Consider the following 230,686-nt stretch of genomic DNA (forward strand, 5'->3'; position numbering starts at 1 on the left):
ATCGCCGGCACCGGGTCCGAACCGGGGCTGGCCATCGACGATGAACGGATCTTCCGAGTCCTGCTGACCGCGGTGGGCTTCAACGACGACGAGTTCTCCACGGCGGAGCTGGACTTCACCACCGTGTCAGCCCTGCTGCGCCGCGAGGGAAGCCTGCTGGCGCGGTTCACCGAGGAGGACATCAGCCGCATCGTCGCGGTGTCGCGCAACAACGAACGGCTCATGCGCGCCTACCGTCCGCCCGTCTACCACGGCGACGTCGTCTACATCGGCGCCACTGGTGGCCCACCGCGTGAGATCCCGACCTGGGAGTTGTGGCGTCCCAACGTCGGTGGTGCGCTGGCGGTCCACAAGGTGCCCAGTGTCCACCACCGCATCATGCAGCCGCAGAACGTCGACATGGTGGGTGCGGCACTCCGGGAGCACCTGCGGGCGTCACGGTGATCACCGCGAAGCGGGCGACCGCAGCAGTTCGCACGTACTACGAGTTGGTTGACGCCGGCGACGTCGAAGGCGTGGTAGGGCTCTTCGACGACGATGCCGTCTACCTGCGTCCGGGCTACGCGCCGTTGCGTGGGCACGCGGCGTTGCGGAGTTTCTACCGGACTGACCGCGTGATCGCCTCCGGCCACCACCATCTCGGGGAGTTCGTGGTGGCGGGGCGCACCGTTGTGGTGCGGGCCCACTTCTCCGGCGATCTGAAGAACGGGAGCCGCGTCTCGCTGCGCTTCGCTGACTTCTTCGAGGTCTCCGACGACGCGCGGTTCCTCCGACGCGAGACGTTCTTCTTCACCCCAACGGTCTGAGTGCAAAGGAGTGCGCCGGTGCGATCCCGGACCGAACTGGCTGGCCTGCCGACGGGCGCGAGGGTGGTGATCCGACTGCCCAACGGCGAGGAGCTGGCACAGACCCTGCTCACCTGCTTCGACCTCGACCTCGTCGCTGTTCCCCTACACCCCAGGTCCACCGATGCCACGGTCTCCGGGATCGTCGAGCGAGTCGCCGCATCGGCCGTCGTCGACGTTCGCGGATTCCGTGGCACCGGCCTCCCCTCCGCCCACTCCGACAGCGCTGACTTGGCGTACATCATGTTCACCTCGGGCTCCACCGGCCCGCAGAAGGGCGTGATGCTCAGCCGGAGCGCGGTGCTCGGCAACGCGCGCAAAACCGCCGAGCTGCACGGCATCGCACCGGACCGTCCACATGGGACATGCCTGCCGCTGTACCACTGCAACGCCTTGGTGATGTCCCTGCTCGGAACGCACATCACTGGCGCTCCGCTCGTGCTCCAGCCGAGCTTCGACCCCGCCGCCTACTTCGCCGCGCTTGGAGCTGCCGAGGCCAGGACCGCCTCCATCGTGCCCGCGCTGTTGGCGGATCTGCTGGAGGTCGCCCCCGCGTGGCCGGACGGGCTGGAGTACCTGATCACCGCCGCCGCTCCGCTGACCAGCGACCTCGCCCGGCGCTTCCACCGCCGCTACGGACCTCGGCTGCGCCAGGGCTACGGCCTGACCGAGGCGGTGAACTTCAGCTTCACCATGCCGCGGCTCGACGGGACCGAGTTCGCCAGGCAGTACCTGGAGGACGCCCCGCCGGTCGGCCTCCCCCTGCCCGGGACCGAGCTGCGGTTGGAGTCCGGGGAGGTGTGGATCAGGACTCCCGACCTGATGACCGGCTACTGGCAGGACCGGGAGACGACCGCGGCCACGGTGACCGAGGACGGTTGGCTGCGGACCGGGGATCTGGGCGAACTGCGCGACGGGCTGCTGGTGCTGCGCGGCAGGACCAAGGAGCGCATCAACCGGGGTGGTGAGAAGCACTACCCGCTCGACATCGAACGAGGCTGGCGTGAAGCGGGGCTGTCCGGGCGTTTCGCCGCGGTGGGGGTCAGCGAACCCACGCTGGGCCAGGACATCGGGCTCGTCGCCACCGACCAACCCCTCTCCGCCGTGCGTGAGCTGTGTGAGCGGACCCCGCTGCGGCCCGCCGTGATCCGCTTCGGTGGGTTCCAGGCCACCTCCACCGGCAAACCGCAACGCACAGCGATGGGCCGTGCTCTCGCAGCGCGCCGCCAGGCACCCGCGCGGTACGAGCGGCTGCTGCGCTACGCGGCGGCCACCGCGCACGAGTTGCTGCGCCTCGGTTCGGACGACGCAGAGCTGCGAGCCCTCGCCGAGCACGTCGGGTACCAGAAAGGCGACGAAGCTGTCTTCGCCGCCTTCGACTTCATGCGCGAGCACTGGAACTCCGAGGACAACGCCGAGCTCGCCGCGAGCAAGGCCCGGTGGCGAACACGGTTGCTGACCATGTGGCCCCTGTCGGACTACGCCGAGCTCGCCGCCGAAGTCATTTCGTGCCAAGGCTTCCCACGTGACCTGGTGCCATTCGGCACCGAAGGACGCATTGAGGACGGCGCGCTGCTCGTACTGCCCCACGTGCCCGACACCACGACGGATGGCCTGCCTTGGGCGCTCGGAGCACTGTGGTCCTTTGTGGACGGTGAGCGGACCGGAGTCGGGATCGACCGCTGGGAACACCTGCACGCCCTGCGCGGCCGAGGCTTCGCCACTGCGGGCTGTTCCGTGATGCGCGCGGGACGGCATGACCTCGGCGGCGTGGTGTGGGCACACGCGCCACAACCTGGACCCGACACAGAGACTGGAGCCATGGGATGACCTACGACCTCGCCCCCGGCAGGATGAAGCGGACGCCCGACCACGAGGACGAAATCCTCGACATCCGGCGGCACCAAGACCCTTCCCGCAACCGGCTGACCCCCGTGGTGCAACTGCCGCCCGTCGCGGCACAGGCCGTCGTCGACGCTCTCACCGGGCTGGTCAGAGCTGCCCACGATCGTGAGCGGCTCTCCCCCACTCCGCAGGGGGAGCTGAAGGAGGCCCAGGAGTTCGAGGAGGGCGACGTCTTCATGGTCGAGCCGCCGTTCGAGGGGTTCTTCGCCGACCGCTACCTGATGGACTTCTACGACACCGGAGAACGCGACATCTGCTCCCGGATGCACCTGCACACCGGCCTCCGGTTCGTGCGCATGATGACCGGCGCGAACACCACGATCCGGGTGTCGAGCCTCTCCCCGATCACGGTGCGGCCCTCGCCGAGCTGGACCAGCCCGCTGGACAGCTTCGTCGACCCGCTGCCCGGCACCCCCGACGGCGTGCACCGCGACCGGTACAACGTGATCGTGCCGCCGGACTCCTGGGTGGACATGCAGATCCCGCGCGGGGTCTCGCACCAGTTCAACGCGGTCGGCCCGAACGCGGTGATCGACTCCGTGCACCCGGAGGAGTCGATCGAGACCCTGCGGGAGGGGATGTCGGGTTACCGCATGATGGCTCAGACGATCTTCCTCGCCAAGGACAAGAGCCCGGCCAGCACGTGCGCGGACACCACCGGTCCCGCCTGATCCCACCTCCGGCGGGGCGGTGCCGACCACCAGCCCCGTCGGCCCCGTTCCGCGCCGTTCCCGCCCCGTTCCGCGCCGTTCCCGCGCCGGGCGCGCGTGGCTGGCCGGCTGGCGTGGTCGGGGTTCTCGCGTTTTGTCACCTTGATGCGCAAAAGAGCGCTCTCATTTCGCATTAAGCCTACAAAACGCGAAATGAGCTACGGGGTGGTTGGGTCACCCTGGGAGTGATGATCCGGGGGCTCGGCCGAAGCCTTGGGGAGTTGATGACGAGCTGTGGGCGGTGATCAAGCCGTTGCTGCCCAAGGTGAAGCGTCGGGTTCGGCATCCGGATCGGCTGGTGCTCCATAACGCGATTCGTGCTGCGCGCCGGGATCCCTGGGGGACATCTGCCATAGGAACTCGGCTTCGGCCCCGGCTGGCCGAGTGGACGGAGGCTGGCCGAGTGGACGGAGGCTGACGCGTGGTCCCTGGTGTCCGAAGTCCGGGAGCCCTGGCCAAGGCGGCCCGCCGCGCGCCTCTACGATCCCGCTCCGTGGAGAACGAACAGCGCCAGGCGGCGCCGGGGGCGGTCAGTGTCCAACTGGCCTATCTGCCGACCCGGGCCGACATTGCCGAGGCACTGGGCGCACGGACTCCACGATGGTGGCGTCTTCCATTGATCGTCGGGGTGATCACGGCAGCCGTTCTCGTTCTTCTCTTGATGCTCGCGGCGCCCGAGGAGGTGACCGTGCTGGCGGCCGCAGCCATGCTCCCAGCGGTGGGGAGCCTCGTGGGCGGATGGGTAAACCAGCTATACCGAGTGCGGCAGCTGACCAGGCACGCGCGCTCGCAGGGCGAGTACACCATGCGGGCGGACGATGACGGCGTACACGCCGCCACGGCGGTCATGGAGAACATGATTCCCTGGGCGTCGTTCCGCCACTACATCGAGACGACAAACCTCTTCGTGCTGGTAATGGACGACACAGTGGGCGGAATGGCCCTGCTGCCGAAGCGCGGGTTGCGCGACGGAGCGGACGTCGACGGGCTACTGGCGGTTGTCGCACGGAATCTCGCACCGCGCCCGTCCGGCGGCTGACAAAGCGGCGATCCGCGTCGGCCAGGCATTCGGGCAGGTGCTTCAGATCCGGGCGTTCGGAGTTCCGCCGCCCCGCAGCGGGCTGGTATCCCGTGCAGGCGCAGACCGCTCTCGCTCATTACCCGAACAAGTCGAGTCAACCGACACACAAGAACGACACCCCGCATTCCGTTAGCAGCTCTAGGGCTCCACAACGCGGAATGAGGGGCACGCGGGTGAGCGCGCCAGGGGTGGCGAGGTGGTGCGACCGCGTGGGTTCCGCTGCCCGACAACAGTCAGCCTGACCGCCGCCTCCTGGTTGGTCGTGGCGGTGCGCATGGACGAACCCCGCCCAGGATCGCTCGATCGGCAACAGCGCCGGGCGGGCGCGGCAGTGAGGCCGAAAGCCCCTGGTCGCTGTTCCGAATTGCCCTGGCACCGGTTCTCGGTCCGCGCGAACAGTAAGGGACGCGACAGCTGACCGAGGGAGGTGGACACGGTGATGTACTGGAACGGCGGTGGCTGGGCGTGGATGGCCTTCATGCCCCTGCTGTGGATCGTGCTGATCGGCCTGATCGTGTGGGCGGTGGTTCGCCTCACGCAGCGCCACGTTGGAGGCGATCACGGGCAGGATCGCGGCTGGCCACCCCGCGAAACGCCTGAGGAGATCCTCGACCGCCGCTTTGCCTCCGGCGAGATCGACGCGGACGCCTACACCGAGGCACGGGAACGCCTCGCCGCAGGCAAACCGAGGCCCCGATGACCGCGCTGCGGGGGCGCTGGCCGCCGGTGGCCGTGCTGGTTGCCGCGGTGGCAATGTTGGTCGCCTCGCTGGTGTGGGTCGCGGGCGACGGGTCCGCACCACCCGGCCCCACGACGAGGACGGCTGGCGTCCCAGGTGAGGGGCCGGTGCGCACCATGGACGACGCCGACCGCGCGGCTGAGCGCTTCGCCGACCAAGAGGGCCTGCGCGTCGGGGAAGTCATGCAGTTCAGCAACGGCTACTACGCCCAGCTCCTCGCTCCCGACGGCAGCCGCGCCACCGAGGTCCTCATCGACCCCGACAGCGGCACCGTCCAGATCGAGTTCGGCCCCGCCATGATGTGGAACACCGCCTCCGGCATGATGCCGGCCCCCGGCCGGACCGGTACCGCCGCCATCGGGCCCGACCAGGCGGTGCGGATCGCCGACCAGTGGCTGAGCGAGCACCGGACCGGTCTGCACGCCGCCGAACCCGACCGGTTCCCCGGCTACTACACCCTGCACACCCTGCGGGACGACCACATAGTCGGCATGCTGTCGGTCAATGCCACCACCGGCGCGGTCTGGTACCACACCTGGCACGGCCGCTTTCTCCAGATGCGAGAGCACCTCGGCGGCGCATAGCGCGAGATCGGCACGAGTCCCCTCGAAGAGCCTGCTGCGAGGCGGGCTATGGCGTTGTAGGACCAGACCGAGCAGGAGCTGGGTTCGGCGGACAGTGGAGCGCCTCCGCGTTCCTGCACGCGAAAGCGAGTTGGAGCGGCGTGTCAGAGGACTTGCTTGGCGTTGCTCCGGGTAGGGACGTTGGTCTTTCAGGCAAGGGGCCCTCGCCCCTGGCTGGGCAGTGCGTGAGGGACCCACGCTGAGCTTGCTCGCCGGTCGGCGAGCCGGACACGCGAAGCGACGGACCGAGACGCCAATGACCTGGACACACCGCAGCACGGGCGGCAAGACAACGGGAAGAACGCCTGCGACTGGGCAGGGCTTGCGACCGTCCACAGTCGACGGTCGGACGACGGGCGGGCGGCGGGTGATGATGCTGAGCCTGGCCACGGTCGGGTTCGCGATCAACTTCTGGGCGTGGGCGCTGCTGAGCCCGCTCGGGCCGCTGTTCAAGGACTCCTTGGGGTTGAGCGCGTTCCAGCAGGCGCTGTTGGTCGCCGTGCCCGTCGTGGTGGGGTCGGTGGGGCGGGTTCCGGTGGGGGCGCTGACCGACCGGTTCGGCGGGCGGGTGATGCTCCCGGCGCTCTCGGCGCTGACGATCGTGCCGGTGCTGTACCTCGGGCTGGGCGGGCACGGCTCGTTGACCGCGCTGCTGATCGGCGGCTTCTTCCTCGGGCTGGGCGGTACCGCGTTCGCGATCGGGGTGCCGTTCGTCAACTCCTGGTTTCCCCCGCAGCGGCGCGGGTTGGCGATCGGGATCTTCGGCGCGGGCATGGGTGGCACCGCGATCAGCGCCCTGACCACCGTGCCCTTGGTGACCATCGGCGGGGTGGCGACGCCGTTCGTGGTGACTGCGGTGGTGCTGGCGGTTTACGCGGTCGCCGCGGCCGTGCTGCTACGGGACGCTCCGGGATGGACCGTGCCCACGGAGCCGGTCGCCCGCCGCCTTGCCGACGCTGCCCGGCTGCCGGTGACCTGGCAGGCGTCCTGGTTGTACGCGGTGCTCTTCGGCGGGTACGTCGCGTTCTCGGTCTACCTGCCCGCCTACCTCAAGACCGCCTACGGGCTCACCCAGGCTGACGCGGCCAACCGGATGGCCGGATTCGTGCTGCTCGCCGTGCTGATGCGCCCGGTCGGCGGTTGGTTGTCCGACCGGTTCGGCCCGATCCGGGTACTGACCTCCGCCCTGGCCGTCGTCGCGATGGGTGCGGCGACGCAGGCGTTCACTCCGGCGTTGATGCCGGTGGGCACAGTCGCGTTTCTGGTCATGGCCGCCGCGCTCGGCGCGGGCAGCGGCGCCGTGTTCGCACTCGTGGCCTTGCTGGTGCCGGGGAACAAGGTCGGCTCGGTCACCGGGGTGGTCGGCGCTGCCGGTGGCTTGGGCGGGTTCATCCCGCCGCTGGTCATGGGCGCCCTCTACGGCGCGTTCGGCTCCTACGCGCTCGGCCTGGCGGCGCTGGCCGTGGTCGCCACCGGCACCCTCGCCTTCACGAGGACCACCGTGCGGCGGTCCACCGACGAAACGTAAGACCTGCCCGCGATCACCAGGAGGACCACCACGGTGAGCACCGGAACCGATCCCCACTCCAGCCCCGGCCACGCGGGCTTGGACACCGAACTGACCGAGGCCCTCGTCCGCACCCGCCGGTTCTTCACCCGCGCCGAGGTCTCCGACGACCTGCGCACAGTGCACAAGGTCGGTGGGCGGCAGGCGGATGAGTTCTACCGGGACCGGTGGAGCCACGACAAAGTGGTGCGCTCCACGCACGGGGTGAACTGCACCGGGTCGTGCTCGTGGAAGGTCTACGTCAAGGACGGGATCATCACCTGGGAGGCCCAGCAGACCGACTACCCCTCGGTCGGTCCCGACCGGCCGGAGTACGAGCCGCGCGGTTGCCCGCGGGGGGCGGCGTTCTCCTGGTACACCTACTCGCCCACGCGGGTGCGCTACCCCTACGTGCGCGGCGTGTTGCTGGAGATGTACCGGGAAGCCAAGGCGCGCACGGGAGATCCGGTTCTCGCCTGGGAGTCCATTGTGGACGACCCGGCATCCGCCACGCGGTACAAGGCGGCTCGCGGCAAGGGTGGTCTGGTGCGGGCGTCCTGGGACGAGGCGAGCGAGCTGGTCGCCGCGGCGCACGTGCACACGATCAAGCGCCACGGACCGGACCGTGTCGCAGGGTTCTCGCCGATCCCGGCGATGTCCATGGTCTCGCACGCCTCCGGAGCGCGGTTCGTGTCGCTGCTGGGCGGGTCGATGCTGTCGTTCTACGACTGGTACGCCGATCTGCCGGTCGCCTCGCCGCAGGTGTTCGGCGACCAGACCGATGTGCCGGAGTCCGGGGACTGGTGGGACGCGGGCTATCTGATCATGTGGGGCTCGAACCTCCCGGTGACCCGCACCCCGGACGCGCACTGGATGGCCGAGGCCCGCTACCGGGGGCAGAAAGTGGTCGCGGTGGCGCCGGACTACGCGGACAACGTGAAGTTCGCCGACGAGTGGCTCGCGGCCCGGCCGGGCACCGACGGCGCGCTGGCCATGGCCATGGGGCACGTCATCCTGCGCGAGTTCTTCGTCGAGCGGCAGGTGCCGTACTTCACCGACTACGTCAAGCGCTACACGGACCTGCCGTTCCTGGTCCGGCTCACCGAGCGCGGGAACGGCTACGCACCGGGGAAGTTCCTCACTGCCGCCGACCTCGACGGTGAGCGGGACACGGAGCACGCGGCGTTCAAGCCCGTTCTGCTCGACGCCACCACTGGGGCACCGGTGGTGCCCGGCGGCTCGCTCGGCTTCCGCTACGGCGAGCAGGGCGCGGGCAAGTGGAACCTCGACCTGGGTGATGTCGATCCGCTGCTGTCGGTGCACGGTGGCGAGGCGGTCGTGGTGGAGCTGCCGAGGTTCGACACGTCCGGGGTGGTGCGGCGCGGCGTTCCGGTGCGGCGAGTGGGCGGGCACCTGGTCACCACGGTGTTCGATCTGCTGCTCGCCCAGTACGGGGTGCGGCGCACGGGGCTTCCCGGTGCCTGGCCGAGCGGCTACGACGACGCAGGGCAGCCGTGCACGCCCGCGTGGCAGGAGGTGATCACCGGTGTGCCCGGGCAGGCCGCGGCTCGCATCGCGCGGGAGTTCGCCGCCAACGCGGAGGAGTCCCGGGGCCGATCAATGATCATCATGGGGGCGGGCACCAACCACTGGTTCCACTCCGACACCATCTACCGGGCGTTCCTCGCCTTGACCACGCTCACCGGCTGCCAGGGGGTCAACGGCGGCGGGTGGGCGCACTACGTGGGGCAGGAGAAGTGCCGCCCGGTCACCGGCTGGTCCCAGCTGGCGTTCGGGCTGGACTGGTCGCGCCCGCCGCGGCAGATGATCCAGACCGCGTACTGGTACCTGCACACCGACCAGTTCCGCTACGACACCTCCACCTCTTTGGGCGGCAGGAGCACCTCGGAGCTGATCGCGCTGTCCGCGCGGCTGGGCTGGATGCCGTCGTACCCGACGTTCGACCGCAACCCCCTGGACCTGGCCGACGACGCCGAGCGCTCCGGACTGTCCACTTCGGACTACGTTGTCGGGGAGCTGAAGGCCGGGCGGCTGCGGTTCGCGTGCGAGGATCCGGACTCGCCGGAGAACTTCCCGCGCGTGCTGAGCGTGTGGCGGGCCAACCTGCTGGGCTCCTCGGCCAAGGGCAACGAGTACTTCCTCAAGCACCTGCTCGGCACCGACTCGTCGCTGCGCGCGGAGGCCCCCGGTGCGCCGACGGGGAAGCTGGACCTGTTGCTGTCACTGGATTTCCGGATGACCAGCACCACCCTGTTCTCCGACGTGGTGCTGCCCGCGGCCACGTGGTACGAGAAGCACGACCTGAACACCACGGACATGCACCCGTTCGTGCACTCGTTCAACCCCGCGATCGCCCCGCCCTGGCAGACCCGCACCGACTGGGCCGCCTTCCAGACCATCGCCAAGGCTTTCAGCAGCCTCGCCGAGACGCACTTGGGCGTGCGCAAAGACGTTGTGGCGACGCCGTTGCTGCACGACACCCCCGACGAGCTCGCCACGCCGCACGGTGTGGTGCGGGACTGGAAGGCCGGCGAGTGCGACCCGGTGCCCGGCGTCACCATGCCGAGGATCACGGTGGTGGAGCGCGACTTCGCCGCGATCGCGGCGAAGATGGGCGCGCTGGGGCCGCTGGTCGACTCCTTGGGCGCGACCACCAAGGGCGTCACCTTTCGGGTCGAGCAGGAGGTGGAGTACCTGCGGCACAAGAACGGCACCGTCCGTGGCGGACCCGCGGACGGCCGTCCGTCGCTGGTGCGCGACGTGCACGCGTGCGAGGCGGTCCTCGCGCTGTCCGGCACCACCAACGGACATCTGGCCACCCAGGGCTTCCGCGCGCTCGAACAGCGGACGGGGACACCGCTGGTGGACCTGGCCGCCGAGCACGAGGGCAAACGGATCACCTTCGCCGACACGCGGTCCGCGCCGGTTCCGGTGATCACCTCCCCGGAGTGGTCCGGCTCGGAGAGCGGCGGACGGCGGTACTCGCCGTTCACCATCAACGTCGAACGCCGCAAGCCGTGGCACACCCTGACCGGGCGGCAGCACTTCTTCCTCGACCACGACTGGATGGCCGAGCTGGGCGAGCAGCTGCCGGTGTTCCGGCCGCCGTTGGACATGACCGCGTTGTTCGACGAGCCCCGCGTCGGTGAGCGGGGTGAGCTGGGCATCGCCGTGCGCTACCTGACCCCGCACTCGAAGTGGTCCATCCACTCGGAGTACCAGGACAACCTGTTCATGCTCAGCCTCTCCCGTGGCGGGCCGACCATCTGGATGTCCACACAGGACGCCGCGAAGGTCGGAGTCGCCGACAACGACTGGATCGAGGCGGTCAACCGCAACGGCGTCGTCGTCGCCCGAGCGGTCGTCTCGCACCGCATGCCCGAGGGCACCGTCTACATGCACCACGCCCAGGACCGGCTCATCGACGTGCCCCGCGCCGAGACCTCCGGCAAGCGGGGCGGGATCCACAACTCGCTGACGCGGTTGCTGATCAAGCCCTCGCACCTGATCGGCGGCTACGCCCAGCTGTCCTTCGCGTTCAACTACCTCGGTCCGACCGGCAACCAGCGCGACGAGATCACCGTCATCCGGCGGCGCGGCCAGGAGGTGACCTACTGATGAGACTGATGGCCCAGATGGCGATGGTGATGAACCTCGACAAGTGCATCGGCTGCCACACCTGCTCGGTCACCTGCAAACAGGCGTGGACCAACCGCTCCGGCGTCGAGTACGTGTGGTTCAACAACGTCGAGACCCGCCCGGGGCAAGGGTATCCGCGCACCTACGAGGACCAGGAACGCTGGCGCGGTGGCTGGACTCTGAACAAGCGCGGCCGGCTGAAGCTGAAGGGCGGCGGCCGGTGGCGCAAGCTGGCGACCATCTTCAGCAACCCCAAACTGCCCAGCATCAACGACTACTACGAGCCCTGGACCTACGACTACGACACACTCACCACCGCGCCGTTGCAGGAGCACACCCCGGTCGCCCGGCCGCGGTCGCTGCTCAGCGGCGAGCCGACGAAGATCACGTGGTCGGCGAACTGGGACGACAACCTCGGCGGCGCTCCCGAGCACGGCCACCAGGACCCGATGCTCAAAGGCATCGAGGACAAGGTCCGCTTCGAGTTCGAGCAGACCTTCATGTTCTACCTGCCGCGCATCTGCGAGCACTGCCTCAACCCCTCCTGCGCCGCCTCCTGCCCGTCCGGGGCGATCTACAAGCGCAGCGAGGACGGCATCGTGCTGGTCGACTCCGACCGCTGCCGCGGCTGGCGGATGTGCGTCTCGGGCTGCCCGTACAAGAAGGTCTACTTCAACCACCGCACCGGCAAGGCCGAGAAGTGCACCTTCTGCTTCCCCCGTGTCGAGGTCGGCATCCCCACCGTGTGCGCGGAAACCTGCGTGGGCCGCCTGCGCTACATCGGCCTGGTCCTCTACGACGCCGACCGCGTCCTGGACGCGGCGTCCACACAGGACGATCGCGACCTGTACGAGGCGCAGCGCGAGGTCTTCCTGGACCCGAACGACCCGGCCGTGGTCCGCGAGGCCGAACGCGCCGGCATCCCGCGTGACTGGGTCGAAGCAGCCCAGCGCTCCCCGATCCACTCGCTGATCAACACCTACCGGGTGGCGCTGCCGCTGCACCCGGAGTACCGGACCATGCCGATGGTCTGGTACGTCCCGCCACTGTCCCCCGTCGTGGATGTCGTGCGGGACACCGGGAACGACGCCGAGGACCACGGCAACCTCTTCGCCGCCATCGACGCACTGCGCATCCCGGTGGAGTACCTCGCGCGGTTGTTCACCGCGGGCGATGTCGAGCCGGTCAACGCGGTGCTGCGCCGGCTGGCCGCGATGCGGTGCTACATGCGCGACATCAACCTCGGCCGCGAACCCCGGGAAGCCATCGCCAACGAGGTGGGCATGACCGGGGAGCAGGTCTACGACATGTACCGGCTGCTCGCCCTGGCCAAGTACGACGAGCGCTACGTCATCCCACCCGCCCACGCCGAACAAGCCCACGGGTTGGAAGAGCTGGCCACCGAATGCAGCCTCGACTACGAGGGAGGTCCCGGCATGGGCGGCTCCGGCCCGTTCGGGGAGAGCTCCGGCGGGGTGTCCCCGATCGCGGTGGAGAACTTCCGGATGCTGCGCGACAGGCAGACCGCCGACACCATCGCCGCCCCGGTGGACAAGGGCAATCGGGTCAACCTGCTCAACTGGGACGGCAAGGGACGCCCCGATGGACTCTTCCCACCGCGAGAACGACCAGGCGGTGGAGACCCGGCAGGCGAGGTGGAACCGAAACCATGACGATCACCGACGCCCACCGCGCCACCGCGTGGCAGGTCCAGTCACTGCTGATGGGCTACCCCGACGAGCAGCTCCTGGGCCGGTTCCCCCTGCTGCGGGCGGTGACCAGGACGCTGCCGACAGCACTGGCCGAACCGCTGACCGCGTTCCTCGACCACGCCGAGACGACCGCGCTGACCGAGCTCGCCGCGGCTTACGTGGCGACGTTCGACCACCGCAGGCGTTTCAGCCCCTACCTGACCTACTTCGCCTACGGCGACACCCGCAAACGCGGCATGGCCCTGCTCCGGTTCAAACACGCCTACCGCACCGCCGGACTGGAGCTCGACGGCACCTCCGATGGCGCCGAACTGCCCGACCACCTCGCGGTCGTGCTGGAGTTCGCCGCCACGGGCGACCTGGCGGTGGGACAGCGGCTGCTGATCGAGCACCGCGCCGGCTTGGAACTGATGCGCCTAGGTCTGCATGAAGCCGGTTCCCCGTGGGCCCGCGTTCTGGACTCGGTGTCGGCGACGCTCCCGCCGCTGGGCAGGCGCGAACACGAGAAGGTGGCCCGGCTGGCCGCCGAAGGCCCACCAGAGGAAGAGGTCGGCCTGGCCCCGTTCCCCCCGTCAGGAGGTCTTCCTTGAGCACGCGGCTCGCCGCCCAGGACGCCACGACCGTGGGCACGGTGGACATCCTGCTGTGGGTCGTCGTCCCGTACCTGTCGATCGCGATCTTCATCCTCGGCCACATCTGGCGCTACCGCTACGACAAGTTCGGCTGGACCACCCGCTCCTCCCAGCTGTACGAGAACCGGTTGCTGCGCCTGGGCAGCCCGCTGTTCCACGTCGGCATCCTGCTCGTCGCCCTCGGCCACGTCGGCGGCCTGCTCATCCCCAGGTCCTGGACCGATGCCGTCGGAGTCAGCGACACCGCCTACCACGTCGCCGCCGTCGGGCTCGGCACCCTCGCCGGGTTCTGCACCCTGGTCGGCGCGGCGATCCTGGTCTACCGCCGCCGCACCGTCGGCCCGGTGTTCTCCGCCACCACCCGCAACGACAAGATCATGTACGTGCTGCTGGTCGGCACCATCGTGCTCGGCCTTGGCACCACCGTGCTCGGCAACCTCACCGACCACCCCCACGACTACCGCCAGACGGTCGCACCGTGGTTCCGCTCGATCTTCGCCCTCCAGCCCCAACCCCACCTGATGGCCGTGGCCCCGCTCGGGTTCCAGCTGCACGCCACCGCCGCCTGGGTGCTGTTCGCGTTCTGGCCGTTCAGCCGGCTGGTCCACGTGTTCTCGATGCCGCTGGGCTACCTGACCCGGCCCTACATCGTCTACCGCAGCCGTGACGACCGGCAGGCGGGCAGCCGGGCGCCTCGGCGCGGCTGGGAACGCACGCGATGACCGACTCACCGCACGTGCGGGGTGACCAGACCGGATTCGTAGGCGAGGACAACGAGTTGGGCGCGGTCGCGGGCGTGCAGCTTGGTCATGGCTCGGTTGATGTGGGTTTTCGCGGTCAACGGGCTGATCACCATGCGGTCGGCGATCTCGTCGTTGGACAGGCCCTGCGCGACCAGGACGACGGCCTCGCGTTCGCGGTTGGTCAGTTCTTCGAGCCCCGTGCCGGTGCCGGTGCTGAGCGGCTGGGTGACGTACCGGTTGATCAGTTTGCGGGTGATCGACGGTGCGAGCAGGGCGTCGCCGCGCGCCGCGACGCGCACCGCGTGCAGGAAGTCCTCCGGCTCGATGTCCTTGACGAGGAACCCGGCCGCACCGGCGCGCAGCGCGTTGAAGACGTACTCGTCCAAGCCGTAGTTGGTCAGGATGACGACGTGCACCGAAGCCAGGGCCGGGTCCGCGGCGATGCGCCGGGTCGCCTCGATGCCGTCCATGACCGGCATCTGGATGTCGATCAGCGCGATGTCGGGCAGGTGCTGCCTGGCCAGCGCCAGACCCGCGCTGCCGTCGGCGGCCTCTGCCACCACCTCGATGTCGTCCTCGATGTCGAGGAGCGCGCGGAAGCCGCTGCGGATGAGCGGCTGGTCGTCGACCAGCAGGACGCGGATCATGACGTGTGGTCCACGGGGAGCTCGGCGTGGACGGTGAACCCGCCTTCGCTGCGTGGTGCCGCGCGCAGGTGACCTCCGAGAGCGGTGACTCGCTCGCGCATCCCGAGCAGTCCGACGCCGGGTACCGGCGCTGTGTCCGGCGTGGCTCTGCCGTCGTCGTCGACCTGGACCACGAGGGCGCCGGGGCGGTAGTCGATCCGGACCGACGCGGTGGCGGCGCAGGCGTGACGGGCGATGTTGGTCAGCGACTCCTGGACGATCCGGTACGCGGTTCGGTCCACCGCGGCCGGCACGTCGTTTCGGTGTCCCTCGATCGTCAGCTTCGCGTCCAGACCGGTGCTGCGGGCCCGTCGCACCAGTTCCGGGAGATGGTCGAGCCCGCGCGGTGGGTCCTTGTCCTCCTCGCGCAGCGCCTCCAGGGTCGCTCGCAGTTCCCTTGCCGCCTCACGACCGGCCTCCTGGATCGCCAGCAGGGCCTCCGGCACCTGTTCGCCCCGCTTGGTGGCCACGTGGACGGCGGCGTCGGCCTGCACCTTGATGACGGAGATCTGGTGGGTGAGCGAATCGTGCAGCTCCCGCGCGATGTGCAGCCGCTCCTCGTCGGCGCGGCGCCGCGCGGTCTCCTCGCGGGTGCGCTCGGCCTCGTCCGCCCGGCGCTCGGCTTGTCGCAGCGCTTCACCCGCCGCCCCGGCGGCGATCAGCCAGGCCAGTGGGAGGACGTCCCGGCTCCGCGTGAACGCCTCGCCAACGGCCAAGTCGTGCGGAGAGGCCAGGATCGCGAGCGGAAGCGCGGCCAGCATGATCACCGAACCCGCGACCGCGACGATGCGGTGTCCCGCTCGCACGGCGGCGTACACCGCGAACAGATACGCGACAGCGGCCACGTCGAAACCGACGGCTTGGTGCCCCAGCGTGCACAACCCGGTGACGACCAGCACGACGACCGGAGCCCGGCGGTGCGCGGCCAGCGCCAGAGCGCCGGTGAGCGACAACGCGTAGCCCAGCGCGTCGAGATTCGTGGAGGGGTGCTGCCTGGACAGCCCGGCAACCAGAAGAAACACGGCCACGCCGACGGCGATCACCCAGTCTCCGGCACCGATGCGTCCCCTGCTCATGAAGTGCACCGTAGCCGGATGTTCGAACGGGCAACTCCTGTGCACGGATGATCAGCTGCCTACCGCACACGCAGTACTTTCGCGGTTCCTACGGCATCGGCGGCATCGCGAACTGTCCGCGTCCGCACAACGACCGGCAGGGGGTCCGGCGGACATGATCAGGCGACATCCGTCGTAGGAGCAGAAGGAGCACCCCATGTCCGGCCGTCACCTGCTTGCCACCGCAGCCTCCCTGCTGGCGGTGTTCGCGCTAGCCGCACCGGCGGCCGCGGATGTCTCGATCCAGTCGGCCACTGTCAGCGCTTACTCCTTGACCGCCGGGCGTCTCTGGTCCTTGGTGGCCGCCCTGCTGGGGCTGGCCGGCGTGGTCATCGGCGGACTGGCACTGGCCCGATCCGCCAGCCGAAGGGGAGCCATCGTGGCCCTGGTGGCGGGGCTGGCAGGCGCGGCCACCGGCGGGCTGGTCGTGGCCGCCGCCAACGGTGGTCCCGGCACCGGCTACGGAATAGTCGGGGGCTTCGTGGCCCTGGTGGTCGGGCTGGTCGCCATGATCCTCGGCGCGCTGGCACTGGCCCGATCCCGCCGATAGCGAGTCGGGTATCGGCGTCTACTTGGTCCTTCGTGAGTTCACACGTGGCCGCATGTCGGCCTGCGCAAGGACGCCCCGCGGGAGGTGCCGGAGTGGTCCGTCGCTGATTCATCGCGGCTCCCCTGACCTGTGCGACTAGCGCCTGTCCTGCAAGCCCTCCCGATTCCCCGACATGACGCGCCACCCCCGTGCCCCCGTGCCCCCGTGCCCCCGTGGCCCCGCTGGCGTGGTCCGTGCGCGCGTGGCCCGTGCGCCCGTGCGCCCGCTGGCGTGGTCCCGTGCCCCCGTGGTCCGTGCGCGCGTGCCCCGTGCGCCCGTGGCCCCGCTGGCGTGGTCGGTGTTTTCGCGTTTTGTAGGCTTAATGCGCGAAAGAGCGCTCTCATTTCGCATGAAGGTGACAAAACGCGAAATGAGGGGGGCGCGTGGGTGAAGGCGCCAAGGGGTGGTGAGGTGGTGCTACCACGTCCGGGACACGACCTAGGCTGTCGACAGCTCACCCGCGGACGGACTCCCGCCTCCGTTACGGTGTGAGCGCCAACCACCGCAAGCAGATTCGTGCTGTACGACGCCAGGAGACCCGACCTCGATGCTGGACCGAGCGGTCATCGACGCCCTGTTCCCCGCAGACCTCCCCGAACCGGACTACTGGGAGCAGCAGTACCCAGCTCGACCTCTGCCCGACGGCGCCCTGGTCACCCGCTTCGGTCCCTCCCCGACGGGGTTCGTGCACATCGGCGGCATCTACGTCGCCACCATCGACCAGGACCTGGCACAGCGCTCCGGTGGCCGTTACCTGGTGCGGATCGAGGACACCGACCAGTCCCGGGAGGTCGCCGGGGCCCTGGAGCAGTTCGGCCGCGCCTTCACCTACTTCGGTCTCGCCTCCGACGAGGACATCGACAAGGGCGGCGACTACGGTCCCTACCAGCAGTCCGCCCGCGAGCGGATCTACCTCACCTACGTCCGCGAGCTGCTGCGCCAGGACCGCGCCTACCTCGACTTCGCCACGAAGGACGAGCTGGCGGAGATCACCAAGCGGCAGCAGGCGCAGAAGCTGCCGCCCGGCTACTACGGCCGCTGGTCGCTGTGGCGCGACGCCGGTCCCGACGACGTCCAGGCCAAGCTCGACGCCGGGACGCCGTACGTGGTGCGGTTCCGGGCGCCGGAGGTCAGCAACGCGCGGACCAGGTTCACTGACGCGATCCGCGGCGAGATCGAGGCCGAGGCCAACCGCAACGACGTGGTCATCCTCAAGAGCTCCGAGCAGAGCCCCCGGCTCCCCACGTACCACTTCGCCCACGCTGTCGACGACCACCTGATGCGCGTCAACCTGGTCATCCGCGGTGACGAGTGGATCTCCTCGGTGCCGGTGCACCAGCAGTTGTTCGACGCGCTCGGCTTCTCCCCCGTCACCTACGCGCACATCGCGCCGCTGATGAAGCAGGAGGGCGGCAGCAAGCGGAAGCTGTCCAAGCGCAAGGACCCCGAGGCCGGCGTCGACTTCTACATCGAGGCGGGATACCCGGCGAAGGCGGTGCTGTACTACCTGCGGGGCCTGGCCAACGCACGACTGGCCGAGCTGCCGCTGGAGCAGGCGCTGGCCGAGCCCATCCAGCTGTCCAACTGCGGTGTCGCGGGAGCTTTGGTCGACCTGGTCAAGCTCGATGACATCTCCGCCGACCACATCGCCTCCCTGTCGGGCAGCGAGATCATCGACGCGATGACCGAGTGGGCGGCGCAGTTCGACCCCGAGGTGCGCGAGGTGCTCGACGCCGAACCCGACCTCGCGTTGCGGGCGCTGGCGGTGGAGCGCGACGGCGTGGAGAACCCGCGCAAGGACCTGCGGAAGTGGAGCGAGTTCCGCGCCGCCTACGGGTTCTTCTTCCCCCAGCTGCACGAGGCCGTCACCGGGGTGGACGACCCCCGCATCACCGACCTCGGTGTCGAGGCCACCGTGGTCCGGGCCCTGGCACAGGACTTCGTGGAGCACTACCAGCACCTCGACGACGGCCAGGAGTGGTTCGGCCAGATCCGCGAGCTCGCCGCCAAGCACGGCTTCGCCCGCAACGCCAAGGAGTACAAGAAGAACCCCGACGCCTACCCCGGGTCGATCCGCGAAGCCTCGCAGATCATTCGAATCGCGATCACCGGCTCCACCAAGAGCCCGGACCTGCACGCCATCACCCGGGCACTCGGCCAGGAGGAAACCCTGCGCCGCATCGCTCCGCTGACCGCCTGAGAGCAGTCCGCGCAGCCCTGACCACATCTCGCTGGTGATGGCACCTCCCGGCAGCCCCGGGAGGTGCCATCGGCGACTACCCCCACGCCGGAGCACTGACCCGCCACACCGACGAGGTCGTGTCCTGCACGGGGTAGCACCACCTCACCCCTTTGGCGCCTTCACCCACGCGCCCCCTCATTTCGCGTTTTGTCACCTTCATGCGAAATGAGAGCGCTCTATCGCGCATTAAGCCTACAAAACGCGAAAACACCGACCACGCCAGCCAGGCCACGCGCACACCGGGCACGGGAGCGGCGCCACCTCACGCGCGCCGCACGGGAGATCCGCTGCCCAGGTGTCCTGACCTGTGAGGTTGAAAACGCGACTGGCGGATGGGTGTCCTGCGCGTGGTAACACCACCCACCCTCTTGGCGCCTTCACCCACGCGCCCCCCTCATATCGCGTTTTGTAGGCTTAACGCGAAATGAGAGCGCTCTTTCGCGCATTAAGCCTACAAAACGCGAAAACACCGACCACGCCAGGCAAGTCACGCGCACACCGGGCACGGGAGCGGCGCCACCTCGCGCGCGCCGCGCGGGAGGCCGTCGGATCGGTGGCCAGCGGCACAACACCTTCAACGAACACCCCGGCTACCCGAGCGACGCCTGACGTGATGTGGCGGCGAGCGATCCGAGCAACGCAAGGGCCTCGCTGCTCGGCGACGCGGGCTCGGCGTGGTAGACCACGAGCTCCTGGCCCGGGCTCGACCGGACGTCGAAGGTCTGCATGGTCAGCGTCAACGGTCCGACGCCGCTGTGGTCGAAACGCTTGCGTTCGAGCGCCTTGCCGCGAGCGTCGTGGCTGGTCCACAGCTGAGCGAACTCGGGGCTCTCGTCGAGCAGTTCCGCGAGCACCTGTCGTACCCGCGGGTCGTCGGGAGCCTTGCCGTAGCCGAGCCGGAAACCGGCGACCGAGTTGCGTGCGACGTCGTGCCAGTCGCGGTAGAACGTGCGCGCGGCCGGGTCGGTGAACACGACGTGCATCAGGTTGTCCGAGTGGGCCCAATCGTGGAAGAGCGCGTCCGCGATCGCGTTGGACGCCAACACGTCGAAGGCCCGGTTGTAGACGATGGCCGGGTTGTTCGGCCACGCGGCCATGAGCTCCAGCAGGCTCGGGTCGACGCGGTCGCTCACCGCCGCGACCCGGGCTCGTGGGCTGAGCCCCGCCAGGCGGAACACGTGCTGGCGACTGTCCTCGTCAAGGCGGAGGGCGACGGCCAGCGCGTCGACCACCTGCGCGGAGGGCCTGCGTTCACGGCCCTGTTCGAGGCGGACGTAGTAGTCCACGCTGACCCCGGCCAGCAGGGCCACCTCCTCGCGCCGCAGGCCCGGGACCCGGCGGTGCCCCGTGCTGGGGAGGTTCACCTCGTCCGGGCTGACCTTCGCGCGCCGGGTGCTGAGGTAGACGCCGAGTTCCGACCGTGCCATACCAGCAGCGTAGGCCGCGATCCCGCGTACTTCCTGGGTGTGGCACTCCCAGGAAGACAGCGCCCTCCCGCGGCGCATCCCGCACGGCCACCGTGGTGGACATGCTGAACCAACACAAGGTCGTGCTCGTCACCGGCGCCAGCAGCGGGATCGGTGAGGCCGTCGCCGCCCGCTTGGTCCACGAAGGACACCACGTGGTCGCGGGTGCTCGCCGGACCGACCGGCTACAAGCGCTCGCCGAGCGCACCGCGGACGCGGCCGCCCGGTCCGGTGGCAGCTTCCACCCGGTGCGGCTCGACGTGACGGACCGGGCGGACGTCGACGCCTTCGTCAAGCTCGCGCGGGACCGGACCGGGCGTGTCGACGTTCTCGTCAACAACGCCGGTGTCATGCCGCTGTCGCGACTGGACTCCCTGCTGGTCGAGGAGTGGGACCGGATGATCGATGTGAACGTCCGCGGCCTGCTGCACGGGATCGCCGCGGCCCTGCCGCACTTCACCGCGCAGGGCTCGGGCCACTTCGTCACGATCGCGAGCGTCGGGGCCCACCAGGTCGTGCCGACCAGCGCCGTGTACTCCGGCACCAAGTACGCCGCCTGGGCGATCACCGAAGGACTGCGCCAGGAGTCCGATCCCTCGATCCGGGTCACCACCGTCTCCCCGGGGGTGGTCACCTCCGAGCTCGCGAACTCCATCACCGAACACGGGGCGGCCGAGGCGATGCGCACCTTCCGGGCGCACGCGATCGAGCCGGACGCCATCGCCGGAGCCGTCTCCTACGCCATCGGCCAGCCCGCCGACGTCGACGTGAACGAGATCGTCGTGCGCCCGTCCCGTCAACGCTGAACAGCGCGGGAGCGACCACCAGGGCCAGGCTCCTCAGCGCTCCTGGGCCTGCTCGTGGAGGGAACGGGCCACGGCGTCCAGCTTCGGGCCGGAGAGGTCGGCGGTCATGAGATCGCCGGTCTCCTCGTCCACCCGCACCGTCCCCCTGCTGGTGACGGAGAAGATCGTGCCGGTGCCGGTGCGGGCGTCGAAGTCCGCGAACCAGGGACCACCGCTCGCGCCACTGGCCATGTCGCAGAGAGTGGTCCACTCCTCCGTCGGAGGCTTGTACGTGGCGTCGAGATCGCACCACAGCAGCGATTCCCCGTGTGCCAGCTTGGATCCCGGGTAGCCGAACATGGCGGTCCTTCCCGCCGCGGTCCGGTCGAAGGTGATCCGCTGCGACCCCGCCGCGTCGGTGAGGTGCGTGCCGTTGGCCTGGTCGAAGACCACCATGGCGACATCGGGCGAGCTGTGCTCGGTGTAGGACTTGGGCAGCAGGAAAGCCCGAGCCGCGTACACGCCGTGCGGGCGGTTTCCGTTGGCATAGCCCGGAACGAACACCAGGTTCTTCACCTGGATCTGCTCACCGGCGCGGGTCTGTCCCGGCCAGACGCAGTGAGCGGCGGTGACCGCGACGTCCTTGTTCCCGCTGCGCACGGCCGTGGCCGTGCACCAGGAGTCGTTGGTCGGCGCCTGTCTACCCGGCTCCTGGGTGACGAACAGCCGCCCGACGCCCTTCGGGGCTTGTCCCGCCCACGGGCTCGCCACTCTTTCGGGACGCTCGGTGGGGTCGGCTCCGGTCCGGCTCATCCGCTCCGGGGTCCAGTAGTCCAGCGCGGCGGCGCGATCAGACGAGTTGATATCCGTGACGAGGGTGTCGGTCGCGGGTGCGGCGGCGTGAGCAGGTGCAGCCGCACCGACCACCACGGCAGCCAACAGCGCGGGCACCAGCCAGGACCTCACGCGTCGACGGTCCACAGAAGAACGTGACATATCTACGAGACGCGCCACCCCGGACGTGAGTTGCTCTCGTTGCCCAACGGATGATCTGTCCTTAATGGACTGTCCTCTGTGACCGGACCGACACGGAGCGAAACTTGGCCAAGCCCTTACCCAGGGCTGTACTCGCCCTGTCCTGGTGCTACCTCGCGCGCTCGAAAGTGGTGTCAAGCCCATGAACGAGCAGCGAGGAGATGGCGATGAGCACGCACAAGGGAATGCGGATCGCGGCGGTTATGACCGCACTGCTGGCCACTACGGCGGTCACCGCGTTCGCCGGAACGGCGGCCGCACAGACCCCGCAGCAGGCCGCGACCACCGTGGGCATCGAGATCGGGCTGGCGAAGAAGCCGGTTCGACAGGAGATCGCCGCGCTGTTCGAGCGGTGGAACGCCGCGCTGGCCACCGGCAGGCCGGATGCCGTCGCCGACCTCTACGCCCCGAACGCGGTGCTGTTACCCACCGTCTCCAACGAGGTCCGCACCGACCGGCGCGCCATCGTCGACTACTTCGAGACCTTCCTGCCCAAGAAGCCCAGCGGCCGAATCCTCAGCTCCACGATCACCGTCCTGGACAACAACACCGCGGCGAACAACGGGACCTACCGCTTCGGCTTCGCCGACGGCACCACTGTGGACGCTCGGTTCACCTACGTGTACGAGAAGATCAACGGCACGTGGCTCATCGTCACCCACCACTCCTCGGCGATGCCGGAGAAGGGGCGAGCCTCAGAGTGATCCACACGGCGAGTCCGCCGCCGGGGGCGGCCGCCAGGCGCACGCTCCCGGCGTTGTCGGCGACCAGCTGCTTCACGATCGCCAGGCCAAGACCCGAACCGCCACGGCCGGTCAGCCCCTGACCGCGCCAGAACCGGTCGAAGGCCCTGGCACGCTCCTGTTCGGACAGACCGGGCCCCTGGTCGAGCACCACCAGGGTCACCCGGTCGCCGTCGGCGGTGGCGCTGACGGTGATCACGCCGCCCTCCGGGGAGACCTCAAGGGCGTTGGACAGCACGTTGTCCAGCACCTGCTCAAGGTGCCCCGGCCCGGCCAGCACCCGCAGGCCCTCCTCCAGCGGCTCGGCCACCAGGCGCACCGCGCGCTCGGCCGCCACCGGCGACCACACCTCGAACCGGCCCCGGACCAGCTCGGCCACCCCGACCGGTTCCGGCGCGGCCACCAGCCCCTCCGCCTTCGCCAGCGCGAGCAGACCGTTGGCCAGCCTGCTCATCCGGACCACCTCGGCGGTGGCGGTCTCCACGTCCTCGCGGGTCAGCTCGTCGGACACCTCGTCGGCGATGTTGTCCAGCGACAGCCGCAACGCGGTCAGCGGGGTGCGCAGCTGGTGCGAGGCGTCTGCGACGAACGCCCGCTGCGCGTCGACCAGGGTGCCGATCCGCAGTGCCCCGGCGTTGAGGGTGCGCGCCAGTGTGCGGGTCTCCGGTGGGCCGGTCTCGGTGGACCGGGCGGTGAGGTCGCCGTCGCCGAAACGCGCGGCCATCGTGGTGAGCCCCCGCAGCGGACGGGTCAGCCGCCGCGCGACGAGCACCCCCGCCGCGGCCGCCAGGACCAGCACCCCGACCGCCAGCGCCGCCCGGAACCCCCAGATCTGCCACAACCTCCGCTCCAGCGGCGCGGCCGGGTAGCTGACCCGCACCGCACCGGCCACCACGCCGTCGGCGGTGCGTGCCGGGACGACGAGCACCAGGGCGTCCGCGTTCAGCACAGGGGAATGCGTCCACAGCGCGGAACGCGTCCCGGCACGAGCCTCCGGTGATCCGGCGGGCAGCAGCTCGATCCGCCCCGGCGTCTGCTGCTCGTACGCCAGCACGAGCCGGTCCAGCGCCTGCCGCGACGGCTCGTCACCGGCGGCGAGCAACAGCGCGACCGTGTCGGCCTCCCGGCTCACGGACAGTTCGAGATCGCCCTCCAGCTGGTCGGTGAGCGTGAAGGCGACGGGCACGGTGAAGCCGATGATGGCCAGGGCGACGAGCACGACGTAGCTCGCGACCAGCTGGCGGACCACTACGACACGACCAGACGGAAGCCGACACCACGCACGGTCTCGATGGTGAGGGCGCCGGGGAACTTCCGTCGCAGCGCGCCGACGTGCACGTCCAGGGTCTTGGTCGGCCCGAACCAGTTGGCGTCCCAGACCGCTTCCATGATCTGCTCCCTGGTGAACACCGCCCCCGGCTCCTCGGTGAGGAAGGCGAGCAGGTCGTACTCCTTGGGCGTCAGCAAGACCTCGGCGTCCTCCAGGTAGGCCCGGCGGCCGCGGCGGTCCAGCGCGAGCAGGCCGTAGCGGTCAGGGGCCGCCTGCTCGGCCGGTTCGGCGGAGCGGACCCGGCGCAGCACCGCCCGCATCCGGGCGATCACCTCCCGTACCCCGAACGGCTTGGAGACGTAGTCGTCCGCGCCGATCTCCAGGCCGACAACCCGGTCCACCTCGTCGCTGCGCGCGCTGATCACGATGATCGGCACCTCGCTCCTGGCACGCAGCTCCCGGCAGACGTCGAGCCCGTCGGTGTCGGGCAGGCCGAGGTCGAGCAGCACCAACCCCGCCTCGGGCGCCGCCAGCGCCTCCGCGCCGGTGCGCACCCAGTCGACCTCGAAGCCGTAGCGGCACAGGCCACGACGCAGCGACTCGGCGATCGGTTCGTCGTCCTCAACCAGCAGCACTCGCACCGGGGCATCCTCGCACCGCCAACCCAGGAACGCGTGTCAACCGGTTGAGCGAGCGCAACGCCGGCGCGGTCACCGCACTGGGATCAGGCGGGCGGAGACGGGCATGGTGGTCATGCCGCGGATGTTGCGGGTGCGCTTGTAGCGGACCGGACCGGCGAGGCTCAGCCCTGGGATGCGCTGGAACAGGCGGCGCAGCGCGATCTCCGCCTCCATCCGCGCCAGTCCCGCGCCGAGGCAGAAGTGGATGCCCGCGGAGAACGACAGGTGCTCGCGGCTGTTGGGCCGGGCGGCGTCGAAGCGGTGCGGGTCGGTGAAGACCTCCGGGTCGCGGTTGGCTCCCGCGAGCAGCAGCACAACCGGCGTGTCGGCGGGCAGCTCCTTTCCGCACAGTGACAGCGGTTCGCGGGTGAAGCGCAGGGCGAACTGGACGGGCGGCTCGACCCGCAGCACCTCCTCGACCACCCCGCGAGCCGTCGAGGGGTCGTCCAGCATGCGCTGCTTCTGCGCCGGGTCGTTGAGCAGGTTGAGGGTGCCGCCGCCGATCAGGTTCACCGTCGTCTCGTAGCCCGCGACGAACAGCAGCCCGGCCAGCGCAACGACGTCGTCGCGGTGCAGCGGCTCCCCTGCCAGCTCGGCGCGCACCAACCCGCTGATCACGTCGTCACCAGGACGCTTGCGCCGCAACAGGATCAGGTCGTCGAAGAACGCGGTCATCTCGGAGAGGGCCCTGCGCACCGCGTGCCGTTCGCCGAGGGTCCTGATCCCGTCGAGGGTGCCCGCGAGGACGGAGCCCCAGCGGCTGAAGTCGGCGTGCCGGTCGTCGGGGATGCCGAACAGGTCGCAGACGACCTTGGTGGGCACGCGCACCGCGAAGTCGCTGACGAGGTCGAAGCTCGCGCGGTAGACGGCGTGGTCGAGGAACTCGTCGACGATCCGCTCGATGCTTTCTTCCCTGTCCCGCAACGCTCTCGGCGTGAACCACGGCGCGACGAGCGCGCGCAGCTCGGTGTGCCGGGGTGGGTTCATGGTCAGCAGCGAGTGCTCCATCGGGTGCCGCAGTCGTGTCTCGTCGCCGGGGTGGACGTTCCAGTCCACTCCGACGTGGTCGACGGCGGGCTCGACGCGGAAGCGGGAGTCGCGCAGCACCGAGCTGACCACGGAGTGCTTCGCAGTCAGGTACAGCCCCAAGGGGTGTCTGCTGAGGTCTCCGCGCTCGCGAATCCTTTCGTAGAGCGGATAGGGGTCGTCGAGCGCTCGCAGGCCGAGCACCTTCGCCACCGGGTCGCCCGTCGCGGCCAGCGCGCGGACGGTCGCGCGCATCCCCAGCATCTTCGCGCCGAGCCGCAGTTCCCTTGCCAGTCCCATGGAGGTCCTCTCGGTCAGGTGGTGCGCGCGGGCAGCCGGTCGATCGCGGCCAGCGCCCGCCCGGCCCCGTCCTCGACCGCGATCCGCCCGGCCAGCTCCCGTGCTCGGCGGCCGTGGGCGGGCTCGGCGAGGGCCAGCCGGATCGCCTCCGCCAGCCGCCGCGCGGTGAGCTTGCGGTACGGCACCGGCTTGGGGCCCGCACCGAGCGAAGCGACCCGCGCGGCCCAGAACGGCTGATCGGTGATCACCGGGACGCCGACGGTCGGCACCCCCGCGCGCAGTCCTGCCGCCGTCGTGCCCGCGCCGCAGTGGTGCACGACAGCGGCCGTCCTCGGGAACAGCCACTCGTGCGGCGCTTCCCCGATCGTGATCACATCACTGTCCTCAATGGACAGATCGGCCCAGCCTGCCTGGACGACGCCGCGCACCCCTGCCATGCGCAGCGCGGTGCGGACGACCTCGTTGAGGCGTGCGGAGTCCCCTGGGTTGCGGCTGCCGAAGCCGACGTACACCGGCGGCGGGCCCGCGGCGAGGAAGTCGGTGAGCCGCCGCGGCGGAGTCCACGCGGGGTCCACGTGCGGCCACCAGAACCCGGTGACCTCCATTCCTTCCCGCCAGTCCGAGGGGCGCGGCACCACCGACGGGCTGAACCCGTGCAGCACCGGCCATCGCCGCTCGGCCCACTCGCGGCGCAGCTCGGCGGGCCGCTTCGGCGGCAGCCCGACCTTCCGGCGCAGCTCGGTGGTGGTGGCGTCGAACAGGCGGCCGATGGCGACGCCGGTCAGCTCCGAGACGGCGCGGTTGCCCAGCCTGCCGAGGGACCTGCCCGCCGTCGCCAGCGGCGGGACCGCACCGGTCGGCAGGATCGACTGGAGGAAGACCCCCATGCTCGGGATGCCCATCCCCTCGGCGATCTGGTAGCCCAGCAACGCCGAACCGGACAGCAGCAGCAGGTCCGCGCCCTGCCGCGCCGCGGCGAGCATGCCGTCGTTGAGCTCGCGCGACTCCTCGGCGAGCATGCTCAGGTAGCGGCCGATGCTCATCGCGCCACCCGCCCCGCCCTGCCAGCGCCTGCCCTTCTCCGTCGCCGCGGCGCTCCTGGGGTCGCCGGGCAGCACGCGGAACTCCAGCCCGGCGGCCAGGACCTGCGGCGCGAACCGCTCGGCCGCGGCGACCGCGACACCGTGCCCCGCCTCGCGCAGCCGCGCGCCGAGCCCGGTGTACGGGGCGACGTCCCCCTGGGAGCCCACGGCGAGGATCAGAATTCGCATAACGCGGATGGTGCCATTCCGAAAGCGCCCACAACAGGAACCAAGGGGGCGGCCAAACAGATTCGAACACTTTCAGACACCGCCACTGGATGATCCCCGCAAAAATGATGACCCGCCGGACACCGAAGCAGTCAAAAGCCCCATCTGGACCCCTACCAGACATCCTTCACGACATAGGGGTACCCCTGGCCTGGGCATTTTGCTAGCGTCCTCTCCCATCGCCTCGACCGGGCTGGGGAGCCCGAAGAGTGCGGTATTCACCCCCTCCTAATCGTGCGCCCGTCGCACACAATGCCGCCCGTCGGCATTACCACAACCGGAGGAACAATTTCATGCACGTACTGACGAGCGAAACCTACTCGGGGGAGAAGGGTCGACTCGCCGGTGCGAAGGCTCGCAACCTGCACGAGCTGACCCGTGGGGGCGTCGACGTTCCCGCGTGGTCCGTGCTCGGGCTTGACGTCTTCGCCGCGTTCCTGCGCGGCGGGGGGCTCGACCGCGAGCTGACCGCACTGCTGTCAGAGACGGCCCTGGACAACGCCGGCGAACAGGCACGCCTGATCGCCGAGCTGATAGAGGGGGCCGACCTTCCTGGGGAGGTCGGCGAGCTGATCGAGCGCGCACTGGGGGACGTGGGCGCGGAACGGGTCGCGGTGCGGTCCTCGGGGGCCGAGGAGGACGGCGCGGAGTTCTCCTTCGCGGGCCAGTTCTCCTCCTACCTCAACGTGATCGGCCCCGACGACGCGAAGGAGCGCGTCAAGGGCTGCTGGGCGTCGGCGTTCTCCGAGCGCTCCCTGCACTACCGCCTGCGCAACGGCCTCCCGCTGCGCGCCGACGGCGTCGCGGTGATCATCCAGGCGATGGTCCCCGCCGAGCGCAGCGGCGTGCTGTTCACCGCGAACCCGGTCACCGGCTCGCGCGGGCAGTACGTGATCAGCTCCGCGTACGGGCTGGGAGAGGGCCTGGTCTCCGGGGCGGTGGACGCCGACACGGTGCTGGTCGACGCCGCCAACGGCGCGGTCGTGGAGACCGTCATCGGCGACAAACAGGAGCGTTACCACTCCTCGGCCGACGCCTCCGGCTACGTGGTCAGCGCGGTGGACCCCGCTGACCGGGAGGCGCTTTCCCTGTCGCAGGAGGACATCACGCGGCTGCACGCTGTTGGTCGGCGGATCGCGGAGCTGTTCGGCGGCCCGCAGGACATCGAGTGGGCCATCTCCGCTGGCCGGCTCTGGATCCTCCAGAGCAGGCCGATCACCTCGCCGCTGGCGGAGGTTCCCACCGGCGAGCGCCGGATCTGGGACAACTCGAACATCATCGAGAGCTTCAGCGGGATCGTCTCGCCGCTGACCTACAGCTTCGCCTCCAGCGTCTACGGCAAGGTCTACCGGCACTACGCGATAGCGCTGGGGGTGCCGTCGGCCGAGCTGCGGCAGATGGACGAGTGGCTGCCCACCATGCTCGGCCACTTCCACGGCCGGGTCTACTACAACCTGCTGCACTGGTACCGGATGGTGCGGCTGGCCCCCGGATACCGGCTCAACCGCAAGGTGCTGGAGGTCTCCCTCGGCGTCGAGGAGTCGCTCGACGACGAGCTGGCGGAGACGCTGCACCCCTACACTCCACGCGCACTCGTCCGGGCACGGACCACTTTCGGCTTCACCAAGCGGTTTCTGGGGATGCACCGGTCGGTGGACGGCTTCCTGCGGTACTTCTACGACGCGTACCAGGTCTTCGACAACGTCGACTACGACGCGCTGCCGGGCGAGGAGGTCTACCGGCGCTTCCGGGCGCTGGAACGGGACCTGATCGAGAAGTGGGGCCCGATGATGGCCCTGGACGCCTCGATCCTGCTCTCGTTCGGCACCCTCTACCTGCTGACCAAGCGCTGGCTGCCGGACGCGCCGGAGTGGTTCAACTGGGCAGTGGCCAACCCGGGGTCCACTGTGGAGTCCGCGGAGCCGGTCAGGGCGCTCGCCGCGCTCGCGGCTTCCGTCCGGGCCGACCCCGAGCTGCGGGAGATCGTCGAGAACACCGCCCCGGAGGAGACCGGCAAGGCGTTGGCGGACGCCGGGCACACCGAGTTCCTCGCGGCGATCGAGGACTACGTGTCCCGCTACGGCTACCGCAGCCTGGACGAGCTGAAGCTCGAAGTGCCGGACCTGCGCGAGGAACCCGCGACGTTGTACGTGATGCTGCGCGAGGCTCTGCCCGAGGTCAGCACCGCACAGCCGGAGCAGGCTCAGTCCTATTTGGACAAGAACCTGCGCGGTCCGCGACGGTGGGTCTACGAGATCGTGCGCCGCAAGACCAGCACCTGCCTCGCTGACCGGGAGCGCCTGCGGTTCGCCCGCACGCGTGCGTTCGGCTCCGCGAAGCGGATGTTGCGGGCGATGGGCCGCGACCTGGCGCGCAACGGCATGCTCGACGACTGGCGGGATGTGTTCTTCCTACGCCTCGAAGAGCTGCGCGGCACCTATGAGGGGACCATCGCGCACGCGGAGCTGAAGCACCTCGTTTCGCTGCGGCGCAAGCAACAGGACGAGGACGCGAAGCTGGTCGCCCCGTCGCGGTTCACCACCTTCGGTACGCCGGGCAACCTGGAGCAGGCAGGGTGGTCCTCGCGGCACACGGGGCCCAGCGGCAAGAAGGAGTTCCGTGGAACTCCCTCCTCCCCCGGGGTCGTCGAGGGCCGCGCCGTGGTGACCGACGCTCCGCGTGACGTGGACGGCGGGATCCTGCTGACCTACCGCACCGATCCGGGTTGGGTGGCCACGCTGCCCACGGCGTCGGCGCTGGTGATCGAGCGCGGCAGCCCGTTGACGCACGTGGCGATCGTGGCTCGGGAGCTGGGGATCCCGACCGTGGTCCAGGTCAAGAACATCACCAGGGAGATCGAGACCGGAATGCGGATCCGGCTCGACGGCGGCGCGGGAACGATCACCGTCCTGTCCCCGGGAGGCGACGATGAGTGAGCTCCTGCGCGGCTGGCTGGACCAGCCGCACCCCGGGCGAGGGGTCCACCTCGCCGACGACATCGGTGGCTGGGACCACCTCGGCTACGCCGAGCTGGCGAGCGCGGCCAAGCGCACCGCCACCGGGCTGATCGCGGACGGAGTCCGGCCCGGTGACGTCGTCTGCGTGCTCATGCCGACCGGATTCCCCTGCATCACCGGCTTCTTCGCGGTGTGGGCCGCCGGGGCGGCGGTCTGCCTCATCCCGCCACCGGCGTTCGTCGGCGAGGACGACTACGTCGCACACGTCGGCCGCATCTTGGCCCAGGCGCGGCCCCGGCTGCTGGTCACCTCGCCGGAGCTGGAGTCCTTCGCCCGGCGCGCGCTGTCCGAGGCGGACTTGGCCCAGGAGCCGTGGCTCCACCGGGAGTCCGAGACGGAGGCCGAGCTCCAGCCCGCCGGGGAGCTGGCGCTGGTGCAGTTCACCTCCGGCTCCAGCGGTACTCCGCGTGGGGTGCGGGTCACGTGGGCGAACCTCGCCGCCAACATCGAGCTGATCCGGAGCTGGATCGACTGGCGGGACGGGGACCAGACCGCGTCCTGGCTGCCGCTCTACCACGACATGGGGCTGATCGGCTGCCTGCTGACGCCCGTGTGCGGCCAGGGCGACCTGTGGCTGATGCGCCCGGTGCAGTTCATCCGTGACCCCGGACGCTGGCTGGAGTGCTTCACCTTCGCCCAGCACACGGCCGCTCCCCCGTTCGCCTTCGACTACCTCACCCGTCGCGTCCGACCAGAACGACTGTCCACACTGGACCTCAGCGGGTGGCGGAGCGCGATCGTCGGCGCGGAGCCGATCGACCCGGACGCACTGGAACGCTTCACCGAACTCGCCTCGCCCGCCGGGTTCTCTCCGACCGCCTACCTCCCCGCGTACGGCCTCGCCGAGGCGACACTCGCGGTGAGCGCGCACACCACGGACGAGGCACCACCGGTCATCCGACCTGACAGCGCCTCGCTGAAGTTCGGTGAGACCGTTGTGGTGGAGCAGAAACGCAGGCTCGGCGACCCCACGTCGGACGACGAGGGCGGTTGGCTGGTCGGCTGCGGTCGGGCCACCGGCGTGCGCATCCTGGACGAAGACGGCGCGGTGCTCGACGAGGGCCGCCTCGGCGAGATCGAGGTCCACGGCCCATCCGTCGCGGTCGGCTACCGAGGCGGTCACGAGCACGCCTCGACACGGTTCGTCGATGACGCGGTGCGCACGGGTGACGCCGGATTCGTCCACGAGGGCCAGCTCTACGTGCTCGGCCGGATGGGCGACAGCCTCAAGGTCCGTGGGCGCAGCGTCTACGTGGAGGACCTGGAGGCGAAGGTCTCGGCGGCGACACGGATGCGCCGTGGCCGCTTCGCCGTGGTCAGCACAGCGCGGAGCGGCATCGCGTTGTTCGCTGAGGCTGCCGACGGCGGCTGGATCGACGACGCGTCGACGGTGCTGCGCAACGAGCTGGGCCCGGACGTGGCGATCAGCATCGTGATCGGCAGCAGCGGCCTCATCCGCAAGACATCCAGTGGCAAACCGAAGAGACGGCACATGTGGGAACAGTTCCAGGCCGGAGCACTGACCGGGGCACGGGTGGCGCGATGATCCTGACCGAGGACTACCTCCAGTCGCTGCTGGACCAGACGATGAAGCGGATCGACGCCGGTCCGGAGTACGCGGTGGTGCTGGAGGGCTCCATCGCTGAGGGGTTCGGCAACTCCTCTTCGGACATCGACTTCCTGCTCATCGCCGACAGCGACGCCGAGCTGCCCACCATGCCGTCGCTGCTGTTCGTCGACGGCCGCAGGGTCGAGGTCCGCACGCGCTCGGTCCGGCAGCTCAGCGAGCAGTTCGACCGAGTGATCACGGCGGGCAACCGGGTGTCCAAACTGGACGAGGACCTGCTCAACCGGTGCCAGCGCATGCTGCGGAGCTTTCCGTTGCGGCGCAGGGACCTCATTGGCAAGGTCAAGGACCAGCTGCCGTTCGAGTCCTTCTGCGACATCATGCGGCGGTGGTGGGCGCACCGCGCCAGGCACTGCCTCCGGTACGCGGGCGCGCTGACGGTGCTCGGTCAGCACGAGGAGGCGCGGAGCTGGGCGCGCGCCGGGCTCACCCAGGGAGCCAAGTCCTGGGCGGCGGGCAGGGGCGAGACCTACCTGGAACCGAAGTGGCTGTCGTTGCAGCTGGACCGGGCGGGCGAGGAGCCTGTGCGGGACCGCTACTTCGAGCTGCTCTCCTCCCCGGACGCCGATCCCGCTTCCTGCGTGGAGTTCGCGGCGCGGATCGGGATCACCGGGTGCGGTTACCAGCCGGAGCGACTGACTGTCGAGCGCGTTCCCGGCGTCACGACCTGGCGCACCGGCGAGCGCACTCACGTGGTGCGCGGCAAGGAGGACGTCTTCGCCCTCGGTGCCGACGCCGCCAAGGTGTGGGGATCGGTGGTGTTCGGCCGCCCGCTGGCCGACGTCGCCACTACCCCGGAGGCCGGAGAGCTGATCGCGCGGTTCCTGCGGACGGGCCTGGTACGGCTCAGCTGGCGCGGCGCGGGGACGCTGGTCCCCGCACTGCCGCTGGCTGCCCCGGCGGGGCCGCTGTCCCCACCGCCGAGCGCCGTCTCCCCCGCCGTGACGGTGGGCGGGGCTCCGGTGACCGGCCCCGGTGCGATCGACCTGCTTCCTCTGCCCGCCAAGCGGTTCAGCGCGTCGGCGATGACACTGGTGTGGTCGAACGTGCTCATCGAGAACGCCAGGGAAGACCTCACCGGCGCGCTCGACCGGGGGCAGTGGCGGGTGGCCGAGGTGATCACCCGGCGGATGGTGCAGGTCAGCCTGCGCAGCCTGCTCAGCGCGTACGGCGTGAACCCGTTGCCGCCGGACGACGACCTGGTGCGGCGGCTCGACCTCCTGCCAGGCACCGCGCTGGCCACCACCGCACGGGAGCTGGAGTCGGTCCGCGTCGGGTCGCCAGAGGAGGGCACCGACGCGCTGGAGCGGCTGGACACCTTCGTCGCCGGGGTGCGCGCGGTGACCGGGGCCGGGCTGTTCCCGTCCTCGTTCGACTCCGCAGACACATGGCGGTCCACTTTGGACATCGGATACGACTGGCTGCGCCTCGGGGCGTACCTGGACGCGGACCTGCCGCTGACCGAGGCGCAGGACCTGCTCTCCAGCGGTGGCGCGCAGCCCCACCTCTCGGGAGGCAAGGCATGAACGCACACACCGAGGTCGCGCGGGTCGTCGCGGCGATGGCACCGAACCAGGGCGTCGCGGTCACCGCCGAGAGCAGGCTGACCGCGGACCTGGGGTACGACTCGCTGCGGCTGATGGAGCTGACCATGGCGCTGGAGAAGCACTTCGGGTTGCCCCCGGTGGACTTCGAGCGGGCCGCGACGGTGACCACGGTCGCCGACGTGACCCGGCTGGTCGAGGGGGTGGCGGCATGAGCACGATCCTGGTCACCGGGGCCGCCGGGCTGGTCGGCTCCGAGGTCGTCGCGCGGCTGGTGAAGTCCGGGCACAAGGTGCTCGCGCTGGTCCACCGGCAGCAGGTCCTCCACAGGAACAGCGGAGCAGCGCTGTGCTCGGCCGACGTCACCCTGGTCCCCGGCGACGTCACCAAGCCGCGACTCGGCCTGCCCGCCAGGATCGCGTCCACAGTGGACAAGGTGGTGCACTGCGCGGCGATCACGGACTTCGGTCGCTCGAAGGCGGTCTACCAGTCGGTCAACGTCGACGGGACCACCAACGTCGTCGAGCTCGCGGCCGGTCTCGGCGTTCCCCTGGTCCACGTCGGCACGGCCTACGTCTGCGGCGAGCGGGACGGTGTCGCGCTGGAGTCGGACCTCGACGTCGGCCAGCGCTTCGCCAACGCCTACGAGGAGAGCAAGCTCCAGGCGGAGACCTTGGTGCACAAGGCCCGCGCGGACGGTCTGGCAGCGGCGGTCGTCCGCCCGAGCATCGTCGTCGGAGCCGAACGGACCGGTGTGGTCCGGGACTTCAAGAACCTGTACGTGGTCCTGAAGCTCACCACTGAGGGCAAGGTCCGTTCCATCCCCGGGCACTACGACGCCAACCTGGACCTCGTTCCGGTCGACTACGTCGCGGACTTGACCGTGGAGGTCGCGGAGCGCTTCAGCGAGGCGGAGGGCAAGACCTTCCACGCCGTCGGGAAAGCGTTGACGCTGCGCGACTTCTCCGACGTACTCGCTGAGTACCCGTCCTTCGGGGTGCCCCGGTTCGTCCCACCGTCGAGCTTCGACGCCCAGCGGCTGCCGATGGCCGAGCGGATGTACTACGAGCGCGTGGCTTCCCTGTACGAGAGCTACTTCCAGCGACGGGTCCACTTCGACACCAGCACCACGGACGCGTTCCGACGCCGCAAGGCACCCTCCGGCGGCCCGGCATATCTCCGCAGGCTGCTCGACCACTGCCTCAAGGTCGGCTACCTCGGCGCACCGCTGCCGAGCGTGACAGAGGTCCTGTCCGGTTTGGACGGTGGTTCGTGATGGCGCACGGGGAACTGCTCTCATCGGAGCTGAGCCGCGATCCGGCCAAGCGTGAACTGTTCGGCGCGGACACGTACTACCTCGAAAGCGTGGAGCAGCTGGCCGAGCTGACCGACGTCGAGGACTTCGCCTACCGGCACGCGGTCCTGCTGCTCAAGCCAGACGCGGTCGCGGCACGTCAGCTTCTCCAGACCGTGGAGTGGTTGCCGTCCAACGGCTTCCGGATCGTTGCGGCCGAACGGGTCACGCTCACCCGGCACGTCGTGCGCGGCCTGTGGTACTTCCAGTGGAACCTGGCTACGCCGGAGCGGCGGTGGCTGGCGGGAATGCTGACCGCCGCGTCGGACTCGCTCGTGCTCGTGGTGCGCGCCGATGAGGACAAGGTGCCCGCGTCGGTTCTGCTCACCGACCGCAAGGGGCCGACCGATCCGGCCGCGCGGGTTCCGGGACAGCTCCGCTACGAGCTGGGCCGGTACAGCTACCTGCTGAACCTGGTGCACACGCCTGATGAGCCCGCCGACGTGCTGCGCGAGTTGGGTGTCTACTTCGGACACGACGAGCGGGCCGCGGTCTTCGCCTCCGCTCTGGCCGGGGCGGACCGCAGCGACCGTGCCCGCGAGCTGGCCGAGCACCTCTACCGCGAGAGCAGGCCGAAGGACCTCGCGCTCGAACCGGCGCTTGCCCGGCTGGCCGACTCCGTCGGCGCGACCCCGGGAACCGATCCCCGCGAGCTGCTCGACGCGGTCCGGCGGGACGGCGCCCAGGTTGACCCGTGGGACCTGGTGATCGTCGGTTCGCACGTCCTTCCCATGAAACGCAAGCAGTTCTCCCCAGTTCTCGACGCCAGCTCGGTCGAGGCGTGGCTTACAGGCGGATGTGACTCATGACGACACTCGACTTCAACCAGACCGTCCCCCGCGCCATGGTGCACCGCGCCAGCCTGTGCGAGGTGTTCCTGACTTCGGCCGTCCGTGTCGATGCCGACACCTTCGACGTGGGGAGCCAGGTCCCTCGAACCCACTCCCTGTACGGGGACAGGCTCAGCCTGCCGACGCATTACGACCCGGTGCTCTACGTGGAGGCGGCCAGGCAGGCATGCATCTACGTGGCGCACGAGTACTTCGAGGCACCACAAGGGAACCACTTCATCCTGCGCGACGCCGAGATGGAGGTCGTCGACCACACCGGACTGGCGGTGCTGCCGGTGCCGACGAACTCCGTGCTGCGCTGTTCGGTGTTGCGGCGCTTCAAGAACCGCGAGAGCGCTGTGACAGGGCTGCGCATGCTGGTCACAGTCCTGGTCAACGGCGAAGCCGCGATGACGGTGCAGATGTCGTACTCGTGGGTGCCCGCCGAGAAGTGGCAGGCGATGCGGGCGGGGAACCGCGCGGAGCTCGGACTGCTCTTCGAGCCGCAGGCACGACCGCTGCCGACGAGGGCGAATCCGGCCACTGTGGACAGACTGAACCCGGCCAACGTGGTGATCTCGCCGCCGCGCGCCACGACCAGCGGTCGTACGGCGTCGCTGGTGGTGGACACCGCGCATCCCGCGCTGTTCGACCACCCGCTGGACCACGTTCCCGGGATGCTCCAGCTGGAGGCGTTCCGGCAGCTGGCGATCACCACGGCGGGCTTCGGCAGGCTGACCGGGATGACGGCGAGGTTCGTCGGATTCGCTGAGCTGGACCTGCCCTCCGAGTGCGAGAGCGCGATCGTCTCGGCGGGCGACGACGTCGAGGTCAGGTGCGCGGTGCGGCAGGCGGGCCGCACGGTCGCCGAGGCCCAGGTGACGCTGGCGATGGCCGACCGGCCGACGGCAGCGCGGCCGGTGCGGGGCTGAGGCGACGTGGGCGTGGACTTCGACGAGGTGGCGACGACGACCCGGTCGGTGCGCCGCCGCCTGGACCTGACCCGTCCGGTGGCACGTGGGCTGGTCGAGGAGTGCCTGCGGCTGGCGCTGCACGCCCCCAACGGCGCGAACCGGCAGGACTGGCGCTTCCTCGTCATCGACTCGCCGGAGCTGAAGGCGGGCATTGCCGAGCACTACCGGGCCGCGTTCGCCGCCTACCGCACGACCCTGTCGGACGAGGTGGCCCGCAGCGGGATGACCGCCTCCGCGCAGTACCTCGCCGACCGGCTGCAGGACGTGCCGGTGCTCGTGCTCGGGTGCATGCACGGCAGGCTCACCGGTTCCGAGCCGGCGGCGAAGCGCTCCAGCTTCTACGGCTCGGCGTACCCGGCCCTGTGGAGCTTCATGCTGGCAGCCCGCAGCCGTGACCTCGGCACGACGTTGACAACCGTGCACCTCGCCCGCGAGCGCGAAGTGGCCGAGCTACTGGGAATCCCGTTCGACGAGGTCACCCAGGTCGCGATGATTCCCCTGGCGCACATGGCGAACGACGGGTTCCACGCCGGTCCGCGCCGCCCGCTCGGGGAGGTGATGTCGTGGAACACGTGGCGGTCCTGAACACCCCTGCCCGGCTTGGCCGTTTCGTGCTGCGCATGTTCCGCCCGCACGTCTACGCGACCTACGCGGTGCTGTGGGTGCTCGCGTTGGAGGGCTCGGCGGTACTGATCTCCAACCGGGACTGGGTTCCCGACGGGGGCACCACCGTGCGTGTGGTCAGCGTCGTGCTGGTCCTGCTGTTCATGCGCATGGTGGACGAGCAGAAGGACCTTGAGTACGACCGCGTGCACAACCCGGACCGGCCGCTGGTGACGGGCGCGATCACCGCCGCCGAGCTGCGCGGCGCGATGGTCGTGATCGCCGTGGTCGTCGCGGGGCTGAACGCCTTCGTGTCGGTGGCGTCGGTGCTCTCGGTGCTGGCCGACCTCGGCTACGGCCTGTTCCTCGTGGCCCTTGAGCGCTGGTCGCACCGCGTCCGCGACGGGCTGATCGTGAACCTGTTCGTGACCTATCCGGTGCAGCTGCTGCTCAGCGGCTACCTCTACGTCTCGCTGGTCAGCTCCGGCACGATCGTCGCCGACTGGCGCGCGGTCCCGCTGCTGCTGATCTTCGCCTGCGTCTTCCTGCACTTCGAGTTCGCCAGGAAGACCAAGTGGCACAACGACATCGGCGAGCGGATGTACTCCGCCGTCCTCGGCCCGATCGGCAGCGCGGCAACGGCGCTGGGGCTCGGGTTCGGCTCCGGGGTCCTCGCGCTCGTGGTGTTCCGCCCCTGGGAGTCCGCGTCGGCGGTGGCCTGGCTGCCGTACCTGACGCTCGCGCTCCCCGCACTGGGCGCATGGCGTTTCCTCGTCGGCAAGCGCCCGTCGTGGCCGCTCGCGCCCGCGATGGCGTTCGTGCTCGCCAGCTACGTCTCCCTGATCCTCCAAGCCATCTAGGCAGGTTCTCCGATGACCACAATGGACTCCCCGGCCCGGACGTTCCCGTTCAGCACACCGGACCGCTTCGACATCGACCCGTTCTTCGCCCAGCTGCGCGCGGAGGAGCCGGTCTCCCGGATCACCCTGCCCTTCGGCGGTGACGGCTGGCTGATCACCCGCCACGAGGACGTCAAGACCGTGCTCACCGACGCGCGGTTCAGCCGGGCCGCGGCGGTGAGCAGGGGCATCCCCAGCATCCAGCCGATCCCGCCGATCCCCGAGCTGGTGATGTGGATGGACCCGCCCGAGCACACCAGGCTGCGCAAGCTGGTGACCAAGGAGTTCACCACCGGCCGCGTCGAGGCCATGCGCCCGTGGGTGCGGGAGACGGTTGCCTCGATGCTGGACGGCATGGTCTCCACCGGGCAGCCGGCCGACCTGGTCGAGCACCTGTCGCTTCCGCTGCCGGTGATGGTGATCTGCGAGCTGCTGGGCGTGCCCTACGCCGACCGCGAGCAGTTCCGGCACTGGTCGGACGCGCAGATGGCCACCACCCAGTTCGACGTCGAGGCGATGGTGGCCGCGCAGCACGCCATGTACGAGTACTTCATGGCGCTGATCGCCAAGCGCCGCGCCGACCCGAAGGGCGACCTGCTGAGCGCGCTCGTGCGGGCGCACGACGACGGGGAGCGGCTCAGCGAGGGCGAGCTCGTCGCGATGGCGATCACGCTGCTGGTGACCGGGCACGAGACCACCGCCATGGAGATCACCAACTTCACCTACCTGCTGCTCCAGCGGCCGGAGAAGTACGCGGCGCTGTGCGCGGACCCGTCCCGGGTGCCGAGGGCGGTGGAGGAGATGCTGCGCTACGTCCCGCTGGACGTCGGCGGCTCCTACGGGCGCATCGCCGTCGAGGACGTGGAGATGGGCGGTGTGACCATCCGTGAGGGCGATGCGGTGTTCGTCTCCAGTCTCTCCGCCAACCGCGACCTCGCCGTCTTCGCGCACCCGGACGAGCTCGACCTGGAGCGCGAGGACAACCCGCACCTGAGCTTCGGCGCCGGAGTGCACTACTGCCTCGGCGCCCGCCTGGCCCGCATGGAGCTCCAGGAGGCCCTCGGCGCGATCGTGCGGCGGTTCCCCGGTCTTTCCCTGGCCGTTCCGGAGGAGGAGATCCAGTGGCGCAAGGGCATGATCGTGCGCGGTCCGTTCACGCTCCCGGTGGGGTGGTGACGGCGTGGTGAGGACCTCCATCCACAACGTCCGGATCTTCGACGGCACCGCGATCTCCGAGCACGACTCGGTCCTCGTCGAGGACGGCGTGATCGCCCGGGTCGGCGGAGTGACCGGAGGCGCGGACGAGGTGGTCGACGGGGCCGGGCGGACCCTGCTGCCCGGTCTCGTCGACGCGCACACCCACGTGTTCGGCTCGGTGGAGAACCTGGGGCTGGCACTGGCCTTCGGCGTGACCACCGAGGTGGACCTGTTCTCGTTCCCGCCGGACGCCACCGCGGCGCTGCTGGCGGAGTCCAGGGAGCGCGACGACGTGGCGGAGATGGTCACGGCGGGGATGCTCGCCTGCCCTCCGGGGAGCAGGCCCGCGCTCATGCTGCCAGGCCTGTTGCCCACAGTGGACGGTCCGGAGCACGCTGCCGCGTTCGTCGCCGCCCGAGTCGCCGAGGGCTCCGGCTGCATCAAGGTGCACCTGGACGACGGTGCCAACCACGGCATGTCGGTGCCGCTGTTCGACGTGCCGACGCTGCGCGCGCTCGGTCATGCCGCTCGTGAGGCGGGGTTGAGCACAGTGGCACACGTGTCGGACGCCCGCACGATGGAGCTTGCCTTGGAGGCGGGGCTGGACATGGCGACCCACCTGCCGCTCGACGAGACGATGTCGGCCGAGGCCGTCAGCGCGGCGGCGGCACGGGGTCAAGCGGTGATCCCGACACTGGCGATCGCCGAGTTCGCGGTGGAGCCGAACCGGGGACGCTCCCTTGTGGACGATCCGCGCATCGCGGACTTCCTCCCACCCGCGGCGCACGAGGCTTTGCGCGACGGCACGGAAGGGCTCGCGGTGGAGGAACCACCGCCGGGTTCGTCGATGGAGAAGGTGCTCGCCAGCATGCGCCGCCTACACGAAGCGGGTGTCACGGTGCTGGTCGGCACCGACGCCAACAACGCGCCGTTCCGCGCCTGCCCCGTGGTGCACGGTGCCGCGATCCACCGCGAGCTGGAGCTGTTCGTCGCATCGGGCTTCACCCCCACCGAGGCGTTGGCAGCCGCGACGTCCCTGCCCGCCAAGCACTTCGGCCTCCACGACCGGGGCAGGATCGGAATGGGCCTGCGCGCCGACCTGGTGCTGGTCAACGGCGACCCCACCCGCGACATCCTGGCCACCCGTGACATCGCCGGAGTGTGGCGACGCGGTGTCCGGTGCACCCGGAACAGCAGGGCTACCAGCAACACGTGACCGGCCGACCGTTTAGGTCACTGGGGGTCACCGTCGCTGAGCTGGACGCGCAGTTCGGACACGTAGCGCCCGCCCTGCGCGTCCGGAACCCACGCGTGCCCCGGTTCGGGCAGCTGCTCGGTGATAGTCACCCGCGTGCTCTGGTTCTGGGCTGCCCGGAGCGCGGTGCACAGAATCGAGGTGAAGACCGGGCTGGTGAGGTCCACGTACATGGGCTTCGTCTCGCCCGCGACCGTGACGAAGACTCGCTCCGGCAAGCCGAGTGCCGCGCGCCACCGTCGCACGGCGAAGTACCGCTCCCGTGGCCCGACGACGTCGGCGAGGCCGGTGTCCCCGACCGTCGTGCGCCAGGTCTCGCGGCTGATCACCATGCGCTCCACGGTGATCCTCGGTGTGTGCGGGGCGACTTCGGCGGTCTTGACCAAGTCGGTCGCGCGCTGCGCCAGAAGCTCCGAGAGCACGTCGAGCAGCGGTCGCACCGTCCCTTCGGGCGTGCGCACGACGAGGTCCGGCCCGACCGTGAGTCCGTCGGGCAACGGCGACGGCACGCAGTCGTTGCCCTTGTCGAGTTCCGGGCAGGCGATGTCGATCTCGCCGAGCACCGCGAAGTAGTCACCCGCGTTCAGCCGCTCCGCGCTCTCCGCGCACAGGTGCAGGCCCACGCCGTGCAGGCGAGCGCCCGACCAACCCGGCTGGTCAGCGGGGAACAGCTCGTCCAAACGGGACAGGGCGTCCTCAGGGCGCGTGAACAACTCTGCCCATCGTGACGAGAAGTCCTCGGCAACACCCGGGTGCCCGTCATCCGAAGCGATGTGCCACAGCTGCGCCAACGGTACCGAGGGTGAGTCTCCGGCAAGGCCGTCGTACAGCTCGCGCATCCTGGCCATGACCGACTCGGCCAGCGCCGCGGTCAGCCACCGGGCGATCCGTCCGATCACGTGCAGCGGCGTGGCAAGGTCGTCCAGGATCGCGGTGCCGAAGGCGATGTCGAGGTCGCGGACAGTGTCCTCATAGGACGCGATGTGTCCCCCGGTCGGCTGCTGGGTGACTTGCTCCACAACCGTGTCCAGCTCGTCGAGTGCGGCGGACACCGCGTCCGCGTCGCCTACTGCCAGCTCGACACACTTGCGTGCCTCGTCGAGGCGGTTCCACCCGGCCAGTGCTTCGCCGCCGAGGGCGTGCACGGCGGTGTGCAGAACGGACTCGGCGGTGTGGTCCACCGGCAGTTTCCCTCGCAATGCGGCGTTCTCGGCCAGAGTCTCCGCATACGCGGCCAGCACCTGGTGCTCGAAGCGCACCTTGCGGTCGCGGACCAGGTTCTCGCCGGGTTGAGCCACGACGCGCTCTGGCATGTCCCGGAACTCCGTCCAGCACACCGGACCGGCAAGGCCGATCAACTCGGTCTTGGCGCAGTACCGCTGCCAGTAGCGAGTGAGCAGCTCCGCGTCCCGCCGGTAGGCACGGTTGCGCACACCGTCCACTCCGGACTCGACAACGTTGTCGAGCGCTCGGCGCACCAACGGGTTCTGCCACATCAGGGCTTCCCGGAAGCGCGGGTCGGTGGCGACACCGTAAGCGGCGCGCGCGCAGTTGGCCGCGGCCTCCTCGAACGCCTTCACCGCGAGCTCCTCGCTCACCCGGCCCGCGAGGTGGCCGTCGACCACCTCCGCGCAGTCGGGACTGCTGAACGCGCCGAGGCCACCGTGGTCCCCGTTGACGGGGAACCCCGCGGCGCGCAACAACGCCGGACGCCGCACGCCCCAACCGCCACCGACCTGCCCAGCGATCACCGGCAGCCACCTCCACGATTCCTGGTCACACCCGCAGACATGCCGAAACCCCGCGCCGGAGGACGCGGTCCCTGAAGTCCTTTGCGGACAAACCGGCGGTGTGCCGCACGGCGTCGGGCGCGCCGGGCCGGCGGCAGGCCGCCGTGCTGGAGTGCGGCCGGGCCCGCGGGGAGGTTCCCCCGATCGCGGCACGGGTGTCCGGGGTTGCCATCTCGGTTCCTGCCCCCAACGCGTTCCGCACCCCGCTCACAGCCGACTCGGGGCCAGTAGATCCAGGTCAGGATCTTGTGTCCACCGTTTCGATCCTGACCGAAGACTTGGTTGCGGGCCTTTTCAGCGGCCTTCCCAGCCCTCCGACGTGCGGTTACGGTGTTCGGGGACGCGAAGTGCCGCCCTTGTCCGGGAAAGGATCGAGGAGTGCGTGCGAGCTGGCTGGGGTGCCCATGAGCACACCCTCGATCATCGTTGCCGGGAGCGGGTCGCTCGCCAGGAACCTGTGCTGGTCGCTCGCGGCCGGCACCGACGTCCCGATGACGGTGCGGGTGCTGGCCCGGAACAAGGACAAGGCGGCCGAGGTGGCGGGCATCGCCGCCATCAGGGCGCGGCTGAGCGGATCGGCTGCCCGCTTCGAAGTGTCCACTGAGGACACCGAAGACGTCAGCGGCATCGACGCCGAGGTGGCGCGGACGCGGCCGCGACTGCTCGTCAACTGCGCCTCCTACCAGTCGCCGTGGGAGCGGATGACCGCCCCGTCCGCGTGGTCGGAGCTGGTGCGGCGCGGCGGTTTCGGCCTCACCCTGCCCCTCCAGGCGTCGCTCGCGGTCGAACTGGCCGGGGCGGTCGCGCGCAGGAGCCCGGACACCCTGGTCGTCAACGCCTGTTTCCCGGACGTGGTGAACCAGGTGGTCGCCGCGCTCGGTCTGCCGGTGTTCTGCGGGATCGGCAACGTGATGTCCTTGGCGGCGGCGCTGGCGCCCACGGTGTCCCAGGAGCGGCCACTGCGGGTGCTCGCCCACCACGTGCACCTCACCGCGCCCTCGAACCCGGCCGACGAGGCGTTGGCCTGGCTCGGCGACCGGCCGATCACCGATGTCGGGGCGCGGCTGGCGGCGTTCCGGACCTTCGACCGCAAGGAGCTCAACGCGGTCACCGGGCACGCGGCGGCCTCGCTGGTCACCGGCCTGCTGTCCGGGGAGTACCTGCGCATCAGCGTTCCCGGCCCGTTCGGCCTCCCCGGCGGGTACCCGGTGGCGATCACCTCAGGCGGGCGGTTGACCCTGGACCTGCCCACCGGGATCACCGAGGCCGACGCGGTGCGCAGGAACCGGCTCGACGGGCTCCGGGACGGCGTCGTGCTCGACGGGACCGACGTGGTGTTCTCCCCCGCCGTGCGGGAGGCGCTGGAGCCGCTGGCACCGGAGATCGCCGCCGGTTTCCCCGTCACCGAGCTGGACTCCGCAAGGGACCGGTTGCTCCTGCTCCGGGAACGGCTGCGCGCGCCCGGAGCGTCCACATAGGACTCGCTATCCCGGCAGCAGCGAAGCGGGACGTCCCAGCCGCACGGCCGGGTCGGTGAGGAACGCGGCGAGGCGGTCCAGGCCGATCTCGATCCCCCTGCTGTCCACGCCGCTGAAGGACAGGCGCAGCTGCCGGTTCCCGCCGCCGTCGCCGTAGAAGTGGCGCATCGGCGTCCAGAGCACGCCGTGCTCGCGCGCGGAGTACTCCAGCAGCTCGTCGTCGACCTCGAACGGCACGGTCATCACCAGGAAGAAGCCACCGGCGGGGGTGTTCCAGGTGATGTCCGGGTCGTCGGCGAAGCGCGCGTGCAGGCCGTCGACGAGCTGGTACAGGTTGCGCTGGTAGGTCTGGCGTTCCCCGGTGGTGGCCAGCTCCAGGCTGCACCCGTGTTCGAGCAGCTTGCCGCCGACCACCGCCTGCGCGATCGGCGAGGTGTTCACCGTGACCATGCTCTTGATCTCCGCGAGCCGGTCGGCGAAAGAGCCGCCCGCGACGGGCTGGTCGGCCAGCACGTACCCGACCCGCGCACCGGGCAGCACGGTGGCGGAGAAGGAGCCGAGGTAGACCACCCTGGCGCGGGTGTCCAGCGCCTTGAGCGCGGGCGCCTTCGTCCCTCCACTGTGGAACAAGCCGTACGGGTCGTCCTCCAGCAGCAGGATGTCCTCGCGCTCGGCGAGGTCGAGCAAAGCCTGACGCGTCGCCAGGTCCATGCTCGCGCCGGAGGGGTTGGCGAAGTCCGGCATCACGTGGCACACCCGTGGGCGCAGGCCGTCCCGCCGCGCGGCGCGCACCTGCGCGGCGAGCTCGTCCAGGTCCACACCGGCAGTCCCAGCGGCGACCGGCAGCACCGGCATGTCGACCAGCCGGGCCGCGCCGGTGAACCCCGCGTGCGTCGGTGACACCGCCAGCGCCACGTCGCGGTCGTCGGCCCGCAACGCACGCAGCACGAGGAAGATCGCCTCCTGGCAGCCCGCGGTGACCACGACGGCCTCCGGGTCGGCCTCGACGCGCACGTCCTGCCAGAGGTGCCGGGCGACCAGCTCGTGCATGACGCCCTTGACGCGGCCGTACTGGCACAGCGTCCTGCGGATCTCCTCGTCGGTGTACCCGCGCTCGTCGGCGAGGTAGCGCTCGAATCGGCGCAGGTACCGGTGCACCGCGTCCAGGTCGAAGTGTCGTTCGGCCGGACGCCCGGATGCGAAGGACACCGCGTCGGGGTACCGCGCGGCGACCTCGTCGAGGAAGGCCGTCGGCTCCGGCGAGGCGTCGCCGGGGCGGCCGTGCAGGTCGCCGAGTATCACCTGGTCCTTCCGGTGGCGGGCACGCGGCGCACCGGGTCGGGCATCGTGGCGAGCAGCTCGACCGAGCCGGAGGCGACCTGCCGGTCCTGCGCGGGGTCGCACGCGGCGACCAGCGACATGCCCAGCGCGGTCGCGGTGTGCCGGACCTTGCGGCCCGCGCGCGCGGTCATGATCAGCCCGGCGTTGCGCAGCGCGGTGGCGTGCTCGGAGGCCGAGGACAGGCTGACGCCCGCGTACTGGGCGAGTTCGGTGGTGCCGCGCGGCTGGACCGAGGCGCGCAGCACCTCCGCCCGGCTGGCGCCGAGCACGACCGAGAGCACGTCCTGGCTGGTCTTGCTGGAGCGCACCGGCGCGGGCGCGGCCGGGTAGACCACGGTGGGCACCTCACCGGGCGGCGCGGCGAGCACCAGCGGGTGGGTCATCAGCAGCGAGGGGGCGAAGCGCAGGCCGCCCTCGACGGTGAGCAGCCGCTCCACCGGCGAGTCGACCTCCAGGATCTGGTCCCGGTGCCGCACCGTGCCGGGCAGGGTGGCGAGCACCTCGGCCAGCCCCATCCGCAGCAGCACGTGCCCGCGCTGCGCGAGGTCGGACTGGACGGCGGACTCGATCTCCCGCCAGCGCGCCTCGACCAGCGTGCGGTAGGCGGCGTTGAGGGCGGCCAGCAGTCCGGCCCTGGCGCGCGGGCAGCCGCTGGCGAGCTCGCGCACCCACTGGCTGGCCGGCTCGCCCGCGAAGACGGCGAGCAGGTCGGCGCGGATGCGCGAGGGCGGGGTGGAGCCGACCTCGGCGAGGGCGGCTGCCATGTCGGGACGGGAGGACAACAGGAACCCCGGGACCTCACCACGCGCGGTGAAAAGGTCGAAAAGGGGCATGGCTACAGCGGGCAAACTCCACTCGTAGAGCGCCTTGTCCGAATTCCGGGCAATTCTACGAATACGGTGAAGAGCGCCAAAAACCTCGACCATGGGCAGCGGGCCAGCGGAAAAGCTGACCGACTGCAGCGTCCGAGCGCTCAGTCGAAGTCGAAGCATCAAGTCCACCTCAAGTCATCAGAATGGTCGGCCGCGACAGTGAAGCAGGGGGACATACATAACCAATACAATGAAAACAATGGGAACGTGAATCGGTTTTCTACCCAGGGGTCAGAACCTTTCCTTTTCTCTGACCCCTTTTCGCGGAGAAGTGAGATCTCCGGATGATCTCGGCGGAGGCCGAAAGGTCGGCCCTGGAACCCCGCGCGAGGACGGGCGGATGACCGCCCTCTCCCCGCCGGGCCTGCTGCGCCTGCCGGACGGCCTCGTGGTTCGCGGGCGCGGCCTCGGCCAGCCCCGGCCCACCGGCCCCGCCCCGGCGTTCGGGCTCTACCTCGGGTCCACGCGGCTGCGGCGGCGCTACGACGGCGACCTGGGCTGGCAACGGGACTGGGTCCGCTGGCCGGACTTCCTGCTGCCTCGCGACTGGAGCACCGCCCTGCACCAGCGGGCGCGAGACGGCGAGAGCGTCGAAGTCGCCTGCTACGGCGGAACAGGGCGCACCGGGACCGTGCTCGCCTGCCTGGCCACATCGGGCGGTCTCAGCCCGGCCGACGCGGTCTCCTTCGTCCGGGCGATCTACCGCGAGCGTGCCCTGGAGACCGCGTGGCCGGTGGCGTGGGTTTCCTGGTTCGCCAAGCGGCAGCGTGGGTTTGGCTGATCATCTCACCGGCAACCCCAAGGGCACGACCGACTCAGGGAGTTGAACCTTGATCACCCTCGGAGCCTTACTCCTCGTCATCGGCTTCCTCGCCAACCTCTCGATCCTCTGGCAGATCGGCATCGCGCTACTCGTGATCGGACTGGTGCTGGCCGTGGTCGGTGGCACCGGACGGAAGATCGGCGGCCGGGCGCACTGGTACTGACCAAGGCCGCAATCCCTTGCACGGCCCCGTGACCAGTGGTTGCGGGGCCGCCGCCATGCGAGCACGATCCAGCCGTGGAGCAGCTGCGCGAACTCACCCCGCAGGTCCTCGGCGCGCTGGTGCGCCGCTACGGGCACTTCGACACGGCCGAGGACGCGGTGCAGGAGGCGCTGCTCGCCGCCGCGACCCAGTGGCCCGTGGACGGGGTCCCGGAGAACCCGCGCGCGTGGCTGATCACCGTGGCATCACGGCGATTGGTCGATCTGCTCCGGCAGGACGAAGCGCGACGCAAGCGTGAGTCCACTGTGGTCGCTCTCGAAGAACCCCTTGCCACAGAAGAGGTTGCGCACGACGATGACACGTTGCGGTTGCTGTTCCTGTGCTGTCACCCGTCGCTGAGCCAGGTCTCGCGGGTGGCACTGACCCTGCGCGCGGTCGGCGGGCTCACGACGGCGGAGATCGCGCACGCCTTCATGACGCCCGAAACGACGATGGCACAACGCATCAGTCGCGCCAAGCAGCGGGTCAGGGGCACGGAGTTCCGCATGACCGACGAGATCGACCCCGTCCTCGGCGTGCTCTACCTCGTCTTCACCGAGGGCCACACCGCCTCCGGCGGAGCCCGGCTCAGCCGCACCGACCTCACCGCCGAAGCCATCCGGCTGACCCGCGAGCTGCACCGGCTGCTCCCGGGCAACGGCGAGGTGACCGGCCTGCTGGCGCTGATGCTGCTCACCGACGCGCGGCGACCGGCCCGCACCCGCCCCGACGGCACCCTCGTCCCGCTGGCCGAACAGGACCGGCTGCTGTGGAACCGCGAGCTCATCTACGAGGGGACCGCACTCATCACGGAGTCCTTGCAGGCCAACGTGATCGGCCCGTACCAGGTGCAGGCCGCCATCGCCGCCGTGCACGCGGAGGCGGCGAGCACCGAGGAGACGGACTGGCCGCAGATCGTCGAGCTGTACGGGCTGCTGGAGCGCTTCTCCGACAACCCGATGGTCACGCTCAACCGGGCGGTGGCCGTCGCCATGGTCGATGGCGCACGGGCGGGCCTGGACCTGCTCGAACCCCTCGACGAGGACCCGCGAACCGCCCGGCACCACCGCCTCAGCGCCGTGCGCGCGCACCTGCTGGAACAGCTCGGCGACAACGAAGCCGCACACGCCTGCTATCGCACCGCCGCCGAACTCACCACGAGCGACCCGGAACGCCGCTACCTCAATTCCCGGGCCGCCCGACTGGAGCGGCACTAGCCCTTTCCAGGAAGCCCTCGGCGAGCACTCCGCACACCCAGAGTAAATAAGAGCGCTCACATTTCACAGAATGTGACTACACACCACCGAGACCCATCCCGAACGCACACCAGCCGACCACATCCCACAAGCGGTAACACCACCTCACCACCCCCCTAACGCCCCCTCGCCACCCCCCTCGCCACCCCCCTCGCCCCCCCTGACGCCCTCACCCACACGCCCCTCATCTCGCGTTTTGTAGCCTTAATGCGAAATGGGAGCGCTCTCTTGCGCAATAAGCCTACAAAACGCGAAACCTCGACCACGCCAGCCAGCGCACGCGCGCACGGGGGGCGGGAGTACGGAGGGGCGGGGGGTGGGGGATGCGAGGGGCGGGGGTATGGGGCGGCGGGGTAAGGGCGGGGGGTATGGGGAGCGGGAGGGCGGGGGGCATGGGGGTGGTGTCATCTCGGGGGATGGGGGGACTTGCGGGACGGGCGGCTAGGTCTGGAGCACGGACAGCACGTTGCCCGCCGGGTCGGTGAACCACGCGATCTGCGGGCCTCCGGAGCGGAGGATGCCTTTCTCGTCGGCGGGAAGGCCCTCGTAGCGCAGGAAGGTGACTCCGCGCCGCACCAGCTCGTCCACGGCCGCGTCGATGTCGGCCACCGGGAAGTTGAGCACGGTGAACTCGGCGGGCGTGTGCTTCTCCTTCGGGTAGACCAACACAGCCGATGACCCGCTTGTGGGGGCGAGCACTGCTCCGGGGCTGTCGATGTGCAGGTTGAGCATGCCGCTGTGCTCGGTGACCCTCAGGCCGAGCACCTCGGAGTAGAACGCCTTCGCCGCGGGCACGTCGTCGACGGCGAAGCCGCTGAAGGGGGCGGCGTTGTGCAGGCTCCGCGGCTGCTTGTGCCCGCGCGAGACCTGGTACTCCTCGCTCATCTGGATGACCTGGACGTAGTTGCCGTCCGGGTCGGCCAGGGTCGCGAACAACCCGGGGCCGCGGTCCTCCAGCGGCACCAGCCAGTCCACGCCGATCTCGTCCAGGTGCGCGGTGACGGCGCGGGCGTCCTCGACGTGGAAGTTCAGGATCACGCGGCCGGGCTCCGCCGTGGTGGCGGCGACGTCGTCGCGCCCGTCGATGAGCACCGCGACACCGCCGTAGGTGATGAAGCCGTCTTCGTTGGGTTCGGCGCCGAACGCCGCGCGGTACCAGTCACGCAACCGCCGCGGGTCGGAGCTGCCGAGCAGGATGCTGCCGAGAGTGGTCATGACGTCCTCCGGTTCGGATCGTGGTTCGCCGGGGACGTCGAAGCCGGACGGACCTCATCGACACCATCTGATGTGACCTGGGTCACGAGCCAGTCGAAGGGTCCGGACAGGGCGAGGGCCACCGACCCCGCCGGAGCGGGATCGGTGGCCCCAGCAGCGGGACCTAGCCCCGTTCGATCAGGTGGCCGACCACGTCGGGACCCGGGTGCGGGGAGCCGGAACCGTCGCGGCGCATGTCCACGTCGGGCAGGTCCACCGCGGAGCCGTTGTCCGACGAGCCTGCCGGACGCGGCCCCACCCAGGCCACGAACAGCGCCTTCTCCCCCTTGAGGAAGCGGTGCGAACGGACGCCGCCGGTCGCGCGGCCCTTGGCCGGGTACTCCGAGAACGGCGTCACCTTGGCGGTCTGCCCGGTCGCGGTGACCACCATCGGCTCGCCGTGCTCGTCGTCATTGGTGCGGACAGCGCCGAAGAACAGCACGTGCGCGTCGGCACCGAGGTTGATGCCCGCCATGCCGCTGCCCTTGAGGCCCTGCGGGCGGACCAGCGAGGCCGAGTAGCGCAGCAGCGAGGAGTCGGAGGAGACGAAGGTCAGCGTCTCCTCCCCGTCGGTCAGCCAGGTCGCGCCGACCACCTCGTCGCCGTCCTTGAGGCTGATGATCTCGAACTCGTCCGAGCGGACCGGCCACTCCGGCGCGCACACCTTGACCACGCCCTGCCGGGTGCCGATGGCGAGACCCGGCGAGCCCTCGCTGCGCTCGCCCAGCGGCGCGATGCCGATGACCTTCTCGCCCTTCTCCAGCGGGACCAGCTCGCGGGCGGCCATGCCCCCGCTGAGCGAGACCGTGCCGACCTGCTCCGGCAGCACCGGCAGCGGCAGCACCTCGATCTTGTAGGCCCGGCCCTTGTTGGTCACCAGCAGGACCTGGCCGCGCGCGGTGGAGTGCACCACCGCGGACACGGCGTCGTGCTTGACCCGGCCCTTGCGCCTGCGCGCCTCCGTGGCCTCCTCGGACTCCGCCGCGGTCCTGGCGACCAGGCCGGTCGCGGACAGGATCACCTGGCACGGGTCGTCGGCCACCTCCAGCGGACCGGACTCCCGCGACGCCGCCAGCACCTCCTTGAGGTCGCCGTCGATCAGCGAGGTGCGCCGCTCGGTGGCCAGCTCGCTGGCGACCTTCGCCAGCTCCGCGGAGACCAGCTTCTTCAGCACCGCCTCGTTGTCCAGGATGCGCGAGAGGTCGGCGATGTCCGCGCGCAGCCGGTTCTGCTCGGTCTCCAGCTCGACCTTGTCGTACTTGGTCAACCGGCGCAGCGGGGTGTCCAGGATGTAGGCGGCCTGGATCTCGGAGAGCTTGAACCGCCGCATCAGGCCGTCCTTGGCCTCCTGCGCGTTCTCGCTGCCGCGGATCAGCTTGATCACCTTGTCGATGTCCAGCAGCGCCGTCAGCAGGCCCTCGACCAGGTGCAGCCGCTCCTCGCGCTTGCGCTTGCGGAACGAGGTCCGCCTGCGCACCACCTCGTAGCGGTGGGAGAGGAAGACCTCCAGCAAACCCTTGAGCCCCAACGTCTGCGGCTGCCCGTCCACCAGCACCAGGTTGTTGATGCCGAAGGACTGCTCCATCGGCGTCAGCCGGTACAGGTCGGCCAGCAGGGCCTGCGGGTTCACCCCGACCTTGCACTCGATCACCAGCCGGGTGCCGTTCTCCCGGTCGGTCAGGTCCTTGACGTCGGCGATCCCGGTGAGCCGCTTGGACTTGTTCACCTCATCGGTGATCTTCTCGATGATCTTCTCCGGCCCGACGCCGTAGGGCAGCTCGGTCACGGTGATCGCCTGCCGCCCCCGGCTGCCCTCCAGCGGCCCGATCACGACCTTCGCCCGCATCCGCACCACGCCGCGCCCGGTCTCGTACGCCCGGCGCACCTCGTCCAGCCCGAGCAGCGTCCCGCCGGTCGGCAGGTCCGGCCCCGGAACGAACTCCATCAGCTTGTCCAGCGAGGCGTCCGGGTGCGAGATCAGCCACCGCGACGCCGCGATGACCTCGCCCAGGTTGTGCGGGATCATGTTGGTCGCCATGCCGACCGCGATCCCCGAGGTGCCGTTGACCAGCAGGTTCGGGAACGCCGCAGGCAGCACCGTCGGCTCCTCCAGCGAGCCGTCGTAGTTCGGCCGGAAGTCGACGGTGTCCTCACCGAGCTCGCCGACCAGCAGCATCGCCTCCTGCGACATCCGCGCCTCGGTGTACCGGCTGGCGGCGGGGCCGTCGTCGGGCGAGCCGAAGTTGCCGTGCCCGTCGATGAGCGGGGTGTTCAGCGAGAAGTCCTGCGCCAGGCGCACCATGGCGTCGTAGATCGCGGTGTCGCCGTGCGGGTGGTACTTGCCCATGCAGTCCCCCACGACGCGGGAGGACTTCACGTAGGCGTGCGTCGGCCGGTAGCCCTGCTCGTTCATCGAGAACAGGATGCGGCGGTGCACCGGCTTGAGGCCGTCCCGCGCGTCGGGCAGGGCGCGGGCGTGGATGACCGAGTACGCGTACTCCAGGTACGAGTCCTCGATCTCGGTCTTCACCGAGTTGTCGAAGACTTTCGCACCCGCCCGGTCGAACGCGGCGGGGTCGACCTTGGTGGTTGGGCCCTTGCGGCGTGCCATAGCTCAGCGCTCTCCGTGGTCTTCTGTGGTTCGTCTCAGGCGTCGATCGCGGCGCGGTCCACGCGGGCGGCGGACTCCACCAGCCAGGCGCGCCGGGGCTCGACCTTCTCGCCCATCAGCAGTTCCAGTGCCTGCTCGGCGGCGTCCACGTCGTCCATCGTGATCCGGCGCACCGACCGGGTCGCCGGGTTCATCGTGGTCTCCCACAGCTCGTCGGCGTCCATCTCGCCGAGGCCCTTGAACCGGGGCACCGGGGTGACGATCTGCTTGCCCGCCTTCTCCAGCTTGGCGACGGTGGTCTCCATCTCCCGCTGGGTGAAGGTGAACACGGTCTGCGGGTTGCGGCCCTTGGTGGTGATCTTGTGCAGCGGCGGCATGGCCGCGTAGAGCCTGCCGTCGGAGATCACCGGCCGCATGTACTTGGCGAACAGGGTGATCAGCAGCGTCCGGATGTGCGAGCCGTCCACGTCGGCGTCGGCCATCAGGATCACCCGGCCGTAGCGCATCTGGGCCAGGTCGAAGGTGCGCCCGCTGCCCGCGCCGAGCACCTGCACGATGGAGGAGATCTCCGCGTTGCGCAGGGTGTCACCGAGGTTGGCCTTCTGCACGTTGAGGATCTTGCCGCGCAGCGGCAGCAGCGCCTGGTACTCCGAGACGCGCGCCATCCGCGCGGAGCCGAGCGCGCTGTCGCCCTCGACCAGGAACAGCTCGCTGCGCGAGACACCGGTGGTGCGGCAGTCCACCAGCTTGGGCGGCATGGCCGCGCCTTCGAGAGCCGTCTTGCGGCGCGCGGCGTCCTTCTGCTGCTTCTGGGTGAGCCGGACCCGCGCGGCGTCGACGATCTTCTGCAGGACCGTCTTGGCCTCGGTCTTGGTCTTCTTGTCCTCGGTCCAGGACTTGATGTGCCGCTCGACGATGCCCTGGATCACCTTGGTGATCCCGGCGGTGGAGAGCTCGTCCTTGGTCTGCGAGGTGAACTGCGGCTCCGGCAGCCGCACGTGGATCACCGCGGTCATGCCCTCGACCACGTCGTCGAGGGTCGGCGGGTCCTCCTTGGCCTTGAGCAGCCCCCGGGTCTTGGAGATGGCGTCCTGCAACGCCTTCACGGCCGCGCGCTCGAAACCCTTGCGGTGGGTGCCGCCGTGCATGTTGCGGATGGTGTTGGTGAAGCACTCCACCGTGCGCTCGTAGCCGGTGCCCCAGCGGAACGCGATCTCGACCTCGGCCTGACGCTCCACTTTGGACCGCATGACGCCGTTCTCGTCGGCGGCGTTCTCGAAGTAGGTGCCGTGGCCGTTGACCAACAGCGTTCCGCAGACCGGCTTGTCCCCCGCGGGCGCGAGGAAGTCCACCATGTCGGACAGGCCGTTGGGGAAGTGGAAGGTCTCCTCCTCGATCCCGCCCTCGGTCGCGTTGCGCAGCACGTAGGTGACGCCGGGAACCAGGAACGCGGTGTTGCGCAGCTTGGTGCGCACGGCGTCCACGTCCAGCGCCGCGCCGTTCTCGAAGTAGCGCGCGTCGTACCAGTAGCGGATCGAGGTGCCGGTGCGCTCGCCGCGCTTCATCTTGCCGGCGACCTGGAGTCCGGAGCGCTTGGTGAACTTGGCCTTCGGACCTGGTCCGTCGAACTCGCCGGGCACACCGTGCGCGAACGACATCTGGTACACCTTGCCGTCCCGCTTCACGGTGACGTCGAAGCGGTGCGAGAGCGCGTTCACCGCCGAGGCGCCGACGCCGTGCAGACCACCGGAGGTCTTGTAGCCGGAGCCGCCGAACTTGCCACCCGCGTGCAGCCTGGTCAGCACGAGCTCGACACCGGAAAGGCCGGAGCGGGCGTGCGTGCCGGTGGGGATGCCTCGGCCGTCGTCGTCCACCTGGAGGCTGCCGTCGGCGTGCAGGGTCACCACGATCTTGCTGGCGTGCCCGGCGATGCCCTCGTCGGTGCAGTTGTCGACGATCTCGTTGAACAGGTGGTTGATGCCGCGGCTGTCGGTGGAGCCGATGTACATGCCGGGGCGCTTGCGAACCGCTTCCAGACCTTCGAGGTGCGTCAGGTCGTCGGCCCCGTACAGGGTCTCGGCAGTCACAGGGTCGCTCTCCCAGGTCGTTGCGCGGACTATGCGTGCGCGGTGTGCAGGCTCACCAGCGGCTTAACATACTTCAGCAGCCGTGTGAGCCCGCCTTCGCACCGCATGATGCCCCGGACCCCTGACACTCAACCCCGAAGACCTGGGAAGTCCTCCTCACGGAACTCGCCGGAGGGCCGGTCGGCGGTCTCCCGCCCGCGCAGCTCGACGCGGCGGATCTTGCCGGAGACGGTCTTGGGCAGCTCGGCGAACTCCAGCCTGCGGATGCGCTTGTAGGGCGCGAGGTTCTCCCGCGCGTGCCGCAGGACCGCCTCGGCGGTGGCGGCGTCGGCGGCCCACCCGGCGGCGAGCACCACGTACGCCTTGGGCACCGACAGCCGGACCGGGTCCGGCGAGGGCACGACGGCGGCCTCGGCGACGGCCTCGTGCTCCAGCAGCACGCTCTCCAGCTCGAACGGCGAGATGCGGTAGTCCGACGCCTTGAACACGTCGTCGGTGCGGCCGACGTAGGTGATGTAGCCGTCCGCGTCCCGGGAGCCGACGTCGCCGGTGTGGTAGTACCCGTCCCGCATGACCTCGGCGTTGCGCTCCGGGTCCCCGTGGTAGCCGACCATCAGCCCCAGCGGCCGCCGCGCCAGGTCCACGCAGATCTCCCCCTCGTCGGCGGGCCGACCGGTGACCGGGTCGACCAGCTCGACCGCGTAGCCGGGGACGGGCCGACCCATCGACCCGGGCTTGATCGGCTGGCCGGGGGTGTTGGCGATCTGCACGGTGGTCTCGGTCTGCCCGAAGCCGTCCCGGATCGTCACCCCCCACGCCGCGCGGACCTGCTCGATCACCTCGGGGTTGAGCGGCTCCCCCGCGCCGACGACCTTGGTCGGCGGGGTGCTCAGCGCGGCGAGGTCGGACTGGATGAGCATCCGCCACACGGTGGGCGGGGCGCAGAAGCTGGTCACGCCGCAGCGCTGCATCTCAGCCAGCAGGCGTGCGGCGTCGAAGCGCGAGTAGTTGTGGATGAACACCGTCGCCTCGGCGTTCCACGGCGCGAACACGTTGCTCCACGCGTGCTTGGCCCAGCCCGGCGAGGAGATGTTGAGGTGCACGTCGCCGGGGACCAGCCCGATCCAGTACATAGTGGACAGATGGCCCGCCGGGTAGGAGGCGTGGGTGTGCTCCACCAGCTTCGGCTGCGCGGTGGTGCCCGAGGTGAAGTAGAGCAGCAGGGTGTCGGTGGCCTTCGTGGGCTGCTCGCTGTAGAAGACACCATCCCACTGGTGGGAGTCGTTGTAAGAGAACCACCCTTCGCGCTGGTCACCCACGGCGATGCGGGTGTAGTCGCCGGGCACGTCGTCGAACTTCGCGGTGTCCTCGGCGCGGACCACCACGTGCCTCGCCGCGCCGCGGTCGATCCGGTCGCGCAGGTCGGCGGCGGCGAGCAGGGTGGTCGCGGGGATGACAACGGCGCCGAGCTTCATGGCGGCGAGCAGCGTCTCCCACAGCTCGACCTGGTTGCCGAGCATCAGCACGATCCGGTCGCCACGCTCGACCCCCTTGTCCCGCAACCAGTTCGCCACCTGGTTGGACCGGCGGGACAGCTCGGCGAAGGACCAGCGGCCCTCGGAGCCGTCCTCCTCGACGATCCACAGCGCGGTGCGCTCGTTGTCCTCGGCGATGGCGTCGAACCAGTCCAGCGCCCAGTTGAACTCGTCGAGCTCCGGCCAGCGGAACCCTGCGCGTGCGGTGTCCAGGTCGCCCGCGTGCGCGAGCAGGAAGTCCCGCGCCTCGCGAAACGCCATACCGGCTGCTGTGCGGACCATGTGCGCTCCCCTCGATGTTGCGTAGGATCCTCGGATCGCCCGCACCGCGCTCACCACCCCCGTTCGGGGGTGAAGCGAACTGGAGGTGATCGCGTGACCAGGGACGACAGGACCGCGATCCGGGGCGCGCTGCTCCAGCTGCGCCGGGACACGGGGCTGCCCGTCGCCTTCGGCGGCCCGCTCACCTCGCAGCGCAGGCTGACGCTCACGGAGCTGGTGGGCACGGCCACGGACTCGCTGCGCGGGCTCGCCGTGGCACCGGGTTCGGGCCTCGGAGGCAAGGTGGTGTCGCTGGGCCGCGTGGTGGCGGTCAGCGACTACCCGACCGCGTCAGTGATCACCCACGACTACGACGCCGCGGTGGGCGCGGAGGGCCTACGCGCGATCGTGGCGGTACCGGTGGTGGTGCGGCGGTCGGTGCGCGCGGTCCTCTACGCGGCGACCCGGCGGAGCGCGACGCTGGGCGACCGTTTGCTCGGCGCGGCCGTGGGCACTGCGCGCATGCTCGAACAGGATCTGGCGGTCCAGGACGAGGTTGACGACCGTGTCGCGCGCATGACGTCGGCCTTGGCCACGCGGGACCGTGCGTCGGGTGCGGAGTGGGAGGCGGTCCGCCTCGCCCACGCCGAGCTCCGGTTGATCGCGCAACGGACCGCCGACCCGGCGCTGCGCGCGGAGCTGCACGGAGTCTGCGAGCAGCTCACCTCTCCCCCGTCCGGTCCGACCGTGCGCCTGACCCCACGCGAGATCGACGTGCTGACGGGCGTGGCGGCTGGCTGCGGCAACGCGGAGATCGCACGGCGGCTGCGGCTGGGCCCGGAGACGGTGAAGAGCTACCTGCGCGAAGCGATGCGCAAGCTCGACGTGCACAGCCGTGGCGAAGCGGTGGTGGCGGCGCGCAGGGCGGGCCTGTTGCCCTGATAGCAGGCTTGCCGCCGCGGAGACGAGTGCGGTCGAGCTGTTCGGCTTGGCGTACCGGCTGCTCGGTTCGGCGCAGGAAGCCGAGGACGCGGTGCGCGCGGCGGTCGACTCCCCGCTCGCTCCCCCGAACCGCCGCTGCTGTGGTTCAGGCCGGCTGGGACAGATCCCCCGCTGGCACTGCCGGCACCGGGAATCGCGTTGATCAGACCAGCTTCCTGGGTGAGGTAGCCGTACAACAGCCCGGTGACGCTGTGTTCAAAGACGTTGGATGACCCGATGTCCCACCCGATCACCACACAGGTCCATTTCTGCGGACCCTCGTGTGGGCCCGCAGCAGCACGTGATCGGTGCCGACGCACCCGCGTCCTCCCCCGATGCCCGGAGGTCGGGTGCCACCGCCGCCGATCTGGGGCGTGTCAGCCCAGCGTTTCGAACAGACCGGATTTGGCACGACGCCGTCCTCGCTCACGAGACAGTGCAGCTTATGGTCACGCCGGAGAGTGCACCTGAACTCGCTCTGGCATGGCGCTCAGTAAGCCTTATCCGCGGGTTGGTCCTCGGAGTACGAGAGGTCAAGGCGTGCCCGCGAGTCATTGCCAGACGGCCATGATCTCCGACAGGATGCAGTACCCGTCCGGCCGTGATGGAGCGTGATGTGGTCAGCAAGCCGAATCGTCGTCTGGTCTTGGGCAGCACCGTCGGCGCCGTGCTCACCGGGGCGCTCGCGCCCACCGCATCCGCAACGGTGCCCAGCACCGTCACGGTCCGCTCGCCGAACGGCCTGCTGCGGGTCACCGTTCTCGTGGCGAACGGGCGTCTCCGGTATGAGGTTGTGCGCCGCGGCCAGGTTCTGGTTGCCCCCTCCGGGCTCGGTCTCGACCTGGCCGGCTGGCCGTCGTTGACCGGCGGCCTGGTGGTGGAGTCCGTCGAGCGCAGGACGATCGACGAGTCGTGGCGTCCGGTGTGGGGCCCCGACGCGCTCGTCCGCAACCATGCCAGGGAGTGCGTGCTGCGGACCGTGCAGTCGGAGAGCGGGCTGCGGCTCGACCTGGTCGTCCGGGTCTTCGACGACGGCGTCGGTTTCCGCTACCACCTGCCGGCGCAGGCTGGGCTCGACACCTGCACCATCACCGCTGAGCGCACCGAGTTCGCGCTGCCGCCGACCGCCACGAGCTGGTCGCTGGCCGCGGGTGCGGACTGGAACGCCGACGAGCGGCACTACCGGCGGGCCCCCTTGTCCGATGTGGACACCGCGCAGACCCCGCTCACGTTGTCCACATCGGACGGCCAGCACCTCGTGGTGCACGAGGCGGCGCTGATCGACTATCCGAGCATGACCCTCGTCGCCGAAGCCGGTCGGCCGGGTGCTTTCAACAGTGAGCTGATCAGCCTTCCTGACGGCACGAAGGCCCGGCTGTCGGGCGAGTTCTCCACCCCGTGGCGCACGCTGACCATCGGTGACCGTCCCGGCGATCTCGCCGAATCGCACCTGATCGAGAACCTGAACGAGCCGTGCGCGCTCGCCGACACGTCGTGGATCTCGCCCGGCACGTACGTCGGCGTGTGGTGGGAACTGCAAAGGCGGCACACAACCTGGACCGCGGGGCCCCGGCACGGGGCCACGACCGAGCGCGTCAAGCAGTACATCGACCTCGCCAGGGAGGCGGGCGCGAGCCACGTGCTCGCCGAGGGGTGGAACACCAACGCCGGCGGCCAGTGGAGCGGCCAGGACTTCCTCACGCCACAACCTGACCTCGACCTGCCGGAGGTGCTGCGCCACGCACGGGCCAACGGCATCGGGTTCACGGCGCACAACGAGACCCGCGGCTTCGTCGACCACTACGAGCAGCACCTGGACACGATCTTCGCGCGGTACGCCGAGCTCGGCATCCATGCGATCAAGACCGGCTACGCCACCAAGTTCGTGCTGGGCGGGGTGAACCGCAGCCATTTCGACCAGGAGGCGGTGCGGCACTACCAGCGGGTCGTCGACGTCGCGGCCCGCCACCAGATCATGGTCATCGCACATGAGGCGATCAAGCCGACCGGACTGGCACGCACCTACCCGAACATGATGACCGGCGAGGGGGTTGCCGGGATGGAACAGCACCACTACAAGGGGCGGTTGGGGAACCCGCCGGAGCAGGCCACGATCCTTCCGTTCACCAGGTTCATGGGTGGGCCTGCCGACTACACCCCGGGGGTGCTCAACGTGACCTGGGATCCGGCTGGGCTCGGCACCCGGGTGCAAACGACCTCGGCGGCGCAACTCGCGCTGTGCTCGGTGTTCTTCAGCCCGCTCCAGATGCTGGCCGACACCCCGGAGAACTACCGGTCCCACCCGGGGTTCGCCTACCTGAAGGGCATGCCGGCCAGCTGGGACGAGTCCCGGTTCCTGGACTGCGTGATCGGCGACTACACGGTCGTCGCCCGCAGGAAGGACGACACCTGGTACCTCGGCGCGATCACCGACGAGCAGGACCGGACGCTACGGGTGCCGTTGCGGTTCCTGGGACCGGGCAGGCACAGCGCCGAGATCTACAGCGATGCCGCCGGTACCAGTTGGCGCGACAACCCGCTCCCGATCGATGTCCGGACCACGACGGTGCGATCGTCCACCGTGCTCACACTGCGACTCGTCGCCGGCGGTGGCACCGCGATCCGGTTCCGCCCCACGCGGTCATGACCCTGAAGGCCTGCCCCTGAAGGACGGTGGCCGCGTGCCGCACGACACGCGCTAGTTCTGCCCGCGCCGGTACTCACTGGGGCTGCATCCGTGCTCCCTGCGAAAGGTTCGGGAGAAGTAGAACGCGTCGTTGTAGCCGACTGTCCTGGCGATCTCGGAGATGTCCCGGGACGTGGTGGCCAGCAACTCCCTCGCTCGCGCCATCCGCAGGCGCTTGGCGTACTCGACCACGCCGCAGCCCGCGGCCATCCGGAACAGCGCGGCGAAGTGCGAGGGCGACAGGCCCGCGGTGCGCGCCAGCTCCTTCACGACCACCGGCTTCGCGAAGTTGTGGCGCAGGTGCTCCAGCGCCTGGCGAACCGGCTCGGCGGGTTGGAGGCTCTCGCTCAGCGCGTCCGCGGCGAGCTGCGCCAGCAGGGTCCAGCCCGCGCCGGAGGCCGAGATGAGGTGCGGGAACGTCTGGTCCCGTTCGAGGAAGCCGATCGCGTCGTCGATCGCCGAGACGGCCCGGTAGACGTCGCGCAGCTCGATGACGGCTTCCCGGCCGTCCGTCGTGATGACCGACAGCAGCTCCGAGACCTGGGTGCCCGCGGCGTGCAGCCACCAGATCGTCCACGGGTTGCGCGAGTCCGCCCAGTAGAAGTGCGGGCGGGACGGGGGCAGGACGAGCGCCCTGCCGGGCCTGACCACGCTGACCCGGCCTTCGACCTCGCACCGCCCGACGCCGTCGGTGCAGACGATCACGATGGCCTCGGACGTGCTTCGCGGGCGGTGCATGCCGTGGTTCGCCGCGCTGGGGTAGAACCCGGCGTCGGTGACGAGCAGGCCCGAGGTCGGCGCCCTGCGCAGGGCCGACGCCACCAGCGGCCGCGGCAGCACGCGCAACCGCTGACCGGGGAAGCCGTCGGGCAGCAGCATCCGCACACCGTACCTTCGGCATTTGCGATGAGGCGAGCCGTCGAATCGTCCAGGCGACTCGGTCGATTCGGCCATCCCGTCGGCCGGGTGCCCGGTCATAGCGTTGTCGCATGTCACAGGGTGCGTCAACGCTGGTCCTCCCCGCCCGTCCCGCCGCAGCGGCGGGGGACGGCGTCGCCGCGTGGCGGGAGGCGGTGACGATCGACAGCTACCTCCCGGAGGCTCCCGACCGGTACCCGGCCTACCTCGATCGGCGCGTCTACCAAGGCTCCTCCGGGCGGGTGTACCCGCTGCCGTTCCACGACCGGATCAGCTCGGTGAAGGCCCCGGCGCGGTGGGACGCGGTGCACCTGGAGAACCGCTGGCTGCGGGTGATGGTGCTGCCGGAGCTCGGCGGGCGCGTCCACGTCGCCCACGACCGCACGCGGGACTACGACTTCTTCTACCGCAACCCGGTGATCAAACCCGCTCTCGTCGGCCTGACCGGTCCGTGGGCCTCCGGCGGGGTCGAGTTCAACTGGCCGCAGCACCATCGCCCCGCCACGTTCCTGCCGACCGATGTCGAGATCGAGCACGAGCCCGATGGCGCCGTCACCGTGTGGTGCTCCGACCACGACCCCTTCGACCGGATGAAGGGGATGCACGGCGTCCGGGTGCGGCCCGACAGCGCTGTCGTGGAGTTGCGGGTGAGGCTGTACAACCGTGGCGAGCGGACCAGGACGTTCTTGTGGTGGACCAATATCGCCGCGCGAGCGGATCAGAACTACCAGTCGTTCTTCCCCCGGGACGTGCGGGTGGTCGCCGATCACGCCAAGCGCGCGACGACCGCGTATCCCGCTGCGGACCGGGCGTACTACGGGGTCGACTATCCGGCCCGGCACGACGAGGTCGGCACGGTTGCCGGCGGCGTGCGGGTCCACGGAGACCGCCTTGACTGGTACCGCAACATCCCGGTGCCGACCTCGTACATGTGCGTTGGCAGCAGGGAAGCGTTCTTCGGCGGCTACGACCACGCGGCCAGAGCCGGGTTCGTGCACGTCGCCGATCGGCAGCTCGCTGTCGGGAAGAAGCAGTGGACGTGGGGCGCTTCGGAGTTCGGTGACGCGTGGGGCCGCAATCTGACCGACGACGGTTCGGCCTACGTCGAACTGATGGCCGGGGTCTTCACCGACAACCAGCCGGACTTCTCCTTCATCGCGCCCGGAGAGACGAAGGTGTTCTCCCAGTTCTGGTATCCGATCCAGGAGATCGGTCCGGCGCACGCGGCGACCGTGGACGCCGCGGCGCGGGTGGACGTCGAGGGGACCAGCGCGCGCGTCGGGGTGGCGGTGACGGCGGAACGCCCTGGATGCCGCTTGCTGCTCGTTGACGCCGCCGGGACCGAGGTCGCTGACGTACGAGCCGACATCGCGCCGGGCAAGCCCTTCCAGGAGAGCATCCCGCTGACGCGGGTCGTTGACGGACTCGTGCTGCACGTCTTCCACGGTGATGAACTGCTGGTGTCGTGGGATTCCATCGTTCCCGACGACGAGGGCGGCCTCACCACGCCGGCACGCGAGCCGGCCAAGCCCGAGGACGTGCCGACCGTGGAGGAGCTGGCCGTGATCGGCGCTCACCTCGATCAGTACCGGCACGCGACGCGCTCGCCGGAGCCGTACTGGCGCGAGGCGTTGCGCCGCGACCCCGGGCATGTCGCGGCCAACGTCGGGCTCGCTGGGCGGGCGTACCAGCGCGGTGACTTCGCCGAGGCGGAGAGGCTGTTGCGGGTCGCGGTTTCCCGGCTGACGACGCTGAACCCCAACCCGGTCGACACGACCGCGCTGTATCTCCTCGGGCTCGTGCTGGAGCGACAGGGCCGGGCTGATGAGGCATACGACGTCTACGGTGCCAGCTCCTGGGCGCGTGCGTGGCGGGCACCGGCGGGGTACCGGATGGCACGCATCGACGCCGCACACGGCCGGAACGGCGAGGCGCTTGGCAGGCTCCAGGACGTGCTGCGCACCGAGCCGGAGCACCTGCAAGCCCGCGCGCTCCGGGTGATCGTGCTGCGCCGGACCGGAGAAACCCGTCAAGCGGCGGAACTCGCCGAAGCCACCCACGCTCTTGACCCTCTCGACTGGTGGACGCGCGATCTGCTCGGCCTGCCGCTCACCACGGACGCGCAGACCTGCCTTGACGTCGCGCTGGAGTACATCGGAGTTGGCGAGCACGACGCGGCGCTGCGGGTGCTCGACGTCGCCCGCGAGCAGGAGCGTTCTCGCGCGATCGGGCAGACCGCGGCCGGGCCGTTGCTGGAGTACTACCGGGCCGAGGTCCTGCGCGAGCTGGGCAGGGACGGCGATGCACGCGAAGCCGTTGGCAAGGCACAAGGTCTGGACGCGACGTGGTGCTTTCCGTCGCGGTTGGACGACGCGTTGACGGTGGAGCGTGCGGCAAGCGCCGACGACACGGACGCACGGGCTCGCGCGTTGCTCGGACACTGGCTCTACGCCAATGGGCGCCCTGGCGACGCTTGTGCGGCCTGGAATGACTCAGTCGCACTGGATTCGACCGATCCCGTTGTGTGGCGCAACTTGGGGCTGGCGGCCTTCAACCACCTCAGCGACGCCAACCAGGCGTGTGCGGCCTACGACTCCGCGCTCGCCGTCGCGGGCGATGACGCCAGGCTGCTGTTCGAGCGCGACCAGCTCGACGCGAGACGCGGCGTGCCGCCCGAGCAGCGGTTGAACTCGCTCCTGCGCAACCGCGCGCTCGTTGAGACACGGGACGACGCCACCCTTGAGCTTGCCCACCTGCTGCTCACCGCCGACCGGCTCGACGAGGCCCGCGCACTGCTGCTTGGTCGCACTTTCCAACCGTGGGAGGGCGGCGAGGGGGACGTACTGCGCGCGTGGGATCGGTTGTGCCGCTTGCAGTCCACAGTGGACGAAGCGTTGGAGCCACCGGAGTCTCTCAGCGAGGCAAGGCATCCGCTCGCGAGCACCGCGCAGCTGCACCTGATCCGTGGTGACGCGCTGGCCTCGGAGGGAGAGCAGGCGGCAGCCGTGGCGGCGTGGGAGCTGGCCGCCGTGCAGCAGGGTGACTTCCTGGGGATGAGCACTCAGCCCTACTCCGAGGCGACGTTCTTCTCCGTGCTCGCGCTACGCAGGCTCGGCCGCGCTGACGAAGCCGACCGGCTCACCGAGGAACTGCGCGCCTTCTGCGACACGGTGGAGGCGACTCCGGCAACCGTGGACTACTTCGCGACCTCGCTGCCGTCGATGCTGTTGTTCACCGAAGACCTGGCTGCCGTCCAACGAAACCGTGTCGCGTTCCTGAGGGCACAGCTCGACGTCCTCACTGGACAGCACGCGCGGGCTGGCGAGCGGTTGACCGCCTTGCTGGCTGAGGACCCGCACCACATCGACGCGCTGGACCTGGCCCGTTCTCTCCGGAATCCGACGCGGTGACGGCGTCCATGCGCCGTCACCGCGCGCCACAACCCTTATGGCTCAGGGACATCCGCGACGGTTCCCGTAGCCGCCGCCGTAGCGTAGAGCGCGAGGCGTTCGGCCATCGGGGTCCCGGGGCGATGGGCTCGCAGCCCGGTGCCGCCCCGCTGCCACGGCGCCGGGCCGGTCAGCGGACGGAACTCGACTCCGGCCGCCGCGAGCCGGTCGAGGTGCCGGGGCAGCCGCTGCCGGAGATCCGGAGTCCGCGTGCCCCAAGCGACTTCCGCGAAGGCGCACGTTCGCGGGTACAGCAGGTAGTCGACCAGTCGCGGGTCTTCGACGAACTCGGTCCACATCTGGCACTGGACCCCGCGCACGCGCGCACGTTCGGCGTCGGACCAGTCCTGCGGGATCGGCTCCCAGGAAACGACGTCGTCGAGGGTGACCGGGCCGCCGATCGCGAGCGGCTCGTCGGGGTGGGCCTCCTGGTAGTAGTCGAAGTAGGTGGGCATGACCGGCGCGAGCACGACGTCGTGACCGGCTGCCGCCGCCCGGCGGGCGACCTCCGCGCCACGCCACGCCGTGACGAGCGTGGCGGTCGATCCCGCGTCGGCGGCGGTTCCTTGCGCGGCGAAGCTGTCGTCCCAGGTGATCGGTGTCTTGCCGTGTTCAGCCAGCATCTGCCGCACTTCGGTCATGAGGGCGGCGAAGATCTCGGCGCTCCCGGAGAGCCCGCGACTGCCAGCGAACGCGCGCACCACCGGGTCGTCGTCCCACGCGCGCAGAACCGACTCGTCGCCTCCCACGTGCACGTAAGGGGAAGGGAACAGCGGGAGCAGCTCGTCGAGCAGGAGGCGCAGGAACTCCAGGGACCGCTCCGACGGCGCCAGGAGTGCGTCGTGCACGCCCCAGTTCGTGTGCACAGGGCGGTCGCGCTCGGGCGGGGAGCCGAACTCGGGGTAGGCGGCCAGCAACGCGCCGGTGTGGCCGGGAACGCCGATCTCCGGGATGACCGTGATCGCGCGGTCCGCCGCGTAGGCGACGATCTCGGCGACGTCGTCGCGGGTGTAGTAGCCGCCGTGTGGCGTCCCGTCGAGGACGACCTCGTCGGAGTAGTGGCTGACCTGGCTCGTCGTCCGCCAGCTCCCGACCTCGTGCAGGCGCGGGAACCGAAGGCTCTCCACCCGCCAGCCCTGGTCGTCGCTGAGGTGCAGGTGCAGGGTGTTCAGCTTGTGCGCGCTCATCAGGTCGATGTGGCGCAGCACCTCCCGCTTGGGCAGGAAGTGCCGGGCGACGTCGAGCAACATTCCGCGCCAGCCGAATCCTGGGCTGTCCTCGACGCGGATGACCGGCACGATCCACGGGGTGTTCGCAGGCGCGGCCTGCCGGTAAGCGGCGTCGGGAAGGAGCTGACGCAGCGTCTGCACGGCGTACACGACACCGGAGACGTCCGTCGCGGTGATGGCCACCCCGGCTTCGGTCACGTCGAGCACGTAGCCCTCGGCAGCGGTCACGCCCGACCGCAGCAGCACGCGCACTACCGCGGCCCCGTCGACAACCCTGCTGGTCACAGGCAGCAGCGCGAGCGCTCGCAGGACCGCGGCCCGTTCCTCTTCCGGCACGTCCAGGTGCACCGGGAGCTCGGCGGGGAGCCGGGTCACCCCCGCGCCGAGCACCGCCGAGAGCGGCTGGGGAACGAGGTGTGCCGCCCGCTCCCGCGCGTCGTTGTCGTGGCCCGTCGAGACCATGTTCGTCGCCTCCCAGCTGCGTCAAGCATGCGTGTACATGTTTCTTTCTGTTCATTAGGTGTCTAGAATGAGCATATCTTGCTCATTTGGTGACCGCTATGCGCACAAACGAACGTCAACCACCACGAGAGGATGCCGATGGCCGACAGTGCGGGCTACGTCCCGATCGCCGAGGTTGTCTGTGCGCCTTCCCGGGCGCGCGTCTTTGAGCAGGGCTGGCAGTCCTGGAGTCCCACCGGCGGCTACCCCGGCGACGCGACCTCGCCCCGGCCGTCCTCGGCGCAGATCGCGGCCAGCTGCTTCCGCTTCGACCGGCCGATGCCGGAGTCCGGCTTCCAGGGCGAGGGGCTGATCGTGATCGACCCGGGCGACGGCGGCCCGGTGCGTTCGTGGGCCGCGGTGGACCACACCGCCGAGGTCCCCTCCATCCGCGTGCGGGCTCACGGGGACCGGCTCGTCGTCTCCAGCCTCGGCGCCGTCCGGGAAACCCAGCACGCCGACCTCCCGGGCGCGCTCGTCGCGTGGGCGGAGGAGGTGGCGGCCAGCGGTGGCGTGACCGAGGTCCGTCCGCTCGGTCCCGGCTGGAGCAGTTGGTACGGGCACTGGAACAAGGTCACCGAGCAGGACATCGCCGACACCCTGGCGCACGCGGAGCGGCTGGAGCTGCCGCTGGAGATCATCCAGCTCGACGACGGGTACCAGCGCGCGATCGGGGACTGGCTCGACATCCGGCCCGGCTTCGGATCCCTTGCAGGAGTGGCGGAACGCGTCGCCGACACGGGACGGCGCGCGGGCATCTGGCTGACGCCGTTCTTCGTCGCCTCCGACAGCCAGGTCGCGACCGAGCACCCGGACTGGCTGGTGCGCGGCACGCCCGCGATGCGCGAGTGGAACAGCGACATCGCGGTGCTCGACGTGACGCACCCGGGCGCGGCCGAGCACCTCGCCGGGGTGTTCCGTTCCCTCGTCTCCACCGGGTTCTCGTTCTTCAAGATCGACTACATCTACGCGGGCGCACACCCCGGCGGGCGGTACGCCGACGTGTCGGGGCACGACGCCTACGTGGCGGGGATGCGGATCATCCGCGACGCCGTCGGACCGGACTCGACCGTTCTCGGCTGCGGCGCGCCGATGCTGCCCAGCGTCGGCCTCGTCGACGCCATGCGGGTCAGCCCGGACACGGCTGCCGTCGTCCACCACAACTCCGGCGACGTCAGCCAGCCCTCGCAGCACGGCGCTCGGCTGGCCGGGGCCGCGCGGGAGTTCATGCACGGCCGGTTGTGGGTCAACGACCCCGACTGCCTGATGGTGGCTCCACGCGTGCAGGACCGCGCCGGATGGGCCGACCACGTCGCTTCCAGCGGTGGCTGGAGGTGCTCGAGCGACCGCCTCGCCGACCTCGACGAGTGGGGGGTCGCTCGCACACGCGAGCTGCTCACGCCGTCGACCGGCCCGGCCTGACCCAGAGCACCTCTTCGGAAGGGAGTCCGCCATGGCTCAGGCCCTCACGGTGCCGACCCCGCCCGCGTCGGCACGGCCGGTACCGCCGCGAGGACGTCGGCGGCGAACGTGGGAAACACTGACCGCGTACGCCTTCGTGGCCCCGAGCCTGTTCGGCGTCCTCGCGTTCCTGTTGCTGCCGGTGCTGATCGTCGCCGGGCTGAGCCTGTTCGACTGGAAGCTGCTGGCCGCGCCGGAGTTCGTCGGGCTGGCGAACTACGAGCGGCTCTTCGCCGACGGCGGCATCGGCCACTCGCTGCTGGTGACCGTCGCCTACGTGGTCCTGACGATCCCGGTGCAGACCGTGCTGGCCATGCTGCTCGCGCTGCTGCTCAACCAGCGGGTGCGCGGCGTGAAGATCTTCCGGGCGATGTTCGTCCTGCCCTGGATGGCGACGCCGGTGGTGATGGGCCTGGTGTGGGGCTGGATCTTCGACCCGGCCAACGGGGCGGTCAACTCCTTCCTGGCGGTCTTCGGGATCGACGGGCCGAGCTGGCTGTCCTCGCCGAGCCTCGCGCTGCCCGCGGTGGCGGCGACCCAGGTGTGGCAGTTCGCGGGCTACAACATGCTCTTCTTCCTCGCCGGGCTGCAGGCCATCCCGAAGGACTTCTACGAGGCGGCCTCCCTGGACGGGGCGTCACCGGTGCGGCAGTTCTTCTCGATCACGTTGCCGCTGCTGCGCCCGACGCTGTTCTTCGTCCTCGTCACCAACGTGATCGGCTCGTTCCAGGTCTTCGACACCGTCTTCGTGATGACCAACGGCGGCCCCGGGAACAGCACCGAGGTCATCAACTACACGATCTACCAGAGCGCGTTCCGGCAGTTCGAGTTCGGCTACGCGTCCGCCATCGCGATGGTCCTGTTCCTGATCATCCTCGCGGTCACCATGGCGCAGGTCCGGTACTTCAACCGCAACACGACCTACGACCTGAGCTGAGAGGGGCCGACCGTGACGACAACCACCCGGCGACGGCGGCCCGCGCGCCGCGCCGCCCTCTACGCGACGCTGATCACCGGGGCGGCCATGTCGGTCTTCCCGTACTGGCTGATCGTCTCGACCGCGGTGAAACCACGCGGTGAGCTCTTCGAGGCGGCCCCGTGGGCACCGCCGTCCGCACCGACGCTGGAGAACCTCGGCGCGCTGCTGGGCTCCGAGTTCGCGCGCTCCATCCTCAACACCTTCATCTTCGTCACCATCCTCACGGTGGGACAGCTGATCTTCACCACGCTGGCCGCGTATGCCTTCGCGCGGCTGGAGTTCCGGGGCCGCAACGCGCTGTTCTGGCTGTACCTGGCCACCCTCATGGTGCCCAACGTGGTGACCCTGATCCCGCTGTTCCTGATCATGCGCGAGCTGGACCTGGTGAACAGCTGGTACGGACTGGTCGCGCCGTACGTCTTCGGCACGCCGTACGGGATCTTCCTGATGCGCCAGTTCTTCCTCGGCATCCCGCGCGAGATCGAGGAGGCCGCGCGGGTGGACGGCGCGGGGCACCTGACGATCCTGTGGCGGATCATCCTTCCGCTGAGCCGGCCGATCCTGGCCACGCTGGCGATCGTCACGGTGATCTCGTCCTGGAACAACTTCCTGTGGCCGCTGATCATCACCAGCAGCGCGGACACCCGCGTGGTCACCGTCGCGATCGCCGCCCTGCGCTCGGAGATCGGCATCGACTACACCCGGATGATGGCGGGCAGCCTGCTCACGCTGCTGCCGATGCTGCTCGTCTTCGTCTTCTTCCAGCGCTACATCGTCCGGTCGGTCGCCCTGACCGGACTCAAGTGACACGAAGGAGTGTCCCCATGCAGCTCTCGACGTTCCGGCGGAAGACGCTGAGCGCGCTGACGGTCGGCGCGATGGTCGGGCTGGTCGCCGCCTGCGGAGGCGGCACCGGCGACGGCAGGACGACACTGACCTACCGGATCTGGGACGAGCAGCAGCAGAAGGGCTACGAGAAGGTCTTCGAGGCGTTCAAGGCCAAGCACCCCGGCATCGACGTCAAGATCGAGCTGCAGCCCTACGACCAGTACTGGACCAAGCTCGTCACCGAGATGGTCTCCGGCACCGCGCCCGACGTGTTCTGGATGACGCCCGCGAACTTCCCCGAGCTGGCGACACAGGGCGCCTTGATGGACGTCTCCTCCGCCGTGGAGCAGTCCGGCGTCGCCAAGGACAAGTACCACGCCAACGTCGTGGACTCCTTCACCTACAAGGGAAAGATGTACGCCGTACCCAAGGACTGGGGCGTGCCGGGGATGCTCTACAACAAGCAGGTCTTCGCCGAGGCGGGCGTCGAGATGCCGACGGAGCCGCTGACCTGGGCCCCGGACGGGTCCGGAACGTTCCTGCCGCTGATGCGCAGGCTCACCGTCGACGTGAACGGCAAGCACCCCGGCGAACCCGGCTTCGACCAGGGCAAGGTCAAGCGGTGGGGCTTCGCGTCGTGGAACCACTCGGGCACCCAGTGGCTGAACTGGATCCCGAGCAACGGCGGCACGACGATCACCAAGCCCTACGGCACGTTCAACTTCAACGAGCCCGCTTCGGTCGAGGCGTTGCAGTGGGGCGTCGACCTGATCAAGAAGTGGCACGTGTCCCCGCCCGCCGAGCAGACCAACCCACCCGCCGGCCGCCCCACGGAGATGTTCCAGCGCGGTGAGGTCGCCGTCCTCCCGGCCAACAACGCGCTGCTGCCCTTCGTCGCCCCCGGCTCGACGTTCCCGATCGGCACGGCGTCCCTGCCGGCGGGCAAGGCGGGCCGCGTCGTGATCATCAACGGGCTCGGCGAGGCGGTCTACTCCCGCACCAAGCACCCGGAGCAGGCCAGGCAGCTCGCCTCGTTCCTGGCCACCCCGCAGGCGCAGACGATCATGGCGGAGGGCGGCTACGTCTTCCCGGCCATCAACGACCTCGCCCCGCGCTACGTCGAGCACTGGAAGGCCAAGGGCATCGACACCCAGCCGTTCCTGGACGAGGCGCGCGGCAGGACCGTGAACTTCCCGATCGTGTCGGGGTTCGCCGCGGCGGAACCCAAGATCAACCAGATCTTCAACGACATGTACCTCGGATCGGTCCGGGTGCTCGACGCCGCCAACGCGGCCGTCAAACAGGGCAACGCACTGCTCAACCCGGACAAGTGACCGAATCCTGTTGCGGCACAAGGAGGTTTGCCATGCCCGCCGCTCCAAAGAGCCCAGGCCGCCGACGGTGGCGCGAGGCCGCGGTCGCCACGGCCGCGCTGCTGGCCCTCACACCGGCACCGGCCGCGACGGCCGATCCCGCGCCGGGGGTGCCCGTGCAACTGCTGTCGATCACAGACCTGCACGGCTACTTCGGCGAGTACACCACGACCGTGCCCGGCTCGCACGCCGGTGAGCCAGCGAAAACCGTTGGTGGCGGGGCATATCTCGCCTCGCACCTCAAACGCCTGCGCGCGCAGAAGAACTCCGTCCTGTTCTCCGCGGGGGACGACTTCTCCGGCTGGCCCGCCGAGACCGCGTGGTTCTGGAACGAGCCGACGATCGAGTACATGAACATGATCGGCGTCGAGTTCTCCACCGTCGGCAACCACGAGATCGACCGGAAACCGGCTTACCTCAAGCACATGATGGAGGGCACCTGCCAGGGCAGGCCCGACCGTGACCTCTGCTTCACCGACTCGACCGGGACAAGGTTCCGGGGCGCGGACTTCGACTACTACTCCGCGAACGTGGTCAACGACGTCACCGGCCGGCCGCTGGTCGAGCCGTACCACGTGCGGCAGGTCGACGACGGGCGCGGCGGCACGCTCCCGGTCGGCTTCATCCACGCCACCACCACCCACACCCCCAACGAGCAGCTCTCCTACTGGCCGAGCGAACTGAAGTTCCTGCCGGAGGCGCAGACGATCAACCGCTACGCCGAGGAGCTGCGCGGGAGGGGCGTCCAGGCCATTGTCGCCGTTGTGCACGAAGGGTTCTCGCAGGACAGCGGCGCCGGGTACAACGACTGCACCGCGCCGTTCGGCCCGCTCGCCGACATGAACAAGCAGATCAGCCCGGCGGTGGACGCCATCGTCGGCGGGCACTGGCACGCGCTGGTGAACTGCATGCTGCCCGATCCCGCAAGCAACCCCCGCCCGGTGGTCGAAGCGGCCAACCACGGCAGGCTGATCAACGAGATCACCCTGGAGCTGGACCCGGCGACCGGAGATGTCCGCCGTGACCGGACGAAGTCGGTCAGCCACGCCAACACCCGCGACGTCGCACCGGATCCCGAGGTCCAGCGGATGGCGAAGTACTGGAAGGACCGGCTCCCCGCGCGCGGCAACCAGCAGGTCGCCACGGTCACCGGCGACCTCACCCGCACCGCCGGCGCCGACGAGGAGTCCACGCTCGGCAACGTCACCGCCGACGCGTTCCTCTGGGCGGCCAACAAGGACGGACAGGCCGACCTCGCTGTCGCGATGCCGGGAATCCTGTTGCGCGACATACCTTTCGCTCCAAACCCCGGCAACCCCGCCGACGCGCCGGGACGGGTGCTGTTCTCCGAGCTGGTCTTCGGCACGGTCTACGAGAACGGCATCGGCCCGGCCGTCGTGCGCGGAACGGTGACAGGCAAGAAGCTCCACGAGCTGATCGAGAGCCAGTGGCAGCGGGGAACCGACGGAGCCGTCACCTATCGGCACATGGCCGTCTCCGGCAACGTCTCCTACACCTACGACCCCGGCGCCCCGATCGGGCAGCACGTCGACATCAAGAAGATCCGCATCGACAACAAGCCGGTGAAGGCCGACCGCGAGTACCGGATCGCGACCCTGGCCAACAACTTCTTCGCCCGCAACGCCACGCCCGGGTTCACGGCCCTCTTCGATGCCAGGAACCAGGATCGCAGCGTCTACTCCGGCGCGGACGCGTTGTGGAAGTACATGGAGGCGCGGTCGCCGGTCCGGCCGCCCACGCTCGACCGGGTCCGGCCCGCACCTGGCGGCTGACCCGCCGATCTCACCGAAACCGGGACGGAGGTGTCGGCACGTGTTCGCTCATCGAGTCGAACTTGCGGACATAGGTCAACCCCTCCGGGACCTCGACGCTCGTGGTCGAGGTCCATCCCCGGGTCAGCGTGGGCCAGTCGGGCACATCGGGGTGGAAGTGCGGCCGGAACGGCTCGTAGCCGTCGATGAAGGCGGCCGGTTCCGACCTCGCCTGCCACCGGATGTCCGCCGACAGCCGCAGCCGGTCGCTGAGGTTGGGGCGGGCACCGTGCACGGTGAGGCTGGTGAACATCAGCACGTCGCCCTGCCCGAAGTGGGCGCTGCGCCAGTCGTCCACGCCGCTGCCCGCCACCTCGGCGGTGACCCCGCCAGGCCCCTCCGCCCGGGACACACCGAGCACACCGAGCCGGTGCGATCCGGCGAGCACCTCAAGCCCACCGGCGTCGGCGGGGCAGTCCGCGAGCGGAATCCACATGGTCAAGGTGTCGACCGCGCCCTGGATGAGGCGGTAGTCCTGGTGGGCCGGCGTCGGCGTGGCCCGGGGAGTCGGCGCGGTGATGCGGGCGATGTGCATCGGGTGGCAGAAGACCTCCTCACCGAGCAGCCGCTCAGCCAGGCCGCGCAGCTCCTGCCGTTCACTGAGCTCGTGGAAGGACTGCGTCGCCTGCACGGCGGAGTACATGCCGAAGAAGGTGGACTTGCCCTCCTCGACCGCCCGGTCGGATGCCCGGAGCTCGTGCGCCCCGGTGCCAGGGGCCAGCCACCTGCTGTCGCGGAGCACGGCCGCGAGGTCGGCGCGAACGCCGGAGACGTACTCGCCCGGCAGCAGACCGGGGAAGTAGAGGTACCCGTCCTCGGTCATGCGTTCCCGCAGCGCGCCGGTGTCGTCGACGATGTCGCTGGAATCGGTCAACTGGTTCATGTTCTGCCTCCTCGGTGGGGTTTCTTCGGATGCGACTGTAGGAAGGGCCTGGGTACCGTGGACATGGCCGCACCTGCCGATGGCATGACAGATCCTGCTGCTCCCGCTGTCACCACTCCCTCGCCACCCGCTGGTCTGCTCGTCGTCGGCGAGAGCACCTTCACCAAGCGGATCGAGGCGAACCGCCCGACCGGCTCGCCGAGCTGGCTGCTCATGTGGACGACCCGGGGAAGCGGTGTCGTGCACCAGGGAGACTCCGTCCTGACGGCCGGCGCGCGGCAGCTCGTGCTGATCGAACCGGGTGTGCGGCACACCTACGGAGTCGCGCCCGACGCGGAGGAGTGGTCGCTGCTGTGGGCGCATTTCCAGGCGCCACGCGGAAACTGGCTCGGGACGAGTCGCCACTTGGTGCCAGCGGCCAGCGGTGCCGCGGAGGCCATCGAGGACGCCTTCGGCCGCCTGCGCCGTTATGCCCGGCTCACCAGTGATCGCATCCCACCGCCTCCGGCCCACCTCCCGGCCTTCGCGGCCCGGCCGGAACAACAAGCGCTCGCCATGTGCGCGCTCGAAGAGATCGTCCGCCTTGCCGCCCTCGCGGTCACTCCCGGGGCGACGTCGAACCCAGACCCGCGCATCGCCCGCGTCCAGCAACTCATCGCCGAGACCCCGGAAGCCCCGCACACCCTGGTCTCGCTCGCCGCCCACACGGGCCTGTCACCATCGCGTTTCAGCCACCTCTACGCGAGCGCCACCGGCCGCACCCCCATGCAGGAGGTCCGTACCCACCGCCTGCACCGCGCGGCCCAGTTGCTGGCCGGCACGGGCATGTCCGTCGCCGCGGTCGCCAGCACCGTCGGTTACGTCGACCAGTTCCACTTCAGCCGGGCGTTCCGCCGCGAGTTCGGTCTGCCGCCGAGCAGCTATCGGCGGCACGGTGAGGTTCCCGGTTGGGACTGACATGTCCGGGAGTCCCCGAACACTGGCAGATCCTCACCAAAACCATTGCCCGCTACGGACCCGTGGGCCCGCACGGCCGCTTCCACCGTCCTGCCGTTCCCCTCGACGCCGAGTGCGCTCGCTCAATCCCGATGCACGATGGCGACTTGCCCGAACAGCAAGGCTCACTGGGATCCGGTGGCGGGTGCGCACCGGGACACCCCGGCGCGACATGCCGCCGGTGCACGGGTCCTGGACCGTGGCCTGTTGACTGTTGACTGTTCCGACGCTGGCAGCGGGCCGGTGTGTGGCAGCAGGTCTTGACTGCGCTGTAGGTCTTGGCTGGTCGTCGTCAGGTTCCTCTACCTTTGCTCGTGCGTAGCCGCAGGCGCGGTGCGGATGGCAAGACGGCGCGCGCAGGCGAGCAGGACCTGGCCACCGCCCGCGCTCTGTTCACCGCCATCGACGACCACCGCTCCGTCGCCCTCACCGACCTCGCCCACGCGATCGGTGACCCCAGCACCGAGCACGCCCACCTGCAGGCGGCGATCGCCTCGCGGGCCAGCACCGCCGGAGCGGTGACGCCGACCTCGCGCGGCTGCGCGCCCGAGCAAACGCACTCATCCCCCGCCCAGCAGCTCCCGGGCCTGCGCCAGCACGTGGGTCAATCGCTGGCGCAGGCCCGGCGAAGCCGGTCCGCAAGACCGTTCCCCGACTCCGCGTCACAGCCCGACAGCGACCAGGAGCGGAGCCTGAGACCAGTTCAGAATGAGCTGGCGCGTCGACTTTGCCGGTGTGTCAAGCCTTGCCTCGTTGCCCCGGCACTCGGCCAACCGCACCGTCCAGACGCCGAGCACGCATGATGTGCGCGTCCAGCGGCAGGGGGTGTGCATCGACCAGTTCAAAGCCGACGTCGGCCAGCAGGGCGCGGTAGTGGGATTCGGTCCGCTCGCGACCACCGGTGTTGCACAGCATGTGAATGTCCCAGGGGATGGCAAGGGAGTCGGTGTTCCCGGTTTCCGGGAGCAGGCGCTCGATCACCAGCAACTCCGCGTGTGCCGGCATGTTCCGCGCGCACGTGGCCAGGATGGTGTGGCATTGCGCGTCGTCCCAGTCGTGCAGCACGCGGGACAGCAGGTAGACGTCGCCGGTGTTGGGGACCGACTCGGTGAAGTCACCGGGGACCAGCGTGACGCGGTCGGCCACGTCGGCCAGTCGTGACTCGGCGGCGGCCAGGGCGTGCGGGCGGTCCAGCAGTACACCGCGCAGCGTCGGGTTGGCGAACAGGATGCGGGACAGCAGCTCGCCGTTGCCCCCGGCCACGTCGACAACGGTGCGTGCGGCGGAGAAGTCGACGACCCCGGTGACCCCCGCGAACATGGCGTTGCTGGCGGCCATGGACTGGTGGAACAGCTCAGCGAGACCCGGATCGGCTGCCATGTGCGTGAAGTGGTGGGTGCCGAAGACCTTCGCGTAGGACTCCTCTCCGCTGCGGACGGCCTCGGTGAGCGCCGCGAATGACCGGTAGAACGGGCCGCCGTACATCAGCGCGAGTGGTCGCATCGAGTCGGTCATGTCCGACCGCAGCAGCGCACCCAGGTCGGTCAGGCTGTGGCGCTCCCTCGACGTGTGGACGATGCCGAGCGCGGTCAGATAGCGCAACAGCCTGGCCAGGCTCTGCTGGTCGGTGCTGGTGGCCGCGGCGAGGCCGGGGAGGTCGGGGATCGTCCCGAGGTGGTCGAGCAGCCGCAGTTCGGCGGCGGCCGCGATGGCCTGCGTCGCCCAGGCGCCGGTCATCAGGCGCAGCAGTCCGGTGCCGGGGCACGACTCGCGCTGGTGGGTGGCGAGCAACCGCGGGAACCGGCCGGCGCAGATCAGCTCCAGCCGGCGGAAGGCCGGGTCGACGCGCTGCGGATCACGGAAGTAGAGGACGGTGGAGTCCTCGTAGCCGTTGTAACCGCCCCCGTCCGGACGCATGGCGGCGGTGATCGTCGCGCGCAGTCCGCGCAGCAGGACCGGATCGGGCTGCCGCACGGCCAGCGCGATGTGGTTCTCCCTGCCGTGCCGGCGTTCGTCCTCGGCGATGTGCGCCAGTTCCGGTGGCGTCACCATGGCGAAGATCTCCAGTTCGCACGGCCGGCCGGTGCGGTCGGCGACCCGGGCGCGCAGGATGCCGATCGTCAGGTCCGCGGTGGGCACCGCGTACCGGCTGCTCAACCGGTCACGGACGACCACGCTGGGGGTCATCGGGCCGACCTCGATGCCGTGCGGGGCCAGTTCCTCGGGAAGCCCTTCGAAGGTCTCCGGGAAGATGAGCAGCGCGACGTGGTCGATGGTGGCGTACCGCGCCACGGCCGCGCGGTGGTCCTCGTCCAACGACGGAACCGCGGCGGCGAGCACCGACTCGGTGTCGTTGACGCTGAGGAGGGCCATCGCCGCGGTGACGCGGGCAAGGTCAGCCGCGGCGATGGCAGGGATTCTGGTCGATGTCATGGTGGTTTCCTGTTGCTCAGATGCCGAGGTGGCGCTCGGTCGCTCAGATGCCGAGGTAGTGCTCGGCGAAGAAGTTCTGGTGGGCGTGGGAGTCGCGCAGGCTGTTGAGCCGGGCGCGGCGCAGGGCGCGCTGGAACGCGGCGTCCGGGGCGGCTCCGGCCGGGCCGTGCAGGAGGTCGATCATCCAGTGCGAGAACTCCTGCGCCCGCCAGATCCTGGGCAGGCAGGTGCGCGAGTACGCGGCCAGGGCGTGGTCGTCGTCGCGGGTGAGAGCGTCGACAAGGGCGCCGGCCAGCACCTCGGCCTCCATGATCGCCAGGTTGGCGCCCTTGGCGGCCGACGGGCTGATCAGACTGGCCGCGTCGCCCACGAGGAACAGCCGGGCGTGCTGGATGGGGTCGACGATCTCGGAGCGCAGGCGCACGATCCGCCGCTCGGTGATCCGGCCTCGCCGCAGCGGGCCGAACTCCGCGGTCCGCATTCGGGTCTCCAGCGCGGCCCAGGTCCGCTCGTCCGTCCAGGCCGCCGGGTCGTCGTTGGCCGGAACCTGGAGGTAGTAGCGCGTCACCTGGGGGCTGCGCGCCATCTGACCGGCGAACCCGTCGTCGTGGATGGCGTAGGTGACCGCTGCCATGCTCTGCGGGGCTTCGGCGAGAACGGCCAGCCAGGTGATGCCGTGGTCGCGGCCGTGGCGACGTGCCGGGGTCGCGGGGACGGCCAGGCGGGTCACGCCGTTGCTGCCGTCGCAGCCGGCGATGAACCGGCCGGTGGCCTCCCCCGCGCCGTTCGCGTCGCGATAGCCGATCGTGGCGGTCCGGGCGTCGACGTCAGTGACGGTGACGCCGAACCGCAGTTCGCCGCCCCGGTCGAGGTACTCGGCGATCAGGTCGGTGACGAGGTCCTGCTGCGGGTAGACCGTGTGCACCTCGCCCTGGCCGAGCTGGGCGTAGTTCAGCTCGAACTCGCCGTCCTCCGCGCGGAACGCGCAGATGCCGTGTGACCGCCCCTTGTGGAGCATCCCGGCGGCGAGCCCGTGCTCGGTGAGCACTCTGGCGCTGTTCGGGCCGAGGAAACCCGCCCTGGCCCGGGCCTGCGCCTGTTCCCGGCTGGCCCGTTCGACGATGAGGGTGTCGATCCCCTTGGCGCGTAACAGGTTTCCTAACACCAGCCCTGCCGGCCCCGCGCCCACGATGAGCACGGTCGTGTGGTCGACCACTGCCTTCTGGTCCCTTCTCGCCTTGGGCCCGCGTCCGAAGCGGGCTCATGTTCGGCAGCACTGCACCGCAACGGCCAGGGCAGGCGGCAACGGCTCGCCGGACGCGTGGAAGATGATCACTCCATTGTGTTGCGGCTGGCCGACCGGATGCGCCGCCGCGCTCAGTCCGATTAGGACAGAACGCGAGAAGTCGGACAAGTCACCGGTCGCGGTCCGACGGTCGGCTCGGCCTACCGTCGTCCGATCGTCGCGGGAGGCCCTCAGCGAGCTCAGGAACGGTCAACGAGTCCATCCACAACGTCGCCGCGTCCAGACCACGCGGCGCCAGGCCGTGATCCGCCCAGTCCACCAGCCAGCATTCGCCACTGGCCACGTTCGACCGGTTCAGATCGGCGTGCGCGGGCACCCGCTCAGCGTCGGCGGGGGCGGTGTCGGCCTACCTGGGGAAGACCCGCTCGATCGCGCCGGGGACCAGTTCCTGAGTGATGGTCTGGGTGTCCGGGGTGGCGATGCGGGTCGTGCGCTGCGCGGCGAGCGCGTCCAGCGAACTGGTCAACGTCTGCCACCAGCTCGACGGCTGCTCCAGCGCCTCCCGGATCGGCCTGGCCGCGCGTACCGTCGACGCGTTCACCCTCGTCGCCTGGGGCACCGATCATCAGCTGATCTCAGCGGCCGCCGTCCTCCTCGCACTACGCGACGGGGCCCTGGTAGGCCATCCAGAAGTCGATGTGTTCCTTGCGGGGTCTGGGGATCATGCGGCTGTCACCGCTGAGTTCCATCAGCTGTTCTGGGTCGTCCTGGGTCCTGTTCCAGCGCGGGAGGCCCGGCCCGTTCGGGTCGCCGGTCTTGGCGAAGTTGGCCCAGTAGCCGCTCATCTGGTCGCGGAGCCGATAGTCGGGGGCGGCGTAGACGGCGTTCCCGTCCTTGCCGAGGTTGTCGTAGGCGTACATGATCTCGGCCCCGTGGTAGGCACCGAACTTCGCCAGCGCGGGCTCGGGCGGGACGTGGGTGAAGTGGTAGAGGTAGGCGTCGGACCTGCCGGTTCGTGCTTGCAGCCGGGTCCAGCGGTGGACCGCGCGGGTCATGATCTTGTCGGTTTTCGCTTGCAGGGTCGAGGAAAGCACCTGCTCGGCGGTGTCACCGGGGTAGAGCCGCAGGAACGACTCCGCCTGGCTGCCGTAGCGCGCCCGGACGGTCTCGCGATACTGGGCCGGGTCGGTGTCGGGCGGGCTGACGAGGCTGAGGGAACTCTCGTCCGCGTTGCTCCCGGCCAGGATCGGGACGTCGTGCTGGCCGCCTTCGGAGTAGATCTCCGACGGCGCCTTGCCGAGCACGTAGCCGTCGATGGACGGGCGCCAGTGACCTGTGATCTTGCGAGCAGCGTCGTACACGTCCTTTGTGGACATCGCGCGCATGTCGTTGACGGAGGCGCCTTTCAGGCTGGCGCTCAGCTGCCGGCCCGCCTCCTCGGCGGCCGCTCTGGTGTCGGCCTGGTCGCCCGAGGCGGTGTGGCCGACGGTGCCCATGCAGGCTCCGCTGCTGCCGATCACGCCGTCGACCAGCCCCTTGGCCAGTGGCGTGACGGACAGGATGCACACGCTCTCGCCTCCGGCGGACTCACCGGCGATGGTGACCCGGTCCGGATCGCCTCCGAAGGCGGCGATGTTCTCCTTGACCCATGTGAGCGCGGCGATCTGGTCCATGAGGCCGTAGTTGCCGGAGGCGGCGTGTTCGGACTCCGCGGCGAGTTCGGGGTGGGACAGGAAGCCGAAGACGCCGAGGCGGTAGTTGATGGTGACCGTGAGGACGTCGCCGCGTCTGGCGAGGTTCTCACCGTCGTAGACGGGGAGGGAGCCGGACCCGCTGACGAACCCGCCGCCGGGGACGTAGACGAGGACGGGGAGCTTCTGCGACTTCGGCTTCGCGCTGCGCCAGATGTTGAGGTAGAGCGGGTCCTCGCTGGACGGGTACGGGTTGACCAGGCTGTTCGCCAGCGGAACGCTGGTCACCGTCGTCAGCGCCCTGGCAAGGAACCCCGACGACGACTGCATCGGCGAGTCGGCGAAGTGGTTCGCGGTCAGCACCTCGGTCCTGCGCGCCGGTGGCTCCGGTGGCCGCCAGCGCCGGCTGCCGGTCGGCGGCATCGCGTAGGGCACGCCGGCGAAGATCTCCACGCTCCGATCGCCGTTGTACACACCGGAAACCGGGCCGTCCTGGGTGTGCACGACACCGGTCGTCCCCGCCCCTGCCGCACCGGCCGCCCGATTGGCCGGCGGCGGATAGACCACGACAGCGGTGGCGAAGAGAACCACAGCTGCGACCGACCAGGCCAACGCCTGGACCAGCGGGCGACGGTTCAGCCAGTACCGCGCGATCAGCGCAAGCCCGACCAGTAGCTCGACGACGATGACCCAACCCCAGAACGGGCTCTGGTTCAGGTGGAGAAGAGCGAACGAGACGACCGTGACCGCACTGAGCGGAATCCACCACCGCGGCCGGAGAAGCCGCGATTCCGCGGGCCGGGCCGCCAGCGCGACACCGCAGAACACCGCCCACAGGAGCACTGGGAATGCGGCGATCCGTTCCCACAGGCCGAACAACCCCGGGCCGCCGATTCCAGCCACCATCAGCACGAAGGCCACCGCCGCCACGACTGCGGCGCCGGCACCGAATCGGCCGAGGCGACGCCACCGGGCGGTGCGCGCCAGGGCGAGCCCGGTCAGCAGCATCGCGGCCTCGCCCGCCGGTATCGCGACGACCGCGCCGAGGAAGTGCGGCACCGTGCTGGTGTCCTCGGGGTTCAGTCCGACGACGGCCAGGCCCAGCCCGCTGACCGCGAAGAGCGCAAGGCCGATGCGGGCCGTCCGCACGTCCGGGAACAGCGGCCGGATCAGCAGGGCACCCGCGGTCAGGCACAGACCCGCGAGCGTCCAGGACACCCCGGAAGCGACATACCACGGCGAACACACCCAGCCGTCGACCTGGGCCGAGTGGAAGCAGGTGGCCGCGCCGAGGTCGCTGATCGCGTTGCGCATCCAGCTGTACGGGGTCCGCCACTGGGACTCCACCACGGCGAGCAGCACGAAGTACTGCGCGACCAGCACCCACAGCACCGCGCCCAGCCGTGCTCGTCGGTTCACGTTCTCCCCCACGGCGCTCTACCTCTCCCGATGTCCGGCCAAGCGCAGGGCGAAGCACACGAAGGCCTCGGCCACCTGCTCGCGGGTGTGGTCCTGGCCGGGGCCGAACCAGTTCCCGACGCGCTGCCCCATGCCGCTGATCGCACGTGCGGCCAGCCGCACGTCCGACAGGTCGAAGCTGCCGTCCCGGACCCCGTCCGTCAGCGCGTCCAGTCGCAGCTGCTCCGACGCTGCGCGCAGGGCCAGCGACGGCGCGGCCAGCTCGGCGGAGAGCACGTGCAGCTCGCTGTTGGTCACCACGGACAGCAACGAGAAATCGGTGTGGACGAGCACATGCGTGCGCACCAGCGCCGTGAGCCGCTCGACCGGATCGGCGACTTCGGCGACGGTCTCAAGCAGCCTGCGGTGCAGCTCGCGGTGCCCGATGAGCACCAGTTCGGCCAGTATCAGCTCCTTGGAGCTGTAGTAGCCGTACAAGGTCGCAGAGTTGATGCCCGCGGCCGCCCCGATCTCACGGATCGAGGTGCCGTGGAACCCGCGTGCGGCGAACAGGCCGAGCGCGGCGTGCAACACCCGGCCCCGCGTGCCCGTCGGGGTCGTCCCCTCGGGCAGGACGACGACGGCGGTCGCCAGCCTGCCCTGCTGCCACTGGTCGCCTGGCACCGGCATCCCACCATCCAATCAATCGATTGATTGGATGTTAGGCCATTCGGGCTTGTAGCGCCGACCGGTGCCCCTCCCCGCGCACCCTGCAACACGACGGTCGCTGACCTCACACCCAGACACAGACAGTCCTGTGTGCCGCGGTGAATCCGGCCAGGCTCTGGTAGCCATCCCGCTCGCACCGCGCGACCAACTCCGCTGACACGTTGTGTTCGAGGGCGCCCGCCTGGGCGCTGAGCAGTTCGCACAGCATCGGGTGCGCCGCGAACGCGGTCGCCAGTGCTGAGGCAACGGTCATCGCCCTGGCTGGGGCCGGATCATTCGCCTCGACGACCTTGGGCAGCTGTTCGGCGGTCTGGGCGAAGAAGTCGTGTGCGAGTCGCACGAGCTGCTCGCACGCCCGTGCTCTCTACCCGCCGCTGTCGCGGATCGTTCAGGCGGCCGTGTCGCGGTTGTAGGTGAGGATGACGACGCCGCTGGGCGAAAGCACGGTGTCGGTCAGGGTGAACCGCGCCGGATGGCCGCGATCTCCGAACATTCGCTTGCCGCTACCGAGGACGATCGGGAAAAGCAGCAGCCGGTACTCGTCAACGAGGTCGTGCTCGGCAAGGCCTTGGATCAGGGTCGCGGCACCGAACACGACGAGGTCTCCGTCGGTGCGGGCCTTGAGGTCGCCGACAGCGGGAGCCAGGTCCGCGTCAAGTCGGTGCGAGTTCTGCCACTCAAGATCGCCAGCAGAGGACGTGACGACATATTTCGGCATCCGGTTCATGGCTGCGACCGCAGGCTCGGAGTCATCCGCATGTGCCCAGGCTGCGGTGAGGATCTCGTAGGACCGGCGACCCAGCAGCATTCCGGCGGCACCGACAGTCGCCTTCCGCATGAACTCGTTGACTGTGTCGTCGCTGTAGGGCGGGACCCAACCGCCCTGTGCGAAGCCGCCGTCGCGATCCTCGTCCGCGGACAGCGGTGCCTGGACCACGCCGTCAATGCTTACGAAGTTCACGACGACTACTCGACCCATGGTCGCCCCCCTTGAGCGCGGTGTTTCCCCCGCCATCCTCGCACCTCGTACAGCGACTCGATTGCGCGCCTCGGTGACTCGCATTCGAATCGCCACGCGTTGGGCCGACCATCGAGGTGCTCCTTCCCGCGATCAGGCAACCACGAGCCAGGAAGCCGCCGTGGCCGGTTGAGCGCCCTCGGCGACGGCCCGGACGAGGAACCGATCTACGCCGAGATCGAGTTCCCGCCGCGCTGCGAGATCCCTGTTGGCCGGGTCGAGGAAGCGTTGACGGAGTTCCTGCGCACCCACCAGCGGCCGACCGTAGTGAAGTGGCAACCCGTCGTCGAGTAAACACCGAGGTGGCATCCCACCCGCGGCTCCGGGGGCGGCAGGCTGCGCACGGCACGTTCTACCGTGCCACCGCTGGAACTCGGTGCGGACGAGTTCGTGTCCGAGCCCTGAGCCGCTCCCGCGGCTGCGCCAACCAGGTTGGTGATCCAGCGGCCGACCGCCTCGTGGATCTGAGCCACCCAGAGTTGGTGGAGTCTCCACCAATCCCCGGGCGATTCAATGTCGCAATCTCACAACGCGCGTCACACCGATGCCGTACGCGACATTTCCGCGAGGTTCTTCGAACCGTGAGATAATGTTGGACTTTCGTGCGATGTCACCGACTCGCCTCCTCACATCGATAGGTTCGTTTCAGTGTGATAGTTGTACGCTCGGGCGGACCCCTCGCGCCGCCCAAAAGTACGTTCGAACCCACGAGTCCTCGAAGAACACATCGGTCCAGGGTTGGCAGAGTTCGCGGTAGCCCTCGGCGGTCGACCCACCGCGGAACCGGGCCAGCAGGGCGATGATCAGTGCGTCCAGGTGCCGACCGGAGCGGTCAAGAGCGCTGGTGGAAACCCATTTCTCTTCGCGGCGCAGTCGGATGGCCTCCAGCAGGTCGCCTTCATCGGATACGCCGGTGAGCAGCGCAGCCATCGAGCGGTAGTAGTGAGCGTCCGGTTCGTCCATTTCCTCGCTGTAGCGGTGCACGGTGTGCCAGTCACCAGCAACCGCAAGTCCCTGACACGCCTCGCACAGGGCGAGCCGGTAGTACTCGCCGGCGGTACGGCGGTCGCCGGTGGGAGTGTCGCGCTCAGCGAGCACCCGCAGTTCGGTGCAGACGTCGATGAGTTGCGCACGGGTCAGTGTCGGCAGTCCGTCTTTGACCAGGAAGTAAAGCCAGCGCGGATTGTCCGGATCCTCGTCGCGCGCGGTGCTCAGCAGGCTGAGATTGCGATCCATCTTCTTTTTGGCGATGGCGACCTCCGGCAGGTAGCCGTCGTGATGGAACCAGATGTCCAGCCCGACCAGGTCTGGCGGTTGAGTCGTGCCGGGGAGTACTGGATGTTCGTGGATCGCGCCGCGATAACGAATTCCGCTGTCGGCCCGGAAAATGCGTGGCAGCTCGATGACGCTCAGGCCGGAGTCGGGGTGGTGGATGATCGGCGCGAATGCCAGCCGTTCGGGGCACTGGACGGTGGACAGCGACTCCAGGCAGTCAACGAGCTGGTCCGCGGACTCCTCGGCAAGCCATTCGTCGGCGTCGAGGAAGACGATCCAGCCGGTCTTCACCACATCGATCGCGTAGTTGCGCAGCTCGGCGAACGAACCCGGCCACGGCACCTGAACGGACTCGACGCCGTGTCGCCGGTACCCGTCGACAATGCTCATGGTCCGATCCGCGGATCCGGTGTCGATCACGATGACGCGGTCGACACCCCGGCCGATCACGCTGTCCAGGCAGCGGGCGATGCAACGCTCCTCGTCACGCGTCAGCACCACGACGGTGATCGGGAGGGGCACCGGCTTCCCGCCGAGCTCCAGGTCGCCCAGTGGCGGGAAGAGCCGGCGCACCCAGGGGTTCACTGGCAGGGCGTGGTGTACGGGAGCATCTCGCCCGAGGCGCACGAACTGTGCATAGTGCGAGCGAAGGTGTACCTGCTCTTCTGCCCGCCGACACCGCACGAGGTCTCGTTCAGGAACCTGTGACTCACGGAGGCCTGCCCCCCACCGCTAATGCAACGCTTCAGGTGGTCGTGCCGCACGTGGTCGGAAATGGTGCAGGTTTCCCCCTGCACGCCGAAGTCCGCCGGGGTCGCGTTCGCGGGCGCGGCATTCAGCGCGAAGAACGTCGCGCCCGCCACCACCGCGGAACCAAGAGCACCGATCCTCCTGGCTGTCCCGTTCGAGGCCGGTGCGGCCGAGCCGGTTTCGATCTCCTCAAGGAAAGCAAGCTGTCGCGTGTCCATAATTCCCCTTCGTTGAGCCGTAGCGAGAACGAGCCACAGCCCGCCCCCTCGTTCCTGGCCTGCCCCTCGCAGACCGCGGATCATCATCCGTACGATCCGGCCTCCGGGAACAGGTCACGGACCGGTCATCTGTGACCGGTGCGGCTCGTAGGAAGGGCACGTGACAGATCAGCTGGCCGCGGCGGTGCGGCGGTTCCGCAAGCGCGCCGGGTTGGCCCAGGAAGGGCTCGCCGAACGGTCGGGCATCTCGGTCAGCACGATCCGCGGCGTCGATGCCCTCGATCTCGCCGCCCCCTTCGGCTCGTGCGCGGGTGCGGCGGTCGAGCCGCTCCGCCAGCCGCCTCAGTGCAGGAGCAACATCCAGACCTCGCAGGGCTGGCCATCCGTGAGGTCGCGGGCGGCTGGGGCAACCAAATGTGGCGTCTCGGGGACGAGGTGGCCGTGCGAACGCGGCGCATGGACCCCACCCCGGAGCTCCAGCTCAAGGAGCGGCGATGGCTACCCGTGCTGGCCCCGGTGCGGGTTCGGCGAACCGTCCGAGCGAGAACTACCTGCGCCTAGCGCACCTGGAGGCGACCTGGGACGAACTGGAGGAGGCGGCCAGCGCGGAGCGACTCAACGAGGTGATCGAGCGCCTACCCGATGGCTGGCGCACACGCGTGGGCGAGGACGGCGCCCAGCTGCCGGGCGGCGAACGGCAGCGCGTCGCGATCGCCCGAGCGATGCTCAGGCGGGCGCATCGTGCTCGTCGACGAGGCCAGCTCCGCGCTCGGTCCGGAGAACGAGGCCGCGATCGCGCAGGCCGTCGCCAACCTCGGCGACGACCCCGACCGCACGGTGATCGTGATCGCCCACCTCCCCGCCACCCTGGCCGCAGCGGATCACGTGGTCTCGCTCGACGACGGCCACGTCGTTGAGACCGGCACGCCCGAGGAACTGCTGCGCGCGGGTGGGGCGTTCGTGCGCCTCAGCCGGCAACACGAGCGGACACGGCAGTGGCGCATCGCCAACGCGGCTAGCGCCTTTCCTGCAAGCCGTCCCATTGCCCCGACATGGCACCGCCCCCGCACCCCCGTACACGCGTGGGCCACCTGGTCGGCGTGGTCGGCGTGGTCGCGGTGGTCGCGTTTTGTCACCTTAATGCGCAAAAGAGCGCTCCCATTTCGCATCAAGGTGACAAAACGCGAAACGAGGGGCAGGTGGCTGAGCGCGCGCTGGACGGCTAGGCCCTGCCCTGGCACGAGCGCCCGCGCTTGTGGACCGAGGACGGCACCTGACAGAGGAGTCCGGACGAGGTGACCGCCAAGGGCGACTCCGTCGGTGATCTGGAGTGGATCGTCAGCGTGGACTTGAGTGTTGTCCGGGCTCATCAGCACGCCGTGGGAATCCGGGAAAAACGGTTCTGCGGCGAGGAAACCGCGGCCCTCGCCCTACCGCCAGTGGCTCAAAGGCTGCGGAGTTCGCCCACCGCGCGCAGCTCCCCGCTCGATCAAGACGTTGGCCGCGCCGACTCCGCGGAGGAACGGGGGTAGCCGTGGTCGCGTGCGTCGGGCCGTCATCCGAGGACAGGAAGATCCACGCCGAGGATCGAACGAACCCGTCACCGGTGCCCGCGAGCGTGCGGCGTGAGCACCGAGGCAAAGCCGGGCGCCTCCAGGAAGGGTGGCACCCGTCCGATGGCAACCGGTTTCACTGACGCTGCCACGGCCACGGCGCGGATACGCGCGCTTGGTCCTTTCGCTCCCCGCTCCAGCTTCCGGCCAGCCGCCAACCAACCAGCCACACGCGAGCGCCGCAGCGAGTTCGTCTGCGACAACCCGCCGGGCGGAGCGCTACCTGAAGGAGCTCTCAGACGGTCGCGGCCACCTCCTCCAGTTTGGCCCGCAGCCAGGTGTGCGCGGGGTCGGCGTTGTACTTGGGGTGCCAGAACATCATCTCGACCACGGGGCGCTGCTGCGCGTCCAGGGACACCGCGCGCAGCCCGGCGTCGGCCCCGAACAGCTCGAACAGCTTGGTGTAGACGAGCGCGACCACCCGGGTGCCCGCGACCAGGTGCGGAGCGACGGTGAAGTGCGTGGGCACCCGGGCGCAGACGTCGTCTTCGGGCACTCCGAGCTCCCGCAGCACGGGCGCGTGGAACCCCAGGTACGGCAGGCGGGACAGCTCCTCGATGCTGATCGGGTCGTGGACGCTGTCGTTGTCCTTGTCCGCGACCACGACGAAGTGGTCGGTGAACAGCACGCGGTGCTGGTATGTCAGCGCGTCCGGGGGCATCAGCGCCTGCGGGGCGATCACCAGGTCGCATTCGACGCGCCGCAGGAGTGACACCATGCTCAGCCCCGGCTGCACCAGGTTGATCCGCACGTGCGGGGCCTCGGTCACGATCGCCCGCAGCAGCGGCTTGACCAGCACCGTCGACACGTAGTCGCTGGTGATGATGGTGAAGGTGCGCCGCAACGCGGCCGGGTCGAACGGCGCGCGGTTGTCGAGCACCGTGCGCAGCGAGCCGAGCAGCTCGGTCACCGGCTCCAGCAGGGATGTGGCCAGTGGGGTCAGCTTCATCCCCCGGCCGTCCCTGACCAGCAGCGGGTCGCCGAAGTGCCTGCGCAGCTTGGCCAGCGACGCGCTCATGGCGGGTTGGCCCACCCCGGTCCGCTCGGCGGCGCGGGTCACGTTCGCCTCGACCAGCAGCGCGTGCAGCGGCACCAGGAGGTTCAGGTCCAGTGTGCTCATCGGTTCCTCACGACACCCGGCCGAGCCAGTCGCGCACCAGCTCGCCCGCTCGTCCGGCGTTGTCCCCCTCCATGATCGTGAAGTGGTCTCCTGGCAGCTCGACCGCCACGCCGGGATCACCCGCCGGGTGGACGCCCTCGGCCAGCGGTCGCGCCGCGTGCACGAGGAGCGCCGGGATCGCCAGTGCGCTCAGCCGCCACCCGGTCAGGAGGTCGGTGTACCAGGCCATCGCGGACAGCCCGGTCGCGGTCATCGGCGCCATCCGGTCCGCTCTCTCGTACATCCGCCGCATCAGGGCGGTGGTGAACTCGCCCCTCAGCTCGCCACGCGGCTCGTAGGTGTCCAGCAACACCACCGCCTCCGGTCGCCTGCCGTGGTCGGCGAGCACGGGCACCAGCTCGTGCGCGAGCAGCCCCCCGGAGGAATGTCCGACGAGCACGAACGGTGCGTCACCCACGCGGTCCAGGACCGCCTTGGCGTGGCTGGTGAGCAGGTCGTGCCGCGCGCCGATGAGCGCCTCCCCCTCCGCGAACCCGGGAGTGCCGAGCACATCGACGGTCGCGCGGCCGCGGAAGGACTCGGCGAACCGGCTGTAGGTCTCCGGCCCCGCGAGCGGTGTCAAGGGGCTGACGCAGATGACGTGCGGCCCCTCGCCCCCGGACACGAGTCGGCTGAACGACACCTCTCCTGTCCCTTGTGGACGGTTCTTCGCGATCGTGTGGAGCAGCTCGAAACCGCGGTCGACCTCTCCGGCGCCGAAAGCGTCGCGGCACAGTTCGCCGATCAGATCACCCTGCGGTGCCGGAGCGCTCGGCACACCGGAACCGAGGTGCGCGGCGAGTTCCGCGGGCGTCGGGAAGTCGAACACCAGCGTGGACGGCAGCCGCAGACCGGTCGCACGGCTGAGCCGGTTCCGCAGCTCGACCGCGGTGAGGGAGTCGAAGCCCATCTGCGCGAACGGGGTCTGCTCGTCGATCGCCTCCGGACCGCTGTGCCCGAGCACGATCGCGGTGTGCGTGCGCACCAAGGACAACGGGTCACTCGACGCCGAAGCCAGGGCACGACGGGACGTGCGGACCAAGCCCCGCAACAGCGGCGGAGTGGGCTCGACCGCGAGGTTGATCGGAACGGCCAGCACCACTGCCTCCGGGAGGGCCGTCGCGGCGTCGAACAGCTCCGCACCGTCCTCATCGGACAGCACGGCGACGCCGGACCGTTCGACCCGCGCCAGGTCGCGGTCAGCGAGGTCGCCGGTCATGTCGCTGGCCAGTTCCCACAGCCCCCACGCGATCGAAAGCGCGGGCAGGCCCGAAGCCACGCGCTGCTGGGCGAGGGCGTCCAGAACCGCGTTCGCCGCGGTGTAGTTGCCTTGCCCGGCGGCGCCGAACGTGGCCGAAGCCGAGGAGAACAGCACGAAGGCTGCCAAGTCCAGCTCGCGGGTCAGCTCGTGCAGGTGCTGGGCGGCGTCGACCTTGGGCCGGAACACGGTGTCGATCCGGTCCGCGTCGAGCGCACTGATCACCCCGTCGTCCAGCACACCCGCCGAGTGCAGCACCGCGGTCAGCGGGTGAGCGGCCGGAACGCCGCGCAGCAGCCCGGCGAGGTCCTCGCGCACGGAGACGTCGCAGGCCGCGATGGTGACCTCCGCGCCCAACGCGGTCAGCTCCTCACGCAGGTCCTCCGCGCCCGGCGTGTCCGCACCACGCCTGCCCACCAGGAGCAGGTGGCGGACGCCGCGCTCCTTGACCAGGTGCCGGGCCAACACGGCGCCGATCCCGCTGAGGCCACCGGTGACGAGCACAGTGCCCTCCGGGTCCCACTGGCGCGGAACGGTGAGCACGACCTTGCCGATGTGCTTGGCCTGGCTGACGAACCGGAACGCCTCCGGCGCCCGCCGCACGTCCCACGAGGTGATCGGCGGCAAGGACAACGCGCCACTGGCGAACAGCTCCGCGAGTGAGCGCAGCATCTCCGCCATGCGGTCGGGACCGGCTTCCGCCAGGTCGAAGGCCCGGTACTCGACGTCGGGCACCGCCGACCGGATGTCGGTCTTGCCCATCTCGACGAACCGGCCGCCCTTCGACAGCAACCGCAGCGAAGCGTCCACGAACTCGCCCGCCAACGAGTTCAGCACCACGTCGACGCCGGGGAACTCGTCGGCGAAGTCCAGGGTTCGCGAGGAAGCAATGCGTTCCTCCGGGATTCCCAACGACTTCAGCACGTGCTGCTTGGGCTCGCTCGCCGTCGCGTACACCTCGACACCCCAGTGCCGGGCCAACTGGATGGCCGCTGTCCCCACGCCACCGGTGCCCGCGTGCACCAGGAGCGACTCACCCGACTGGACATCGGCCAGGTCGCGCAGCGCGTAGTACGCGGTCAGGAACGCCGCGGGCACGGAAGCGGCTTGGGCGAAGGACCAGTCCGACGGCATGCGCACGAGCAACCGGTGGTCGGTGACGGCGATCGGCCCGAACCCGCCGCCGTCGATGAGGCAGCCCATCACGCGGTCACCGACTCGCAGATCGGACACCGCCGAGCCGACCGCCAGCACGACACCGGCCACCTCGGCACCGATCCCACCGGCCGCGCCGGGGTACATGCCGAGGGAGATGAGCACATCCCGGAAGTTCACTCCCGCCGCGCGGACACCGATGCGCACATGACCGGGTTCCAGGGGGTGCCGCACCTGCGGGCTGGGTGCGAGCCTCAGCTCGTCCAGGCTGCCGGTCTCGCCGTACGTCAGCTGCCACGGGCCGTCCTCCACCGGTTGGAGGGCCGCCTGATGACGGGCGAGCCGGGGCACGCGCAGGACGCCTTCGCGCACGGCGATCTGCGGCTCGTCGGAACTGAGCACAGTGGACAGTTGTGCGGGTGTCAACGCGCCGTCGGTGTCCACCAACACGAAGCGGCCGGGGTGTTCGGACTGCGCGGCTCGGACGAGTCCCCACGCCGCCGCCGCGTCCGCGTCCACCGTGTGGTGCCCCTCGACCGCTACCGCGTTGTCGGTGACGACGACGAGCCTGCCGGGCCCATCGCTGGCCAACCAACGCTTGACCAGGTCCAGGGCTCGCGTCGCCGCCTGCCTCGCTGATTCTGCCGAGACGTAGACAACCTCGTCCTCAGAGGAGTCCACTGTGGATTCCACTGCGAGTTCCGACCACTCCAGACGGAACAGGGAGTCCGCCCGCGGTGCGGCCTTCACGTCGGTGAAGGCACGCACGGACATCGACGCGGCGGAGAGCACCGGATTTCCCGCGGAGTCGAAAGCGGTCACCGCCATCGCATTGGTCCCCGCCGGCGTGAGGACGACCCGCAGGGTCCGCGCCCCGGTCCGGTGCAGCGTGACGTCGTTCCACGAGAAGGGCAGCGTGAAACCGGCGATCGGTGACAGGGCGATCGCATGGCAGGCAGCGTCCAGCAAGGCCGGGTGCACCCCGAACTCACCAGGCTCGCCGGGCAGCTCCACCTCGGCGTAGATGGTCTCGCCGGAGCGCCATGCGGCGCGCAGACCGCGGAACAACGGACCGTACTCGTAGCCGTTGTCCGCCAGGTCCTCATAGAATCCCTGCAGGTCAACGGGTTGAGCTTGGGAAGGCAACCATTGGACCGTCGGTGGGACGGGTGGCTCGTCGGACAGCGTCGCGCTGGCGTGCCGGACCCACCCCTCCGGGCCTCGCGCGTACACGCCGAGCGCTCGCCGCCCGGCCTCGTCCGGCGCGGCGAGCTCGACCTGGAGCCGGACCTCACCTGTTTCGGGGATCAGGATCGGTTGCTCCAGGACGAGTTCATCCACTCGACGGCAGCCGGTCTCATCGCCGGCTCTGATCGCCATCTCCAGCACGGCGGTCCCCGGCAGCAGGGCCGTGCCCCGCACCGCGTGTTCGGCCAGCCAGGGATGCGTCCGGCGCGACACCGTGCCGGCGAACACCACACCGTCCCCGGACGCCAGCTCCAGCGGCGCCCCCAGCAACGGGTGGGTCTGCCCGGAGGAGCGGCCAGGCGCGGGCATGAGCCAGTGCCGCTGTCGCTGGAACGCGTAGGTGGGCAGGTCGACGAGGCGCGCGCCGGTCAGCGCCGGGCTCCAGTCGACCGCGACGCCGCGTGTGTGCAAGGAAGCGAGCGAGCGCACCATCCGGTCAAGCCCGCCGTCCTCGCGGCGCAACGTCTCCACGACCACGTCGGCGTCCATGACCTGCGCGAGCACGGGGTGTGGGCTGACCTCGACGAACGTGGAGATCCCGGCGGCCGTCACCGTGCGGATCGCGTCGGCGAACAGCACGGGCTGCCGCAGATTCCGGTACCAGTAGTCAGCACCGAGCTCGGCGGTGTCGATGCGCTCACCGGTCACCGTGGAGTAGAACGGCACCTCGCCGCTCTGTGCGCGCAGACCGGACAGCTGTGCCGTCAACTCCTCCCGCACGGCCTCGACGAACGGGCTGTGCGAGGCATAGCGCACGGGAATCCGCTTGGCCCGCGGGTGTTCGCGCAACACGGCTTCCAGCGCCGCGTCGTCACCAGCGACGACGGTGGCGGAGGGGCTGTTGACCACGGCGACGCTCACTCCGGGCGTGGTGATCCGCTCAGCTGGCGCTGGCACCGACACCAAGCCGCCCTGGCCAACGAGAAGCTCCGTGATCACCTTGCTGCGCAGGCACACCACGCGGGCACCGTCCACAAGGGACAGTGCTCCGGAGACGACAGCGGCGGCGATCTCGCCCTGGGAGTGGCCGATGACGGCGGCTGGGCGCACGCCGAAGGAGATCCACAGCCGGGCCAGCGACACCATCACCGCGAACAACGCGGGCTGCACGACATCGTCGCGTTCCAGAGCCAGCGGGTCGCCCAGCACCTCCCGCAAGGACCAGTCGACGTGGGGCGCGAACGCCCTCTCGCACTCGGCCATGGACTCGGCGAACACCGGCGAGCCGGCCCACAGCTGCTCCCCCATTCCCGCCCACTGCGACCCCTGCCCTGGGAAGACGAACGCGACCGGCTCGGCCGTGGGCAGGCTGCTCCCGCACACCACGGCCTCGTCAGGTTCGCCCGCGGCCAGCTTGTCCAGCAGGGAGACGCCGTGGGCGCGGTCGCGGGCCACCACCACAGCCCGGTGGTTCCACCGCGTGCGCGCCGCCAGGGTGCGCCCGACATCGCCCGAGCCGAGCGGGTGCCGCGTCAGGTGATCGCGCAGCCGAGCGGCCTGGTCCCGCACTGCCTGCTCGGTGCGGCCGGACAGCACCCACGGCGCCACCGGCGGCTCGGACGGGCTCCCCGCGGCGACCTCGTCCACCGACTCGATGATCACGTGGGCGTTGGTGCCGCTGATGCCGAACGAGGAGACCCCGGCACGACGGGGACGGCCCGTCTCGGGCCACGGACGCCGCTCGGTCAGCAGCCGCACCTCGCCCGCGGACCAGTCCACGTGCCGCGACGGCCGGTCGACGTGCAGGGTCGCGGGCAGTTCCCGGTGCCGCAGCGCCTGGACGATCTTGAGCACTCCGACCAGGCCCGACGCCGCCTGGGTGTGCCCGAAGTTCGACTTGGCCGAGCCCAGCCACAGCGGCTCCGAGCGGTCGTGGCCGTACGTGGCGAGCAGGGCCTCAGCTTCGATCGGGTCGCCCAGCGTGGTCCCGGTCCCGTGCGCCTCGACAGCGTCCACAACGGACGGACGCAGTCCCGCGACGGCCAGGGCTTGGCGGATAACCCGCTCCTGCGAAGGCCCGTTGGGCGCGGCCAGGCCGTTGGAAGCCCCGTCGGAGTTCAGCGCCGAGCCTCGGATCACCGCGAGCACGGGGTGACCGAGGCGCCGGGCGTCGGAGAGCCGTTCCAGCAGCACCACCGCCGCGCCCTCGCCCCAGCCGGTGCCGTCGGCGGAGTCGGCGAACGCCTTGCACCGGCCGTCCGGTGACAACCCGCGCTGACGGCTGAACTCCACGATCACCCGGGGAGTGGCCAGCGCGGTCACTCCCCCGGCCACCGCGAGCGCGCACTCGTCCTGCCACAGCGCGGTGCAGGCCAGGTGCAGCGCGACCAGCGAGGACGAGCACGCGGTGTCCACCGTGACCGCGGGGCCTTCGAGGCCGAAGGTGTAGGCCACGCGCCCGGACACCACGCTGGAGGACGTCGAGGTGATCAGATAGCCCTCGGACTCGGCCAGGTTGTCCGCGAGCAGGGCGCCGTAGTCCGCGGCGCCGGAGCCGACGAACACCCCGGTCCTGCTGCCGCGCAAGGAGGACGGCACGATCCCCGCCCGCTCGAAGACCTCCCAGGTGCCCTCCAGCATCATGCGCTGCTGCGGGTCCATGGAGTTGGCTTCGCGCGGTGAGATCCCGAAGTGCGCCGCGTCGAAGTCGGCGAGCCCGTCGAGGAAGTAGCCCTCGCGGACGTAGCTCTTGCCCTTGGCTTCCGGATCGGGGTCGTAGAGGTCGTCGACGTCCCAGCCGCGATCGGTGGGAAACCCCGACCGCAGGTCCTCGCCCCGCGACACCCGCTCCCACAGGTCTTCGGGCGAGCCAACACCGCCGGGCAGCCGGCAGCTCATCGCCACGATCGCGATGGGCTCGCGCCTGCCCCGCGCCAGCTCGCGGGTCAGCCGCTCGTTCTCCTTGACCGACGCCCGCAGCGCCTCGACCAGCCGCTCGTTCATCTCAACCCCGTCCCTCGGTCCAGGTGACCGGCAGTGACTCCACGCCGCGCACCAGCTGACCGGCGCGCCAGGGAACGTCCAGCGCGGGAACGGCGAGCCGCAACGCGGGGAACCGGCGCAGCAGCGCGCTGAGCGCGGAGGTCAGCTCCAGCCGGGCCAGCTGCGCGCCGATGCAGTAGTGCGTGCCGAACCCGAACGCGATGTGCGGGTTCACCTCGCGGTCGAAGTCGACCTCGTCCGGGCGCTCGAACACCGAGGCGTCACGGTTGGCCGAGGTCGGTTGCAGCACAACGGCATCGCCCTCGCGGATCAGCACCCCGCCCAGTTCGAGGTCGGCGGTCGCGATCCGGGTGAACAGCCCGGTCGCCGCGATCGGCAGGGCGCGCAGCATCTCCTCGGTCGCCGCGGGCAGGATCTCCGGCTCGTCGAGCAGGCGTTGCCACAGGTGCCGGTTGGCGAGCAGGTGGAACACGAAGTTCCCCAACGAGTTCGCGGTCGTCTCGTACCCGGCCACCAGCAGCGTGATGCCGAAGGAGATCAGCTCGTTCTCGCTGAGCCGGTCGCCCTCGTCGCGGGCCGCGATCAGGTGGCTCAGCAGGTCATCGGCCGGCTCGGCGCGGCGTCGCGCGATCAGCTCGACGAAGTAGGTCCACACCGAGGTCCTGGCCTGCTTCACCACGGTGATGTCCGTGCTGTCCATGGCGACCAGGTGCGTGACCCACGCGCGGATCCGCTCGGTGTCGGCGTACGGCACGCCCAGCAGCTCGCAGATCACCTGGGTCGGCATGGGCCAGCACAGCGCGCGTGCCAGGTCGGCGGTGCTCCCACCGGTGGCCATCTCGTCCAGCAACGCCGCCACGATGGCGTCGACCTTGGGGCGCATGCGTTCCATCTGCCGCGCGTTGAACGCCTTCGCCGCCAGCCGGCGCAGCCGGGAGTGCTCCGGCGGGTCGGCGGAGAGCACCGACATCGGCTCCTCCAGCTCCGGTCGGCTGCGCGGCACGTCCTTGCCGACAGCGGCCGCGCGGCTGAGCCGGAGGTCGCTCAGGGCCGCCTTGACGTCGTCGTAGCGGGTGACCAGCCAGGCGGTGCCGTTGCCGTAGGGCATCCGCACGCGGGTGACCGGCTCGTTGTCCCGCAGCCACGCGTAGGTGGGGTCCATCTCCAGCCGCTGGGCCGGGCTGAACGGGTACGCCTGGGTCATGACAGCTCCAAGGGGGATGTGCGCAGGGCCCGCTCGACCAGGCTGTCCACGTCCAGCAGGTCGACGTCGACCTCGGGTGCGGAGATCTCGGGTGCGGGGGTCTCGGGCGCGGGGGTCTCGGGGAACAGGTCGGCGAGCATCTTGTCGACCAGCGCCGCCGGTGTGGGGAAGTTGAAGACGGCGGTGGCCGACAGGCGCAGTCCGGTCGCGGCGTTGAGCCGGTTGCGCAGCTCCACGCCGCTGAGCGAGTCGAACCCGAGGTCGCGGAACGGGCGATCGGCCGCCACCTGCTCGGGCGAGTCGTGACCGAGCACCTTCGCCGCGTGCGTGCGCACCAGGTCGACGAGCGCGGCGGCGCGGTCGGCCGCGGGCACGGACGACAGCCAGTCCGTCGAGGTCTTCGCGACGCGACGCCGAGTCCTGGCGCGGACCAGAGAACGCCACAGGTGCGGCGGATTCTCTTGCAGTGCTTGCTGATCCACCTCCAACGGCAGCAGCAACGGTTCGTCCCGTCGCAACGCCGCGTCGAACAGGGCCAGTGCCCGTGCCGCGGGCATCGGCCGGATTCCCCGCCGGGTCAACCGATCCGCGCTTCGCTCGGTCATGGTGCTCAGGTCCGCCCACAGGCCCCACGCCAGGGACAGCGCGGGCAGCCCGTGGGATCGACGCCAAGCCGCGAAGGCGTCCAGGTACGCGTTGGCCGCGGCGTAGCTGCCCTGCCCCGCGTTGCCGAGCACGCCGGCTGCGGAGGAGAACAGCACGAACGCCGCGAGGTCGGCATCGCGGGTCAGCTCGTGCAGGTTTCGCGCACCCTCCACCTTGGGCCGCCACACGGCATCGAGCCGTTCCGGGGTGAGCGAGTCGACCAAGCCGTCATCGAGCACACCCGCCGCGTGGATCACTGCGGTCAGCGGGCGCTCGACGGCGGCGATGACCTCCGCGAGGGCGTCCCGATCAGCGACGTCACAGGCCGCGACTGTGACCGTGGCGCCCTGGGCGGTCAGTTCGTCCTCCAGCTCGGGGGTGACGCCCCGGCGGCTGACGAGCAGCAGGTGCCGCACACCGTGCTCGGCCACGAGGTGCCGCGCCACCAAGCCGCCGACCGTGCCGCCGGCACCGGTCACCAGAACCGTTCCCTCCGGGTTCCACGGTGCGGGAATGGTGAGCACGACCTTGCCGATGTGCTTGGCCTGGCTGACGAAGCGGAACGCCGCCCCGGCCCGGCGGACGTCCCAAGTGGACACTGGAAGCGGAGTCAGCACACCGCGTTCGAACAACGGCAGCAGCTCGCCGAACATCCGCTGGAGGCCGTCCATGCCCGCGTCGACGAGCAGGTCGAAGGCCCGGTAGCTGACGCCTTCCGGCGCACGCGGGTCTGTCTTGCCCAGCTCCACGAACCGCCCGCCGGGAGCCAGCATCCGCAAGGAGGCGTCGATGGCTTCGCCGGTGAGCGAGTTCAGCACCACGTCGACGCGGGGGAACTCGCGCTCGAAGTCCAGGGTGCGCGAGGACTGGACGTGCTCGGCGGCTACGGCGTGCCACTTGGCGGGGCTGGCCGTCGCGAAGATCTCCGCGCCGAGGTGGCGGGCCAGCTGCACGGCCGCCATGCCGACCCCGCCCGCCGCCGCGTGGACGAGCACCCGCTCCCCCGGCTTCACGGCCGCGATCTCGACAAGCGCGTGGTAGGCGGTGAGGAACGCGGCGGGCACCGAAGCCGCCTGCGCGAAGGACCAGCCGACCGGGATGCGCGCGATCGCGCGGTGGTCGGCGACCGCGAACGGACCACCGTAGGCACCGCCCATCATGCCCATCACGTGGTCGCCGGGCGCGAACCCGGTCACGTCGGAGCCGACCTCCACCACGACACCGGCGGCCTCACCGCCGACGCGCTGGTCGGAGCTCACCACGCCCAGGGCCACAAGGACGTCACGGAAGTTGACCCCGGTCGCGCGGACGGAGACGCGGATCTCGCTGGCCGCCAACGGTTTCAGCGCTTCCGGCGTGGGGACGAGCGGCAGTTCGTCCAAGGTGTCTCCGCCGAAGAGGTCCACGCCCCACGCGGGTTCCGGCGGCAGCTCCACACCTGCCCCGCGCACGAGCCTCGGCACCAGCACTTCGCCGCCGCGCAAGGCCACGCGCGGCTCACCGGTGGCGAGAGCCCCTGGGAGTGCCGAGGCCGAGCTGTCGTCGACGTCGGCGAGGACGAAGCGTCCGGGGTGCTCGGCCTGCGCGGACGCGACGAGCCCCCAGATCGCGGCCGCCTCGGGATCAGGCGCCGCATCGGCGACCGCGCCAGAGGTGATCACGACCAGCTCGTCCGCCGCGGACTGGATGGCGTGCAGTGCTTCGCGCACCGATCCCGGGCGGACCGTGGCGATCTCAGAACCCGGTTCTCCGGGCGTCGCCGTGACCCACTCGACGTGCAGCAGGTCGTCCGCCTGCCGGTCGAGGGACACCGGGCGGGACGCGAGCCGGTCCACGGTGGCCACTGGTGCGCCGTCCTCATCGGCCAGCAGCAGGCTGAGGTCTCCGGACTCGCCGATGGTGATGCGCACTCGGAGCGTGCTGGCGTTGACGGCGTGGATCGACACGCCCTCCCACACGAACGGCAACCGGCTCTCATCAGCATCGGCGAGGACCGCGTGGATCGCGGAGTCGAAAAGGCCGGGATGCAGCAGGTGCGGGCCGTCCTGCTCGGGCAGCGCGACCTCGGCCCACCGCACGTCGCCCTGGCGCCAGGCCGCACGCAGGCCCTGGAAAGCTGGGCCGTAACGCAGTCCCCTGTCCGCCAAGGACGAGTAGAAGCCGGTCAGGTCCATCGGCGTGGCGGCCGGGGGCCAGGCGCGCAGGTCCTCCGTCGCCGCGACCTCCTCGACGAGGGTCCCGCTCGCGTGCAAGGTCCACGTTCCCCCGTCCTGACGGGAATGGACCGTCACGGCGTTGTCCGGGTCCACGGTGCTCTGGAGTTCGACCGCGCCCTGTGCGGGGATGACCAGCGGGCTGTGCAGGGTCAGTTCGTCGACCCGGGGAACGCCCAGCTCGTCACCGGCCCGCACGACCAGTTCGACGAAGGCGACGCCCGGCAGCAGGATCTGGTCCCGCACCTCGTGATCGGCCAACCATGGCTGCGCGGCGAGGGAAAGCTCGGTGGTGAACAGCACGCCGCCGGTGGCCAGCTCCGTGCCGCGAAGCCTGTCCTGCGCGGAGTCCAGCCAGAAGCGCTCCCGCTGGAAGGCGTACGTCGGCAGCGCGACCGTCGGCGGCTGCTCACCGAAAGCTGAGCTCCAGTCCACGTCGACGCCGTGCGTGTGCGCCTCGCCGATCGAGCGCAGCACCCGGCGCAGACCGCCGTCGCCGCGCCGCAGCGTGCCGAGCACCACGGCGTCCGGGGCCAGGTCCTGAATACCGCCCGTCAGCACGGGATGGCCGCTGACCTCGATGAACGAACCGAAACCCTGGTCAACCAGCGCTCGCACCGCCGTGTCAAGGCGCACGGTCCGGCGCAGGTTCTCGTACCAGTACTCGGCGTTCAGCCCCGCACCCGGTTCGATGCGACCGGTCACCGTGGACATCAGCGGCACCGACCCGGCCCGCGGTGCGATCCCGGCGAGAGCGTCGACCAGCTCGTCACGGATGGCCTCGACCTGCGGGGAGTGCGAGGCGTAGTCGACATCGATGCGGCGCACCACGTCGGGCAGGCGTTCGACCAGCTCGTCCAAGGTGCCGTTGTCACCGGAAACCACGCAGGACGAGGGGCCGTTGACCGCGGCGATGTTGCACAGCGGGCGCGCCTGTTCCACCGGCAGCGCGACCGAGAGCATCCCACCCTTGCCCGCCAATGCGGTGGCGATCAGCTTGCTCCGCAAGCACACGACGCGCGCACCGTCCTCCAGGGACAGCGAACCCGCGACAACGGCCGCGGCGATCTCACCCTGGGAGTGGCCCACCACGGCCGCGGGCTGCACACCGAAGGAGCGCCAGACCTCGGCCAGCGAGACCATCACCGCCCACAGCACAGGCTGCACCACGTCGACCCGGTCGAACTCACCGGACGCGATGACCTCCAGCAGCGACCAGTCCACGAAAGACCGCAGCGCCTCGTCGCACTCGGTCATCCGTGCCGCGAACACCTCCGACGAGTCCAGCAGCTCGCGGCCCATGCCGAGCCACTGCGTGCCTTGCCCGGGAAAGACGAAGGCCACCTGACCGCGCTGCGCGGCGACACCGAAGTCCGCGTCCGAGGCGAGGCCGCGCAGCCCGTCCGTCAGCTCGGCGATGTCCGCTCCGACCACCACGGCGCGGTGGGACAGGGAGGACCGGGTGGTCGCGAGGGCGGCACCGACAGCAACGGGGTCGGCGGGCACGCGGCCCGACGCCAGCGCGTCCAGCAGGCTCTTCGCCTGGGCGCGCAGCCCGCGCTCCCCCTTGCCGGACACCAGCCACGGCACGCCCTTGGTCTCCCGAGGCGGAGTGCTCGCCCCGGGCGGCCCCTCTTCGAGGATCACGTGGGCGTTGGTGCCCGAGACGCCGAAGGAGGACACCGCCGCGCGGCGCGGCCGCCCCTCGACCCCCCACGGCTGGGCTTCGGTGAGCAGCCGGACCGCACCGGCCGACCAGTCCACATGCGGCGTGGGCTCGTCCACGTGCAAGGTCCGGGGCAGCACGGCGTGCCGCATCGCCATGATCATCTTGATCACGCCCGCGACCCCTGCTGCGGCCTGGGTGTGCCCGATGTTGGACTTCAGCGATCCCAGCCACACGGGCTCGGCGCGGTCCCGGCCGTAGGTGGCCAGCAGGGCCTGCGCCTCGATGGGGTCGCCCAGTGTCGTTCCGGTGCCGTGCGCCTCCACGACGTCGACGTCCTCTGTGGACAGTCGGGCGACCGCGAGCGCCTGCCGGATCACCCGCTGTTGCGACTGGCCGTTGGGCGCGGTCAGGCCGTTGGAGGTGCCGTCCGAGTTCACCGCGCTCCCCCGCACCACCGCGAGCACCCGGTGACCGTTGCGCTCGGCGTCGGCCAGGCGCTCCACCACGAGCATCGCCACGCCCTCGGCGAAACCGGTGCCGTCCGCGGCGGCCGCGAACGCCTTGCACCGGCCGTCCGCCGCCAAGCCCTGCTGCCGCGTGAACTCGGCGAACAACGCCGGGGTGGCCATCACCGAGACACCGCCGGCGAGCGCCAAGGCGCACTCCCCGCGCTGGAGCGCCGAGACCGCGGAGTGCAGCGCGACGAGCGAAGAGGAGCACGCGGTGTCGATGGTCAGCGAAGGGCCTTCGAGCCCCAGCGCGTAGGAGATCCGTCCGGAGATCACGCTCGGCGCGTTGCCGACGATCAGTTCCTCCGCGTGCCCGGCGAGCGAGTCGTACGCCTGGTAAGAGGCACCGACGAACACTCCCGTGCGGCTGCCGCGCAGTCCCGCGGGGCCGATGCCCGCGGACTCCAGTGCCTCCCAGGCGTTCTCCAGCACCAGCCGCTGTTGCGGGTCCATGGTCCGGGCCTCGCGCGGGGAGATCCCGAAGAAGTCGGCGTCGAACTCCGCCGCGCCGGCGAGGAAACCGCCGCGCCCCGTCGCGGTCCAGCCGCGTTCGGCTGGGAACGGGCCGATGGCGTCGCGGCCTTCGGCGACCAGGTCCCACAGCCCGTCTGCGTCCGTGACCCCGCCGGGGAAGCGGCAGGCCATGCCCACGATCGCCACCGCGTCAGCGGACTCCAGCTCGCGCACGCGGGTCCTGGCCTTGTGCAGGTCCGCGGTCACCAGCTTCAGGTACTCGCGGAGCTTGTTCTCGTCGGCCATGGCCTTACCTGCCCATTTCCTGGTGGATGAACTCGAACAGTTCCTCGTCACTGGCCGCGTCCAGCCGCGCTAGCAGGTCGTCCTCCGGTTCACCCGCGTCCCCGTACAGCTCGGACAGCAGGTGCGCCGCGAGCGCGGACGGCGTCGGGTACTCGAACACCAGGGTCACCGGCAACGTCAGCCCCGTGGCCGCGCCGAGCCGGTTGCGCAGCTCCACCGCCAACAGGGAGTCGAAGCCCATGTCGGCAAAGGAGAACTCGGGATCGACGTCCGCGGCGGACGCGTGCTTGAGCACCGCCGCCACATCGCCGCGGACCTGGGCGAGCATCAGCCCGTTGCGGTCACCCGCCGCGGCCAGGCGCTGGAGGAGGTCGCTGGCGGGCGCCGCCTCGGAGGCACCGAGGACTTCGCCGAGCAGCGCCCTGGTGCCCACGGCCCCGGGCCCGGCGAGGAACCGGTCCCAGTCGATGTCGAACACCGCGATCGTGGTGTCGTCCCGGTTCAGCGCGTGCCCCAACGCCTTGAGCGCCGTCTCCGGGCTGAACGGGACCAGGCCGAGCCGGTCCAGCCGCTCCTCACCGACCACGTGCGTCGCCATGCCGTCACCGGCCCACGGCCCCCACGCGATCGACAGCGCGTGCTCACCGCGCGCCCGCCGCTGCTCGGCGATCGCGTCCAGCATCGCGTTGGCGGCGGCGTAGTTGCCGAGCCCGATGCCGCCGACCGTGCCGGACACCGACGAGAACAGCACGAACGCGTCCAGATCCGCATCCCGCGTCAGCCGGTCGAGCACTTGCGCGCCACGTACCTTGGCGTGGAACGCGGTGTCGAACCGTTGCGGGGTGAGCGAGTCCAGCACGCCGTCGTCCAGCGCCGCCGCGAGGTGGAAGATCGAGGTCGGCGGGTGGGCGGCCAGCACATCGGCCATCGCCACCTCGTCGGCGACGTCGCAGCCGACGACGGTGATCTTGTCGCTGTCCGCGCGCAACCGCGTGGCCTCCGGGGTGTCCGGGCCGCTCCGGTTGATCACCACGACCCGGTCCGCGCTCTCGGCCGCCCAGCGCGCCACGTGCGCGCCGAGCCCGCCCGTTCCGCCCGTGACCAGCACGGTTCCGCTGGGCGTGAAGGACCGCGTCGGCGCTGTGGGTGCGGCGCGCACCAGACGCCGCCCGAAGGCACCGTCCGGCCGCAGAGCCACCTGGTTCTCCTCGGTCCCGGCGAGCAGCCCGCGCAGTGCCTGCGGGTCCGGCGTCTCCGGCAGTTCGATCAGGCCACCCCACCGGTCCGGGGACTCCATCGCGATCACCCGGCCCAGGCCCCACACCCCGGCGTGCTCCACGCCGGCCCTGGTGCCGCACCACAAGCGCGCGGACCGGACCTCCTGAGCCACCATGGCCGTCTGCACTGGTCCGTCCACAAGGGACAGGACACCGTCATGTGGCGGCGCGGTGGCCAGGCGGGCGGCGAACTCGTCGCGGTCGACCGGAGCGTCGAGCACGACGGTGTCCTCGCCGAGCGCCCTTGCGACGGTCCGCACCCACTCGTCGTCGCTGTCACCGACCACGAGCCAGCGCCCGAGGTCTCGCGGCGCGGGCGCCTCCAGCGGGGCCCAGTCGACGCGGTACCGCCAGTCATCCACTGTGGACTCACCGGCGTCCACCCAGAAGCGCTGGCGTTGGAAGGGGTAGGTCGGCAGATCGACGATCCCGGCTCCGGCGAACACCGGCTCCCACTCCACCTCGACTCCGTGCACGTGCGCCGTCGCCAGCGCGCGGTGGAAGCCGGTGAGCCCGCCGTCGTCGCGCCGGAGCGTTCCGGTCGCGGTCACCGGGATGCCCTCGGCCGTCTCCTCGACCCCGAACGTCAGCACTGGATGCGGGCTGACCTCGACGAACACGCTGTGGTCGGCATCGAGCAACAGTTGGGTCGCGGTGGAGAACCGCACGGTGCGCAGCAGGTTCGTGTACCAGTACTCCGCGTCCAGCTCGGCGGTGTCGATCCAGTCGCCGGTCACGGTCGAGACGAACCGGATGGTGCCCGAACGCGGCTGGATCGGCGCGAGATCGGCCAGCAGCCGCTCGCGCAGGACCTCCACGTGGTCGGAGTGCGAGGCGTAGTCCACGTCGATCCGACGCCCGCGCACCCCGGTGGCCAGCAGCTCGTCCAGGGCGTCGACGTCACCGGAGACCACGCACGAGGCGGGACCGTTCACCGCCGCGACCGCCACGCGCTCGGTGGGCACCAGCTCCGGCGGCAGCGACACCGCAGCCATACCGCCCTTACCCGCCAGCACCTCGGCGATCGCCTTGCTGCGCAAGCACACCACGCGCGCCGCATCCTCCAACGACAGCGCGCCCGCCACATGAGCGGCGGCGATCTCGCCCTGCGAGTGACCCACCACCGCGGTCGGGACGACACCGTGTTCGCGCCACAGCTCGGCCAGCGACACCATCACCGCGAACAACACCGGCTGCACCACGTCGACCCGGTCGAACTCACCGGACTCCACCACATCCAGCAACTCCCAGTCCACAAAGGACTCAAAAGCCGCCGCGCACTCCCGCATCTTCTCCGCGAACACTGGCGCCGACATGAGCTCCCGGGCCATACCGGACCACTGCGATCCCTGACCGGGGAAGACGAACACCGCCTCGCGGGACTCGGTGGCCACGCCGCGAACGTCGTCTTCGCCAAAGACCACCGCGCGGTGCTCGAACGTCGCCCGTGTGCTGATCAGCGACCGGCCCACATCCCACGGGTTCGCTTCCACCTCTCGCAGCGAGGCGATCTGCGCACGCAGAGCCTCAGGACTGCGCGCGGACACCACCCATGGCGCCACACCTTCCTTCGCGGACGTCCTCGGCGGTGCTGGCGGCGCCGCCTCCAGGACCACGTGCACGTTGGTGCCGGAGACACCGAAAGAGGACACGCCCGCGCGACGAGGGCGACCGGTCTCGGGCCATTCGACCGGCTCGGTCAGCAACGACACCGCGCCCGCCGACCAGTCCACAAAGGACGACGGCTCGGCGGCGTGCAGGGTCGGCGGCAGAACACCGTTCCGCAGCGCCATGACCATCTTGATCACACCACCGACACCGGCCGCGGCCGCCGCGTGCCCGATGTTCGACTTCAGCGAGCCCAGGTACACCGGGTGCGACCGGTCCTGGCCGTAGGTGGCCAGGACCGCCTGCGCCTCGATCGGGTCGCCCAGGGTCGTGCCGGTGCCGTGGGCCTCGACCACGTCCACGTCGGATGGGCGCAGGCCCGCGTTGGCGAGGGCTTGGCGGATCACCCGCTGCTGCGCTGGACCGCTCGGCGCGGCGAGCCCGTTCGAAGCGCCGTCCTGGTTGCTGGCCGTTCCCTTCAGCACGGCCAGAACCTGGTGGCCGTTGCGCTGGGCATCGGAAAGCCGCTCCAGCACCACGAGTCCGACGCCCTCGGCCCACCCCGTGCCGTCCGCGCTGTCGGAGAACGCCTTGCACCGGCCGTCCGGAGCCAGGCCGTTCTGCTTCGCGAACTCCTCGTAGGCGAAGGCGGTGGACATCACGGCCACGCCACCGGCCAGGGCCAGCGAGCACTCGCCGGATCGCACGGAGCTGGCCGCGAGGTGCAGCGCCACCAGCGAGGACGAGCACGCGGTGTCCACGGTGATCGCCGGGCCTTCCAGCCCGAGCGTGTAGGCGACGCGCCCCGACAGCACGCTCGCCGTCCGGCCCGTGAGCACGAAGCCGCCGAGGTCGGCGTTCTTCCCGCTCGCGGACAACAGGTAGTCCTGCTGCGAGGCACCGACGAACACGCCGGTCGGAGTGCGCTTGAGCGACCGGGGGTTGATGCGGGCGCGCTCCAGGGCCTGCCACGCGGTCTCCAGGACGAGCCGCTGCTGGGGGTCCATCGCCAGGGCTTCACGCGGTGAGATCCCGAAGAACGCGGCGTCGAACTCGCCCGCGTCGTACAGGAAACCGCCTTCGGAGGTGGGGCAGGTCTCGCGCAACGCGTCCAGGTCCCAGCCGCGGTCGGCCGGGAACCCCGACACCGCGTCCACCCCGCCGAGCACCAGTTCCCACAGTTGCTCGGGCGAGTCGGCGCCGCCCGGGTACCGGCAGGCCATGCCGACGATCACCACGGGGTCGTCCTCGGCCACCGCGGCCCGGACCGCCGTGTCCGGTGCGGCACCGGACAGGTAGTCCGCGAGGTCGGCCGAGGTCGGGTGGTCGAAGGCCACGGTGGCGGGCAGGTTCAGCCCGGTCGCGGTGCTCAACGCCTTGCGCAGCCGCACTGCCGTGACGGAGTCCATGCCGAGGTCCACGAACGGCGTCTCGGGGGCGACCGCCGCACCGGAGGGGTACCCGAGCACGGCGGCGACGTGGTTGCGCACGAGATCCCGCATCGAGCCGGCCGGGAGCCCGGCGTGAGTCTCCGTCTCCTGTTTCGCCCAGAAACGCCTGCGCTGGAAGGGATAGGTCGGCAGTTCCACCAGGCGCGCCGCGGGGTAGCACGGCGTCCAGTCGACCGCCACTCCGGCGACGTGCGCCTCGGCCAGGGCGATCTGGAACTGGTCGACCCCGCCCTGCTCCCGGCGCAACGTGCCGAGGGTGGTGATACTGCGGCCGAGCGCGTCGGCGGTCTGCTCGACGCCGAACAACGACACGGGGTGCGGGCTGACTTCCACGAAGACGCTGTGCCCGTCTGCGAGCAGCTCCCGGATCGCGGCCTCGAAGTGCACTGGCTGCCGCAGGTTCGTGTACCAGTACTCGGCGTCCAACTCGTCCGCGCCGACCCACTCGCCAGTGACGGTCGAGCGCATCGCGATGCCGGGCTCGGCGGCGCGCACGGGTGCGAGCGCATCGAGCAACCGGTCTCGCAGGACTTCGACGTGCTCGGAGTGGGAGGCGTAGTCGACCTCGATCCTGCGCGCCTGTTCGGTGTTCGCGACCAGGTCCTCGATCGCGGCGCGGTCGCCGCTGACCACCGTGGCGAACGGCCCGTTGACGGCGGCGATCTGCACGCCGGGCCAGCGGACCTGCTCAGCGGGAAGCGCGACAGCGGCCATACCGCCCTTGCCCGCCAGCATCTCGGCGATCGCCTTGCTGCGCAAGCACACCACGCGCGCCGCGTCCTCCAACGACAGCGCGCCCGCCACATGAGCTGCGGCGATCTCGCCCTGCGAATGACCCACCACGGCCGCGGGTTCGACACCGTAGGACCGCCACAGTTCGACCAGCGACACCATCACCGCGAACAACACCGGCTGCACCACGTCGACCCGGTCGAACTCACCGGACTCCACCACATCCAGCAACTTCCAGTCCACAAAGGACTCGAAAGCCGTCGCGCACTCCCGCATTTTGTCGGCGAACACTGGCGCGGACATGAGCTCCCGGGCCATACCGGGCCATTGCGAGCCCTGACCAGGGAAGACGAACACGGGCTTCACCGCGGCCGAGGCGGTCCCCACCACGGCTTTGGGTGAGGGTTCGCCAGCGGCCAGGGCTCGCAGGCCGTCCGAACCGAACACCACAGCGCGCTGGGCGAAAGCCGTTCTGGTCGTGGCGAGCGAGAGACCGATATCGGCGGAGTCGCCGGTGACGGACGCCAGCCGCGCGGCCTGTGCGCGCAACGCGGAGGCCGTCTGAGCTGAAAGCACCCACGGGACCACTCGGTCCGACACCGGAGAAGCCGGGAGCGAAGGCACGGACTCCAGGATCACGTGCGCGTTGGTGCCGGAGATGCCGAAGGAGGAGACACCCGCGCGGCGCGGCCGGTCCAGCTCCGGCCAGGGAGTGGGCCCAGTGACCAGGCGCACCGCGCCGAGGCTCCAGTCCACGTGCGAGGACGGTTCGGTGACGTGCAGCGTCGGCGGCAGCACGCCGTGCCGCATGGCCATGATCATCTTGATCACGCCGCCGACCCCGGCCGCCGCCTGGGTGTGCCCGATGTTGGACTTCAGCGACCCGAGGGAGAGCGGCTGCTCCCGGTCCTGGCCGTAGGTGGCGAGGATCGCGTGCGCCTCGATCGGGTCACCCAGCGTCGTGCCGGTGCCGTGCGCTTCCACAGCATCCACATCGGACGGTCGAAGGCCCGCGTTGGCCAAGGCCGCGCCGATCACCCTCTGCTGGGCGGCGCCGTTGGGCGCGGTCAGCCCGTTGGACTCGCCGTCGGAGTTCACCGCCGTGCCGCGCACCACCGCCAGCACGCGGTGACCGTTGCGCTGAGCGTCGGAAAGCCGTTCCAGCACGAGCAGGCCGATGCCTTCGGAGAAACCGGTGCCGTCGGCGCTGTCGGAGAACGCCTTGCACCGGCCGTCCGGTGCCAAGCCGCCCATCCGGGTCATCTCCACGAAGGTCGCCGGGGTGGACATCACCGTCACTCCCCCGGCCAGCGCCAACGAGCACTCCTGCGCACGCAGCGACTGAGTGGCCAGGTGCAGGGCAACCAACGAGGAGGAGCACGCGGTGTCCACGGTGAGCGTGGGGCCTTCGAAACCCAGCTCGTAGGCGATGCGCCCGGACATCACGCTGGAGGAGTTCCCCGTGCCCGACAACGCGTTCGGGTCCTCTTCCAGGACCGACAGGTAGTCCTGGTGCATGCCGCCCAGGAACACACCGGTGCCGCTGCCGCGCAACATGCTGGGGTCCAGGCCCGCGTGCTCCAACGCCTCCCACGAGACCTCCAAGGCCAGGCGCTGCTGCGGGTCCATGGCCAGTGCCTCGTTCGGCGAGATGCCGAAGAACTCGGCGTCGAACCGGTCCGCGTCGTGGAGGAACCCGCCCCGGCCGGTGGCGGCCCACCCGCGCTCGGCCGGGAACGGCCCGATCGCGTCGCGTCCCTGGGCGACCAGCTCCCACAACCCGTCCGCGTCGGCAACGCCACCGGGGAAGCGGCAGGCGATGCCGACCACGGCGACCGGCTCGCTGCCCCGCGCGCGGGCCTGCCGGAGCTCGGCGGTGACTTCCTTGAGCAGGCGCCGAAGCCTGTCCTCGTTGCTCGTCATGAGATTCCGAACTCCTTGCTGAGCAGGTCGAACATCTCCTCGTCGGTCGCGGTGCCGATGTCGGCGGTCGCGGTGGCCGGACGGTCCAGCAGCGCGGTGAGCCTGCGCCGCACCTCGGCGAGGGTGTCCGCGTCGCCGTCGAAGCCCGCCACGGCCGCCTCCAGCCGGGCCAGCTCGGTCAGCACCACGGGCTCGGCGGGTGCCGGGGTCAGCAGCGCGGCGACGTGCCGGGCGAGGGCGCTCGGCGTGGGGTGGTCGAAGATCACCGTGGGCGCGAGCCGGAGCTTGGTCAGGGCGTTGAGCCTGTTGCGCAGGTCGACCGCTGTCAGCGAGTCGAAGCCGAGGTCCTTGAACGGCTCGTCGGCAGCGAGGTGTTCGGCGCTGTGGTGGCCGAGCACGGCCGCGGTCTCCCGGCTCACCACCGACAGCACGGCCGCGAGCCGGTCCTCTTCGCCGAGCGTGGCGAGGCGCGGCAGCAGGTCCTGCACGGCTTCGCGTCGGGCGGACGGCGCCAGGGCCCGCAGCACGTGCGGCACGTCGCGCTGACCGCGCAGGGCCGCGAGGTCGACGCGCAGCGCGGCGACGTTGGGCTCATCCACGGTCAGCACCGCGTCGAGCAGGGCCAGCCCCTGTTCAGCCGACAGCGCCGGCAGCCCGGTGGCCGCGATCCGGTCCAGGTCACGGCGGGTCAGCGCGTGCGCCATGCCCGCGTCGATGGCCCACAGACCCCACGCGATGGACGTGGCGGGTAGTCCCCGCGCCCGGCGGTGCCGCGCGAGCGCGTCCAGGAAGGTGTTGGCCGCCGCGTAGTTCGCCTGGCCCGGGTTGCCGACGATGCCGGAGCCCGAGGAGAACAGCACGAACGCGGTCAGGTCCATGTGCGCGGTCAGCTCGTGCAGGTGCCAGGCCGCGTCCACCTTGGGGCGCAACACCTTCGACAGCCGCTCCGGTGTGAGTGAGTCGATCGTGCCATCGTCCACCACGCCTGCCGCGTGGAAGACCGCTGTCAGTTCGCGCCCGCGCAGCAGGCGTTCCACGGCGGCCCGGTCACCGACCTCGCAGGCGGCCAGCTCCACCCGCGCGCCGAGCGCGGTCAGGTCCTCCGCCAGGTCCTGGCCGCCACCGCTCCTGCTGACCAGGAGCAGGTCGCGCACACCGTGCCGGGCGACCAGGTGGTGCGCGACCAGCCGGCCGACACCGCCGGTGGCACCGGTGACCAGCACGCGCGATGCCGGGCCGAGTCCGCGCGGGATGGTCAGCACGACCTTGCCGATGTGCTTGGCCTGGCTGATGAAACCGAACGCCTCCTGGGCGCGGCGGACGTCCCAGGTGGTGACGGGCAACGGCTTCAGCGCGCCGGACTCGAACAGCTCCAGCAGCTCGGCGAGGCGGTCCCGCACCTCGTCCTCGTCCAGCTCGCCGAGGTCGAACGCCCGGTACTCGACATCGGGCACAGCCGAGCGGATGTCGGTCTTGCCCATCTCCATGAACCGGCCGCCGCTGGACAGCAGACGCAGTGAGGCGTCCACGAACTCGCCGGTCAAGGAGTTCAGCACCACATCGACGACCGGGAACTTCTTCTCGAAGTCCAGGGTCCGGGACGAGGCGATCCGATCCTCCAGGATTCCCAACGACTTCAGCACGTGCTGCTTGGGTTCGCTCGCCGTCGCATAGACCTCCGCGCCCCAGTGCTGGGCGAGCTGGATCGCCGCCATGCCGACGCCACCGGTGCCCGCGTGCACCAACAGTGACTCACCGGGCTGGAGGCGTGCCAGGTCGCGCAAGCCGTAGAGGGCGGTCAGGAAGACCAGCGGCACCGTCGCCGCCTCGGTGAACGACCACTCTTCCGGCATCCGCGCCAACAATCGGTGATCCGTGACGGCGACCGGCCCGAACGAGCCGTCGCACATGCCGAAGACCCGGTCTCCTGGCCGCAGTCCGGTGACCCCGGCTCCGACCTCCAGCACGACACCGGCGGCCTCGGAGCCCATCGGTGTCGCCTCGCGCCGGTTCATGCCGAGCGCGTCGAACACGTCGCGGAAGTTCACTCCCGCGGCACGGACCTCAAGCCTGACCTGCCCTGGCGCCAACGGTTCCGCGGCGGCGGGCCAGTCGATCAGCGCGAGGTTGGCCAGGCTGCCGGGCTGGGTCGTCTCCAGCCGCCACGGCCCCTCGCTCGGCGCGCGAAGTCCCTGCACCGGCACGAGCCTGGCCGCCAGCAACGCTCCCCCGCGCAGTGCCACCTGGGGTTCGTCGCAGGCCAGCACCCGGTCCAGGGTCGCTTGGTCCGGCAAGCCGGGCTCGTCGGTGTCCAGCAGCACGAAGCGGTCCGGTAGCTCCGACTGCGCGGTGCGCACCAGCCCGTGCACCGCCGCCGCGACCGGGTCGACGTCCTGGCCCCTGGTCACCAGGACCAGCGGTTTGTCCGACTGCACGAGTTCGAGCACGCGTGCGGTGACCGCGTGGGCGTTGGCCACCACATCGCCGTCGGGCACCTCGATCTCCACGGCCTCCACCTCGGCCGGGGCCACTGGGCGCACGGGTTCGACCGGCATCCAGGTCAGGCGGAACAACGGTTCCTCAGCGGCTGCGGCGGGCAACAGGGTCAGCGACTCCACGCACAGCACAGGCAGGCCGACACTGTCCACAACGGACAGTGAAACTGAGTTCTCTCCCGTGCGACGCAACCGAGCGCGAACCACGCTCGCGCCCCGCGCATGCAGCGAAACACCCTTCCAGGAGAACGGGAGTCCCTTCGGCACGCCGGTGAGGTCAGCCGCGTGCTGCACCGCGTCCAGCAGCGCCGGGTGCACGCCGAAGTCTCCGGCTTCGCCCTGGGGCAGCGCGACCTCGGCGTACACGTCGTCGCCGTCCCGCACCAGTGAACGCAGCCCTCGGAAGGTCGGTCCATAGTGGAATCCCGCCTGCCAGAGCTGTTCGTAGAAGCCTTCCACGCCAGCGGTTCCGGGCCACGTTCCGAACCCTTCGGGCTCAGCCTGGCCCGTGGACACGGTGCCGGTGGCGTGCCGGGTCCAGGTGCCGTTCGCGTTGGCGAACAGGCTCAACGGGCGGGTTCCGTCCTCTTCGGCACCGAGCACGACCTGGACGCGGACCTCTCCGCTTTCCGGCAGCACCAGCGGCGCCTCCAGCACCAGGTCCTCGACCCGTCCGCCGGTGTGCAGCGCCATCTCCAGGAACGCGGTACCGGGCAGAACGACCTTGCCCTGGATGACGTGGTCGGCCAGCCACGGCTGAGCACGCAGCGACAACGTGCCGGTGAACAGGTGCCCGCCGGCCTCGGGCAGCTCAACCGCCGCGGACAGCAGCGGATGGCCGGTCGCGTCGAACCCGGGCGCGGTGATCGCGGCCGGACGCGGCCAGAACCGTTCTCCCTGGAACGGATACGTCGGCAGATCGGCGAGCACCGCATCGGCGAACACCGGCGCCCAGTCCACGTCGACCCCGTGCACGTGCGCGGTGGCCAAGGAGCGCAGGAACCGCTCCAGTCCGCCGTCACCACGGCGCAGCGTGCCGCACGACGTGATCTCCTCGATGCCCGACAGCAGCAACGGATGCGGGCTGATCTCCAGGAACACGGTGTGGCCCGCGTCCCTGAGCGCCCGAACGGCCGGTTCGAAGCGCACCGGCTGGCGCAGGTTGTCGTACCAGTACTGGGAATCAAGCCCTGTCGTGTCGAAGAACTCGCCGGTCACCGTGGAGCAGAACGGGACGTCGCCGGGCTTGGCGGCGATCGCGGACAGGTCCTCGATCAGTCGCTCACGCACCGGCTCGACCTGTGAGCTGTGCGAGGCGTAGTCCATGGGAATGCGCTTGGCGCCGGGGAACTGCGCCAGTACCGTGTTCAGCGTCGCTTCATCACCGGCGACGACTGTCGAGTGTGAACCGTTGTAGGCGGCGATCTCGCCGACGGTGATCTCTTCGGGTGCTGCGGGGACCGCCACCACGCCACTCGCGCCGGACAGCATGTCCGCGATCAGCTTGCTGCGCCTGACAACCGCGCGTGCCGCGTCCTCCGAGGACAGCGCACCGGCGACACAGGCGGCGGCGTACTCCCCCAAGGAATGCCCGACCACCGCGGCGGGCTCGACGCCGTGCGCCCTCCACAGTGCGGCCAACGACACCATCACCGCCAACAGCACCGGTTGCACCACATCCGCGCGGCGCAGTGCCTCCTCGTCGTCCAGCATCTGCCGCAGAGACCATCCGGCTTCGGCGCGCAGGATGTCCTCCCACTCGGCCATGGCGTCGGCGAAGATCTGCGAGTCCTCGATCAGCGCGGTGGCCATGCCCGCCCAGTGGGAACCCTGACCTGGGAAGACGAACACCGGCTTCACCGAGCCGGTCGCGCGTCCCTGAACCAGCTCGGAACGCAGTCCGCTCCGGTCCGAGGCCACCACGGCGGCGCGGTGTTCGAACCGGGTCCGACCGGCCAACGTGAAGCCCGCGTCCGCCAAGGAGATCTCCGGATGCGCCTCCAGGTGGTCGACCAGCTGGTCCGCCTGCTCCCGCAGTGCCTCTTCTGTACGAGCGCTCAGCACCAGGGCGACGGGCCCCTCGACGGCCGTGCCGACCTCGTCGTCCGCAGACTCCAGGATCACGTGGGCGTTCGTGCCGGAGACCCCGAAGGAGGACACGCCCGCGCGACGCGGACGGTCCGATCGTGGCCACGGAGCGGGCTCGGTCAACAGGGTGACCGAGCCCGTGGACCAGTCCACTGCGGACGTGGGGGTCTCCGCGTGCAGGGTGCGGGGCAGCTCGCCGTGCCGCATCGCCTGCACCATTTTGATCACTCCGCCCACTCCGGCCGCGGCCTGGGCGTGGCCGATGTTGGACTTCAGCGAGCCCAGCAGCAACGGCTGCTCGCGATCCTGCCCGTAGGTGGCCAGCAGCGCCTGTGCCTCGATGGGGTCACCGAGCTTCGTGCCGGTACCGTGCGCTTCCACCGCGTCGATGTCCGATGTGGACAGTCCGGCGTCACCGAGGGCTTGCCAGATCACGTGTTGCTGGGCCGGCCCGCTGGGCGCGGTGAGACCGTTGGAGGCGCCGTCGGAGTTGGTCGCGGTGCCCCGGACGACGGCGAGCACCCGGTGCCCGTTGCGCCTGGCGTCGGACAGGCGCTCCAGCACGAGGATGCCGACACCTTCCGACCACGTGGTGCCGTCGGCGTCGTCGGAGAAGGACTTGCAGCGGCCATCCGGCGCGAGCCCGCCCTGTTCGTCGAAGTCCTCGAACTCCTCGGGGGTGGTCATCACCGCCACACCGCCGGTGATCGCCAACGAGCACTCCCGGGTGCGCAGCGAGCGAACCGCGTTGTGCAGTGCGACCAGCGACGCCGAGCACGCCGTGTCCACGGTGACCGCGGGCCCTTGCAGGCCGAGGACGTAGGCCAGTCGCCCGGACATCACGCTCGCCGCCGTGCCGACGCCGAAGTACCCAGCCACGTCGTCGGCCGCCGCGCGCAGCACCGCGCTGTAGTCCTGCGCGCAGGTGCCGATGAAGGTGCCGGTGTCGCTGCCGCGCAACGATTCCGGGGTGATACCCGTGTGCTCCAGGGCTTCCCAGGCGGTCTCCAGCAGCAGTCGCTGCTGCGGGTCCATGGCCAGCGCCTCACGCGGCGAGATCCCGAAGAACGCGGCGTCGAAGCGGTCGATGTCGCGGAGGAAGCCACCGCGCGGCCGCGTGTCCCAGCCACGTTCGGCCGGGGCCTCGGTGATCGCGTCGACGCCGTCGCTGACCAGCCGCCACAACTGCTCCGGCGTTCGGACGTCGCCGGGGTAGCGGCAGGCCATGCCGATGATCGCGACCGGTTCGCGAACGCGGGCCAGTTCGTCGCGGGTGCGCCGGAGGTCAGCGGTGACCCGGTTCAGGTAGTCGCGCAGCTTCGCCTCGCTCACCGGAGGCCCCCCTCGATGCGGTCCCAGGTGACGGGCAGCCGCGCCGGGCCGCCCATCGGCGTCTGGTACTTGAACTCGATCTCCTCGAACGGCACGGCCAGCCGCAGCGTCGGCACGCGCCTGGTCAGCGCGCCCAGCGCGGCCACCATCTCCAGCCGGGCCAGCTGCTGGGCGACGCACTGGTGCGGGCCGTGACCGAATCCGATGTGAGGGTTGCGCCCACGCCGGATGTCCAGGCGGTCCGGGTCGGTGAAGTGGCGCGGGTCGAAGTTGGCGGCGTGCGCAGCGGCGATCACGTACTCGCCCGCCGCGATGGGCACCCCGGCCAGCTCGGTGTCCACGGCCGCCACCCGCAGGGTGCCGCTGCCGTTGGACGTGTAGCGCAGCAGCTCCTCCACCGCGCCCGGTACCAGGCCGGGGTCCTCACCGAGAGCGGCGTAGTCCTCGGGGTGGTCCAGCAGCAGCACGACCGCGTAGCTGATCGCGGTGGCCATGGTGTCCAGCCCGGCGAGCACCAGGCCGACGATCATGTTGACCAGCTCCGTGTCGTTGAGCGCCCCGCCGCGCTCGATCAGCACGCTGACCACGTCGTCTCCCGGCGCGGCGCGGCGGGCCTGGACCACCTCCGTGACGTAGCCGACGACCTCGGCCATCACGGCGATGAGCGACGCGCGGTCGACCTCGCTGTCGAAGAGCGTCTGCGCGGCCTTCTGGAACAGCTCAGCGGGCACGGCGAGCAGGTCGGCCAGCACCGCCGTGGTGACCGCGTGGGAGAACTCGACGTGCAGGTCCACCGGCGGGCCACTCGTGGCGAGGGCGTCCAGGCGCTCGTGCACGACGCGCTCGACCCCGGCGCGGAACTGCTCGATCCGCTTCGGGGTGGAGATCGCCGGGGCCAGCAGCCGCCGGAACCGCAGGTGGTCGGCGCCGTCCATGCGGTGGAAGGCGCCCTCTGTCAGCGGGGCGTCCGGCGGCTGGTTCGCCAGCACGTGGCCGAACTGCCCGGAGGCACTGCTGAAGCGGGCCGGATCGCCGAGCACTTCGCGCACGTCGTCGTACCCGGTCACCAGCCATGCCGCGATCCCCGTCGGGCACAGGACCTTCTCCACCGGGGCGAGGTCGGCGATCTCGGGCGCCGGGCGGTAGGGGCAGCCCGGTGTGCGCAGTGGCAGCGGGCGGGCACTCGTGTTCGCAGACACCAGCCGTGCTCCTTTCACAGGTCCTCGAACTCGCGGTCGATCAACGCGAACAGCTCCTCGTTCGAGGCGGCTGACAGGTCCTCGGCGGACTCACCCGCGGTCGGCTCCAGCTGGTCCAGCAGCACCCGGAGCCGGGCCTTCACCCGGGCCCGGTCCGCGCGGTCCACGACGGCGGGCAGGTCCCCGGCCACGAGGTCCAGCCGGCGCAGGACCTCCCCGCCCGGTGTCCTGCGCTCGGGCAGGAGCAGGCCCACCAGGTAGGCGGCGAGCGCGGCCGGGGTCGGGCAGTCGTAGGCGGCGGTCGCCGGGAGCGTCACGCCGGTGGCGGCGGTGAGCCGGTCGCGCAACCGCACCGCGGCGAGCGAGTCCATGCCGGTCTCGGTGAACGGGCGGTCGGCCTCCACCCCCGAGGCGTCGCCGAGGACGAAGCCGAGCTCCCGCCGAACGACCGACAGCACCAGCTCCTGTGCGTCCTCGCACTCGGCAAGCTGCTCTCGGAGCCCGGGGTCGGTGGTGGTGGCGGGCCGGGAAGCGGCGCCGGAGCTGTCCAGCCAGAAGGTCTTCCGGTCGAACGGGTACGTCGGCAGCCTGGTCGGCCGCCCGCCGTCCAGCAGCGTGCCGAAGTCGACGGCGACGCCCCGCACGTGCAGCTCGGCCAGTGCGGACAGCGCGGCGAGCTCTTCGTCGTTGTCCTTGTGCAGCAAGGGAACAGCATCCGAGCCGATCAGCGCGGACAACGATCGGTCCGGCCCGGCCTCCAGGAACGTGCCGACGCCCTCCGCGCGCAGTGTCTCGACCGCGTGGGCGAAGCGGACCGGGTTGCGGGCGTGGTCGCTCCAGTAGCGCGGCTCGGCCAGCTCGGCGTCGACTCGCTTGCCGGTGACCGTGGAGATCACGGGGAGCCGCGCCGGGCGGAAGGTCAGGTCCGCGACCACCTTCTCCAGGTCGGCCAGCACCGGGTCCATCAGCGGGGAGTGGAACGCGTGGCTCACCCGCAGGCGCTTGGCGCGCAGCCCCCGCGCCGCGCAGTCGTTCAAGAAGGCCAGAACCGGTCGTTCGGGACCTGCGACCACCACCGCTCGCGGCCCGTTGATCGCGGCGATCACCACGTCCGGTGGGAGCTCGATGTCCTCGGCGGCCTCCACCGCGACCATCGCGCCACCCGAGGGCAGCCGCTGCATCAGCCTCCCGCGCTCGGCGGCCAGGCGGGCGGCGTCGGCCAGCGACAGCACGCCCGCGACGTGCGCGGCGGCGATCTCCCCGACAGAGTGCCCGGCCACGAAGTCCGGGCGCACGCCCCAGGACTCGATCAGCCGGAACAGCGCGACTTCCAACGCGAACAGCGCGGGCTGTGCCGTCCCGGTGGCTTGCGGGTCCCCTGTCAGGTCGGGCAGGTGGCTCATCACCTCGTCCCAGGCCACCGCGAACGCCGGGAAGCGCTCGCGGAGCACCGAGCCCATGCCAGGGCGCTGACCGCCTTGTCCGGCGAAGACGACCGCGAGCGAGCCGTTCACCGTGCGGCCCTGGACCGCTCCCGGCGCGGCTTCACCGGCTGCCAGCGCCTCCAGCGCCCGGCGACGCGCGCGGTCGTCAGCGGCGAGCACGACCGCGCGGTGCTCGAAAGCTGTCCGCGTGGTGATCAGTGAGGCTCCGACGTCCAGCGGGTCGGCCGTCAGGTCCGCGAGCTGCTTCGCCTTGGCCCGCAGGGCCTTCTCGGTCCGCGCGGAGAACGCCCACGGCACGGTGCGGTCCGGGTGGCGGTGCTCGCTCGGCGTCGTGTCGCCCTGTTCGAGGATCACGTGCGCGTTGGTGCCGGAGATCCCGAACGAGGACACTCCGGCCCGGCGCGGTCGCCCCGTCTCCGGCCACGGCGACGTGGTCCGGGTGAGCTGGACGGTGTCCCACGTGAGCGCGGTGGAGGGCGGGTCGGCGTGCAAGGTCGCGGGGAGCACTCCGTGCCGCATGGCCATGATCACCTTGATCACTCCCGCGACTCCTGCCGCGGCCTGGGTGTGCCCGATGTTCGACTTGAGCGATCCCAGGTGGAGCGGGTGTGGCCGGCTCTGGCCGTAGGTGGCCAGGACCGCGTGGGCTTCGATCGGGTCACCGAGCTTCGTCCCGGTGCCGTGCGCTTCCACGGCGTCCACATCGGACGGTCGGAGCCCGGCGCGGCGGAGCGCCTGCCGGATCACTCGTCGCTGGGCGCGGCCGTTCGGCGCGGTGAGTCCGTTGGAGGCTCCGTCGGAGTTGACCGCCGAGCCGCGGACCACCGCCAGGACCCGGTGTCCCGCACGCCTCGCCGTGGATTCGCGGGTCAACACCAGGACGCCCGCCCCTTCCGCGAACACCGTCCCGTCGGCCGTGTCGGCGAACGCCTTGCACCGGCCGTCCTCGGCGAGCCCGCCCTGCCTGGCGAACTCGGCGAGCACTCCGGGGTCCGGCATCACGGTCGCTCCTCCCGCCACCGCGAGGGCGCACTCCCCCGCTCGGATCGCCGTCGCCGCGAGGTGCAGCGCGACCAACGAGGAGGAGCACGCGGTGTCGACGGTGAGCGCCGGGCCGTTCAGGCCGAGGGCGTAGGAGATCCGTCCGGACAGGACACTGCCCAGTGTCCCGGTCAGCGACGCCGGAACCGCCGCTGTGTCGAGCAGGCGTGGGCCGTAGTCGGCGACCATGCCGCCCATGAACACGCCGATGTCCTTGCCCTTGGCGGTGCTCGGGTCGATCCCGGTGTCCTCCAACGCCGCCCACGTGGTCTCCAGCAACAGCCGCTGCTGCGGGTCCATGGTCAGCGCGTCGTCCGGGGAGATGCCGAAGAAGGCGGCGTCGAAGTCACCCGCGTCGGCCAGGAACCCGCCCCGCCACTCGCCTTGCCAGCCGCGGTGCGAAGGGGCGTCGGTGATCGCGTCCGTCCCGTCCAGCAACAGGTTCCACAGCGCGTCCGGTGTGTCCGCTCCGCCCGGGAGACGGCAGGCCATGCCCACGATCACCACCGGGTCGCCCTCGGCCGCCTCCGGCGTCTCCTCGGTGTCGTCGGGCTCGTCCTGGCTGAGGTGCTGGGCCAGCTCCGCCGGGGTCGGGTGGTCGAACACCACAGTCAACGGCAGGTCGCGCCCGGTCGCGGTGGCGAGGCGGTGGCGCAGCTCCACGGCTGTCACCGAGTCGAGGCCGAGGTCCAGGAAGGTCCTCGTGCGGTGCTCGGTGCTCAGCTCCGGGAGGCCGAGCACTGCCGCCACGTGACCGTCCACAATGGTCGCGGGGTCGTCGAGTGCTTCGGGGGCTTCGCCGGTTTCGGGAAGCTCGATCACCTCGGCGTCCGCGAACAAGCTGGAGAAGTCGACGTCGTGGCCCGCGACGTGCAGTTGGGCCAGCGCGTTGAGCATGGCTTCGTCATCGCGGAAGTTCTTGTGCAGCAGGGGAACCGCCTGCGCGGTGGTGATACCGCGGACCATCGTGGTGAGCGTTCCCCCAGGGCCGACCTCCAGGAAGGTCGTCACGCCCAGCTCCCGCATGCGCTCCACCACCTCCGCGAAGCGCACCGGCTGCTCGAAGTGCTTTCCCCAGTGGTCCACCACGTCCAGCGGCTCGTGCACGAGGTCGCCCGTCACCGAGGACACGAACGGCAATCTCGGCTCCGCACAGGGGATGTCTTCCAGACCTCCCACGAACCTGTCCACTGTGGACCGCAGGTGCGGGGTGTGGAACGGGTTGTCCACCCGAACCCGCCGCGACCGCTCGAAGCGCTCCGCGACCTGGTCCAGGTCCGCGTCCGGCCCCGCCACCACCACCGCTGACGGGCCGTTGATCCCCGCGACGTGGACGTTCTCCGGCAGGACCGCTTCCACCTCGGCGAGCCCTGCCTGGACCGCCAGCATGCCGCCCGGCGGGGCCAGCTCCTCGATCGCGATCGCCCGCGCAACGATGAGCTCGCACATGTCCCGCAGCTCCACCATGCCCGCGACGCAGGCCGACACGTCTTCGCCGCCCGAGTACCCGCCGACCACGTCCGGCCTGACTCCGAAGTCCGCCAGGAGCACCGTCAGCGCGTACTCGACCACGAACATCGCCGCGTGCGCGTACCGCGGCCGCTCCAATCCGGCACCCTTCAGCACCACCTCCCGCATCGGGATGTCGAGCAGGGGCGCGAAGTGTTCCGCGACGCCCTCGAAGGCTTCCGCGTAGACCGGGAACCGCTCGTGCAGATCACCGCACATGCCCGCCCGGTGCGACCCCTGGCCCGGGAACACGAACCCCAGTCGCCGCGCCGTCGGCTCATCCGGGGACAAACTGGGCGAGGTGATCACTTCGGCGGAGGGGACGCGGTGGGCGAGCTTGCGGAGTGAGCGCGCGGCGCTGGTGGGCGAGGGCGAAGCGAGCACGACGGCGCGGTGGGGGCCGCGAGGAGGCTGAGCGAGCAGCGAGGAGCCGACGTCACGGACCGAAGCACCGGAGTCCAGGAGGTCGGCGAGGGCGAGGGCGGTGCCTGCCAGCGACGTGGAGGATGCGCCGGAGAGCAGCAGGGGAAGCGGCCCGGTCACAACGCCTCCTGGAGGTACGAGGTGGTCACGGTCAAGCCGTCGGCGAAGGCGCGGACGGCGTCCAGGCCCGACGCGGAGTGGGCGCCGCCGACGAGCCGGTGGTCGATGCCCGCCGCGCGGACGGCCTCGACGAGGTCAGCGCAGCGCTCCTGTCCGGCGGCGATGACGACGGTGTCGGCGAGGGCCAGCTCGGAGGTCCCCGAAGCGGACTCGAAGTGCACGCCCTGCGCGGAGATCCGCTCGAAGGTGACTTCGCCGGTGATGCCCACCCCGGCGCGCCGCAGGGCGTCGAGCACGACCCATCGGGTCGACCGGCCCAGCGCGGGCGCGATGCGCTTGCCACGGTGGAGGATCTGGACGCGATGCCCCGCCGAGGAGGCGAAGTGGGCGAGGTCGACGGCGATGCCGCCACCACCGATGACGACCACGCGCGGGCCGAGCGGACTGGTGAAGGCGGACGCGTACGACAGCACGTGGGGCAGCGACGCCCCGGGGATAGAGACAGGCCGCGGCCGGACGCCGGTGGCCAGGACCAGCCTGTCGTAGGAGCGCATCAGGTCCAGGTCATCCGCGGTGATCGGACGGTCGAGGTGGATGCGACCGCCGAGGGCGCGCAGTTCCGCGCCGAGGTGCTCGATCACGACGCCGTAGTCGGCCTTGCCGGGGACGAGCCGGGCGAGCCGGAACTGCCCGCCGAGCTCCGCCGAAGCCTCGAACAGGTCGACCTGGCTCCCGCTCCGAGCCGAGGTGAGCGCGGCCTGCAGACCGGCGGGGCCACCGCCCACCACGGCGACACGGCGCGGAGATCGCTGACGCGCCAAAGGGAACTCCAGCTCGCGGCACGCGCGCGGGTTCACCATGCAGCTCACTTCCGAGCCCACCAGCGACCGGTCGATGCACGCCTGGTTGCACCCGACGCACACGGTGCTCCGGTGACCGTCCCGCGCCCTGGCGATCAGCGACGGGTCGGCCAGGAACGGCCGCGACATGGACACCAGGTGCACCTCACCCGCCGCCAGGATCTCCTCAGCCTGGCTGATCCGGTTGACGCGGTTGCCAGTGATCACCGGAACGCCCACGGAGCGAGCCACCTCCGCGGCGACCGACGTCCACTTTCCGTGCGGCACAAGGGCCTGCACAGTCGGCACGGGAGACTCGTGCCACCCGATGCCGACATTGAGCGCATCCGCACCTGCCTCGACCAACGCCGTGGCGAACCGCGCGGCCTCCACGGCCGGGACACCACCGGGCATGAGGTCTGCCCCGGTGAACCGGACGATCACCGGCAGGTCGACAGCCGCGCGCACCGCTCGAACGACCTCGACCCCGAACTTCATCCGCCCCACCGCGTCCCCGCCCCAGGAATCCGACCGGTGGTTGGTCAGCGGAGACAGGAACTGGTCGATCAGGTAGCCCTCGGAGCCCATGACCTCAACGGCTGAGAAACCGGACCGCTGAGCCACAGCAGCACCCGAGGCGAACTCGGCGATGGTGTCCTCGATCTCCGCGACGGACATCGGCCGGGCGACAGACCGGGTCAGCTTGCTGCGCACCGCGGACGGAGCAACCGCGCCAACGCCGTGGCTGCCCGCGTGGAACAGTTGCAGCGCGAAGATCCCGCCCACCTCGGCGACGCGGCGCAACCGGCTCCGGAACCCCGGGTCGGTCAGCACGCCGTAGTCGGCTCCGCCCGCACCGGCCGCGTTCACGGCCGCGCCCCCGGTCACGATCAGGCCCGCCCCGCCGCGCACCCGTTCGGCGTAGAACTCGGCCAGGGCCGCGCCACCGTCCTCTTTGGACTCCAAGCCGAGGTGCATGGCGCCCATGACGATCCGGTGCGGCAGCCGGAAGGTGCCGATGCGGCCGGGCTGGAAGACATGGCTCATCGCGGCGCCAGCGGAGAGGTCAGGTCCTCGGTGAACGGCGGTGCCACCACGGACAGCCCGCCGTCGACGACGAGCGTCTGCCCGGTGATGTACTCCGCGCCCGGGGACAGCAGGAACTCCACGGTCGCGGCGACCTCGTCCAATGTGCCCGGACGTCCCTTGGGGACCTTGGAGAGCACGGTGTCGATCGGCGCCATGCCCGGCACCCCGTAGAAGTAGTCCAGCGAGTCGGACTGGATCAGCCCGCCGCTGACACCGTTGACGTTGATCCCGCGCCCGGCGAACTCCACCGCCATGTACCGGACCAGTGCCTCGATAGCGGCCTTGGCCGAGCCGAGCGCCGCGTAGGTCGGGTAGGCGTGCGTACTGCCGTAGCTGGACAGCGCGACGATACGGCCGCCCTCCTGCATCAGCGGCACAGCACGCTGAGCACCCAGCACGAAGGGCCGGATGTTCATCGCATAAGACCGGTCCAAGTGGTGCAACCGAAGGTCCATGATGGACTTGAACGCGCTCGCCGCGGCGTTGCACACGAAATGGTCGAGCCGCCCGTAGCGTTCGGCCACGGTGTCGAACAGCCGCTCGATGTCCTCGGGCAGCTCCATGTCCGCCGCGACGGTGATCGCCTGCCCCCCGGCCTGTTCCACCAGGGCCTTGGTCTCTTCGGCGAGGTCGGCGTTCTTCTTGTAGTTCACCACGACGGTGCCGCCGGAGCGCGCCAGCGCGACCGCCAGCGCCCGGCCGATGCCCCGGGAAGCGCCCGTGATCAGGGTGATCTTGGTCATCGGTCCGCCCCCAGCAGTTCGCGCGCGATCACGGCCTTCTGGATCTCGTTGGTGCCTTCCTCGAACCGCTGCGCGCGGGCGTCGCGGTAGACGCGCTCGATCGGGCTGGACTCCCAGTAGCCGATGCCGCCGTGCACCTGCAGCGCCTTGTCGGTGACTCGCGTGAGCATGTCGACGGCGTTGAGCTTGGCCATCGACGACAGCGCGGAGGACTCGGCGGCACCGGCGACCCACTGACGGGCGGCGTGCAGGGTCAGCTGCCGCGCGGCCTGGATGTCGGTGGCGTTCTCGGCCAGGGCGAAGGAGATCGCCTGCCGCGCCGTCAGGGGCTTGCCGAAGGTGACCCGCCGCTGCGCGTGGTCCACCGCGAGTTCCTGCGCCCGTCGCGCCAGGCCGACACAGGTCATGGCGACCGCGATCCGGCTCGGTGTGAGGAAACCGCCGAGCGCGACGTCCAAGCCCTGACCGACCTCGCCAAGTCGGTTGGCCACCGGCACCGGCGCGCTGTCGAAGACCAGGTGTGCGTGGTCGGTGCCGCGCACACCCATGGTCTGCGGCATCGGCTGGACGAGAACGCCGGGGGTGTCACGGTCGACCATCAGCGCGACGGTGCCGTCGCGCCCGGTCGTGCCCTCAAGACGGGCGAAGAGCAGCCAGTAGTCGCAGTGCACGCCGAACGTGATGAGGTGCTTCTCGCCGGACAAGTAGTAGGTGTCGCCTTCCGGTTTGACGCTGCACCGCAGGTCCGCGCCCGTGCCAGCGGTGGGTTCGGTGAGTGTGAAGGCGACCGTCTTCTCCCCGGACACCTGCGGGAGGACGAAACGCTCACGCTGCTCGTCGGTGGCGAACTGGTCGATGGAACGCCAGACACCGTTGTGCACGTGCACCAGCATTCGCAGCGAGGCGTGCGACATCGAGAAGAGCTCAAGCAGCTCAAGGTATTTCGGGAAAGCGACGCCGTGACCGCCGTACTCGGCGGGTGCGGCGAGGCGCAGGTACCCGCGCTCGCGCAGCTCCCGCTTCAGTTCGGCCGGGACCGAGCCGGTGCGCTCGATCTCGGCGGCGTAGCGCTCCCCCGGGCCGCGCACGAACGCCTCGACGTCCTCGACCAGCGTCCGGAATGCCCTGTCGTCCATGCTCACGACCCGTCCTCGCCTGTGATCAGCTGTTCGATCCGTTGGCGCAGAAGGAACTTCTGCACCTTTCCGGTGGGGTTGCGTGGCAGCCGGTCGACGATCTCCAGCCGCTCCGGCCAGTACGGCTTGGCGACCTGGCACTCGTCCAGGAACCGGCGGACCCCGTCCAGGTCGAGCTCACCGTCGACCGCGGCGAACAGGCAGGCGCGCTCACCCAACCGCGGGTCGGGCATCGCCACGATCGCCGCGTCCCGAACCGCGGGGTGGGTGTGCAGCAGCTGTTCGATCTCGGCGACGGGCACCTTCTCGCCGCCCCGGTTGACCACGTCCTTGACCCGGCCGTTGATCCGCACGTAGCCCGCGTCGTCGATCACCGCGAGGTCACCGGTGCGGTACCAGCCGTCCTCGCTCAGCGCCTCGGCCGTCCACTCAGGACGATCCAGGTAGCCGATGAAGTGGCAGGGTCCGTTGACCTCGAAGTTGCCCTCGTGGCCGGACGGCAGCTCGTTGCCCGCGTCATCGGTGACGCGCAGCCGGATTCCGGCGAGCGCCCTGCCGTCGGTGCCCCACATGGCGGCCGGTTCGTCCCCGGGTGCGGACAGCGAGCCGAGGCACGTCTCGGTGGAGCCCCAGGCACCGCACACGGCCGCCCCCAAGGTCCGGGTGGCGCGTTCGGCCAGCGCGCGCGGCACCGCGGCACCGGTCGCCACGAAGATCCGCAGCGCCTCCGGCCGCTCACCGGCGCGCTCAACGGCTTCGACGAGATCGCCGAGGAACGGCGTGGCGGCCTGCACGAAGGTCCCGCCGTGGCGGCGCAGCAGCTCCAGCGCTCGCGCACCGTCCCAGACCGGCTGCAGGATCATCGGAACACCGCGCACCACGGCCAGCCACATGCCGTAGAGGAAGCCGGTCTGGTGCGCCAGCGGCGACGGGATGAACACGCGGTCGTCGGCGGTCAGGCCGAGGTGCCTGATCTCCATGGTGACGGCACGGGTGAGGGTGCTCATGCGGTGCAGCACGCCCTTCGGTTCGCCCGAGGTGCCGGAGGTGAACAGCAGCTGCGCGGGCGCGTCCACGGACGGTGCGCGGCGGTCGAGCGCGGCGCGGTCCGGGACCACACGAGCCACTGCCTCGGCGAAGCCGTCACCGACGACGAGCACGTGTTCCATGCCCAAGTCAGCGACCTCGGCCGGGTAGTCGCGGCCGCGGAAGCTCGCGGGCACGACGAGCACACGAGCCCGCGATTTCGCCAGCATGTACGACACTTCGCGCTGGCGCAGCATCGGCATCAGCGGGCAGCTGACCGCGCCGATGCGGGCGATCGCCATGGCCAGCGCGACGAACTCGGCCTGGTTGGGCAGCTGGTAGGCCACGGGTTCACCTGGCCGCACGCCCAGCTCCAGCAGCAGCGTGGCGATGCGGTCCGCCTGCTCGTCCAGCTCGCGCCAGGTCAGCGTCCGCTCGGCATCCCCGGGTAGTCCCGCGTCGATCACCGCGACGGCGTTCGGCTGGGTCGCGGCGAGCTTGCGGAGCTGATCTCCGATGGTGACCGCGCGGGCGCGTTCCCGGCTGGGCGCGACCGACATGTTCAGGCCGACGTTCCCCATCTCGTCAAGGAAACGCGGGTACGAGATGCGGTAGGCGTTCGGGAAGGTCAGCCGCGTCTCACCCTCGGCGAAGGTCCCCGCCACCGCCAGCGACATCAGCACGCGGTGGTCGTTGAACGACGACAGGTCCGCGCCGGTGAGCCGGTCCACGCCGTGGCACAGCAGCTGGTCGCCGCGCTGTTCCAGGCGCGCGCCCATCTTGTTGAGCTGCATCATGGCCTGCACGCGGTCGGACTCCTTGAGCCGGACGTGCGCGACGTTGTCGAACACCGTGGTGCCCTCGGCCAGCGCGCCCAGCACGGACAGCACCGGCAGCATGTCCGGCACCGACCGGCAGTCGACCTCGGCCGGGCGCAGGCGGATCCCGTTGTGGCGGACCCGGACCATGCCGGTCGCCGGGTCGGCGGTGATCGGCAGGCCCATGTCCGCGACGATCCGGAGCAGGTCGGCCTCGGGGTGGTCGATCTCGTGCGCCGGCACCGCGGGCAGCCCGTGGAAGAGCACGTCGGCCGGGTGCAGGGCGGTGGCGGCCAAGCCGAAGGCGGCGGCGCCCACGTCCGGTGGCAGGACGACGGTGGTGGCGACGGGCTCCTGGCCGGGCTCGACCTCGAACCGCTTGCCGTCCTCGGAAACCTCGACGTGCAAACCGAACTGGCGCATCATCCGCACGGTCAGGTCCACATAGGACCGCTCGTTGAACTCGCCGTCGACCTCGATCACGCTCGGGCCGGTGGCGAACGGCGCCAGCATCAGCAGGCCGGAGACCCACTGCGACAACGTGCCGGGGATGCGCACGTGTCCACCGCGCGGCCGTCCCGGCCGGACCTCGATCGGCGGGCAGCCGGTGGACGAGTGCAGCCGCACCCCCAGGTCGGACAGCGCGCCCAGCAGCGGACCGATCGGACGGCGCTGGAAGTACTTCTGGCCCACGATGGTCACCGGCGTCTCGGCCAGGCTGGCCAGTCCGGTGAGGAAGTACAGCGTGGTGCCCGAACTGCCGACGGAGACCTCGGGCCGCCGCGGCCGGTACCGTCCGCCGCGCACCAGGAAGTCGTCGCCGTCGACCTCGACGCGGGTGCCGAGGCGGCGCAGGGCGGAGATCGTGTGCCGGACGTGGCCCGCGTCGGACAGCCCGACGATCCGGGTCTGTCCCGGCGCGAGCGAGGCCAGCAGCAGCGCGCGGTGCGCGTGGTACTTCGACGGGGGAATGACGAACCGGCCCACGACAGGGTCGACCGCCTGTTTGACAATTAAGCGCATTGCACGTTTCTCCGACTCTTCGCCGCGACAATGGGCGAATTGGAGCGAAGTGAACCTGTGATCCGGACGTTACTGACGACGTGACCGGCCGAGAACCGGACAATTCCTGATGTCAACCATCACCTGGATCGATATGTGGCCTTGACCTGGGACGATAGGAGGAGCATCAGGTTCTGCGACCCCATCGTGTCGTACTGGGCTTGACTGGTCACCGGCAATGTGGTTTTCCTCGAAGAAGCGTCGGACGCTTTCCGGCAGGAGGACCAATAGCTGTGACGACAACCGGCCTCGACGAGGTCATCGACAGGCGCGTGGAAAAAATCGTGCCACTGATGAGCCCGATGCGGCTCCTCGACGAGCTCCCGCTGCCCCCTGCCCAGGCGGGGTCCGTTGTGGACGGACGGCGCCAGGTGGCCGGCGTGCTCGCCGGGACCGACCGCAGGCTGCTGGTCGTCGTCGGCCCCTGCTCGGTGCACGACCCCGCCGCCGCCCTGGTCTACGCCGACCGGTTGCGCGCGGAGGCCGAGCGCTTCGCCGAGGACCTGCTGGTCGTCATGCGGGCCTACTTCGAGAAACCGCGGTCCACCACCGGCTGGAAGGGCTTGATCAACGACCCGGCGCTGGACGGCACCGGCGACATGACGACCGGGCTGCGCACGGCCCGCGCGCTGCTGCTGGAGATCACCGGCCGTGGCCTGCCCGCGGGCGTGGAGTTCCTGGAGCCGCTGACCGCGCGCTACCTCGCGGACACGGTGTCCTGGGGCGCGATCGGCGCCCGCACGGTCGAGAGCCAGGTGCACCGGCAGCTCGCTTCGGGCCTGTCCATGCCGGTCGGGATGAAGAACTGCCCGGACGGGCGCACCGGCCCGGCGGTCGACGCGATCACCACCGCCGCCGCACCGCACGTGATGCCCGGCATCGACAATTCCGGAGCTCCCGCGATCCTGCACACCACGGGGAACCCGGACTGCCACCTGGTGCTGCGCGGCGGAGGCGGGCGGCCGAACCACGGCCCGGCCGACGTGTCGGCGGCGCTGGCCGCACTGCGCGCGGCGGGCAGGCGCGGACGGCTGCTGATCGACTGCTCGCACGGCAACAGCGGCAAGGACCACCTGCGCCAGCCCATGGTGGCGGAGGAGGTCGCGGCCCAGGTGGAGGCGGGGCAGCACGGTATCGCGGGCGTGATGCTGGAGAGCTTCCTGGTGCCCGGCAGACAGGACCCGCTCCCCCGGCGCCCGTTGACCTTCGGCCAGTCCGTCACCGACGCCTGCATGGGCTGGGACACCACGGTCGACGTGCTCAGCAGGCTGGCACTGGCCTCACTCCGGACTCGCGCCAGGCTCACACGTTGGACGGCTCAACGATGACGACCGCGACCGGGCCGCGCCCGGACATCACCGCTGCGATCACCCGGCCCGGCGTGCGTGTGCAGGAGATCCTGCGCATCGTCCTGGACGGCTACTCGGACCGCCCTGCGCTGGGCGAGCGCGAGACGGTACTGCGCACCGACCCCGTCACCGGGCGCAGGACCCGGGAACTGCTACCGAGTTTCCGCACGATCAGCTACGGCGAACTGCGCGCCCGGATCGACGCCGTTGCCGCCGATCTGCGCTTGCGGCCCGGCGACGTGGTCGGACTGCTCGGCTTCACGAGCCTCGACCACACCACGGTGGACCTCGCCTGCGTGCACCTCGGCGCGGTGTGCGTTCCGTTGCAGACCAGCGCTTCCGCGGCTCAGCTCAAGCCGGTCGTCGCCGAGATCGAGCCCCGCGTCCTGGCCACCAGCCTGGAGCTGTTGGACACCGCGGTCGAAGTCGCGTTGAGCAGCACGTCAGTGCAGTGGATCGTCGTCTTCGACTACCACGAGGACGACGACGATGAGCGTGAGATCTTCCTTGCCGCACAAGAACGATTCGCGGTCGAGTCACTCAGGGACGTCCTTGCGCGTGGCGCCGCTCTGCCCGCACCACCCGCGCACGTGCCGCGGCACGACGAGGACCCGCTGAGCCTGCTCGTCTACACCTCCGGCAGCACCGGAACCCCCAAGGGTGCCATGTACACCGAACGCCTGCTGCGTCGGCTGTGGCTCGGCTATCTGCCACCGGTCCCGGACCTGTCGGTGATCCGCGTGCACTACATGCCGATGAGCCACCTCACCGGCCGCGCGGCCGTGATCGAAACACTGGTCGCAGGGGGCATCGGGTACTTCACCGCGCGCAGCGACCTGTCCACGCTGTTCGAGGACATCGCGCTCGCCCGGCCCACCGAGCTGTTCCTGATCCCACGTCTGTCCGACATGCTTTTCCAGCGCTACCAACGTGAACTGGAATGCGGCGTGCCCGAGGCCGAGGCCATGGCGGTGATCCGGGAAGCGGTGCTCGGCGGGCGCGTCGAGCGTTCCGCAACCGGTTCCGCGCCGCTGTCGGCCGAACTGGCCACCTTCGTGCAGAACTGCCTCGGCGTGCGCCTGCACGACGGCTACGGCTCCACGGAGACAGGGCGCATTTTCGTGGACGGCAAGGTGACCCGGCCACCGGTGATCGACTACAAGGTGGTTGACGTGCCGGAGCTGGGCTACTTCCGCACCGACACCCCGCACCCGCGCGGTGAGCTGCTGGTCAAGACCGAGGCCCTGATCCCCGGCTACTACAAGCGTCCCGACCTCAACGCGGAGATCTTCGACGAGGACGGGTTCTACCGCACCGGCGACATCGTGGCCGAGCCCGGGCCGGACCAGCTCGTCTACCTGGACCGCCGCAAGAACGTGCTGAAGCTGTCGCAGGGCGAGTTCGTCGCTGTGTCCCAGGTGGAGGCCGCCCTCGGCACCAGTCCTCTGGTGCGCCAGATCTTCGTCTACGGCAACAGTGAACGCGCCTACCTGCTCGCAGTCGTCGTTCCCACCGGGGCCCACGAGAAGGAGAAGATCAGCGAGTCCTTCCACCGCATCGCGCAGGAATCGGGCCTGAGCTCCTACGAGATCCCGCGCGAGTTCATCGTGGAGACCGAACCGTTCAGCACCGCCAACGGATTGCTCTCCGACCTCAACAAGCCGCTGCGCCCCGCGCTCCGCGAACGCTACGGCCCGCGGTTGGAACAGCTCTACGTCGAGCTGGCCGAGCGCGAAGCCGGCGAACTGCGCGCACTGCGGGCCGCCGGAGCTGACCAACCCGTGCTGCCCGCCATCTGCTCCGCCGCCCGAGCGCTGCTGGGCTCCGCGAACGCGGACGCGCGGTTCACCGACCTCGGCGGCGACTCGTTGTCCGCGCTGTCCATGGCGAACCTGCTCCGCGACATCTTCGACGTCGACGTGCCGGTGAGCCTGATCATCAGCCCCGCCACCACCCTTCGCGGGCTGGCCGACCACATCGAGCGCGCGCCACGAGCCGCGCGCGGCCCGAAGACATCGGTGCGCGCCGCCGACCTCACCCTGGACAAGTTCATCCGGCCAACGCCGAACACGATCGGAACCGTTCTGCTCACCGGCGCGAACGGCTACCTCGGTCGGTTCGTGTGCCTGGAATGGCTGCGACGGCTGGCCGCCACGGGCGGCAAGCTGATCTGCCTCGTGCGCGGCGGTTCCACGCGGCTGGAGGAAGCGTTCGGCGATTCCGAGCTGCTGCGGCAGTTCCGAGAGCTGTCCGGGCACGTGGAGGTCGTCTCGGGAGAGCTCAGCGAGCCGGATCTCGGCCTGCCGCGGCGCACCTGGGACCGCCTCGCCGAGACCGTCGACCTGATCGTGCACCCCGCCGCGCTGGTCAACCACGTGCTCCCGTACGAGGAGCTGCTGGGCCCCAACGTGGTCGGCGTCGCCGAGCTCATCAAGCTGGCGATCACGAAGCGGCGCAAGGGCTTCACGTTCCTGTCGTCGATCGCGGTCGCGGAGGGCGAGGACACCGACGTCCGCCGCGCGAGCCCGGTCCGCGCGCTGGACGGCAGCTACGCCAACGGATACGCGACGTCCAAGTGGGCGGGCGAGGTGCTGCTGCGCGAGGCGCACGAGCGGTACGGACTGCCCGTCGTGGTGCTCCGCTCGGACATGATCCTTGCGCACAGCACGTGCACCGGGCAGCTGAACGTGCCGGACATGTTCACCCGCTTGCTGTTCAGCCTCATCGCGACGGGCATCGCCCCGCGGTCGTTCTACCGGTCGGACGCCGAGCACTACGACGGCCTGCCGGTCGATTTCGTCGCCCGGGTCGTCGCGGACCTCGGTGCGCCGAGCGCGGGCTACCGCACGTTCAACGTGGTCAACCCGCACGAGGACGGCATCTCCCTGGACACCTTCGTCGACTGGCTCGTCGAAGCGGGCCACCGCATCCACCGGATCGACGACCACGCGGAATGGTCACGTCGCTTCGAGATGGCGCTCCGAGCCTTGCCGGAGAAGCAGCGCAAGCACTCGATGCTGCCCCTGCTGCACGCCGTCGCCGCGCCCATCGAGCCCGGACCACTCGTTCCCAGTGAACGGTTCCAGGCCGCTGTCGAGGAGATCCCGCAGGTGTCCCGCGAGCTCATCGTCAAGTACGCCGACGACCTGCGGTCACTGGGCCTGCTCTGACGTCACAGCCGGGCGGCGACGCGCTGGACGGTCTCGCGCAGCCAGCGGTGGGCGGGGTCCACGGAGCTCTTCGGGTGCCAGTACATCGACTCCACCAGCTCGGGCATGGGCACCGCCAGCTCCACCGTGCGCAGCCCGAGCCGGGGTCCGAGCAGGTCGGCCAGGCGCCGTTGGATCACCGCGACCATCCGCGTCCCCGGGATGAGGTGCGCGGCGCTGGAGAAGGTCTCGGTGTTCGCGACGACGTTGCGGTACACGCCGGACTCGTCGAACCTGCCGTCCGTGATGGCCCGGTGCGGTCCGCCGACCATCACGTACGGCGCGGCGGTGAGCTGGTCGGCGCTCAGCCGCTCGCCGACGTCGGGGTTGTCCCGGTCCACCACGGCCACGAACGTGTCGCTGAACAGCCTGCCCTGCGGGAAGACCTCTTCGCCGGTGGGCAGGCTCAGCGGCCAGATCAGCAGGTCGCACTGCGCTTTGCGGAGGTGGTCGACACACCCCGCGTGCAGGGCGGTGATCGACAGCCGCACCCCCGGCGCGGTGTCGAGCAGCTCGCGCAGCAACGGCCGCAGCAGCACCGCGGTCACGTAGTCGCTGGCCGTCACCGCGAAGACCCGCTCGGCGGTCGCCGGGTCGAACTGGGCCGCCGCGCTCATCACCACGCCGATGTCGGCGAGCAGCTTCGTCACCCTCGGCACCAGTGACTCGGCCAGCGGGGTCAGCACCATCTGCCGGCCGTCCTTGACCAGCAGCGGATCGTTGAACAGGCGGCGCAGCCGGGCCAGCGAGGCGCTCATCGCGGGCTGCCCGACCGAGACCCACTCCGCCGCCCTGGTCACGTTGCGCTCCTTGAGCAGCGCGTTGAGCGGGACGAGCAGATTCAGATCGATCTTGCTGAGGTTCTGCGTCATCGTGCCGGTGACTCCCAGGTCCGCGCTCGGAGAAGGCCACCCTAACGCGCTCGTCGCGCGAAACCCCGCCCCCCGTAACCGCCACCCCCACTCGTGCGACGAGTGCAAGCGGCTGGCTGCGCGCGGACCTTGCCCACGCCGTGGGTGACCTCAGCACCGAACACGCCCACCTGTGGGCGGCGATCGCCTGGCGGGCCGGCATCGCCGGAGATGGTGACGCCGACCTCGCGCGGCTGCGTGCCCGCCCTCGCCACCCCGACCGCGGAGGATCCTTCGGCAGCGAGGGTGCAGCAGGTGCGGCAGCACCCGGGTGGGGCTCCGGCGCAGTGCGCCTCTGCCTCGTACGCGACCATCCCGCCAGGCAGCGCCGATGATCCGCAGACACCGTAGCTGACCTAATCGCCAGCCTCTTCTCAGCGATCTTTCGTCCACGAAACGCAAGCGAAATCTTGACGAGAAAACGAAGTCGTCAATGAGAACCTACAACCTAATGCGGGGTCTCAGATCGCGTAACATGTCGATCTTGGTTGACCGGCGAGTTCGTTGGTTGTCTCACGGAATGTCATTTGACTTGAGTCTCAGTCTCGTGGCATTTCTTCAGGTTTCGCGCTCTCTGCGACCGGGTGCTGGCTGGTCGACGTGGCGTCGCGGGCGGGAGGCGGTCGCGTGGGTGCGCCGCTGCCCGTGCCACGCCGAGCCCCAAGCATGAGGACTACCTGAGTACCTAGATCGCGCACCGATGAGTTTCGCGCGGCGCGCCGGTCTGTACGCCTGAGACCGACTGACGGAAGGCTGGCGCCATGCGGAAACTGATCTACGGCATGAACCTGACCCTTGACGGCTACATCGCGGCGGCCGGCGACGACATCGGCTGGAGCGGGCCGAGCGACGAGCTGTTCCAGTGGTGGCTCGACCAGGAGCTGGGGATCGACTTGATGCTGTACGGGCGGAAGCTGTGGGAGACGATGAGCTCCTACTGGCCGACCGGCGACCAGCAGCCCGACGCCACCCCGGCGGAGATCGAGTTCGCGCGGAACTGGCGGGAGACGCCGAAGGTGGTGTTCTCCTCGACGATCGACGAGGTCGATTGGAACGCCCGTCTGGTCACCGGCGACGCGGTCGCGGAGATCACCCGGCTCAAGGCCGAGGACGGCGGGCCGATGAGGGTCGGTGGCGCAACGCTCGCTGGGGTGGCGGTGCGTGCCGGGCTGGTCGACGAGTACGAGATCGTGACCCATCCGGTCCTGGTGGGCGGGGGCACGCCGTTCTTCACCGCGCTGGACAGCTGGGTGAACCTGAACCTGGTGGAGACGCGGAGTTTTCCCGGCGGCATGGTCCTGACCAGGTACGAGACGAGGCGCTGAGCGCGATTCCTCCGCGCGGTCGGGGAAGTGATGGGGGTAGCGATGAGTCAGATACAGGAACAGATTCAGCGTCATATCGATACGTTGGTCGGTGCCGGCGCGGAGACTGGTGTGCAGGTCGCGGTGTATCAGGATGGCGCGTTGATCGTCGACGCGGTGGCCAGTTCGGCCGACCCGGCCACCGGGCGACCGGTCACCTCCGGCACGCCGATCTTCAGTTTCTCCACCGGCAAGAGCGTGGCGGCCACGCTCGCACACCTGCTCGTCGCGCGTGGTTTCCTCGACTACGACAGCCCTGTCACGGACCTCTGGCCCGAGTTCGGTGTGCAAGGCAAGGCCACGGCGACACTGCGGCACGTGCTGACCCACACGGTCGGTCTGCCAGCCATGCCGCGCGAGATCACCCCGGCCGAACTTCCCGACTGGGCCAGGGTGTGTGAGGCGCTGGCCGCCGCCGAGCCGCGCTGGCGACCTGGCACCGCCACGGGCTATCACTCCTATACCTTTGGCTATCTCGTCGGCGAGCTGGCCCGCCGCGCGACCGGGCGGCCCATGCGCGAGCTGCTGCGTGAGTGGATCACCGCGCCGCTCGGTATCGAGGGGCACCTCTACTTCGCCGCTCCGATGGAGTCGCTGCCCGGGTTGGCACGCCTGGAACAGCAGGCGCGGCAATGGCCCGCCGACCCGGACGACGGTGATGCGATTCTCGCGCCGTGGGAAAGCCGGCCGAGTGCCGATTTCGGCAACAACAGCGAGATCCTGCGCGCCGATATACCGTCGGTGGGTATCGCCACTGCGCGCGGACTTGCCGCGATGTACAACGCTGTTCTGCAGGGCAAGCTCGTGGACCCTGCGCGGTTGGCGGACCTGTCCGCGCTCGCGTTCGAGGGTACGGATCAGGTTTTCGGTACTCCGGCGCGGATGGCGCTGGGCTTCCCGATCGGCAGGATCGGTGCCCCTGCCGAGGAGAACTCCGTGGCATTCGGGTGGCCGGGCGGGGGCGGAAGCTACGCCTACGCGGACCCCGTACGGGGGGTCGCCTTCGCGCTGACGAAAACCCGGCTCGTCCCGAACTTCGACACCGCGCTGTCGGTCACCGCGATCCTGGCCGACTATCTCGCCGGGACCCGCTGAGCTTTCCCCGCGGATGCGCCGGGGCTGAATTCAGTACAACCACAAGGAGAAGTCCATGTCCACTCATCCGACAGACGACTCGACCGCGCCGCGGACCAGCCTCGGTCCGTTCTCCTCGCCGGGCGCCAGCCCGACGCCGTGGGAGGCGACGGAGTGGGCACTGCGCCGGACCCAGAAGTTCCAGCTGTGCACGGTGCGCCGGGACGGCCGCCCCCACGTGACACCGTTGCTGGCGATCTGGTCGCACGGCGCGATGTGGTTCACCACCGGCGACAGCGAGCAGAAAGCCAAGAATCTCAGCGCCAACCAGCACTGCGCGCTGACCGCCGGAACCGACACCCTGACCGGCATGGACTACGTCATCGAAGGCACTGCGAGCCTGGTCACCGACCATGCCACCAGGGAAGCCGTGGCGACCGTGTTCGAACAGGCCTATGGCTGGCAGCTCACCCGCGAAGACGGAACCTGGTACCAACTGGGCGACGCCGTTCGAACCGGAAACGTTCAGCTCTACCGGGTCCAGCCGGACAAGGGGTTCGCCTTCGCAACCGGGTGCGAGTCGTCCCAGACCCGCTACCACTGGAGCTGAGGGCACAGCGCCTGGCCGCTCACGCCGCCTTGGGCAGCCCGGCCACCTCCACGATCGACGGCTCGACACCGGCCGGGACCTGATACGCATAAGTTTCCGGCTCTGTGCGGACAGACCGAACAACGACTTCCGCAGCCCAACGCCAGAACTGATCATCTTGCGTCGGAGATGAATCTTGCCACGATGCCGTATACGACATCCGTACGACATCAGGCGTGAGATCACGACATCAGCGGCGAGACCCTACAGACGCCCACCTCAATGCTCGCCACGACCAGCCGGTGTTCCACCTCGCCTACCGACTGGACCACGGCCCCCGCGTCTACAACCACGACGCCGCCGCGATCCACGTCACCGACGACGGACGGTCCGCGTGGGCCATCGCCGACGGCATCGGCGCACACTCCCTCGCGGGTGAGGCCGCGTGGATGTCAGTGCACACCGCCACCTCCGTCGCGGTCTACCGCAGCCCTGTCGCGGGGCTCCTCGCCGCCTGCGCCGCCGTGAATGAGGCCCTCGACGACGATCACGCCAACACCACCCTCGTCGTAGCCGCCCCGCACCCCGACGGCGGCTACGCCTACGCCTGGGTCGGCGACTCCCGCCTCTACGAACTCCGCGACGGTGACCTAGTCCAACTCACCGTCGACCACAACGAGCACCAGGCGGCCCTCGACCTCGGCACCCCCGCCGACACGATCCGGCTCTCCTCCGGAGCTACCTCACCCGCTCGCTGCTCTCCTGTATCGAGAAGACCATCGGCCACGGCGTCACCGCCGGGCCGCGTGGACGCCTGCTGTTCACCACCGACGGCATCCACGACTTCCTCTCCCGCAGCATGCTCGCCAGCGGCGCGCGAGCCATCACCGGTCCTGCTGAGTGCGCGCGCCGCGTCGTCCACGTCGCCGGAGGGACCACCGGGACAACCTCGGGATCCTCGTCGTCGACCCGCAGCCACGTCCTGACCCAACTCGGTGAGCAACGCGGCGCACCTCGCGCGGTGAGAACCGGGCGCTCACCTCGCGCTCTGCGGTCAGCGCACACCCGCGCGCTCACACATCGGTCCCCGTTGGCCGACACTGTGGTGGTGGGGTGCGCGTGGTTTTCACCGCTCACCACGTGTCCACACCCCACGAGCGAACCCTCCAGAAGAACAGCCGCTCGGCGGAGCAACCGCAGAAGCGGGTCGGGCCAGCAGGATGTCTGTGGACCGGAGCCTCACGTGCGTCTTCTACTTGTTGCCTTCCTCGACGTCGGCGTGCTCCAGGCCGTGCTCGCGCAGCAGCTCTAGCGACCGCTCCGACACGACCAGCATGCTCTTGTCGAGGCCGAAGTCGTCACGGTAGGGATCACCGGTGAAGCGGAGCCACTTCCAGGCGGGCAACGGGTCCTCGATCAGTTCCTCGCCTTCCGGTGACAGGCTGATCTGGACCTCGTCGAAGGCCACCCCTGTGAGGCCGGCGGCGCTGATGGCGCCCGCCAGCGTCTCGGTCACGATGAAGCAGGGGGTGCATTCGAGGATGGCGTCGCCGAGCCAGTTGGTGAAGCGGTACTCAAGGCGGGTGACCGCAGCTGGTTGGACCGTGTGGTCGAGGATGGTGTTGTCACCGAAGTCGCCAGCGACTTCGGGTTCGACGATGTAGTACGTCATCTGCTTCCCTGATGGTCACCGGATGTCGGGGTTGAACGACGTGCCGTACTGGTCGTCGATCATGGTAGCGAAATCCAGGAGTTGTTGTTTGCTGGGAACGGTGTTGTTGTCGCGGAAGGGCTTGTAGAAGCGGTTCCAGGCCTTGCGGATGGCGCTGAGGTGCACCAGATTGTTGGTGCTGCCTTTGGGGATCCCGCGCAGGTTCTCCAGAGAGTGCATTTCTTCTCGTGCGACGACACCGGGGAAGTGTTTGAGGACCTGTTGCTCGACGGCGTGGTGCACCACCACCAGGCTTTCGGTCTCTGGGTGGGCGTCGAAGAAGGTCTTGCGGTAGTTGGTCGAAGTCGTCCAGCCGAAGCTGGCGGGCTTGCGCTCGCCGGGAGGTGGCGTGGTGCTGTCGGGTTGCGCAGGTGCGGGTGACGTCGCGGTCGGGCTCACCGTCGGCGCGGTGCCCGGAGGGGACACCGGCGTGGCTATCGGGGGCGCCGCGACGTTAGGTCGAGCTGGCGGGTCGCCGGTGTGCCCGTGCCGTTGGAGGTATCCCTCCGTCCCGCTGCGGGCCTGCGCGTAGAGAGCGGCCGCGGCTTCGAGTGTGTCAGGAACGTCGGCCAGGAGTTCCACGGCCTCAACCAGTTCAGGCCTGTCGCTTTCCGCTGCGGCTGCGGCGAGAGCAGTGAGGACCTCCTCACGCAGGTGCTCGGCGGTGGTCATCAGTTCGTCTGGGCGGAGGCCGAGTAGTGCCGCGCGCAGCCGCTCGGTCACCTCCCCCATCGTGGCCACGCCGGTTGGTCTAGATGCCGTTGGCGTAGGTGGAGATGAGTTCTCCGGCGACGGCGACCCTGTCCGCCGCACCGTCGAGCAGGTCAACGGCCTGGTGGATGAAGTCAACGACCTCGCGTGCGTCCGTGTCCCCGCTGGAGCGCCAGGCGTCGATGAGTTCTCCGGCTGCGGTGATCGCGTCGTTCTTGTTCTGAAGCACGACCGAGGTGGGCAACTGCTCGATGAGCTGGAGAAGGTGAGTCCGCAGGTCACCGACGCTTCCACACACGCAGTACTCCCCCGGTTCTAGCTCGTTGCCGCAGCCAATCGGTTGCAGCCGAGGACGCTACCGCCGGGGCGTAGGAGATTCGGGACAATGAGACTGCTTCACGCACTTGGCCCAGTGGTTCGCGACCTCGTCTTCGATGCCCTGGCCTGGTCGACTGCACAGTGATTCATCAACCTGACCACCTTGCGGCACCACGCACCGTGCTGATGTGGGTGTGCTCGCGGCGGCGTGCCCGGGCGGGTGCCGCTGTGGCTCATCGGGCACGGATCAGGGGGCGCCCTCACCTGCGTATCACCTCGCTCCCTTGAGCGCCACGGGGGTCTTTCGGTCATCCAAGAGCCCATTCTCGTTGGCAGCTCCCCTGGGTGAACCGTCGCGTGCGGACTGCCACTCTCGACAACGACCACATTGGACAGTGAATCTTTCCCACCTGGCGATGTGGGCTGCGACCGAGGTGGAGACATGACGAAGGTCCCGGTAGATGCCTTCTCGCCCAAGAGCAAGGCCATCGCCGGGAACTTCGCGTGCTTGTCTAGTTGGACATTTCTCGCGGTTGACGACAAGGCGGCCGTGGTGAGCGGGCCTCGCGTCACCACGGTCTCGGGGATGCTGGGTGGTCCGTACATGCCGCGTAGGCAGCGATGGTGTTGACCTCACGCAGGTGCAGGGAAAACTGGCGAGCCAGGTCCTCGTGGCGCCTACCCCTACGTGCCAGGGCGTATGCGGTGAACAACACCGCTGGCGGGACCTGCGCCAGGGCGGCCGGCAACTGTGGCGCACAGCGAGACGGTGCTGCGTGGCTTCTGCGACTTCCACCGGGACGCGGGCACCGGCCCGATCCTGAACCCGTTTCCGCTCGACGCGTCCCGCAGGTCACGGCGAGCGCACGCGCATCACAACCCGATGGACGGGTGGGCTCGCGAGCGAGTGGGGCGACAAAATCAAGTTTGGAAAAGCTTGTGTCAGATGTTCACTACTGCGGCCTGGCCCCGGGCGGCGCCTCCGACTGGTGGAGATCCGCGACAATCTCGAGGCCCGGATCCTATGGGGTCGACTCATCCGCTTTTTCGGGGATCGGTGATCGCCGTTTGGCGCTTTCCTTGGAAATGCTGCGCTCTGGTCCGTGGGCCGATTCGGAACGCGTCACGGGGACATGGGCGCAACCTCTTCACTGCTCGGACGTCCTGTCGGCATGACGTCGACTCCGGAAAGCCTTGCGCTTCCCACTGATCCGGCCCGGGCGAACGACTACGACAGCATCGCCGAGGGGTACACGGCCGAGAACGAGACCAGCCTCATGAACGCGTACTACGAGCGGCCCGCGATGCTGGAGCTCGCCGGGGACGTGGCCGACCGGCGGATCCTCGACGCCGGCTGCGGCTCGGGGCCCCTGTTCGCCGCGCTGCGCGATCGGGGTGCGGCCGTGACCGGCGTCGACGCGAGCGCCGGCATGCTGGAGCTGGCCCGGCGGCGGCTGGGCGCCGACGCGGACCTGCGGGTCGCCGACCTGGCCGACCCGCTGCCCTTCCCCGACGGCGCGTTCGACGACGTCATCGCGTCCCTGGTACTGCATTACCTGGAGGACTGGGGGCCGACACTGGCCGAACTGCGACGCGTGCTGTCTCCCGGCGGGCGGCTCATCGTCTCTGTCGAGCATCCTTTCGCCATCACCCTGATGCAGCGCTTGGCCGGGGACAAGCCCAACTATTTCCAGACCCGCAACCGGACCGAGGAGTGGACCATGGGCGGGCACACCGTCCAGATGAGCTTCTGGGACCGCCCGCTGCACGCGATGACCGACGCGTTCACCGCGGCTGGTTTCCGCATCAACGTCATCAGCGAGCCACCGCCCGCGCCCGCCGCCCGCGACTTGTTCCCCGAGGTGTTCCGCGAGCTCGCAGGCACGAGCTTCCTGGGCTTCCTGTTCTTCGTCCTGCAGGCTGGCTGACCGCCGCGCCCTCGCACCATTGCCGGAGCAGTAGCGCGGCGAGTCTGGCGGATGGTCGAAGGGCTGACCGAGCAGTCGGTCGACCACGAGCACCTCGGCCTGCTTCGTGCATCGGCAGCCGATCCCTGAGCAGTGGGTAGGCCGTGGACAGCGCGTTCTGCCAACCGTGGACACAAAATCGCCCTCATCGGGCGCGCAGGCGTTAGTTCGGAGAAGCCTGCATCCGCTGCCCGAGCCTGCGCCTGGATCCCCGAGCACGGCCGCGCCTGCAAGCGATCATCGCCAACCTGAAAGATCGCATTCGGGAAGCACGGATCAATCACTGGCTCGGCGAAGTGCAGGGTCTTCAGGTCAGCCTCGACGCGGCGACCGCCGAACTCGCCAGCCTCGACCGGATGCGCGACCGTCCAGGCGGGAACCCGGTCCCGCTGGGATTCCCCGTGATCAGGGAGCCCGCCCAGTGACGTCCACGCGAGCGTGCGTGTCGGCGGGGGCCGGGAGGAGCGGCCAGGGCGGTGGGAACGGGTGCGTCGCCGTCGAGGCCGGTGATCTTGACCGCGTCGATGACGGGGCTTGAGGCCGACCACGCGCAGGTCCAGGCCGCGTTTCAGCGCGCCCCAGAAGACAGCCAGTCCCGCTGATCCGAAGAACGTCGCTCGCCGCCGCGCCGCACAGCGCCGACGCCACCGCGAACAGCACCAGACCGCTGATGTAAGCGCGCCTGGCCCACCAGGTCGGCCACCGATCCGGCGCCGAGCAGCAGCGCCGCGAGCGCCACCACATAACCGTTCATCATCCATTGCAGCGACGAAAACGAGGCGTCCAGGCTCGTCGCGATGTCGGGCAGCGCGACCTGCACGATCGTCGTGTCGATCAACAGCATGAAAGTGCCCGTGCAGATGGAGACCAGGGGCAGCCACTTCTTCACGACGCACCGTCCTGCCCGCGTGCGCCGGCCGTCACCAGGGCACGATTCCGTCGTCGTCGAACAGCTGGCCGGTCGGGCCGTCGTCCGGCAGGGTGGCGAGCTTGATGGCGATGGCGGCCCCCTGCTCCGGCGTGCGAAAGCCCTGGAAACCGGTGAGCGCGGTGGTCACGTAGCCCGGGCACGCGTTGTTGATGAGAATGTTGGAGTCGGCCAGTTCCTTCACGTACTGGATCGTGACGGCATTGAGGTAGGTCTTGGTCGGCGCATAGGCCCCGCTGATCTCTCCGAGTTCGACCCCGGGCGTGGTCTGGAGGGTCAACGAGCCGACGTGGCTGGACTGGTTGACGATCCGCGGATGTGCCGAGCGGCGCAGCAGCGGCAGCATCGCGTTGGTGACCCGAATCAGGCCGAACACGTTCGTCTCCACCGCCGCCCGGGCGCCGGCCAGATCGAGCGTCGACGGATTCTGCGGCCATGCGCCGGTCGCACCAGCGTTGTTGACAAGCACGTCGAGGCGGCCGGCGCGGTCGTCGATCTGGCGGGCGGCAGCCGCCACGCTGTTGTCGTCGGTCACGTCGAGGGGCACCAGGAACGCGTCGACACCGTCGGCCCGCAGTTGGGCCACCGCGTCCCGCCGGCGCTCCGGGTTGCGGTCGCCGACCCCGACACTCCAGCCGAGCGCACCGAGACCGGCCGCGATCGCGTAGCCGATTCCCTGATTGGCTCCGGTAACCAGGGCAATGGTTTGTTCGCTCATGATTGAAATCATGGCGACGACCCGGACTCAAACCAACACCACCTGGATAAGGCACCGATACTCAACGAGTATTGTCGGCGATCCGATCGTGTGCGCACCCGACCACGGCTAATCCCTGATTTGCGCGAAGAAGTCGTTCTCTCGTTCTATCGGCGATTGAGGGCTCTTCGCAATCGAGGGCGTACGCGGTGAAGGCGCCGGTCTCGAGTCCGGGCCGCGCGGCGTGTTCTTGCGGCTCGTGGGCTCTGGGATGCCGTCCCCGTCGGTCTTGGGCTTAGGCAACGGTGATCTGCCCCCAGATCGCGCGCAGTGAAGACACCTACGGCAAAGGCATCAATAGGCCAGCCCCCCACCGCGCGGGTGCGCGTGGCCTAGTGCAAGATGTGCCGACAAGGCGTTGGCAAGGTCTTGCGCTGCGGCTCGCGGAAGGACGCGATGCGAAGTGTTTCGTGAGGTCCCGGTGCTTCCGGTGGTAGTTCCCGTCGCGGCAGCGATCTTCCTGACCCTGCTGTGGTACCTGCACAGCCGCGACCGCCTCTCGGCACCGCGCGCCGCCGTCGCTTTTGCACTCTGTGTGTACGCCGCCGGAGTTGTCGCGAACACAATATTCCCGATCTTCTTGAACAAGCCCGCCCGCAGCGCACTATGGAAGGTCTACCTCGTGCCGCTCGCGGACTACGAGGTCGGCGACGCGGTGATGAACATTCTGGTCTTCGTACCTGTTGGGATACTTGTGCCGCTACTCGTAGCCAAAGCTTCGTGGTGGCGTGTGGTGGCCGTGGCAGCGGCGTTCAGTTTGGCGATCGAGCTGGCCCAACTAGTCACTGGAAACCTCTTGGGCGGCGGCCATGTGGCCGACGTGAACGATCTGCTCTTCAACGTAGTCGGCGCTGTGCTGGGTTTCGGCTTGTTCTCCACGTTGTCCCGGGTGCCAGCCGCTGCCGTTCTCATCAACCGGTTCCGCTGGCGCTGACCCGCGTCCTGCGGCGCGGCGGTGGCAGAACGGACAGCCTTAAGCTGTCGTACCGGCATTCGCGTTTGCCCAGGCTCAGAGGGGCACTATTTTGAGCTCTTCACGAACGAGGGCGTAGTTGTGGTCTGAATCCGCCGGCACGGGCGCCCAGCGGCGCGATCTGCCCGACCGCTACGACCCCTGGAAGACCGCCCACGAACGACTCCGGCTGTGGACCGCGGACGGTGACGCCGCTTGTAGATCTCGGGGTCGAAGGCCGGTGGACGACCGCCCGGCCTTGCGATGAGCATCCTGGTCGGTCTTGCCGGGAATGGTCGCCCGGATCCCCCGCCGACGCAGATGCTCCCGGTTGGCCTTGGACGTGCAGGCCTTGTCGGCCAGCACACGATCAGGACGGCACCGCGGACGGCCACCGGCCAGCCGTGGCACCCGGATCCCCGCCAGCACCGGGACGAACTGCGGACTGTCGCCCCGGCTCCGTGGTGGACGCCTTCGACGGGGTGCAGCCCGAGCGGCGGTCGCACGGAGCCGGGGCGTTCGCGCTTACCGGGCCCGGCAGGTCCTGAGGTAGCTGAGGAACGAGGCCTGCAGGCCAGTCACGTGCGTTTCGCGCAGGACCGCGCTGGTGACGGCTCCGCCGCGGGCGGTCAGGCGGTGCAGGACGGTGGCCGCGTTCTTCGTGAGGTTCTGGTAGACGGCCAGGTCTCCGAGCAGCTCTCGCTCGTTGACGGTCAGGTGAAGCTTGGCGGCAGGCAGGCTGTCGCCCATTTCTTCGAGCCGCGCGAAGATCTGACTGTCTTCACCGGCGACGCCGGGGCTGCCCGCTCCGATGCTCTCGAAGAGCGTGCTGCCGGTGAGCCAGGTGTAGAGACTGAAGAGTCCGCCGTAGGAGTAGCCGAAGAGACCGTGCCCGCTCGCGGCTGTGCTGTAGTCGCGTTCGATCCGCGGGTGAAGTTCCGCGGTGAGGAAGCCCAGGAACGCATCGGCGTGGGTGTCGCGCAGTTCGGCGAGGTAGGCGTCGGCTTCCTCGCGTGTCCTCGCGCCCGCTTGAACTCCCATCTCCAGGGCATCGATGAGCTCCTTGGCGATGGGCTCGCCGGGCGGCACGAGGTCTCTGTTGCGCAGCCGATCCCAGTGCTGTGCGTCCTCGCCTGCGTAGCCGACGCTGACCTGGATGTAGGGCTGGATCTGTTGCATCGGGTCTTTCTGGGTGACGATGAGCGGAGCCGTCATGCCCACGGCCCAGTTGCCGTCGAGCACGTACACGGCAGGCGCTCGCGTCGTGGCGGGGTCGTAGCCCGGTGGCGTGGTGACCCAGACGCCGTAGTCGTGCCCACCGCTGGAACGCATCTCGAAGTAGTCGGTGTCGGCGAGGCAGCCCTGCCACATGGTGCTCATCGAAGGTCCTTCACAACTTGGCCGGCCTGGAGAACGAGTACGGCATTGGCGGGATCAGCGAACAGCAAACGAGAACTGCGGCTGGATCGGGCTCGACAAGCCCAAGTGGACGTGAGCGTCGATCAGGCCGGGCGTCATCGTCAGGCCTCCGGCATCGAGGCGCTCGCCATGTGCCCCGGAGGCACCGACCTGGGTGATGTGCCCGTCTTCGATGCTGACGTCAACGTCGAATGGGTCGCGACCCGATCCGTCGACGACCGTCGCACCGACCACTTGACACCGTCCCACGAGTCGTTCCCTCCACTGGCGCTGACTGCGACCATGTGTGCGCAACACGCCGCCGCCAGTCTCTTTTCCAATGGATAAACTGTGGGAGTGATCCTGTCAAGCACGGAACGCACCGGCGACGCACGCGAGCGCCTCCTGGCCCGGCTTCTCGACGCCTTCGAGGAGGCCCTTCCCACACCGGAGATGTCGCTCCGTGAGATCGCCGCCAGGGCCGAGACCAGCCACGCCCTCCTGCGATACCACTTCGGGTCACTCCCGGGCGTCTTGGCAGCCATGCTCAAGGCACAGCGATCCCGGGACAACCAGGCACTGCTCGAAGCCGCCCAGCAAGGCACCTTCGACGACCTCGTCATGGCGATCTGGCGGACCTACACCCGCCCGGAACAGCTGTCGCGTGTCCGCGGCTTCTTTCACGTCGTAGGTCTGGCCGCGTACAGCCCAGAGAACTTTCGCGAGTTCATCGACTCACTCGACGACCTGACCAAGAGTCTGGCCTCGCTCGCGGAACGCGAAGGGCTCGATACCAAGGAAGCGCTGACCCTGGCCACCGTCACCATCGCCGCGATTCGTGGCCTGCTCCTCCAGGAGGTCCTGACTCCGGCAGTCCACTCGGAGGACGCGGTCGCCTTGATCCTGCGCATGAGCAAGGGCCCATCCGTTCCACGGACACGTCCGGGGCCTTGAGCAGGTAGCCACCAGCAATGAACGGCTCCGACCCACTTCGGTACAGACCCTAGGAGCTGGCCGGGGCCCAGCGCGGCGTTGACCAGGACGCCGTCGATCAGCTGACCCTGGCTCCACTGTGGAGCGACGAGGTCACCAGGGCACGGGGCCGGAGTCGTCGAACAGGCCGCCGGTGGGGCCGTCGTCGGGGAGGGTCGCGAGGTCGATGGCGATGCGGGCGCCTTCCTCGGGGGTACGGGTGCCCTGGAAGCCGTTGAGGCCGGTGGCGACGTAGCCCGGGCAGGCGCAGTTGACCTTGATGGGGGTGTCGCGGAGTTCCTTGGCGTACTGGACGGTGACCGCGTTCAGGAAGGTCTTCGACGGGGCGTACGCGCCGCTCACGCCACCCAGGTCCACCTCAGGGGTGGTCTGCAGGGCCAGTGAGGCGACATGGCTGGACTGGTTGACGATCCTCGGGTGGGCGGAGCGGTGCAGGAGGGGCAACAGGGCGTTGGTGACCCGGATGACGCCGATGACGTTGGTCTCCACGACCGCACGCACGTTGGCCGGGGTGACCATCGAGGGGGCGTCCGGCCAGGTGCCCGCTGTGCCCGCGTTGTTGACCAGGACGTCCAGGCCGCCCTCCTGGTCGGCCAGCTGGGTGGCGGCGGCCGTCACGCTCGCGTCATCGGTCACGTCCAGGGGGACGGGGAAGGCGTCCACGCCGGCCGCGCGCAGCTTGGCCACCGCCTCGGTCAGGCTTCCGGTGTTGCGGGCGCCGATGCCGACGCGGTGGCCCCGGGCGCCCAGGCCCGCCGCGATCTCGTAGCCGATACCCGTGTTCGCGCCGGTGACCAGCGCGATCGTCTTCTCACTCATGCCGTCGATCCTGGGCGGGGACCGGCCCAGGACCAACACCGATCGGGTGCGGCAGCGATACCCGGGCGCTATCGGTGCCGGGCAGTAGGCTGCGCCGGTGGAGACGCGGGAGTTGCGGTACTTCGTCGCGGTGGCCGAGGAGCTGCACTTCAGCCGGGCCGCCGACCGCCTGGGCATCGCGCAGCCGCCGTTGTCCCGGACCATCACCCAGCTCGAGCACCGGCTCGGCGTCACTCTGTTCGAGCGCACCAGCCGCAGCGTCCGGCTGACCGAGGCCGGGGCGGTGCTGCTGGCCGAGGGCCGCCGGATCCTCAGCTCGCTCGCCTCAGCCGAACGGCACACCCGGCGGGCCGCGACCGGGCGGCCCGCGCTCGTGCTGGCCGCCAAGACCGGGGCCTCCGGCGAGCTGCTGGCGAAGCTGCTCGACAGCTACGCCGCCGAGCCCGGCGCGGTCGAGGTCGACCTGCTGCTGTGCGAGTCCCAGCCCCAGCGCGCGCTGCACGACGGCCGCGCCGACGTGGCGCTGCTGCACCAGCCCTTCGACACCACCGCCGGGCTCGACACCGAGGTCCTGCACACCGAGGGCCAGATCGCGGTGCTGCCCACCTCGCACCCGCTGGCCCGCGCGCCCCGGCTGCGGACCGCGGAGATCAGCTCACTGCCGGACCTGCCGCTGCCTCGGTGGCCCGCCCCGGACGGCACCTACCCCGACGGACCCGGGATCGAGGTGCACAACCAGATGCAGCTGTTCCAGATGATCGCGCTCGGCCGGAGCGCCGCGGTCCTACCCGAGTCCTGCCGCGCCAATCTGACCGAGGGCCTGGCCGCGGTGCCGGTGCTGGACGCGCCGCCGGTGACGACCGTGCTCGCCTGGCCGCCGCACAGCCGGTCCCGGGCGCTGGCCGGGCTGGTGCGGGTGGCCACCAGCGGACTGTCGGTGCCGCGCGGAGAATCCTCGGCATGGTGATGGACGGGACGACCGTCAAGGCGGTGGCCGAGGAACTGCCGACCACACACCAGAACTACGAGAAGCCCTGAGCAACGAATTACAGGACACGACCTAGGTGGTGTCCTGCAAGTGACAACACCACCTCACCACCCCCTGGCGCCCTCACCCACCTGCCCCTCGTTTCGCGTTTTGTCACCTTGATGCGAGATGGGAGCGCTCTCTTGCGCAACAAGGTGACAAAACGCGAAAACCCCGGCCACGCCAGCTGGCTCACGCGTGCACGGGGGGGGCACGCGGGGCACGGGGCGGCGGCGCCTCGGGGCATCGGGACGACTTGCAGGACACGACCTAGCCGCGCGGGGGGCTGCTCAAGGAACGTTAGTCCAGAAAAAGTACAGCACCCGACAACCGTCTCGTTCACGAGCCTGGCCGCTGGGGGTGCCGTGAGATGAGTGGAGCCGGGCAACGTCCTGCTCAACAACCGCCTCACACAGTAGCCATACCCACTCTGAGCTGTGAAAAGCTCACCCCTGACGCCGTCGGGGCAAGAGGCCGCAGGTTCACATCACGTCATCCTGACAGTCAGCGAGAGGCCGTCTCACTCAGCCAGAAGCTGAGATGAGACGGCCTCTCGTCACCTCAGGTCGATCTTGCTCAAGATCACCTTCGGGCAGGGCTCGGAGACCAGCGCCCTAGAAGTAGGGCCTGCCGCGTCCGTCCGATCGGTGCCACATGCCGTCGCCGGTCTGGTACTTGCCGTCGCTCGGCATGCTCCTCGCGTCCCGGACCTCGTTGCCGCTGCGGTCGTAGAACGTCGACTTGTTCTTCTTCGGCTTCTGCGGTCCGAGCTTCACCGGAGGGAGCTTCCTGCCCTTTCCGCACTGCGGCGACCAGACCGTCACGCACGCCTTGGAGTTCAGTGGCCGCACGACGTCCGATCGTGCGCAGCTGACCAACACCTGCGGCCCGGCGCCTGCACCCGAGACAATGCAGCCGATGTCGGTCGGCGGGTGGTAGGGCACGAACGGCACGGGCTTGGGGGTCGGACCCATGTAGGTCGGCCGGTATCCGTTGAGGCGCGCCCATTCCTCCGCCTGCTTCTTCCTCCGCGCGTTCTCGTCGGCCAGTTGCGCGGCGGTGGCGCCGACGGTGACGCCTCCCGAGTCGCTCAAGAAGTTGGCCGTGGTCACCGCGTCCTTCGCGGCGACCGCTCCTTTCGTCGCCAGTTTGAAGGCCTGGCCAGCACCGCCCATGGCCAGTCCCAGCACGCCGAGCGAGGTCTGCTGGGCATCGCCCTTCTCGATCGCCTCGACCGTGTCCCAGGCGCCCAGTGCGGTGCTCGCGGCGAACAGCACGAGTCCGGCCCCCGTCCCGACGACGGGCAGCATGCCGACGATGCCGATGCCCACCGAGATCCAGGACTTGTTCTCCGCGATCCAGTTCCCGGCCTCCGCCAGCTTGTCCCCCATGGTGTCGCCGAGGTCCTCCAGCCACTTCCACAGCAGGCCGGTCGGGTCGAGCTTGGTGATCGGGCTGTTGTTGGCGTAGGTGTAGCCGTGCATCTGCTGCGGGTCGGTGGCGTCCATGATCGGGTCGACGGACAGGAACCGCCCCAGTGCCGCGTCGTACGCGCGGGCACCCAGCTGGACCAGCCCCGTCGAGGCGTCCTCGGTGCCGCCGACGAAGCCTTTCTCGCCGGGGAACTCGGCCGTGTCGCGCGGGCCGCCGAAGGGCAGCTGCTTCCGCCTGATCACCGAGAGGTCACCGCTCTTGACCGCGATCTGCGCCGTGCCCTGGTGGTCACCCGCGAGCCAGGTCAGGCCGCTCGCGTCGCGCATCGCGACCGCTGTCCCGCCGTGCTGGTAGTAGCGGGTGGCCTGGAGCTTGCCGGTCGCCTTGACCAGCTGGAGTTCCTGGCCGTCCAGGTACAGCGTGATCCCGACCGGGTCGCGCCGGATCAGGCGGTCGCCGCCCGCGTCGTGCACGAACTCGGTGACCTTGTCGCCCTCGGTCACCCGCGTGGTGCGGCCCTCAGCGTCCCAGTCGAGCCGCTGGCCGTTGCGGGTCACGGTGTTGCCGCTGGCGTCGTAGCCGAAGGTGTCCGTTTTCGTGCCGGAGGGCGTTTTCGTCTCCACCGACTTCACCTGGTGCGACCCACCCGGCGCCGGGAAGGCGGCGGTCCGGACGGTGTCACCCCCAGCGGCGTGCTGGGTCTCGGTCAGACGATTGCCCGCCTTGTCGTAGGTGTAGGAGTGCCAGTACGGCGCGGGGCCGGAGAGCGCGGCGGTACTCGGGTCCGCTTCGCACCCGTTGCCCGGAGTCCACGCGTCGGTGAGGCGCTGGAGGTGGTCCATGCGGAAGCACTGTGCGTCAGGGCCGTCCACAATGGACTTGATGTTGCCGGACGGGTCGTAGGTGTAGTTGGTGTCGTTCTGCTTCGGGTTCGGCACTTCCGCGTCGACGATGGTACGAGCGAGCCTGCGGGTGTTCGTGTCGTAGTACCGCGACAGCCACACCCGCTTGCCAGTCTCACCGAGCTGTGTGCGGGCCAGTTCTCCGTAGCGCGTGTACTGCGTATCCGTCACCAGTTCGGTGGTGGTGCCGTCGGCTCCGGCCGAGGTCGTGGTCGCCTTGCCGAGGTCGTCGTAGGTGTGCATGACGGACTCGGACGGCAGGTCGCCGATCGCCGGGAACGTGGTGCCGGCCAGGCTGCCATCGGGGTTGTACCGCGCATGCGTGGTGTACGAGCCCGCCAGCGTCTGTTCCGACGCCGGGATCGTGACCGTGGTGCCGAGCGGCTTGTTCGACGCGTTGTAGCCGACGATCTGCGTCTTATAGGCATTGCCGTCGACGTAACGGGTGTCGCCCGCGGGCAGCCCCTTGCCGTAGGCCACTGTGTCGTAGGTCCACTCCGCCAACGTCGTAGCGCCGCTGCTGAGCTTCGTCTTACGGCCCAGGGCGTCGTAGTCGAATGTCAGCGTGGTGCCCCTGGCGTCCGTTGTGGACACTGTCTGTCCGGCATCGTCGTAGCTCGCCTTAGTAGTGCCTCGGTCCGGGTTCTCCTCGGTCACCTTGCGGCCGCGCAGGTCGTAGGTGTAGCGCCGCGTGCTACCCGCCGGCTCGACCACGGTCGCCAACCTGCCCGCGGCGGTCCAGGTGTACTTCGTGGTGTCGTAGGGACTGGTCTGCGCTGCTCCGTGATACTGGCGCAGCTCAACCGCCTGACCTCGTGCGTCCACAACGGTTGTGGTGGCCGTACCTCCTTGCGGCGGCGTGACGTGCTTGCGGTCGCCTTCATACTTCGTGGTGGTGCGCGACTTCTCGGTAGCGCCCACCTTCGTGATCGCGGCGGTCCGCCTGCCCGCGCCGTCGAACTCGAGCACCGTGTGCATGGCGATGTCGGTATCTGAGGCGAGCAACAGCTTGTCGTCGACCGCGCTGTCGTTGAAGTACGGCATGGTCGACTTGTAGATGCGGCCCTGCGAGTCGTAGCGGGTGTCCACGATCAGCCTGCCGCCGCCGGGAGCCGGCATCTGCGCCTGTCGCAGCCGGAGCAGACCGTCGTAGATCTCGTTGCCACTGGTGAAGTTGCCGTTCGGGCCGATGCTCGTGGTGGTGACGACCGTCGGCGCGTCTTTGCGGTAGTTGTAGGAGAACCACGCGCTGCCACGCACGCCGTCCTTCTTCGCCCGGTTGGGCAGCCACACCTCCGTCTTGCGGCCCAGTGCGTCGTAGGCGGTCTCGGTCTTGCGGCCGTTGGGGTCCACCACGACGGTCGGCTGCCCGAAGAACGGTTCGACGGTCGTCGTGGTCGCGTGCCCCAGCGGATTGGTGACGACTACGTCCTTCGCCAGTCCGGTGCCGGGGGTGTAGCGCGTTGTCGTGGTGCGCCCGAGTGCGTCGGCGGAGGAGGTGACGCGGCCGTACGCGTCGTATCCGGTGGTGGAGCCCGGTGCGTAGACGGGTCCGGACGCGGGGCGGTCCTTCAGCACCTCGCTCTTCGTCACGTCACCGGTGACCGGGGTTTCGCCGAATGCCTTGCCGTCGAACGCGTTCCGGGTGTCGGTGATCGCGTCGCGGGGGAACACGGGGGCCGTACCGCACGCCACGGCGACCGTCTCGACGCGTGCCACGGAGGTCAGCAGCCAGCGCTCAGTGTTGCGGGCGTAGGTGGTGCGCGTGCACTTGTCGTCGGTCGCGGTCGCGATGTCACCGAGGTCGTCGGTTGTGATCGGCTGACCCCGGTCGTCGTAGGTCGTCACGGTCCGGGTGGTGAGCCTGCCTCCACCCGCCAGGGTGGTGTAGGTGGTTTCGGTGCCGAGGCCCACGATGTAGGCCTTCAAGGTTCCGCGCGTGGCAGTCGGTCCTTGCGCCACGGGCGTCGAGAGCGTCTTCTCCACCACTGCGTCGCCGTCGCGGATCTGGGTCTCATATTCCAGGCCTCGCAACCACTTGTCGTCCACGCGCTCGACGCCTTCCGAGTCGGGGACCTTCGCCGTGCGGGTGCCGCCGGGCTGCTTGTCACCATTCATGCCGCGGTAGAAGCGCTTCTCGGTCAGCGTCACCGGGCCGCTGGGGTCACCGGGCTTGCCCTGGCGGACGTGGACCCGGCGGAATCCGCGGAACTCGTTCCAGGTGCGGTGCTCCTCCTTGGTGAACTCCGAGTCGTCGTAGGCCCACGCCGCGCCGTCGAGGTAGGTGTAGCCGGACACCTGTTCGGTGTTCGCCGAGATCCGGTCGGATTGCACGACCTCCTCCACGACGTACTTGTGGAAGTAGTCGGTTCGCTCGGAGAAGTCCTTCTTCGCCCACTTCGCCGGGAAGCAGCGCAGAGTGTTCGTCTCCGGGTTCACGGGCATCGACACGCCGTCCACGCAGTCCGGTCGCGCGTACCGGACGGTGGTGACACCGCCGCTCTCCGAGACCACGCCGGTGATGCGGTAGCGCAGCAGCGGGCCTACGCCGTCGGACTTGTTGACGCGGTTGGGCATCTTCGTGCCCTCGAAGGTCACCTGAGGAAGGGTGACCGGTGTGCCGGCGAGCCCGGTGTGGGTGATGCCCTTGAGCCACAACGCGGCCTTCTCGCCGTCACCCGGCGCCGGGTACTGCTGCTCCAGCACCCACTTGTCCACGTCGCTGAACGACGAGCCGTTCCACACCTTCGTGGTGATGCTGTCCAGACGTTTGGTGGACCAGAACGACGGCGAGTGCTTGTCCTTGCAGGTGCTGCCTTCGCACTTGGTGTCCCACGGGACGTCCGGCCAGTTGTCCTTCTTCTCGGGCTTGCAGTCGCTGCCGGGAACGCACCGGTCGGCGGTGGTGAACTCCACGCGGCCGGTCGGCTGCGGCTGGCCGTCCCGCATGCCGTACTCCACGGTCTTCAGGGTGCCGCCACGCACGTACTGCACAGCGGCGTCCTTGTTGTTTGCGCCGTAGGAGTTCGTCTCAGGCGAGTAGTTGTAGTTGATCACGTTGCCGTGCCGGTCGATCACCTTGTCGAGGTTCCACCGCCAGGCCTGCGTGCACATCGACGCGCCGAAGCTCGCCCCATGGCACGGTTCGCTCGCGTCGTCGCCGAACACCGGCACGGTCCACGTCGAAGCCGCGTCCGACCGAGAGCCGAACAGGTACTGCGTGCCGTCCACTGTCGTGATGCGCCAGTGCTCACCGTCGTTGTCGCCGTTGCCCGCGCCGGTGAGACGCTCGATGCGGGAGCCGTTGTCGGACTCCGCGCGCCACTCGCCTGTCTTGTCGTCGCGGATCAGCGGGCCGTTGCCGCCCGCGTACGTGGCGATCGCGTTGTCGCTGCGCCAGCACAGGTCCCCGGACTCCTTCGGCGGAGTGGTGCCGCCCGCCTTGTCGTCGGCGCAGGCACCGTAGCGACGTTCCACGAAGCCCGCCGAAAGCTCCCAGCCGTCACCGACCCACGACGCCTGGTTGTTCGTCGCGCTCGTACGACCGTCCACACCGGACGACGAGTAGGACAGCGACAGGTCCGGCTCGTGGCCACCGGGCGATGGCGGTACGCGCAGCGGGTACGACCAGGTGAAGTCACCCGTGTGCGCGGAGACGTCCCAGCTGGCCGAAGGGGACAGTGGTGTCGCCGTCGGGGTACCGCCGCCCTCCGGTGCGGCACCGGAGGGTTGGTCGCCCTGCAATGCGTTGGTCGACGCCTGGTCGGGCGCCCTGGATCCCATCTTCTGCTCGCTCACCGGTGTCGACGGCGTGCTCGGCAGTGGCACCGACGGACCTGCGGCCAGCGCTGGTGCGGCGAGCGTGGCGGTCAGCACCGAGGAGGTCAGCACGACCGCTAATGCTCTTGCGATGAGCCTTTTCACTTTTCCCCCAGTCATTCGAACACCGCCGTCACCCCAGGCACCGCGGTGAGCACGTAACCGATGCGCTCAGGCGGGAAGCCCTCGCAGTCGGCGCGGTTGGAAACCATGTGGTCGCCGTCGCCGCCGGGCAGCACGCACTGGTACAACGGCCTGTTGTCCACGCCTTCCGGTGCTGCGGTCCAGATCGAGCCGAGCACCCCGATCACCGTCTTGCCACCGCACGTGCTGTCTGTTGAGACGAAGTGGTCGTAGCCGCTGCGGCAGTTGAACAACTGCCGCGTGCCCTGCTGCGCGGTCAGTGCCAGCAGCCCGTGGCTCCCCTCGGCTCGGTAGCCCGGCGCCGGGCCGTCGGTGAGGCTGGCGTGTTCGTAGCCGTCGAGGACGTGGCGAGCGAAGTCGGCGTAGGCCACCGAGTAACCGAGCAGGCCGTCCACCGTGTTACCGCCACACGCCGCGTCGCGGGAGTCGAACCTGTCCCCGCCGGCCCGGCACCGGTACAGCGGCAACGTCGGCACATTCTTCGGCTGGACCTCGTAGACCAGGCCCACGTCACCGATCTTCTGACCGCCCTCGCACGCCGGATCCGACGAGGTGAAAGCGTCCGCTCCCGAACGACAGGCGTAGGTCATCTTCGTGTGCGGCCCCTCTGCGGCAGGCAACCCGAGCGCGCGTTCGAGGTGGTAGCCCTCCAGCACCGTGTCGGTTCGACCGGTGAACCGGTCGCCCGCCGCGTTGACGAACCTGCCGAGCTGAGCTGGTTTCGGCGCGGCCCAGCCACCGCGGTCGGCGATGTCGGAGTCCGTCGCGAAGCCCGCGCCGTAGCGAACCTCGTCCAGCGCGCCCGCGAAGAACCCTGACGGCTTGCCGTTCGTCTTCTCCCTGCCCAGCACGACGTTGCCGGTCGCCTGCCACAGCACCACGTTGTTCCGGGTTCCGACGAGCTGCCCGTTCACGTACAGGCGCAGCTGCCTGCCCGCGTAGTCGTAGACGCCGTTGAGGTGCGTCCACTCCCCCACCTTCGGCGGTACGAGCGATGCGGCGTAGGTCAGCGGGGCGCCGTCGGTGTCCGACGCGGCGGCACCGAAGACCCACCTCTTCTCCACAGGCCGGTACTGCAGCACGAAGCCGCTCATCCGGTCGCCGTCCTGGCTCGCGACAGTCGCGACCCGGTCGTCACGGGTGAGCTTCGCCCACGCGGCCACGGTGAAGCTGTCCCGCATGGACAGTCTGGACGGAGTGGTCGCCGTGCCGGACACGCCGTCGAACTGGAGCGCCTGACCGCTCACGCCCGCGCCGAAGCTCGTGCCCGAGCTCAGCGCCGCCTCGGCCTTGCGCCACGTGATGTCCTTCGCGGCGCCGTCGTCGAACCGATAGAACGCGAGGTCCCGGTCGGGCATGTCGTCGTGGATACGCCGTGCCTCCCCGTCGCTGACCGCCTTCGAGTACACCCGCAGGTCGTCGATGTTGCCCTTGAAGAACGCGGCCGCCGCACCGTTGACCCTGGCCCGGCCGAGCGAGAGCGGGCCTGAGGACGGCAGCGCCGTCAGGCCGGTCTGAGCACCGGAGAGCACACCGTTGACGTACAACCGCACCTGCTTCAGGTTCGCGTCGTAGGACAACGTGAGGTGCGTCCACTCGGCCGCCACCGCGGACTCGCTCGAAGTGAGCACCGGCACTGTGGCGTTGTCCTGGTCCGCGCTCGGCAGGAGCACCGCCCACTTCTTCGTCGCCCCGTGGTAGCCCAGCGAGAACGCGCTCTGCCGCGAGGCGTCTTGGGCGACGACCGTCCGGTTGCCACTGCCGGTGTCGGTAGCGAACGCCCACGTGGAAACGGAGAAGCTCTTCCCGGTGTCCACGACGCGACCGGAGGTCTGGCCGTAGCCCGACGTCCCGTCGAACTCCGCGGCCGCGCTGGTCTGGCCGCCTCCCCAGGACACGCCCCCCTGGAAGGTCATGACCTGGTCACGGCCGCTGCTGTCGTCGCCGTTGCCGTTGAGCCGCCAGTGCCCGGCGTCCGCGACGGGCAACGTCGCCGCGCCCTGCTGCGCGGGGTAAGAGCGGTACAGCGCGGTGATGCGGTCCTTGTCGAGCTGCCCGGTGTAGAGCCGGACGTCGTCGACACCGCCCTTCCAGTGCTCGGCGGCGGCACCGTTGACCTTGCCGCGGCCGATCGCCAGCGCGCCGCTCGCGGGCCAGGCGTTGTCCAGCGTGCCGTCACCGACCCTGGTTCCGTTGACGTAGAGCCACATCTTCTTGCTCGCCGGGTCGTACACGCCGACCAGGAAGGTCCACTGGTTCGTCTCCGACGGCAGCGTCGACACCGCGGCCTTGGTGATGCGCGCGTTGTCGGCGTCGGACTCGGGCATCTCGAAGATCCAGGCGCCGAGCTGGCTGTTGTCGTCGTCGATCAGGTGACCGAGGCGGAACTTGCTGGTGCGCGTCCCGTCGATGGTGACCGCGTCCGTCCGGCAGGCTCCCGCTGTGCACGTCTTCTCGCCGAGGCGGACCCAGGCCGAGACGGTGAACGCCTGGTCGGAACGCACGTCGACGCCGGTGGTCGCGGCGGCGCCCGCACCGCCGAAGGTGACGGCGTTGCCGACCCGGCCGGGAGCGAACGCGGCGTCACCGCTGAGCGCCGCCGTGCGCGACCCGACGGCGTCGGCGGCGTTGCGGCCGCTGCCCTCGTCGAGCGGGTAGTTGTGCGCCAGCGTCAGGTCCCTGCCCGCCATGGCCTGGATCTCCCCGGCGAACAACGACCTTGAGTACGCGCTGACATCGTCGATCGAGCCCTTGAAGTGCTCGCCCTGCTTGGAGCGGCCGATCTGAAGTCCGCCTGCGGCGTTCCAGACCTGGGTGTGCGCGGCGGTCCCGGCCTGGACCCCGTTGACGTACAACAGGATCTGCTTGGCGCCGGCGTCGTGCACACCGACGAGGTGTGTCCACTGTCCCTTCTGAACTGAGCCGCCGACGGCCTCGGTTCGTGCCGCGGTCGCGTTGTCCGCGGTGGGCAGCCCGAAGCTCCACTTCCCGTCGGATCGCGCGGTCAGCGTGAAGCCGCTGACTTTGGTGCCGTCCTGCGACAGCACCGTGCCGCCGTTCTCATCGGCTCGTGCCCACGCCGTCACCGAGAAGCTGCGGTCGGTGTCCACCACGTGCGGGGTGCCCACCGCCGCGGCTCCGTCGAGCCGCAACGCCAGGTCCGCGGGGTCGGGCATGCTCGACTGCCCGCCCACGTAGGCCGTGGCACCCACCGGCGTGCCGTGCAGCGCGCGCGGCGAGGAGTCCTGGGTGTTGCCGTCGAACTTCCAGTGGCCTGCCGCAACGTTGTCGCGGCCCACGATGCCCCGCACCTCCTCAGCCGAGACGACCCGGCTGAACACGCGCGCCTCGTCCACAGCGCCGCGCCACTCGTGGCCGACGTCGCCCTGCCACTTGCCTCGGCCGAGCAACAACGGACCCGTGGCGTTGAAGCCCTTCTCGCGTGGCGCGGTAGCGGCGAGCTCACCGTCGACGTACAGGCGGATCTGCTTGGCGGGCGCGTCATAGACGCCAGTGAGGTGAGTCCACGTGCGGAGCTGGGCCAGCGAACCGCTCCAGACGCCCTCGTCGGCGGGGCGCTCGGCCGCGTCGGCGCTGGGCAGGTAGAACTCCCAGTTGCCGCCGCCATCCGTGCGCTGCCGATAGCCGAGGTAGAACCCGCTCATCACCGCGCCGTCCTGCGTCACGGCCGCGGCGGGAAGACCGGGTGCGAGTGCCTCGTCCTGACGGACCCACGCGGATACCGTGAAGCTCTGGTCAGTGCGCACCGCGGGCTGACCGGTCGTGACGTGGTCGCCGGGTTCGCCGAAACGCACCGCACCGTTCACCGCGCCATCCGGTGTGAACTTCGCTTTGCCCTGCAACACGCCCATGGTGCCGCCTGCAACGGCGTTAGCGGCCGTCGAGCCTTCGGTCTCGTCGAGCTTCCAGTGGCCGACCTGCACGGCGTCCCTGCTCACTGCGGACCGCACCTCAGCGTCGGACAAGATCCGGTCATAGACCTTGACCTCGTCGATCGCACCGGCGAAGTAGTCCAGGCCGGGGTTGGAGTCCCACTGCGTGCGCCCGACGCGCAGCGGCCCGGTGGAGTTGACCGGGGTGGCGATCCTGGTCTGCGTCGCCGACAGCACACCGTTGACGTAGAGCCGCAACTGGTTGGCCGGCCCGTCGTACACGGCGGTCAGGTGCGTCCACACGCCGATCTGAGCATTGGTCGAGGACCACGCCGTGTCGGCCCACTTGTCGGCCGCGTCCGGGTTGACCATCGCGAACACCCATCGGCCGCCGTTGTCCGGCCGGTACCAGAGGGTGAAGCCCGCGAACCGGTCGCCCTCCTGGCTGATGACCGCCCGCGCGCCCGTGCCCTGGTCGACCTTCGCCCAAGCAGACACGGTCATGCTCGCGTCGGTGCGCACGGTGTTGGGCGCGGTGACGTACCCGGTGGCGCCGTCGAGCGCGATCGCCGACCCCACGGCGCCCGCCGCCGTGTAGCTCGCGTTGCCGCTCAACGTGCCGTGCCGGTCGCCGAGGAACGCGGTGTCCCGCGCGTTGCCGTCGAAGGACCACTGCGCCAGCGGCCCGTTGCCCGCGCGCACGTAGATGTGCAGCTTCTTGGCCGGGCTGCGGTGCCCTGCGCGGTCGACGCTCTGCACGTACAGGTCACGCGGCCCGTCGCCGGGCGGGGCGATGTCGACGACGGCCTTCCCGCCGAGCTTGTCGGCGTCGACCTTCGTCGAGGGCGGGTCGTTCCAGCCGTACAGGTAGTGGTCCACATCGGGCACTCCGGCGGCGTCGAAGACGAACCGGCCCGGGACCCCGACACCGCCGTGCCAGCGGTTGTCCTCCTGGTACAGGAAGCTGGTCACGCCAGGTGTCTTGTCGATGCCGACGCGGTCGACCACGAAAGCCGGGCCGTTGCGCCAGTCGCCGCCGTCCACCGCGGGATCCCTGCCCCACAACGTCCAGGTGACCCGCTGCTCATGCCTGTTCCGCAGGTCGAGGGTGGTGCTGAAAACGTTGCCCGATCCCAGCGTCGGGCCTTCGATGTGTTCGGTCTTCGCGCCGCCGTACACGTCCCAGATCGCGGTGAGCTGGTCGTTCTCCGCGTCGGCCAGCCTGCCCTTCAGGCGGATGAAGTCATCGCCGACGTAGGGCACGCCATCGCACCACTTGCACGCCGTCCGCGGCGGGTCGGTGGTCAGGTCGGTGGGCGCGCCGGGCCGGGTGTTGTAGTTGACGACGATCTTCGTGCCGGCGGCGTCGTACTTGCGCCACGCGGACTTGTCGTTCTCGTTGGCCGCCTTGATGAAGTACGCGGACCAGCCGTTCGGGTTGATGTACTGCCCGGCGGTGAAACCGATCGGCTTGTTGCCAACGCATCCGTTGTAGCTGCTGGCCGCCGGGCTGGTGTCGACGTAGGTGCCGCCGGGAGCGTTGTTCCATGTGGTGTCCGGGCCGAAGGTGGCGTTCGCGATCCACAGCTCGTGGTCGGAGGTGACGCACTGGGGACCGTAGACGATCGTCGCGTTGAAGTCCGCGCTGATGATCCGCTTGCCGCGCAGGAACGACGTGTCGAACTGGAAGTACGACCGCGCGGTACCGATGCCGTTGCACCAAGCCCAGCCGGTGCACAGCCCCACCTTGGCCCACGTGTCGACGTCGTTGCCGCCGTACCAGTGCTTGCTGTCCGGCTTGCCGGAGAAGACCTTCGTCCAGTCCTTGCGGTCGTTGGTGTACCAGTCCGGGTCGATGGTCACCGGGAACTTCGCGGCGGGATCGGTGAGCAGCCCGGCGTCCGGCACGAGCGTGAGCGACGTGGCTTCCACTTCGATGCCGACCTTCGCACGGCGTTCACCGGAGGCGTCCCACATCGTCGCGGGCGGTGTCGCGAAGACGACCTCACCCGCGCTGTCGACCGCTTCCAGCGCGCCGGAGTCCACGGCACGGACGTTCAGGCCATCGGTGGTCACACCGAACCGGACGCGGGCGAGCGCGGGGTTGCGCGCCGCTTCGGCGTTGTGCACGCGCAGGTGCTGCACCACACCTTGGGCTTGGGCGGTGAGCACGAGGTCGACATCGGGCAGGACGCCGGGGTAGGTGGCGGTGGCGCCGTCGAGCACAGGAGCCGGCAGCTCAGCGGGCCAGGTCAACGTGACCGACCGGCCAGGTGCACCGATCCGGAGCAACGGCGTCTTGCCGCCGTTGGACAGCACGACCTCCGTGCCCACGGCCCGCGGAACCACCGTGTTCTCCTTGCCGGAGACCAGGGTCGGGTCGATCGAGACCCACCTGCCGTCCTTGCGCAGGCGCGCGGGCGCCGCGCTGAGCTCGGCGGTGAGCGTGCCGTCCTGCCGCGCGACCACCGTCCGCGTCTCGGTCGTCAGCCCAGTCACCGTGACGGGTTCTCCCTGCCTGCGCGCCGCCTGGAGCGCAACCGCGGTGTCAGCCGCTTCCGCGACGCGCTCGACCGGCGCCTCCGGACTCCACCAGGACGACGACGGCAACACCGCGAGCCCCGTCACCCCCAGCACGACCGCCATTCCGACCGCCAGCCGTCTCAGCCCGGCCCCGGTTGTTGAACGAGCCACGGCCCGCCCTCCTCTTTCCTGGCCTGCCCCACGCAGACCGCCGCTCATGGTCCGTACGAGCTGCCCCCTGGGAACAGGTCACGGACCGGTCATCTGTGACCGGTCCGGCTGGTAGGAAGGGCACGTGACAGATCAGCTGGCCGCGGCGGTGCGGCGGTTCCGCAAGCGCGCCGGGTTGACCCAGGAAGGGCTCGCCGAACGGTCGGGCATCTCGGTCAGCACGATCCGCGGCATCGAGACGGGCAAGCGCGGCAATCCCCAGCTCGCCTCGGTGCGGCTGCTCGCACAGGCTCTCGACCTCCCGCTCGCGGAGCAGGACGAGCTGCTGGCCGCGGCGAGCGGCACCGCCACCTCGCCAGGAGCCGGCCTGCCGACGCCCCGCCAGCTGCCCGCCGCACCGCACGGCTTCACCGGCCGCGCGCAGGAGCTCGCGCTGCTCACCTCGGCATCGAGCGAGGCGCCGGTGGTGATCTCAGCGCTCGGCGGCACCGGGAAGACCGCACTGGCGTTGCACTGGAGCCACCAGCACGCCGGCCGCTTCCCCGACGGCCAGCTCTACGTGAACCTGCGCGGCTTCGGCCCGAACGCCAACCCGATGTCCTCGGCCGAAGCGCAACGCGGGTTCCTCGCCGCGCTCGGTGTTGACGACGGCTCCGTGCCCGCAAGCGACAGCGACCGCTCGGCGCTCTACCGCAGTGCCACCGCGGGCAGACGGATGCTGTTGGTGCTCGACAACGCCGCCGACACCGACCAGGTCGTGCCGTTGCTGCCCGGCGGCACGACCTGCGCGGTCCTGGTGACGAGCCGACGCCCGCTCACCGGGCTGGTCGCGTTGCACGGGGCGGTGTCGGCACAGCTGGACGTGCTCTCCGACGACGAGGCCCGAGTGCTGCTCGCCCGCCGTATCGGGGAACCCCGCGTCGCCGCGGAGCCTGGCGCGGTCGCCGAGCTGATCGAGCACTGCGCGGGGTTGCCGCTCGCCTTGGTCGTCATCGCCGCACGAGCGTGTGTTCGCCCAAGTCTCCCCCTGGCGCGGATCGCCGAAGAGCTGTGCGAGCAAACAGCGCGCCTCGACGCGCTCGACACCGACGAGGCGAACATGGGCCTGCGCTCGGTGCTGTCCTGGTCCTACCAGGCGCTGAGCCACGACGCGATCGTGCTGGCGGGCCTGCTGTCCCTCGCACCCGGTGCCGACATCAGCGCGGCCGCGGTCGAGTCGCTGAGCCCGGTCCCACCACGGCGGCTGATCGCCGAACTGGAGGCCGGGAGCCTGCTGAGCAGGTCCGCTGGTGACCGCTACCGGATGCACGACCTCGTCCGCCTCTACGCCGCTGAACGTGCCGAGGAGGACATCCCGGCCGAAGAGCGCACGATCGCGCTGCGGCGGCTGATCGACTTCTACCTGCACACGGCGTTGCTCGGCGAAACGTCGCTGTTGCCGTACGCCCGGCCGATCGACCTCGCCCCGCCGGCGCCCGGCTGCCGGCCGCTCGCGCTGGACGACGCTCTGGCGTGGTTCGACGCGGAGCACCACTGCCTGCTGGCGGCACAGCGGTTTGCGGCGCACCACGGCTGGCATTCCGAGGTCTGGCAGTTGGCCTGGGTGCTCAAAACCGTTCACTTCCGGCGAAACCGGATGGACAGTCAGCGGGAGACCTGGCAGCGCGCGTTGGATGCCGCGCGGGAACTGGGGGATCCGGCTCTGGTGTCCCGGTCGAGCCGAATTCTGGGCGACGCCTGCGCTCGGCTCCACCTGCCCGAGGCCTTCGACCACCTCCACACCGCTCTCGCCATCGTCGAGGACGGCGATGACCTCAACGAAGTGGCGCACACGCACCGCAGCCTCACCGTGGCGTGGGCCGAGACGGGCGACCACGAGCGGGCGCTCGACCACGCGACCAAGGCACTGCGCCTGTACGGGGCCTCGGGCAACGCTGCCCGCGAGGCCGAGGCGATGAACGCGGTCGGCTACCACACCGCCCAGCTCGGCCGCTACGACGAAGCGCTTCCGTTCTGCGAGAGCGCACTTGAGAAATGCCGCAGCTCGGCCAACAAGGTCGCCGAAGCGTCCACTTTGGAGGACCTTGGCCTGATCGCCCACCGCACGAACAGATTCGCCGACGCCCTCGACTTCTACGGTCAGGCCGCCGACGCGTGGTTCAGACTCGGCTACCACCACCACTCGGCCAAGGCGTTACGCGACCTCGGAACGCTGCACCGCGACCTCGGTGACCACGCGGCCGCCCGCACCGCATGGACCCGGGCCTTGCGGCTACTGCCCGCCGGTCAGGAGACCACCGAGACCGCGGTGCTGCACGACCTGCTCGCCCGGTTCGAGGCCTGACCGCTGGTTCAGTCCCGGCCGCCGAGGTTCCTGGAAGAACGGCTGCCCTCAGCTCCGCTGGCTCGGCCGCGCGACGCTGGCCGAGGCCAGGACGTTGCCCGAACTGTTCGCTCGGGTCGGTCGCTTCTCCAGCGCCGCCAAGCCTGTTGTGAGGGCCATGCGGACGGCGCAACCCCATCGGCAAGCCGCGCCCGGCCGCCGCGCGCAAGACCGCTGTGTCGGCATCGGCGTGTGCCAGTGACAGGCCACCCACCGGGGAAATGAACGCTGGAGCCGCAATCCTGCTGCCGCACAACGTCGCGGGTCGCGACGTTACGCAGTACGGCGGGGATCAGCTTGAGGCGCTCGAAGGCCGCCTGGTTGATGCGGGGTTCAACCCTTGCATTGCGCCACGGTGTCACACACGAGGCTTCGCTCGGTTTGTGTCACGTTTCTCAGGTGCCGACAACGCCGCATTACCGGACTGGCGGCAGCTCCGGTTCGATCGCTTCAGCGATGACACCGGCATCGGGGCACATGTAGTCCTTCTCGTACGTGTTGTCGTCCGTGCCCAGCAGGTGGACGACCCACCGGCTGGTGGCGGTCAGATCGAGCGAGATGCGACAGGCTTTGCCCTCCCCGACAGGTGCCACCATGTTCATCTTCCTGCCGTTGATGTCCAGTTCCTTGAACACTTGTCCTTGCTTGGGCTGCACGGAAGACAGACCACCGTCATAGGCGACCCCGAGGATGACCACATATGCCGGCCGGGTGTCCTGTTGCGATATCGACGGACCGCTGAACTGGCAGGTGCTCAGCTGCGGCTCCTCCTTCTGGCCCTCCTTCGTCAGCTTGAGCTTGCCCTGGACCTTGCTGACCACCAGGCAGGGATCAATCCTCTCGCCCACCTTTCCAGGCTGCGTGGAAGGTTTGACCGACGACCTGGAGGAGGTGGTGACGGGCGGAGTGGTCATGACGCCGCCCGGGACAGGCATCGCACTGCCCTGAACGAGACTCGTGCACGAGGCCAGCAGGAGGCAGGAGAGTACGCCGACGACCGCGTGGCGCGGCCTGGCGGCCGACGTACGCGCGAGCTGACGCGATGAAGGAGAAGTGTCCGGGTGCACGGGAGAACCTTATCTATTGTGGACGCAGCCGCCGTCGCAGTGGTGACGGACCGGTAGGGACACGCTGGTCCGAGAAACATGCAAGCGAACCGCTCCCGGTCAACCGCACCCAAGGAAGTGAGACGACGACTGAGATTGATCATGGCGACATCGCGATGGAACAGCTCGGGAATCCCGCGGGTAAAAGGAGATCAAGATGTCGTCGTCCGCGACAACCTACATTACTGGAGGCCGCGCGAGAAGCGCAGGGAAGGACCTCTCGACGTGGATTCAGGCGTGCTTGAAAGCCTGTCGTCGAGAAGCAGATTGACGGTGTCCTGAAACCCGGAATGAGAGTATCCGGGGCATGATGCCGCAGCACGGACAGAACTGGCCACGGTGGTGCTCGTGCTCGGCCTCGGCATCGGCGGTTGGGCCTTGTTCGGACGCGGCGGCTCCGATTCGGCGACACCCGGCCCTGCGGCGCGCTCGTCGGAGGCGCGCGCCGGGCTGACCGAGGCCACGCTCGCCCCGAAGAAGCTGCTGGACGACGCGCTGCTGACCGTCCTGACCCAGCCCGTGCTGGACACCCGGATGGAGAAGACCTGGATCGGCCAGGTCCACGACTACGACGGTGTCATCTGCCTCGACGGCGCCAAGTCCGAGATCCGCCGAAGCGGTGACCGGACCGACCACGGCTCGTGCGCCGTCCCCATCCGCTGGATCGGGCATCCAGGGTCGGCACGGGATGCTTCCGGGTGGGCTGACTCGGGAGCAGGCTCAGGCGTTCCTCGGTTACCTCCAGTCGGTGCAAGGGTTCCTCGACCCCGGCAAGCCGACCTGGGTGGAGCGCCTGGGCAAGCAGTACGTCCGCCTGCCAGTCGTGTTCCGCACGGCGCAGACCACGATCGGGCGCGCTGGCACGCAGAACTTCACCTGGGCGTTCCAGAAGACGAAGTTGTCCTTAGACGGTCACGTCCACCGCCTCGCGCACCGCTCAGCCCGGGTTCTTCTCTCTCCACCGCGCCAGGAGGTCGGTGCGCTCGATCTGCACGTTCTCCAGCTCGTCGACGTTCAGCGTGGCTCGGAAGCCGTTGTACTGATCGCCTTCAAGCCCGTTCTGCGCGGCCCACACGTAGTCGCCGCCCGCGTAGCCCGCCTCAGCTTTCCCGTCGTGGATCATGACGACGGCGAACCGCTGCCCGCGCCAGGTCGCTGTGCACCTCTCGAAGTACCAAGCCTGGAGCTCTTCCACAGCCACCGTTGCGAACTCACGGTTGCCGTAGGTCTGGAAGCCCTCCGCGTTGGCGTAGGCCACGCCGGGAACCTTGCGGATCCAGACGTGGTCAGGGCCTTCCGCGCCCGCGAAGTAGGTCTCGCCGCGGTACTCGGCCATCTCCGGTGAATAGGGGGTCATCAGCGCTTCCTCCAGCGGAGCTTGCCGTCGTACAAGGCGTGCAGTCTCGCAGTTCCGTCCGCCTTCACCTGCCTGCTCACCGCCTACGACGACGAGGGCGAGGAGATTGGGACAGCGGACTACCAGCTCCGCCTCATCTGCCGGATCGGGCCGATCTGCTCCATCGAGGTCACGTGACGCTCGTCGGCCTCATCGGTGTGGCGTGGCGATGATCCGCACATCAGGTCCGCTGGTGCACGGGCATGTCATGCTCGATCCAGTCGGTGACCGAAGGACTCGAAGGTCGCCAGCCGAGGGCATTCGCCCGGGTGGCGCGCACGCGGCTGTTGGCGCCGAGCGCGTAGCGGGCGAACCCTTCCCCCCACGCGGCCGCGGAGGAGTCCAGATCCCACGATTCGACCGGCCCCAGGCCCAGCCGCCGGGCGATCGCCTCGCCGATCTCGACGAACGAGACGTCCTCGCCGCCCTCCACGAAGTAGAACCCCGTGACCGCCGGCTCGGTGAGAGCCAGGTGGTACAGGTCGGCCATGTCGTCGAGATGGACGGTCGACCAGCGGTTGAGGCCGTGCCCGACCACGCGCACGACTCCACTGGTGCGGGCTTGGGCGACCAGCGGAGGGATCAGCACGGTCTGCGGGCGCGGGCCCGTGCCGTTGCCGTAGATCAGCGAGTTGCACAGCACGACCGAGCGGATCCCCGCTCCACCAGCATCGACGACAGCGGCGTCGACGGCGTGCCGGGCCCGCCGGATCGGATGGTCGCCCGGGGTGAAGGGCACGGCGTCGTCGAAGACAGTGCTTGACGCGCTTCGGCCCTGGGCGTCATCGCCGATGACGCTTGTTCCACTGGTGTGGATCAGGATCTTGCCCGAGCCGCGGAGCGCACCGATGAAGGTCTCAACGGCGCCGCGGTGGTCGCTGTTCGCGGTGTTGATGACCGCGTCCGCCCGCTCGGCTTCCCGCTGAAGCAGCGGGACATCGTCGAGCTCGCCGACGACCGGATCGATGCCCGCAGCGCAAAGGGTATCGACCACGCCGGGGGTTCGGGTCAAGCCGCGCACGGTGTGCCCATCGCGGATCAGGCGCTCGGCAACGGCTCCGCCGATGTAGCCGCTCGCGCCAGTGAGGAAGACGTCCATCGTGACTCCTTGTGGTGTCGGGAGGCGAGTGGGGATCAGCTGCGGAATCGGCCCGCAGCGCGGAGAGCTTCATCCAGCGGCGCGCGCTGCCGCTGGTCGCCGAACTCACAGATGCGGGTGATACGGCCCTCGTGAACGGTCACCAGCAGGCAACGGGAGATGTGCACCGGGGTCCCGTCCCCCAGTTCGCCTGAGGCGGTTGCGGCCAGTGCGAAACCGTCGTGGTCGACCTTGAGGGACCAGATCCGGTCAGAGTGGTCACGCACGATTTCGGCGGTTGCGCGGAGCATCCGCAGCATCGCGCCCGCGAACTCGCGACCCGGCAGCGACGTCGTCTCGTGGTCGAAGCTGTGCCACACCTCGACGGTCTCGGCAAACAGCTGGTCGAATTCGGGGTCGACCCGCGTCAGGCTGTACGTCTGGACGAATCGGCTGGCGACATGGTGAACGAGCGCCGGGGCATGCGGCTCAGTTCCTTCCTCCCTGGGCCCGCTCGCGGCGGCCATGGTCCTGCTGTCCCTGGTCATCGGCTTACCGTCTCCTCGGCGGGAAGGCGGCCCCGTCCTGGCGTGGGGCGCGTGTGACCAGAGTCCGCGCGGCCCCGCCGAGCCGCAAGAATCCTTGCTGCAGTGGCAAAGTGGACGTGCGGACGACGACGTTGTGGCGACGACGGCGGCCGTCGGCCCCCGGCCGCGGGGCCCGCGCACGCACCGCTACATCACTCTGACCGATCTCGCCGCGGCGACCGGCATCTCCATCAGCACGCTCTCGCGCCTGGGATCCGGACAGCGCCGCCCCACCATGGAACTCCTGCTGCCACTCGCGCGTGAGCTGCGCGTGCCCGTCGATGAACTCATCGGGCGCCCCAGACCAGCGACCCGCGACTGCGCCTCAAGCCCGTCACCCGCAACGGCATGACCTGCTGCCGCTGACCCGCCGCGCCGGAAGCCCGCAAGCCTACAAGTTGGTCATTTCTCCCCGAATGAGAAGGGCGAGCGCGAACCCATCCCTGTCCGAGGTCAGCCGAGTTCGCTCCAAGGGCAACAAGACGGATCTCAAGCGCTGCCGCCTGGTTTGGGTTCTCGGCGTGAAACCGCTCATCGCCCGACGCGGCACCGAGCACGGCTCCGGGCTAGGCACCACCGCTGGGTCGTGGAGCGCGCCTTCGCTCACCCGCACTGGTTCCGCGGTCTACGGATCCGCTGGGAGATCCGGGACGACATCCACGAATCCTTTCTCACCCTCGGATGCGCTCTCATCTGCTGGCGAAGGCTGGTTGTGGAAACTCGCTTGCTCAGTCGCCGGGAGAGTCGATAGCCAGTAGCGGGCGGACAAGGAGAAGACGATGACCACCCTCGGTTCGGCGAACGAATTCTGCTGGATGGACCTCAAGACACGCGATCAATCCGGCACCGCTGCCTTCTTGTCGGAGGCACTGGGCTGGCGCTTCGCCGTGGATGAGGAGGATTGGCGCCAGGCCACCAAGATAGCCGTCGGTGGTCACTGGATCGGCAGCGTGAGCGACCTCGCGAATCCGGTCTACCCACCGAACACCCCCGCCCACGTCGCCTACTACCTGGCCGTTGACGACGTCGACAACCGCACCGAAGCGGCGACAGCGAACGGCGCACGCCTTGTCGTGGCTCCTTTCGACGCGGGCGATCAAGGCCGTATGGCGACGCTCATCGACCCTGTCGGCGCTGCCTTTTCCCTGTGGCAGCCCCACGAGTTCACAGGGTGGAGAATCCCTCCCCGCTTCCCCGGCGCCCCACACCACATGGTCCTGGCCTGCGACCAACCAGACCAGGCCCGGGACTTCTACTACGAGGTGACAGGCACTCCCCTGCGGGCTGCCGCATTCATGACGACGCGTGAAACCATCGCTGCCCCGCAGTGCGAGCTCTCCGTCGGGGTTGGTGATCTAGACGGTGTCCTCTCCCGCGTGCAGAACCACGGCCAGGGGCTCGCTACCTGGACCCGAGAGACCGGCCAGGCTGTTCTGAGGCTGAGCAGCCCAGAAGGACTGTCATTCCGAGTTCACTCCGCAGACACGCCAACACCCTCAACAACACCGATGACGAACACCCAGCGAAGCAACACTGAATGACAACACCGCTTCGGTTGTTGGAAACGCACGTCATCAAGCCTCGACCCCGTGCGCTCGGCGTCGCAGGCGGGGTGACCGGGGGTGATCCCCATGCACCCCAGCCCACGAGCCACACGACCAGAAATCCAAGATCTAGTTTGTCCGGCCAGGAGAAGCGTCAGTCATGAGCGGCAGTCGATCACGTCGGCCATGTTCGCGGCATACGCGTTGATGTACTGACCGCGTGCGGCTCGAAGCACCAGTTCCGTTCGCCCGCCGCCGTTCGCGTAGTAGGACCAGAGCGTGATGTTCCCGGCCTTCATGTTGCGGGCGGAGTCGACTCTGTCCCACCAGTCCCGAGACAGGTCCACTCGCTGGTCGCACCGGTAGATCGCGTAGCTGGCGCCGGTGCCGTCAGCGCCGTCGTAGAGGCAGGCGACCGCGTTGTCGGGGCAGTCGTAGGCGGCGGGCGCGGCGCTCGCCGCCGGAGTCACACCGAGGAGCGCGCAGGCGAGGACAACTGCAAACAGTCGCATTCGCACAGAATGCGGATGGGCTCACCCACTGTCGCCGCATTTCATCCAGCAGTGAAACGGATTTTCGTTCTGCTGATCTCGCGAAGTCGGACCAGGTGTCCCGACCTGCTGGATCACGGGTTTCCTGAACGATCTTTCGCGATTTCTTGAGTTTCCGTTGAGTTGCGGCCACGTCACCGATCAGTCCACTGTCTTCGCCGTCACATTGTCTCGGTTGGGAGATGAAGATGATTTCGGTGCGCCTGAACGCCGTGCTCGCGGCTGCCGCGGCCCTCGCCGCCTCCACCGCCCTCGTCCTGCCTGGCCAGGCCGCTGCCGCGACCGGAGAGCTGGTGCAGCAGCGCCAGAACCTGGACTGCGGGTTCACCCCGTCCTACGTCGCCAGGGACAGGGGATGGCCCAACGCCGCGCACTACAAGCACTGTTCACACGATGGCAGGTCCGTCTATCTGAAGCTGCACAACAACATCAAGGACGGCTACTTCTGTTCTCCCGCGCACCAGGACCACGAAGCGTCGCAGCTGCCGCTGATTGACGGCTTCTACGAGGCCATGCATGCCGAGGTCATCGGCTTCGGCTGCGCCGTCGGCTGAACAACTCCCGTCCGTCCCGGCCGATAATTCCGGCATGGTGCCGCGCCAGCTGGGGTACTTCGTCGCCGTCGCCGAGGAAGCGAACTTCACCAGGGCCGCCGCGCGTGCGCACGTGGCCCAGCCGGGGTGAGCGCCCAGATCCGGCGGCTGAAGCAGAGCTGAGTGAGCAGCTGCTGAACCGGTCGGGGCGGACCGAGGCCGGCGCGGCCGTGCTGCCCTTCGCCGGGGCGGCGCTCGCGGCCGTGGCCGGGGCGAGGGCGTCCTTCCACCATTGGACACCCGCCTCGGCCCAGGCGGTCCGCGACGGCCTCCACGGCGTCGCGCCAACGCCTCCGGCCAGCCTGGTGCGGCGGGCGATGCGCTACTCCGAGATTTCGCGCCTGTTGGCGGGAGTCAGCCAGAAGATGTTGACCCAGACATTGCGGTCGCTGGAACGTGATGGCGTGATCACCCGCACCGTGACGCCAACCTCCCCGTCACCGTCTCCTACAAGATGACCGACCTCGGCCTCTCTCCATGACATGACCCGCGGCCTCAGATCGTGGACGCAGAGCCACATGGACGAAGTCATCACACACCACGCGACCTACGATGCTCGCGTCTCGTGACCAGCACCTCGAACCGTCAGGCCCTCGATTGCGAAGAGCCTGCAAACCCGTTGGCGCACAAGCACTTCCGCTTGCCCTGTCTTGGTGAAGGTGGCCCCACGTCTCAGCTGTCCGGCCCCTGCCTCACCGGGTTGACCAGTGCCACGACCGATCTCTCACCAGGGGCTGAACGGGGGCGTCAGAGCGGGGTGAGGACGCAGAACTCGTTGCCCTCCGGGTCAGCGAGGACCGTCCACGGGACGTCGCCCTGGCCGACGTCGATGTCGGTGGCGCCGAGAGCCCGCAGCCGGGCCACCTCCGCTGCCTGGTCGTCACCGGGGTACGGCCGCAGGTCGAGATGGACGCGGTTCAACACGGTCTTCACGTCGGGCGTGCGGAGGAACTCCAGATACGGCCCGACGCCCTTGGCCGAGCGCAGCACCGCCTGGTCGTCGGTCACCTCGTGCAGGGTCCAGTCCATCGCCTCGCCCCAGAACCGGGCCATGACCCGCGGATCGGCGCAGTCGACCACCACGGCGGCGATCGGACCGGTGTCCCGGTAGACCGATCGAGGCTCCAACACGCAGAACTCGTTGCCCTCCGGGTCGGCGAGGACGGTCCACGGGACGTCGCCCTGGCCCACTTCGACGGGTGTCGCGCCGAGACCCTTCAGACACGCGACCAGGTCCGCCTGATGGGCCGCGGAGGTGGTGGCGAGGTCGACGTGCACGCGGTTCTTCACCGTTTTGGGGTTCGGGTCGCGGACGACGTCGATGCAGACGGCGGCGGGATCTGGATAGACGAAGCCCTCGGGTTCGAGGTTGGCCACGCCGGGCTCCTCGCTGGACATACCCCAGCCGAGTGCCTGCGCCCAGAACCGGCCGACCGCGGACTCGTCCCCGGCTTTCAGGTGAATCTGCACAAGCCTCGTCGCCATGCCGCCGATCCTATGCCCGCGGTCCATGAAGATGGTCGACCGTTGTTGCGTGGCGCCGAGCTTGCCGCCGGCGAAGTCCACCGCGAACTAACGCGCGCAGCGGTTCCCCTGGGATCAGGTTCGATGAGGCACAACAGGCACGTTCCCGCCTTCGGTGCAACTCGCCACCTTTGACCGCCGGTAATCACTCTCTTATCCGCGGCCGCGCCCCTGGGACCCGTGCACCAAGCCTCGAAAGGCCGCCTTCGATGGCGACACCTCATCAGAAAGCGCGACCTCAGTCAAAGCGACTTGGTTCGAGAACACCACTTTCGCATTCGCGGCGTGATTCACGGTCGCTACTTTCGACGGCGATGCAGTGGCATCTGCTGCTTGTCGGCAAGTGTGCCACCAGCGCACCAAACTCCACCCCTGCCACGGCGAGCGCCAGGTCGATCTCGCGGGCGCCGTGCTGCCCGCCCCGCCCTGTCGAGATCGCCATCCTGAGACGTTCTTGCATTCACGTTCCCCGGACCGGTGAACAAACGTTGACAGAACGCGCCGGACAGTTGCGACGACACTCGCGAATTCAAATAAGACTGAAACTATGTGATTGTCATGAAATCAGCCTTGATAGTAGATGAAGCCAGGACAGGGGTAACCAGAAACACGCGGGGAGTGAGATGATTCGTCACGTGCTGCGAGTCGCTGCTGTAGCGGCATTCACGATCGCGAGCATGACCGCGGTGGGCACAGGGGCGCAGGCCGATCCGATCGACTGCCCTCATGACGCGCTCGGCTGCTTGTACGACGGCGACCTGGGTGCCGGTGACCGGTACGTCATCCGTCGCTGTGACAGCTACGACCTGCCGAGCGGCTGGTGGGACAGGGCCAACTCCTTCTTCATGACCGACCGGGCACTGCTCAGGGGGTGGAATTACGGGCGCCCCGGCGAGAGCAGTGTTCCGACCCTCGCCACGTTGCGAGGGAACGATTTCGACAACTTCGACAACAAGAACGCCACCGACTGGATCGAAGTGAGGTGCGCGGTCTAGCCGCTGACGGCGAGAAGCCCGGGTGATCAGCGTTCACGCTGGTCACCCGGCTCTCGTTCCAAGGCGAAAAATCGCACGACCACCCCGTGCGCGACGCCGCTCGTACGAGACGTCGGGATCGCCGACAGCGACAGAGGAGAACGATCCGCCGGCGACACGAGATCGGGGTGCCGTCCGGTCTGGCCGCTCGGATCGAGCGCAGGGCGGCGGCGTGTCACGCCCCACGGCCGGTCGGTCACGGCGCGGGGGCGGGAATGCCTCGGATGCCGCCGCGTTGTTGCTGGCATGACGGACAGCCGCAGCTACAACCAGCAGGTCATTGACGAGTTCCGGGCCAACAACGGTGTCATGAGCGGCACGTACGCCGACGCTCCGCTGTTGCTGCTGACGACCGTGGGCGCGCGCAGTGGTCAGCAGCGGACGTCTCCCGTGCTCTACCTGCGCGACGGGGAGCGGTTCGTGGTCTTCGCGTCCAACGGTGGGGACGCCCGGCATCCCGCCTGGTACCACAACCTGGTGGCGAACCGGCAGGCCACCGTGGAGGTCGGGCAGGAGCGGTTCGAGGCCGTCGTGACCTTCACCGAGGGGACCGAACGGGACGAGCTCTACGCGCGCCAGGTGGCCGCCGAACCCGCGTTCGGGGAGTTCGCGCAGCGCGCCGGGCGGACGATCCCGGTGGTCGCGTTGAGCCGGGGAACGAAGCGGTAACCGGCAGGTTATCGCTGGGTGCGCCTTGGCTTGTCCAGTGGGAGAGTTGTCCATCCTTCAATGGACGCCGGGCGCACTCGGCCCAGGTCACGGCGGCGAGGAGTACACCGCTCGCGCGACAGCCGCCCAGATCAATGGTGGACAGAACAATTTAACGTTCCCTGGACATCGGCATTCGAAAGAGCGCATCCGGATATCGGAGACTTCCCCTGCTGTCAAGAGCCGAACGTAACTGAGCGAGATTCGGGTACAAAGTTCAAGATTCGCGGCGTTCCGTTGCGACCCCGGCCCGGTCGGGCAACTCTGGGGTCAGGCCGAACTATCCACCCTCCGGTCGGTCGGTCACGTGGAATACCTGGCCTTGAACTGAGGTAGTCGCGATGCAATTCAGTGTGTTGGGTTCACTCGAAGTGGTCGACCGCGGTGCGGTGGCGCCCCTCAAGGGCACCAAGCAGCGCGCGGTCCTCGGTTACCTGCTGCTGCACGCCAACGAGGTGGTGGCGACCAGCAGGCTGCTCAAGGCCCTGTGGCCCGACGACGTGCCGTCCACCGCGCGCAAGATGGTGCAGAACGCGGTCTCCGGGCTGCGCACGGTGCTGGCGTCCAACTCCGACCCGTCGCACTCCCCGATGCTGCTCACCCACGCGCCCGGTTACGTGCTGCGCGTCGAGCCCGACCGGATCGACCTCTCCCGGTTCGAGGCGCTGGCCCAGGCCGGACGCGTCGCGTTGACCGAGGGTCGCAGCGACCAGGCCGCGCAGGCGCTGCGCGAGGCGCTCGCGCTGTGGCGCGGTCCCGTGCTCGCCGACCTGGTCGAGACCGGCGTGCACTGGCCGGAGCTGACCAAGCTGCACGACATGCGGGTCTCCGTCATGGAGGACTACTTCGACGTCGAGCTCGCACGCGGGCGGCACCCGGACGTGCTGGGTGAGCTGGAGCCGTTGTTCGAGGCCGAGCCGCACCGCGAGCGCCTGTGCAGGCAGCTGATGACCGCGCTCTACCGCTGCGGCAGGCACGTGGACGCGTTGCAGGTCTACCGCCGCACCCGGACCGCGCTGGTGGACGGGCTCGGCCTGGAACCCGGCCGGGAGCTGCAGGAGCTGGAGCGGGCGATCCTGGACCACGACGCCGCGCTCCAGCTGCCGTCGAACGCGTCGGTGACGCCGCTGCTGCCGCCCGAACCCGCCGTCGCACGGCAGATCGCGCCGCCGCGGGTGCTGGTGTCCTGCCCGACCGGTGAGCAGATCGACCGGCCCACCGTGGTCACCCTGCGGCAGGAGCGGCCGGAGCCGCGCTCCGGGCTGGTCGTGGAGCCTGCGGCCGAGCGCAAGCTGGTCAGCGTGGTCGCGATCGCCCCGCGCCAGCCGACGGGCAAGGACCCCGAGGACGTCGACCAGACCTTCCTGGACATCAGCGTGGCCGTGCGCGCCGAGGTCGAGCGCGCGGGCGGCACCGTGATCGGCGCGGTCGCCTCCGTGCTGCTCGCGGTGTTCGGCGTGCCGCGCGCCCGCGAGGACGACGCCGCGCGGGCCGTGCGCGCCGCGCTGACCATCCGCGACCGGCTGGTCGGGCAGGACCCGACGTCGCCGACCGGGGGCGAGCTGCGGATCGCCATCGCCACCGGCGAGGTGCTCGCGAAGTTCCAGCCCGGCGAGTCCACGCCGATGGTCGCGGGCGCCGTCGTGGACAGCTGCGTGCTGATGACGACCGTGGTCCGCTGCGGGCCGGTGTGGGTCTGCGACACCACTCGCCAGGCCAGCGCCCCGCTGATCGTCTACTCCACCACGTCCGAGGTGCCCGCGGTGTGGAAGGCGGAGGCGGTCCGCGAGAAGCCCGTCGTCGGCGTCGGCAGGCACAACTCCGTGCCGTTCCTGGACCGCGAGCGGGACATGGACCTGCTGCGCGCCACGTTCGGCCAGGTCCGGCGGCGGCAGCGGCCGCAGCTGCTGACCGTGCTCGGCGAGGCAGGCATCGGCAAGACGCGGCTGGTCAGCGAGTTCTCCGACGCCACGGACTCCGCGGGCGGCGACGCGCGAGTGATCACCGCACGGGTGCCGCACTTCGGCGACGACATCACCTCGCGCACCCTGACCGAGCTGGCCCGCGCGTGCGTCGGCATCGCGCACAGCGACTCCGCCACGGTCGCCGAGACGAAGCTGACGCGCCTGGCGCACCGCCTCGTCGGTACCGGCGAGGCGGGCGAACGCATGGTGTCCGGCCTGCTGCCGCTGACCGGCTTCCCCACCAGGCCGTGGCACCTGGTCGACAGCGAGGAGACCTTCTCCGCGCTGCGCAGGCTGCTGGAGGAGCTGGCCGCGGACGGCCCGCTGGCCACCGTGATCGAGGACCTGCACCGCGCCGACGACGAGCTGCTGGAGTTCGTCGCGGGCCTGTCCGACGGGGTCGGGCCGGTGCCGCTGCTGGTCGTCGCGACCGCGCGGCCGGAGCTGCTGGAGCAGCGGCAGGGCTGGCACGGCGGTGCTCGCAACGTCACCACGATGACCTTGGACCCGCTTTCCGACGACGCCGTCGGTGAGCTGCTGGACTCGATGCTCGACGCGGGTGGCGCGCACGACGGCTGGTCGCCGCAGCGGCGCCAGGCCCTGGTCGCCAGGGTCGGCGGGAACCCGCTGTTCGCGATCGAGTACGCCAGGATGATCCGCGTCGGCCGCTCCCGTGACGACCTGCTGCCGCCGAACCAGGTGCGCGGCGTGGTGGCCGCGCGGCTGGACACGCTCTCCACCGCGGAGAAGGCCGTGCTCCAGGACGCCGCGGTCTTCGGCGAGACGGTGACCGCGACGGCGGTCGCCGCGATCGGCGGCTACGACGATGTCGAGAGCGTCGCGCAGTGCCTTGAGCAGCTGGAACGCCGCGACGTGCTGCGGAGGGTGCGCAACGGCGGGATCGGCGGCGAGCAGGCCTACGTGTTCTGCCAGGTGCTGGTCCGCGAGACCGCCTACGCCCAGCTGCCCCGCGTCGCGCGGGCCGAGAAGCACCGCCGCGCCGCCTCGTGGCTGGACGAGCTGGCCGCGGCGGAGCACGGCGACTACGGCGCTGAGCTGCGCGAGCTGCACCACCAGCACGTGACCGCCGCGCTGGGCAAGCCGCTCACCCCGGTCACGGTGCCCAGCATCGCGTCGCCCGCCATCACAACGGTCACCGAACAGTTCTCGGGCTGGGATCGGATCCGGATTCCGTCCTAGTACCTGTCCTGCAAGTCGTCCCGACGCCCCGAGGCGGCACCACCCACGTGCCCCCGTGCGCTGGCTGGCTGGCGTGGTCAGGGTTTTCGCGTTTTGTCACCTAATTGCGCAAAAGAGCGCTCCCAAATCGCATCAAGGTGACAAAACGCGAAAAGAGGAGGGCGCGGGGGTGGGGGCGCCAGGGGGTGAGGGCGCCGGGGGTGGTGAGGTGGTGTTGCCACTTGCAGGACGCGACCTAGCGGTGACGCGCCGTGGCGTAGTGCGACAACTGGGCCAGAGAATCCCGTTTCGTACTCTCAACAAGAAAAGGGGCGCGGGACGAAACGGGTCACCCGGACCAGTTCCGCTGAACCACGCGGAACGGCCGCCCCGGCGATACCACCGCACCCGAATACCCTTCCGGCAACACGAGCTCGCCCACCGACCACCTCTCACCGTCGCGCATCAGCGCCGCACCAGCGGTGTCGAAGACCAGCTCCGGCCCGGGAAGCGCGCTCAGGCCCTCGCCGAGCACCTTCACGCAAGCCTCCTTGCAGGTCCAGTAGCGGAAGAACGCCACCGACCGTTCGGCTTCGGGCAGGGCCGCGATCAGCGCGTGCTCGCCCGGCAGGAACACCCGCTCCGCCATGCCCAGGTAGTCCAGCTCGCGATGCCGCTCGACGTCCGCACCGACCCGGCGATCCCCGGAGACCACCAGCGCGGCGAGCTCTCCGGAGTGCGAGAGGTTGAAGTCCGGGCCGCCGTCCACCCGGGGGCGTCCCGACTCGTCGCGGGTGATCTCCACCTCCGCCGGGGCGACGCCGAGGTGGTCCGCCAGGACCGAGCGCAGCATGGCGCGGGCGATGACGAAGCGCCGACGGTCCTCCGGGTAGGAGTAACCGTCGGCGCGTCGAGTTTCCTTGTCCGACAACACCTCCGACGCGCCTGGGACAGGCCGGTCGAGACGTGTCAGCCAGACGTCCACGGTGTCATCCGGCGAGTTCGGCGGCGAAGATGTCGATCAGCTCGCCCGCCTTCTTCTCCAGGTAGAAGTGGCCGCCGGGGTAGGTGTGCAGCGCGAAGCGGTCCGCGGTCAGCTCGCCCCACGCCTTGAGCTCGTCGTCGTCGGCGCGCGGGTCGCCGTGGCCGCCGAAGGCGGTCAGCGGGATCGGCAGCGGGTCCTCGGCGCGGTGGGCGTACGCCTCGTTCACGGTGAGGTCGGCGCGGAACAGCGGGACGAACAGCTCCAGCAGCTCCGGCTCGTTGATCACCGCGTCCGGCATGCCGCCGAGCACCTTCAGCTCCGCGATCAGCTGCGGTGTCGGCAGGGCGCGCAGCTGCTTGCGGGTGTCCGGCAGCTGCGGGGCGGCGCGGCCGGAGACGAACAGGTGCTTGGGCGGCTGGGCGCCGATCGCGCGCAGCTTGCGGGTCACCTCGAAGGCCACCAGCGCGCCCATCGAGTGGCCGAAGAAGGCGTAGTCGCCGGTGAACTGATCACCGATGTCCGCGACCAGCTCGTCGACCAGGGCGTCCACCGAGGTGAACGCCTTCTCGCGGAAGCGCTCGGCGCGGCCCGGCGGCTGCACCGGGCAGATCGCCAGCCGGTCGCCCGCGATGCCCCGCCACGGGGCGTAGACCGCAGCGCTGGCCCCGGCGTGCGGGAAGCAGAAGACCCTGCGCTGCGTGGTGGGGGCGGCACCGAGCGGCAGCCACCGCGGCGCGTTCGGTCGGTTCGGTGCCGTCATGCGTGTGCTCCTCGTGTCGGTGCCGGTCGCCGGACCGCGCCCCGGGGCAAGTGCTTGTCGGCGCGGTACGGCGACGGCGCTCTCAGTCCGTCTCGACTACCAGATAAGCAGGTGGGGGCTGGATCTGGGCGAGGTCGGATTCAAACACCAGATGTGATCCGTCCCGCTCCACCTCGGTGAACCCGGCGAAGGCGTAGGTCACGTACATCATCCGGTTGCGGCCGGTCTCCACGAACTCCGCGCGCAGCTTGGCGCCGTCGGCCTTGGCCAGGCCCATGATGTGGTTCAGCAGGACCGTCCCCACCCCGCGGGACATCACCCGGCAGGACATCAGCATCATCCGCAGGTGCCACGCGGGCTCGCCGCGCTCGACCAGGGCGAGGCCGATCTTGCCGTAGCTGCCGTAGCGGTCGGTCAGCGACGCGACCAGCAGCAGGTGGTCCGGGGAGGTGCGCAGCGCGTCCAGCTCCTCGTAGGAGTAGGTGCGCCCGGTGGAGTTGAGCTGGTTGGTGCGGACGGTCAGCTCCTCGGCGCGCTGGAGGTCCTCCTCCTGCGCCTGGGAGATGGTGAACTTCATCTCCAGCGTCGCGAGGAACTCCTCGCTGGTGCCGCTGTACTCCTGCTCGATCACGTCGCGCTGCGCGGCCGCGCGGTACATCTCGCGACGGATCTTGGACTCGTCGGTGACGAACTTCGGCCGGAACTCGTCCCGGCGCAGCTCGGTCGCGAGGTCGCCGAGCGCGTCGACGGTCAGCACCGACGGCAGGGCGTGCGCGACCTCCTCGCGCTCGAAGGGCTGGTCGTCGACGAAGGCGATCGCGTCGAGGCCGATGTTGATGGACTTGGCGATCTGCTCGATGTTGCCGGACTTGGCGTTCCAGTTGATCTGCGGGTAGAGGAAGTACTCCTCCAACCCGAACTCACGGAGCTTGGCCATGGCGGCGTCGTGGTCGTTGCGGCTGGCGACCGAGTGCAGGATGCCCAGCTCGTCGAGGCGGCGGATCTCCTCGGCCACCTCGTCGCGCAGCTTGACGTCACCGTCCTCCAGGAGGATGCCCTCCCACACGGTGTTGTCCAGGTCCCACACGACGCACTTGACGCGACCGAGCGCGGGTTTGCCCGTCACAGTGCCACCTCCCGGTAGGCGACTTCGGCGATGGTCAGCTGCTGGAGCTCGGTGCTGCCCTCGATGATTTCCATGATCTTGGAGTCGCGGTACAGCCTGGCGGCCGGATAGTCGGGGCTGCACCCGTTGGCGCCGTGGATCTGCACCGCGTCGCTGGCGGCCCTGGTGGCCGCGGTGGACGCGTGGTACTTGGCGATCCAGGTCGCCATGATCGTCTCGGGGTCGTCGGCGTCCTTGAGCCGTCCGGCGCGCTCGCACAGCAGCGCGGCGGCGTCCCGGCTGGTCACCATGTCGCTGATCTTGGCGCGGATCTGCGGCTGGTCCCGCAGCAGCGCGCCGCCCGCCGAGCGCTGCGAGCTGTAGCGGGCGCTGGCCTCCAGCGCCGCCTGGACGATGCCCAGCGAGCCGCAGGCCACGCTGTAGCGGCCGATGTCCAGCGCTCCGGTCATCACCGTGCCCGCGGCCCAGCCGCGCGGTCCCAGCAGGGCGTCGGGACCGAGCCTGACATCGGTGAAGGTGATCTCGGCGATCATGCTCGACGCGGTGCCCATGATGCGCGACAAGGGCTTCACCTCGACGCCGGGGGTCTCACGCGGCACCAGGAAGGTGCTCATCCCGGCGTCGGTGCGGGAGAAGACCATCATCAGGTCGGCCACCTGGCCGCCGGTGATCCACTTCTTGCGTCCGTTGAGCACCCAGCCGTCGCCGTCGGGCACCGCCACCGTGCCCTCGGCCGTGGAGTCGCTTCCGCTGCGGTCCGGTTCGGACAGGCAGAACACGCCGAAGGTGGCTCCCGTCGCGAGCTCGGGCAGCCACCGCTTCTTCTGCTCGTCGCTGCCCCAGCGGTTGACCGACCAGGACACCATGCCGTGCACGGTCAGCATGCTGCGCAGGCCCGAGCAGCCGCGGCCGATCTCGGTGTGGATCCGGCCGACGGTGACGTAGTCCGTGCCGGACCCGCCGACCTCGGCGGGCAGGAACGGCGCCCACAGGCCGAGCGAGCCGACCTGGTCCAGCAGCGACCTCGGCAGCCGCTCGGTGCGGTCGAACTCCTCGGCGTTGGGCGCGACCTCCGCGTCGACGAACTCCCGGACCCGTTGGGGCGTGGGAGCGTCGACCCGACCGGTGAAGCTCATAGTGACCTCCGTGTGTCGCCTCGCGGCGCCGCTACTTCGCCGCCGCGGTCGACTGGCGCGCGACGAGGTCGGTCATCTGGTCGACGCTGCGGAAGTTGTCCAGCTTCAGCTCGTCGTTGGGGATGCGGACGCCGAAGGTCTTCTCGATGAACATCACCAGCTCCATGGCGAACAGGGAGTTGACGAAGCCCAGCGCGAAGATGTCCTGGTCGTCGGTCAGCTCGATCTTCGGGAACTTGCCGACGATGAACTGGCGGAGCTCTGCGCGTGCGTTGTCGGACATGGGTCCTGCCCTCCTGAGAGTGTTCTGCTGCAAGTACTACCAACGGACAGTGCCGCTGCCAGCGGTGATCCGGCTGTTCTAGGCGAATTGGTAGTACTGGGTCGGGAGTACTAGTAGGTGTAGAAACCCTTGCCGGACTTGCGGCCGTGCAGGCCCGCGTCGGTCATCTGCTTGAGCAGCGGGCACGGGCGGTACTTGCTGTCGGCGAAGTGCTCGTAGAGGACCTCGACGCTGTAGAGGATGGTGTCGACGCCGATGAGGTCCGCGGTCTCCAGCGGGCCCATGGGGTGGCCGAAGCAGCTGCGGAAGACGTCGTCGACGGTCTCCGCGCTGGCGACGCCCTCGTAGACCAGGTAGGCGGCCTCGTTGACGGTCAGCATCAGCACGCGGTTGGACACGAAACCGCTGGCGTCGTTGACGTCGATGCCGCGCTTGCCCGCCGAGGTGAGCAGCTCGCGCACGGTCTCGATGGTCTCGGGCGTGGTGTGGTAGCCCTTGATCAGCTCGGCCGCCGGCTTCATCGGCACCGGGTTCATGAAGTGCACGCCCGCGACCTGGGCGGGGCGCTTGGTCAGCGAGGCCAGCTTGGTGATCGGGATGGCCGAGGTGTTGGCGACGAAGATGGTCTCCGCCTTGCAGGTGGCCTCCAGCTCCAGCCAGACCGCCTTCTTGGTCTCCCAGTTCTCCGTGACGTTCTCGATCACGATGTGCGCCTCGGCGAGCAGGCTCAGGTCGGTGCCCGTGGTGATCAGCGACAGCACCTGCTCGTGGTCGACGGCGGGGCCGCCCATCATCCGGCTCATCCGCGCGTTGAGCTCGATGGCGTTGAGCGCCTTGGCGAGCGCGTCCGGGTCGTTGTCGATCAGGACGATCTGGTGCCCCGCCTGCGCGAAGGTCTGGGCGACACCGGAGCCCATGACGCCGGCGCCAACCACTCCAACAAGACTCATCTCAGCTGTCTCCTTCTTGAACGGGGTCGATCCAGTACCGCTCGCGCTGGAACGCGTAGCCGGGTGCGGTGGTCTTCCGCGCGCCGCGACCGCGGTGGTAGGCGGACCAGTCGATGTGGGCTCCGGTGAGCCAGAGCTTGCCCAGCGCCTCGGTGAGCACCGCCGAGGCCGCGCGCGGGTCGGACTCCCCCGGCAGCGACGGCGTCAGCAGCGACCACCGCTGCGACGGGACCGCCGGGTGGCCGCGGAACATCGCGCCGAGCGACTGGCCCGCGCCGAGCTCCACCAGCGCCGCGTCGGCGTGCTGCGCGGACAGGTGGGAGACCATGTCGGCGAACTGGACCGTGCGGCACATGTGCTCCGCCCAGTAGCCGGGGTCCTTCAGCTGGCGCTCGGTGATCGGCGCACCGGTCACGTTGGACAGGTACGGGATCTTCGGCGTCCTCGGCGTCAGGTTCTGCCGGGCCCACGCGGTCAGGTCGGCGGCGACGGGCCGCAGCGCCCGCGAGTGGAAGGCGTGCGTGGTGCGCAGGTAGCGGCTGGGGACGGCGTGCTCGGCCAGCTTCTCCGCGACGGCGGCGACCTTGTCGGTCGGGCCGGAGAGCACGATCATGGCGGGGCCGTTGACCGCCGCCACGTCCACGCCGAGGTCGGCGGGTGAGCCGATCTTCGCGGTCAGCTCGTCAACGGACAGCGGAACGGCGGCCATCGCGCCCTCGGGCAGCTTCGAGATCAGCTTGGCGCGCACCGCGACCAGGCCGGCGGCCTCGGCCAGGGTCAGGCTCTCCGCGAGTGCCGCGGCCACGAACTCGCCGACGCTGTAGCCCGCGAGCACGCTGGGCACGACTCCCCAGTCCAGCAGCAGCTTCCCGAGCGCGTACTCCACCGCGAACACGGCGGGCTGGACCACCTCGGTCGCCGAGGAGCCGGCGTCCTCGGGCTCCTCGGTCCGGCCCAGCAGGCGGGCCAGGTCGGACACGCCCGCGCCGCGCTCGGCGACCATGTCGGCGACCGGGTCGGCGCCCAGGTGCTCGCGGAAGATCGCGGCGCACTCGTCGATGGCGTCCCGGAAGACCGGCTCGTCGCGGTAGAGGTCGCCGACCATGCCCTTGTACTGCTCGCCGACCCCGGCCAGCAGGAAGCCGACCTCGCGGCCGTCGACGGCGTTGCCGTCGGCCAGCACCCGGGCGCCGGAGTCCGGGCCCAGCGCGCTCGCGGCGTCCTCGGCGGAGGTGACGACGGCCATCCTGCGGTGCTCGAAGGGCTTGCGGCCGATCTGCAGCGTGTAGGCCAGGTCCTCGACCGGCTCGTCGCTGGCCGCGATCCGCGCGGCGAGGGCGTCGGCGGCCTCGGCCGACTGCGCCGACCAGACCAGGAGGGTGTGCTCGCGCGGGTTCGGCTCGTCCTCGGGCTCGGGGGCCTCCTCCAGCACGACGTGGGCGTTGGTGCCGCCGAAGCCGAAGGAGTTGACCCCGGCGAGCCGGGGCCGCTCGCCGCGCTCCCAGGGCACGGTGTCGGCGGTGACCAGGAACTGCTCCCCGGTGCGCTGGAGCTGCGGGTTGGGCGAGCGGTAGTTCAGCGTTCCCGGCAGCTCTTCCTTGTGCAGCGCCAGAACCGTCTTGATCAGCGAGGCGATGCCCGCGGCCTGGTTGAGGTGGCCGATGCCGGACTTGGCCGAGCCGACGCGCAGCAGGTCGGTGCCGGAGAAGACCTGCTGGATCGCCGCGACCTCGGCCGCGTCGCCGAAGACCGTGCCGGAGGCGTTGGTCTCGACGAAGTCGACCTCCTCGGGCTCGACGCCCGCCGCGCCGAGTGCCTCGGCCATCACCGCGGCCTGTCCCTGCACGCTCGGCGCGGTGAACCCGGCCTTGTCGGAGCCGTCGTTGTTGACCGCCCAGCCCCGGATGACCGCGTAGACCCGGTCGCCGTCGGCGAGTGCGTCCTCAAGGCGGCGCAACACCACCGCGCCCGCGCCATCACCGGTGATCTTGCCGTTGGCCCCCGCGTCGAAGGGGCGCACGACCCCGTCCGGGCTGAGCCGGTTGGCCTCGGAGTACCAGTAGCCGGGCGGCTGCACCAGCAGCGAGACGCCACCGGCCACCGCGACGTCGGTCTCCCCCGCCGCCAGGCTGGTGCACGCGGTGCACACCGCGACCAGCGAGGTGGCGCTGTGCGCCTGCACGGCGGCCGCGGGGCCGGTGAGATCCAGCGAGTAGGAGACCCGACCGGCCAGGGTGTCCTTGTCGTTCAACAGGATCAGGTGCTCCGGCCCGACCTTGACCCACAGGTCCCCGTGGTTCATCAGGTTGACCATCAGGTAGGTCGACGGACCGCAGCCCGCGTAGACCGCGACCGTTCCGTCCACAGTGGAGGGATTGATCCCGGCGTCCTCCAGCGCGCGCCACGCCTGTTCGAGGAACACGCGGTGCTGCGGGTCCATCAGCCTGGCCTCTTCGGGGTCGATCCCGAAGAAACCGGGGTCGAACAGCTCCATCCCCGCGATCCCCGCCGAGACCGGCACGTAGGCGGGGTCGTCGGCGTGCTCGGCCGGCACACCCGCCGCGATCAGCTCCTCGCGGCTGTGCCGGACGATCCCGGTCCGCCCGGCGAGCATGTTCTCCCAGAACTCACCGGCGTCCTCGGCTCCGGGGAACCGCCCGGCGAGGCCGACGACGGCGATGTCACCGGAGAAACCCTCGTCGAAGTCACCGCTGACTTCACTGTCGTCGACCGTCATCGCCGTTCCTACTTTCCGCTCTTCCTGGCGCGCGCCCGGCCTGCCGCCCTGCGACGCCGTTCACCGCGCTGCGCGCTGCCCTTCAAAGCCGCACCGCTCGTCAAACCCGCCGCGGGTGCGTCAGTCCTCGGAACCGCCGACGTGGCCGAGGCCACCGCGCCCTGCTCGCCGAGCAGCTCGGCGAACTGGGCCACCGTCGGCTTCTCGAACAGGCTCGCCGCGGCCAGTTCGGTGGCGAACTCCTTGGACAGCCTGGCGATGACCACCAGTCCGACCAGCGAGGTCCCGCCGAGCTCGAAGAACGGGTCGTGCACGCCGACCTGTTCCAGGCCAAGGCATTCCTGCCACACCAGCGCGACGCGGCGTTCGACGTCGTTGCGCGGGGCCAGGTAGGCCACGCGCAGGTCCGGCCTCGGGTACCGCTCGGACACCGGGACCACGCCGACGTCGGCGACCGCGTCCATCGAGTTCAGCTCGGCGAACGTGCGGACCGCCTCCGGCAACGGCCGGGTGAGCACCAGCACCTGGGGGGCACCGGAAGCGACGATCCTGCTCAGCTCGTCGACACCGTCCTCGTTGCCGATGCCGTACTTGGCACGGTAGTCGCGAACGGCCTGCTGCATCTCGGCTGAGCCGGAAAGCGCGTCATTTGACCAGTTGTCGTACTTCCAGGCGCCCCAAGCCACTGACACGACGTGCTTGGCTGTGCTAGCGGTGACGGACTCGGCCGCCGCGAAGGCGTCCAGGAAGGCGTTCGCGGCGGCGTAGTCGTACTCGCCGACCGCGCCGACCACGGTCACCGCCGAGGAGTAGAGCACCAGCAGCTCCACCGGCTCGGCGCGCAGTGCCTCCGCGATGGCCAGCGTGCCGGTCACCTTGGGCGCCAACACCTCCGCGGCCTGCTCGCGGCTCTTGGTCTGCAACAGGCCCTTGCCCGCGACACCGGCCGCGTGCACCACGCCGTGCAGTTCGCCGAAGTGCTCACGCGCGGTGCGCAGCATGTCCTTGACCTGCTCCGGCTCGGTCACGTCGGCGCAGATCGGCAGGACCTCCGCGCCCAACGCCACCAGGTCCTTCAGCTCCAGCAGGGTCCTGCTGGTCTTGTCGTCGGGGCCGTGGACCTCGATCCAGTCGTTCCAGCGGTCCTGTTCCGGCAGCTGCGAACGGCCGACGAGCGCGAGCCGGGTCCCGAGCCGCGCGAGCCTGCGGGCCAGCGCCAGACCGAGACCGCCAAGGCCACCGGTGACCAGGTACGCCCCGCCCGGCCGCCACGCCGCCGACTCGTCGAGCTCGCCCGCGGTCTCGGTCAGGTCCGCGACCTCGAAGTCCCGCAGCCAGCGGCGACCGCGCCGCCACGCCGCCGGGACCCCGCCGGTGCCCGCCTCGGTGCCGAGGGCGACGGCCTCCCGCCCGAGCAGGTCGGACTCGCGCAGCAGCTGCGCGGCGATCTTCGCGGGCTCGGTGGTGGACTCCACGTCGACGTAGCGCGGGTGCACCAGCGGGTACTCGTGGTCGATCGCGCCGACCGCGCCGAACACCATGGCGGAGACGGGGTTCGCCGCGTCCTCGCCGAGCACGTCGAAGGTGTCCACCCCGGCGGCGACGAGCAGGACCTCACGGTTGGGCAGCACCGACCCGAGCGCCTGGGACAACGACATCAGGCTGTAGAACCCGTGCTCCACGGCGGTGTCGTGGTCGGCGAGTCCCTTGTGGACACCGAAGGCGTGCACGATCCGCAGCGGCAGGTCCGCCTTGTCGGCGATGCCGTCGAGCACCAGCCGGTAGTGCTCGGCGTCGCTCGGGTCGATGGTGATCACGTTGCTCTGGCGGGAGAACGCCGGGCCGGGCTCGACGGTCAGCACCTCGTGCCCCGCCGTCGCGGCGAGCGCGGCCAGCTCGTCGCCGACGTGCGCCCGCTCAGCGAAGACGATCACCGTGGTGGGCTTGGCCTCCGACAGCGAGAGCTTCGCGTCCTGCCTGCGCCAGATCGGCGTGTGCGAGAACATGCCGGGCTTGCCGTCCGCGGGCTTGTCGGCCTTGGCGGCGTTGTCCTTGAAGCCCATGTCCGCCAGGTGGTCCGGCTGGTCGTCGGCGTAGTCGGGCCAGTACCGGATGCGCTGGAACCGGTAGCCGGGCAGGGCGACCAGCGCCCGGTCGGCGGAGTGCCCGGCGGCGAAGTCCACCGGGACGCCGAGCTGCCACAGCTGTCCGAGCGCGGTCAGGAAACCCTCCCGGTCCGCGGTCAGCGCGACGGTGGGGATCGTGGCGTGCTCGGTGCTGCCGATGATCACGTCGGCGTGCTGGGCGAGCGCGGCGACATCGTCCTTGATGGACAGACCGGTCGGGGTCGCGTCCACGCTGAGCGCGTCGGCCAGCGAGACCTTCCCGTTGACCACGGCCGCGACCTGCGCGCCGACGCCGTGGCCGACCACGGCGGAGGGCTTGATCCCCCACGCGCGCAGCAGTTCCACGAGCGCGTACTCCGTAGCGAACGCCTCGCCCAAGCCGGAGCACTGGTCGTAGGCGGCCTTGAACGCGGGCTCGGTGTCGTAGAGCGAGGTGCTGTCACCGGCCTGGCCGGACAGGACGAGTGCGACACGAGCCTTGGTGCTCGGCGTGTCCACAGGGGACAGTCCGGAGCGGAGCTTGGCCACCGCGTCGGCGATGTCCCGCACCACAACGGTTCCGCGCAGTGGGTGCCCGGTGCGGCGGGCCTGCGTGGTGTAGGCGACGTCGGCCAGGTCGAGCGCCGGGTTGGCGTCGAGGTGGTCGGCCAGCGCCGTCACGGCCTCGGCGAAACCGCCCTGGCTCTTGGCGGAGACGGTGACCAGCTGCGCGCTCGTCGCGCCGACCGGCTTGGCCTCGTCGGCGGGGACCTGTTCCAGGATGAAGTGGGCGTTGGTGCCCGACCAGCCGAAGGAGCTGACACCGGCGAGCACCGGACTGTCCTCGGTGGACCGGAACGGGGTGAGGCCCTGGACCGGGCGGACCGCGCCGTCCACTGTGACCACCGAGTTCGGCTCGGTCAGGTTGCGGTTGCCCGGCATCTCGTTGTGCTGCAAGGCCAGCACGGTCTTGATCAGACCGGCCATGCCCGCGGCGGCCAGGGTGTGGCCGATGTTGGACTTCACGGCGCCGACGTGGAGCGGGTTGTCCAGGGGGCGGTCCTCGAAGATCTCGCGCAGCACGCTGAACTCGATCGAGTCGCCCAGCGGTGTGCCGGAACCGTGCGCCTCCACGTAGGAGATCTGCTCCGGCGTGACCCCGGCGGCGGCGTGCGCGGCGCGGATCACCGCGAGCTGCGCCGCGCGGTTGGGCGCGGTGAGGCCGTTGCTCTGACCGTCCTGGTTGGTCGCGGTGGCCTTGATCAGCGCGCGCGGCCGGTCACCGGGGCGGACCGTGGAGGCCCGGCGCAGGACGACCGCGCCACCGCCCTCGCCGATCACGTAGCCGTCGGCGGAGGCGTCGAAGGTCTTCGTGCGGCCGTCCTCGGCGAGCATGCTCATCTTGCACGCCTGCACGAAGGTCTCCGGCGAGAGGATGCCGGAGGTCGCGCCGACGATGGCGATGTCGCACTCACCGCGCTGGAGGCTCTGCACGGCGAGGTGCATCGCGACCAGCGAGGACGAGCACGCGGTGTCCACGGTGAGGCACGGGCCGTGCAGGTCGAGGTGGTAGGCGATGCGCCCCGCCGCCGCGCTCAGCGAGTTGCCGAGGCTGAAGTACGGGTCGTTGGAGCACGCCTCGCCGTCGACCTCCAGCTGCCGGAAGGAGTACTGGAGCGAGTCGATCAGACCGGCGAACACTCCGGTGCAGCTGCCGCGCAGCTCCTCGGCGGTGACGCCCGCGTCCTCGATCGCCTCCCAGACCAGCTCCATCAGCAGCCGGAACTGCGGGTCGAGCCGACGGGCCTCCTGCGGGGAGAGGCCGAAGAACGGCGCGTCCCACCCGGCGATGTCGTCGATGAAGCCACCGGCCTGGGTGTAGGCCTTGCCGGGCGCGGTCCGGTCGGGGTCGTAGAACTTCGAGGCGTCCCACCGGTCCTCGGGCACCTCGCGGATGACGTTCGCGCCCTCGGCCAGCATGTCCCAGTACTGCTCGGGGGTGTTGCTGCTGCCCGCGAACCGGCACGCCATGCCCGCGATCGCGATCGGCTCGTCACTGACGACCTGGGTCGGGACAACCGGAGCGGGAACGTCCTCACTGTCCACACCGGACAGCTCGGCCAGCAGGTGCGCGGCGAGCGCGGCCGGCGTGGGGTGGTCGAAGACCAGCGTCGGCGGCAGCACCAGACCGGTGTCGGCGTTGAGCCGCCCGCGCAGCTCGACGGCGGTCAGCGAGTCGAAGCCGAGCTTGGTGAACGGCTCGTCGGGCAGGATGTCGTCGATCCCGTTGTGGCCGAGCACTTCCGCCGCGTAGGTGCGCACCAGCTCCAGCAGCACGCGGTCGCGCTCGGCCTCCGACAGCCCGGCCAGCCGCTCCCGCCACACCCCGGACTCGGCGGCCTCGCGGGCGCGGGCGGCCTCCTCCTCGGCGATGGCCAGCACCGCGGGCAGGTCGCCGATGAGCGGGCTCGGGCGCAGTGCGGTGAAGGTCGGCGCGAAGGTGCGCCAGTCGATGTCGGTGACGGTCAGCGTCGTGTCGTCGTTGTCCAGCGACTGCTGCAACGCGGCAACGGCCAGGTCGGGGGCCATCGCGGGCACACCGAGCTCGGTGAGGAACGCGTCGATCTCCTCGCCGACGCTCATGCCGACCTCGCCCCACCGGCCCCACGACACGGCGGTCGCGGTCAGGCCCTGGGCGCGGCGGTACTCCGCGAAGGCGTCGAGGAAGGTGTTCGCGGCGGCGTACGCGGACTGGCCGCCGTTGCCGAGCACACCGCCGATGGAGGAGAACATCACGAAGGCGTCGAGCTCGGTGCCCTCGGTCAGGCGGTGCAGGTTGAGCGTGCCGTCCACTTTGGACCGCAGGACCTCGGCGAACTCGTCGGCGGTGACCGACTCCAGCGGGTCCATCCGGAGCACACCGGCACCGTGGATGATCGAGGTCGGGGTGTCGCCAGCCGCCTTCAGCTCGTCGAACACCTCGGTCAGCGCGTCGAGGTCGGCGGTGTCGCACGCGCGGACCGTGACCCGGGCACCGAGCTCGGTCAGCTCCGCGACCAGCTCGGCGGCGCCGGGAGCGGCCTCGCCACGGCGCGAGGTGAGCACGATGTGCCCTGCCCCGTTGCGCGCCAGGTGCAGTGCGACCTTGCCGCCGATGCCGCCGGTGCCACCGGTGATCAGCACGGTGCCGCCGGGACGCCAGGCCCGCTTGGGCGCGGTGGTGCCAGCCTCGGTGAAGCGGCGGGCGAGCAGGCCGGAGGGGCGCACGGCCAGCTGGTCCTCACCGGCCAGACCACCCAGGACGGAGGTCACGAGGTGCTTGGCGCGCTCCCCGACCTCGGCGGGCAGGTCGATCAGGCCGCCCCAGCGCAGGGGCTGCTCGATCGCGGCGACCCGGCCGAGGCCCCAGAGCTGCGACTGGATCGGCGCGGAGACGGTGTCGCTGTCGGCGGCGGCGACCGCGCCCTGCGTGGCAGCCCACACCGCCGCGTCGATCCCGGCGTCGGCGGTGGCCTGCATCAGCGCGATGGTCGCCGCGACGCCGAAGGACAGCGGGCCGTGCGCCTCCTCGGCCAGGCCCAGCAACGAGAGAACGCCTCGGACTTCGGTGGCACCGCTGAGCTTCGCGGCGAGTTCCGCGCGGTCAGCGGTGTCCACGGTGATGGTCCGGACGGTCGCGCCGCCCGCCGTCAAGGCTTCGGTGACGCCGCCGACCCACGCGTGGTCGGCCTGCGTGGTGGGCACCGCGAGGAGCCACAGTCCGGCGACGGAGGACCCGCTCCCGGTGACCGGCTTCCAGGTGACGCGGTACCGCCAGGTGTCCACAACGGACAGTTGCTGCCGAGAGCGACGCCAGCCCGCGAGGGTCGGCAGCACCGCGCTCAGCGTGGCGTGGCCGTCCGCGTCGGCGACCGCGAGCTCGGCGGCGAGGGCTTCGAGGTCGCCGTTGTCCACGGCCTCCCAGAACCGCGCCTCCTCCGGCGAGCCGCTGGAGACGACCTCGCCGCCGCCTTCGAGCGCGGGGTCGCTGAGCCAGTAGCGCTTGCGCTGGAAGGCGTACGTGGGAAGGTCGATCCGCTGTGCGCCAGTGCCCGCGAAGACCGCGGACCAGTCGAGCGGGAGACCACGGCTGTGCGCGCGGGCCAGCGCGAGCGTCGCGGTGTGCGCCTCGTCGCGGTCCTTGCGCAACACCGGAACGAAGACGGCGCGTTCGCCGGCGTTGTCCGCGCCCATCGCGGAGAGGACGCCGTCCGGGCCGATCTCGACGTAGGTGGTGACGCCGTAGGACTCCAGCGCCTTGATGTTGTCGGCGAAGCGCACGGCGTCGCGGACGTGGTTGACCCAGTAGTCGGCGGTGGTGACCTCGCCCTGGGCGACCATCTCGATGCCGGGCTCCGCGTAGGCGATAGTCGATGCGACCGCGCGGAAGTCCTCCAGCATCCCGTCCATCAGCACCGAGTGGAAGGCGTGCGAGACGGTGAGGCGCTTGACCTTGCGGCCCTCACCCTTGAAGTGCTCAGCGATCTTCTCGGCCTCGGTGGCGTCGCCGGAGACCACCACGGACATCGGGCCGTTGACGGCGGCGATGCCGACGCGGTCGGTCAGGTGCGGCGCGACCTCGGCCTCGGTGCACTGGATCGCGATCATGGCTCCGCCGGTGGGCAGCGCCTGCATCAGGCGGCCCCGCGCCGCGACCAGCCGGGCGGCGTCCTCCAGCGAGAACACCCCGGCGACGTGCGCGGCGGCGATCTCGCCGATGGAGTGACCAGCGACGAAGTCCGGCTTGAGGCCCCAGGACTCGACGAGCCGGTAGGCCGCGACCTCCAGCGCGAACAGCGCGGGCTGCGCGTTGCCGGTCTGGTTCAGCGCGTCGGCGTCGTCACCGAAAACGATCTCCTTGACGCCGGGCAGGTGCGCGCACACGGCGTCGAAGGCCTCGGCGTAGGCGGGGAAAGCCTCGTAAAGCCCCCGCCCCATGCCGAGGCGCTGTGAGCCCTGGCCGGTGAACAGGAATGCGGTCTTGCCATCGGTGACCTGGCCGAGCACCACGTCGGTGGAGGACTCGCCCTCGGCGAGCGCGGTCAGCCCGGCCAGCAGCTCGGCGCGCCCGGCGGCGACGACGACCGCGCGGTGCTCCAGCGCGGCCCGGCTCGTCGCCAGCGAGAACGCCACGTCCACATCGGACAGATCGGCATTGGAGTCCACAAAGGACTTGAGTCGGCGGGCCTGCGCCTTCAACGCCTGGGCGGACCGGCTCGACAGCACCCACGGCACGGTCGGCAGCTGGCCGACGACCTCGGGAGCCTCGGCGGCCTCCTCGGTGGGAGCCTGCTCGATGATCACGTGCGCGTTGGTGCCGGAGACGCCGAAGGAGGACACGGCCGCGCGGCGCGGGCGGTCGACGGCGGGCCACGGCTGGGCCTCGGTCAGCAGGGACACCGCGCCCGCGGTCCAGTCGACCTGGGACGAGGGCGCGGTGACGTGCAGGGTCTTCGGCAGCACGCCGTGCCGGATCGCCTCGACCATCTTGATGATGCCCGCGACGCCGGCGGCGGCCTGCGTGTGGCCGATGTTGGACTTCAGCGAGCCGAGCCACAGTGGACGGTCGGACTCGCGTCCCTTGCCGTAGGTGGCGATGAGCGCCTGGGCCTCGATCGGGTCCCCGAGCGGGGTTCCGGTGCCGTGCGCCTCGACGGCGTCGATGTCGCCGGGGGCGAGGCGGGCGTTGCTCAGCGCCGCACGGATGACCCGCTGCTGCGCGGGACCGTTCGGCGCGGTGAGACCACTGGACGCGCCGTCCTGGTTGGTGGCGGAACCCCGGATGACGGCGAGCACCTTGTGACCGTTGCGCTGCGCGTCGGAGAGCTTCTCCAGCAACAGCATGCCGACGCCCTCACCCCAGCCCGTGCCGTCGGCGGAGTCGGAGAACGCCTTGCAGCGGCCGCTCGGGGACAGGCCGCGCTGCCGGGAGAACTCGATGAACGGCCCCGGGGTGGCCATCAGCGTGACACCACCGGCCAGTGCCAGCGAGCACTCGCCGGAGCGCAGGGCGTTGGCGGCCAGGTGCACCGACACCAGCGAAGACGAGCACGCGGTGTCGATGGAGACGGCGGGCCCCTCAAGGCCGAAGGTGTAGGCGACCCGGCCGGAGGCGACGCTGCCCAGGCTGCCGGTGCCGAGGTAGCCCTCGAACGCGGCGGGCGGCACCTGCAACCGGGACGCGTAGTCGTTGTAGATCACCCCGGCGAAGACACCGGTGTCGGTGCCCTTGAGCGACGCCGGGTCGATCCCCGCCCGCTCGATGGCCTCCCACGAGACCTCCAGCAGCAACCGCTGCTGCGGGTCGGCGGCCAGCGCCTCGCGCGGCGACATGCCGAAGAACTCCGGGTCGAAGTCCGCGGCGTCGTGCAGGAACCCGCCCTCCCGGCTGTAGGAGGTGTGCGCGACCTCGGGGTCGGGGTTGTACACCTCCGGGCTCCAGTCCCGGTCGGCCGGGAATCCCGACACCGCGTCCGCGCCGTCGGCCACCAGCCGCCACAGGTCCTCTGGCGAGGCGACCTCACCGGGGAAGCGGCAGCTCATGCCGACGATCGCGATCGGCTCGAAGTCCCGCTCCTGCACGTCGTGCAGGCGGCGGCGGGTCTCCCGGAGATCCGTCGTCAGCCGCTTCAGGTATTCGAGGTACTGCTCTTCTGTCGCCATGTCTGCCGCAACTCCCTTGAGGACTGTGTCCGGGGCGCACGCGCAAGGGGTCCCCAGACCAAGCCGACCACATCGGCGGGGAGGTTGTTAGTGCACATTCACCTAGACCCTGTCGCGTCGGGGTGGGGCCGGCCCATGCGGAAGCTCGCCTCGGCACGTCGCTGTCCGACGTGCCGAGGCGAGCCCTTCCAGGCCGGGTCGGTCAGGCCCCCAGCTCGTTGTCGATGAGCGCGAAGATGTCCTCGGCGGTCGCCGAGCGCACGTCGCTGTCCGCGTCGGCGTCGTCCGACCTGGGCGCCGCCTTGGCGTTCCACGTGGACAGCAGGCGGCGCAGCCGCGCGTCGATGTCGGCGCGCTCGGCCTCCCCCGGCTCGGCTGCCGAGATCAGGTTCTCCAGCCTGCTGATCTCGTCGGTCAGCGGCACCCCGCCAGCGGCCTCGTCCGGCACCACCTCGGTGAGCAGGTACTTGGCCAGCGCGTCCGGCGCGGGGTAGTCGAAGATCATCGTGGTCGGCAGCTTCAGACCCGTTGCCGCGCCGAGGGAGTTGCGCAGCTCGACCCCGGTCAGGGAGTCGAAGCCCAGCTCGACGAAGCCCCGGCTCGCACCGACCGTCTCGGCCGACGCGTGGCCGAGCACCATCGCCACCTGGGAGCGCACCAGGTCCAGCAGGTGCCGCTCGCGCTCGGCCTCCGACAGCCCGGCCAGGCGCTGCCTGAGCGCGTCGGCCTGGCCGGCGGCGTCGGCCTGGGCCACGCGGCGGGACGGGGCCTTGACCAGCTCGCGCAGCAGCGGCGGGACCATCCCGGTGCGGGCCCCCGCCTGGAGGAACGGCAGGTCGATCTTCATCGGCACCGCGACCGCGGCGCCGACGGCGTGCGAGGCGTCGAAGAGCGCCATGCCCTCGTCCCCGCTGAGCGCGCCGAAACCGTTGCGGCTCATGCGGTCCACGTCGCTGTCGGCCAGGGTGTCGGTCATCCCGTCCGCCCACAGGCCCCACGCCTGGGACTGTGCGACCAGGCCGTGGGCGCGACGGTGCTCGGCGAGGGAGTTGAGGAAGACGTTGGCCGCGGCGTAGTTTCCCTGGCCCGGCGTGCCCATGACACCGGCCGCCGAGGAGAACAGGACGAACATCGCCAGGTCCCGGTCCTTGGTCAGCTCGTGCAGGTTCCACGCCGCGTCGACCTTGGGCAGCAGCACCTTGCGCACCCGCTCCGGGGTGAGCTGGCCGATCAGGCCGTCGTCGAGCACACCGGCGGTGTGCACCACGCCGGTCAGGTCGACCTGGCTCAACAGAGCCGAAAGCGCCTCGCGGTCGGCCGCGTCGCAGGCCGCGATCGTCACCGACGCGCCCAGCTCCTCCAGTTCCGCGCGCAGCTCGGCGGCACCGGGGGCGGACTCGCCGCGCCTGCTGGTCAGCAGGAGGTTGCGCACACCGTGCTCGGTGACCAGGTGCTTGGCCAGCCGGCCGCCGAGGCCGCCGGTGCCACCGGTGATCAGGACCGTGCCCTCCGGCCGCAGCGGTCGCGGGATGGTCAGGACGAGCTTGCCGATGTGCTTGGCCTGGCTGATGAAGCGGAACGCCTTCGGCGCGTCGCGCACGTCCCAGGTCTTGATCGGCAGCGGTGCCAACGCGCCCCGCTCGAAGAGCTCGATCAGCTCCTGCCACATCTCGGCCGTGCGAGCCTCACCGGCCTCGTAGAGGTCGAACGCGTCGTACTTGACGTTCGGGTGGTTGACGGCCACCTCCTCCTGGGAGCGGATGTCGGTCTTGCCCATCTCCAGGAACCGGCCGCCGCGCGGCAGCAGGCGCAGCGAGGCGTCCACGAAGTCGCCCGCGAGCGCGTCGAGAACGACGTCGACGCCCTCGCCGTTCGTCGCGGCCAGGAACTCCTGCTCGAAGTCCAGGGTCCGCGAGTTGGCGATGTGCTCGATCCCCATTTCCCGCAGGACGTGGTGCTTGCCGAGGCTCGCCGTGCCGAAGACCTCGGCCCCGAAGTGCCTGGCGATCTGGGTCGCGGCCATGCCGACACCACCGGCGGCGGCGTGGATGAGGATCTTGTCCCCCTCCTTCAGCGCGCCGATGTCCTTGAGGCCGTAGTAGGCGGTCAGGTACACCACCGGCACCGAGGCCGCCTGCTCGAAGGTCCAGCCGTCGGGGATGTGGGTGACGTAGGCGCGGGTCACCGCGGCGACCGGGCCGAAACCGCCGTCGAGCAGGCCCATCACCTTGTCGCCGACGGCGAGGTCGTTGACCTCGGAGCCGACCTCGGTGACCACGCCCGCCGCCTCGTAGCCGGGACGGCCGGTGTGCTCGCCGAGCATGCCGAGGACGTTGAGCGCGTCACGGAAGTTCATGCCGGTGGCGCGGACGTCCAGGCGGATCTGGTTGGGCAGCAGCGGTTCCAGGGCGTCCGGGGCGGGCAGCAGCTCCAGGTCGTTGAGCGAGCCGCGGACCTTCACCCCGGCCCGCCACGCCGTCTCCCCGGCAGGCGGGGCGAGTACGCCGCCGTTGGCGATGCCGACCAGGCGGGCGGCGAAGAGCTCGCCGTCGCGGTGCAGCAGCTGCGGCTCCCCCGTCGCGATCGCCGAACCGACCACAGTGGACAGTTCGCTGTCCGGGACGGAGGGCTCGACGTCGACGAGGACGAAGCGCTCCGGGTTCTCCGACTGCGCGGAGCGGATCAGGCCCCACACCGCCGATCCCGGAAGGTCGGTCACGTCGTGGCCGGTGTCCAGGGCGACCGCGCCCCTGGTCAGCACGACGAGGGTGGCGTCGTGGTCGGCCGCGAGCCACTGCTGCGCGATGTCGAGCACGCGGGTGACCTCGGCGTGGGTGGTCTCCACCACGTCGTCACGGCTGGGGTTCAGCGCGAGGACGACCGGGCCGGACTCCGACTCGCCGAAGGCGCTCCACGGCACCGGGTCGGCGGCGGGCACCGGGGACCAGGTGAGGGTGAACATCGACTCCGCGCGCGGGGCGGCGGCCGAGGCGAACTGGTCGGTGGAGACCGCGCGCACGGCGAGGGTGTCCACGGAGATCACCGGGGCACCGCCGGAGTCCGCCGCGACCACCTCGGCGGAGTCGTCCCCGGTCGGGGTGATCCGGACGCGGAGGATCTTCGCGCCGGTCGCGTGCAGGGTGACGCCGCGCCAGGCGAAGGGCAGCGCGCCCTCACCCTCGTTGTCCCGCAGGAACATCCCGTGCAGCGCCGCGTCCAGCAGCGCGGGGTGGATGCCGAACTCGCCGCCCTTGGCCTTCGCCGCGTCGGGCAGCTCGACCTCGGTGAAGATCTCCTCGCCCCGCCGCCACGCGGCCTTGAGGCCCTGGAACGCCGGGCCGTAGGCGAACCCGCTCCCCGCGAGGTCGGCGTAGAGGCCCTCCAGCGCGATGCTCTGCGCTCCCGCCGGCGGCCACTCCGCCAGACCGGCGTCCACAGTGGACCCGGACTCGACGAGGGTGCCCTGGCCGTTGAGGGTCCACGGCTCGGAACCGCCGCCCCGCGAGTAGATCGCGACCGGACGGCCGGTGTCCTCGGGAGCGCCGACGACGACCTGGACCGCGACCGAGCCGGTGGCGGGCAGGATCACCGGCGCGAACAGGGTCAGCTCCTCGACCGTGCCGCAGCCGACCTCGTCGCCCGCGCGGATGGCCAGCTCGACCAGCCCGGCGCCGGGGACCAGGACCGTGTCGCCGACCGCGTGGTCGGCCAGCCACGGCTGCGTGGCGAGGGAGAGCCTTCCGGTGAAGACCAGGCCGTCGCCCTCGGCCAGCGACAGCGCCGCGCCGAGCAGCGGGTGCCCTGCGGGCTCAAGGCCCGCGCGTTCGACGTCGGCGACCTCGCCGTCGCTCTCCAGCCAGAAGTGCCGGTAGTCGAAGGCGTAGGTGGGCAGGTCGACGCGGCGCGCGCCGGTGCCCGCGAAGAAGGCCGCCCAGTCCGGCTCGTGACCGGCGCAGTGCACGCGGGCGAGGGCGGAGACGACTCCGGCCGTCTCGTCGCGGTCCTTGCGCAGCAGCGGGATGAAGACCGCGTCGCCCTCCACGCAGTCCACGCCGGTCGCCGACAGTGCGCCGCTCGGGCCGACCTCGACGAACCTGGTGACGCCCTTGGCCTCCAGGGTCCGGACACCGTCGAGGAACCGGACGGGCCTGCGGATGTGGCGCACCCAGTAGTCCGGGTCGGCCAGCTCCGCGCCGGTCACGGCGGAGCCGGTCAGCGTGGAGACGATCGGGACGCGCGGCTCGTTGTAGGTGAGGCTCGCGGTGACCTCGCGGAAGTCGTCCAGGATGCCGTCCATCAGCGCGGAGTGCGACGCCTGGCTGATCGGCAGCCGCTTGACCTTGCGGCCGCGCTCGCGGAAGACCTCGGCGACGGCGAGGCCCTGCACCTCGTCCCCGGAGATGACCACCGACGTCGGGCCGTTGATGGCGGCGATGCCGATCCGGTCACCGGAGAGGACCTCCAGCACCTCTTCCTCGGTCGCCTGGATCGCGATCATCGCGCCGCCCTCCGGCAGCGTGTTCATCAGGCGCCCGCGCTCGGTGACCACCCGCACCGCGTCCTCAAGCGACCACACGCCGGAGGCGTAGGCGGCGCAGAACTCGCCGATGGAGTGACCCGCGACGTAGGCAGGGTGGACACCCCACGACTCCAGGAGGCGGAACAGCGAGACCTCGATGGCGAACAGCCCCGGGAACATGTAGTCGATGCGGTCCAGCAGCGGCGAGCTGTCGAAGACGACCTCGCGCAGCGGCTGAGCGAGGTGCTTGTCGAACTCGGCGGCGATCTCGTCGAAGCTCTCGGCGAAGGCCGGGAACGCGGCGTGCAGCTCGCGGCCCATGCCCAGGTACTGCGAGCCGCCGCCGGTGAACAGGAACGCGGTCTTGCCCGCGACGGCCTCGCCGGTCACCAGGTCGGGCGAGGACAGACCGTCGGCGAGGGCGCGCAGCGCGGAGAGCCGGTCGCCCTCGGCGGGGACCACGGCGGCCCGGCGCTCGTGGTTCGTGCGCGTAGTGAGCAGTGAGAAGGCGATGTCCAGCTCGGAGACTCCGGGGTTGGAGTCCACATAGGACAGCAGGCGCTCCGCCTGGCCGCGCAGCGACTCGCTGGTCACCGCGGAGAGCACCCACGGCACGACCGGGAGCTCGGCGGTGACCTCGGGGGCCTCCTCCTCGACGGCGGGGGCCTGCTCCAGGATCAGGTGCACGTTGGTGCCGGAGATGCCGAACGAGGAGACCGCGGCGCGACGGGGGCGGTCGACCTCCGGCCACGGCTGCGCCTCGGTGAGCAGCGAGACCTCACCGGCGGACCAGTCGACCTGCGTGGAGGGCTTGTCGATGTGCAGGCTCTTCGGCAGCACGCCGTGCTCGATGGCCTTCACCATCTTGATGATCGCCGCCACACCGGCGGCGGACTGGGTGTGGCCGATGTTGGACTTGACCGAGCCCAGCCACAACGGGTCGCTGTCCCCGCGCTCCCGTCCGTAGGTGGCCAGGAGTGCCTGCGCCTCAATGGGATCGCCGAGCGCGGTTCCGGTGCCGTGCGCCTCGACGACGTCGATCTCGTGGGAGGCGAGCCGCGCGTTGGCCAGCGCCGCCTTGATGACGCGCTGCTGCGACGGGCCGTTCGGGGCGGTGAGCCCGTTGGACGCGCCGTCCTGGTTGACCGCCGAGCCGCGCACGACCGCGAGGACCTTGTGGCCGTTGCGCTGCGCGTCGGACAGGCGCTCCAGCAGCACCATGCCCGCGCCCTCGGCCCACATCGTGCCGTCCGCGCCGTCGGCGAATGCCTTGATGCGGCCGTTCTCGGCGAGACCGCGCTGGCGGGAGAACTCCACGAAGGCGTGCGGTCCCGCCATGACCGCGACACCGCCCGCGAGGACGAGCGAGGTCTGCCGGTTGCGCAGGGCCTGCACGCCGAGGTGCACCGCGACCAGCGCCGACGAGCACGCGGTGTCGATGGAGACGGCGGGGCCTTCGAGGCCGAGGGTGTAGGCGATCCGTCCGGAAAGGACACTGCCGGAGACACCGGTGGCCAGGAAGCCCTCGACCTCCCTGGGGACCGAGCCGATGCTGCTGATGTAGTCGAGGTGCATGACACCCGCGTAGACGCCGGTGTCGCTGCTCTTCAACGTGGTCGGGTCGATCCCGGCCCGCTCGATCGCCTCCCACGTGACCTGGAGCAGCAGTCGCTGCTGCGGGTCCATCGCGACGGCCTCGCGCGGGCTGATGCCGAAGAACTCCGGGTCGAACAGGGAGGCGTCGTGCAGGAAGCCGCCCTCGCGCACGTAGGTCGTCCCGGGGTTGTCCGGGTCGGGGTGGTACAGCGCCTCGTTGTCCCAGCCGCGGTTGGTGGGGAACGGCGTCATGCCGTCCACTCCCCCGGCGACGAGGTCCCACAGCTGCTCCGGCGTGCTCACGTCGCCGGGGTAGCGGCAGGCCATGCCGACGATCGCGATCGGCTCGGTGTCCTTGGACTGGGCCTCGCGCAACCGCTTGCGGGTGTCGCGGAGCTCGGCGGTCATCCGCTTGAAGTACTCAAGGCTCTTCTCGTCTGCGTTCACTGCTAAACCCTCCTGAAGTCGAATCCCTTACACCCCAGGGGGTTCAGGATGCGCCGAGCTCGTCGTCGAGAAGTTGGAAGATGTCGTCCATGCTGGTGACCGAGTCCAGGTCGGCGTTGTCGTCGGAGTCCGGGGCACCGGCCGCCGCCCGCCTGCGCTCGTCCCACAGCGAGACCAGCGCCCGCAGGCGGCTCTCGACCTCGTCGGAACCGGTCGAGGTGGGATCGGTCGCGGCGAGCACCGCCTCCAGCTTGGCGATCTCGGTGACCACCGGGGCTCCGGCGGGAGCGGCCGGGACCACCTCGGCCTGGAGGTACTTCGCCAGCGCGTCGGGTGCCGGGTAGTCGAAGACCAGGGTCGTCGGCAGCCGCAGACCCGTTGCCGCGCCGAGGGAGTTGCGCAGCTCCACCGCGGTGAGCGAGTCGAAGCCGAGGTCGCTGAACGCCCGGCCCGGCTCGATCTCCTCGGCCGAGGAGTGGCCGAGCACCATCGCCACCTGCGCGCGCACCAGGTCGATGAGCACCTGCGACGCCTCCGCCTCGGACAGCCCGGCCAGGCGCTGCTTGAGAGCGTCGGCCTGGCCTTCCGCCGCGGCCTGCGCGACGCGGCGGCCCGGCGCCCGCACGAGGTCCCGCAGCAGCGGCGGCACCATGCCCGAGGAGCCGAGCACCGCGAGGTCGAGCTTCACCGGCACCGCGACGGCCTCGCCGAGCTGGACGGCGGAGTCGAACAGACCCATGCCCTCCGCGACGCCGATCGCGCCGAACCCGTCCCGGCCCATCCTGGCGGCCTCGTTCGCGCCGCCCATGCCCTCGGCCCACAGGCCCCACGCGAGCGAGGTGGCCGGGAGGCCGTCCGCGCGCCGCTTGGTCGCCAGTGCGTCGAGGAACGAGTTGGCCGCCGCGTAGTTGCCCTGGCCCGGCCCGCCGATGATCCCGGCGAAGCTGGAGAAGAGCACGAAGTGGGTCAGCGGCAGGTCCTTGGTCAGCTCGTGCAGGTTCCACGCCGCGCGGACCTTCGGCGCGAAGACGGAGTCCACCCGCTCCGGGGTGAGCGAGCCGATCGCGCCGTCGTCGAGCACACCCGCGGTGTGGACCACTCCGGTCAGGTTCGGGATCTCGCTCAACAGAGCCGAGAGCGCCTCCCCGTCCGCCGCGTCGCACGCCGCGATGGTGACGCGGGCGCCCAGTTCCTCCAGCTCCGCCCTCAGTTCCGGGGCACCGGGAGCGGCCTCGCCACGGCGGCTGGTGAGCACCAGGTCTCGGACGCCCTGGACGGTCACCAGGTGCTTGGCCAGCTGGCTGCCGAGGCCACCGGTGCCGCCGGTGACCAGGACCGCGCCTTCGGTGTTCCACCCGGCGCTGTCCTCGGCGGGCGCACCGGCCTTGGCCAGGCGCGGCGCGTAGAGCTTGCCGTCGCGCACCGCCACCTGGGGCTCGCCGGTGCCGACCGCCGCGCCGATGAGGTCATCGGCGTCGGTGTCGGTGTCCACCAGCACGATGCGGTCCTGGCTCTCCATCTGCGCGGAGCGGAGCAGGCCGAGAGCGGTCGCCGCGGCGACGTCGTCGTTCGTCGTGGCCCCGACAGTGCGAACCACCAGGATCGAGTCGTTGTCCGTCGCGATCCACTTCTGCGCGATCTCCAACGCCCGGTGGGTGACGGAGTGCGCCTTGCCGACGACGTCCTCGCCCTTGCCGTCCAGCGAGAGCACCACGACCGGCGGGACTTCGCCCTCGTCGTCGAGGTCCTCATAGGACACCCACAGTGCCTCGGTGGCCGAGGTGACCGGCTTCCAGGCGAGCTGGAACAACGAGTCCCGGTTGCCCGCCGCGAGCTGGGCCGCCGTGACCTCCCGCAGCGCCAGGGACTCCACGGACGCGACCGGGGTGCCGACGCCGTCGCCGATCTCCAGGGAGACCGAGTCGCCGCCGGTCGGCGCGATCCGCACGCGCAGCGAGGTCGCCCCGGTGGCGTGCAGCGAGACACCGCTCCACGCGAAGGGCAGTCGCGCATTGGTGGAGCCACCGCTGAAACCGATGGCGTGCAAGGCGGAGTCGAGCAGCGCCGGGTGCAGGCCGAAGCCCTTCACGTCGGTGCCGGGCAGCGCGACCTCGGCGAAGATCTCGCCGTCGCGGGACCACGCGGCCTTGAGGCCCTGGAACAGCGGGCCGTACTGCATGCCCGACTCGGCCAGGCCCTCGTAAGCGCCGTCGAGGTCGATCGCCGTCGCTCCGGCCGGGGGCCACTGCGCCAGGGTGAACGCGGTGGTCGTGCCCCGCACGGCGAGGGAACCTGTCGCGTGCAGCGTCCAGTCGCCCTCGTTCTGCCGCGAGTGGATCGACAGCGCGCGGTGCTCGCCGTTCAGCTCGCCAACGGTCACCTGGATCGCGACCGCGCCGGAGGCGGGCAGCACCAGCGGGGCCTGGAGCATCAGCTCGTCGACCGCCGCGCACCCGACCTCGTCGGCGGCCCGGATCGCCAGGTCCAGCAACGCGGTGCCGGGCACCAGGACCTGACCCATGATCGCGTGGTCGGCCAGCCAGGCGTGCGTGCCGAGGGAGATCCGGCCGGTGAGCACCGCGCCGTCGCCCTCGGCCAGCGCGACCGCCGCGCCCAGGAGCGGGTGCTCGGCGGAGACCAGGCCGAGGTCGGCGGCGTCGGCGATGCCGTCCTTCGACTCCAGCCAGTAGGTCTTGCGCTGGAAGGCGTAGGTCGGCAGGTCCACCCGCGAACCGGAGCCGCCGTAGAAGGACTCCCAGTCCACCGCGACGCCGAGCGCGTCGAGCTGCGCCAAGGCGGTGACGGCGGTCTTGGCCTCGTCGCGGTCCTTGCGGACGGCCGAGACGAAGACCGAGGACCCGCTCGCCGAGTCCGCGCCCATCGCGGAGAGGACGCCGTCCGGGCCCAGCTCCAGGAACCGCGTCACACCGGCGTTCTCCAGCGCGGACACACCGTCAGCGAAGCGCACCGCGTCACGCACGTGGTTGACCCAGTACTCGGCGGTGGTGAACTGGCCGTCCTCGGCGAGCGCACCGGACACAGTGGACACAAGCTGGATGCTCGGTGCGGCGTAGGTGATCGACTCCGCGACCGTCCGGAACTCGTCGAGCATGCCGTCCATCAGCACCGAGTGGAACGCGTGCGAGACGCTGAGCCGCTTGGTCTTGCGGCCCTCGCCCGCGAAGTGCTCCGCGATCCTCGCGGCCGCCTCGGCGGCACCGGAGATCACGATGGCCGTTGGACCGTTGATCGCCGCGATGCCGACCTCGTCGTCGAGGTGCGGGATGACCTCGTCCTCGGTGGCCTGGACCGCGATCATGGCTCCACCGGCGGGCAGGGCCTGCATCAGCCGGCCACGGGCGGAGACCAGGCGCGCGGCGTCCTCCAGCGAGAGCACCCCGGCGACGTGGGCCGCCGCGATCTCGCCGATGGAGTGCCCGGCCAGGAAGTCCGGGCGCACCCCCCACGACTCGACCAGGCGGTAGAGCGCGACCTCCAGCGCGAACAGCGCGGGCTGCGCGTTGCCGGTCTGGTTCAGCGCTTCCGCGTGGTCACCGAAGATCACCTCGCGGATGCCGGGCAGGTACTCGCACACCTCGTCGAACGCGGTGGCGAAGACCGGGAAGGCGTCGTAGAGACCGCTGCCCATGCCCAGGCGCTGCGAACCCTGGCCGGTGAACAGCACCGCCAGACCACCTGTCCCGGCGGAGCCGCGCACCACGTTCGGCGCGGACTCGCCGTTGGCCAGCGCGGTCAGACCCGCGACGAGCTCCTCGTGGTCAGCGCCGACCACCGCGGCGCGGTTCTCCAGCCGCGCCCTGGTGGTGACCAGCGAGTACGCGACGTCGAGGTCGTTGTCACCGTCCACAACGGACAGGAGGCGTTCGGCCTGCTCGCGGACCGCGTCGGCGGAGCGGCCGGACAGCGCCCACGGCAGCACCGCGGGGGCGACGCCGATCTCCTTGCCGCGCACCGGCTTCGCCGCGGGAGCCTGTTCGATGATCACGTGCGCGTTGGTGCCGGAGATGCCGAAGGAGGAGATGCCCGCGCGGCGCGGGCGGTCACCGTCGGAGGTCCACTGCACGGGCTCCGACAGCAGCTCGACCGCACCCTCGGACCAGTCCACGTGCGGTGACGGGGCGTCGATGTGCAGGCTCTGCGGCAGCACGCCGTGCTCCAGCGCCTTCACCATTTTGATCACTGCCGCGACACCCGCGGCGGCCTGGGTGTGGCCGATGTGCGACTTCACCGAGCCGATGCGCAGCGGCCGGTCCTCCTGCCGGTCCTGGCCGTAGGTGTTGATCAGGGCCTGCGCCTCGATCGGGTCACCGAGCCGGGTGCCGGTTCCGTGCGCCTCCACCGCGTCGACATCCGATGTGGACAGACGTGCGTTGGCCAGCGCCTGGCGGATCACCCGCTGCTGTGACGGGCCGTTCGGGGCGGACAGTCCGTTGGACGCGCCGTCCTGGTTGACCGCCGAGCCCCGCAGCACCGCGAGCACCGGGTGGCCGTTGCGCTCGGCGTCGGAGAGCCTCTCCAGCAGCACCATGCCCGCGCCCTCGGACCAGGCGACACCGTCGGCGGCGTTGGCGAAGGCCTTGCACCGGCCGTCGGAGGCCAGGCCGCGCTGGCGGGAGAACTCGATGAACGACGACGGCGTGGACATCACCGTGACGCCACCGGCCAGCGCGAGACCGCACTCGCCGTTGCGCAGCGCCTGCATCGCCAGGTGCACCGCGACCAGCGACGAGGAGCACGCGGTGTCCACGGAGACCGCCGGACCCTCGAAGCCGAAGGTGTAGGACACCCGGCCGGAGGCGACGGAGCCGAGGCTGCCGGTGCCGAGGAAACCCTCGAACCCGTCCGGGATCTGGTTCATCCGCCCGGCGTAGTCGTTGTACATGACACCGGCGAAGACACCGGTCGCCGAACCCTTGAGCGAGGCCGGGGCGATCCCGGCCCGCTCCAGCGCCTCCCAGGAGACCTCCAGCAGCAGGCGCTGCTGCGGGTCGATCGCCAGTGCCTCGCGCGGGCTGATGCCGAAGAACTCCGGGTCGAAGTCGGCCGCGTCGTGCAGGAAGCCGCCTTCGGTGGAGTACGTGGTGCCCTGGTGGTCGGGGTCGGGGTGGTAGAGGCCGTTGACGTCCCAGCCGCGGTTGGTCGGGAACTGCGACATGGCGTCGTGCCCGCTCGTCAGCAGCTCCCAGAACTGCTCAGGAGTGCGCACGCCACCGGGGAAGCGGCAGCCCATCGCGACGACGGCGATCGGCTCGTCCACAGTGGACGAGATGGCCTCGACCACGGCGACATCGGCCTCCGCGCCCAGCAGCTCCGACCGGATGTAGTCGGCGAGCGCCTGCGGGGTCGGGTAGTCGAAGGTCACCGTCGCGGGCAGCCGCAGACCCGTGGCGGTGCCGAGGGAGTTGCGCAGCTCCACCGCGGTCAGCGAGTCGAAGCCCAGGTCGCTGAACGCCCGGCCCGGCTCGACCACCTCGGAGCCCGCGTGGCCCAGGATCATCGCGGCCTGGCCGCGCACCATCTCCACCAGCGTCCGCTGCTGCTCGGCGACCGGCAGCGCGGCGAGGCGCTGCCGCAGGCCCGCGGTGTCGGCGGCCTGCGCCGCGCGCCGCGCGGAGACCCGGACCAGGCCGCGCAGCACGTGCGGCATCGGCTGGGTCTTCGCGTTGGCCTGCAACACCGACAGGTCGACCTTGACCGGCACCGCGACGGCCTCGCCGAAGGCGACAGCGAGGTCGAACAACGCCAAGCCCTCGTCGGGAACCAGCGCGCCGAAGCCGTCGCGGCCCATGCGCGCGGCCTCGTCCTCGCCGCCCATGCCGTCCGCCCACAGGCCGTAGGCGACCGACGTGGCGACGAGACCCTTGGCGCGGCGGTGCAGCGCGAGCGAGTCCAGGAAGGTGTTGGCGGCGGCGTAGTTCGCCTGCCCGGCACCACCGAGGACACCGGAGACCGACGAGAACACCACGAACATCGCCAGGTCGCGGTCCTGCGTCAGCTCGTGCAGGTTCCACGCGGCGTCGACCTTCGGGCCGAACACCTTGTCCACCCGCTCCGGGGTGAGCGCGGTGACCAGGCCGTCATCCAGGACACCTGCGGAGTGCACGACACCGGTCAGGTTCTCGATCCCGCTCAACAGAGCCGAAAGCGAGTCCCGGTCGGCGGCGTCGCACGCGGCGATCTCCACCGCCGCGCCCAGCTCCTCCAGTTCGGTGCGTAGCTCGTCGGCCCCGGCCGCGGCGGCACCGCGACGGCTGGTCAGCACCAGGTTCCGCACGCCGTGCTCGGTGATCAGGCGCTTCGCGACGAGCTTGCCGAGCCCACCGGTGCCACCGGTGACGAGCACGGTGCCCTGCGGGTCCAGCTCGCGCGGCACGGTGAGCACGATCTTGCCGATGTGCTTGGCCTGGCTGATGAACCGGAACGCCTTGGGAGCCTCGCGGATGTCCCAGGTGCGGATCGGCAGCGGCTTGAGCACGCCCTGCTCGAACAGCTCCAGCAGCTCCGCCCACATGCCCGCGATGCGCCGCGGACCGGCCTCGAAGACCTCGAAGGCGGTGTAGCGCACGCCCGCGTGCTTCTCGGCGACCTCGGCGCTGTCGCGGACGTCGGTCTTGCCCATCTCCACGAACCGGCCGCCGCGCGGCAGCAACCTCAGCGAGGCGTCCACGAAGTCACCGGCCAGCGCGTCGAGCACGACGTCGACGCCGGCTCCGCCGGTCGCGGCGAGGAACTCCTGCTCGAAGTCCAGGGTCCGCGACGACGCGATGTGCTCGATCCCGTTGTCCCGCAGCACGTGCTGCTTGCCCGTGCTCGCCGTGCCGAAGACCTCCGCGCCGAAGTGCTTGGCGATCTGGGTGGCCGCCATGCCCACACCACCGGCGGCGGCGTGGATGAGGACCTTCTCGCCGGACGTCAGGCCCGCCAGGTCGTGCAGCGCGTAGTAGGCGGTGAGGAACACCAGCGGCACCGAGGCCGCTTCCTCGAAGGTCCAGCCCGAGGGGATGCGCGCCAGGTTGGCCCGCTCGGTGACCGTGACGGGGCCGAAACCGCCGTCCAGCATGCCCATGACGGGCTCGCCGACGGCCAGGTCGGTCACGTCCGCGCCGACTTCGAGGACGACACCGGCCGCCTCGTAGCCGGGCATGCCGGCCTCGCCCATCATGCCGAGCACGTTCAGCGCGTCGCGGAAGTTCATGCCGGCGGCGCGCACCCCGATGCGGACCTCGTCGCCCGCGAGCGGGCGCAGCATCTCCGGGGCGGGCAGCATCGTGAGGTTGTCGAGCGTGCCCTTGGTGTGCACGTCCACGCGCCACGCGGGCTCGCCGACCGGGGGCCGCAGCGAGCCGCCGGAGGCCATGGTGGCCAAGCGGATCGCGAACAGCTCGCCGTCGCGGACCGCGACCTGCGGCTCACCGGAGGCGACGGCCGCGCCGATCGACTCGTCGTCGTGGGCATCGACCAGCACGAAGCGGTCCGGGTTCTCCGACTGCGCCGAGCGGACGAGGCCCCAGACGGCGGACCCGGCCAGATCGGTGATGTCCACATCGGACTCGACCGCGACCGCTCCCCTGGTGCGGACGACCAGGGTGGAGTCGTGGTCGGCGGACAGCCACCGCTGCACCACGTCCAGCACCTGGTGCGAGACGGCGTGCGTGTCGGCGGCGACGTCACCGGTGCTCGGCGCGACGTCGTAGACCACAGTGGACGGAACCGGTCCGTCTGCCGGGATGTCCTCGTAGGCAACCCATTCCACGGGCTCGCCAGCGGAGACCGGGGTCCAGTTGACCCGGAACATCCAGTCCTGTTCGGACGGTCCGGACGCCTTGAGCTGGTCCTCGGAGACCGCACGCAGGACGAGGGACTCGACCTCGGCGACCGGCGCACCGGCACCATCGGCGATCTCCAGCCGGAAGCCCTCCGCACCGGCGGGGCTGATGTGCACCCGGACAGTCGCGGCACCGGTCGCGTGCAGCGAGACACCGCTCCACGCGAACGGCAGCATCGCCCCGGACGCCTCGCGGCCGGTCTCGGCGAAGCCGATCGCGTGCAGCACGGCGTCGAGCAGCGCGGGGTGGACGCCGAACCGGTCGACGTCGGTTCCCTCGGGCAGCGCGACCTCGGCGTAGACGTCCTGGCCAGAGGTCCACGCGGACTTCAGGCCCTGGAACAGCGGCCCGTACTCCAGACCACCGGCAGCCAGGTTCGCGTAGGCGTCGGTGAGGTCCACCGGGGTCGCCTCGGCGGGCGGCCACTGCGCCAGGCTGAACGACGGCGCGGGGCCGGCCGGGGCCAGCACACCGACCGCGTGCGCCGTCCAGGGCGCGTCGCCCTGACGCGAGAAGATCGCGATCGAGCGGCGGTCAGAGGCGTCGAGCGCGCCCACCGCGACCTGGAGCAGCACCGGTCCGGCCTCCGGCAGCACGAGCGGTGCCTGGAGGGTCAGCTCCTCCAGGACGCCGCAGCCCGCCTCGTCACCGGCGCGCACGGCGAGCTCGACCAGCGCCGCCCCCGGCACCAGCACGGTGCCCATGACCGAGTGCTCGGCGAGCCACGGGTGCGAGCCGAGGGAGATGCGCCCGGTGAACAGGAACCCGTCCCCGTCGGCGAGAGAGACCCCAGCGCCCAGCAGCGGGTGGTCCGGCGACTCCAGGCCGGCGGAGGCCACGTCGGCGACATCGGTGCCGGAGGTCAGCCAGAAGTGCTGGTGCTGGAAGGCGTAGGTCGGCAGGTTGACCCGCGTGCCGGAGAGCAGCGCGGTCCAGTCGATCCGGACGCCCCGGTTGTGCAGCTCGGCGACGGCGGTTGTGAACGACACCGGCTCGGCGCGGTCCTTGCGCAGCGCCGGGACGAACACCGAAGACCCGCTTGCGGGGTCGAGCGTCGATCCAGCGTCCTGCTCCGCCAGGCAGTTCGCGCCCATCGCGGAGAGGGTGCCGTCCGGCCCCAGCTCCAGGAACCGGGTCACGCCCTCGGCGGCCAGCCAGCCGATGCCGTCGGCGAACCGGACGGCGTCGCGGACGTGGCGCACCCAGTACTCCGGGCTCGTCACCTCCTCGACCGTGGCCAGGGTTCCGGTCACGTTCGACACCACGGGGATGCCCGGCGCCTCGTAGGCGATCGACTCCGCGACCGCGCGGAACTCCTCCAGCATCCCGTCCATCAGCACCGAGTGGAACGCGTGCGAGACGGAGAGCTGCTTGGTCTTGCGGCCCTGCTTGTCGAACGCCTTGGCGATCTTCTTCGCGGCCTTCTCGTCACCGGAGACCACCACGGCGTTCGGCCCGTTGATGGCGGCGATGCCGACCTTGGCGTTCAGGTGCGGCAGCACCTCCTCCTCGGTGGCCTGGAGCGAGATCATGGCCCCGCCGGTGGGAAGCGCCTGCATAAGCCGACCACGGGCGGACACCAGGCGGGCAGCGTCCTCCAGGGAGAACACGCCGGCGACGTGCGCGGCGGCCAACTCGCCGATGGAGTGCCCTGCGACGAAGTCAGGCCGGATGCCCACCGACTCGGCGAGCCGGTAGAGCGCGACCTCGATGGCGAACAGCGCGGGCTGCGCATTGCCGGTCTGGTTCAGCGCGTCCGCGTCGTCACCGAAGATCACCTCACGAACGCCGGGCAGGTGCGCGAGCACCTCGTCGAACGCGGCGGCGAACACCGGGAACGCGTCGTACAGCTCGCGGCCCATGGCCAGGCGCTGCGAACCCTGGCCGGTGAACAGCACCGCCAGGCGACCGCTGGACGCCGTGCCGCGGACGATGTTCGCGGCGGCCTCGCCCTCGGCGAGAGCGGTCAGTCCGGCCAGCAGCTCGTCGCGACCGGTGCCGATGACGGCGGCGCGGTGGTCGTGGTGCGCCTTCGTGGTGACCAGCGAGAACGCGATGTCCGAGAGCGGGACGTCCGGGTTGGCGTCCACAAAGGACTTCAGCTTCGCCGCCTGGCCGCGCACCGCGTCGGCGGTCCGGCCGGAGAGGACGAGCGTCACGTCGTCCGCGCTGTCCACAGTGGACGGCACGGTGACGGCGGGCGGCTCCTCGATGATCACGTGCGCATTGGTGCCGGAGATGCCGAAGGACGACACCGCCGCGCGGCGCGGGCGGGCCACCTCCGGCCACTCGCGGGACTCGGTGAGCAGCGCGACGTCACCGGAGGACCAGTCCACGTGCGGTGAGGGCTGGTCGAGGTGCAGGGACTTCGGCAGCACGCCGTGCTCGATGGCCTTGATCACCTTGATCACTCCGCCGACACCGGCGGCGGCCTGGGTGTGGCCGATGTTGGACTTGATGGAGCCCATCCACAGCGGCTGACCCTCCGGCCGCTCCTGGCCGTAGGTGGAGAGCACGGCCTGGGCCTCGATCGGGTCGCCGAGCACCGTTCCGGTGCCGTGCGCCTCGACCAGGTCCACGTCGGCGGCGGTGATCTTCGCGTTGGCCAGCGCCTGGCGGATCACCCGCTGCTGCGAGGGGCCGTTCGGGGCGGTCAGGCCGTTGGACGCGCCGTCCTGGTTGAGCGCGGAGCCCTTGATCACCGCGAGGACCGGGTGACCGTTCTTCCGGGCGTCGGAGAGCTTCTCCAGCACGAGCATGCCCGCGCCCTCGGCCCAGCCGGTGCCGTCCGCGCCCGCCCCGAAGGACTTGCAGCGGCCGTCCGCGGCGAGACCGCGCTGACGGGAGAAGCCGATGAACGTGTCCGGAGTGGACATGACGGTCACACCACCGGCCAGCGCCATCGTGCACTCACCGGATCGCAGCGCCTGGGCGGCCCAGTGCAACGCGACCAGCGACGAGGAGCACGCGGTGTCAACGGAGACCGCCGGTCCTTCGAAGCCGAAGGTGTAGGCGACGCGACCGGACAGGATGCTGCCGGAGGTACCGGTGCCGAGGAAGCCCTCGACGCCGTCCGGGACCGAGGTCAGTCGCGAACCGTAGTCGTAGTACATGACACCGGCGAACACACCGGTGGCCGTGCCCTTGAGCGTGGCCGGGTCGACGCCCGCGCGCTCCATGGCCTCCCACGAGACCTCCAGCAGCAGCCGCTGCTGCGGGTCCATGGCCAGCGCTTCGCGCGGGGAGATCCCGAAGAACTCCGGGTCGAACTCCGCCGCGTCGTGCAGGAAGCCGCCCTCACGGGTGTAGGACGTGCCCTGGTGGTCGGGGTCGGGGTGGTACAGGTTCTCCAGGTCCCAGCCCCGGTCGGTCGGGAACTCGGTGACGCCGTCGGTGCCGGAGGCGACGAGCTGCCACAGCTCCTCCGGCGTGGTGACCCCGCCCGGGTAGCGGCAGCCCATGCCGACGATCGCGATCGGCTCGTCGGAGCCGACGGCGACGGTCGCGGTGACCTCGGTCAGCTCGCCGAGCAGCTCGGCGCGGACGTGCCTGGCAAGGTCCAGCGGCGTCGGGTAGTCGAAGATCAGCGTGGCCGGCAGCGGCAGCCCCGTCGCGCCGCCGACGCGGTTGCGCAGCTCCACGGCGGTCAGCGAGTCGAAGCCGACGTCGCCGAAGGCGCGCTCCGCCTCGATCGCGGCCGGGTCGTGGCCGAGGATCATCGCGGCCTGGGTGCGGATCAGCTCGACGATCACCCGCTCCTGCTCGGCGTCGGGCAGCCCGGCGAGGCGCTGCCGCAGGCCGGTCGCCTCCGGGGCCTGCGCGGCGCGGCGGTTCGACACGCGAACCAGGGAGCGCAGCACGTGCGGCACCGCTCCGGTCCTGGCCTGCGCCTGGAGCACCGGCAGGTTGAGCTTCACCGGGACGCTCAGGGCAGCCCCACTCGCACACGCGGCGTCCAGCAGCGCGAGGCCCTCGGCGGGCTCCAGCGCGCCGTAACCCGTGCGGGCCAGGCGGTCCAGCTCGTCGTTGCCGAGCTCGCCCGCCATGCCGCTGGTCCACAGGCCGTAGGCGACGGACGTCGCCGGGAGGCCCTGCTGGACGCGGTGCGCGGCGAGGGCGTCGAGGTAGGCGTTGGCCGCGGCGTAGTTGCCCTGGCCGGGGCCGCCCAGGACACCGGAGACCGACGAGAACAGGATGAACTGCTCCAGGTTCTCGGTCAGCTCGTGCAGGTTCCGCGCGGCGTCGACCTTCGGCCGCAGCACGGTGTCCAGTCGCTCCGGGGTGAGCGCGGTGAGCACGCCGTCGTCGAGCACACCGGCGGCGTGCACCACGGCGGTCAGGTTCGGGATCTCGCTCAACAGAGCCGAAAGCGCGTCACGGTCGGCCACGTCGCATGCGGCGACCGTGACGGTGGCGCCCAGTTCGGTGAGCGACGCGACCAGCTCGGCGGCTCCCGGCGCGTCCGCACCGCGGCGGCTGGTGAGCACCAGGTCCCGCGCGCCGTGCTCGGTGACGAGGTGCTTGGCCACCAGGGCACCGAGACCACCGGTCGCGCCGGTGACCAGGGCGGTGCCGGAGACGGTCCAGTCGGTGTTCTCCGGCGTGGTGGCGCGGACCAGGCGCGGGGCCAGCAGGGCCCCGTCGCGGACCGCGATCTGCGGCTCACCGGAAGCCACGGCGGCACCGATCGCGGACGCCGGGCCGTCGACGAGGACGAAGCGGCCCGGGTTCTCCGACTGCGCGGAGCGGATCAGGCCCCACACCGTCGCCGCGTCCAGGTCAGTGACGTCATCGCCTTGTGCGGCAACGGCTCCGTCGGTCAGCACGACCAGCGTCGCGGAGTGGTCGGCGGCCAGCCACTGCTGCGCGACGGTGAGGACTTCGTGCACGTCGGTGGCCGGGAACACCACCGTGGCGGGCACCTCGTCGGCCACGTCGGCGAGGTAGGTCCACGGTTCGTCGCCGGAGGCGGTGACCGTGGTCCAGGTCAGCGCGTAGAAGGCGTCGCGCCCGGTGTTGGTCTGGAACTGGTCGGCCGAAACCGCCCGCAGGGCGAGGGAGTCCACCGAGGCGACCGGCGCACCGGTGCCGTCGGCGAGCTGGAGCCGAACGCCGGAGCCGACCGGCGTGACCCGCACGCGCAGCGATGTCGCACCCTCGGCGTGCAACGAGACACCGTTCCACGCGAAGGGCAGCCGTGCCTGGGCCTGACCGTCGAGACCGACCGCGTGCAGCGCCGCGTCCAGCAGCGCCGGGTGCAGCCCGAAGCCCTCAGCGGAAACACCCTCCGGCAGAGCGACCTCGGCGAAGATCTCCTCGCCGACCGAAGACCCGCTTGCGGGGTCGAGCATCGGCAACGTCCACGCCGAACCCAAGCCCTGGAACACCGGGCCGTAGGTGAGGCCAGCCTGTGCGGCATCGGTGTAGAAGCCACTGGTGTCGATGGCGGTGACTCCGGCGGGCGGCCACTCCGACAGGTCGAAGGTCGGCGCGGCGCTCGCGGCGGAGAGCAGACCGGTGGCGTGCAACGTCCACGGCTCGTCGGCCGGGGCGTCCTGGAGGCGGGAGTAGATCGAGACGGTGCGGTTCTGAGAACCGTCGCTCTCCCCCACCGTGAGGCGCAGCTGCACGCCGCCGTTCTCCGGCAGCACGAGCGGGGCCTGCAACGTGAGGTCCTGCACGGAGCCGAGGCCCAGCTCGTCACCGGCGCGCACGGCGAGCTCGACGAAAGCGGTGCCGGGCAACAGGACCGAGCCCATCACGGTGTGGTCGGCCAGCCAGCGGTGCGAGTCGAGCGACAGGCGACCGGTCAGCACGAGGCCGTCGGTGTCGGGCAGCGTGACGAGCGCGCCGAGCAGCGGGTGCTCCGCCGCGCCGAGTCCGAGACCGGTGGCGTCGCCACGACCCGCGGGCGAGTCGACCCAGTAGCGCTTGTGTTGGAAGGCGTAGGTCGGCAGGTCGACCCGACGCGCACCGGTGCCCGCGTAGATCGCCTGCCAGTCAACGGAGATCCCGTTGGCGTCGAGCGCGGCGAGCGCGGCGGTGGCGGTGGTCGCCTCGTCGCGGTCCTTGCGCAGCACCGGGATGAACACCGCGTCGGTGGTGACGCAGTTGGCACCCATCGCGGAGAGCACGCCATCGGGGCCGAGCTCCACGTAGCGGCGGACGCCCGCGTCCTCCAGCGCGGCGATGCCGTCGGCGAAGCGCACGGCGTCGCGGACGTGGCGGACCCAGTACTCCGGCACCAGGACCTGGTCCAGCGACGCGATCGAGCCGCTGACGTTGGACACCAACGGAATCGTCGGTGCCGAGTAGGTGATCGACTCCGCCACCGCGCGGAACTCGTCGAGCATCCCGTCCATCAGCACCGAGTGGAACGCGTGCGAGACGGTCAGCTGCTTGACCTTGCGGCCCTGCTCCTCGAAGACCTCGGCGATCTTCTTCGCGGCCTTCTCGTCACCGGAGATCACGACCGCTTGCGGGCCGTTGACGGCGGCGATGCCGACCTTGTCGTTGAGGTGCGGGGTGACCTCGTCCTCGGTCACCTGGAGCGCGATCATGGCTCCGCCACTGGGCAAAGCCTGCATCAAGCGACCACGGGCGGCGACAAGACGCGCCGCGTCCTCCAGGGACCAGACGCCCGCGACGTGCGCGGCGGCCAGCTCGCCGATGGAGTGGCCGACGAGGTAGTCCGGCGTGACACCCCAGGACTCGACCAGGCGGTACAGCGCGACCTCCAGCGCGAAAAGCGCGGGCTGCGCGTTTCCGGTCTGGTTCACCGCGTCGGCATCGTCGCCGAAGATCACGTCGCGGGCACCGGGAAGGTGCGCGAGAACCTCATCAAGGGCCGCCGCGAACACCGGGAACTCGGAGTAGAGCGCGCGCCCCATGCCGAGGCGCTGCGAACCCTGGCCGGTGAACAGGAACGCGACCGGGCCGCTGCCCGCACGGCCCCGGACGACGCTGGTCGGCGTCTCACCGTCGGCCAGCGCGGTCAGCGCCGCGATCAGCTCGTCCCGGTCCGCGCCGACGACCGCGGCGCGGTGGTCGTGCCTGGCGCGCGTGGTGGCCAGTGAGAACGCGACGTCGAGGGAGTCGAGGTCGCGGCCCGCGAGGTGGTCGCGGAGCTTCGCGGCCTGCGCGGGGACGGCCTCGGCGGTGCGGGCGGAGAGCACCCACGGCAGCACCGGAGGAGCGGAACGTTCCGTCGCCTCCTCGACGACGGCCGGCGCCTGCTCGATGATCACGTGCGCGTTGGTGCCGCTCATGCCGAACGACGACACACCGGCGCGGCGCGGGCGGTCCACCTCCGGCCACTTCACGTGCTCGGTGAGCAGCGAGACCGCGCCGTCGGACCAGTCGACCTGGGTCGTTGGCGCGTCGATGTTGATGCTCTTCGGCAGCACCCCGCGCCGGATCGCCTCGACCATCTTGATCACGCTGATGGCACCGGCGGCGCCCTGCGTGTGGCCGAGGTTGGACTTGATCGAGCCGAGCCACAGCGGGCGGTCCTCCGGCCGGTCCTGGCCGTAGGTCGCGATCAGGGCCTGAGCCTCGATCGGGTCGCCGAGCTTCGTGCCGGTTCCGTGCGCCTCGACGGCGTCGACGTCCGAAGAGGACAGTCCGGCGTTGGCGAGCGCCTGCCGGATGACGCGCTGCTGCGACGGGCCGTTCGGCGCGGTGAGACCGCTGGACGCGCCGTCCTGGTTGATCGCGGAGCTGCGCAGCACGGCCAGGATCTGGCGGCCGTTGCGCTGAGCGTCGGACAACCGCTCCAGCATGACCAGACCCGCGCCCTCGGACCACGCGGTGCCGTCGGCGTCGGAGGAGAAGGACTTGCAGTGCCCGTTGGGCGCCAGGCCGTTCTGCTTGCTGAAGTCGATGAACGGGTCCGGCACCGACATGACGGTGACACCACCGGCGAGCGCGAGGTCGCACTCACCGCTGCGCAGTGCCTGCGCCGCGAGGTGCATCGCGACCAGCGACGACGAGCACGCGGTGTCGATGGAGATCGCGGGGCCCTCGAAGCCGAAGGTGTAGGCGACGCGGCCGGAGAGGATGCTCATCGACGCGCCGGTGCCGAGGAAGCCCTCGATCTCCTCGGGCACCGAGGTCAGCCGGGACGCGTAGTCGTTGTAGATCACACCGGCGAAGACACCGGTGGCGGAGCCCTTGAGCGTCGCCGGGTCGATCCCGGCGCGCTCCATGGCCTCCCACGAGACCTCCAGCATCAGTCGCTGCTGCGGGTCCATGGCCATGGCCTCGCGCGGGCTGATCCCGAAGAACTCCGGGTCGAACTCGGCGGCGTCGTGCAGGAAGCCGCCGACCTTGGCGTAGGAGGTGCCCTGCCGGGTCGGGTCCGGGTGGAACAGGCTGTCCAGGTCCCAGCCGCGGTCGGTCGGGAAGTCGGTGATCGCGTGCTCGCCGCCGGTGACGAGGCGCCACAGGTCCTCGGGCGTGTTCAGGCCGCCCGGGTAGCGCAGCGCGGTCGCGACGATCGCGATCGGCTCGTCGGTGACCGACGTGGTCGCCTTGGCCACAGTGGACAGTCCGGCGGAGCCGATCAGCTCCGAGCGCACGTATCCGGTCAGCGCGACCGGCGTCGGGTAGTCGAAGATCAGCGTGGACGGCAGGCGCAGACCCGTCGCGGTGCCGAGGCGGTTGCGCAGCTCCACGGCGGTCAGCGAGTCGAAGCCGATCTCCAGGAAGCCGCGGCCCGGCTCGACGGTCTCCGGCGTGACGTGGCCCAGCACCAGCGCGACCTGCGTGCGGACCAGGTCCAGCAGCATCCGGTCTTGCTCGGCCTCGGTCAGCCCGGCCAGGCGCTTCGCCAGCGACGAGCCCTGCGCCTCGGCGGAGCGCGCGGCGCGGCGGGTGGCGCGCACCAGGCCGCGCAGCAGCGGCGGCAGAGCGGCGGTGCGGGCGTAGGCCTCCAGCTCCGGGAGGTCGAGCTTCATGGGCGCGGCGACGGCGTCACCGGCGGCGCGCGCGGCGTCGAAGAGTGCGACGCCCTCCTCGTGGGTGAGCGCGCCGGTGCCGGAGCCCTTCATCCGCGCCAGCTCGGCCTCGGAGAGGGTGCCCGCCATGCCGCCGACCCACAGGCCCCACGCCAGCGACTGGCCGGCGAGGCCGTTCGCGCGGCGGTGCTGGGCGAGCGCGTCCAGGAACGCGTTGGCCGCGGTGTAGTTGCCCTGACCGGGGTTGCCGAGCAGGCCCGCCGCCGAGGAGAACAGCACGAACAGCGAGAGGTCGAGGTCCTTGGTCAGCTCGTGCAGGTGCCACGCGGCGTCGACCTTCGGGGCGAACACCGTGTCGACCCGCTCCGGGGTGAGCGCGGTGATCACGCCATCGTCCAGCACACCAGCGGTGTGGACCACGCCGGTGAGGTTGTCGATCCCGCTCAACAGAGCCGAAAGCGCGTCGCGGTCGGCGACGTCGCAGGCCACGACGCTCGCCGAGGCGCCCAGCTCCGACAGCTCCGACACCAGCTCGGCGGCCCCCGGCGCGTCCGCACCACGACGGCTCGTCAGCACCAGGCTCCGGACGCCGTAGCCGGTGACCAGGTGCTTGGCGAAGAGCGCGCCGAGGCCGCCGGTGCCACCGGTGACCAGGACCGTGCCCTCGGTGTCGACCGGCTTGTCAACAGTCAGAACGACCTTGCCGATGTGCTTGGCCTGGCTGATGAAACGGAACGCGTCAGGGGCGCGACGCACGTCCCAGGTCTTGATCGGCAGCGGCTTCAGCACACCCGCGTCGAACAGCTCGATCAGCTCGGCCCACATCGACGCGATGCGCGACGCCTCGGCCTCGATGAGGTCGAAAGCCTGGTACCGCACACCGGGGTACTGCTTGTCCACATCGGACTGTTCGCGGATGTCGGTCTTGCCCATCTCCAGGAACCGGCCGCCGCGCGGCATCAACCGCAGCGAGGCGTCCACGAACTCGCCGGCGAGCGCGTCGAGCACCACGTCGACACCACGACCGTCCGAAACGGACAGGAACTCCTGCTCGAAGTCCGTGGTGCGTGAGGACGCGATGTGGTCATCGGCGATCCCGGCAGCGCGCAGCGTGTCCCACTTGCCCGTGCTGGCGGTGCCGTAGACCTCCGCGCCCAGGTGCTTGGCGATCTGCGTGGCGGCCATGCCAACACCACCGGCGGCGGCGTGGATCAGCACCGACTCCCCCGCCTGCAACCCGCCCAGGTCACGCAGACCGTAGTAGGCGGTGAGGAAGACCAGCGGGACGGACGCGGCTTCCTCGAAGGACCAGCCCCGAGGGACACGGGTCAGCATGGGGCGGTCGGTGACCGCGATCGGGCCGATGCCACCGAACACCAGGCCCATGACCTCATCGCCCGGCTTGAGGTCGGTGACCTCGGAGCCGACTTCGAGCACGACACCGGCGGCCTCGTTGCCGATCAGGCCCGCATCGCCCGGGTACATGCCGAGCACGTTGAGCACGTCGCGGAAGTTCAGGCCCGCGGCGCGGACCCCGATGCGCACGTGGGTCGGCGCGAGCGGCTCCAGCATGCTGGGGACCGACTCCAGGACGAGGTGGTCCAGGGTGCCCTTGCCGGACATGCCGAGGCGCCACGCCTTCGCGTCCTTGGCCGGGAGCAGCACACCGCTGGAGGCGGTGGTCGCCAGGCGCGGCACGAAGACCTCGTTGCCACGCACCGCGAACTGCGCCTCGCCGGTGGCGATGGCCGCCGCGAACAACGAGTCGTCGGCGGCGTCGGCGAGGACGATGCGGTCGGGGTTCTCCGCCTGCGCGACCCGGACCAGGCCCCACACGGCGGAGGCGGGCAGGTCGGCGACGTCCACATCGGACTCCAGCGCGACCGCGCCGGTGGTGTGGATGACGAGCTTGGTGTCCTCGTTCGCCTCGTCGGCGAGGAAGTCCTGGAGAACTCGCAGAACGTCGTGGGTCGCGGCGTGCGTGGCGCTGACCACGTCGCCTTCTCCCCCGACCACCCGGTGCACGACGTAGTCCGGCGCGGTGCCCTCGGACACCGGAAGCAGCGTCCAGTCGACGCGGTAGAGCGAGTCCTGGTCACCGGCACCGGCGGCCTGGATCTGCTCGGCGGAGACCGCCCGCAGCGCGAGGGAGTCCACGGTGGCGACCGGAGCGCCGGTGGCGTCGGCGACCCGCAGGGAGACGACGTCCTTGCCGGTGATCTTCACGTGCACGCGCAGCGCGGACGCGCCGGAGGCGTGCAGCGAGACACCGCTCCACGCGAAGGGCAGCCGGGCCTGGGCGCTCTCCTCGGCCGCCTCGCCGACGACCAGCGAGTGCAGCGCGGCGTCCAGCAGCGCCGGGTGCAGGCCGAACTTGGTGGCCTCGCCCTGGACCGCCTCGGGCAGCTCGACCTCGGCGAAGATCTCCTCGCCCCGGGTCCAGGCGGCGGTCAGGCCGCGGAACGCCGGGCCGTAGCTGAGGCCGGTGGCGTCGAAGTCCTCGTACAGGGTCTCGGTGGTGGCGGCGGTGACCCCGGCGGGCGGCCACTCGGTGAGGTCGAAGTCGGCGGGAGCGGCCGCGGGGGCGACGGAACCGATGGCGTGCAGCGTCCACGCGCCGTCCAGCGGCGCGTCGTGGCGGCGGGAGTGCAGGGTCAGCGCGCGGCGGCCGGACTCGTCGGGAGCCGCGACGGCCAGCTGGACCTGGACGCCGCCGTCCTCGGGCAGCACCAGCGGGGCCTGCAAGGTCAGCTCGTCGAGCACACCGCAGCCGACCTCGTCGGCGGCGCGCACGGCCAGCTCGACCAGTCCGGTGCCGGGCACCACGACCGCGCCCATGACGACGTGGTCGGCCAACCAGGAGTGGCTGGAGACGGAGAGCCGCCCGGTGAACAGGAACCCATCGGCGTCGGCCAAGGACACAGAGGCGCCGAGCAGCGGGTGGTCCAGGGAGCCGAGGCCCAGCCCGGAGGCGTCGCCGGTGGCGCGCTGCATCGGCAGCCAGTAGTGGCGGCGCTGGAAGGCGTAGGTCGGCAGGTCGACGTGCCGGGCCGGGCCCTCGAAAGCCGAGGCCCAGTCCACGTTCCCGCCGTTGACGTGCAGCTCGGCCAGCGCGGTGACGAAGGTCTGCTGCTCGTCGCGGTCCTTGCGCAGCGCGGAGACGAACAGGGCCTGCTCGGTGACGCAGTCCGCACCGGCGGCGGAGAGCACGCCGTCCGGGCCCAGCTCCAGGAACTTGGTGACGCCCGCGGCCTCCAGGGTCGCGACGGCGTCGGCGAAGCGCACCGACTCCCGGACGTGCCGCACCCAGTAGTCCACAGAGGACAGTTCTTCGGTGGTGACGGGGCGACCGGTCAGGGTGGAGACGATCTGGGTGGTCGGCGCGGAGGCGGTGACGGAGCCGACGACCGCACCGAACTCGGCGAGCATGCCGTCCATCAACGAGGAGTGGAACGCGTGCGAGACGGAAAGCTGCTTGGTCTTGCGGCCCTCGGCCTTGAAGTGCTCGGCGACCGCGAGCGCGGCGGTCTCGTCACCGGAGATGACCACGGAGCGCGGCCCGTTGATGGCGGCGATGTCCACGCCTTCGACCAGGCGCGGGCGCACCTCGTCCTCGGTGGCCTGGAGCGCGATCATGGCTCCACCACTGGGAAGCGCCTGCATCAGCCGACCACGGGCGGACACCACGCGGGCAGCGTCCTCCAGCGACCACACACCGGCGACGTGTGCGGCGGCCAGCTCACCGATGGAGTGCCCGGCCAGGAAGTCCGGCTTCACGCCAAGCGACTCGACGAGCCGGTACAGCGCGACCTCGATCGCGAACAACGCGGGCTGCGCGTTCCCGGTCTGGTTCAACGCCTCCGCATCGTCACCGAAGATCACCTCACGAACACCGGGCAGGTGCGCGAGCACCTCGTCGAACGCGGCGGCGAACACCGGGAACTCGGCGTACAGCTCGCGCCCCATGGCCAGGCGCTGCGAGCCCTGACCGGTGAACAGCACGGCCAGCTGACCGCCGGTGGCCTGGCCGGACACCAGGCCCGGAGCCGGGTCACCGGCGGCGAGGGCCCGCAGCGGCTCGACACCGAAGACCACGGCGCGGTGGTCCAGCTTCGCGCGGGTCGTCGCAAGCGCACGCCCGAGATCGACCGGCTCAGCACCGTCCACAACGGACAGAAGACGCCCGGCCTGTGCCTGGAGCGCCTCGGAGGTCTTGCCGGAGAGCACCCACGGCACGTGCGCGCCGAGCAGTGAGGCGGTCGGCTCGGCGGGCTCCTCGGCCTCGTCAAAGGCCGGAGCCTGCTCGATGATCACGTGCGAGTTGGTGCCGGAGATGCCGAAGGACGAGACACCCGCGCGGCGCGGACGGTCCACCTCGGGCCAGTCCCGTGCCGAGGCCAGCAGCTCCACGGCACCGGCGGACCAGTCCACGTGCGGGGTCGGCGCGTCGATGTGCAGGCTCTTCGGCAGCACCCCGTGCTGGATCGCCATGATCATCTTGATCACGCTGGCGGCACCCGCGGCGGCCTGGGTGTGGCCGATGTTGGACTTCACCGAGCCAAGCCACAGCGGCAGGCCCTCCGCGCGGCCCTGGCCGTAGGTGGCCAGCAGCGCCTGCGCCTCGATCGGGTCGCCGAGCGTGGTGCCGGTCCCGTGCGCGTCAACGGCGTCGATGTCCTTTGTGGACAGCCGCGCGTTGGCGAGCGCCTGACGGATGACCCGCTGCTGCGACGGGCCGTTCGGGGCGGTCAGGCCGTTGGACGCGCCGTCCTGGTTGACCGCGGTGCCGCGCACGATGGCGAGCACCGGATGACCGTTCTTGCGGGCGTCGGAGAGCTTCTCCAGCAACAGCAGGCCGGCGCCCTCACCCCAGCCGGTGCCGTCGGAGGAGGCGGAGAACGCCTTGACCCGGCCGTCGCGGGCGAGGCCGCGCTGGCGGGAGAACTCCACGAACGCGTCCGGGCCGGACATGACGCTCACACCACCGGCGAGGGCGAGGCCGCACTCACCGGAGCGCAGCGCCTGCACGGCGAGGTGCATCGCCACGAGCGAGGACGAGCACGCGGTGTCGATGGTGACGGCGGGGCCTTCAAGACCGAACACATAGGACAGTCGGCCGGAGAGGACAGAACCGGAGATGCCGGTGCCGAGGTAGCCCTCGATGCCCTCCATGGGCTCGGTGATCGTGCGGCCGTAGTCCTGGCCGTTGGTGCCCGCGAACACCCCGGTCTTGCTGCCCTTGAGGGAGGTCGGGTCGATGCCCGCGCGCTCGAATGCCTCCCACGCGGTCTCCAGCAGCAGCCGCTGCTGCGGGTCCATGGCCAGTGCCTCGCGCGGGGAGATCCCGAACAGCTCGGCGTCGAACTCGCCCGCCGAGGTCAGGAACCCGCCCTCGCGCACGTACGAGGTACCGAGGTGGTCGGGGTCGGGGTTGAACAACCCGTCGACGTCCCAGCCGCGATCGGTGGGGAACCCGGACACGCCGTCGACGCCGTCGGCGATCATCCGCCAGAACTCCTCCGGCGAGGACGCCCCGGGGAAGCGGCAGCTCATGCCGACGACGGCGATGGGCTCGAAGTCCTTCTCCTCGGCCTCGCGCAACCGCAGACGCGCGGTGTGCAGCTCACCCGTGACGCGCGTCAGGTAATCGCGGAGCTTGTTGTTCTCAGCTGAAGACATGAGATCCCCACTCAGTTGGCGAGCGCGCGTCAGGCGCCGAGCTGCTTGTCGATGAAGTCGAAGAGTTCGTCGTTGGAGGAGGACCGCAGCGACTCGATCAGCTCGGTCTCGTCCCCGTCGGACGTGGTGGTGCCACTGGAGGACACGAGGGCCTTGAGCCGCCCGACCAGCCGCTCGCGCAGCTCGTCGCCCGGCGCGAGGGCCAGCAGCGTCTCCTCCACCCGGTCCAGCTCGGCGAGCAGCCGCTCGCCCGCCGCGGCCTCGTGCGCGCCAACGAGCTCGGCGCGCAGGAACCCGGCGAGCGCGACCGGGGTGGGATAGTCGAAGACCAGGGAGGTCGGCAGGACCAGGCCGGTAGCGGCGTTGAGCCGGTTGCGGAACTCCACCGAGGTCAGCGAGTCGAAGCCCAGCTCGGTGAAGGCTCGCTCCGGCTGCACCGCAGCGGTGGTGGCGTGGCCGAGCACCGTGGCCACGCGCGAGCGAACCAGCTCGACCAGGACTCGGGTCTGCTCGGCTTCGGGCGCGCCGGTGAGCCGCTGGAGCAGCGCGGCGGCCTCACCTCCGGCCTCCTCGGTTGCGGCCTTGGCCAGCTGGGCCACCTCGGGCAGCTCGCTGAGCAGCGACCCTCCGGTGAAGGCGGGGGCGAACAGCTCCCAGTCGATGTCGGCGACGGTGACCGCGACGTCCTCGTGGTCCAACGCGCTCCGCAGTGCGGAGATCGCGAGCGCGGGGTCCATCGGCCGGACCCCGAAGCGCCGCAGCTCCTCGTCGAGGTTGCCCGAAGCGGCCATGCCCGCCTCGGCCCACGCACCCCACGCGATGGAGGTCGCGGGCAACCCGTCCCGGTGCCGCTGCTCGGCGACCGCGTCCAGGAACGCGTTGGCGGCGGCGTAGGCGCCCTGGCCGCTGTTGCCGCAGATCCCGGCGAGCGAGGAGAACAGCACGAACGCGTCCAGGTCCAGGGACCGGGTCAGCTCGTGCAGGTTGCGCGCGGCCGTCACCTTCGGCAGCAGCACTCCGGCGAGGCGCTCGGTGTCGAGGGACTCGACGGGCCCGTCGTCGATCACTCCCGCGATGTGCATGACCGAGCGGATGGTCTCGCCGTCGGCGTGCAGCTTGTCGATCAGCTCGGCCAGCGCGTCGCGCTCGGTGACGTCGCAGGAGGCCACGGTGACCCGTGCGCCCAGCTCGGTCAGCTCCGCGCGGAGCTCGGCCGCCCCCGGGGTGGTCATCCCCCTGCGGGACAACAACACCAGGTGCTCGGCGCCCTCGCGCGCCAGCCACCGCGCGACGAACGAGCCGAGCGCGCCGGTGCCACCGGTCAGCAGGACCGTGCCGCGCGGCTTCCACTCACGCTTCGCCGGGGTCTTGACCGCGCGCACCAGGCGACGGGCCAGCACACCGTTCTCCCGGATCGCGACCTGGTCCTCGTCGCCGCCGAGAACGTCGGCAAGGAGGGCAGCGGTCCGGGTGTCCGGAGTGGACGGAAGGTCGATCAGGCCGCCCCACCGCTGCGGGTGCTCCAGCGCGACGACCCGGCCGAGGCCCCAGATCTGGGCCTGCTCCGGAGCGACCACCGACTCGGCCGCGCCCTGGGTGGCGCACCACAACGGCGCGTGCACCTCGGCGTCGCCGAGCGCCTGCACCAGCGCGAGCGTGGCGGCCGCACCGACGGACACCGAGGGCCGCGCCGGGAACGGGGCCTCGTCGAAGGCCAGCAGCGACAGCACTCCGGAGACCTCGGGCAGCTCGGCGCGCAGCCGGTCGGCGAAGACGGACCGGTCGGCGTCGGCACCGGCCACGGTCATCCGGTGCACCTGCGCGCCGCGCTCGGTGAGTGCCGCGATGGCCGACTCCACCCACGGGTTGTCCGACTGCGCGGCGGTGACGACCACGGCCCAGGTGCCGCTGACGCCCCGCCCGCCGACATCGACGGAGTCCCATCGGACCCGGTAGCGCCAACCATCCACAGTGGACCACTCGTCGCCCTGCCTGCGCCACGAGGCCAGGGAGGGCAGCACGACCTCAAGGGCATCGCGATCCACAGTGGACAGCTCATTGGCCACGGCATCGAGGTCCTCGCGCCGAACGGCGTCCCAGAACCGCGCGTCGACCTCGCTGACGGCGGCGGTGCGCGGCGCGGGCAGCAGCCAGAAGCGCTGGTGCTGGAAGGCATAGGTGGGCAGGTCAACCCGGCGAGCGCCGGTGCCGGAGAACAACGCCGACCAGTCGACCTTCGCCCCCGCCGCGAAGACCTGCCCCAACGAGGACAGCGCGGAACGGGCCTCGTCGCGGTCCTTGCGCAGCACAGGGGCGAACACCGAAGACCTGCTCGCAGGGTCGAGCATCGGCGCGGCCTGCTCCGAGACGCAATCCGCGCCCATCGCCGACAACGTGCCGTCCGGCCCGAGCTCCAGGTAGCGGGTGACACCCTTCTCCGCGCACACCGCGATGCCGTCGGCGAAGCGCACCGCGCCGCGCACGTGCCGCACCCAGTACTCCGGCGACATGACCTCGGCGGCCTTGGCGACCGCGCCAGTGACGTTGGAGACGATCTGCACCGTCGGCTCGGCGTAGGAGATGCTGAGCGCCACCTTGGCGAAGTCGGCGAGCATGCCGTCCATCAGCGACGAGTGGAACGCGTGCGAGACGCTGAGGCGCTTGACCTTGCGCCCCTCCGCCTTGAACTGCTCGGCGATCTCCGAAGCCGCGTCGGAGTCACCGGAGATGACCACGGCGCGCGGGCCGTTGATCGCGGCGATGTCCACGCCTTCGACCAGGCGAGCTCGGACCTCCTCCTCAGTGGCCTGGAGCGCGATCATGGCTCCACCACTCGGAAGCGCCTGCATCAGCCGACCACGGGCGGAGACCAGGCGAGCCGCGTCCTCCAGGGAGAACACACCGGCGACGTGCGCGGCGGCCAACTCGCCGATGGAGTGCCCGACCAGGAAGTCCGGCTTCACGCCCCACGAGCGGACGAGGCGGTACAGCGCCACTTCGAGCGCGAACAGCGCGGGCTGCGCGTTCCCGGTCTGGTTCAACGCCTCCGCGGCTGCGTCAATGCTCGACTCCGCAAGCGAGTCTTCGGGCCCGAAGATCACGTCCCGCACGCCGGGCAGGTGCGACAGCACCTCGTCGAACGCCTCGGCGAACACGGGGAAAGCCTCGTACAGGCCCCGTCCCATTCCCAGGCGCTGCGATCCCTGGCCGGTGAACAGGAACGCGGTCTTGCCCTTGACCACGCGGCCCTGGACAGCGGCGGGCTCACCGGCGGCGAGGCCGTTCAGCGCCGCGAGCAGCTCCGCGCGGTCCGCTCCGAAGAGCACGGCGCGCTCGTCCAGTGCCGCACGTGTGGTGGCCAACGAGAAGGCAATGTCCAGAGCGGATACTTCGTCATTGCTGTCCACAAAGGACTTCAGCCTGCGTGCCTGCGCGTGCACCGCGTCGGTGGTCTTGCCGGAGACGACCCACGGCAGGATCGCGGGAGCGGCGGGCTTCTCGTCGGCGGGCACGACATCCGGGGCCTGCTCCAGGATGATGTGCGCGTTGGTGCCGGAGATGCCGAAGGACGACACCGCGGCACGGCGCGGGCGGTCCAGCACGGGCCAGTCGCGGGCCTCGGTCAGCAGCTCGACGGCGCCCGCGCTCCAGTCCACGTGCGGCGAGGGCTCGTCGATGTGCAGGGTCTTCGGCAGCACGCCGTTGCGCAGCGCCATGGTCATCTTGATGACGCCCGCGACACCGGCGGCCGCCTGGGCGTGGCCGATGTTGGACTTCAGGGAGCCGAGCCACAGCGGGCTGTCCGCCGGGCGGCCCTGGCCGTAGGTGGCGATCACGGCCTGCGCCTCGATGGGGTCACCGAGCACGGTGCCCGTGCCGTGGGCCTCGACGACGTCCACCTCGCACGGGCCGATCCCGGCGTTGGCGAGCGCCGCCTTGATCACGCGCTGCTGCGACGGGCCGTTGGGGGCGGTGAGGCCGTTGGACGCGCCGTCCTGGTTGACCGCCGAGCCGCGCATCACCGCGAAGACGGGGTGGCCGTTGCGCACGGCGTCGGAGAGCTTCTCCAGCAGCACCACGCCCGCGCCCTCGGACCAGCCGGTGCCGTCGGCGGCGGCAGCGAAGGACTTGCAGCGGCCGTCCACGGACAGGCCGCGCTGACGGGAGAAGTCGACGAAGGTGTCCGGGACGGACATGACCGTGACGCCACCGGCCAGTGCCAGCGAGCACTCCCCCGTGCGCAGCGCCTGTGCTGCGAGGTGCATCGCCACCAGCGAGGAAGAGCACGCGGTGTCCACCGTGACGGCGGGACCCTCAAGGCCGAGGGTGTAGGAGACCCGGCCGGACAGCACGCTCCCGGTGGTGCCGGTGCCGAGGAAGCCCTCCACGCCCTCGGGCAGCTCACCGATGCCGGTGCCGTAGTCGTTGTACATCAGGCCCGCGAACACCCCGGTCGCGCTGCCCTTGACGGTGCCGGGGTCGATGCCCGCGCGCTCGAACGCCTCCCAGGAGACCTCCAGCATCAGCCGCTGCTGCGGGTCCATGGCCAGGGCCTCGCGCGGGGAGATGCCGAAGAGCTCCGGGTCGAACTCGGCCGCGGTGTGCAGGAAGTTGCCGCGACTGGTGTAGGAGGTGCCCTGGTGGTCGGGGTCGGGGTGGAACAGGGTGCCCAGGTCCCAGCCGCGGTCCGCCGGGAAGTCCGACACGCCCTCACCGCCACCGGCGACCAGGTCCCACAGCTGCTCCGGCGTGCGCACGCCACCGGGGAAACGGCAGCCGATGCCGACGATCGCGATCGGCTCGGTCGCGGCGGCGGCGAGTTCGCTATTCCGCTGTGCCAGCCGCGCGTTTTCCTTCAGGGACTCACGCAGTGCCGCGATGAGCTCCTCGGAGGAATTCGCCATCTTGCTCTCCGCTTCGTCACCAGCTATACAAATAGCTAGAGTTTGGGTTACCGGGTGTCGAAATACGCGTTTCAGTGCTCTGAGCTGGTGTTCTCGCCCGCCTGAAGCCAACCTAGACGAGCCCTATAGGCACTTAAATCGCTTTGCTCCACCGACACCCCACCAACAAGTAACTGCCCATCCATCGCCCTTGCGCAAGGACATTGGATGGGCAGTTATTGGTGGTCGTCAACCTCAAATGCGGATGTTGCCGGAACTAGTAGGAGAATACATAGACAGTCGTTGACCTGGGCTTTTCCACCGCCGGTGGGGCGCGGTGAGGCGCCCCACCAGGGGGTCAGCTCCCCTTGGCCGAGGCCATGGCCCGCTGGACCAGGTCGCTGACGTCCATCTCATCGATGGACTCGACATCCGGTGCCGCGACCGGTGCGGGAGCCGCGGTCCCCGCCAGCTTCAGCAGCGCGTCGAGCAACCCCGCCTCGCGGAACTTGGCGATGGAGACCGTGGCCAGCGCCTTGCGGACCGCGTCCTCGTCGATCTCCAGCTCCTCCGTCGCGCCGTCGTCCCCGGGCAGCAGCTGCGGCTTGAGGTGGTCGGCCATCGCCTGCGGTGTGGGGTAGTCGAACACCGCCGTGGCCGCCAGCCGCAGCGACGTGGCCGTGTTCAACCGGTTCCGCAGCTCCACCGAGGTCAGCGAGTCGAAGCCCAGCTCGGTGAACGGCCGGTCGGGGTCGATCTCCGCGCCGGAGCTGTGCCCGAGCACCGCGGCGACCTGGGCTCGGACCACGTCCAGCACCGCCTCCGCGCGCTCCAGCGCGGGCAGCGCCGCCAGCCGCTGCGCGAGCGAGACGGTCTCGGCGACGGCCGCCTGAGCCGTCCTGCGGGCCGGAGCGCGCACCAGGCCGCGCAGGATCGCGGGCACTGAGCCGGCCCGCAGCGCCGTGCGGTCGAGCTTGATCGGCACGAGCACCGGCTGGTTCAGCGCGACCGCGACGTCGAAGGCCGCCATGCCCTCGGCGTGGCTGAGCGCGCCGAAGCCGTCCCGGCTCATCCGCTCGACGTTCTGACTGCCCAGATCGCCCGCCATGCCGCCGTCCTGCTCCCACAGGCCCCACGCCAGCGACTGACCGGCCAGGCCCTGCTCCCGGCGCAGCAGCACCAGGGCGTCCAGGAACGAGTTGGCCGCGGCGTAGTTGCCCTGGCCGGGCCCGCCGAGCACACCGGCAGCCGACGAGTAGATCAGGAACTGGCCGAGCCCGAGGTCCTTGGTGAGCTCGTGCAGGTTCCACGCGGCGTCCACCTTGGGCCGGAACACCCCGTCCACCCGTTCCGGGGTGAGCGCGGGGATCACGCCGTCGTCCAGCACACCGGCGGTGTGGATCACGCCGGTCAACCGGTGCCCGATGCTGTCGAGCACGGCCTTGAGCGCCTCGCGGTCGGCGGTGTCGCACGCGATGATCTCGGTCTGGGCGCCCAGCGCGGTCAGCTCGTCGTGCAGCTCGGCCGCTCCTGGAGCGTCGAGACCACGGCGGCTGGTGAGCACGAGGTGCTTCACTCCGTGCCGGGTGACGAGGTGCCGCGCCGCGAGGGCACCGAGGTCGCCAGTGCCACCGCTGATGAGCACGGTGCCCTCGGCGTCCCACCCGGCCGCCTCGCCCGCTGGTTGCGGCCTGGCGAGACGGGCGGCGAAGAGACCACCGTCGCGGGCCCGGACCTGCGGCTCGCCGGTGGCGACGGCAGCGCCGATCGCGTCCTCGGGGCCGTCGAAGAGCACGAACCGCTCCGGGTTCTCCGACTGCGCCGATCGGATCAGGCCCCACACCGCCGCGGTGGCCAGGTCCTGTCCGTCGGTGTGGATCACCAGCTTGGAGTCGGCGAAGCGGTCCTCGGCCAGCCACCGCTGTGCGATCCCCAGCACCTCGTGGGTCATCCGGTAGGTCTCGGCGACCACGTCATCGGCGGCGGGTTCCAGGCTGAGCACCACCACGTCCGACGCGGCGTCCTCGGAGTAGGCGGTCCACTCAACGGAGCCGTCCGCGTCCACCGGAACCCAGTCGAGCTGGAACAACGAGTCCTGGTCACCGCTGGCGCGCAGCTGGTCGGCGGAGATGGTGCGCACCGCGATGGACTCGACGGTGACCACGGGGTTCCCGCCGCCGTCCACGCCGATCAGCGTGGCCGAGTCCGGTCCCGTCGGCGTGAGCTTGACCCGCAGCGTGCTCGCCCCGGTGGCGTGCAGGGTGACCCCGCTCCACGCGAACGGCAGTGCGGCGCCCTCAGGGTTGTTGTCGCGCAGGAACATTCCGTGCAGCGCCGCATCGAGCAGCGCCGGGTGAATCCCGAACGAACCCGCGAGCGGTTCGTCGGCGGGAAGCGCCAGCTCGGTGAAAATGTCGTCGCCGAGCTTCCACGCGGCCTGAATGCCCTGGAACAACGGCCCATAGCCGAATCCGGAACCCACGAGGTCGTCGTACAGCGTCTCCACCGCAACGGACTCCGCTCCGGCTGGCGGCCACGACCCGATGTCCACAGTGGATGGAGCCGCCTCGGTGAGCGAGCCGACCGCGTGCAGGGTCCAGGGCTCGTCGCCGCGCCGGGAGTGGATCGACACCGACCGGCGCCCATCGGCTCCCGGACCACCGGCGACGACCTGCACCACGACAGCGGCGTTCTCCGGGACCACCAGCGGTGCGTGCAGGGTCAGTTCCTCCACGGTGCCGCAGCCGACCTCGTCACCGGCACGGATCGCCAGCTCGACCAGTCCGGCACCGGGAACCAGGATCGTGCCCATCACCGCGTGGTCGGCCAGCCAGGGGTGCGTGGCCACCGACACCCTGCCGGTGAACAGCACGCCGTCCCCGTCGGCCAACGACACCGCCGCGCCCAGCAGCGGGTGGTCGGCGGAGACCAGTCCGGCCGCCGTCACATCCGCCGCGCCGCTGCCCTGCATCAGCCAGTACGAGCGGTGCTGGAAGGCGTAGGTCGGCAGGTCGACGCGCTGCGAGTCCTGCGGGAAGAACGCCGTCCAGTCGGCCTTCGCACCCGTGACGTGCAGCTGCGCCAACGCTCGAACAACGGCGAGCGACTCGTCCTGGTCCTTGCGGACCAAGGGGATGAAGACCGCGTTGTCCGGGTTCTCCACGCAGTCCTGCGCGGCGGCGGTGAGCACGGCGTTCGGGCCGACCTCGACGAACCTGGTCACGCCCTCGGACTCCAGCACCCGCACGGCGTCGAAGAGCCGGACGGGACGGCGGATGTGGCGCACCCAGTACGTGGGGTCGCCGACGTCGGCCAGTGTCGCGGGCTTGCCGGTCAGCGTGGACACGATCGGGATGCGCGGCTCGTTGTAGGTCAGGCTCGCGGTGGTCGCGCCGAACTCGTCGAGCAGCCCGTCCATCAGCGCGGAGTGCGACGCCTGGCTGACCACGAGCTTCTTGGCCTTGCGCCCGCGCTCCTTGAACCCGTCGGCAATGCGCAGCGCGGTCTCCTCGTCACCGGAGATGACCGTCGACAGTGGACCGTTGAGCGCGGCGATGCCGACATTGCCGATCAGCTCGGGCAGCACCTCCTCCTCGGACGCCTGGATGGCGACCATGGCCCCACCGGGCGGCATGGAGTTCATCAGGCGGCCACGGACCGACACCACGCGGACGGCGTCCTCCAGCGACCACACCCCGGCGACGTGCGCGGCGCCGAACTCGCCGATGGAGTGCCCGGCGACGAAGTCGGGCGTGATCCCCCACGCTTCGAGGAGCCGGAACAGCGACACCTCGATGGTGAACAGCGCGGGCAGCATGTAGTCGATGCGGTCCAACAGATCCGAGTTCTCAGCGAACATCACATCGCGCAGCGACTCGGCCAGGTGCTTGTCGAACTCAGTGACCACGGCGTCGAACGCAGCGGCGAACACCGGGTACCTCTCGCACAGCTCGCGGCCCATGCCGAGGTACTGCGCGCCACCACCGGTGAACAGGAACGCGGTCTTGCCACTGTTCGCGTGCCCAGTCAACGCAAGCTCGTCGAGCCCGGCGAGCAGGCCGTCCCGGTCGGCCGCCACAACGGCCGCCCGATGCTCCAGCGCCGCCCGACCAGTGGCCAACGAGAACCCGATGTCCGCAACATCGACGTTCGGATTCTCCACCACCCAGTCCCGCAACCTCCGAGCCTGCGCCTTCACCCCCTCCTCACTCTTCCCCGACACCACCCACGGAACCACGCCATTCGCGGGCTTATCGACCGTTTCAGAGCCCTCAACAAGTCCATAAGCCCGCGAATGGCCCTGTTCGAGGATCACGTGGGCGTTGGTGCCGGAGATGCCGAAGGAGGAGACGGCGGCGCGGCGGGGGCGGTCCACGGCTGGCCAGGGAAGGGATTCGGTCAGGAGGGAGACGGCGCCTGCGGACCAGTCGACGTGCGGGGTGGGCTCTTCGATGTGCAGGCTCTTCGGCAGCACTCCGTGCCGCATCGCCTGGACCATCTTGATCA

At 70.2% G+C, this 230,686-nt stretch carries 127 protein-coding genes and 8 pseudogenes (2 of these 135 only partly in view); 63 read left to right on the forward strand and 72 right to left on the reverse strand.

All coding sequences use genetic code 11. The annotated features are described in order from the left end of the window. The 12 genes from ACFFQA_RS10190 to narI form a co-directional block, all read left to right on the forward strand. Positions 1 to 444 carry the 3' portion of a non-ribosomal peptide synthetase gene (locus tag ACFFQA_RS10190; protein WP_377851508.1) on the forward strand. It extends 11,010 nt beyond the left edge of the window, so the window shows 444 of its 11,454 coding nt (coding positions 11,011–11,454); the start codon falls outside the window, past its left edge; it ends in the stop codon at positions 442 to 444. Then, positions 441 to 806, forward strand: coding sequence for a nuclear transport factor 2 family protein (locus tag ACFFQA_RS10195; RefSeq protein ID WP_377851509.1), 366 nt, complete (start codon positions 441 to 443; stop codon positions 804 to 806). The genes ACFFQA_RS10190 and ACFFQA_RS10195 overlap by 4 nt, the downstream gene beginning before the upstream one ends. 18 nt (positions 807 to 824) lie before the next feature. After that, positions 825 to 2,675 (forward strand): class I adenylate-forming enzyme family protein, encoded by a 1,851-nt coding sequence (locus ACFFQA_RS10200; protein WP_377851510.1) that lies wholly within the window; start codon positions 825 to 827, stop codon positions 2,673 to 2,675. Further along, complete coding sequence (locus tag ACFFQA_RS10205; RefSeq protein WP_377851511.1) at positions 2,672 to 3,421, forward strand: hypothetical protein; 750 nt, start codon at positions 2,672 to 2,674, stop codon at positions 3,419 to 3,421. Before ACFFQA_RS10200 ends, ACFFQA_RS10205 begins: the two co-directional genes overlap by 4 nt. Before the next feature lie 532 nt (positions 3,422 to 3,953). Beyond that, the gene (locus ACFFQA_RS10210) at positions 3,954 to 4,499 is read left to right on the forward strand and encodes a YcxB family protein (RefSeq protein ID WP_377851512.1); all 546 of its coding nucleotides are present in this window, start codon (positions 3,954 to 3,956) and stop codon (positions 4,497 to 4,499) included. Between the two features lie 469 nt (positions 4,500 to 4,968). Continuing rightward, complete coding sequence (locus ACFFQA_RS10215) at positions 4,969 to 5,241, forward strand: SHOCT domain-containing protein (RefSeq protein ID WP_377851513.1); 273 nt, start codon at positions 4,969 to 4,971, stop codon at positions 5,239 to 5,241. Further along, positions 5,238 to 5,864: a hypothetical protein gene (locus ACFFQA_RS10220; RefSeq protein WP_377851514.1), complete on the forward strand. Its 627-nt coding sequence runs from the start codon at positions 5,238 to 5,240 to the stop codon at positions 5,862 to 5,864. The genes ACFFQA_RS10215 and ACFFQA_RS10220 overlap by 4 nt, the downstream gene beginning before the upstream one ends. Before the next feature lie 409 nt (positions 5,865 to 6,273). Beyond that, positions 6,274 to 7,431, forward strand: coding sequence for an MFS transporter (locus ACFFQA_RS10225; RefSeq protein WP_377851693.1), 1,158 nt, complete (start codon positions 6,274 to 6,276; stop codon positions 7,429 to 7,431). Between the two features lie 33 nt (positions 7,432 to 7,464). After that, a complete protein-coding gene (locus tag ACFFQA_RS10230) occupies positions 7,465 to 11,088 on the forward strand; it encodes a nitrate reductase subunit alpha (protein ID WP_377851515.1) in 3,624 nt (1,207 codons plus the stop codon). Then, the gene (gene narH, locus ACFFQA_RS10235; protein ID WP_377851516.1) at positions 11,088 to 12,782 is read left to right on the forward strand and encodes a nitrate reductase subunit beta; all 1,695 of its coding nucleotides are present in this window, start codon (positions 11,088 to 11,090) and stop codon (positions 12,780 to 12,782) included. The genes ACFFQA_RS10230 and narH overlap by 1 nt, the downstream gene beginning before the upstream one ends. Next, complete coding sequence (gene narJ / locus ACFFQA_RS10240; protein WP_377851517.1) at positions 12,779 to 13,411, forward strand: nitrate reductase molybdenum cofactor assembly chaperone; 633 nt, start codon at positions 12,779 to 12,781, stop codon at positions 13,409 to 13,411. Before narH ends, narJ begins: the two co-directional genes overlap by 4 nt. Further along, complete coding sequence (gene narI, locus ACFFQA_RS10245; protein ID WP_377851518.1) at positions 13,408 to 14,175, forward strand: respiratory nitrate reductase subunit gamma; 768 nt, start codon at positions 13,408 to 13,410, stop codon at positions 14,173 to 14,175. Before narJ ends, narI begins: the two co-directional genes overlap by 4 nt. A gap of 5 nt (positions 14,176 to 14,180) precedes the next feature. On the opposite strand, the gene ACFFQA_RS10250 is transcribed toward narI, so the two are convergent. Beyond that, positions 14,181 to 14,843, reverse strand: coding sequence for a response regulator (locus ACFFQA_RS10250; protein ID WP_377851519.1), 663 nt, complete (start codon positions 14,841 to 14,843; stop codon positions 14,181 to 14,183). Beyond that, a complete protein-coding gene (locus ACFFQA_RS10255) occupies positions 14,840 to 15,958 on the reverse strand; it encodes a sensor histidine kinase (RefSeq protein WP_377851520.1) in 1,119 nt (372 codons plus the stop codon). The genes ACFFQA_RS10250 and ACFFQA_RS10255 overlap by 4 nt, the downstream gene beginning before the upstream one ends. A 196-nt stretch (positions 15,959 to 16,154) precedes the next feature. Here ACFFQA_RS10255 and ACFFQA_RS10260 point away from each other — a divergent pair, with 196 nt between their 5' ends. Then, positions 16,155 to 16,547 carry a DUF6223 family protein gene (locus ACFFQA_RS10260; protein WP_377851521.1) on the forward strand — a complete coding sequence of 131 codons (393 nt, stop codon included), beginning with the start codon at positions 16,155 to 16,157 and terminating at the stop codon, positions 16,545 to 16,547. A 586-nt stretch (positions 16,548 to 17,133) separates the two neighbouring features. Next, a complete protein-coding gene (locus tag ACFFQA_RS10265; protein ID WP_377851522.1) occupies positions 17,134 to 18,786 on the forward strand; it encodes a glutamate--tRNA ligase in 1,653 nt (550 codons plus the stop codon). A 632-nt stretch (positions 18,787 to 19,418) separates the two neighbouring features. On the opposite strand, the gene ACFFQA_RS10270 is transcribed toward ACFFQA_RS10265, so the two are convergent. Beyond that, a complete protein-coding gene (locus tag ACFFQA_RS10270; RefSeq protein ID WP_377851523.1) occupies positions 19,419 to 20,255 on the reverse strand; it encodes a helix-turn-helix transcriptional regulator in 837 nt (278 codons plus the stop codon). A 101-nt stretch (positions 20,256 to 20,356) separates the two neighbouring features. On the opposite strand from ACFFQA_RS10270, the gene ACFFQA_RS10275 reads away from it, so the two are divergent. Further along, a complete protein-coding gene (locus ACFFQA_RS10275) occupies positions 20,357 to 21,100 on the forward strand; it encodes an SDR family oxidoreductase (RefSeq protein WP_377851524.1) in 744 nt (247 codons plus the stop codon). Positions 21,101 to 21,133: 33 nt separating this feature from the next. Here ACFFQA_RS10275 and ACFFQA_RS10280 read toward each other — a convergent pair whose 3' ends face one another. Further along, on the reverse strand, positions 21,134 to 22,045 hold the full coding sequence (locus tag ACFFQA_RS10280; protein ID WP_377851525.1) for a trypsin-like serine peptidase: 912 nt from the start codon (positions 22,043 to 22,045) through the stop codon (positions 21,134 to 21,136). A gap of 236 nt (positions 22,046 to 22,281) precedes the next feature. On the opposite strand from ACFFQA_RS10280, the gene ACFFQA_RS10285 reads away from it, so the two are divergent. After that, positions 22,282 to 22,818, forward strand: coding sequence for an SgcJ/EcaC family oxidoreductase (locus tag ACFFQA_RS10285; RefSeq protein ID WP_377851526.1), 537 nt, complete (start codon positions 22,282 to 22,284; stop codon positions 22,816 to 22,818). On the opposite strand, the gene ACFFQA_RS10290 is transcribed toward ACFFQA_RS10285, so the two are convergent. The 4 genes from ACFFQA_RS10290 to ACFFQA_RS10305 all read right to left on the reverse strand — a co-directional run bounded on the left by ACFFQA_RS10290 (position 22,769) and on the right by ACFFQA_RS10305 (position 27,404). Then, a complete protein-coding gene (locus ACFFQA_RS10290; protein ID WP_377851527.1) occupies positions 22,769 to 24,106 on the reverse strand; it encodes a HAMP domain-containing sensor histidine kinase in 1,338 nt (445 codons plus the stop codon). The two genes, ACFFQA_RS10285 and ACFFQA_RS10290, sit on opposite strands and share 50 nt — an antisense overlap. After that, positions 24,106 to 24,768 carry a response regulator transcription factor gene (locus ACFFQA_RS10295; RefSeq protein ID WP_377851528.1) on the reverse strand — a complete coding sequence of 221 codons (663 nt, stop codon included), beginning with the start codon at positions 24,766 to 24,768 and terminating at the stop codon, positions 24,106 to 24,108. Before ACFFQA_RS10295 ends, ACFFQA_RS10290 begins: the two co-directional genes overlap by 1 nt. A 69-nt stretch (positions 24,769 to 24,837) precedes the next feature. Then, complete coding sequence (locus tag ACFFQA_RS10300; protein WP_377851529.1) at positions 24,838 to 26,133, reverse strand: cytochrome P450; 1,296 nt, start codon at positions 26,131 to 26,133, stop codon at positions 24,838 to 24,840. Positions 26,134 to 26,147: 14 nt separating this feature from the next. Beyond that, positions 26,148 to 27,404, reverse strand: coding sequence for a glycosyltransferase (locus tag ACFFQA_RS10305; protein ID WP_377851530.1), 1,257 nt, complete (start codon positions 27,402 to 27,404; stop codon positions 26,148 to 26,150). A gap of 332 nt (positions 27,405 to 27,736) precedes the next feature. Between ACFFQA_RS10305 and ACFFQA_RS10310 the strand changes: the two genes are divergently transcribed. Genes ACFFQA_RS10310 through ACFFQA_RS10360 form a run of 11 tightly spaced genes read left to right on the forward strand, consistent with a single transcriptional unit; the run spans position 27,737 to position 40,704 of the window. Continuing rightward, positions 27,737 to 30,379 (forward strand): phosphoenolpyruvate synthase, encoded by a 2,643-nt coding sequence (locus ACFFQA_RS10310; RefSeq protein WP_377851531.1) that lies wholly within the window; start codon positions 27,737 to 27,739, stop codon positions 30,377 to 30,379. Further along, positions 30,372 to 32,006, forward strand: a complete 1,635-nt coding sequence (locus ACFFQA_RS10315; protein ID WP_377851532.1) for an AMP-binding protein — start codon at positions 30,372 to 30,374, stop codon at positions 32,004 to 32,006. Before ACFFQA_RS10310 ends, ACFFQA_RS10315 begins: the two co-directional genes overlap by 8 nt. After that, complete coding sequence (locus ACFFQA_RS10320) at positions 32,003 to 33,613, forward strand: hypothetical protein (RefSeq protein ID WP_377851533.1); 1,611 nt, start codon at positions 32,003 to 32,005, stop codon at positions 33,611 to 33,613. The genes ACFFQA_RS10315 and ACFFQA_RS10320 overlap by 4 nt, the downstream gene beginning before the upstream one ends. After that, positions 33,610 to 33,846 (forward strand): acyl carrier protein, encoded by a 237-nt coding sequence (locus ACFFQA_RS10325; protein WP_377851534.1) that lies wholly within the window; start codon positions 33,610 to 33,612, stop codon positions 33,844 to 33,846. Before ACFFQA_RS10320 ends, ACFFQA_RS10325 begins: the two co-directional genes overlap by 4 nt. After that, positions 33,843 to 34,907: an SDR family oxidoreductase gene (locus tag ACFFQA_RS10330; protein WP_377851535.1), complete on the forward strand. Its 1,065-nt coding sequence runs from the start codon at positions 33,843 to 33,845 to the stop codon at positions 34,905 to 34,907. The genes ACFFQA_RS10325 and ACFFQA_RS10330 overlap by 4 nt, the downstream gene beginning before the upstream one ends. Then, positions 34,907 to 35,794, forward strand: a complete 888-nt coding sequence (locus tag ACFFQA_RS10335; protein ID WP_377851536.1) for a nucleoside-diphosphate kinase — start codon at positions 34,907 to 34,909, stop codon at positions 35,792 to 35,794. Before ACFFQA_RS10330 ends, ACFFQA_RS10335 begins: the two co-directional genes overlap by 1 nt. Next, a complete protein-coding gene (locus ACFFQA_RS10340; protein ID WP_377851537.1) occupies positions 35,791 to 36,747 on the forward strand; it encodes a ScbA/BarX family gamma-butyrolactone biosynthesis protein in 957 nt (318 codons plus the stop codon). Before ACFFQA_RS10335 ends, ACFFQA_RS10340 begins: the two co-directional genes overlap by 4 nt. Positions 36,748 to 36,759: 12 nt before the next feature. Next, positions 36,760 to 37,374 carry a nitroreductase family protein gene (locus tag ACFFQA_RS10345; RefSeq protein ID WP_377851538.1) on the forward strand — a complete coding sequence of 205 codons (615 nt, stop codon included), beginning with the start codon at positions 36,760 to 36,762 and terminating at the stop codon, positions 37,372 to 37,374. Further along, positions 37,353 to 38,252 (forward strand): hypothetical protein, encoded by a 900-nt coding sequence (locus ACFFQA_RS10350; protein WP_377851539.1) that lies wholly within the window; start codon positions 37,353 to 37,355, stop codon positions 38,250 to 38,252. The genes ACFFQA_RS10345 and ACFFQA_RS10350 overlap by 22 nt, the downstream gene beginning before the upstream one ends. A gap of 12 nt (positions 38,253 to 38,264) precedes the next feature. Continuing rightward, positions 38,265 to 39,467, forward strand: coding sequence for a cytochrome P450 (locus tag ACFFQA_RS10355; protein ID WP_377851540.1), 1,203 nt, complete (start codon positions 38,265 to 38,267; stop codon positions 39,465 to 39,467). Positions 39,468 to 39,471: 4 nt separating this feature from the next. Further along, positions 39,472 to 40,704 (forward strand): amidohydrolase family protein, encoded by a 1,233-nt coding sequence (locus ACFFQA_RS10360; protein ID WP_377851541.1) that lies wholly within the window; start codon positions 39,472 to 39,474, stop codon positions 40,702 to 40,704. Between the two features lie 17 nt (positions 40,705 to 40,721). Here ACFFQA_RS10360 and ACFFQA_RS10365 read toward each other — a convergent pair whose 3' ends face one another. After that, on the reverse strand, positions 40,722 to 42,494 hold the full coding sequence (locus tag ACFFQA_RS10365) for a lantibiotic dehydratase (protein WP_377851542.1): 1,773 nt from the start codon (positions 42,492 to 42,494) through the stop codon (positions 40,722 to 40,724). A 443-nt stretch (positions 42,495 to 42,937) separates the two neighbouring features. Between ACFFQA_RS10365 and ACFFQA_RS10370 the strand changes: the two genes are divergently transcribed. Further along, entirely contained in the window at positions 42,938 to 44,011 is a 1,074-nt protein-coding gene (locus ACFFQA_RS10370; protein ID WP_377851543.1) for a hypothetical protein, read from the forward strand. 6 nt (positions 44,012 to 44,017) lie between these two features. Here the strand turns inward: ACFFQA_RS10370 and ACFFQA_RS10375 are convergent, their stop codons facing one another. Next, complete coding sequence (locus tag ACFFQA_RS10375; protein ID WP_377851544.1) at positions 44,018 to 45,313, reverse strand: aminotransferase-like domain-containing protein; 1,296 nt, start codon at positions 45,311 to 45,313, stop codon at positions 44,018 to 44,020. Then, positions 45,310 to 46,116 (reverse strand): DUF5937 family protein, encoded by an 807-nt coding sequence (locus tag ACFFQA_RS10380; RefSeq protein ID WP_377851545.1) that lies wholly within the window; start codon positions 46,114 to 46,116, stop codon positions 45,310 to 45,312. Before ACFFQA_RS10380 ends, ACFFQA_RS10375 begins: the two co-directional genes overlap by 4 nt. Before the next feature lie 448 nt (positions 46,117 to 46,564). Between ACFFQA_RS10380 and ACFFQA_RS10385 the strand changes: the two genes are divergently transcribed. The 3 genes from ACFFQA_RS10385 to ACFFQA_RS10395 all read left to right on the forward strand — a co-directional run bounded on the left by ACFFQA_RS10385 (position 46,565) and on the right by ACFFQA_RS10395 (position 48,466). Beyond that, on the forward strand, positions 46,565 to 47,005 hold the full coding sequence (locus tag ACFFQA_RS10385; protein ID WP_377851546.1) for a protein-tyrosine phosphatase family protein: 441 nt from the start codon (positions 46,565 to 46,567) through the stop codon (positions 47,003 to 47,005). Between the two features lie 49 nt (positions 47,006 to 47,054). Then, positions 47,055 to 47,210, forward strand: a complete 156-nt coding sequence (locus tag ACFFQA_RS10390) for a hypothetical protein (RefSeq protein WP_377851547.1) — start codon at positions 47,055 to 47,057, stop codon at positions 47,208 to 47,210. Positions 47,211 to 47,284: 74 nt separating this feature from the next. Then, a complete protein-coding gene (locus ACFFQA_RS10395; RefSeq protein ID WP_377851548.1) occupies positions 47,285 to 48,466 on the forward strand; it encodes an RNA polymerase sigma factor in 1,182 nt (393 codons plus the stop codon). Between the two features lie 480 nt (positions 48,467 to 48,946). Here ACFFQA_RS10395 and ACFFQA_RS10400 read toward each other — a convergent pair whose 3' ends face one another. From ACFFQA_RS10400 to ACFFQA_RS10415, 4 genes are all read right to left on the reverse strand, one after another. Continuing rightward, positions 48,947 to 49,720: a VOC family protein gene (locus tag ACFFQA_RS10400; protein ID WP_377851549.1), complete on the reverse strand. Its 774-nt coding sequence runs from the start codon at positions 49,718 to 49,720 to the stop codon at positions 48,947 to 48,949. Positions 49,721 to 49,883: 163 nt separating this feature from the next. Continuing rightward, positions 49,884 to 52,370 carry a DNA gyrase/topoisomerase IV subunit A gene (locus ACFFQA_RS10405; protein WP_377851550.1) on the reverse strand — a complete coding sequence of 829 codons (2,487 nt, stop codon included), beginning with the start codon at positions 52,368 to 52,370 and terminating at the stop codon, positions 49,884 to 49,886. 35 nt (positions 52,371 to 52,405) lie between these two features. Further along, positions 52,406 to 54,457, reverse strand: coding sequence for a DNA gyrase/topoisomerase IV subunit B (locus ACFFQA_RS10410; protein WP_377851551.1), 2,052 nt, complete (start codon positions 54,455 to 54,457; stop codon positions 52,406 to 52,408). Positions 54,458 to 54,585: 128 nt separating this feature from the next. Then, positions 54,586 to 56,274 carry an AMP-binding protein gene (locus ACFFQA_RS10415; protein ID WP_377851552.1) on the reverse strand — a complete coding sequence of 563 codons (1,689 nt, stop codon included), beginning with the start codon at positions 56,272 to 56,274 and terminating at the stop codon, positions 54,586 to 54,588. A 93-nt stretch (positions 56,275 to 56,367) separates the two neighbouring features. Here ACFFQA_RS10415 and ACFFQA_RS10420 point away from each other — a divergent pair, with 93 nt between their 5' ends. Next, the gene (locus ACFFQA_RS10420; RefSeq protein WP_377851553.1) at positions 56,368 to 57,195 is read left to right on the forward strand and encodes a helix-turn-helix transcriptional regulator; all 828 of its coding nucleotides are present in this window, start codon (positions 56,368 to 56,370) and stop codon (positions 57,193 to 57,195) included. A gap of 643 nt (positions 57,196 to 57,838) precedes the next feature. Then, a complete protein-coding gene (locus tag ACFFQA_RS10425) occupies positions 57,839 to 59,881 on the forward strand; it encodes a glycoside hydrolase family 97 protein (protein ID WP_377851694.1) in 2,043 nt (680 codons plus the stop codon). Positions 59,882 to 59,932: 51 nt separating this feature from the next. Here ACFFQA_RS10425 and ACFFQA_RS10430 read toward each other — a convergent pair whose 3' ends face one another. Continuing rightward, positions 59,933 to 60,799 (reverse strand): AraC family transcriptional regulator, encoded by an 867-nt coding sequence (locus ACFFQA_RS10430; protein WP_377851554.1) that lies wholly within the window; start codon positions 60,797 to 60,799, stop codon positions 59,933 to 59,935. Between the two features lie 110 nt (positions 60,800 to 60,909). Between ACFFQA_RS10430 and ACFFQA_RS10435 the strand changes: the two genes are divergently transcribed. Then, complete coding sequence (locus ACFFQA_RS10435) at positions 60,910 to 64,248, forward strand: DUF5107 domain-containing protein (RefSeq protein ID WP_377851555.1); 3,339 nt, start codon at positions 60,910 to 60,912, stop codon at positions 64,246 to 64,248. Between the two features lie 35 nt (positions 64,249 to 64,283). Here ACFFQA_RS10435 and ACFFQA_RS10440 read toward each other — a convergent pair whose 3' ends face one another. Next, on the reverse strand, positions 64,284 to 65,978 hold the full coding sequence (locus ACFFQA_RS10440; protein ID WP_377851556.1) for a beta-N-acetylhexosaminidase: 1,695 nt from the start codon (positions 65,976 to 65,978) through the stop codon (positions 64,284 to 64,286). A 138-nt stretch (positions 65,979 to 66,116) separates the two neighbouring features. On the opposite strand from ACFFQA_RS10440, the gene ACFFQA_RS10445 reads away from it, so the two are divergent. From ACFFQA_RS10445 to ACFFQA_RS10465, 5 genes are read left to right on the forward strand one after another with little or no spacing between them, the layout of a single operon-like run. Continuing rightward, positions 66,117 to 67,439: a glycoside hydrolase family 36 protein gene (locus ACFFQA_RS10445; protein WP_377851557.1), complete on the forward strand. Its 1,323-nt coding sequence runs from the start codon at positions 66,117 to 66,119 to the stop codon at positions 67,437 to 67,439. A 31-nt stretch (positions 67,440 to 67,470) separates the two neighbouring features. Further along, the gene (locus tag ACFFQA_RS10450; protein ID WP_377851558.1) at positions 67,471 to 68,415 is read left to right on the forward strand and encodes a carbohydrate ABC transporter permease; all 945 of its coding nucleotides are present in this window, start codon (positions 67,471 to 67,473) and stop codon (positions 68,413 to 68,415) included. A gap of 12 nt (positions 68,416 to 68,427) precedes the next feature. Beyond that, a complete protein-coding gene (locus tag ACFFQA_RS10455) occupies positions 68,428 to 69,264 on the forward strand; it encodes a carbohydrate ABC transporter permease (protein WP_377851559.1) in 837 nt (278 codons plus the stop codon). Between the two features lie 17 nt (positions 69,265 to 69,281). Then, on the forward strand, positions 69,282 to 70,619 hold the full coding sequence (locus ACFFQA_RS10460) for an ABC transporter substrate-binding protein (protein ID WP_377851560.1): 1,338 nt from the start codon (positions 69,282 to 69,284) through the stop codon (positions 70,617 to 70,619). A gap of 32 nt (positions 70,620 to 70,651) precedes the next feature. Further along, on the forward strand, positions 70,652 to 72,451 hold the full coding sequence (locus ACFFQA_RS10465; protein WP_377851561.1) for a bifunctional metallophosphatase/5'-nucleotidase: 1,800 nt from the start codon (positions 70,652 to 70,654) through the stop codon (positions 72,449 to 72,451). A gap of 10 nt (positions 72,452 to 72,461) precedes the next feature. Here the strand turns inward: ACFFQA_RS10465 and ACFFQA_RS10470 are convergent, their stop codons facing one another. After that, positions 72,462 to 73,373 carry a phytanoyl-CoA dioxygenase family protein gene (locus ACFFQA_RS10470; protein ID WP_377851562.1) on the reverse strand — a complete coding sequence of 304 codons (912 nt, stop codon included), beginning with the start codon at positions 73,371 to 73,373 and terminating at the stop codon, positions 72,462 to 72,464. An 84-nt stretch (positions 73,374 to 73,457) separates the two neighbouring features. Between ACFFQA_RS10470 and ACFFQA_RS10475 the strand changes: the two genes are divergently transcribed. Next, positions 73,458 to 74,330 carry a helix-turn-helix domain-containing protein gene (locus ACFFQA_RS10475; RefSeq protein ID WP_377851563.1) on the forward strand — a complete coding sequence of 291 codons (873 nt, stop codon included), beginning with the start codon at positions 73,458 to 73,460 and terminating at the stop codon, positions 74,328 to 74,330. Between the two features lie 777 nt (positions 74,331 to 75,107). On the opposite strand, the gene ACFFQA_RS10480 is transcribed toward ACFFQA_RS10475, so the two are convergent. From ACFFQA_RS10480 to ACFFQA_RS10515, 8 genes and pseudogenes are all read right to left on the reverse strand, one after another. Further along, positions 75,108 to 76,802, reverse strand: a complete 1,695-nt coding sequence (locus ACFFQA_RS10480) for a methyltransferase (RefSeq protein WP_377851564.1) — start codon at positions 76,800 to 76,802, stop codon at positions 75,108 to 75,110. Between the two features lie 43 nt (positions 76,803 to 76,845). Then, positions 76,846 to 78,018 (reverse strand): 4-hydroxybenzoate 3-monooxygenase, encoded by a 1,173-nt coding sequence (locus tag ACFFQA_RS10485; protein ID WP_377851565.1) that lies wholly within the window; start codon positions 78,016 to 78,018, stop codon positions 76,846 to 76,848. Positions 78,019 to 78,217: 199 nt separating this feature from the next. Beyond that, positions 78,218 to 78,436 (reverse strand): annotated as a pseudogene (locus ACFFQA_RS10490) (hypothetical protein); the annotation flags it as partial. 18 nt (positions 78,437 to 78,454) lie between these two features. Further along, positions 78,455 to 78,649, reverse strand: coding sequence for a hypothetical protein (locus ACFFQA_RS10495; protein WP_377851566.1), 195 nt, complete (start codon positions 78,647 to 78,649; stop codon positions 78,455 to 78,457). Between the two features lie 58 nt (positions 78,650 to 78,707). Then, entirely contained in the window at positions 78,708 to 81,158 is a 2,451-nt protein-coding gene (locus tag ACFFQA_RS10500) for a carboxylesterase family protein (RefSeq protein ID WP_377851567.1), read from the reverse strand. 18 nt (positions 81,159 to 81,176) lie between these two features. Beyond that, the gene (locus ACFFQA_RS10505) at positions 81,177 to 81,827 is read right to left on the reverse strand and encodes a TetR/AcrR family transcriptional regulator (protein ID WP_377851568.1); all 651 of its coding nucleotides are present in this window, start codon (positions 81,825 to 81,827) and stop codon (positions 81,177 to 81,179) included. Between the two features lie 103 nt (positions 81,828 to 81,930). Continuing rightward, on the reverse strand, positions 81,931 to 82,206 hold the full coding sequence (locus ACFFQA_RS10510; protein ID WP_377851569.1) for a hypothetical protein: 276 nt from the start codon (positions 82,204 to 82,206) through the stop codon (positions 81,931 to 81,933). A gap of 48 nt (positions 82,207 to 82,254) precedes the next feature. After that, positions 82,255 to 82,827 (reverse strand): dihydrofolate reductase family protein, encoded by a 573-nt coding sequence (locus ACFFQA_RS10515; protein ID WP_377851570.1) that lies wholly within the window; start codon positions 82,825 to 82,827, stop codon positions 82,255 to 82,257. Positions 82,828 to 83,013: 186 nt separating this feature from the next. On the opposite strand from ACFFQA_RS10515, the gene ACFFQA_RS10520 reads away from it, so the two are divergent. Further along, positions 83,014 to 83,178, forward strand: coding sequence for an Imm1 family immunity protein (locus tag ACFFQA_RS10520; RefSeq protein WP_377851571.1), 165 nt, complete (start codon positions 83,014 to 83,016; stop codon positions 83,176 to 83,178). A 351-nt stretch (positions 83,179 to 83,529) separates the two neighbouring features. Here ACFFQA_RS10520 and ACFFQA_RS10525 read toward each other — a convergent pair whose 3' ends face one another. From ACFFQA_RS10525 to aroA, 15 genes and pseudogenes are all read right to left on the reverse strand, one after another. Beyond that, positions 83,530 to 84,744 carry a glycosyltransferase family 2 protein gene (locus ACFFQA_RS10525; protein ID WP_377851572.1) on the reverse strand — a complete coding sequence of 405 codons (1,215 nt, stop codon included), beginning with the start codon at positions 84,742 to 84,744 and terminating at the stop codon, positions 83,530 to 83,532. Continuing rightward, positions 84,741 to 85,127 (reverse strand): hypothetical protein, encoded by a 387-nt coding sequence (locus ACFFQA_RS10530; protein ID WP_377851573.1) that lies wholly within the window; start codon positions 85,125 to 85,127, stop codon positions 84,741 to 84,743. Before ACFFQA_RS10530 ends, ACFFQA_RS10525 begins: the two co-directional genes overlap by 4 nt. Before the next feature lie 726 nt (positions 85,128 to 85,853). Then, positions 85,854 to 86,108, reverse strand: a complete 255-nt coding sequence (locus ACFFQA_RS10535) for a hypothetical protein (protein ID WP_377851574.1) — start codon at positions 86,106 to 86,108, stop codon at positions 85,854 to 85,856. 867 nt (positions 86,109 to 86,975) lie between these two features. After that, positions 86,976 to 87,860 carry a LysR family transcriptional regulator gene (locus ACFFQA_RS10540; RefSeq protein WP_377851575.1) on the reverse strand — a complete coding sequence of 295 codons (885 nt, stop codon included), beginning with the start codon at positions 87,858 to 87,860 and terminating at the stop codon, positions 86,976 to 86,978. A 7-nt stretch (positions 87,861 to 87,867) separates the two neighbouring features. Beyond that, a pseudogene (locus ACFFQA_RS10545) lies at positions 87,868 to 94,419 on the reverse strand (SDR family NAD(P)-dependent oxidoreductase); the annotation flags it as partial. 85 nt (positions 94,420 to 94,504) lie between these two features. After that, the gene (locus tag ACFFQA_RS10550) at positions 94,505 to 95,707 is read right to left on the reverse strand and encodes a cytochrome P450 (protein ID WP_377851577.1); all 1,203 of its coding nucleotides are present in this window, start codon (positions 95,705 to 95,707) and stop codon (positions 94,505 to 94,507) included. Continuing rightward, positions 95,704 to 101,502: an SDR family NAD(P)-dependent oxidoreductase gene (locus ACFFQA_RS10555; RefSeq protein WP_377851578.1), complete on the reverse strand. Its 5,799-nt coding sequence runs from the start codon at positions 101,500 to 101,502 to the stop codon at positions 95,704 to 95,706. Before ACFFQA_RS10555 ends, ACFFQA_RS10550 begins: the two co-directional genes overlap by 4 nt. 4 nt (positions 101,503 to 101,506) lie before the next feature. After that, a pseudogene (locus ACFFQA_RS10560) lies at positions 101,507 to 108,430 on the reverse strand (type I polyketide synthase); the annotation flags it as partial. Positions 108,431 to 108,489: 59 nt separating this feature from the next. Then, positions 108,490 to 114,393, reverse strand: a pseudogene (locus tag ACFFQA_RS10565) (SDR family NAD(P)-dependent oxidoreductase); the annotation flags it as partial. Between the two features lie 11 nt (positions 114,394 to 114,404). After that, positions 114,405 to 115,607, reverse strand: a complete 1,203-nt coding sequence (locus ACFFQA_RS10570; RefSeq protein WP_377851580.1) for a cytochrome P450 — start codon at positions 115,605 to 115,607, stop codon at positions 114,405 to 114,407. Between the two features lie 14 nt (positions 115,608 to 115,621). After that, on the reverse strand, positions 115,622 to 120,145 hold the full coding sequence (locus tag ACFFQA_RS10575; protein WP_377851581.1) for an acyltransferase domain-containing protein: 4,524 nt from the start codon (positions 120,143 to 120,145) through the stop codon (positions 115,622 to 115,624). Continuing rightward, a complete protein-coding gene (locus ACFFQA_RS10580) occupies positions 120,142 to 122,031 on the reverse strand; it encodes an oxidoreductase (RefSeq protein WP_377851582.1) in 1,890 nt (629 codons plus the stop codon). The genes ACFFQA_RS10575 and ACFFQA_RS10580 overlap by 4 nt, the downstream gene beginning before the upstream one ends. Further along, on the reverse strand, positions 122,028 to 122,816 hold the full coding sequence (locus ACFFQA_RS10585) for an SDR family oxidoreductase (protein WP_377851583.1): 789 nt from the start codon (positions 122,814 to 122,816) through the stop codon (positions 122,028 to 122,030). The genes ACFFQA_RS10580 and ACFFQA_RS10585 overlap by 4 nt, the downstream gene beginning before the upstream one ends. Further along, a complete protein-coding gene (locus tag ACFFQA_RS10590) occupies positions 122,813 to 123,952 on the reverse strand; it encodes an acyl-CoA dehydrogenase family protein (protein WP_377851695.1) in 1,140 nt (379 codons plus the stop codon). Before ACFFQA_RS10590 ends, ACFFQA_RS10585 begins: the two co-directional genes overlap by 4 nt. 2 nt (positions 123,953 to 123,954) lie before the next feature. Next, positions 123,955 to 126,819: a 3-phosphoshikimate 1-carboxyvinyltransferase gene (gene aroA / locus ACFFQA_RS10595; protein WP_377851584.1), complete on the reverse strand. Its 2,865-nt coding sequence runs from the start codon at positions 126,817 to 126,819 to the stop codon at positions 123,955 to 123,957. Positions 126,820 to 127,130: 311 nt separating this feature from the next. On the opposite strand from aroA, the gene ACFFQA_RS10600 reads away from it, so the two are divergent. Together ACFFQA_RS10600 and car are read left to right on the forward strand one after the other, a co-directional pair. Further along, positions 127,131 to 128,186, forward strand: a complete 1,056-nt coding sequence (locus tag ACFFQA_RS10600; protein ID WP_377851696.1) for a 3-deoxy-7-phosphoheptulonate synthase — start codon at positions 127,131 to 127,133, stop codon at positions 128,184 to 128,186. Continuing rightward, the gene (gene car, locus ACFFQA_RS10605; protein ID WP_377851585.1) at positions 128,183 to 131,377 is read left to right on the forward strand and encodes a carboxylic acid reductase; all 3,195 of its coding nucleotides are present in this window, start codon (positions 128,183 to 128,185) and stop codon (positions 131,375 to 131,377) included. Before ACFFQA_RS10600 ends, car begins: the two co-directional genes overlap by 4 nt. A gap of 2 nt (positions 131,378 to 131,379) precedes the next feature. Here the strand turns inward: car and ACFFQA_RS10610 are convergent, their stop codons facing one another. Then, on the reverse strand, positions 131,380 to 132,288 hold the full coding sequence (locus ACFFQA_RS10610; RefSeq protein WP_377851586.1) for a LysR family transcriptional regulator: 909 nt from the start codon (positions 132,286 to 132,288) through the stop codon (positions 131,380 to 131,382). Positions 132,289 to 133,088: 800 nt separating this feature from the next. Here ACFFQA_RS10610 and ACFFQA_RS10615 point away from each other — a divergent pair. The 4 genes from ACFFQA_RS10615 to ACFFQA_RS10630 all read left to right on the forward strand — a co-directional run bounded on the left by ACFFQA_RS10615 (position 133,089) and on the right by ACFFQA_RS10630 (position 136,340). Further along, complete coding sequence (locus ACFFQA_RS10615) at positions 133,089 to 133,652, forward strand: dihydrofolate reductase family protein (RefSeq protein WP_377851587.1); 564 nt, start codon at positions 133,089 to 133,091, stop codon at positions 133,650 to 133,652. Between the two features lie 42 nt (positions 133,653 to 133,694). Continuing rightward, a complete protein-coding gene (locus ACFFQA_RS10620) occupies positions 133,695 to 134,786 on the forward strand; it encodes a serine hydrolase domain-containing protein (RefSeq protein WP_377851588.1) in 1,092 nt (363 codons plus the stop codon). A gap of 55 nt (positions 134,787 to 134,841) precedes the next feature. Beyond that, on the forward strand, positions 134,842 to 135,375 hold the full coding sequence (locus ACFFQA_RS10625) for a pyridoxamine 5'-phosphate oxidase family protein (protein WP_377851589.1): 534 nt from the start codon (positions 134,842 to 134,844) through the stop codon (positions 135,373 to 135,375). 281 nt (positions 135,376 to 135,656) lie between these two features. After that, positions 135,657 to 136,340: a PP2C family protein-serine/threonine phosphatase gene (locus tag ACFFQA_RS10630; protein WP_377851590.1), complete on the forward strand. Its 684-nt coding sequence runs from the start codon at positions 135,657 to 135,659 to the stop codon at positions 136,338 to 136,340. A gap of 266 nt (positions 136,341 to 136,606) precedes the next feature. On the opposite strand, the gene ACFFQA_RS10635 is transcribed toward ACFFQA_RS10630, so the two are convergent. The 3 genes from ACFFQA_RS10635 to ACFFQA_RS10645 are packed head-to-tail and all read right to left on the reverse strand — an operon-like array spanning position 136,607 to position 138,074. Continuing rightward, a complete protein-coding gene (locus ACFFQA_RS10635) occupies positions 136,607 to 137,026 on the reverse strand; it encodes a hypothetical protein (protein WP_377851591.1) in 420 nt (139 codons plus the stop codon). A 15-nt stretch (positions 137,027 to 137,041) separates the two neighbouring features. Then, positions 137,042 to 137,788: a hypothetical protein gene (locus ACFFQA_RS10640; protein WP_377851592.1), complete on the reverse strand. Its 747-nt coding sequence runs from the start codon at positions 137,786 to 137,788 to the stop codon at positions 137,042 to 137,044. 28 nt (positions 137,789 to 137,816) lie between these two features. Next, a complete protein-coding gene (locus ACFFQA_RS10645; RefSeq protein ID WP_377851593.1) occupies positions 137,817 to 138,074 on the reverse strand; it encodes a hypothetical protein in 258 nt (85 codons plus the stop codon). A gap of 1,192 nt (positions 138,075 to 139,266) precedes the next feature. Here ACFFQA_RS10645 and ACFFQA_RS10650 point away from each other — a divergent pair. Continuing rightward, entirely contained in the window at positions 139,267 to 140,022 is a 756-nt protein-coding gene (locus ACFFQA_RS10650) for a class I SAM-dependent methyltransferase (protein ID WP_377851594.1), read from the forward strand. A gap of 335 nt (positions 140,023 to 140,357) precedes the next feature. After that, positions 140,358 to 140,486, forward strand: a complete 129-nt coding sequence (locus ACFFQA_RS10655; protein ID WP_377851595.1) for a hypothetical protein — start codon at positions 140,358 to 140,360, stop codon at positions 140,484 to 140,486. A 143-nt stretch (positions 140,487 to 140,629) separates the two neighbouring features. On the opposite strand, the gene ACFFQA_RS10660 is transcribed toward ACFFQA_RS10655, so the two are convergent. Continuing rightward, entirely contained in the window at positions 140,630 to 140,950 is a 321-nt protein-coding gene (locus ACFFQA_RS10660; RefSeq protein WP_377851596.1) for a hypothetical protein, read from the reverse strand. Positions 140,951 to 140,981: 31 nt separating this feature from the next. Beyond that, entirely contained in the window at positions 140,982 to 141,707 is a 726-nt protein-coding gene (locus ACFFQA_RS10665) for an SDR family NAD(P)-dependent oxidoreductase (RefSeq protein WP_377851597.1), read from the reverse strand. A 442-nt stretch (positions 141,708 to 142,149) separates the two neighbouring features. On the opposite strand from ACFFQA_RS10665, the gene ACFFQA_RS10670 reads away from it, so the two are divergent. Further along, complete coding sequence (locus ACFFQA_RS10670) at positions 142,150 to 142,680, forward strand: VanZ family protein (RefSeq protein ID WP_377851598.1); 531 nt, start codon at positions 142,150 to 142,152, stop codon at positions 142,678 to 142,680. Positions 142,681 to 142,766: 86 nt separating this feature from the next. On the opposite strand, the pseudogene ACFFQA_RS10675 reads toward ACFFQA_RS10670, so the two are convergent. From ACFFQA_RS10675 to ACFFQA_RS10685, 3 genes and pseudogenes are all read right to left on the reverse strand, one after another. Beyond that, positions 142,767 to 143,187 (reverse strand): annotated as a pseudogene (locus tag ACFFQA_RS10675) (hypothetical protein); the annotation flags it as partial. A gap of 36 nt (positions 143,188 to 143,223) precedes the next feature. Further along, the gene (locus tag ACFFQA_RS10680) at positions 143,224 to 144,078 is read right to left on the reverse strand and encodes an alpha/beta hydrolase (protein WP_377851599.1); all 855 of its coding nucleotides are present in this window, start codon (positions 144,076 to 144,078) and stop codon (positions 143,224 to 143,226) included. A 54-nt stretch (positions 144,079 to 144,132) separates the two neighbouring features. After that, a complete protein-coding gene (locus ACFFQA_RS10685) occupies positions 144,133 to 144,351 on the reverse strand; it encodes a hypothetical protein (RefSeq protein ID WP_377851600.1) in 219 nt (72 codons plus the stop codon). Between the two features lie 102 nt (positions 144,352 to 144,453). Here ACFFQA_RS10685 and ACFFQA_RS10690 point away from each other — a divergent pair, with 102 nt between their 5' ends. Then, positions 144,454 to 145,050, forward strand: a complete 597-nt coding sequence (locus ACFFQA_RS10690) for a TetR/AcrR family transcriptional regulator (RefSeq protein WP_377851601.1) — start codon at positions 144,454 to 144,456, stop codon at positions 145,048 to 145,050. Positions 145,051 to 145,182: 132 nt separating this feature from the next. On the opposite strand, the gene ACFFQA_RS10695 is transcribed toward ACFFQA_RS10690, so the two are convergent. Continuing rightward, positions 145,183 to 145,908, reverse strand: coding sequence for an SDR family oxidoreductase (locus ACFFQA_RS10695; protein ID WP_377851602.1), 726 nt, complete (start codon positions 145,906 to 145,908; stop codon positions 145,183 to 145,185). A gap of 97 nt (positions 145,909 to 146,005) precedes the next feature. On the opposite strand from ACFFQA_RS10695, the gene ACFFQA_RS10700 reads away from it, so the two are divergent. Continuing rightward, positions 146,006 to 146,875, forward strand: a complete 870-nt coding sequence (locus tag ACFFQA_RS10700; protein WP_377851603.1) for a LysR family transcriptional regulator — start codon at positions 146,006 to 146,008, stop codon at positions 146,873 to 146,875. Between the two features lie 674 nt (positions 146,876 to 147,549). Here ACFFQA_RS10700 and ACFFQA_RS10705 read toward each other — a convergent pair. Together ACFFQA_RS10705 and ACFFQA_RS10710 are read right to left on the reverse strand one after the other, a co-directional pair. Then, positions 147,550 to 153,162, reverse strand: coding sequence for an RHS repeat-associated core domain-containing protein (locus tag ACFFQA_RS10705; protein ID WP_377851604.1), 5,613 nt, complete (start codon positions 153,160 to 153,162; stop codon positions 147,550 to 147,552). 44 nt (positions 153,163 to 153,206) lie between these two features. Then, complete coding sequence (locus ACFFQA_RS10710) at positions 153,207 to 159,821, reverse strand: LamG-like jellyroll fold domain-containing protein (protein WP_377851605.1); 6,615 nt, start codon at positions 159,819 to 159,821, stop codon at positions 153,207 to 153,209. A 124-nt stretch (positions 159,822 to 159,945) separates the two neighbouring features. Between ACFFQA_RS10710 and ACFFQA_RS10715 the strand changes: the two genes are divergently transcribed. After that, the gene (locus ACFFQA_RS10715; protein ID WP_377851606.1) at positions 159,946 to 162,165 is read left to right on the forward strand and encodes an ATP-binding protein; all 2,220 of its coding nucleotides are present in this window, start codon (positions 159,946 to 159,948) and stop codon (positions 162,163 to 162,165) included. Between the two features lie 181 nt (positions 162,166 to 162,346). Here the strand turns inward: ACFFQA_RS10715 and ACFFQA_RS10720 are convergent. The 3 genes and pseudogenes from ACFFQA_RS10720 to ACFFQA_RS10730 form a co-directional block, all read right to left on the reverse strand. Further along, positions 162,347 to 162,460: pseudogene (locus ACFFQA_RS10720) on the reverse strand (alpha-hydroxy-acid oxidizing protein); the annotation flags it as partial. Between the two features lie 160 nt (positions 162,461 to 162,620). Further along, positions 162,621 to 163,052, reverse strand: a complete 432-nt coding sequence (locus ACFFQA_RS10725) for a hypothetical protein (protein ID WP_377851607.1) — start codon at positions 163,050 to 163,052, stop codon at positions 162,621 to 162,623. A gap of 1,195 nt (positions 163,053 to 164,247) precedes the next feature. Continuing rightward, a complete protein-coding gene (locus tag ACFFQA_RS10730; RefSeq protein WP_377851608.1) occupies positions 164,248 to 164,667 on the reverse strand; it encodes a hypothetical protein in 420 nt (139 codons plus the stop codon). Positions 164,668 to 164,688: 21 nt separating this feature from the next. Here ACFFQA_RS10730 and ACFFQA_RS10735 point away from each other — a divergent pair, with 21 nt between their 5' ends. Beyond that, positions 164,689 to 164,844, forward strand: coding sequence for a hypothetical protein (locus tag ACFFQA_RS10735; RefSeq protein ID WP_377851609.1), 156 nt, complete (start codon positions 164,689 to 164,691; stop codon positions 164,842 to 164,844). A 43-nt stretch (positions 164,845 to 164,887) separates the two neighbouring features. On the opposite strand, the gene ACFFQA_RS10740 is transcribed toward ACFFQA_RS10735, so the two are convergent. Both ACFFQA_RS10740 and ACFFQA_RS10745 read right to left on the reverse strand, forming a co-directional pair. Further along, positions 164,888 to 165,805 carry an NAD-dependent epimerase/dehydratase family protein gene (locus tag ACFFQA_RS10740; RefSeq protein WP_377851610.1) on the reverse strand — a complete coding sequence of 306 codons (918 nt, stop codon included), beginning with the start codon at positions 165,803 to 165,805 and terminating at the stop codon, positions 164,888 to 164,890. A 35-nt stretch (positions 165,806 to 165,840) separates the two neighbouring features. After that, entirely contained in the window at positions 165,841 to 166,332 is a 492-nt protein-coding gene (locus tag ACFFQA_RS10745; RefSeq protein WP_377851702.1) for a nuclear transport factor 2 family protein, read from the reverse strand. Between ACFFQA_RS10745 and ACFFQA_RS10750 the strand changes: the two genes are divergently transcribed. The 3 genes and pseudogenes from ACFFQA_RS10750 to ACFFQA_RS10760 all read left to right on the forward strand — a co-directional run bounded on the left by ACFFQA_RS10750 (position 166,310) and on the right by ACFFQA_RS10760 (position 167,912). Beyond that, complete coding sequence (locus ACFFQA_RS10750) at positions 166,310 to 166,723, forward strand: helix-turn-helix domain-containing protein (protein ID WP_377851611.1); 414 nt, start codon at positions 166,310 to 166,312, stop codon at positions 166,721 to 166,723. The genes ACFFQA_RS10745 and ACFFQA_RS10750 overlap by 23 nt on opposite strands. A 166-nt stretch (positions 166,724 to 166,889) precedes the next feature. Continuing rightward, a pseudogene (locus ACFFQA_RS10755) lies at positions 166,890 to 167,122 on the forward strand (hypothetical protein); the annotation flags it as partial. Between the two features lie 28 nt (positions 167,123 to 167,150). Beyond that, positions 167,151 to 167,912: a VOC family protein gene (locus ACFFQA_RS10760; protein WP_377851612.1), complete on the forward strand. Its 762-nt coding sequence runs from the start codon at positions 167,151 to 167,153 to the stop codon at positions 167,910 to 167,912. A gap of 161 nt (positions 167,913 to 168,073) precedes the next feature. On the opposite strand, the gene ACFFQA_RS10765 is transcribed toward ACFFQA_RS10760, so the two are convergent. After that, the gene (locus ACFFQA_RS10765; protein ID WP_377851613.1) at positions 168,074 to 168,427 is read right to left on the reverse strand and encodes a peptidase inhibitor family I36 protein; all 354 of its coding nucleotides are present in this window, start codon (positions 168,425 to 168,427) and stop codon (positions 168,074 to 168,076) included. 227 nt (positions 168,428 to 168,654) lie between these two features. Between ACFFQA_RS10765 and ACFFQA_RS10770 the strand changes: the two genes are divergently transcribed. The 3 genes and pseudogenes from ACFFQA_RS10770 to ACFFQA_RS10780 all read left to right on the forward strand — a co-directional run bounded on the left by ACFFQA_RS10770 (position 168,655) and on the right by ACFFQA_RS10780 (position 169,517). Continuing rightward, entirely contained in the window at positions 168,655 to 169,020 is a 366-nt protein-coding gene (locus tag ACFFQA_RS10770) for a hypothetical protein (RefSeq protein WP_377851614.1), read from the forward strand. A 34-nt stretch (positions 169,021 to 169,054) separates the two neighbouring features. Then, positions 169,055 to 169,278 (forward strand): annotated as a pseudogene (locus tag ACFFQA_RS10775) (LysR family transcriptional regulator); the annotation flags it as partial. A gap of 86 nt (positions 169,279 to 169,364) precedes the next feature. Next, positions 169,365 to 169,517 (forward strand): winged helix-turn-helix transcriptional regulator, encoded by a 153-nt coding sequence (locus ACFFQA_RS10780; RefSeq protein ID WP_377851697.1) that lies wholly within the window; start codon positions 169,365 to 169,367, stop codon positions 169,515 to 169,517. A 289-nt stretch (positions 169,518 to 169,806) separates the two neighbouring features. Here the strand turns inward: ACFFQA_RS10780 and ACFFQA_RS10785 are convergent, their stop codons facing one another. Continuing rightward, positions 169,807 to 170,544, reverse strand: a complete 738-nt coding sequence (locus tag ACFFQA_RS10785; RefSeq protein ID WP_377851615.1) for a VOC family protein — start codon at positions 170,542 to 170,544, stop codon at positions 169,807 to 169,809. Between the two features lie 716 nt (positions 170,545 to 171,260). Between ACFFQA_RS10785 and ACFFQA_RS10790 the strand changes: the two genes are divergently transcribed. The 3 genes from ACFFQA_RS10790 (at position 171,261) to ACFFQA_RS10800 (ending at position 175,489) form a co-directional block, all read left to right on the forward strand. Further along, positions 171,261 to 171,578, forward strand: a complete 318-nt coding sequence (locus ACFFQA_RS10790) for a hypothetical protein (RefSeq protein ID WP_377851616.1) — start codon at positions 171,261 to 171,263, stop codon at positions 171,576 to 171,578. 285 nt (positions 171,579 to 171,863) lie between these two features. After that, positions 171,864 to 172,286 (forward strand): nitroreductase/quinone reductase family protein, encoded by a 423-nt coding sequence (locus tag ACFFQA_RS10795; RefSeq protein ID WP_377851617.1) that lies wholly within the window; start codon positions 171,864 to 171,866, stop codon positions 172,284 to 172,286. A 380-nt stretch (positions 172,287 to 172,666) separates the two neighbouring features. Continuing rightward, positions 172,667 to 175,489 carry an ATP-binding protein gene (locus ACFFQA_RS10800; RefSeq protein WP_377851619.1) on the forward strand — a complete coding sequence of 941 codons (2,823 nt, stop codon included), beginning with the start codon at positions 172,667 to 172,669 and terminating at the stop codon, positions 175,487 to 175,489. Between the two features lie 328 nt (positions 175,490 to 175,817). On the opposite strand, the gene ACFFQA_RS10805 is transcribed toward ACFFQA_RS10800, so the two are convergent. From ACFFQA_RS10805 to ACFFQA_RS10860, 12 genes are all read right to left on the reverse strand, one after another. After that, positions 175,818 to 176,399, reverse strand: a complete 582-nt coding sequence (locus tag ACFFQA_RS10805; RefSeq protein ID WP_377851620.1) for a 4'-phosphopantetheinyl transferase family protein — start codon at positions 176,397 to 176,399, stop codon at positions 175,818 to 175,820. 58 nt (positions 176,400 to 176,457) lie between these two features. Beyond that, on the reverse strand, positions 176,458 to 177,213 hold the full coding sequence (locus ACFFQA_RS10810; RefSeq protein WP_377851621.1) for a thioesterase II family protein: 756 nt from the start codon (positions 177,211 to 177,213) through the stop codon (positions 176,458 to 176,460). Between the two features lie 82 nt (positions 177,214 to 177,295). Further along, positions 177,296 to 178,339: an HAD-IIIC family phosphatase gene (locus ACFFQA_RS10815; RefSeq protein WP_377851622.1), complete on the reverse strand. Its 1,044-nt coding sequence runs from the start codon at positions 178,337 to 178,339 to the stop codon at positions 177,296 to 177,298. Beyond that, on the reverse strand, positions 178,336 to 179,475 hold the full coding sequence (locus tag ACFFQA_RS10820; RefSeq protein WP_377851623.1) for an acyl-CoA dehydrogenase family protein: 1,140 nt from the start codon (positions 179,473 to 179,475) through the stop codon (positions 178,336 to 178,338). The genes ACFFQA_RS10815 and ACFFQA_RS10820 overlap by 4 nt, the downstream gene beginning before the upstream one ends. Positions 179,476 to 179,506: 31 nt before the next feature. Continuing rightward, a complete protein-coding gene (locus ACFFQA_RS10825) occupies positions 179,507 to 179,758 on the reverse strand; it encodes an acyl carrier protein (protein WP_377851624.1) in 252 nt (83 codons plus the stop codon). A gap of 110 nt (positions 179,759 to 179,868) precedes the next feature. Next, entirely contained in the window at positions 179,869 to 180,708 is an 840-nt protein-coding gene (locus tag ACFFQA_RS10830) for a 3-hydroxyacyl-CoA dehydrogenase family protein (RefSeq protein WP_377851625.1), read from the reverse strand. 1 nt (position 180,709) lies between these two features. After that, on the reverse strand, positions 180,710 to 183,445 hold the full coding sequence (locus tag ACFFQA_RS10835) for a type I polyketide synthase (protein WP_377851626.1): 2,736 nt from the start codon (positions 183,443 to 183,445) through the stop codon (positions 180,710 to 180,712). A gap of 8 nt (positions 183,446 to 183,453) precedes the next feature. Further along, on the reverse strand, positions 183,454 to 192,252 hold the full coding sequence (locus ACFFQA_RS10840) for a type I polyketide synthase (RefSeq protein WP_446681674.1): 8,799 nt from the start codon (positions 192,250 to 192,252) through the stop codon (positions 183,454 to 183,456). Between the two features lie 202 nt (positions 192,253 to 192,454). Beyond that, positions 192,455 to 198,814 carry an SDR family NAD(P)-dependent oxidoreductase gene (locus tag ACFFQA_RS10845; RefSeq protein ID WP_377851627.1) on the reverse strand — a complete coding sequence of 2,120 codons (6,360 nt, stop codon included), beginning with the start codon at positions 198,812 to 198,814 and terminating at the stop codon, positions 192,455 to 192,457. A gap of 43 nt (positions 198,815 to 198,857) precedes the next feature. Beyond that, positions 198,858 to 221,297 (reverse strand): SDR family NAD(P)-dependent oxidoreductase, encoded by a 22,440-nt coding sequence (locus tag ACFFQA_RS10850; RefSeq protein WP_377851628.1) that lies wholly within the window; start codon positions 221,295 to 221,297, stop codon positions 198,858 to 198,860. Positions 221,298 to 221,326: 29 nt separating this feature from the next. Beyond that, the gene (locus tag ACFFQA_RS10855) at positions 221,327 to 226,312 is read right to left on the reverse strand and encodes a type I polyketide synthase (protein ID WP_377851629.1); all 4,986 of its coding nucleotides are present in this window, start codon (positions 226,310 to 226,312) and stop codon (positions 221,327 to 221,329) included. Positions 226,313 to 226,538: 226 nt separating this feature from the next. Next, positions 226,539 to 230,686, reverse strand: partial view of an SDR family NAD(P)-dependent oxidoreductase gene (locus ACFFQA_RS10860; RefSeq protein ID WP_446681675.1) — the 3' portion only. It continues 6,199 nt past the right edge of the window; 4,148 of the gene's 10,347 nt are visible here — the last part of the coding sequence; the start codon falls outside the window, past its right edge — the gene reads right to left on this strand; its stop codon occupies positions 226,539 to 226,541.

Origin of the sequence: Allokutzneria oryzae, from assembly GCF_042429765.1 — a bacterium.
Lineage (GTDB): Bacteria > Actinomycetota > Actinomycetes > Mycobacteriales > Pseudonocardiaceae > Allokutzneria > Allokutzneria oryzae.

Bases quoted from the DNA above. Each gene is read 5' to 3' on its own strand.
- ACFFQA_RS10205 (WP_377851511.1), top strand. From the start codon at position 2,672: ATGACCTACGACCTCGCCCCCGGCAGGATGAAGCGGACGCCCGACCAC.
- ACFFQA_RS10220 (WP_377851514.1), top strand. From the start codon at position 5,238: ATGACCGCGCTGCGGGGGCGCTGGCCGCCGGTGGCCGTGCTGGTTGCC.
- ACFFQA_RS10225 (WP_377851693.1), top strand. From the start codon at position 6,274: ATGATGCTGAGCCTGGCCACGGTCGGGTTCGCGATCAACTTCTGGGCG.
- narH (WP_377851516.1), top strand. From the start codon at position 11,088: ATGAGACTGATGGCCCAGATGGCGATGGTGATGAACCTCGACAAGTGC.
- narJ (WP_377851517.1), top strand. From the start codon at position 12,779: ATGACGATCACCGACGCCCACCGCGCCACCGCGTGGCAGGTCCAGTCA.
- ACFFQA_RS10250 (WP_377851519.1), bottom strand. From the start codon at position 14,843: ATGATCCGCGTCCTGCTGGTCGACGACCAGCCGCTCATCCGCAGCGGC.
- ACFFQA_RS10255 (WP_377851520.1), bottom strand. From the start codon at position 15,958: ATGAGCAGGGGACGCATCGGTGCCGGAGACTGGGTGATCGCCGTCGGC.
- ACFFQA_RS10260 (WP_377851521.1), top strand. From the start codon at position 16,155: ATGTCCGGCCGTCACCTGCTTGCCACCGCAGCCTCCCTGCTGGCGGTG.
- ACFFQA_RS10265 (WP_377851522.1), top strand. From the start codon at position 17,134: ATGCTGGACCGAGCGGTCATCGACGCCCTGTTCCCCGCAGACCTCCCC.
- ACFFQA_RS10270 (WP_377851523.1), bottom strand. From the start codon at position 20,255: ATGGCACGGTCGGAACTCGGCGTCTACCTCAGCACCCGGCGCGCGAAG.
- ACFFQA_RS10275 (WP_377851524.1), top strand. From the start codon at position 20,357: ATGCTGAACCAACACAAGGTCGTGCTCGTCACCGGCGCCAGCAGCGGG.
- ACFFQA_RS10285 (WP_377851526.1), top strand. From the start codon at position 22,282: ATGAGCACGCACAAGGGAATGCGGATCGCGGCGGTTATGACCGCACTG.
- ACFFQA_RS10300 (WP_377851529.1), bottom strand. From the start codon at position 26,133: ATGGGACTGGCAAGGGAACTGCGGCTCGGCGCGAAGATGCTGGGGATG.
- ACFFQA_RS10305 (WP_377851530.1), bottom strand. From the start codon at position 27,404: ATGCGAATTCTGATCCTCGCCGTGGGCTCCCAGGGGGACGTCGCCCCG.
- ACFFQA_RS10310 (WP_377851531.1), top strand. From the start codon at position 27,737: ATGCACGTACTGACGAGCGAAACCTACTCGGGGGAGAAGGGTCGACTC.
- ACFFQA_RS10315 (WP_377851532.1), top strand. From the start codon at position 30,372: ATGAGTGAGCTCCTGCGCGGCTGGCTGGACCAGCCGCACCCCGGGCGA.
- ACFFQA_RS10320 (WP_377851533.1), top strand. From the start codon at position 32,003: ATGATCCTGACCGAGGACTACCTCCAGTCGCTGCTGGACCAGACGATG.
- ACFFQA_RS10325 (WP_377851534.1), top strand. From the start codon at position 33,610: ATGAACGCACACACCGAGGTCGCGCGGGTCGTCGCGGCGATGGCACCG.
- ACFFQA_RS10330 (WP_377851535.1), top strand. From the start codon at position 33,843: ATGAGCACGATCCTGGTCACCGGGGCCGCCGGGCTGGTCGGCTCCGAG.
- ACFFQA_RS10335 (WP_377851536.1), top strand. From the start codon at position 34,907: ATGGCGCACGGGGAACTGCTCTCATCGGAGCTGAGCCGCGATCCGGCC.
- ACFFQA_RS10340 (WP_377851537.1), top strand. From the start codon at position 35,791: ATGACGACACTCGACTTCAACCAGACCGTCCCCCGCGCCATGGTGCAC.
- ACFFQA_RS10355 (WP_377851540.1), top strand. From the start codon at position 38,265: ATGACCACAATGGACTCCCCGGCCCGGACGTTCCCGTTCAGCACACCG.
- ACFFQA_RS10370 (WP_377851543.1), top strand. From the start codon at position 42,938: ATGAGCACACCCTCGATCATCGTTGCCGGGAGCGGGTCGCTCGCCAGG.
- ACFFQA_RS10380 (WP_377851545.1), bottom strand. From the start codon at position 46,116: ATGGCAGCCGCCCTCGCCGAGGTCGGCTCCACCCCGCCCTCGCGCATC.
- ACFFQA_RS10385 (WP_377851546.1), top strand. From the start codon at position 46,565: ATGACCGCCCTCTCCCCGCCGGGCCTGCTGCGCCTGCCGGACGGCCTC.
- ACFFQA_RS10400 (WP_377851549.1), bottom strand. From the start codon at position 49,720: ATGACCACTCTCGGCAGCATCCTGCTCGGCAGCTCCGACCCGCGGCGG.
- ACFFQA_RS10405 (WP_377851550.1), bottom strand. From the start codon at position 52,370: ATGGCACGCCGCAAGGGCCCAACCACCAAGGTCGACCCCGCCGCGTTC.
- ACFFQA_RS10415 (WP_377851552.1), bottom strand. From the start codon at position 56,274: ATGGTCCGCACAGCAGCCGGTATGGCGTTTCGCGAGGCGCGGGACTTC.
- ACFFQA_RS10425 (WP_377851694.1), top strand. From the start codon at position 57,839: ATGGAGCGTGATGTGGTCAGCAAGCCGAATCGTCGTCTGGTCTTGGGC.
- ACFFQA_RS10430 (WP_377851554.1), bottom strand. From the start codon at position 60,799: ATGCTGCTGCCCGACGGCTTCCCCGGTCAGCGGTTGCGCGTGCTGCCG.
- ACFFQA_RS10435 (WP_377851555.1), top strand. From the start codon at position 60,910: ATGTCACAGGGTGCGTCAACGCTGGTCCTCCCCGCCCGTCCCGCCGCA.
- ACFFQA_RS10440 (WP_377851556.1), bottom strand. From the start codon at position 65,978: ATGGTCTCGACGGGCCACGACAACGACGCGCGGGAGCGGGCGGCACAC.
- ACFFQA_RS10445 (WP_377851557.1), top strand. From the start codon at position 66,117: ATGGCCGACAGTGCGGGCTACGTCCCGATCGCCGAGGTTGTCTGTGCG.
- ACFFQA_RS10450 (WP_377851558.1), top strand. From the start codon at position 67,471: ATGGCTCAGGCCCTCACGGTGCCGACCCCGCCCGCGTCGGCACGGCCG.
- ACFFQA_RS10460 (WP_377851560.1), top strand. From the start codon at position 69,282: ATGCAGCTCTCGACGTTCCGGCGGAAGACGCTGAGCGCGCTGACGGTC.
- ACFFQA_RS10465 (WP_377851561.1), top strand. From the start codon at position 70,652: ATGCCCGCCGCTCCAAAGAGCCCAGGCCGCCGACGGTGGCGCGAGGCC.
- ACFFQA_RS10470 (WP_377851562.1), bottom strand. From the start codon at position 73,373: ATGAACCAGTTGACCGATTCCAGCGACATCGTCGACGACACCGGCGCG.
- ACFFQA_RS10475 (WP_377851563.1), top strand. From the start codon at position 73,458: ATGACAGATCCTGCTGCTCCCGCTGTCACCACTCCCTCGCCACCCGCT.
- ACFFQA_RS10480 (WP_377851564.1), bottom strand. From the start codon at position 76,802: ATGACATCGACCAGAATCCCTGCCATCGCCGCGGCTGACCTTGCCCGC.
- ACFFQA_RS10505 (WP_377851568.1), bottom strand. From the start codon at position 81,827: ATGCCGGTGCCAGGCGACCAGTGGCAGCAGGGCAGGCTGGCGACCGCC.
- ACFFQA_RS10530 (WP_377851573.1), bottom strand. From the start codon at position 85,127: ATGGACACGCGACAGCTTGCTTTCCTTGAGGAGATCGAAACCGGCTCG.
- ACFFQA_RS10540 (WP_377851575.1), bottom strand. From the start codon at position 87,860: ATGAGCACACTGGACCTGAACCTCCTGGTGCCGCTGCACGCGCTGCTG.
- ACFFQA_RS10550 (WP_377851577.1), bottom strand. From the start codon at position 95,707: ATGACCCAGGCGTACCCGTTCAGCCCGGCCCAGCGGCTGGAGATGGAC.
- ACFFQA_RS10555 (WP_377851578.1), bottom strand. From the start codon at position 101,502: ATGGCCGACGAGAACAAGCTCCGCGAGTACCTGAAGCTGGTGACCGCG.
- ACFFQA_RS10580 (WP_377851582.1), bottom strand. From the start codon at position 122,031: ATGAGCCATGTCTTCCAGCCCGGCCGCATCGGCACCTTCCGGCTGCCG.
- ACFFQA_RS10585 (WP_377851583.1), bottom strand. From the start codon at position 122,816: ATGACCAAGATCACCCTGATCACGGGCGCTTCCCGGGGCATCGGCCGG.
- ACFFQA_RS10590 (WP_377851695.1), bottom strand. From the start codon at position 123,952: ATGGACGACAGGGCATTCCGGACGCTGGTCGAGGACGTCGAGGCGTTC.
- aroA (WP_377851584.1), bottom strand. From the start codon at position 126,819: ATGCGCTTAATTGTCAAACAGGCGGTCGACCCTGTCGTGGGCCGGTTC.
- car (WP_377851585.1), top strand. From the start codon at position 128,183: ATGACGACCGCGACCGGGCCGCGCCCGGACATCACCGCTGCGATCACC.
- ACFFQA_RS10610 (WP_377851586.1), bottom strand. From the start codon at position 132,288: ATGACGCAGAACCTCAGCAAGATCGATCTGAATCTGCTCGTCCCGCTC.
- ACFFQA_RS10615 (WP_377851587.1), top strand. From the start codon at position 133,089: ATGCGGAAACTGATCTACGGCATGAACCTGACCCTTGACGGCTACATC.
- ACFFQA_RS10620 (WP_377851588.1), top strand. From the start codon at position 133,695: ATGAGTCAGATACAGGAACAGATTCAGCGTCATATCGATACGTTGGTC.
- ACFFQA_RS10625 (WP_377851589.1), top strand. From the start codon at position 134,842: ATGTCCACTCATCCGACAGACGACTCGACCGCGCCGCGGACCAGCCTC.
- ACFFQA_RS10635 (WP_377851591.1), bottom strand. From the start codon at position 137,026: ATGACGTACTACATCGTCGAACCCGAAGTCGCTGGCGACTTCGGTGAC.
- ACFFQA_RS10650 (WP_377851594.1), top strand. From the start codon at position 139,267: ATGACGTCGACTCCGGAAAGCCTTGCGCTTCCCACTGATCCGGCCCGG.
- ACFFQA_RS10665 (WP_377851597.1), bottom strand. From the start codon at position 141,707: ATGAGCGAACAAACCATTGCCCTGGTTACCGGAGCCAATCAGGGAATC.
- ACFFQA_RS10680 (WP_377851599.1), bottom strand. From the start codon at position 144,078: ATGAGCACCATGTGGCAGGGCTGCCTCGCCGACACCGACTACTTCGAG.
- ACFFQA_RS10695 (WP_377851602.1), bottom strand. From the start codon at position 145,908: ATGAGTGAGAAGACGATCGCGCTGGTCACCGGCGCGAACACGGGTATC.
- ACFFQA_RS10730 (WP_377851608.1), bottom strand. From the start codon at position 164,667: ATGACCCCCTATTCACCGGAGATGGCCGAGTACCGCGGCGAGACCTAC.
- ACFFQA_RS10740 (WP_377851610.1), bottom strand. From the start codon at position 165,805: ATGGACGTCTTCCTCACTGGCGCGAGCGGCTACATCGGCGGAGCCGTT.
- ACFFQA_RS10750 (WP_377851611.1), top strand. From the start codon at position 166,310: ATGGTCCTGCTGTCCCTGGTCATCGGCTTACCGTCTCCTCGGCGGGAA.
- ACFFQA_RS10745 (WP_377851702.1), bottom strand. From the start codon at position 166,332: ATGACCAGGGACAGCAGGACCATGGCCGCCGCGAGCGGGCCCAGGGAG.
- ACFFQA_RS10760 (WP_377851612.1), top strand. From the start codon at position 167,151: ATGACCACCCTCGGTTCGGCGAACGAATTCTGCTGGATGGACCTCAAG.
- ACFFQA_RS10765 (WP_377851613.1), bottom strand. From the start codon at position 168,427: ATGCGACTGTTTGCAGTTGTCCTCGCCTGCGCGCTCCTCGGTGTGACT.
- ACFFQA_RS10770 (WP_377851614.1), top strand. From the start codon at position 168,655: ATGATTTCGGTGCGCCTGAACGCCGTGCTCGCGGCTGCCGCGGCCCTC.
- ACFFQA_RS10785 (WP_377851615.1), bottom strand. From the start codon at position 170,544: ATGGCGACGAGGCTTGTGCAGATTCACCTGAAAGCCGGGGACGAGTCC.
- ACFFQA_RS10790 (WP_377851616.1), top strand. From the start codon at position 171,261: ATGACCGCGGTGGGCACAGGGGCGCAGGCCGATCCGATCGACTGCCCT.
- ACFFQA_RS10795 (WP_377851617.1), top strand. From the start codon at position 171,864: ATGACGGACAGCCGCAGCTACAACCAGCAGGTCATTGACGAGTTCCGG.
- ACFFQA_RS10800 (WP_377851619.1), top strand. From the start codon at position 172,667: ATGCAATTCAGTGTGTTGGGTTCACTCGAAGTGGTCGACCGCGGTGCG.
- ACFFQA_RS10810 (WP_377851621.1), bottom strand. From the start codon at position 177,213: ATGACGGCACCGAACCGACCGAACGCGCCGCGGTGGCTGCCGCTCGGT.
- ACFFQA_RS10820 (WP_377851623.1), bottom strand. From the start codon at position 179,475: ATGAGCTTCACCGGTCGGGTCGACGCTCCCACGCCCCAACGGGTCCGG.
- ACFFQA_RS10825 (WP_377851624.1), bottom strand. From the start codon at position 179,758: ATGTCCGACAACGCACGCGCAGAGCTCCGCCAGTTCATCGTCGGCAAG.
- ACFFQA_RS10830 (WP_377851625.1), bottom strand. From the start codon at position 180,708: ATGAGTCTTGTTGGAGTGGTTGGCGCCGGCGTCATGGGCTCCGGTGTC.
- ACFFQA_RS10835 (WP_377851626.1), bottom strand. From the start codon at position 183,445: ATGACGGTCGACGACAGTGAAGTCAGCGGTGACTTCGACGAGGGTTTC.
- ACFFQA_RS10840 (WP_446681674.1), bottom strand. From the start codon at position 192,252: ATGGCGACAGAAGAGCAGTACCTCGAATACCTGAAGCGGCTGACGACG.
- ACFFQA_RS10850 (WP_377851628.1), bottom strand. From the start codon at position 221,297: ATGTCTTCAGCTGAGAACAACAAGCTCCGCGATTACCTGACGCGCGTC.